Raw genomic sequence first — 225281 nt, forward strand, 5'->3', positions numbered from 1 at the left:
CACGTATCGCGCCGGCTCGTGCTGAATAACGCCGCACAACCGCCCTTGTTCCGGCGGTATCACGACTCATCGCTTGGTCAGCCCGCCAGGGCGGCTCCGTGTCGCCAGCGTCCAATCAGCATGTCGAGCGCCAGGGCGGCCCCCAGCGTGAGGCCGGTTAGCGGCAGGCACAGGCCGATGGCGAGCATGATCGCCGCGACGCCGCGCGCCTTGCGGGGATCGGCGGGCCGGGCAGGCGCCTCCAGCCGGCCGTTCTTGCGGCGTTTCCACCAGAGCACGGGCGCGGTGAGGCACAGCAGTATCAGCGCGAGGCAGCCGAGCAGCATGAGCGTGCGGTTGATCTCGCCATATTGCTGGCCCTGATGGGTGGCGATGCCCCATTCGATCGCCCGCGCGCCGATGCCAAAATGCGCAAAGCGGGCATCCTGCAGGACCGCGCCGCTCGCCGGATCGATGTAGATAGCACGCGCATCCTGCGCTCGGCGCACGGACTGTGAGATGAGATAGGGCGCGCCGTCCGCCATCGGCAGGGTGAGCGTCCAAGGGGCGGCGAGGCCGCGCTTGCCGGCGATCTCCGCAGCCCGGTCGGCGCCGATGTCGTCGCTGCCCGATGCGGCGGGCGGCGTCGCTTCCTGCATCGACCAGGGCAGGCTCTGCTTTGCGCCCTCGTCATGGCCGTGGCCGTGATGCGCGCGTGGTGCCGGCGCCTCCCAGGGATTGGGACCGGGCGCCTTGGGGCGGCCCAGCTCCGCACGGGCGACCCAGCCCTGCAACTGCTTGCCCGAGAAGCCGGACCAGGGCAGGCCGGTGATCGCCAGAAACAGGATCACCCCGCCGGCGAGCAATCCGGTCGAGGCATGCAGATCGCGCCAGAACAGCCGCCCGCGCGCCTGCCCGCGCAGGCCGATGACAGGGCTGCCGCGCCGGGGCCACCACAGGTAGAGCCCGGTCAGCACCAGCAGGATCGCCCAGCCGGCGACGATCTCCACCAGCGCATTGCCCACCGGTCCGGTGATGATGAGGCTGTGCAGATCGCGCACGGTCTGCATGATGCCGCCGGCCTGCGCGGTGCCGAGCAGCTTGCCGCGATAGGGATCGACAAAGGCGAGCCGGCGCGCGCCGTCCGCGCCCTGCAGGGTCATGCGCCAGCTCTCTGTCGGCTCGGCAGGCCGCTGGATCTGGCTCACCTGCTGGCCGGATTCCCGCTCGACGGTGGCGATCATCTCGCTCAGCGGCTGGGGCGCATCCTTTGGCGTCACATGCGACCAGTCCGCATAGACCAGCCGTTCGATTTCCGGTTTGTAGAGATAGAGCGCGCCGGTGATCGCCATCCACAGCAGCACCGGGAGGACGATCAGCCCGGCATAGAAATGCCAGCGCCACACGGCCTGATAGAAGCCGCCGCCGGTCTTGGAGCGCGCGCTCATCGGCGGCCTCCGGCGGACAATGGCGCACGGGCGAGGGGAGGGCGGCGCATGGCTGCGCAGCAGAAGAGCAATCGGGTCATGAAAGGGTCAGCCTTGACGGGCAGCGCGCGGGGGCGTGCCGAAATGGGGATGTCGCGCGAGGCGACAGCGAGGGGAGCGTCAGGGCTGATGCGGCGGGCCGGTCTGCGGGGGCGGCGGCGCGGCCAGACCGCGTCCGATGCTCACGGCCGTGCTCGGGCTGAGGATGGGTACCGTCACTATCGTCACGGCGATCTGCGCGACCACGGGCGGGATGCTGTCCAGCGAGGCGCCGATCCCGGCAAAGGCGCAGGGTGCGTCCGGGGCGGTGTTCTGCTTGTCCGGCTGCTTGCGGACGGTGCCGTCCGCATCGATCCAGCCGGTGACCATGCCGGCGCCGGTGCAGAGCACGACCGCGGGCCCGTTTTGCACGGCGGGCATGAAACCGGCCGGGACCAGCAGCCGCGCGAGCAGCACAAGCGCCAGCCACGCGGCGATCAGGCCATGGGCCTGCCCGGTGCCGGTAACAATGCTGGTATCAGTGCGGGTCAGGCGCGCGAGCATGTCCGCGCTTTACGGGATCGCGCCGCGTATGAGAAACGGCTTTTTAGACGTGCCGTCGCTCAGTGATTGTTCTTCGCCACGCTATCTTTCATCCGCGCGAGCTGCTCAGGCGTCGCCTCGGTCTGGTAGCGCGTCTTCCACTCATCCTGCGGCATGCCGTAGATAAGTTCGCGTGCAGCGGCCTTGTCCAACGTGCCGTCGGCCTCGGCCACCCAGTCGGCCAGGCAGTTGCGGCAGAAGCCCGCCAGACCCATCAGATCGACATTCTGCGCATCGGTGCGGTGACGCAGATGGTGGACGAGCCGGCGAAAAGCTTCTGCCGCTGTCTTGTCATCGAGCGTGTCTATCGTCATTGCTTGCACCTTCATGTCCGGTTCCAACCTCGGGCCACGCCGGTGGCCGCCACGGCATTCGCCATGTGGGCAGAGAACGCACCGAAGCAAGAGGCCAAATGAAGAAGCTCACTCCCCGCACCCGCAAGGTTCGCATTCTGGCGACCCTCGGCCCTTCGAGCAGCAGCGAGCTGATGATCCGCAAGCTGTTCCTGGCCGGCGCCGATGCCTTCCGGCTGAACATGAGCCACGGCACGCACGACGTTCATGCCGCCAATGTCGCGATCATCCGGGGACTTGAAAAGGAATTCGGCCGCCCGACCACCATCCTCGCGGACCTTCAGGGACCGAAGCTGCGGATCGGCACTTTCGCGCAGGGCGCGGTCTTTCTGGAAAAGGGCGCCGCCTTTCGGCTGGATCGCGACCCCGCGCCCGGCGACAGCAGCCGCGTCACTTTGCCGCACCCGGAGATCTTCGCCGCCGCGCAGGAAGGGATGCGCCTGCTCATCGATGACGGCAAGCTTGTCCTGCGCGTGCGGGCGGTGCGTGACGATGTCATCGATACGCTGGTCGAGGTCGGCGGCTCGCTGTCCGAGCGCAAGGGCGTCAACGTGCCGGACGTCGTGCTGCCGATGGCGGCGATGACCGAGAAGGATCGGCGCGATCTTTCCTTCGCCATCGAGGCCGGCGTGGACTGGATCGCGCTCAGCTTCGTCCAGCGGCCTGATGACCTGGCCGAGGCGCGCAAGCTGATGGGTGGCTATGGCTATCTGCTCGCCAAGATCGAAAAGCCAGCCGCGCTTGGGCGGCTGGAGGAAATCGTCGAGATGTCCGACGCGGTGATGGTCGCCCGTGGCGATCTCGGCGTCGAGCTGCCGCCTTATGCCGTGCCGCCGCTGCAGAAGCAGATCGTGGAGAGCGCCCGGCGCTTGGGCAAGCCGGTGGTCGTCGCCACGCAGATGCTGGAATCGATGATCAAGGCGCCCACGCCGACCCGCGCCGAGGTGTCGGACGTCGCCACGGCGGTCTATGATGGCGCGGATGCAGTGATGCTCTCGGCGGAGACGGCGGCGGGCGACTGGCCGGAGGAAGCCGTGGCGATGATGGACAGCATCGCCCACAGCGTCGAACATGATCCGGGCTATCTGGACCGGCTGCACTTCACCAAGACCATGCCGGACCCGACAACGTCGGACGCACTGGCCGGCGCCAGCCAGCACATCACCAACACGGTCTCGGCCAAGGTCATCGTGTGCTTCACCACCTCGGGCAGCACTGTGCGGCGTATCGCGCGCGAGCGGCCGGGCGCGCCCATCCTGGCGCTCACCCCGCGCATGGATACCGCGCGGCGCATGGGCCTCATGTGGGGCGTCCATGCCGTGCGCACCAAGGATATCGGCAGCTTTGAGGAAATGATCGGCAAGGCCAAGCGCATGGCCATGCGCCACGGCTTTGCGGGGGCAGGCGACAAGATCATCGTGCTCGCCGGTGTCCCCTTCGGTACGCCGGGGTCCACCAATGTGCTCCATGTCGCGACCATTCGGGGCGACGAGCTGCGCACCCACCGCGAGGAGTGAGGCGCTCCGGGCGCGCCTTCTGCACCTAACCCCCGTCATTCCGCGAACGCGGGAATCCAGCTGCAACGCTGCTCGTCAACGCGAGGCCGAACTGGATTCCCGCGTTCGCGGGAATGACGAAGGGTGAGGGCGAGCCGGCGACGTCGTCCTGCCCCTCAGTTCTTCACGGCGCCCTGCAATTGCGGCGGCAGCGGTGGGCGCTCTGGATTGTCGCCATCGCGCCATGGGATCACGCCGTGGCTGGTGCGCGTCTTGATCTTCCAGGCGCCGTTCTCGCGCACGAAATGATCGACATAGCGCCCGGCCAGCGTGGTCGCGGGGCGGCCCTCGCCGTCGGCGGTGTAGAACATGTAGCGGGAGCGGGCGATGGCGGTGTCGCCGGTCACGTCGATCACCTCGGTGGTGACGAGGTGGAAGCTGCGCTTATTGACGAAGCCCGCTTCCGGCTTGCCCAGCTTCTCCTCAAGCAGCTTCTGGATCGCCGCCGGCCCGGTGGCGCTGCCCAGCCCGCCGGACCAAGTCCCGTCGCTGGCGAAAAGCCCGGCATAGCCGGCATAATCGCGCGCATCGAGATATTCGCCATAAGCAATGATCGCGCGGCGGATCGCCTCGCGGTCCTCCAGCATCTGCACGCGCTGGGCGAGCGCTCTGTCAGGAGCGCCACCCTGCTGCGCCATCGCCACACTGGGCGCGATCAGCGCCAGAGCCAGCGCTGCCCGCAACAACCGGCTCATGGCAACATGTCCAGCTTGCGGCTCTCGATCGTCCACGCAGGATCGCTGCACAGCTTGCAATCATCCCCGACGAACCACGCTCGCCCCGCCTTGTCGCCGCGCAATTGCCAGTCCAGCCACGCCACCACTGCCTGCGCCGCGCGTCCGCCATTTGGCTCGGCATAGGTGCCAGCGTGTGTCACGTCGGTGTTGATCACGGCGGAGGGGACGTGGGTCAGCCGCGCATAATCGTCCATGCCATTGGGGTAGGCGATGTCCGTCTTGCCGCCGAGCACATAGAGGGTTGGCTTGTCGATCTTCTGGAGCAGGCTCTTCTGCGCAGACATCTCACCCGAGCCGCCCGGGACCGGACCGTTCATGATGCCGCTGTTCATGATGACGAAGGTGCTGACGCGCTTGTCGCCCGCATATTTGAGCGCCTGAATGCCGCCGCAGGAATAGCCAGAGGCCGCGACATGCGCAGTGTCGATCTTGCCCTTGAACGGGCTGCCCGCGCGACCATTCTCGGCTGCGGCCCAGTCGATGGCCTGCCCGAGCTGCTGGTAGCGCGTCTTGTCTCGATGCTGCTCCCAGCTTTGCGGCGTGACGGTCACGCCCGGGCCGCTGTAGATGCCGCCCGGCGCGATGACGAGATAGCCATGGGAGGCGACCTCCAGCAAATGCTGGCGTGATGAGGCGCCGTCTTCGGTGCAGGCACCGTTGCCGAATATATAGACCGGCATCTTGCGAGCGCCGAGTGCACTCAGATCGGCGGGCTGATAGACGACGAAGCCGGGGAAATTCTCATATTGCCGCTTGATGGCCTTGTACGGTCCGGTGCCCGTGCTGTCTGGCGCCCGGCTTTCTTCCATCATCTGGACGGCGGCCTGTGCGGCGAGATCGGCGCCGACTCCCGGCGGCGGCGCGGAACTCGGCTGGGCCTGGAGGGCCGCCGGGACGGTCATCGCCAGCAGGGACAGAAGGAATGCGCTCGAACCGGTCCGCCAATATGTCATGCCACTCTCCCAATTTATCATTCTGCTGTCGCCCAAGCGACAAAGAGGAGAGGGTTGCCCCTCTCCTCCTCTTTCTATCGGATCAATCTGTGTTGCGCACCGCTTGATCAGAACTTGCGGCGCACGGTCACGGCCCACTGGCGCGGCAGGCCGGGCTGAGCCGTCGCATACCAGGCGTTCGTGAACTTGTTGAGATAGACCAGCTTGTCGAACAGGTTGGTCACTTCCAGCGCGACCGACCAGTCCTTGTCCACCGTCTCATAGGTCAGGCGGGCATTGGCCAGCGTGTAGCTGTCCACGATGGCGATCGGCGTGCAGAGGAAGTCGCCGCAATAGCCGTCCGTATAGGAGACGTCGATGCGCGGTGTCAGCGTGCCAACATTACCCAGATCAGCCTGATACTGCGCGCCCAGGCTCCACTTCCACTTGCCCACGCCCGGCCGGCTCGCGCCGACGACGATGGAGGTCGTGGGATAGTTGATGGAGGTGAACTTGAAGTCGGTGAGGCTGAGCGAACCGTCGATGGTGAAACCCTCGACCGGACGCAGCGTGGTTTCCAGCTCGAAGCCGTTCACGCGGGCATCGCCGATATTCAGATACTGGCCGCACAGGCCGGGTACGCCGCCCTGGTTGACCGGGAGCGGATTGTTGTTGGAGTCGAGGCAGACCTGCGGAATACCCTGATAGTCGGTATAGTCCATGCGGAAGCCGCTGGCGTTGATCCGCAGCAGCCGGTCGAACAGGTCCGCCTTGATACCGATTTCATACGACTTCAGCTTTTCCGCGCCGAACGGGCGGATCTGCTGGAAGCTGTACGGACGCGGCGCCACGCCGCCACCCTTGAAGCCGGTCGCGAACTGCGCATAGGCCATGATGTCGGGCGTGATCTTGTAGGAGAGCGCCGCACGATAGTCGGTCAGCGTTTCCTTGTAGGTACCCACCTGGCCGGTCAGCGGATTGGTGGCGTTGCTGAGCGGCAGATAATCGCCGACCCCATTGGGGTTGAGGCGGTTGTAGAGATAGTCCTTCTTCTCATGGCTCACGCGGATGCCGGCTTCCAGCGTCAGCGCGGGCGTGATGTTCCACGCAACGTTACCGAAGCCGGCATAGGTGCGCAGGCTGGCTGTATCGTCGTTGATGAACGAGAAGGTCGGCTTGGCGATCACGCACGCCGGGAGCGCGCCACCACAGGGGGAAACGGCATATTCGCCGAAGCCCGAGAACGGCGTGTGGATGCGGGCGTTATAGCGCGTGTCCGCATCATAATAGAAACCGCCGATGGTGAAGGAGATCGCATCGTCCAGCACCTTGCCCGAGAGGCGCAGTTCCTGGCTGAACTGCTTGTGCGAGAAGTCGCTGTACACACCGCCGATGAAAGCGATCGGCGAGTTGTCATTGTCGTCCGAGCTGCGCGAATCATATTTGCGATAGCCGGTGATCGACTTGAGCGCGAGATTGTCGCCCAGCGTGTAGTTGATCTCGGCGGACACGCCCCAGCCTTTCACACCGCTCAGGGGTTCGGCATAGGTCGGGCCATTGGGCGCGCCGGCCGTGCCGGGGCCACCCGCAGACGCCGTCGTCGCCGCGCGATAGGTCACGCCCGGATCGTAGAAGTTGGCGTAGGTCGCATAGGGATCGTTCAGCACCGCGCCGGCGCGACGATACTGGCCGTAGGTCACGAAGCGGTTGTCGAACGGCGCGCCCTGATAGGGAATGCTGTTATTCTGCCGCCCGGTCAGCTCGGCGCTGGCGATGAGCACGGAGGCCTGCGTCGTGGAGGTGTCGTGGGTGTAGTCGCCGGAGAGGTTGATTTCCAGCGGGCTGCCGACCGGCGCAATGCGCAAGGATCCGCGCACGGCGTACATGCTCTGGCCGCCCAGCGTGCCGAGCTTGCAATTGCCGCCCGACGCCAGGCTGGGGATCGCCGCGCCGCCCGGCTGCACCACGCTGGTGCCCGGCTGCACATAGGGATCGTTGGGATTGAGGCAGGCATAATCGTAGCGCGTGACATGGCCATCGCGGTTGCGTGACACGCCAGTGATGCGGGCGAACACGGCATCGGGCACCACGGTGAAGTCGGCGCTCGCCTTGATGTCGCGGCGGTTGAGCGAGCCGGCGGTCAGTTCGACGTAGCCGCCTCGGCCTTCCGGTTTGCGCGAGTAGAGCTTCACCGCGCCGCCCAGCGAGTTCATGCCGGCGAGCGTGCCCTGCGGGCCGCGCAGCACTTCGACGCGCTCGAGGTCGGTCAAATCGAAGGCCGAGGCCGTGACGGTGCCGAAATAGATATCGTCGACATAGATGCCCACGCCTGGCTCGACCGAGGGGCTGGCATCGCCCTGACCCACGCCACGGATATAGGCGCGCATCGAGTTGCCCGAGCCAGAGGGGTTCTGCTGCAGGATGACGTTCGGTGCCTGCGCGGTGATGTCGGTTAGGCGCGTCTGGCTGCGGGCTTCGAGCTGGTCGCCGCTGATGGCGGTGATTGCCAGCGGAATGTCCTGCACATTCTGCGCACGCATCTGTGCGGTGACGATGATGTCGTCGACATTGCCCTCGGCGGCGCCCTGCGGCGCGGCGGTCTGGGCCATTGCCGGCATTGCGAGCATCAGCGCGCCGGACAACATCGTCCCGGCGCTCAGCGCCATGCGCGACACGGTGCGTGCGCGGTTATGACGAACTTTGTTCATTGGTGAATCTCCCCTCCTCTTCGCTTTGCCGGTCGTTTCTTCGTCCCCGCGCGAGCCGCCTGCCCGCCTCTGTCAGGCGGAAAGGTCGGGCGGCTGTCGCCGTTGAGACGCAATGACCGGCAGCCAGACGACGCGGCGCGAGGCTCTCATGGAGCGCCCCGTCCGTCCGTTGGCTAGGAAGCTCACTATCCTTTTGCCCGAAGCGAGGCTTTGACTGAGATAGAGCCACGCTTTGACGCAGACGGAAAAGCAGCGGGGTCGCGCGGAGGCTGTAGCACTCATCTAAACCTCCTCGCTGCGAATCGCGCGCAGGCCCCGCGTCTCGCGCCCGGTCACGGCGGCGCCGGTATCCTTCGCAAGGCGCGCGTAGAAAGGCGCGGCGGCCAACGCGAGGCCGGCGAAGACGAGCATGGCGATCTGGAAATCGGCGAGGGTCGGCTCCGCGACACCGAGCGAGAGCAGGTTGAGCAGGGCGGCCGCGGCGGAAATCGCCAGCGCCTGCGAAATCTGGTTGGCGATATTGCCGAGCACCGTCGCGCCGCCGACTTCGCTTTGCGGCACGTCGGCAAAGCGCAGCGCCATGATCGCGGTCATGTGGACCGAGCGGGCCATGCCCACGAAGACCATAATCGCCACCAGCAGCCAGAAAGGCATGGTGGGCGTCAGCAGCGCGCAGGCGGCAAAGGAGAGCGCCATGGTCACCACGCCGCTGGTCAGCGCCATCCGGATGCCGAGCCACCGTACCGAAGGCGTCGCGATCGCCTTGAGCGCCAGGTCACCGGCATTCTGGGCGAGCAGCAGCAGCCCGGCCTGAAAGGCCGTAAGGCCGAGGCCGACCTGCATCATCAGCGGGATGATGAAAGCGGTTGCCATGAAGGCCGTACGCGCCGGCATTCCCGCGCCGATCGTGGAAACGAAGAAACTGCGGTGGCGCAGCGCATCGAGTGGAACGACCGGGTGGGGCACGCGACGGATGTGTCGCAAGCACAGCCAGCCCAGGAAAATCCCGAGCGCGATCAGCGGCAGCCCTTGCTGCCAGCCGCCGCCCTTGGCGCCCAGCCGCTCGAACCCGGCAATGATGCAGGCGAGGAACCCGCCGACTAGCGCAAAGCCGCGCCCGTCAAAGGGCCTTCGCTCGACAGCATGGATATTGGGGATGAAGCGCAGGGTGAGGACAAAGGCGAGGAGGCCTGTGGGCACGTTCAGGAAGAACACCCAACGCCAGTCCAGAAAGGTGGTGATGAGGCCGCCGATGGGCGGGCCGATCACCGGCGCGATCAGGGCCGGGGTGGAACTGATCGTCATCGCCGTCACAAGATAGCGCTTGGGTGTAATGCTGAGCAGGGCGATGCTGCCGACCGGCACGATTAAGGTGCCAAAGGCCGCCTGACACATCCGCATCGCCAGAAAGACCGGAAGATTGGGCGACAGGCCAGCCCCCAGCGAGGCCAGCACGAACCCCAGAATCGCGAGCGTGCAGACCCGGCGCGTGCCGAAGCGCTTGCCCACCCAGTCGCTGATCGGCAGCACCAGCACGGTGACGAGAATGTAGATGGTGATCGTCGCGCTCAGCAACGTCAGCGGCACGGCGAAGTCCTGCGCCATGCGCGGCAGCGCGGTCAGTAGCACCATCAGATCGATGGCGACCATGAAGGACGTTGCGGCCAGAACGACGGCGGCCAGCCGCGATCGACGCAAGGCCGCGGCGTCGTCCGACGCTATGCTGGCTTCCCCCTCCGACGGATTGTTAGTCAAACTCATTCTGCGCCAGCCATGACAGGCGAGCGCGCGTTCGCCAAGAGGTACCGAAGAATAGTCGCCCATCCAGGCGCTTGCGGGGGAGCGGGATAGCCTGCCATGGTGCGGCAAAAGAGTCGGGCGTCGCGTAGGAGAGCAGATTATGAGTAACGAGGTCATGGATCCCGAAGCCACGGTGCGCAGCGTCGAGGCGCAGCTTCAATATCTGCTGCCCGGCCCCGCGATCAATCGGCGGTTCGTCTCCGCCGGGGTGGAGGTGAACACCGGCCGTTACGGGTCATTCCCCGTCACGATCCGCGACGCGCGGGCCATCCGCCCGCATTTCACGCTCGACCGGCAAGGCTTCGTGCTGCTCGATGCGCCGAGTGACGTCGCCGATTTCACCGACCGGGACGAGGTCAATCGCGTCTACCCGGGCGAGGTCTCCCGCTATGTCCAACAGGCAACCGGCGCCGATCTCGTCGTCGTCGGTGGCTGGATGATCCGCACGTCCGGCGATCTTGCCAGCCGGCAGAAGAAGCTGGACGCGCCCTATCGCCATGCCGAGGGCGTACAGCCGCCTGCTGGCGAGGTGCACGTCGATACCGATCCCGCCCGGCAGCAGCGCGCCGCCGAGATCGCCTACCGCAAGGCCCGTCCGGACGGGCCGGGGTTCCGCCGGTTCATCGTCTCCAGCTTCTGGCGCAGCTATTCGCCGCCGCCACAGGATTGTCCGCTGGCCCTGTGCGATGCGCGCAGTGTCGGCGATGATGAGGGCACCACCAATATCCTGTGGATCGTCGACAAGATCCCCGAAGGCGACGCCATGTTCGCGCCGATGGACGATGACCGCCAACCGGCTGCGCACATCTTCCGGCACAATCCCGCTCACCGCTGGTGGTATTTCTCCAACATGGTGCGGGATGAAGCCCTGCTGTTCAAATTCCACGATAGCGACCGCAGCGGCGCCTGGCGGGTGCCGCACACGGCATTTTGGGATGACAGCCTGCCCGACCCGGTGCCGCGCGAGAGCATCGAATGCCGGAGCATCGCCTTTTTTGAATAGCCCTTTGGTCCACGATCCAAATAGTCGGGCACCACAATCATTGCTATAAGTTACACAAGCGGCAAGCCAAATAAGGCACCGGGTCGAAGGGGAGTGTTATGAAAGACGGGAAGCGGCCGGAGGAGACCGGCCTGAACTGGGGTGCGCTCGATCAGGCAGTGGGCACAGTCGTTCGGCTGTTACGGAATGAGCTGTCGGTGCGGATCGTGGACGTCTATTCGTCCTTCGGCCTTCGCCACGGCGCCCTCTCTACCATGGCACTGATCGAGGCGAATCCCGATTGCTCCCAATCCGAAATCGCGCGGGAAGTTGCGATGGACGACTCGGCGATGGTGGCGATCATCGACGATCTGGAAGCCCGCGGTCTTGCCCGCCGGATGCGCTCGACGCGGGACCGGCGGCGCAACACGCTGTCGCTCACGCCCGAAGGCCAGCGCCTTGCCGCGCAGATGATCGCCCGCGCCCAGGACGTCGAGCAGCCGATTCATGATGCCTTGTCTGAGGAAGAGGTGAAGACGCTGCAGCAACTGCTGCGCCGGGCCTATGAGGCGATGCAAAAGTCTCCGCCAGCCGCTGCTTAGCGCCATCCTGGCGGCGGTCAGCCTTCAGCGGGGGCGGTGGTCAGTCCGAGTTCGGGAATGCCAACCGAGCGCCGCCCACCGAAGTCGGTCCGCACGACAATGAGGTCACCCTTCTCCAGATAATCCAGCAACCGCCGGATTCGACCTACCGAGCGCGTGCCATAGGCGCGGGCCAGCGCTTCGTCGTCGGGGCAGGGCTGCCCTTTGATTGCGGCGCGGGCGATGAGCAGGAACGGCGCGAGCACATCGTCCTGCACCCGGCTGGAGAGCGCGAGCGCGGCCTGCCAGCGCGGGTCTTCATCCTCCTCGCCACCCGCCACGGCGACCGCGAAGCGCCGGCGAAAGCTGAGCAGATCGATGCCGGGATTGCCGATCCGCTGCATCCGGCAGCGCACCGCGAAATCCTGGAATAGCGCGGCGGTCGAGCGATAGGTGCAGTCTTCTTCCGCAGCCATGTCGGCCAAAACCGCGCGGATCACCGGCTCGCGGGCAGGGCGGTCCGGCGTCTCGGTGGCGGCAGGACTGGCTGTCTCGACGGCCGACTCTTCATCCACAGACAAGGGGCCCTCGGCAGTGGGCGGGTCTTCGCGCTCCAGCCGGGCGCTGTTGTCGACGGCCGGGGGCGGCGCGATCAGCGCGGCGAACAGTTCGGGCTGCTCCTCGCCAGGTTGCGGCGCGAGCAGATCCTCAAGGTCGCTGGTCGGCTCGCCGGGCAGGGGAATGAGGGAATGGGAAGAGGTCCGTGCGCTGGTCTTCACCGCGCCGATCCTCACGGAAACGGGGCGGCGGCTGATCGCCGGGCCGAGCGCGAGGAAGCGCCCGCGCTCTAGGTCGCGGATCTGCTCGGCCTGCCGCCGTTCCATGCCGAGCAGGTCGGCGGCGCGCGCCATGTCGATGTCGAGGAAGGTGCGCCCCATCAGGAAGTTCGAGGCTTCCGCCGCCACATTCTTCGCCAGCTTGGCAAGGCGCTGGGTGGCGATCACGCCGGCGAGGCCGCGCTTGCGGCCTCGGCACATCAGGTTGGTCATCGCCGCGAGCGACATGCGGCGGATGTCGTCAGCCACTTCCCCAGCGGCGGCCGGGGCGAACATCTGGGCCTCGTCGACCACCACCAGAGCGGGATACCAGTGCTCGCGGGGCGCATCGAACAAGGCGGCGATGAACTGAGCGGCGCAGCGCATCTGCGCTTCCAGCTCCAGCTCGTCCAGCGCCAGCACCACGGAGGCGCGGCGGGCCCGGACCTTGGCCGCCAGCGTCTCGATCTCGCCGGGATTATGCGCCGCGCCGTTGATGACGATGTGGCCGAACGGCTCGGCCAGCGTGACGAAATCCCCTTCCGGGTCGATCACCACCTGCTGCAGCAGGCCGGCGCTTTCTTCCAGCATCCGGCGCAGCAGATGCGACTTTCCGGACCCGCTATTGCCCTGAACGAGCAGCCGGGTGGCCAGCAGTTCTTCCATGTCCATGGGCACCGGCGCGCCATGCGCATCCGTCCCGATCACGATTGAAGAGGTCACCGCGCCGTCATAGCCATGGACGGCGTGGGGGCAAGGGCTGGTTGGCTGTGCTGTTCGCGCGACAACCCGTCCGCGCCAATCGACGCAGGGCTTATGCGCCGAATTGCCGCCGGCTCATGTTGCAATTGCGAGGGCTTCCTATTAAGCGCCCATGCAAATCGCTCGCAATATCAAGGTTTGTGTCTCGTTGAGAACGCGCAGTCTCCGCATCTGGTATCTCGTCCATAAATGGACGAGCCTGATTTGCACGGCGTTCCTGCTGATGCTCTGCCTGACCGGCTTGCCGTTGATTTTCCATGACGAAATCGAGGTGATGACCGGGGAGGCACCGGCGATGCAGGGGGCGGGCTCGTCCGGCGACGGGCCGGGCCTGCAGCCGCTGGACGTCATGCTCGGCAAGGCACTGGCCGCACGACCGGGCGAGGTGCCGGTATTCATGGCCTTCGACAATGAGACGCCGATTCTCACGGTCACCACTGCCCCGGCACCGGATTCGCCGGGCAGTGCCATGACCATCCAGCTCTTCAACCGCGTGACCGGGGAGCCGGCGGGGCAAGTGGTCGAGGAAGGCGTGATGCACTTCCTCCTGCAGCTCCATACCGACATGTTCATGGGGCTGCCGGGCATGCTGTTCCTCGGCGCGATGGGCGTGCTGTTCTTCGCCGCAATCGTCTCCGGCGTGGTTCTCTATGCGCCCTTCATGCGCAAGCTGGAGTTCGGGACGATCCGGGTCAGCCGCAGCCGCCGGCTCAAATGGCTGGATTATCATAATCTGCTCGGCATCGTGGCGCTGGCCTGGATGAGTGTCGTGGGCCTGACCGGGGTCATCAACGCGCTGGCGACGCCCATCATCAAGGTGTGGCAGATGAGCGAACTGGCCGAGATGACCGGCGCTTATGCCGGTCGCCCGGCCTTGCGGCCCGAGCGCTATGGTTCGCTGGACAAGGCCATGGCCGCCGCCCGGCAGGCGTTGCCCGGCAACAATCCCCAATTTATCGCCTTTCCCGGCGGCTCGTACAGCAGCAAGCACCATTATGCGGTGTTCTTCCAAGGTAACACGCCGCTCACCCAGCGCGCCCTCACCCCGGCGCTCATCGATGCCGAGACTGGCGAACTGACCGACGTGCGGCCGATGCCCTGGTACACGCTGGCCTTGCTCTATTCGCAGCCGCTGCACTTTGGCGATTATGGCGGGCTACCGCTCAAGCTGCTGTGGGCGGCGTTGACGCTGTTCACCATCGTCGTGCTCGGCTCTGGCCTGTATCTCTGGCTCGGCAAGCGCCGCGCCCCGCTCGCCGCCCGCGTGCGGGAGGTCGAGAGTGGCGGCCTTGTGGCGCCAGCCGAATGAGCCGCCGCGCGCCGCTCGGCCGCATCTTCGCGATGCCGCTCGCCCTCGCCCTGCTCAGCATCGTCGGCCTAGTCAGCGCGCTGACCGGCGATGGCTGGGCCGACGCTTTGTCCTGGATCGCGCTGGCCGCGCCGCTCGCTGCCATACTCTGGGCTTTCCGATATCGCCGATCATGAGAACAAGCCGCGCATGCAAGCGCGTTTCAAAGGGAAAAAGCATGAATTTCCATCGTTCCAGCCAAATTCTGAAAGCCGCGCTGATTGCCTCGGTCGCCGCGGTGGCCATGCCTGCCGCGGCGCAGGAGGCCAGCGAGATCATCGTCACGGCGCAGCGCGAGAATCGCACGCAGGTCAGCCGTGAGGGGAGCGTCGGCGTGCTCGGTAATCAGCCGGCCGAGAATGTGCCGTTCAGCGTGAAGAGTTATAACGCGGCGCTCATCCTCAACCAGCAGCCGCAGACGCTGGGACAGGTCTTGGAGAACGATCCCTCGGTCCGCACGACCTACGGCTTTGGCAACGCCCAGGAAGTGTTCGTCATTCGCGGCTTCACGCTGGCCAGCGACGATGTCGGCTTTGATGGCCTGTACGGCATCGTCCCCCGCCAGCTCGTCGCGCCGGAGCTTTACGAGTCAGTGCAGGTGCTGAACGGGGCGAGCGCCTTCCTCAACGGCGCGGCGCCCGGTGGTGGTGGCTTGGGCGGCAGCGTCAACCTCGTCCCTAAGCGGGCGACGGCGGACGGCCTGAAGCGCGCGACGCTGAATTATACCTCCAGCGAGCATTTTGGCGGCAGCCTCGATGTTGGCCAGCGCTTTGGCGACGGTGCGTTCGGCGTGCGGCTGAATGCCGTGGCCCGTCGCGGCGATGTCGCTATCGACGACGAGTTCCGCAGCACCTATCTGGTCGGCGGCGCGTTCGACTATAGTTCCGGGCCGCTGCGCATGTCGCTGGATGTGGCCTATCAGCGGATGCATGTGCGCGGCCTGCGGCCCAAGCTGCGTTTCGCTGGCGCCATTCCGGCCGTACCCGCGCCCGACACCAATTATGCCCAGCCATGGACCTACACCACGGCGCGCGACATTTTCGGCATCGCCAAGTTGGAATATGACCTCGCCGACGACGTGCTGTTTTATGCCTCGGCCGGCGCGCGCGACAGCAGCGAGCATGGCATCTACGGCAGCATCGTCTTGGCGGACGCCGTCACCGGCGCTGCCGATTATTCGAGTTCGTACATCCCCCGCACCGATAACAATGAGAGCGTTCAGGCCGGCCTGCGCGCCAAGTTCGGCAATGATGTCGTGAGCAGTCAAGCCAATATCGGCGGCTCGGTGAACTGGCTCACCAATCGTAACGCCTATGCGTTTTATACGTCGAGTGGCACAACGAATATCTACAATCCGGTCGTGCTTCCCCGGTCCTCGACGCTTTCTTTCCCGGTTGGCGGCAATCTTGACGATCCCTTCCCGATCGAGCGCAGTCGTTTGGCGAGCGTGTTCGCATCCAACACGCTTGGTTTCTTGGATGACCGCGTTTTGCTCACCGGCGGCGTTCGCATTCAGGCGATCAAGAGCAGGAGCTATTCTGCGTTCGGCGGCGCTCTCACCTCCACCTATGACGAAAGCGAGCTGACCCCGGTCGCTGGTCTCGTCATCAAGCCGGTGGAGGGCCTGTCGCTCTTCGCGAACCGCATCGAGGGCCTGCAGCGCGGCGCCACCGCGCCGAACGAGGCGACCGTCATCAATCGTGGCGAGGTGCTGGCGCCGTTCAAGTCCACCCAATATGAGTTTGGCGGCAAGCTCAACATCGGCGGCATCGCGGCTTCACTTGCCTTTTACCAGACCGATAAGCCCAGCGCTTATGCGATTCCCGATCCGGAAGGGTCGGGGCTGCTGCGCTACGGCGCCTATGGCAAGCAGCGAAATCGGGGCATTGAGGTCTCGCTGGATGGCGAACTGACGAAGGACCTGTACCTCATTGCCGGTGCCTCGGTGAATGAAGCCAAGTTCCGCGAGACGCTGAATGGCGTCAATGAAAGCAACAGCGTGCCGGGCATTCCGGACTATCTCGTCAATGCCGGACTCGAGTGGGACACCGCATTTGTCCCCGGCCTCACGCTCACCGGGCGCGTTGTCCACACCGGCAAGCAGATGGCCGACAATGCCAACACCCTGCGCCTGCCAGAATGGACGCGCGTCGATCTTGGCGCGCGCTATGTCGCGGTGTTGGGTTCGCAGCCGGTCACCTTCCGCTTCAACGTCGATAATGTCGCCAATGAGCGGTACTGGGCTTCCGCCTTCGATGCGTTCAGCCCCCAACTCCTGCAGGGCGCGCCGCGCACCTACAAAGCGTCGCTCTCGGTCGACTTCTGATCGGATTGAAAGATGCAAAAAAGGGCCAGACGTCGATGACGCCCGGCCCTTTTTCCTGCGCTCAATGAGCGCCGTCAGTCGGTGAGCGGCGCGATGTGGAAGATGCGCTCGGCATTGCCGTGGTACAGCGCGTGGCGCTCCGCCTCCGTCACCGGCGCCGCATCCATGAAATCCACTGCCGGCTGCTGCGGTTGATAGGGGTAATCAATTGCCCAGAGCACATTATCGATGCCGAGCTTGTCGATGGTGTAGCGCAGCGCCAGCGGGTCCTCGACGCCGCTGGTCGTCACCACAAAGTTGCGCTGGAAATATTCCGCGATGCTCAGTTTCGTCTTCGGCGCACGGCTGATCTTCTGGGCGCGGCTGTTCATGAAGTTGATGCGCCAGATCCAGAAGGGAATCGCCTCGCCCATATGGCCGATGCAGATCTTGAGCTTGGGGAAGGCATCGAACACGCCGCTGGCCATCATCCGCACGACATGCGTGCCGACCTCCACGCCATAGCCCCACATAGCGCTGTCCATGCCGTAATCCTGCAGCGGGCCTTTCAGGGTATCCGAGGCGGCACGCGGGTGGATATAGATGCAGGCATCGAGCGCTTCGGCGGCTTCGAGGCAGGGCCAATATTTGGGATCGTCCAGATATTCGCCATGGGTGTGGCTGTTGAGGATGAAGCCGTTGAGCTTCAGATCATTGATCGCCCGTTCCATTTCCTTTGCCGCGCGCTTGGGGCTGTGGGGGGCGAAGCTGGCGAGGCCGGCGAAACGGTCCGGGCGCTTGCGGCAGATCTCGGCCAGCCGATCATTGGCGAGCGCGGCCAGATCGGTCGCGGTGTCGGCATCGAACATCTGCACGCCCGGCGCGGTGAGCGAGAGCAGGTGCATGTCCACGCCCAGCGCGTCCATTTCCGGCAGGCGCTTTTCCTCGATATCGAGCAGGCCATCGAGAAAGTTCATCGCGGCATAGCCGGTCGCGTTTTCGGGCGGATCGTAGATGCCGCCGACGAGCAGCTTGTCGAGGCTTTGCGATGGCCCGCGCGTCACATCCCGCAGGGCATGGGCGACCTCGGGGATCGACCAGGCTTCTTCGGTGGCGATCTTGCGCATCTTCGTCATCGGGCAGTCTCCATGATGGGGGCGGAAAGGGGAGCCGGGCTGTCCTGAGCGCTGGTCTCGGGCGCGGCGGGGCCGATCCGGCGGGCGAGCCAGAGCGCCAGCGCGGCCGCGATCACCAGCGGAATCACCGGCAGGATGAAGAAGGTGCGCGGCGCCGAAAGGCCGAGCAGCACCGCAAGCGAGCCGACCAGCGGCCCGGCGATCGAGCCAACGCGCCCCATGCCGAGCGCCCAGCCAAGGCCGGAGGCGCGCATGGTCGAGGGATAGGTGGCGCCGCACGAGCCATTGAGGCCATTCTGCGTGCCAGTGCTGAACAGGCCAACCAGCACGAGCAACACGGTGAGGCCGACAATGCCCCAATCATGCACGGTGATGATCGCCAAGGTAAGCGCGCCAAGCCCTGCGAACAGCGCCACGACCGACCAGTTGCGGCGCACCAGCAACAGGCTGGCGACCACACCGCCGACCACGCCGCCGGCATGGGTGCCGGTGGCGATCCACGAGGCGGTGGTCGTCGAATAGCCCTGATCCTTGACCAGCAGGGGCACCCAGCCGCTCACCAGATAGACGACCATCAGCACCAGCGCGAAGATGATCCAGATCGCGATCGTGCGGGCGCGCTGGGCGGGGGAAAGGATGGCCGAAAGGCCGCGCTCGCCCGGCGCATGGGTCTGTGCGCGGTTGAGGACCGGGCTTTCCGGCAGGCCGATCCACAGCAGCGCCGCAATCGCGATGGGCAGGAGACCGCCGAGGATGAACAAGCTCTGCCAGCCATAAGGCGCAAGCAGCTTGGCGGCGGCGATCCCGGCGAGAACCCCGCCAAAGGTGATGCCGATGCCGACCAGCGCCGTCGCCCGCGCGAGATATTTGCGCGGCGCCAGTTCGCCGGCCAGCGCCAACGCATTGGGCAGCACGGCGCCAAGGCCGATGCCAATGAGGAAGCGCAGCACGATGAGTTGCGTGAGGTTCGTCGCCAGCGCGCCCACCAGCGACATGATGCCATAGCCAATGCAGCAACTGATCAGGATCGTCCGGCGGCCCAGCCGGTCGCCCTGCGGACCGATGAACACGGCGCCGATCAGCACGCCGAACAGGCTGGCGGAGAGCAGCGGTCCGATCTCGGCGCGGCTGACGCCAAAGTCCTCCAGGATGGAAGGCGCAGCGAAGTTTGCGGCCTGCAAGTCGAAACCTTCGACCATCAGCGCGTTGAGGATCAGCAGGAACCCGCCCCAGCCGCGCGCGCTCGTCGCTTCGCTCGTCCCCGTCATGACCTCTCCTTCACCCGCTGGCGTTGCGCCATCATAGCGCGCTTTGCGGCGGCCAATGCAAGTTGAAAGATCATCAATGCGAGGCTATTGAGCGGTTCAGGGCACCGGTTTAGCGCCCCGCTTCATCACTCGCCTTTGCGGCGCGTGCGCACCCATTCGGTCTCGCGCTTCTTGACCAGCCGCAGATAGACGGGGACTTTCCACAGAATGTAGAGCGGGATGCGCGCCAGCGTTGCCGCCGAGACCGTGTCGCGCCCGTCGCGCATCCAGGCGAGGGCCAGTAGCAGCGCGACCAGCGTCAACAGACCCGCCAGCGTAGCAGGCGCGGCAGTGGTGGCGCCCAGCAGCGCGAGCCCGGCGCTCACCACAAGCGCCATCAGGCTCAGGCTCATCAACAGGGCCAGCGGCGGTACGAGCAGGCTCAGGCCAAACCAGGCGAGGCTCGGCTTGGCCTTGGCGATACCCTCAAGCATGACCGGCGCGCCTTGCTGCAGGGCGGTCTGGATATAGCCATGCTCCCAGCGCGCCCGCTGTGTGAGCGTGTCGCTCTGGCTCGCCGGGTCGCTCCAGGTCGTCGCGGCCTCCAGATAGCGGGGCGCTGCGCCCGCGCGCGCGAAATGGAGGCCGAGCACAAGGTCTTCGACCAGATGGCTCGTCGCGAGCGGCGCCGATTCGATCAGCGCCCATGGGAAGGCCATGCCGGTGCCGCCGAGAATGGCGGGCGATCCCAGAACCGAGGCGCCGCGCTGGCGAACGCGATTCTTGATGAGCATCGCAAAGTTGGAAATCTGCGTCATCGCCCCGTCATCGGCGGCCGAGCGGAGCAGGTAGCAGCTTTGTACCGGGCGCTGGCTGGCGCAGGTCGTGTCGATTAGCGCGCGCAGCGACGCACCGTCGATTTCGCAGTCCGCGTCCAGCACCACAATACAATCCGGCCGCGCGGTGTCTGTCGCAGCCTTGATCCAGTCCCGCCCGAAGGCCAGCGCATGGCCCTTGCCGCGCTGGCTGGGGTCATTGCGCTCGATAACCTGTGCCCCAGCCGCGCCCGCGGCGGCGGCGGTGTCGTCCGTGCAATTGTCGGCAATGACGATGAGGCGGATATGCACATCCAGCGCCGGCTGGAGCAGCGCGATGGTACGGGCAATGCCGGCGGCCTCATTATGGGCGGGCATGAGGATGATGGCGCTGTGGGGGGCGGCAATGCGCGGCCTTGCCGGGCGGCCGGCGATCAGGCCCAGGGCCAGCTCCACGGCCAGCACGGCCAGCAGGAGCACGGGTATGGCAATGATGAGCCAAGCCAGAGAGTCGAGGATCATCATGCCTTCATTCCCGCGTCCGGCGACTGGCGCGTCGACGCTTCGAGGGGGCGGAGAGGAGGCTGGTGCCTCCTCCCCTCATATCGTGCGGAAAACGCCTCGCCGTTACTTGGCGGCGGGCGCCGCGGCGTTGCCGGCTGCGGGCAGGGCGCCGGCGGCCTTGGCATCGTCCTTGGGTGCATAGCCCGGCTGATACTCGATCTTGGCCTTGGCCTTGGCTTCCTTCAGGCGCGATTCGCCGATCTTGTTCAGCTCCTCGTTGCGCATGGCCTGCGCAGCGATCTGGCGGGCCTGCTCCTGCGGAACCGGGGTCGCTTCGCTGCCGGTGATCACGCTCACGACCAGCTTGCCATTGGCCGGCACGATGAACGGCTCGCCCGGGGGCAGCGCCTCGATGCGGGCGAGCATCTGCGGATCGATCACGGCGGTGTCGAGCGAGCCCCGGCCACGCTCGAAGGCGATGCCCATGGCTGTCAGGCGGGATGCGACCTCATCGAGCGTCTTGGCGGTTTCCAGCTCCTTGAGGCCATCCGGCTTGGACGGCGGATCCATCTGCAGCTGCTCGAGGGCGAAGCGCTTGCGCTGCGCGAAGGCGTTGGGGCGTTCGCTGATATATTTGTCGATGGCGGCGTTATCCGGCACCTTGACCGTGTCCATCGTCTTGCGGCCGTACAGGTTGACGAGCAGCTGCTCGCGCATCCGGCGCTCCTGCGTCAGATATTCCGGGTCGCGGTCCAGCCCGGCTTCCTTGGCGGCCTGCACCAGCAGCCGGCGGTCGACCATCCGCTGCAGCACGCGGCTGCGGACCATGTCCTTGTCGGCGCTGGCAGGGACGTTGAGATCGGCGATCTCGGCGTTCAGTTCGGTCAGGGTGATTTCCTCACCATTGACCACGGCCACGACCTGACCTTCGGCTTTTTTCTCGCAGCCGGCGATCGTGAGGGAAAGGGAAGCGAGCGCAACGAGCGAGACGTTCCTCAGCAGTGACATCCATAGTCTCCAGAACAAGCGTGAAGTGGTAAAAATCGGTTCTCGGTTGAAGGCCCGGCGATCCCCCGATCGAGCCTGTCATCCTAGAAAGCAGTGGGCGAGGCAAGATGCCTACAAATCATTACATGTGCGGCGGGAAGATTGCGGCCAGTATATGCCCGGCCATCGGCTGCCTGAACATCCCCCTCATCTTGTCGAGCAACATGGATCGGCTCGTCGTACTTTGTGGCCACCTATTAACTCGCCGCTGGAGCGTGAACAAGCGGCAACCATGGCAGCCGCACCGGGATCGGACAGGGGCGTCCTATCAGCCCGGCGTTAATATTAGGTGGATTGTCGCGGGCGCCAGACGTGGCCGGCGCTTGCCCTCAACGGGCGTTGGCTGCTCCTTGAGACGGCGCCGAACCGGCGGTGGCAGCTGCGGGCTGGCTGGTCGGCGGGTCAGGATTGGCCTTGGGCAGCGCGGCGATCTGCGCAGGGGTGAGGCTCGTAACGATCGTCCAGTCATCGCCCTCGCGTAGGGGCGCGAGACCATCGAGGGGGAGATAGACATGCTGCTCGGGCACGCTGCCTTCAACAGCGATCACCAGCCCCTCGACAGCACCGCCGGGGCCGCGCTTCAGGGCGATCACATCGCCCAGTTCGGTGCCGTCGGTATCGACGAGCTCGGCATCGAGCAGCTCGCGCTCGGTCAGGTTCAGTGCTGCCTTACCCTTGGCGGCTTGAGAGCCGGGATGGGCGATCATTTGCACGGCAGGCTCATCGGGATGCTGATTGGCCGCATCATCGCGACCGCTGCAGGCCGCTAGTAAAAGGGCCAAGGCGAGCGCGGCCGCAGGGTCGATTTTCACCTATAGTCTCCACTGTTGCGGCGCATTCGCATGATGGCCGACCAACGTGGGAGATAAATGGGCGTTCCCTCAAACGGGACGAACGGTTTCGGGTCAGGCCGTTGCGCGCGCGGTCACCGGCATTCCGGCGAGGCGCATGAAATTGGCCAGCATCGCGTGGCCGTGCTCGGTCGCAATGCTCTCGGGATGGAATTGCACGCTGTGGATGGGCAGGCTCGCGTGGCGGAACGCCATCACCGATCCATCCTCGCTGGTGGCGTTGACCAGCAGGCAATCGGGAATGTCCTCGACGATCAGCGAGTGATAGCGCGTGGCGGTGAAGGGCGACGGCAGGCCTTCGAAAAGCCCAGTGCCGTCATGGGTGACCGGTGATGTCTTGCCGTGCATCAGGCCGCCGCGCACCACCTTGCCGCCGAAATGCTGGCCGATCGTCTGATGGCCCAGGCACACGCCGAGCAGCGGCTTGCCCGCATCGGCGCAGGCCGCGACGAGATCGAGGCTGATCCCGGCTTCATTGGGCGTGCAGGGGCCGGGCGAAAGCAGAAAGGCTTCCGCGCCCGAGGACAGCGCCTGCCCGGCGGACATGGCATCGTTGCGCACCACCTCGACCTGCGCGCCCAGCTCCATCAGATAATGGACGAGATTCCAGGTGAAGCTGTCATAATTGTCGATGACGAGGATCATGGCCGGCTTCTACGGGCCGGCGCTCCACCGCGCAAGCGGGACAAGGCCGCACCGACCGGTTATAAGCGCGGGCATGACCCAGCAAGACCCGCGCATCCATGTGCTCACCACCGGCGGCACCATCGACAAGCTCTATTTCGATGCGCTGAGCGAATATCAGATCGGCGAGTCGATCCTCGCGCGCCTGCTGGAGATCGCGCGGGTGAAGCTGCCGGTCGAGATCGAGGAAGTGACCCGCAAGGACAGTCTGGAGCTGACCGCCGATGATCGCGCGCTGATCGCGGCGCGGGTTGCGGCCTCGCCCGCCGAGCGCATCGTTATCACCCACGGCACGGATACGATGACGGACACGGCCGCTGCACTGGCGGGCATATCGGGCAAGACCATTGTGTTGGTGGGCGCGCTGGCCCCGGCGCGCTTCTCGGAGAGCGACGCCACCTTCAATCTCGGCATGGCCTTCGCGACAGCGCAGATCGCCCCGCCGGGCGTTTACATCACCATGAATGGCACGGTGTTCCGTGCGGATCAGGTGGTGAAGGATCGTGCTAAGGGGGCCTTTGTGGCGCGGTAGTGCCTAACCCCTACCGTGCTCTTGCGAAGGCAGGAGCCCAGGGCGGCTAAGTTCGTCCGTTACGCCCTAGGCTCCTGCCTTCGCAGGAGCACGACACTGCTGAGAACAGCTTCTTACTGCCCGAAGCGGCCGTCCTGCGCGACCTTCACGGCTTCCCGCGCGGCCGCAAACAGCGCGCCGGCCTTGTGCTCGCATTCGCGCTGTTCATAGGCCGGCTCGGAGTCCGCGACGATGCCGGCGCCCGCCTGCGCGTGCAGCACGCCGTCCTTCACCAATGCCGTCCGCAGCACGATGCAGCTATCCATGTTTCCATCCGGCGAGAAATAGCCGACGCCGCCCGCATAAGGCCCGCGCGTCTCCGGCTCCAGTTCTGCGATGATCTCGCAGGCGCGCACCTTGGGCGCACCGGAGACCGTGCCGGCCGGGAAGCCCGCGAACAGCGCATCGAGCGGATCGTGCTTCGGGTCGAGCTTGCCGACGACATTGGAGACGATGTGCATCACATGGCTGTAGAATTCGATGGTGTAGCTGTCCGTCACCTTCACCGAGCCGGCGCTGGCGACGCGGCCGACATCGTTGCGCCCCAGGTCGAGCAACATCAGATGCTCGGCGCGCTCCTTGGGATCGGCCAGCAGCGAATCGCGATTCTCGGCATCCTCGCTGGCCGTCTTGCCGCGCGGTCGGGTGCCCGCAATCGGCCGGATCGTCACTTCCCCATCGCGCACACGGACCAGAATCTCCGGGCTGGAGCCGGTGAGCGCGAAGCCGGGCAGATCGAGATGGTAGAGGAAGGGCGAGGGATTGATCCGCCGCAGCGCCCGGTAGAGGTCGATCGGCGGAAGCGGGAAGGGGGTGGTGAAGCGCTGCGCCAGCACGACCTGAAAAATGTCGCCCGCGACGATATAGTCCTTGGCCTTGCTCACCATCTCCGCATAGGCGCCGGGCTTCATCACCGGCGTCGGCGTGATCGCGTCCAGGTCTATGGCGGGCGCCTGACCGGTCTGCGCGGCGAGTGGCCGTGCGAGTTGGGCCGCGACATCCTCGATGCGCCCCACAGCCGTATCGATCAGCGCGTCGATGGCGGCCTCGCCGGTGCCGAGCCGGTCGGCCCAGGTCGGCGCGACGATGTAGAGCGCATCGGCCAGCCGATCGAACACCAGCACCACCGTCGGGCGCACGAACAGCATGTCGGGCGTGCCGAGGCCATTGTCGGCCGGGCGCGGCAGCTTTTCGACCAGGCCGAAGGTCTCATAAGCGAAATAGCCGACGAGGCAGGCGAGCGCAGCCGGCAGCGCCGGGTCGACGTCTGCCCGGCATTCCGCCACCAGATCGCGCAGCGCGGCGAGGGGATCACTCTCCAGCGGCGTGAAGGCGGTCCGGTCGGTCCGCCAGTCGCGGTTGATGTCGACGCTGCGCCCAGTGGCGCGGAAGACGAGATCGGGCGCGATGCCGATCAGGCTGTAGCGCCCGCGAACGGCGCCGCCTTCAACCGATTCGAGAATGAAGTCGCCCCGTTCCGGCTCGATCAGCTTGAGCGCGGCGGAGACCGGCGTTTCGGTATCGGCGATCAGCCGTGCCCACACGAGCGCGGAGCGCCCGGCGGAGAGGGCCGCGCGTGCGGCATCGATGCTGTCCTGTGCGATGGTCAACGGGTCCGCCTTATTCCGCGCTGCCGCCATAAGCGCGGCGCAGTTCCTGCTCCACAGCGGCCATGGCCGCTTCGCTGCGCTTGACGCCCAGCTCCTGCTGGATCGCCGTGACGAACTGCTGCGCATATTCCCCGCCCAGCACATTGCTGAGGCCGGCCGCGGTGGATTGCATCAGCTGCGGCACCTGCGTGGGATCATTCTGCGTGATCTTGTCGAGCCGCACGACGATGAAACCCTGGTTATTCTCCAGCGGCACCATCTGCGTTCCACCCTGGCGGATGCTGAACAGCGCCTTGAGCGGCGGCGGAATCTGGCCGCCCTGCTGGTTGATGTCGGCGCGGCGCGCGGAGAGCGGCTGGCGCGGCGCGTCGGCGATGCCGAGCTTGGCGAGCAGCGGCCCCGGTTCGGCGCCCTTGCCCAACTGCGCCGCGAGCTGCGTGGCGATTTCACGCGCCTTGCCAACGCCCTGCGCCAGCTTCCAGGCCGCTTCCACGGCCGGCTTCACCTGCGCGAAGGGCGGCGGGCCGGCGGGCACCACTTCGGCCACGGTCAGCAGCGCGGCTTCCTCGTCGGGCTTCACCGGCACGATTTGCGCATCGTCATCCTGACGCGCGGCAAAGCCGCCTTCGAGCAACGCCTGCAGCGTCGCGTCGGGCTTGAACGCCGGATCGCGCAGCGACTGGCCGTTGCGCACGATCAGCGGCGTCTCGACGATGGTGAGGTTGTGCTCCTTGGCGATGTCGGTCAGCGTCGCGCCGGCGCCCAGGCGGCCATCCATATCGTTCAGGAATTCGCTGAAGAGCTGGCGCTCCTTGATCTGGCGCACTTCGGCGGACAGTTCCTCGCGCGCTTCGGCCAGCGTCTTGCCCGGCACGTCACGCTGGGCTTCCACGCGCAGCACTGCCCAGCCGGCGGGCGAGCGGACCGGGCCGACGATGCCGCCCTGCGCGGCGGCGAAGCCGGCCTTGGCGATTTCCGCATTCATCTGCGTGGCAAGCTGCTTCTCGTCCACGCCATCGACGCGCGAGGCGGCGAGGCCGAGGCTCTTGGCGACATCCTGCAGCGACTGGCCGGCCTTCGCCTTGGCGGCGGCGTCCTTGGCGAGCGCTTCCGTCGCGAGGATCAACTGGCTGAAATCGCGCGTCTTGCGGCCGGCGAACTGGCTCTGGCGGCTCTTGTAGAGATCGGCGATTTCCGCGTCGGTCGGCGTCGCCTGGGGCTCGAAGCGGGCGAGATTGACCAGCGCGTAGCGCAGCTGGCGCTGCTCGGGAATCGCGAATTGGCTGCCATGCTGCTTGTAATAATCTTGTAGCTGCGCCTCGGTCGGCGCGGTCTGCGGCGCGAACCTGGCGGCGGAAATCGCGAACATTTCGCCGGCGCGTTCCTCGATCAGCATCGCGGCATAAGGCGGCACCATGCTTGCAGGCGCCTTGGTGCCCACGCCCACCGGCTGGAGCAGCTGCTGCTGGATGATCTGCGCGGCAATATCGTCCCGCAGATCCTGCTCGGAGACGCGCTGTTGGGCGAGCATCTGGCGGAACACCGTCTCGCTGAAATTGCCGGTCGCGTCCGTGAAGGCGGAATTGCGGGCGATCTCCGCATCGATCAGCGCCTTGCTCACCCGCATCCCGTGTTTCTCGCCATAGGCAATCAGCGCGCGCGAGGAGATCAGCTCGTCGGCCACGCGCTTAAGGCCGCCTTGGGCCAAGAACTGGTCGATGGTCAGCGCGGGATTTTCCTGCCGCTGCCGCTCGAACACCATCTGCGTGCGGCTCTGCAACTCGGCGACGGTCAGCGGGCGGTCGCCGATCTTGGCGACTTCCGTCTTGGAGCTGCCGCCGAAATTCACGCTATTGCCACTGATATCGCCCGCGATGAACGCGAAGGCGATGATCGCGAGAAATCCGATTGCGAACAGGCCGCCAAATTTCGAACCGAGAAGACGACGGAAAATCTGCATGGGGTCTTTGTCCAGAAAGGCGGCGAAAGGCTGGGGGCTGCTTTAGGGCGGGCGTCCGACGGCATCAAGCCTTTGCGCGCTCGGCTGTCCATGGGGCTTCCGCAGCCATGCGGTGCCGGCTGGACAAAGCCGTTCTGCCCGTTCATCCGGGCCGCCAGATCATCGATCACCTGTGCAGGAGAGTGAAGCTATGACCGTCCGCCGCAAATTCGTCGCCGGCAATTGGAAGATGAACGGCCTCAAGGGGCAGCTTGGCGAGGTCTCCGCCATTGCCGAGCTTGCCGCCGCCCGCAGCGATATCGATGTTGCGCTCTATCTCCCGGCCACGCTCATCGCGCCCGCCGCGCCGCTTGGCAGCGCCGTGCTCATCGGCGCGCAGGATTGCCATCAGGCCGAGGCCGGGGCGTTCACCGGTAATCTCTCGGCAGCCATGCTGGCAGAAGCCGGTGCGCGCAGTACGCTCGTCGGGCATAGCGAGCGGCGGCAATATCAGCATGAGAGCAATGCCGATGTCGCCGCCAAGGCGCTCGCCGCGCACAAGGGCGGTCTCTCGGTCGTCCTGTGCGTGGGTGAGACACTCGATACGCGTGAGCAGGGCGACGATGTGGCGCACGCCTTCGTGGCCGATCAGCTTGTCGCTTCGCTGCCCGAGGGCGCGGACCCGGAATGGCTGACCATCGCTTATGAGCCGGTCTGGGCGATCGGCACCGGCAAGGTCGCGACCCCGCCGCAGATCGCCGCCATGCACGCCGCGCTGCGCGCCGCGCTCGTCAAGGCGCTGGGCGCGGATGCCGGCAATGCCATGCGCATTCTCTATGGCGGCTCGGTGAGCGGTGAGAATGCAGCGGACATCCTCCACACCGACAATGTCGATGGCGCGCTGGTCGGCGGGGCGAGCCTTACCGCCGCCAAGTTCGGGCCGATCATCGCCGCAGCCTGATCGGCATCGCTAAACCGGTCGCGAGCCGGTAGATAAGCGCCCATGTCCACGCTCGCTGCCACTGCCATCGTCTGCGCCGTTCGGGCGCATGGCGAGCATGGCGCGATCGTGAGGGCGCTCACAGCGGATGCGGGGCTGGTCGCGGGCTATGTGCAGGGCGGCCGCTCGAGCCGGATGCGCCCGGTGCTGCTGCCCGGCAATATCGTGCGCGGCACCTTCCGCGCCCGCACGGCCGATCAGCTCGCCAGCCTCTCGGTCGAGCTGGAGCACAGCCGGGGGCCGCTGCTGGCCGAGCCGCTGCCCGCCGCCGCCATCGACTGGGCTTGCGCCTTCACGGCGATTACGCTGCCGGAAGGCCATCCCTATCCGGCGCTCTTCGCCGCGCTGGGCGCGGTGCTCGACGCGGTGGAAGCCGCGCCCGCCGCGCGTGGCTGGGCTGTGGCGCTGGTGCGCTACGAGCTGCTGCTGCTCGCCGAGCTGGGCTTCGGACTCGATCTGGCGGAATGCGCCGTCACCGGCGCGCGCGAGGGGCTGGCCTATGTCAGCCCGCGCACCGGGCGCGCGGTGACGGCAGCGGCGGCGGGCACGCATCGCGACCGGTTGCTGCCCCTGCCAACCTTCCTCACCGAGGGCGGCGAAGCTGGCTGGCCGGATATTCTCGCCGGATTTGACCTGACCGGCCATTTTCTCGCCCAGTCGTTGTTCGATCCACGCCGGTCTGACGCGCTGGCCGCGCGCGAGCGGCTGATCGAACGGCTCAAAAGAGCGGTTGCGTGACCCGGCCTGCTTGAGGCAATGGCTCAGCCCACATCCTCAGGGCCGGCGCGCCTTTCTTGCAGCACCGCCCGTCTTCAGATTGAGAAAGGGAAACCCATGCTCGTTGCGATCCTGCCCGGAGACGGCATCGGCCCGGAAGTCACCGCGCAGGCCAGGCGTGTGCTCGATGCGCTGGCGATCCCCGGCCTGACCTATGAGGACGCGCCGGTCGGCGGCGCGGCCTATAAGGCGGAGGGTCATCCGCTACCGCCGGCCACGCTCGATCTGGCGAAGCGCGCCGATGCGATCCTGTTCGGCGCGGTGGGCGATCCCGATTGCGATTCGCTTGAGCGCGCCTTGCGGCCAGAGCAGGCCATTCTCGGCCTGCGCAAGGAGCTGACGCTTTTCTCCAACTTGCGCCCCGCAAAGATGTTCGCCGAGCTGGCCGATGCCTCCACGCTGCGCAAGGAAGTCGCCGAGAAGATCGACCTGCTGATCGTCCGCGAACTCAATGGTGACGTCTATTTCGGCGAGAAGGGCATCCGCAAGACCGCCGACGGCCTGCGCGAAGGCTATGACATCATGTCCTACAACGAGGCCGAGGTGCGCCGCATCGCCCACAGCGCCTTCCGCGCCGCGCAGGCGCGCAGGGGCAAGCTCTGCTCGGTGGACAAGGCCAATGTGCTGGAAACCAGCCAGCTCTGGCGCGACGTAGTGATCGAGGTTGCCGCCGACTATCCCGATGTCGAGCTGTCCCACATGTATGTCGACAATGCCGCCATGCAGCTCGTGCGCAATCCCGGCCAGTTCGATGTGATCGTGACCGGCAATCTGTTCGGCGACATTCTCTCCGACCAGGCGAGCATGTGCGTCGGCTCCATCGGCATGCTGGCCTCGGCCTCGCTCGATGCCAACGGCAAGGGGCTGTATGAGCCGATCCACGGCTCCGCGCCGGATATCGCCGGGCAGGGCAAGGCCAATCCGCTGGCGACGATCCTCTCCGCCGCGATGATGCTGCGCTTCTCGCTCGGTCAGGCGCAGGCGGCCGACCGCATCGAGGCTGCTGTGGCCAAGGCGCTGGCCGGTGGTGCCCGCACTGCCGACCTTGGCGGCTCGATGAGCACGTCTGCTATGGGCGATGCTGTGCTCGCGGCGCTCTGACGCCATTGGATTGACCGGCCCCCGACAGGGTCTAGAAGGCAACGTCATGAAGAGACAAACCGGACAGGATCGTTCGCGCACCAGCCGCTGGCGGCCCGCGACACAGGCCGTGCGCGGCGGCACCTGGCGCTCCGAGCAGGGGGAGACGAGCGAGGCGCTCTTCCTCACCTCGGGCTACACCTATGACAGCGCCGAGGAAGTCGCCGCCCGCTTCGCCGGGGAAGCGACGGGGATGCAATATTCCCGCTTCCAAAACCCCACGGTGCAGATGCTGGAAGAGCGCATCGCGCTGATGGAAGGCGCCGAGGCGTGCAAGGTGCAGGCAAGCGGCATGGCGGCGATGACCAGCGCGTTGCTGTGCATGCTGAGCGCGGGCGATCACGTGGTTGCCGGCCGCGCGGCCTTCGGCTCATGCCGCTGGATCCTCTCCAATGTGCTCGACCGCTTCGGCATCACGCACAGCGTCGTCGACGCGCGGGACAATGATGCGTGGGAAAAGGCGATCCAGCCCAACACCAAGGTGTTCTTCTTCGAGACGCCGGCCAATCCCACGATGGACATCGTCGATCTGGAGCATGTCTGCGGCCTCGCCCGTGCCCATGGCATCACCACGGTGGTGGACAATGCCTTCGCGACGCCGGTGCTGCAGCGCCCGCTCGATTTCGGCGCGGATGTCGTGGCCTACAGCGCCACCAAGCTGATGGACGGGCAGGGCCGGGTGCTTGCCGGCGCCATTTGCGGCACGGATGCGTGGATCAACGGCGTGCTCTCGCCTTTCCAGCGCAACACCGGGCCGATCTGCTCGCCTTTCAACGCCTGGGTGGTGCTGAAGGGACTGGAGACGCTGGACCTGCGTGCCCATCGCCAGTCCGAAAACGCGCTCAAGGTCGCGCGCTTCATGGAGCAGCGTGGCGTGGATGTGCTGTATCCCGGCCTGCCGAGCCATCCGCAGCACAATCTCGCCATGAAGCAGATGAGTGCCGCCGGACCGATCTTCTCGTTCAACCTCGCTGATCGCGGGCAGGCCATGGCCCTGCTCAATGCGATGGAGCTGTGCGACATCTCCAACAACATCGGCGATTCCCGCACCTTGCTCTGCCATCCCGCCTCCACCACCCATAACAATATGGGGCCGGAGGGCCGCGCCGAGGCCGGCGTGGGCGAGGGCATGGTGCGCATCAATGTCGGGCTGGAAGACCCGAAGGACATCATCGCCGATCTGGATCAGGCATTGACCGCTGTCGGCCTTTGAGTAGGGTCGGTCTCGGGGCCAGGCAGGACACAGGACGGGTCGTAGCATGAATGCCTTGATGAACGCCCTTTTCGCCTATGCCGAGACGACGCATGACGTGACCGTGCGCGTGTCCGTGAACTTCCTCTCCGAGCAATCGGAGCCGGACATGGGCAAGTGGTTCTGGGCCTATCACATCCGCATCGAGAATGGCCGCAAGGCGCCGGTGCAGTTACTCACCCGTCACTGGACCATCGCGGACGGGCGCGGCGCGCTGTACAAGCGCGAGGGCAAGGGCGTCGTCGGCGAGGAGCCGGTGATTCATCCCGGCGCGGCTTATGATTATGTCTCCGGTTGTCCGCTCTCCACGCCGACCGGCTGGATGGAAGGCAGCTACCAGATGCTCGATGCCGGCGGCAGCTTGCTGGATGTGCGCATTCCCCGCTTCGCGCTGCAGGCGCCGGCGGTCTCGGGATGAAGCGGACCCATCTGCCGCTGAACGGCCTGCGCGTGTTCGACGCGGCGGCGCGGCATCTCTCCTTCACTCGCGCGGCGGATGAGCTGGCGGTGACGCCCGCGGCCGTAGGGCAGCAGATCCGCGCGCTGGAGGATATGCTCGGCGTCGTCCTCTTCCGCCGCACGCCCCGCGGGCTGGAACTGACCCCGGAAGCGGAAGCGGGGCTTCCTGCGCTACGCAGCGCCTTCCTGGAACTCGAGGAATCGGTCCGCGCCATGCAGGCCGGGCAGAGCAGCCAACATCTCACTATCGCCGCACCCCGCGACCTCACCGCCAAATGGCTCAGCGCGCGCCTTGCTGCGTACGCGGCGCAGGAGCCGGGCGTGCAGTTCATGCTCGTGGCTGCCGACGATGCGCTCGATTTCACCGAGGCCAATCTCGATCTCGCCTTGCGCCTGACCGACGGTGCCGGCGAGCATGAGGGCGTCGCCCTCGGCGAGCCGCGCTTCGTCACGGTCGGCGCGCCCGATGGCGGCGGACTGGAGTCGCCCATCGCCTGGCCCGGCTGCCCGGTCGATGACGGCAAGGCCATCGTCCGCGTCGCCGACGCCGGCCTCGCCATCGATGCTGCCGCCAACGGCCTCGGCCGCGCCTGCGTACCCGCGCTGCTGGCGGAAGCGGACATCGCCACCGGCCGCGTGGCCGCCCTTGGCGAACCGCGCAACGGCCCCGGCTACTGGCTCATCGCTCCGCTCCCGCAATGGCGCCAGAAGAAGGTGAAAGCCCTGGTGGCTGCGCTCAGCGAGGGCTGAGGCGCCGCGAGCCGGAGTGCATCTGTATATCCCCGGCCCGTCTAGAACTGACGTATTCTTCGTCACCTAGATTTGGGGGGAACTACGCTCTTTAGACGAACTTCGCCTCGGATATTTAGCCGCACCAAGTGCTGCACCAGTCCACACGCTTAGCGACCTCCCAAGCGATACCACCAACTGCGACAATCCAAGCACTGCCCGCAAAATTTGTTAATATGTTATCGATTCTCGACCAGCGATAATCCGGCGGGATTTTCCATTTTGGCGTTGGGCGGTTCAACAGATCTTGTTCGGCTTCCACAGTGGCAGCGCCGTCATAGTCAGCTTTGCGCTGGCGGACTTCTAGCAAGTGCTCAAAATCATCAACTGCGTCGCGCGTAGCCGTGATCCCGCTCCACCAGATAGCTAACGCGCCAGCAACTAAGCCGAGTATAAGCAGGAGAATACTTTGAGCGATATCGGCGTCAGCTATTTTGAGTCTCGTGAGCCACTCACCTCCCGAGCTACTTAGCACGGCGACCAAAGAAGTGGCGTTGAGTGCTAGGAGGCCAAATCGTGTCCGTTCTCGTAACTTGTCGCGACGATCTAGCGATTGTTCGTAACGTCTCGTGGTAATGTAGAGTTCTTCGTCCGCTAATGTCGCGCTAACGCGATAAATGTCCCGAAGCGCGGGCAACTGCGCTAGTTTCAGCGACCTTCGATCATCACCTTCCATGACATTTACTCTCCCCCTTTCAAAATGCAGACGGACCTTGTTTTAATTGATCGAACCGAAACTTCGACCTTTACCCCTCGCCCCCCCCTAGCCGCCCTCAGCCCGCTGCGGCGGGAAGAAGGGCTCCGGCTCCGGTGTCACCATATTCCCGCGCATCAGTGAGCGCCCGGCCGTGATCCCCCCGACCAGTTGCAGTTCCACCCGCTGCGCATCGCGCTCGCGCACGTCCTCGATCGCCTCGCGCGCGTCGTCCTCGTCCACGCCGAGGTCGGTCAGCACCGCCTCGCTGAAGGCCAGCGCGGATTCGAACGTCTCGCGGATCTGATAGTCGACGCCCGCCTTGATCAGGCGCAGCGAATGGCCGCGGTCGAAGGCGCGCACATAGAGCTTGGCGAGCGGGAATTCGTGCCGGCACAGCTCGACGATCTTGTCGGCCACATCCGGCTTGTCGACGCAGACGAGGATCGCCTCGGCCCGCCCGGCGCCGGAGGCATGGAGCACGTCCAACCGCGTGCCATCGCCATAATAGACCTTGAAGCCGAAATTGCCGGCCGCCTGGATCATCTCGACATCATTCTCGATCAACGAGAGCTCGAAGCGCCGCGCGAGCAGCGCCTGGCTCGCCACCTGCGCGAACCGGCCGAAGCCAATGCACAGGATGCGGCCGGTCAGGTCCTTGGCCTTGTCTACGCCGTCGAGCGAAACCGGCGCGTTGCGGCGCATCCGGTTCTGCACGATGAGCACCAGCGGCGTCAGCGCCATGGAGAGGATGACGATCGCGCTCATGATCGCTGCGATCCGCGCATCGAACAGGCCCACTGCCAGCGCGGCGCCATAGAGCACGAAAGCGAACTCGCCGCCCTGCGCGAACAGCGCTGCGCGGTGGCTTGCGGCGCTGTGGGCCGAGCCCATCAGCCGCGCGACGGCATAAATGCCGATCGCCTTGACGACCATGAAGGCGAGGACGCCGCCCAGCACCAGCTGCCACTCGCGCAGCACGGTGGAGAGATCGAGCGACATGCCCACGCTGATGAAGAACAGGCCGAGCAGGATGCCGCGAAACGGCTCGACATCGGCCTCCAGCTCATGGCGATAGCTGGATTCGGAGAGCAGCACGCCAGCGAGGAAAGCGCCCATCGCCATAGAAAGCCCGGCTGCATCCAGCAACACGGCCGATCCCAACACGATGAGCAACGCCGCGGCGGTCAGCACTTCGCGTGCGCCGGCCCGCGCGATCAGGCCGAACAGCGGATCGAGCAGCCAGCGCCCCGCCGCGATCAACGCCGCGAGCGCCGCCAGCGCCAGGCCGATGCTCTGCCAGACTGGTGGCGCGTCCTCCACACCCACCGCGCCATGGAACGCCGCCCAGAAGGCGACGAGCGCGAGCAGCGGCACGATGGCGAGGTCTTCCAGCAGCAGGATCGAGATCGCCTTCTGGCCTTCCTCGGTGCCCGCGTCCCCAGCTTCGTTCAGCATTTGCATGATGACAGCGGTGGAGGAGAGGACGAAGCCCATCGCGCCTGCCGCCGCTACGGCCGGAGGCAGGCCGGCCGCCATGCCGAGCAGGGTCAGCAGCGCCCCGCACAGCAGCACCTGCGCCGCGCCAAGGCCGAAGATCTGCTTGCGCAGGTTCCACAGCTTGCGCGGCCGCATCTCGAGGCCGATGATGAAGAGGAACATCACCACGCCTAGCTCGGCGATGTGCAGCAGTGCTTGCGGATCGTTGATCAGCCCTAGCCCGAAGGGACCGATGGAGAGGCCGGCGGCGAGGTAGCCTAGCACCGATCCGAGACCCAGCCGCCGGAACAGCGGCACCGCAATCACGCCGGCCCCCATCAGGATGATGGCCTGCCCCAGCCCGAAACCCATCGATGCGTCCGCCATGCTGTCCGTCCCAATCCCCGGCAGCCGTCAGGCCGGCGCGGTCAGCGCGGACAATCGGGCGGTTCCATGCTCGATGAGGCAGATCTCAGCAGCCCGTCCGCGCGTTCATCGACCGGGCAACCTTGGATGGTCAGTGCAGCAGAGTCAAACCGCTGCGCGTACCCTCCTAAGCCCATCCCTTTCAGGGGAGGGGTTGGGGTGGGGAGCAAGCTCGCACCTGTGCCTGCCGTCGAGGCAGCGGCACATCACTCACCCCCCACCGCCTGACTTCAGACCGCCTTCAATCCCAGCAACTCCCGCGACTCCGCCGCGCTCATCGGCTCGATGCCCATCTCGTTCATGATGCGCACCTGCCGCTCGATCAGCTGCAAATTGGTCGCCTTCACACCGCGCGAATAATAATGATTGTCCTCCAGCCCCACGCGGACATGACCGCCGAGCAGCAGCGCCTGCGTGGTGGCCGGAAGCTGGGCCGGGCCGATGCCGGAGATGCACCAGATGGACTGCGGCGGCAGGCACTTCACCATGAAGTCGAGAATGTCGGTGCTGTAGGGCATTGCGCCCTGAAAGCCCTTTTCGCCGCCCAGCACGATGTTGATGTAGTAGGGCGGCTTGTCATAGCCCTTCTGGATCAGGCGCGTCACGTCCTGAAGGATGTGATCAGGCGAGAAGACTTCCCACTCCGGCTTGATGCCCTTGTCGACCATCGCCTTGACCAGCGTCTCGCAGCGCGAGGGCGGGGTGATGACCAGCACGTCCTTGCCGCTGATCGTGTCGACCACGGTCACGCCGTCGAAGGTGCACATTTCCGCGCCGCCCTCGGTGCCCTTGAGGCGCTCCTCGAAGCTGTTCTCGAACATGCCGTCGGGCCGCTCGATGAGCATGTCGCCGCTGTTGCCGCCGCCCGTGGAGTTGTTGAGGATGATGTCGCACTTGGCACGGATGCGCTCGTTGATGTCGCGATAGATGGCCGGGTTGCAGGTGGCCTCGTCGTCCGGGCGGCGCGCGTGGATGGCGGCGATCGAGGCGCCGGCCTTGTAGCAGGCGTAGACGTCGTCGGCGATTTCCTGCGGCTGGGTGGGCAGCGCCGGGTTGGCGCTCTTGAAGGTGGTGCCCCCGGTGGGCGCAATGGTCACCATGCGGCGATCGCTCATATTTCCGGCGCTCATATTTCCGGCTCCTCTCGAAAAGTCTCGTGCTGCCGCTGCTGCCCGCTTGTCCCCCGCCGGTCAAGCCATGCGCGATGGTTGACGTTGATAAAGTCCGAAAAGCCGCTCAGCGGAGCAGGCGATTGATCAGCGCGACCAGCTCGGCTTCGCGATTGGTGCCGGTCTTCTCGAACAGGCGCTTGATCTGGATGTTGACCGTGCCAAGGCTTGTGCCGCGCTGCAGGGCAATCATTTCGCGCGAGGTGCCTTCGGCCAGCAGCATGGCGATCTCGGTCTCGGCCCGCGTCAGGCCCATCATGCGTTGCAATGCCTGGCGCTCCATCGCGCCAATGTTGCCAGCCGCGCGTACAGTGACGAGCAGCCGCGGCTCGAAGCCGAGCGCAGCGGGTTTGGCCGGCAGGCGGAAGATCTCGCACAGGCGGCGCTGGGCGATGGGGCGCTGCTGGCCCAGCCACACCCCGCAACTCGGCAGCGCCAAGTCACCTGCCTGCAGCATCGCGCCAATCTGCATCCGCAGTTCGCGCGCTTCGGCGCTGTTGGGGGCGGTCAACCGCTCGTCGCGCAGCATGATCAGGTCTTCGGCGCGGAGCAGCGCCTCACCGGCTCGGGTGGTGGCGCACACCCGGCCCAGCCCGTCGCACACGAAAGCGGCGGTGTTCATCGTGTCCAGCGATCCGGCGAGCAGCTTTGCGCCTTCGCCTTCCAGCGTGCGCTGCATTCGGACGGCAGACTGCATCAGCGGCGCGGCCTGCGTGAAAACGGCGCGATCAGCCTCGGTGGTACGCCCATCCTGATAGGTACGCAGAACGGCCAGTCCGACCATCACCTGCCCGTCATTGACGAGCACCACCTGGCAGCCATGTGGCATGTTGGCGTCATGCGTGAAGTCGTCATAGATGTCGGTGTTCTGCGCGGCCTTGATGGCATCATAATGATATTCGTGGCGCACATCGAGCGGACCGCTGGCAGCGGCGACCCGCCAATTCCCATGGGAATAGTTGGCAACCTCGCTGTCGAACTGGCGGCAGAGACGCTCGTTCACCGGATCAGTAAGGAGGTTGAAGGCCAGCGTGGTCGGCGATCCGATCCCGAGCAACTGGCCTGACAAGGACCGCGTCTCTCTGGCGAGCGCACGCAAGGCGCCCTCCCAGCCGCCCTCGGTGAGAGGCGCACTCAGGATAGCTTCGGTCAGACTGGGCAGCGCTCTTCCCAAAAGCGATCAATCCTCCCAACCCCGCGACCGAGCCTCCCGGCGTTCGGTAGCGACCTAAGCTCCATGAAAAAGCGGGGTCATGGCGTCAACCACTGGTTTCGACGCGAGGAGCGGATTGATCCAATCCGGGATTGCGCGGGGGGGTGGGTCAGTCCACCCAGTCGAGGCCGATGTCACGATAGACATGGCGGTCCTCGTCCCAACCTTCCTTCACCTTCACATGCAGGTAGAGGTGGACGGGCACGCCCAGCAGGCTCGACAGTTCGGCCCGGGCCTTGCTGCCGATCTCCTTCAGCCGCTGCCCGCCCTTGCCGAGAATGATGCCGCGCTGCGTTGCCCGCGCGACGAGGATCTGCTGGTGGATCTCTACCGACCCGTCGGCACGCTCCTTATATTGCTCGGTCTCGACCGCGCTTTGATAGGGCAGTTCGTCGTGGAGCTGGTGATAGAGCTGCTCGCGCGTGATTTCGGAGGCGAGCAGGCGGTCTGTGACATCCGAAACCTGATCTTCGGGGAAATGCCACGGCCCTTCCGGCACGGCGGCGGCCATGGCGGCCTTGAGGTCGACCAGCCCGTCCGCAGTGGTGGCGCTCACGAAGAAGGTCTCAGCGAAATCCACCCGCTCGTGCAGGCGCTGGGTCAGCGTGAGCAGCTTGTCCTTGGCGGCGATGTCCACCTTGTTGACGATCAGCCATTTTGTTTCGCGCCGCTGGGCGAGGCCGTCGAGGATCGGCTCCATCTTGGGCCCAAGGCCGGCGCGGCCATCGACGATGAGCGCGATCAGGTCGGCATCCTGCGCGCCGCCCCACGCGGCCTGCACCATGGCGCGGTCGAGCCGCCGGTCCGGCTGGAAGATGCCGGGCGTGTCGACAAGGATGATCTGCGCGGGCCCCTCTATGGCGATGCCCATTACCCGCGTGCGGGTGGTCTGCGCCTTTGGGCTGGTGATCGCGATCTTCTGGCCGACCAAGGCATTGGTCAGCGTGGACTTGCCCGCATTAGGAGCCCCCACGACCGCGACGACGCCGCAGCGTTGATGGTCAGGCGATGGCGTTGAGGTCACTGGTCACTCCGTCGGGCGCATGGCGCGCGCTGGCTGGAAAGGGGTGCGGATCATGCCTTGAGCTTGGCGAGCAGGGCAATGGCGGCGGCCGTCTCGGCCTCCTGCTTGGAATGGCCCTCGCCCTGCGCCTCACCCGCACTGCGGATGGACACCGAGATGGTGAAGCGCAGGGCATGTTGCGGCCCGCTGCGCTCCAGCAGCTCATAATGTGGCGGCTGGCGGTTATGGGCGGCCGCCCATTCCTGCAGCGCGGATTTGGGGTGCTTGGGCGCGCTGGCCTGTCCCTCGACCATCGGCTCCCACATGCGGTGGATAAACGCCCGCGCGGCATCCATGCCGATGTCGAGATACATGGCGCCGATCAGCGCTTCCACGACATCGCCGAGCACATTGTCGCTCTCGACCGCCCCGTCGTCGCGCGCCTGCTTGCCGAGGCGCAGATGCGTGCGCACGCCGATCTCGCGGGCAACCTGCGCGCAACTGGTGCCGGTGACCAGCTGGTTGAAGCGGCGGGAGAGCTGGCCTTCCTTCTCGGCGGGAAAGCGGACGTAGAGCCAATCGGCCATCACCAGCCCCAGCACCCGGTCGCCCAGAAACTCCAGCCGCTCATAATGGGTCGCGCTGGCGCTGCCATGGGTCAGCGCCTGCTCATAGAGCGCTCGCTGGCCCGGCGCCTGACCGATGAGGTCGGCGAGCCAGGCGTCGAGATCGGCCGTGCTCAAAAGCCTTCGCCGATGCGTTCGGGCCGGGCAGCGGTGAACCATGTCCAGGGCAGGAGCAGATTGGCCGAACCGTCGGTGGAGAAGAAGCTGATCAGCGCCCGCCCGATCAGATGGTCGATCGGCAACGGCCCGACGCCCCGGGCGTCGACGGGAATGCGGCTGTCGGCACTGCGGTCGCGATTGTCGCCCATGACGAAGACGTGGCCCTCCGGTACAACAGAGACGGCGCTATTGTCCGCCGGACCGTCGATCAGGTCCAGCACTTCGTAGCTTTTTCCGTTCGGCAGCGTCTCGCGATAGCGCGGGTAGCGGCAAAAGGCCTCGCCCTTGGCATCCGTGAACTCGAATTCCTCGATGAAACAGGGCGAGGGGCTGCGCTCGGTATTGGCTGCCTGCAGCATATTGGCGGTCACCGGGATCACCAGATCATCGATTCGCCGCTTGGGAATGGCCTTGCCGTTCAGATAGACGACGCCGTCCTGCATCTGGATGGTATCGCCCGGCAGGCCGATGACGCGCTTGATCCAGTCTTCCTTGGGATTGCCTGGCGAAGCGAACACCACCACGTCTCCGCGCTCGGGCACCTTGCCCATCACCCGCCCCTCGAACAAAGCGGGCTGGAAGGGGAAGCTGTAGCGCGAATAGCCGTAGGACCATTTGGAGACGAGCAGATAGTCGCCGATCAGCAGGCGCGGCTGCATGGATTCGGAGGGAATATTGAACGGCGCGATCAGCAGCGAGCGGATCGCCACCACGATCACCACAAGCTTGACGAGGAACCACAGGAAATCCCGTGTCTCGGATTTGTGGGACATCGAAAGGCAGCTTTCCAGACAGGTTCGTCGCGATGACGGGGAATATAGTGTCTTTGCGGGGCGGGGGTGGCGGCGTCAAGCATTGTGGCGCGCTTCGCACGTGCAATAGGCCCGCGCATTGGATATGCCGCCCTCAGGACCTATGACGAGCAACGCCAGACCGGAGCGCTTACGCACCATGACCGACCCTGATCGCATCACCGCTTGCTGGACCGACATCAAGGCCGCGCCGATTCCCGATCTGCGCAGCCTGTTCCGCGACGACGCGGATCGGCTGGCGGGCCATGTGGTCGAAGAGGCTGGCCTGCGCTTCGATTTCTCCAAGACGCACCTCACCGAGACGACGCTCTCGGCCTTCGAGGCGCTGGCACAGGCAGTTGATTTTAATGGCAAGCGCGCGGCGATGTTCGCCGGCGAGGTCATCAATGTGACCGAAGGTCGCGCTGTCGAGCACACCGTCGAGCGGGGCGAGGGCAACCCGGACAGCGTGGCCGCAGCACGCGAGCATAAGGTGCGGATGCGCACGCTGATCGACGCCATTGAGGCCGGCGCGCTCGGCGAGATCCGCCACATCCTGCACGTCGGCATCGGCGGATCGGCGTTGGGGCCGGATCTGCTGGTCGATGCGCTTGCTCGTCATGCCGACCGCTATGATGTCGCCATCGTCTCCAATGTCGATGGCGTGGCGCTGGAGGATGCGATGGCCCGGTTCGATCCGGCCTTCACGCTGCTCGTCATCGCCTCCAAGACGTTCACCACCACCGAGACGATGCTCAATGCCGCCAGCGCGATCGCGTGGATGACGCAGGCCGGGGTGGACGATCCCTATGGCCAGGTGATTGCGCTGACGGCAGCGCCGGACAAGGCGATCGAATGGGGCGTGGACGAAACGCGCATCCTCGGCTTTTCCGAAAGCGTGGGCGGGCGCTATTCGCTTTGGTCTTCCATCGGCTTCCCGGCCGCGCTGGCGCTGGGCTGGGATGCCTATGAGGCGCTGCTGGAGGGTGCTGCGGCGATGGACCGGCATTTCCGCCACGCCGACGCCCGCGACAATGCCCCGCTGCGCGCTGCCTTTGTCGACCTGTTCTATGCCCGCGTCATGGCCTGCCAGACCCGCGCGGTCTTCGCTTATGATCAACGGCTGCGGCTGCTGCCTTCCTATCTTCAGCAGCTGGAGATGGAGAGCAACGGCAAGTCGGTGAAGGCGGATGGCAGCCCGGTCGATGGACCGACGTCTGCGATCACCTGGGGCGGTGTCGGCACGGATGCGCAGCACGCGGTCTTCCAGCTTCTCCATCAGGGCACGCATGTCGTGCCGGTGGAGTTCGTCGCGGTGACCGAACCGGGCGACACGCTGGATCCGGCCCATCACCAGACCCTGCTGGTCAATTGCTTCGCGCAGGGCGCCGCGCTGATGCAGGGTCGCGAGAATGCCGCCGACCCGGCGCGGGCCTATCCGGGCAACCGCCCCTCGACGACGATTCTCATCGATGAGCTGAGCCCGCACACGCTGGGCGCGCTGATTGCCTTCTATGAGCACCGCACTTTTGCCAATGGCGTGCTGATGGAGATCAACAGCTTCGACCAGTTCGGCGTGGAACTCGGCAAGGAGATCGCCAAGTCCATCGAACAGAATGGCGCGCAGGGCTTCGATCCCTCCACCATGGCGCTGATTGAGCGCGCACTCGGCTAAGCGCCGCTAGATCCTCCCCATGAAATGGGGAGGTGGCAGCGCGCAGCGCTGACGTAGGGGGTGTACGATAACCCCCCTCCACCGTCTTCGGCGGTCCCCCTCCCCGCAAGCGGGGAGGATCTGGCTAAGTCATCGTCCTTATGCCGCAGCCGCCGGACGTTCCGGCCGCTTGAGCAGCATGTTGATCACCAGGATCGAGAGGAAGAGGATGAAGGGGCAGATCGCTGCGAGCGCATAGGTGCGTACGGCGGGGATGCCGCTCGCAAGGATCGCACCGCCAATCAGTGGGCCGACGATGCCCCCGATCTTGCCGACCGCCGAGGCCCAGCCACCGGCGCTCGCCCGGATCGCGCTCGGATAATAGAGCGCGAGCTGGCTAATGATCGCCGCATGGCAGCCGCCGACCAGCATGCTCTGCACCACGATGGTCGGCAGCAGCATCGCGCGCGGAATCCATTCCATGCCGATGCCGACGGCCATAGGCACGATAAGGAGCGTGCAGGCAGCCGCGAATTTGAGGCCGTAGCGGGCGGAGAAGCGCATGATGACCACGCCGGCAACCGCGCCGAGCAGCGCGCCGATGGCCGAGACGTTGGCGGCGGTTTCCCGCGCCACATCCATCCGCTCCAGCACCAGCGGGCCGAAGGCGGATTTAAAGAAGATGCCGAGGGCGCTGGCGCCATAGCCGATCCAGATGATCGGTGTGAGCAGGCGCAGATTGCCGACGAACAGGTCGCTGAAGCGGAAGTTGCGCTTGTGCTTGCCTTCGTCGGCGAGAATGAACTGGTCGTCCGCCTGCACGTCGATGCTCTTGTCCAGCCGCTTGATCGTCGCGACGATCAGCTCGGGCTTGATGCCCTTGCTGGCCAGGAAACGCGGGGATTCGGGCAGGAAGATCGCGATGGCAAGCGCGCAGACGACCGAGCCGATACCGCCGGCGAAATACACGCCTTCCCAGCCATGGATGGGTGCGATCATGTTGGTGAGCGGGGCGGCGGCCGCGCTGCCCAGGCTGAAGCCCATCATGATGAAGGCGATCACCGTGGCACGCAGCTTGGGCGGCACGAATTCGACATTGAGCGCCCAGGCGAGCGGCAGAGCGCCGCCAATGGCCAGACCATCGAGAAAGCGCAGGGTGAGCAGGGCCGGATAATTGGTCGCGAAACCGGTGAGGAAGGTCAGGATGCCAAAGGCGAAGGTGCACATGATGATGGTCGGGCGGCGGCCGATGCGGTCGCCGACATAAGTGAAGATCAACCCGCCGACGACCATGCCCACTGTGCCGGCCGAGAAGGCATTGCCGATCTCGATGTCGGTCAGTTGCAGTTCGTCCTGCATATAGGGGGCGGTGAACGACATCATCATCATGTCCAGCCCGTCGAACAGCGTGACGAGCCAGGAGAGCATGATCAGCAGATAGTTGAAGGGCGTGAGCTTGCGTCCGTCGAGCAACGTCGCAAGATCAACCGTTTTTGCCGCTCTGGCCATACCGCAGGCATCTCCCTCTTCGCGCAGATTATCCATATCTCGCCGTCCTTTGCCGGGACCGCGATCATTTCGCTACCTGTTTAGCTACATCTGAACTAATAATTAGCAAGCTCTCTATACACGAGCGAAAATTTGTTGCCTTGACTATGAAGCAAGGCGAATCAGTGAGGAGAGAATGTCAGATGGCTGAAGAGCAGACGCCGAAGGTCCGTCAGGTTCGCCAGTCGGAGGATCGTTTTCTGGCCTCTGACGTGTTCGAGACGGGTGGTCGGGTGCTGCCGCGGGCCAATGGCACGGGGACCTGGGTCGAGCCCGCGCGCGAGATTCCGGTGTATCACAGCTGCGACGTGCTGGTGGTCGGCGGCGGGCCTTCGGGCACGGCGGCGGCCTGGGCGGCGGCGCAGGCCGGGGCCGATGTGGTGCTGATGGAGCGCTATAATCATCTGGGCGGCCTTTCCACCGGCGGCCTCGTCATCTGGATCGACCGGATGACCGATTGGACCGGCCGCCAGGTCATCCAGGGCTTTGCCAATGATGTGCTCGGGCGCCTGCCCGCCGCGGGTCTTGCCGGGCCGCCGCGCGCCGACTGGGGCTCGCGCGATCCCAAGAAGGCCAGCTACTGGGGCCAGCGCACTGCGGCCTTCCACGGCACGGTCTGCTGGTCGCCCACGCTCGATCCCGAGCGGTTGAAGCTGATCAGCCAGGAGATGCTGCTGGCAGCCGGCGTGCGGCTAGTGTTCCACAGCTGGGCGGCAGTGCCGATGGTCGCCGACGGCAAGGTCGAGGGCGTGGTGTTCGAATCCAAGGCCGGGCGTCAGGCGCTGCGAGCCAAGGTGGTGGTCGATACCACCGGCGATGGTGACATCTTCGCGCGGGCCGGGGCCGAGTTCGACACCGATATCGAGGAAGGCGACGTCCATCACAGCGCCAATACCGGCTTCATGCTGGGCGGTGTGGATATGGACCGCTGGCTGGCGTTCCGCGCCAATGAGCCCGAGCAATATGCCGAGTTCGCCAAGCTCGGCCGCGAGCGGCTCGGCTTCTTCCAGCCGCCTTATGTCTCCTGGCGCAACGACATCGCGCTGTTCCTCGGCCCGCGCCAGTCCGGCCTCTCGGCGCTGGATGTCGACGACCAGACCGAGCTGGAGATCCGCTCGCACCGGTTCATGCAGACGCATTGCGAATTCTTCCTCGCCCATGCGCCGGGGTTCGAGCAATGCTATATGCTGCAGAGCGGCTCGCAGCTTGGCGTGCGGCACACAAGGCGTCTGGCCGGCATGGGCAAGATCCTGCGCAGCCAGTGGGCCGATGGCATTGCGCTGCCTGACGAGGTCGGGGTCAGCCCCTCGGTCAGCCTCAAATATCCGGTGATCTCGGTGCCCTATGGTGCGCTGGTCCCGCGCAAGCTCGATGGCCTGCTCGCAGGCGGCAAGCACATCAGCTGCGATGCCAACTCGCATGGCTTCATGCGCGAGATCCCGCAATGCTGGCTGACCGGACAGGCCGCTGGCGCCGCAGCGGCGCTTTCCGTGAACGCCGGCGTCCAGCCCCGCGCGCTCGATGTGACCAGCCTGCAGGCAGAGTTGCGCAGGCAGGGCGTGTTCCTGCATGACCAGGCAGGCAAGATGCCGGAAGCCGAACAGGCCGCCGTGGCGGAATGATCCTGCGAATTGAGAGTATTGATGACTGACAGCGCGACCCTATCCCGCCCCGACCCGAGCGAACTGACCCGTCTCGGCAAGCCTTCCGGCGCATGGACCGGCACGCTCGGCGGGGGTGCCGAAGGCCTGACCCGGCGGCTGGCACCGGCGCAGCTCGACGCGCTGGACGCTGCCGTCCGCGCCACGCAGGGCCGCGCGCCAACATCCGTCACGCGGGAGGATTTCTGCGCGCCTGAGATCGCGAGCCTGATGGCAGCGGTGAATTACGACCTGATGGCCGGGCGCGGCGCCGTGTTGCTGAGCGGGATCGACATCGCGCGCTACGATCTGGAGGCGTTCCAGCGCCTGCACTTCGGTCTTGGGACGCATCTGGGCCGCGCGGTCGAACAGAGCGCGCGGCATGATCGCATCGGGCTGGTGCGCAAGGAGCCCAATCCCGAACGGCGCGGCTATCTTAACGATACCGAGCTCGGGCCGCACACAGACTATCACGAGATTCTCAGCCTGGCTTCCGTCGTCACCTCGCCGGAAGGCGGGGTGAGCGGGCTGGTCAGTGCTGCCGCCGTCTATGCGGCGATCCAGGCGGAGCGGCCGGACGTTCTGGCGGTGCTGGAGGAGGGCTATTATTACCCGACCAGCCTGGAGAGCGTCACCGATTACAAGGTGCCCAGCTTCTCCGTGATCGACGGGCATATCGGCATCTACAATTATGTGCTCTTCATCGTGCAGGCCGCGCAGATCAGGGGCGAGCCGGTGCCGGAGCGCTTCGTGGAGGCCTTGCGCGTCTTGATGCGCATGGCGGCGCGGCCGGAGTTGAAGGTATCCTTCACCCTGCAGCCGGGCGAGATGATCTTCTGGCACAATTTCCGGGTAATGCACTCGCGCACCGGCTTTACCAACACGCCCGGTCGCGAGCGGTTGCTCCTGCGGCTCTGGCTGGAGGCGCATGAGCGCTACCCGCTCGCGCAGGGCTATCGCGAGATCGGTCGCCTGCTGGAGCAGCAGCATGCGCAGGGCTGGTCGATGCTCGTCAATAGCGATGAAAGCCTGCGGGCCGCCGGAACCTTGATCCGCGGATAACGCGCCAACTCCGCGCGTAGGGAACCACTGCGCCGTCTTGGCATTTCCCGTCTTTTCCGGCTCCCGGCGAACATTCTCGGCGCCCGTGTGTTTTGCTGGTACAAAGGGGCAGGGAAGAGGGCCAATGATCAACCGGCAGGTGCTGCTCGCAGACAAGGTGTATGTCGAACTGGTGCGCAGCCTGTTCGTCAATGTGACGCCGTCTGCCATCATGGCGGTCGCCTTTACCCTCAGCGTCGCCCTCATTGTGAACGAGACGCGGGACCGGCTCACACTGACGCTCGGCGTGGCCGGAGTGCTGGCGATGGGGGTGCGGATCATCGTCACGCTACGCTTGCGCGGGCAGGCCCTGGCCAGCGACCTTCACCCGGTTCGAGCCAGACAGCTCGAGCTCATGTTCCTCATACCCCAGCTCAGCTTTGCCCTCGCGCTTGGCCTGTTCAGCGGGCTCGTCATCCTGCAGAAGTCGGACGGGCAGCCATTGATGGTGTGTCTGGTCGTCGGCTTCTGTGCCGGCCTCGCCGCCGGGTCGGGCCTGCGCCCCCCCGTTGCCGTGCCGGGCATGCTGGCGGCCAGCCTCCCCACCGCTCTGGCCGCCTTTATCCGTGCCGATGCCATGTCGATCGCCACCGGCGCCTCCATTCTCGCCTTCCTCTATGCCGGCGCGCAAAGTCTGGCGACGCGGCATGAGTCTGCCGTGACAGGCATCAGCAAGCGGCTGACCTCCGGGTCATTGGCCCGGCGCGATCCTTTGACCAACCTCGCCAATCGGCTCGCCTTGCGCGAGCGGTTCGATGAGGCCGTGGTCCTCAAGCGGGGAAAGGGGATCGTGGCCGTTCATTATCTCGATCTCGACGGGTTCAAGCCGGTGAACGACACCCACGGCCATGCCGCCGGCGATACGCTGCTGCAGATGGTCGCTAAGCGGCTGAGCAGTGCCATCCGCAGCGAGGATATCGTGGCGCGGTTGGGCGGCGATGAGTTCGTCATCGTGCAGTTCGGCCTCGATAAGGCGGAGGATGCCACGCTGCTGTCTGATCGCGTGGTCCGCGCCATCGCGCAGCCCTTCGTCATCGAGGGCAACCGCATCCGCATTTCCACCTGCATCGGCACCGCGACCGCGCGCGCCGAGGAGAGCCACATGGAGGTGCTGATGCGCGAGGCGGACGAGGCGCTCTATGCCGCCAAACGACGGCGCGCTCAGGCACAGGCGGCACGAGCGTAGTTTCCGCGGCCTTGGCCCGCGCCGAAGGAGGGAGTGGCGACCCCGGCAGGATTCGAACCTGCGACCATTCGCTTAGAAGGCGAATGCTCTATCCGGCTGAGCTACGGGGCCACGGAACGATCCGCTAACCGCATCGCCGGGCGTCTGGCAATGGCAAAGCGATGCCGCGCGCGGTTTTGGGTGGGGGCAGGAGGCTGCAAGATCGATTGCAGGGCGCGATATCGCGCGGCATAGTCCCGCGCCATGGCTGCTCCCTCCGACGCCGCGTCCGCCGCGACTCCGCCCTCGATCGCTCCCCATTCGATCGCTCATGTCGATGCCAGCGCGCTCGCCGGGCACAGGCTGCAATATTATGATTTCGTGATGGCCGCCTTCGTCGCGGTGCTGCTGCTCTCCAACGTCATCGGCGCCGCCAAGCTGGCGAGCCTGTGGGGCTTCACCTTCGGTGCCGGCATCCTGTTCTTTCCTTTAGGCTATGTGCTGGGCGACGTACTGACGGAAGTCTATGGCTATGCCCGCGCCCGGCGCTGCATCTGGGCCGGCTTCGCCGCGATGCTGTTCATGGCCCTGATGAGCTGGGTGGTCGTCTCGCTGCCCCCGGCGGATGGCTGGGACGGGCAGGCGGCCTATGAGTCGGTCTTTGGCCAGGTGCCGCGGATCGTCTTCGCCTCGATCTTCGCCTTTTGGGCCGGTGAGCTGACCAACAGCTTCGTGCTCGCCAAGATGAAGCTGCTGACCAAAGGCAAGCATCTGTGGACTCGCACTATTGGCTCGACCATCGTCGGGCAGGGCGTTGACAGCCTGCTCTTCTATCCGCTGGCCTTTTATGGCCTATGGTCCACCGATCAGGTGCTGACCGTGATGGTCACCAATTGGGCGCTGAAAGTAGGCTGGGAAGCGGTGCTGACGCCGGTCACCTACCTCGCCGTCAATTTCTTCAAGCGGCGCGAAGGGCTGGACGTCTATGATGAGCAGACTGACTTCACGCCGTTCAAGGCGCAGGTCTGACCAGCCCCGTTAGCCCTCGGCCGGTGAGGGCGCATCCCGGTTAAGCGCCTGGGCATCGGCGAAGCCCGCCGCTGCAAAAGGCGCCGGCAGTGGGGCTTCGGCCTCGACGGGCGGCTTGCCTGGGCGGGGCAGCTTGAGGCTGACCGCGTGCAGCAGCATCCGGCCATCCCATGGCGCGCCGGGTGGTGCAGAGGGGTAATAACGGTCGCCCAATATGCCGAGGCCAAGGCCGTGCAGGGCATGGGCGCGCAGCTGGTGCGTGCGCCCGGTTTCGGGGCGGAACTGCACGAGGGCGCGGCCATCGCGCGCCTCCAGCAGGCGCCAGCGCGTCACGGCCGGCTTGCCCTTCGGGTCCGGCTGCATCCGCCAGCCATCCTCGCGCGTGCTGGTCTTGCCCAGCGGCAGGTCGATCACGCCTTCGCGCGCCATCGGCACGCCGTCCAGCACGGCAAGATAGACCTTCTCCACCTCCCGCGCTTCGAAGGCCTGGGTGAAGCGCTTGGCGGCTTTGGGGTTGCGGGCGAGCAGCAGGCAGCCGCTGGTGTCCCGGTCCAGCCGATGCACCGCCACCGGCCAGCGCTGAAAGCCGAAGGTCAGGCTGTCGAGATGATTTTCCAGGCTCAAGGCACCGTCGCGCGGGCGGTCGACGGGCAGGCCCGCCGGCTTGTCCAGCACGATGGCCTCGCCATCCATGAAGATCACCCGGTCGGTAAGGGGGGACAGATCGCCCGCGGGCGACCCTCTGCGGCTATTCCGGGGATCATGGGTGAAGGACATGGTGCCTCCCTAGGCGCTATCGCCCGCAGGGGGAAGACGCCGGGATGGACGGGCTCCATTTACTTGCCAGCGGCGGAGGGGGCCGCATTGATTCTCACCCCATTAAGCACGCAAACGGCCCGCGACTCGTGCTTTCAGGCCAGTTTACGTAAAATTAACCTTTTGCGTTCACTCTTCATATGGTTAATAGTTACTGGTGGTTGGATTGAGTGACGAGCAGCTCTCCGGCCAACTGAGCAAAGGGGCTGGTGTATGCGCGTGTTGCTGATCGAAGACGAACCGACGACTGCCAAAGCTATCGAGCTGATGCTGACCACCGAGGGGTTCAACGTCTACACGACCGATCTGGGCGAAGAAGGCCTCGATCTCGGTAAGCTCTACGATTACGATATCATCTGCCTGGACCTGAACCTGCCGGACATGCACGGCTATGACGTGCTCAAGAAGCTCCGCGCCTCTCGCGTGCAGACCCCGGTCCTCATTCTCTCCGGCATTGCGGAGATGGACAGCAAGGTCCGCTCCTTCGGCTTCGGTGCAGACGATTACGTCACCAAGCCGTTCCACAAGGAAGAGCTGGTGGCGCGCATCCACGCCGTCGTTCGCCGCTCCAAGGGCCATTCGCAAAGCGTTATTCGCACCGGCAAGCTGTCGGTCAATCTCGACGCCAAGACCGTGGAAGTGGATGGCAATCGCGTCCACCTCACCGGCAAGGAATATGCGATGCTGGAGCTGCTCTCGCTCCGCAAGGGCACCACGCTCACCAAGGAGATGTTCCTCAATCATCTCTATGGCGGCATGGACGAGCCGGAACTCAAGATCATCGACGTGTTCATCTGCAAGCTGCGCAAGAAGCTCAGTCTGGCATGCAGCGGCGACAATTACATCGAGACCGTCTGGGGCCGCGGCTATGTGCTGCGCGATCCCGACGAGATCATCGACGAGCTGGAGACGGCGCAGGTCGCCTGACGTCACGCTGCGAACGGGATTTAGGGGAAAGGCCGGCGGAGCGATCCGTCGGCTTTTGCTACGCGGGCCTCGCCGGCGCTGGAAGACGCGGGATAGGGGGTGCAGGAACCCAACCGCATGCGGGCGGCCTATAGGCCTTATACCGGACACGGCCGACCACCAAAAACCACCCCGTGCTCCTGCGAAGGCAGGAGCCCAGGGCAGACAAGCGCCTCGATTGGACTTGGCGCACCCCCCAGATAGATGCAGTCTCGGATGGAGTAGCCGCCGCGTCATCTGCGACCGAAAACGGCATCCGGACGATCGTTCTCTCCTATGGAGCTTTGCTGGCCTACGGCTCGCAGGAGGGGCCGGGGGCGGCATGGAAGTTAGTGACCGAGGCGTTGCTGCACCACCCCAACCCCTCATCTGAAGAGGAGGGGCTAAGATTGCTTCCTAAACCCAGCACGGTCTTCCGAACGGCGGCAAACTGCCTATGCTCTAAAAGCGGCCGGTCCGGGCACGACACCGTAGCCTCATTTCCTCCGTTCGTCCTGAGTAGCTGCTGAGCCTGTCGAAGCAGCGTATCGAAGGACCGGCCATGCGCTGACCCACCGGCAAACGGGGGCTTTCGAGCCCACTGCCGCCCCGGCTCGAATGTTGCCCTACTCGCTCAACCAATCGGCCTTAATCTCGCCCCTGTGACCCTCGGGTGCCAAGACGGCCCGCAGGGCTTCCAGCAGAGGCGGCAGCGCCTGCGTGAAGGCGTAGGGCGGGTTAACGATATAAAGGCCCGCGCCGTTGTAGATGCCCGGCTGGTCGGCATCGTATAGCCAGTGATCCACCTGCAAGAATTTCGGGATGCCGAGCTTGCGGAGTTGCCCGCTCCACCGCTGATGCGTGGCGCGGTCTTTGAGCGGATACCAGATCACCGTCACGCCATGCGCCCATTTGCGGTGAGCGGCGGCGAGAGTGGCGGTGATGCGGGCGCGTTCGTCCGTCTGCTCATAGGGCGGGTCGACCACCACCACGCCGCGCGCGGTGCGGGGCGGCACCATGGCCAGCCAAAGTTCGTAGGCATCGCGCTCGTGCACTGCGGCGGACGTGCCGCGCATTACACCGCGCAGGGCATAGGCGTCTTCGGGATGCTTTTCGTTGAGGATCAGTAAATCCTGCGGGCGCAGAAGCTGCGCCAGAATCTGCGGCGATCCGGGGTAGAGGCGCGGCTCGGCTCCCACGTTCACCGCCTGCACGGCGGCGCGATAGTCGCCAAGCAAGGGGTTCGGATCGGCAAAGGCGCGTAGCACGCCGTTCATGGCCTCGCCGGTGCGTTGGGCCTGCTCGCCGCCAAGGTCGTACAGCCCGCAGCCGGCATGGGTGTCGATCAGGGTCAGGGCGCCGGGCTTCTGCTGCAAGGCGCGCACAAGGGCGATCAGCAGGCTGTGCTTCACGACATCGGCGCTGTTGCCGGCATGGAAGGAATGGCGATAATTCATGGTGATTCAAATTCCTGACACGCGCGGCCGGGCGGGCGGGCGCGGCGACCGACAAGGCGCTCGTAGTGCGTGAGCGGAAGCCTTTAAAGCACTTGCGCGCAGCCTCAACCCCGTGGCGATGGCCCTCGGCGTGATTGCATCATGTGCTCAGAACAGACGCGCCGTTCGTGTCGAGCCCTTCGACTGCCCGCAGGCGAGCGCTTGGGATGAACTTCAGCCTTTGGTTGAAGTCGAGACACGCGAGGCCTGTGCCGACCGTGTCTCGACTTCGCTCGACACGAACGGAGCGGTGGGGAGCCGTAGGTGACGGGAAACGAGGGCAGTCCGGCTGCACTCATCGCAGTGTCTGCGTTGTGTCCGACGGAGCCGACCTAGCCCCCCGATTTACCGGTGGAGAGAAACCACCGCTCGGTACCCTCAAGTCCGGCCGCCGTCAGCACGCCGGACTTGTATGCCCCGGTATCGATTCCCATCCGGTTCTCGCGCTGCTCAACCGCCTCGGTGATCGAGTGGCCATGGACGATGAAATAATCGTGCGGTTCGTCGTAGAACAGGAATTCCTCGCGGATCCAGCGCAGGTCCTTTTCGTCCTGCTCGTCCAGCGGCACTTCGGGCCGGACGCCGGCGTGGACGAAGGCATAGTTGCCGATGATCGCCTTGTCCGTCAGCCCGGCGAGGAAGGCGCGATGCGTATCCGGCACCGCGCTCGTCAGCCAGTCGCGCAGTTCGCCAAGCGTCATCGTGTCGAGATCGGTCTCGCTCGTGCCATAGGAGAGCAATGTCTCGCGGCCGCCGATGCGGGTGAGGAAGCGCAGCGCGCTCTCATCGCCTTCCACGGCCATGGCGAACACTTCCTCGTGATTGCCGCGCAGGCAGAGGATGTTCGGCCACCAGTCGCGCAGTTGCAGCACATAGTCGATTACGCCCTTACTGTCCTGCCCGCGGTCGACATAATCGCCCAGGAACACCAGTTGCGTGCTGCCGGTCGGGCCGCGGCTATGGTCGTCCGCTGCGATCAGATCGATAAGTTCGAGCAGCAGATCCAGCCGGCCATGAATGTCGCCGATCGCATAGACGCGGCGGCCCTCGCCCAGGTCGGGGGCATGGGTCAGAGGTTCAGGCTTTGACTTTGATTTGAAGAGGCCAAACATGTGCCTCTCCATATAAAGCGAGCGGGCGCGATCCGGCCAGCGCAATCGTGCTTAGCAAAAGCTTTCCGGCGACATGCCAGCACGGTTAGAGCTTGGGCAGTGTCACGCCCCGCTGGCCCATATATTTGCCGGCGCGGTCGGCATAGCTCGTCTCGCACGGCTCATTGCCTTCCAGGAACAGGAACTGGCAGGCGCCTTCATTGGCGTAGATTTTGGCGGGTAGCGGCGTGGTGTTGGAGAATTCCAGCGTCACATGGCCTTCCCAGCCCGGCTCCAGAGGCGTCACGTTCACGATGATGCCGCAGCGCGCATAAGTGGATTTGCCGAGGCAGATCACCAGCACATCGCGCGGAATGCGAAAATATTCCACGGTCCGCGCCAGCGCGAAGCTGTTGGGCGGGATGATGCACACGTCCGTCTTGCGGTCGACGAAGCTGTTGGCGGCGAAGTCCTTGGGGTCCACCACGGCGCTATCGACATTGGTGAAGATCTTGAAATCCTCGGCCACCCGCGCGTCATAGCCATAAGAGGAGAGGCCATAGCTGATGCAGCCCTCGCGCCGCTGGCTTTCCACGAACGGCTCGATCATGCCGTTTTCCTGCGCCTGACGGCGAATCCATTTGTCGGAGAGTATGGCCATGGGGGCGTTGCTAATCGCTCGCCGCGCCGAATGCCAGAGGCGATGATATGGTGAGGATCAGCCCGGGCCGATGCCGAGATTGGCCGGGCCGAAGGCGTGCGGCAGCAGCGCGTCGAGCGTAAGGCGCAGCACGGCGCTGCCATCTGGCGTGGCGCACAGGATCGCGAGCGGGCGTCCGCTCATATCCTGCGCTTCCTTGATGATCTGCCGGCAGCGGCCACAGGGCGTGATGATGTCGCCATCTCCGCCCGCCATCGCACCGCCCGTCACCGCGATGGCCGCGATGTCCCGCAGCCGCCCCTGCGCATTGGCGGCAGCGATGGCCACGGTCTCGGCGCAGAGCGACAGGCCGTAGCTCGCATTCTCGAAATTGGCGCCGGTGAGGATCGTCCCGTCGGTCAATCGTAGCGCCGCGCCGACCGCAAAGCGGCTGTAGGGCGCATGGGCCTGCGCCATTGCACCGCGCGCGGCGTCGATCAGGGCGCGTTCGTCCGGGGTCGGCGTTGCCGGGTCTTGTCGGGTCGCTTCATCGCTCATTGCCGCACCGCATTCCATTCGATCGGCCCCTCGATGCCGTTGACCCGCTTCCAGGTGGAGGCAGTCCACATCGTCCAGGGACGTGTGGTGTAATCGGGCACGAAGAAGTCCCCGTCCACCCACAAGGTGCGGTTGATGCCACCGGCCACGTCATAGGCCGCCTCGAATTCGCGGCTGGTGCGGATCACGGCGGGCTTGGCGGCGTGGGTTTCGATCTGGTTGAGGAAGGTGTTCAGCTCGGCCAGCAGCGTATCGCGGTTGGGCCGCGCCGTGCAGGGCAGGTCGAAGCCCATTTCCACTACCGGCGGCAGCATCTGCGGGTCGCGCGGCACGGTGGCGATGAACCGCGTGGCCTGCGCCGAGGCGCTGCTGCACAGATCATAGCGATGGATCGCGCCGTGGCGCATGTCGTTGGCGACCGCGCCGGCGAGATAATCATTAAAGGCGCTGTCCCGCCCGCGCGCGCCATCGGTGGCGCGCAAATAGACGAAGTCGGCACCTGCCGCGCGGGCCATCCGCCAGTTGATCGTGCCGCTCTGCGCGCTCAGCGTGATGCCTTGCACGGGGAAATATTTGGCAGAGGGCGTCCAGCTGCGGGCGAGCATGAAGAGGCCCGCCACCAGTCCGCCGCCGATCACCAGCAGCAGCATGAAGAGGCGCAGCGGCGTCACCTTGATCCGCCGGCGCCGGGCGCCCGGAGCGCTGGTCATGCGCTTGGCCTTGGTAGTGCTCATGTCTTTTCGTCAGTCCTGTTATGCGCGGATATGCAGCACGCAGATCAGCGTGAACAGCCGCCGCGCGGTATCGAAATCCACGTCGATCTTCCCCTCCAGCCGCCCGCGCAGCAGTTCGGCGGCATCGTTGTGGACAGCGCGCCGGGCCATGTCGACCGTCTCGATCTGGCTGGGCGTCGCCTGGCGGATCGCCTGATAATAGCTCTCCGTAATCGCGAAATAGTCCCGGATCGCGCGCCGTAGGCTGGCGAGACCCAGGATGATCGCTTCCAGCGCGCTGTCGTCCGTGCGCCGCAGTTCGATCACCAGCCGCCCGTCCGCCACGCGCAGAAACACCCGGTAAGGGCCGGCATAGCCGTCCTCATGCTGGCGCACCGGCGCGAAATGATTGTCCTCCAGCAGGTCGAAGATCGCGATCCGTCGCTCCTGCTCCACATCCGCGCTGCGCCACAATATCGTCTTCTCGTCGAGCACGATGTCGATGATGCGGGGATCGGCCATGGTCCCTTGCTTCCCTAGGCGCGTGGGCCAGCGGCGGCAAGAGCGTGGGGCCAGGAGGGCGGGGGAGGCTCCGAGAACGCAGAGCCTCAGGCGGGCTTGGCGCCCTCGTGCCGGGGCATCGGCCAGATCAGGCCGATGAACGGCAGAACCAGCATCGTCAGACCGGAGAACAGCAGGGCGCTGGCAACGCCATGGGCCTGCGCCACATGGCCCCACAGCCAGCTCCCCAGCGCGATCCCGCCGAAGGTGAGGCTGCTCACCATGGCGGTAATGCGCCCGATAAGCGGGGCGGGCGACCACATCTGGCCGGCGACGGCAAAGCCGGAGAGCGCCTGCACCCAGCCGGCGCCGCCCAGCACAAGCAGTACGAGCGTGGGCACCAGCCCGATGCCGAGCGCGACGCACACGCACACCGCGCCATAAAGCAGGCCGGCGCCCCGGATGATCGCCTCGCTGGAGAAGCGCTGGCGGAACCATGTGCTGCTCGCCGCGCCGATCACGGCCCCAAGGCCGAGTGCGCCGAGCAGCAGGCCGAAGGTCATCGATCCCTGGCCGAGCATCTGCGTTGCAACGAGCGGCATCAGCGCCCAGGCGGCGCTGCCGGCGAGCGTGAAGCTGATCGCGCGGACCAGCACGGTGCGGATCGCCGGGGAGCCGAGCGCGAAGCGGAAGCCCTCGCCGATCACCGTCAGCAGGGGGCGCCTTGTGGCCGGTGCCGGCGGCGGGGTGCGCCAGCGCAGCAGGATGATGATGACCATCAGATAGGAGAGGGCATTGACGACGAAGGCGGCCTTCGCGCCGCCCAGCGCGACGATACCGCCGCCGATGGCCGGGCCGAGGCTGCGGGCGATGTTGAAGGCGAGGATGTTGAGCGCGACGCCCGCCGCCAGTTCGTTGCGCGGCACGATGCTGCCGATGGAGGAGGCCAGCGCCGGATTGAAGCAGGCCACGCCGCAGGCGAGCAGAGCGGTGAGGCCGATGAGCAGCCCCGGAGGTGTCGTCCCGACAAAGGCGAGCGCGGCCAGCAGGATCGAGAGCGAGACCATGCCCGTCTGCGCGCCGAGCATCACCAGCCGCTTGTCGAACATGTCCGCCCAGGCGCCGGCCGGCAGGGCCAGCAGCATGATCGGCAGATTGGTCGCGCTCTGGACGAGGGCTATGACGTCAGCCGGCTGGCCGGTGATGGTGAGTTGCCAGGCTGCGCCCACGGACTGGATGGCATTGCCGAAATGCGAGAACAGGCTGCCGAGCAGGATCAGCAGGAAGGTCCGGTGGCGCAACGGAGAAAAGGTGCCCCCGCTGCTCATGGCCGTTGGTCCCTCATCTGCTGCGCGCTCATCATGCCTGGCCCCTCCGTGCTGTCGCGATCATTGATCCGTCACACGGTTTCGCCCTAGGCGCGTCGTTCTCGCCCGGCAAGACTGATGCGGCGGCGCGTTGGTGATGGGCAAGCAGGCGGGTGACGGGCCGACCAAAAGCGGCTAACCGCGCCGACGATGACGGGCGTCCTGATCATAATCGCGGCCTTCGCCACCGCGTTTCTTTCCGGCATCTTCGGTATGGCGGGGGGATTGCTGCTGATGGGCATCCTCGCCTTCCTGCTGCCGGTGTCCGCGGCGTTCGTTACGCATGGCATCCTCCAGCTTGTCGCCAATGGCTGGCGCGCGGTGGTGCATCGCGAACATGTCGTCTGGCCGATCATGCGCACTTATGCGCTCGGCGTTTTTGCTGCGGGTGCGGTGGTCGCCATGGTCGGCTTCTCGCCCTCGCGCCCCTTGCTGTTCCTGCTGCTCGGGCTGGTGCCGCTGGTCGTCTGGCTGCCCCGCCGGTGGATCGCCCTCGATGCATCCCGGCCCTCCCATGCCTTCCTTGCTGGGTTCACTGTGTCTGGTCTCAACCTGACGGCGGGCGTTGCCGGCCCGATGATGGACGTGTTCTTCGTCCGCACCCCGCTCACTCGCCACCAGATCGTTTCGACCAAGGCGGCGGGACAGGTTTTCAGTCATATCGCGAAGATCGGCGTGTTCGGAACGCCGATGCTGCTTGCGGGGCGGAGCGCCATGCCGCCCTGGTGGGTGTTCGCCATCGCGGTGCCGCTGTCCATGGTCGGCACGATGCTGGGCGGGCGACTGCTGGACCGGATCAGTGACGGCCACTTCCGGCGCTATACGGCGTGGATCGTCACCGCGATTGGCATGCTCTACATCGGGAAGGCTCTGATGGAATGGCTCTGACTGAACCCGCCACCTTAGGCGAGGCCTGCGTTGCAGTGCTGCAATGCAGCAATCCGCGCGAGAAGGTGATGGCGGCGCGCAAGGCTGCGCGGGACTGGCGCCTCGGGCGCCTGGCGCACCGGTTCGATACACCGCCGCCAGACCGCCCCGGTCGGCCCGAGCGTCCCGAGCTTCTGCCGCCCAACCGCATGCCAAAGCGCGGCAAGGGTGGCTCGGAGCGCGCCCGCATCGCCATGATTCACGCGCTGGCGCATATCGAATTCGTCGCCATCGACCTGGCCTTCGATCTCGTCGCACGCTTTGGCGCGGACTTCCCGCCCGACTTTGCCGACGACTGGCTGCGTGTCGGTGCCGACGAGGCGATGCATTTCGCCTTGCTTGCGCGCCGGCTGGAGGAACTGGGCAGCGCCTATGGCGATCTGCCCGCCCATGACGGCCTGTGGGAGGCCGCGATCGAAACCGCGCATGACGTCGCGGCCCGCCTCGCCATCGTGCCGATGGTGCTGGAAGCGCGGGCGCTGGACATCACGCCGGAAACCATCGTGCGTTTCAGGCATTTCAACGATGAGCGGACCGCGCGGATGCTGACCCGAATCGTTGACGACGAAGTTCGTCATGTCGGCGCAGGGACGAAGTGGTTTTTGTGGTCGATGAATCGATCCGGCGCAAACCCGCAGGAAAGCTACCAAATGTTGGTTCGGCGCCACTTTCGCGGTGCCGTTAAGCCGCCGTTCAACGACTCAGCGCGGAGTCAGGCCGGTTTGACGCGCGATTTCTACCTGCCTCTTGCGCCTTAACCCGTTCTTCGCTCGAAAAGCCCCAGCCGGTTCACATGAGCCGGAAACACAAAAACATTGAGGGGTCGGTCACGGCCCATCACGGGGTCCAAATGATCGATTCGAGCGCTATGACCTTCGCCAAAGAGGGTGTCCTCAAAGCTGCCGCGAAGGTTCTGGCGATTGCCGGTCTGATGGTTGCCTCTCCTGCTCTGGCCGATGCCGGCCACGACGCCCAGTTCGCCTCGCTCTTCTCGGCGATGGTCCAGATGGAGCAGTCCACCGAGCAGAGCACGGACAGCAAGGCCTCCATCCCGTCGCGCCAGCCGGTAGACGATGTGCGTCTCACCTCTTCTTTTGGCACCCGCAGCGATCCGTTCAACGGCCGCGCTCGCATGCATCAGGGCATCGACATTCCCGGCCCGATCGGCACGCCGATCTATGCGACGGCCGATGGCGTCGTGCGCCGCTCGCAATGGGTGAACGGCTATGGCAATCTCGTCGAGATCAACCATGGCAACGGCCTCGAGACCCGCTACGGCCACATGTCCAAGCTGATCGCCCAGCCCAATGAGCGCGTCCGTCGCGGCCAGCTCATCGGCCTGATGGGCTCCACCGGTCGCTCGACTGGCAGCCACCTTCATTATGAAGTCCGCATCGCCGGCAGCGCCGTGAACCCGATGCCCTATCTGGAAGGCACCAATTACGAGCTGGCTCTGGCCGAGGCCAAGGAGCACAGCGATCGTCAGGTCGCCATGGGTGGCCCGGAAGCCAACCGCCCCACCGACAACCGCGATCGTTGATCGCCGCTCGCCCGCTCGGGTGAGCAGGCTGTCCTGACTTTCTTTCTCCATCGTCAAGCGCGGCGCGGCTCCCTTGCGGGCAGCCGCTTGCTGTTGCGGCGTGTGCGCCCTATCTAGCAGCCATGGATATCAGCCTCTCTCCCACCGCCGCCGCGCGGGTCGCCTGGATCGCCCAGCGCCAGAGCAAGCCGGCCATTCTCCGCCTCGCGGTGGAAGGCGGGGGATGCTCCGGCTTCCAGTATCGCTTCGGCTTGGCCGATGCGCCCGAGGCGGACGATGTGATGGTCGAGACGGACGGCGTGAAGTTGGTCGTCGATTCCATGAGCCTCGATCTGGTGCGCGGCTGCGTGGTTGATTTTGTGGACAATCTCGGTGGTGCGGCTTTCAAGGTTGAAAATCCCAATGCCACCGCCGGCTGCGGCTGCGGAACCAGCTTCTCGGTCTGACTTTCTGAGCGTTTGCGCCGGGACGCGCTTGTCGAAGCGCCCCGCTTCTCCCTAAGACGGACCCTCACTGGCAGGTGCCGGCAAAAGGGCTTTAGTTCATGCGGATCGCGACCTTCAATATCAACGGCATCAAGGCGCGGCTGCCGCGCCTGGTCGAGTGGCTTACGGAAACCCAGCCGGACGTCGCCTGCCTGCAGGAAATCAAGACGCAGGATGAAGGGTTCCCGATCAAGGATATCGAAGATGCCGGCTATGGCGCCATCTGGCACGGCCAGAAGGGCTTTAACGGCGTCGCGATTTTGGCGAAGGGCGCCACCCCGCAGGAAGTGACGCGCGGGCTCGAGGGAGAGCCGGAAGACGAGCACAGCCGCTACATCGAGGCGGATGTGAACGGCGTGCGCATCGCTTCCATCTATCTGCCCAATGGCAATCCCGTTCCCGGTCCCAAGTTCGAGTATAAGCTGCGCTGGATGGCCCGGCTGCGCACCCGCGCGGCGCAGATCTGGGCGGAGGAAGTGCCCGCCGTGCTCGCCGGCGATTATAATGTCATCCCGTTCGATCGCGACGTCTGGTCGCCGCCCGCCATGGCCAGCGACGCACTGATGCAGCCGGAGAGCCGCGCCGCCTACAAGACCCTGCTCAACGACGGCTGGACCGATGCGCTGGCCGCCCGCCATCCGCTCGGCGGCGTGTGGACCTTCTGGGATTATCAAGCTGGGGCCTGGCAGCGCGATGCAGGCTTCCGCATCGACCATCTGCTGCTCTCGCCCACTGCTGCCGACCGGCTGGTCGATGCGCAGGTGGACAAGGCTTATCGCGGGCGGGAGAAAGCCAGCGATCACGCCCCGGTCTGGGTCCGCCTGAAGGACTGACGGCGCCCTTTCCAACCAGATGCCCAATTCAGGAGCCAGGAGTCGACCCGCGATGAAGGCCTTTGCTTATGACGCCGCCCACCCGCTGACGGACTTTGCGCTCACCCTGCGCGATCTGCCCGATCCGGTGCCCGGACCGCAGGATCTGCTGGTCCGGATTGAGGCCTTCGCGCTCAATCCAGTCGATACCAAGATCCGCCAGCGCCGCGGCGGCACGGCGAATGCGTCGGTCGTGCTCGGTTGGGATGCTGCTGGCATCGTCGAGGCCGTGGGTGCGCAGGTGCAGGGCTTTGCGGTTGGTGATGCGGTCTATTATGCCGGCGATCTCAACCGGCCGGGCAGCTATGCCCGCCTGCAAGCGGTCGATCATCGCCTTGTCGCGCACAAGCCCGCGAGCCTCGATTTCGCCGATGCCGCCGCCCTGCCGCTGACCGCGCTCACCGCCTATGAGGCGATGCTGGAGCGCGGCATCGTCTATGATGCGGACAGCCGCGTGCTGATCATCGGCGGGGCAGGGGGTGTCGGTTCGATGGCGATCCAGCTGCTCAAGGCGCTGACCCCGGCCACCGTCATCGCCACCGCGTCCCGGCAGGAGACGGTCGCCTTCGCGCAGCTTATGGGCGCCGATCATGTCATCGGCCGTGACGTGCAGCCCGAACTGGCGGCGCTGGGCCTGCATGATCTCCATGCCATCTTCAGCACCACGCATACCGATGCCTATCTGCCGGTCATTCCCGCGCTGCTACGCCCCTTTGGCCATCTCATGGTCATCGACGATCCCGCCGCGCTGGACATCCTGCCGTTCAAACAGAAGGCGCTCTCGGTCCACTGGGAGTTCATGTTCGCCAAGTCGAGCAACGGCTTTCGCATGGCCGAACAGCAGGCGGTTCTGCGGCAGGTGGCGGCGCTGGTCGATGCGGGCACGCTGGTTTCCACCCGCACCCGAACACTCACCGCCAGTGTCGACACGCTGCGTGATGCGCACGCCGCGCTGGAGGCCGGTGCGCTGATCGGCAAGACCGTCATGCGCTGGGATTGAGCCATTTTACGTCGGTTTGATGCCTCTTTTCGTCGCCCGGTCTGTTATAGAGGGTGAGCTTGAACAGGGAGCATGGATCGATGGATGACAGGTCGAAGCCTTGGCTGACCGGTGAAGCCCCCGCACGGGGCGGCAAGCGTCATGCTCCCGCCACGGTGCGCAACCGCGATGCCATCGCTCAATTGCTCGCGCAGACCCTGCCGGCCACCGGGCTCGTGCTGGAGATCGCCAGCGGCTCCGGCGAACATGCCGTGCATTTCGCGCGCTGCTTCCCTGCCTTGCGCTGGCTGCCGAGCGACCCTGACCCGGTCGCGCGCGCCTCGATCACCGCCTGGGCGGATGAGGTGGCGCTGCCCAATCTCGCTCCGCCGCTGCAGATCGACGCTGCCGATCCCGAGGCGTGGCCGATCGGCGAGGCGGACGCGATCCTGTGCATCAACATGGTGCATATCTCGCCCTGGGCTGCGACGCTCGGCCTGCTCCACGGCGCGGCGATGCTGTTGCCGGAAGGCGCGCCGCTCTTTCTTTACGGCCCCTATTTCCGCCGCGAGGCGGAGACGGCCCCAAGCAATCTCGCTTTCGATGAGTCGCTGCGCGCGCGCGACCCCGCCTGGGGCCTGCGCTGGGTGCACGATGTCGAGGCGGCAGCAGCGTCCGAGGGCTTCGAGCTGAAGCGCGTCGTCGAGATGCCGGCCAATAATCTCAGCCTGATCTTCCGGCGCGGTCCTCATCCGGGCTGACGGTGAGCGCGCGGCGGCGCACATGCTCGCGCCAGGCGATGTAGAGGCCGCTCGCCGCGATCAGGCCCGCCCCGACCCACGTTGAAGGCTCCGGCCAGTAGGACCAGAGCAGCCAGCCGGCCAGCGTGGCCCAGATCATCTGGCTGTAATCCATGGGGATGACGATGGAGACCGGCCCGTAGCGCAGGGCCGAGGTCATGAACAATTGCGCCGCCCCGCCGGTCAGCCCAAGGCCGACGAACAGCAGCCATGCGACGGGATCATGGCTTTGCCCGTACCAGATCAGCATCAGCCCGAGGGGCGGCAGCGAGAGCAGGGTGAACCAGAAGACGATGATCGGCGCCGACTCGCGCTTGCCGAGATCGCGCAATACGATGGCAACGAGCGCCGTCACCATTGCCCCGCCGAGCGCCACGAACACCCCGGCGGAGGCGAAATTGGCGGAGTCCGGATGGGTCATGATGACCACGCCGACAAAACCAAGCAGCACGGCGCTCCAGCGGTGGACGCCGGTCTGTTCGCGCAGCAGCAGCGCGGAGAGGATGGTGGCGAAGATCGGCATGGTAAAGCCGATGGAGGTCGCCTCCGCCAGCGGCAGCAATGCGACCGCGCCGAAGTTGAGCAACATGCCGATCATGCCGAGGCTGGTGCGGGTGATGTGGGTGCGCATCGGCGCCTTGGGCAGCAGGGCCGTGCCCATCAGTGCGACCGCCCAGATCGCCGCGACGGGGAAGGCAAAGAGCTGCCGGTAGAACACCACTTCGGCCAGATTGGCGCCGCGCTCGATCAGCAGCTTGCCGATGGCGTAGGTCGCGCCGATCATCATCATCGCCAGCAGCCGCAGCATGATCGCGAACAGGGGCCGGTCGCGGCGTGCGGGCGCGGAGGGGGCCGCGGCAGCGGCGGCGCTGCTCATGCCAGCGTGCGCCGCCGCGCGCGAGCGCCGCTCAGACTGTCCCACACGAACAGCGCGAGGGCGACCCAGATCAGTAGGAAGCTGCCCCAGCGCCCGGCGGACATCGGTTCGCCGAACAGGAACACCCCGCACAGGAACTGCAGCGAGGGGGCGATATACTGCATCAGCCCAAGGGTCACGAGCGGCAGGGCGCGCGCGGAAATAGCGAACAGGATCAGCGGCACGGAGGTGAGCGCCCCGGTGCCGATCAGGCCGATCGTCACCCAGCGATCGTCGCCGAACGCCAGCGTGCCCTGCGCCGCATAAAAGCTGACCAGTGCGAGGGCCGGGGCGCACAGCACCAGCGTCTCCACCGCCAAACCCGAGGTCGAGGGCACCGGCGTCAGCTTGCGGACCAAGCCATAAAAGGCAAAGCTGATCGCCAGCGCGAGGCTGATCCAGAGCGTCTGCCACTCGCCGATGGCGAGCAATGCCACGCCCACCGCCGCGATGCCGATGGCGACAGCCTGCCGGCGGCGCAGCACTTCCTTGAGCACCAGCGTGCCGAGCAGCACATTAACCAGCGGGTTGAGAAAATAGCCCAGGCTCGCCGCCACGACATGGTCGGTATCCACCGCCCAGATATAGACGAGCCAGTTGATGCCGATCAGCACCGCGCTCAGCGCCAGCGCTGCAAGAATGCGCGGCTGTCTGAAGATCGCGACGAAGGCGCGATATTGCCGCATCGCCGCCAGCACGATGGCGAGGAAGGCGACGGACCAGATCACCCGATGCGCCACGATCTCGAAGGGAGAGACATGGCCGAGCAGCTTGAAATAAAGTGGCATCAGGCCCCAGATCGCATAGGCGCCAACACCGGCAAGCAGGCCAGCGCGTCGTTGCGCCGCCTGTTCGGCGCCTGCGATGTCGGTGGATTGGCTGCTCATATTGCCGCTTTCGTTCAGAAAATTCCGCCGCCCGCCCACAGGCGCAACATGCCGAAGGCGGCGACGGCGAGGCAGAAATTGCGCGCGCCAGTGCCCGCCGCGAACTGGCCGATCAGCGCCCCGAACAGGGCCATCGGCACAATCACCCAATTGGCCCAGCCAAGGCCGGGGATGATCGCGGGAATGGCAAGACTCAGCGCGACCGCGCCGATCAGAATGGAGAGCAGCGAAAGCATTCCCATCCCATGGGCCTGACCGGGGATATTGGCAAGTGCAGGGGGCGCCAGAGACTTGAGGTGTTTGCAGCCTCAGGCGCAGATAGGTCAATTTGGAATGATCAATCTAAAAAAATATTCCAAATAGGTTTTAGATCGGCGGTTAGTCCGTGCCCTGAATCAGCGGCTTCACCCAATCCAGCGCCGTCTCCGCGAAGAAATGGCGACCCGGCACCACCCAGCTCGTATCGTCCAGCGTGCCCGGTTTGAGCGTCTGCATGCCTTCATGTCGATGACGGCGATGGACCAGCCGCGATCCGCAGTCGGCGCAGAATAGGCAGTCGAGCCGATGGCCGGAGTCGGTGTTGCGCGTCCAGATCGCCGGCGTCCCCTGCGTGAACGCCAGGCTCTCGATAGCTACCCCCATAGAGAGCCCAAAGGCGCTGCCGCTCTGCTTGCGGCACAGGCTGCAATGGCAGGCCCAGATGCCCAGCGGCGGCGCGCTCAGTTCATAGCGCACCGCGCCGCATTGGCACCCGCCGCTTTGCGGAAAGCGCGCGTCGAAAAAGCGCGTTGTGTCTGCCTGGCCCATGGCTCTGCTCCTCTCGTCTTGCCGTGCGCGTCAGCCGCCGTTCAGCCGCCCCGGTTCAGGCGTCGGAACGAAGACCTTGAGTGTCAGGCGCGGTTCTGGACTTTTTTGCCGATCCTGACTTAGGGCGCAGATGATTAGAATGGCAATGATTCGGACGGAGGGATTTTCTGTGACACGCGCAAACGCCGCCAAAATGTGGAGCATTTCAGGGATCGCGGTGCTGCTCGCCGCGGCGCCGTTCACGCTGCTTCCGGCGCAGGCAGCCGATGCGCCCGCCGGCGATCCTGCCCATGGCAAGCAAGTGTTCGAGAGCACCGTGTGCGGCGCCTGTCACACGCTGGCCGCAGCCGATGCCAGCGGCCCCATCGGCCCCTCGCTGGATGGCAATGCCAATCTCACCCATGCGCTGATCGTCGAGCGCGTCACGAAAGGCGCCGGCGCCATGCCGGGCTATGAGGGCCAGCTGAGCGAGAAGGACATCAACGACGTCGCCACTTATGTGATGAGCGTGGCGGCAAAACCGCAATAAGCTGCGGGATCGGCGCGCCGCAGTCCGCCGGTCGCCGCGTCACGCGGCGCAGAATATCGGTCGGAGCCAAGGCTGTATGCCCTCGGCTCCGTCCTGCTGGTCAAGGGGGGAGGGAACACTCCCCGGTACTGAACGACCAGCGGAGTATTCATGCGTCATTTCCTGCTTGCTTCCACCTGCGCCTTCGCTCTTGCCAGTGCGGCGTCAGCGGAAACCTCGATCACGACCAAGCGGACCACCGCAATCGCGACGGCCACCGCCAACAATGGCGCGGCCGACGATATCAAGATCGGCTCGGCCGGGTCGATCGAACTGACCGGTGCGGGCAGCGTTGCGGTCACGGTCAACAGTGCCAACAAGATCACCAATGAAGGCACGATCCAGATCAGCAATGCGGACAATGCCGCGGGCATCGTCGCAAATGCCGGCACGTCGGGCGGCATTGTCCACAGCGGCAAGATCATCATTGATGAGAGCTACACGCCCACCGACGGCGACAATGATGGCGATCTCGACGGGCCGTTCGCGGTCGGCACCGGGCGCTACGGCATCCGCACGCTGGGCGCCTATTCCGGCGCCATCACCGTGGCGCGCGGTGCCACGATTCAGGTCGAGGGCAATGATTCCTTCGGTATCCGGCTGGGCGGTCCGCTCACCGGCGCCTTCTCGCACGATGGCACGACCAGCGTGCTGGGCGATCGTGCGATCGGCGTGCAGGCCGGAGACATCAGCGGCAATGTCCGCCTTGCCGGCACGGTCGGCGCGCAGGGCGTCAATGCGGTCGGCGCGGCGTTCCTCGGCAATGTCGGCGGCACGCTGACCATTCAGGGTGCGATTAGCGCCACCGGCTATCGCTACACCACGCCGCCGTCCGACCCCTCCAAGCTGGATGCTGACGATCTGCTGCAGGGCGGCTCGGCCGTGATCGTGGAAGGCGATGTCGCTGGCGGCATCATCCTTGCCGTACCGCCCAAGGACGCCAGCACCACCGATGATGACGAAGACAAGGACGGCATCAAGGACAGCGAGGAAGGCTCGGCCGTCGTGCGCTCTTATGGCGCGGCACCGGCGATGCGGATCGGCGCGGCCGGGCGCGATATCGCCATCGGTGCGGTGCCGGCGACGGGCAGCGGCTATGGCCTGATCATCGACGGCACGGTGTCCGGCAGCGGCCTCTACACCGGCGTGCAGGGCAATGGCCTGCTCGTCGGCGGGCAGGGCGGCGCCGTGACCATCGCCGGGGGCATCGGCATCAGTGGCAGCGTCGAGGCCTCCGCCCGCGATGCCTCGGCAACGGCCCTGCGCCTCGGCGCCGGGGCGTCGACGCCGCTGCTGCACGTTACCGGCAAGGTCGAGGCGACCGGCACCAGCAAGGATGGCGCGACGGCGACCGCCGTACGCGTCGATGCCGGCGCCAGCCTGCCGACCTTGCGCAATGCCGGCACGATCAAGGCGACGACCGGCGAGGCCGGCAGCGCGGTCGCCATCGTCGACGCCTCGGGCGGCCTGACGCTGATCGAGAATAGCGGCGCCATCTCGGCGACCGGCGCCAAGGCGGATTCGGGGCGCAACATCGCTATCGATCTCACCGCCAACAGCAGCGGCGTGACCGTCAAACAGACCGAGGTCGCCGCCAGCGCCACCGCGCCCAGCATTGTGGGCGATGTCCGGTTCGGCAGCGGCAATGACGTGTTCGACATTGCGGACGGCACGGTCACCGGCAACACCAGCTTCGGCGCCGGAGCCGACACGCTCCAACTACGCGGCGATGCGGTCTATACCGGCAATGTCGCCTTCGGCACCGGCACGAGCACGATGAGCCTTGCCGGCACGTCGCGCTTCAAGGGCACGACCGATTTCGGAGGCACCGCGAGCACGCTCTCGATTGGCGGCACCGCCGTCTATTCCGGCACCTTTGCCAATGCCCGCCAGCTGGCGCTCAGCCTTGCGGGCGGCGCGCTCGATCTCACGGGCCCGGCGCAGATCGGCAGCCTGGCCGTGACCGATAAGGGCGCGCTCGGCATCACGCTGGGGGCGGCCGGCAACAGCACGGCCTATCTCTCGGTCGCCGGCACCGCGAGCTTCGCGGCGGATTCGCGACTGGTGCTGCGGGTCAGCGATATTGAGAATGCGGTGGGCAATCATCTGGTGCTGACCGCCGGCACGCTCACCGGCGCCGGCAACCTCAATGCCGAAACCGCGCTGGTGCCCTATCTCTACAAGGCGACGCTCAGCAGCAGCGCCAACACGCTCAGCGTGACCCTCGGCCGCAAGACCACTGGGGACCTAGGCCTCAACCGCTCGGAGGCTGCGGCCTTCGATGCGATCTATGCCGCCCTCTCCAAGGACGAACGGGTGGAAACCGCCTTCCTCGGCATCACCGATGGCGAGGACTTCCGCACCAGCCTGCGCCAGCTCCTGCCGGATCATGCCGGCGGGACCTTCCAGGTCGTCACCCAAGGATCGCGCACCTTCGGGCGGATGCTGGATGACCCCACCGGCCCGTTCAAGGATGAAGGCAAATGGGGCTACTGGATCAACCAGCTCGTTTGGGGTGTCGAAAAGGGGCGCGGTGACACGGCGGCCTATGAGACCTCCGGCTGGGGCTTTGGCGGCGGCGCCGAAATCAAGACCGGCCTTGGCAGCTTCGGCACGTCGGTGGCCTATCTGTGGGGCCGCAATCGCGATGGCGACACGGCCAATCAGGTGACCGCCAACCAGATCGAGGTCGCCGGCTACTGGCGCCTGAAGACCGGGCGCTTGCGGGCGACGGCGCGCGGGTCGGTCGGCTTTGTCGATCTGGAAGGCAAGCGTAGCTTCGACGGGCTGAAGGATGGCACTGCCACCACACTGACCGCCAATAGCGATCGCAATGCCCGGCTCTATTCGGCCATGGGCACGCTCTCCTACGACTGGGTGTCGCAGGGCGGCATCTCCTTCCGCCCGGTCGTGGCGCTCGATTATTTCCGCCTGAAGGAGAATGGCTACACCGAGACGGGCGGCGGCGATGCCATGAACCTCATCGTCCGCTCGCGGACCAGCGACGAGCTGGCGGTCACCGGGACGGCGGTGCTGGGCATCGACATGGGCGGCCAGGATGAGTGGTCCGGCTGGTCCCGGCTGGAGGTCGAGGCCGGTCGCCGCGAGATCGTGAGCGGCAATCTCGGCACCACGGTGGCACAGTTCAAGGGTGGCGAGGCGTTCACGCTGCTGCCCGATGATCGGGAAAGCGGTTGGGTCGGGCGCCTGCGCGGCGTCGCCGGCAACAGCGGCTTCCAGATCGGCGGTGAACTCGGCGCGGAGCAGTATCAGGGCAATTGGGCTCTGTCGCTGCGCGCCAGTCTTCGCATCGGCCTCTAAGCGGTTCTTGAGGCCGATGTGCGGGCAAGAGGGAGCGTGGAACCGTGCCCACCACCCCCACTCCCTCTTGCCCAACCCGGAGTTGAATGGAGATGACCGTCCTTGCGATCGACCGCTGCACGCATGCTGGCTCACAATCCCCTTGCGCCGTTCGCTCACGGGGCGTGGAGCCTGTGTGGAGTAGGCCGCGCCGGCCCTTGCGTGGCGGTGTCAGCGGGCTATACCGCGCAGGAGCTTCAGGTGCGCCCCGGGACGCAGGGTGCCGGGCGATGAAGGCACGGGGAAGCCACAACGGACGGACCATGAGAGGTGAAACGGGAACTGATACCGGTCCTGTCGAAGGGCAGGGGCTGGCCAGTGCGCTGATGGCGCATCGCGTTCAGCTCATCCGCTTTCTGGTCGCCCATGGCGCCGGGGATGCCGCCGAGGATCTGTTTCAGGAATTGTGGATGCGCGTCACCCAGCGCCCTACTGGCCCGGTCGGCAATCCGCTGGGCTATCTGTATCGCGCCGCCAACAACCTCATGGTCGATCGCTATCGTGCCGAGCGGCAGGCCCGGGCCCGAGATCAGGCCTGGACGGAGGCGCGCGGCACGGGGGAGGTCGTACCCGAGCCGACTGCGGAAGCGCAGCTGATTGCGCGCGAGGATTTGCGGCGGTTCGACCGCGCGCTGGACGCGCTGGGCACGCGCGCTTCGCAGGTTTTCCGCCGCTATCGCCTCGATGGTGTGCCCCAACGTCAGATTGCCGCCGAGCTGGGGGTAAGCCTCAGCACGGTCGAGAGCGATCTGCGCCGTGCTTATGCTGCCCTGCTGGCCGCAAGGAGACAGTCCGATGACGCATGATCGGCAGGCGGGGATGAACCCGGCGGACGCTGCGGCCATCGACTGGCTGATGCGCCAGCGCGATCCGGCCTTCAACGCTTGGGAAGCCTTCACCGACTGGCTGGAGAGCGATCCGGCCCATGCGACCGCCTATCACCAGCTCGCCGCGCTGGATGCCGATCTTGATACCTTGCCCGCCCGCCCGGAGGATATCTGGCCGGAGGGCGCCGCCGTGGCGCGGGACGGGGGCCGGGCCGCGCCCGCCACACCGTCCATGCCGCGTCGCTTCAGCCGTCGGCTGTGGGTCGGGGGCGCGCTGGCGGCTTCCATCGCCGGCATGGTCGGCATTGGCCTGTTTCAGGCGTCGTCGGATAGCTACCGGGTGAAGACCCCACTGGGCCGCTCGCAAGTGGTCACCCTTGTCGATGGCAGCGAGATTGCGGTGAACGGCGGCTCCTCGGTCAAGCTCAGCCGCAGCGATCCGCGCCGGATCGAGCTGGAGGAAGGGCAGGTGCTCGTCTCCGTCGTCCACAAGGATGTTGCGCCATTCCGTGTGTCGGTCGGCGGCGCCGAGCTGGTCGATGTCGGCACGGTGTTTGATGTCGCGCGCAATGACGGGCGGATCAGCGTGGCCGTGTCGGAAGGCGCGGTGGTCTACAATCCGCGCGGCGCGGCGATCCGCGTCGATGCCGGCTATCGCTTCACCGTGCGGGATGATGGCAGCGCGACGGACCTGAGCGCGGTCAGTCCCGCAGCGGTAGGCGGCTGGCGCGCCGGCCAGCTCGTCTATGATGGTGTGCATCTGGATGATGTCGCGGCGGAAGTCGCGCGCACCACCGGCATTGCCCTGCGCACCACGCCAGCCGCGGCAGGCATCCGCTTCCGCGGGGCCCTGCGCACCGATCTGCCCGAGGAACGGCTGGTGAACGATCTCGCGGCCCTTTCCGGCACCTCTGCGACAAAGGAAAGCGGAGGGTGGACGCTCTCAAGATAGCTCGTGCCCAGCTGGCGCTGTTCGCCACGGCGGCGCTGCTGGGCGTCGCCGGGCCGGCCGCCGCGCAGGCGCCGCAGACCCGGCCCATCGACGTGCCTGCAGGGCGCTTGTCCGATCGGGTGCCGCAACTCGCGCGGCAGGCGGGCATCAGCATCAGTGTGACCAGCGACGCGCTCTGGCGCACAAAGGTCAAGCCCGTGCGCGGCACCATGACGCCGGCCGAGGCCATTGCGCGGATGCTGGCCGGCACGCGCAGCCGGGCCGTGCAGTTGAGCGCCACGAGCTGGCGGATCGATGCGGTGAGCGCGCCCGCTGCCGTAGCGCAGGCGCAAAGGCCCAGGCGTCCGGTCGCTCCGCCACCCCCTCCGGCCCCGCCGGCCGAAGTGGAATCCTTCGTCGTCACCGCCAGCAAGCTCGATCAGCGCTATGAGGATTATCCGGGCGCGGTGCATCTGCTCGATGGCAGTGACCTGCGGTTTGGCGGTGAGCGCGGCACGGACTCCATCGCCTCGCGCCTCGCCAGCGTTGCCTCGACGCATCTGGGCTCCGGGCGCAACAAGCTGTTCATCCGGGGCATCGCCGATTCCAGCTTCACCGGGCCAACGCAGGCGACGGTAGGGCAGTATCTGGGCGACCTGCGCCTCACCTATAATGCGCCGGATCCGGATCTGCGCCTGCAGGACATCAAGCAGGTCGAGGTGCTGGAGGGCTCGCAGGGCACGCTCTATGGTGCGGGGTCCCTCGGCGGCATCATCCGGCTGGTGCCCAATGATCCTGATCCGCGCGGGTTCACGGTTGAGACCAGCGCTGGGCTCAGCTTCACCCAGCATGGCGAGCCGGGCGCCGATGTCGCCGCGACCGTCAACATGCCCATCGGCACGCGCGGCCATGCCCTGCGCCTGACCGGCTATGGCATCACCGACGGCGGCTATATCGACAATCCGGTGCGCGGCGTGAACGATGTCAACCGCACGCGCATTGCTGGCGGGCGCGCCGTGCTGCGGCTGGACCTGGGCGATGCATGGACGGTGGATGTCGGCGGCATCTATCAGTCGACGCTCATCGACGATTCCCAATATGCCGACCGCGATGCCCCGCCGCTCACCCGCAACAGCTTTGTGGTCGAGGATGCCAATGCCGATTATGGCATGGCGACGCTGGTGGTCCGCAAGGATTTCGGCGCGCTGCGCTTCCAATCCTCCAATGCCTATGTCAACCACGGTCTGGACGAGCGCTTCGATGCGACGCGGACCGACACGCTCCCACGCGTGTTCGAGCAGCGCAACCGCACGCGGATGCTGACCAGCGAGACCCGGCTATGGCGCCCGGTCGAAAATGGCTTTGGCTGGGTGCTGGGCATCAGCGCCATCGACAATGAGGCCGAGCAGCGCCGCGCCTTGGGGCTCACCACGCTGCGGGCCGCTGCCACCGGCGTGCGCAATCGCGTCACGGAGCTGACCGGCTATGGCAAGCTCAGCGTCGAGGTGTCGCGCGGCATTTTGCTGAGCGGCGGCGGGCGGATCACGCACAGCCGGCTGAGCGGCAGCGCGGAGGATGTGCAGCCGCTGTTCGCCCTGCAGGGCGGCGATATTGTTGCGGGCCGGACCGAAACCAAGCTGCTGCCCTCCGGCGAGGTGCTGGCGCATCTGGTGCCGGGGCTCACCGTCTATGCCCGCTATGAGGAGGGCTTCCGGCCCGGCGGCCTGGCCATCGAATCCCAGTTCGTCCGCCAGTTCCGAAACGATCACATCCAGAGCCTGGAAGGCGGGGTGCGGATGGGTAGCGCTTATTATGGCTTCGCCGCCAGCCTTTCGGCAGCTTACGCCTATTGGCGCGACATCCAGGCCGATTTCATCGACGGCAATGGGCTGCCAACCACGGCCAATATCGGCAATGGCCGCATCACCTCCATAGCCGGCAGCCTCTCGCTCTTCCCGCTCGAGGGGCTGCAGATCGATTTCAATGCCGTCTACAATCACAGCCGCGTCATCGCGCTGACGCCTGAGGCGTTCCGGCTCGCCGCGCTGCGGGCCACCGATTTGCCCGTGACCAACGCCCTGGCCCAGCTTCCCGCTCTGGGCTCTCTGGGCCAGCTCAGCGCGGATGCCTCGCCTGGCAGCATTCCCAATGTCGCCGAATATGCCGCGCAGGCGCGCATCGATTATCGCGTGCCCCTGGGCGCGGCGGATCTGCGGCTCGCCGGCTGGCTCAAATATATCGGTCCCTCGCGCCTTGGCATCGGGCCGGTGCTGGGCGACGAGCAGGGCGATTATGTCGATACCGGCGTCACCGCCCGCTACGGCGATGCGCGACGAGGGGTGACGCTGTCGCTCACCAACCTCTTCGACACAACCGGCAACCGCTTCGCGCTCGGCACGCCCTTTGGCACCGGCACCGGCGGCTACACCACCCCCCAGCGCCCGCGCACCGTGCGCATTGCGGTGGATTATCGCTATTAGGTCTCACGCGTGCTCCTGCGGAAGCAGGAGCCCAGGGCCCAACCGACCACCTTATCTGCCCTTAGGCTCCTGCTTTCGCAGGAGCAACGTGTCGACGATAAGCCACCCGCCTTGCCCCGCTCGCACCGTCGGGTTAGCACAAGCCAAGCGATCACAATCACATAGCGAGGGCTCGTGGCACAGGCGGGGACGGACAGCGCACCAAAGGGCATCCTCGGCTGGATCGAGCGGACGGGCAACAAGCTGCCCGATCCGGTGTTCATCTTCTTCTACCTGATCCTCGCGCTTGTGCTGATCTCGCTCGTCGCCGCGCTGGCCGGCCTGTCGGCCGTGCACCCGACGCAGGTCGATGCGCAAACCGGCGCGCCGGTGACGATCACCGCCCAGAGCCTGCTCGGCGCGGAGAATATCCGCCGCCTGTGGGTCGAGATGCCCGCCACCTTCACCCATTTCCATCCGCTCGGCTATGTGCTGGTGGTGATGCTCGGCGCGGGCGTGGCCGAGCGCTCCGGCCTGTTCGGCACTGCCATGCGCGCCAGCGTCGCCAATGCACCGGCCGCGCTGCTCACGCCGATGGTCGCCTTCGTGGCGATGATGGGCAATCTCGCGGCGGATGCGGCCTATGTCGTGCTCGTGCCGCTAGCCGGCATCATCTATGCGGCGGCGGGTCGCCATCCCGTCGCCGGGATCGCAGCCGCCTTTGCCGGCGTGTCCGGCGGCTTCTCGGCCAATCTCCTGCCCGGCCAGCTCGACGCGCTACTCTTCGGCATCACCCAGCAGGCCGCGCAGTTGCTGGATGCCGACTGGCAGATGAACATTGCCGGCAACTGGTTCTTCATGGCCGCTTTGCTCATCCTCTACATCCCGGCCATCTGGTACGTGACCGACCGGATCATCGAGCCACGCCTTGGCGGCTACGTGCCGCAAGGTGAGGCGGCGATGATCGCGGGAACGCCGGATGCCACCGCCGAACAGCGCCTCACCACCGCCCAGCGCAAGGGCCTGCGCCACGGCGGCCTGGCGATGCTGGCGGTGGTCGCGCTCTGGGCGATCATGGCGCTGATGCCGGGCGCGCCACTGGTCGACGCAAATGCAGCGGTGCCGGAGGCGCGGCTGACGCCTTTCTACCAGTCGCTGGTCGGCGGCTTCTTCCTGCTCTTCCTGGCCGGCGGCTGGGCCTATGGCAAGGCGGCGGGCACCATCGCCGATCATCACGACGTGGTGAAGATGATGAGCGGGGCGATGGGCGACCTTGCTTATTATCTCGTCCTCGCCTTCGCCGCAGCGCATTTCGTGGCGATGTTCGGCTGGTCCAATCTCGGCCTGATCTTCGCAATCCACGGCGCGGGCGGTCTGCAGGCCGTCGCCTTGCCGACGCCGGTGCTGCTGCTTCTGATCGTGCTGTTCACCACCGTGCTCAATCTGTTCGTCGGCTCGGCCAGCGCCAAATGGGCGCTGCTTGCCCCGGTCTTGGTACCGATGCTGATGCTGCTCGGGATCAGCGCGGAGACGACGACGGCCGCCTATCGCGTCGGCGATGGGGCGACCAACATCATCTCGCCGCTGATGGTCTATTTCCCGCTAATCCTCATTTATTGCCAGCGCTGGGTGCCGAGCTTCGGCCTTGGCAGCCTTGCGGCGGTCATGCTGCCTTATTCCCTCTGGCTGCTGCTCTTTGGCGGGGCACTGCTCGCCGGCTGGACGCTCCTTGACCTGCCGCTCGGGCCGAACGCGCCCGTGCATCTGCCTGCGGTGCTGACCGGCAGCTGATTGCTGCCCGGGCTTTCCCCGCGCCCTCCTGCCGGGCTTGAAATCGGTCCGGCGAGCAACCTTATTGGATGCACGCCGCGCATCTCGCCCGGTGACCCATGGGGAAGAGGGCGCGCATGACTTCGCGGAATAGGCACTGGATGTGGGCCGATGCGGTCGACCTGCTGGATCGCATGCAGCGCCTCCAGCAGCAGAATTATGCGCCCGTCCGCGCCGCCAGCGGTCCGCCGGCCTGGGAGCCGCCTGCCGACATGATCGAGACGGCGCATGAGGTGCTGGCCATCGTCGCGCTGCCCGGCGTCGATGCCGAGAAGGCGGAGGCGTTCATCGAGGATGGCGTGCTCATCGTGCGCGGCCAGCGCATCCTGCCGCCGGAGCTGCGCACCGCGCGCATTCATCGCCTCGAATTGCCGCAGGGCCGCTTCGAGCGCCGCCTGCCGCTCCCCGGCGGCCAGTATCAAGGCGTGCGTCGCGCCGCCGTGAATGGCTGCCTGCTCGTTACGCTTAGCAAGGTCGATGGAGGCCGCTTCTGATGGACGTTCTGACCACGAACACCGCCAATCCCACGTCCACCGGCGCCGCGCAGCCCCAGGGCGCCGCGCCCGGCGAGACGCAGCCTTTCCGCCCGCTGCCGGAGGATGCGATCATCATCATCCCCGTGCGCGGCTTCGTGCTGTTCCCTGATGTGGTGATGCCGCTGGCGCTCAGCCGGGCCATCTCGGTCAACGCCGCACAGGCTGCGGTGCGCGAGAGCCTGCCGATTGGCGTGCTCACCCAGCGCGATGCGGGCGTCGACGCCCCCGTCCCTGCGGACATGCACGCCATGGGCACGCTCGCCAATGTGCTGCGCTATGTGACGGCGCCCGATGACACCCATCACCTCATCCTGCAGGGCGAAACGCGCTTTCGCATTGTCGAGTTTCTGGAAGGCTGGCCGTTCATGGTCGCGCGGGTCGAGAAGCTCGCCGAGCAGGAGGACAAGACGCCGGACGTCGAGGCGCGGCTGATCCATGTGCGCAAACAGGCGCTGGAGACGGTGCAGCTGCTGCCGCAGGCGCCGCAGGGTCTGGCCGAGGCGATCCAGAACATCGCGTCGGCATCGACGCTGGCCGATACCGTTTCCGCCTATTTGGACGTGGATACCACCCAGAAGCAGGAGCTGCTTGAGACTGTCTCGTTGCCTGCGCGGCTGGACCGTGTCTCACGCCTGCTGGAGCAACGCCTGCAGGTGTTGCGCCTCTCGGCCGAGATCGGCAAGGACGTGCAGGAGACGCTGACCAGCCGCCAGCGCGAGGCGATCCTGCGCGAGCAGATGGCCGCCATCCAGCGCCAGCTCGGCGAGGATGATGGCCGCGCGGCGGAAATCGCGGAGCTGACCGAGAAGATCGAGGCCGCCAAGATGCCCGAGGCGGTCGAGAAGGAAGCGCGCAAGGAGTTGCGTCGGCTCGAGCGGATGCCTGAGGCCGCTGCAGAGCATGGCATCATCCGCACCTATCTTGACTGGCTGACGGAGCTGCCGTGGGACATTCCCGAGGAGCAGCCCATCGACATCGCCAAGGCGCGCGAGACGCTCGATGCGGATCATTATGGCCTCGACAAGATCAAGCGGCGGATCGTCGAATATCTTGCCGTGCGCAAGCTCGCGCCCGGCGGCAAGGCGCCGATCCTGTGCTTCGCCGGCCCGCCCGGCGTCGGCAAGACCTCGCTCGGCCAGTCCATCGCGCGGGCCATGGGCCGCCCGTTCGAGCGGGTGAGCCTGGGCGGCGTGCATGACGAGTCCGAGATCCGCGGCCACCGCCGGACCTATGTCGGCGCCATGCCCGGCAACATCATTCAGGCGATCCGCAAGGCCGGGCGGCGCGACTGCGTCATCATGCTGGACGAGATCGACAAGATGGGGCGCGGTGTGCAGGGCGATCCTTCGGCCGCCATGCTCGAAGTGCTCGACCCCGAGCAGAATGGCAGCTTCCGGGACAATTATCTCGGCGTGCCGTTCGATCTCTCGCGGGTGGTGTTCATCGCCACGGCCAACATGCTGGAGACCATCCCCGGCCCGCTGCGCGACCGCATGGAGATCATCACCCTCTCGGGCTATACCGAGGATGAGAAGCTGGCGATTGCCCAGCGCTATCTCGTCGCGCGCCAGCTCGCCGCCAATGGCGTCACCGCCGAGCAGGTGACGGTGGACGATGCCGTGCTGAGCGAGATCATCCGTTATTACACCCGCGAGGCGGGCGTGCGGAACCTGGAGCGGGAGATCGGCAAGACCATCCGCAACGCCGCCGTGCGGATTGCCGAGGGCAGTGCGGACAAGGTTTCCATCGGCGTCGATGATCTGCACGAGGTGCTGGGCGACCGCATCTTCGAGAATGAGGTGGCGCAGCGCACCAGCGTGCCCGGCGTGGCCACCGGCATGGCCTGGACGCCCGTCGGCGGGGACATCCTGTTCATCGAGGCGACGAAGATGTCCGGCTCCGGCCGGCTCATCCTCACCGGCCAGCTCGGCGACGTGATGAAGGAAAGCGCGCAGGCGGCGCTGAGCTTGCTCAAGAGCCGGGCCGACAGCCTCGGCATCTCGGCAGAGCTGCTGGAGAAGAGCGACATCCACGTCCATGTCCCCGCAGGCGCCACGCCCAAGGACGGGCCGAGCGCGGGCGTCGCCATGTTCATGGCGCTCACCTCCCTGCTCACCGGCCGCACGGTGCGCAGCGATACCTCGATGACCGGGGAGATTTCCCTGCGGGGTCTTGTGCTGCCGGTGGGCGGTATCAAGGAGAAGGTCGTCGCCGCCGCGAGCGCCGGCATCACCCGCGTGATGCTGCCCGCCCGCAACAAGCGCGACTATGACGACATCCCCGCGAATGCGCGGGAGAAGCTGGAGTTCATCTGGCTAGAGACGGTCGAGGATGCGCTGGCGGCGGGGCTGGACGATCCGATCCTGCTTGCGAAGGAGCCGGCCGAAAGCTGACCTCCATCAACCCCTCCCCTTCAGGGGAGGGGAAGGGGGTGGGGGCGATGCGCAGCATCGCTCGCTTTGCGAACATTCGTAGGCGTTGAGCCCTACCCCAACCCCTCCTCTGAAGGGGAGGGGCTAAGGCGCGCACAAACAGCTTAACCCCCATTCAAAGCGCGAAGGTCACGCGCCCCTCGGCATCGATCGGCCAGGCCGGGTTCCACGCAATCTCCCAGGCATGGCCGTCCGGATCGGCAACATAGCCGCGCATCCCGCCATGGGGCGGCGCGTCGGCGGGCCGCAGCAGGCTGCCGCCCGCTTCCACCAGCCGGGCAATCAGCGGCGCCACCTCCGCTTGCGTCGCGACATTATGCGCCAGCGCCACCGAAGCAGCGCCATGGCCAGCCACCGGACGCTGCATGTCCTGCGCCAACGCGTCCTTCACCCAAAGCCCGAGGACGAAGCCGTTCATCTGGTAGAAGAGGATGTCCTCCCCCTCGTACACCGGCGTCCAGCCGAAACCCTCGCCATAAAAGCGCCGCGCGCGTGCCAGATCGCCGATGCCCAGCGTGATGACGGCGATCTGTTGCTGCACGGGCGGACCTCCGCTGTCAGTCCTTTACCGCGACATTGCGGAGCTGGATCAGCCATTTGCCATTGACGCGCACGACATCGTCGCGCCCGCGACCGGCAGCGGCGAGCCGCGGCGGGGGATTGAGCGCGCGGTCGGCAAACACCGTCTGCCAGTAATAATTCACCTGCGCATGGTCGCGGTCGATGAAGGTGATGGTCTGGTTGCTCATCATGTGGTGCATCGCGCCGATATGCTCGCCCTTGGCCCGGCGCTCCTCCTGGCTGGTCTTCATCGCGGTGATCATCTTGCGCAGCGCTTCGCTGCCCTTGACGTCGTTAAAGGCGCCGTCGGGCGTGAACTGCGCGGCGTAGGCCTCGGCATTCAGGCTGTCGGCCGCGCGCACATAATCCCACATCAGCTTCTCAATCTGGGTGCGATCCTGCACTTCCTGAAGGATGCGGGCGTGATCGGCCTGATCGCCATGCCCGGCATGTTGCGCGAGCAGCGGGGCAGGCTGAGCGACCAGCATGAGCGCGCTCAGCGCCACGCCGGTCAGAGTTGTGCGTGTCGTCATCTGTCCTCTCCCTGTTTATGATTCAGCCGGCCGGCGGCGGCACGGGCTGGGACGGCGCGGCGGGCGCCGCCGTCGGGGCGGCTGCGGGCGGCGGGGCAGCGGGCAGCGTCGCCGGGTCCCAATGCTCGTCGGCCTTGCCGTCGACAAAGCGCCACATGTCGAACCAGGTCGTCGTGTAGGTCTTGGAGGGATCGTTGGGGTAGGGCACTTCCCGCACGAAGCTGACCGTCACGAAGTCACCCTCGGCCTGCACCGCCACTACCGGGGTCTTCATCTTTTCAGGGATCGGCGTGGGCGTGCGCTTGGCCACGTTCATGAAGAAGTCCATCACCGCCTTGAGGCCCGAACCCGCCATCGGATTGTGCTGGATGTAGCGATCGGTGAGGTAGAGCGGCGCGCGGTCCCAGTGATTGGCCTCCAGCAGCTCCTTCACGATCTTGAGTGCGGCCTGCTTATTGCGATGCAGCTTCGGGTCCGGGCTGGTGAACAGCGATTCGGGGTCGGGATGCGCCACCACCGCGTCATTGAGTGCCCGCATTTGGGCATAAGCAGGCGCGGCGCTCAGCAGCAGCGCGGCGGCGATCAAAGGCAACGAGATCTTGGTCGGGGAGACTCGCATCGGGCAGATCCTCTCGCTTGGTCTTTCAAACCATTAGGACCGTATGTATCGCCCGGCGCGAACCCCGGCACAAGCCCAAAGCGGCCCGGCTATTTGCCCAGCACGAAGCGTGCGCCGGCCTCCGCATGGATGGTCGTGCTGTCGTAGATCGGCAGCACATTGGCGTTCACGTCCACGATCAGGTCGAGCTCCGTGCAGGCGAGAACCACGGCCTGCACATCCTCCTTGGCGATGTTGGTCAGCTCGGTCTTCATGTAGCGCTCGGCTTCGCGGGTGATGATGCCGGCTGCCAGCTCGGTATAGACGAGCTTGTCGATGCCCTCGGCCAGATCGGCCTCGGCGGGCAGCAGTGAGACGCCGCCCTCCTGCACCAGATGCTGGCGATAATCGCGGTCGCTCATCACATTGCTGGTGCCGACCAGCGCGACCGATTTCACCTTGTCCGCCTTCAGCCGCGCACCAATCTCGTCGATGATGTGGATGACCGGCAGGTCCACGCTCGCCTCGATCTGCGGCACCACCTTGTGCAGGCTGTTGGCGCAGATCATCAGCGCTTCCGCGCCGGCCGCCTGCAGCCGCTTGGCTGCGCCGACCATGTGGCCGGCCCCGCAATCCCAGTCATTGGCCGAGGCGCAGCGGGCGACATCGGCAAAGTCGAGGCTGTCGATCAGCAGGGTCGCGCTGTGCAGCCCGCCCAGCTCGCGCTGCACGGAGCGGTTGATGAGGTCGTAATAGCGGGCCGTGGACGTCCAGGAGATGCCACCGATCAGTCCAAGCTTGCGCATCAAAACTCCATCTTGCGTGTCAGTGCCCGAGCGACTTGACGATCTCTTCGACCATCTTCTTGGCATCGGCGAGCAGCATCATCGTGTTGTCCATGTAGAAGACGTCATTGTCCACCCCCGCATAGCCCACGCCGCCCATGGAGCGCTTCACGAACAGCACGGTCTTGGCATTGGCCACATCGAGGATCGGCATGCCGTAAATCGGCGATGTCTTGTCCGTCTTGGCCGCCGGGTTGGTCACGTCATTGGCGCCGATGACGAAGGCGACGTCGGTCTGCGAGAACTCGCTGTTGATGTCCTCCAGCTCGAACACTTCGTCATAGGGCACGTTCGCTTCGGCCAGCAGCACGTTCATATGGCCAGGCATCCGGCCAGCGACCGGGTGGATGGCATATTTGACGCTCACGCCTGCCGCCTTGAGCATGTCGCCCATCTCGCGCAGCGCGTGCTGCGCTTGGGAGACGGCCATGCCATAGCCCGGCACGATGATGACGCTATCCGCCTGCTTCATCAGGAACGCCGCGTCTTCCGCGCTGCCGCGCTTCCACGGGCGCTGCTCCTTGGCCTCGCTATCGCCGCTCGCCGCTTCCGCGCCGAACCCGCCGGCGATCACGGACAGGAAGCTGCGGTTCATCGCCTTGCACATGATGTAGCTGAGGATCGCGCCCGATGAGCCGACCAGCGCCCCGGTGATGATCATCGCGCTGTTGCCCAGCGTGAAGCCCATCGCGGCGGCCGCCCAGCCGGAATAGCTGTTCAGCATCGAGACCACGACCGGCATGTCCGCGCCGCCGATGGGGATGATGAGCAGGAAGCCGATGACGAAGGCGAGGACGAGGATGATCCAGAAGTCCATCGGCGCCTGGCTGTGCCAGAAGCCGTAGGTGAAGAAGAGGATCGCCAGCAGCGTACCGATGTTGATGATGTGCCGCCCCGGCAGCAGGATCGCCTTGCCGCTCATATTGCCGTTGAGCTTGAGAAAGGCGATGACCGAGCCGGAGAAGGTGATCGCGCCGATTGCCACGCCCAGCGCCATCTCGATGCGGCTGGCGGCATGGATCGCGCCGGTCAGCTCATCGGCGATGCCGAAGGAAACCGGGCTGAGGAAGGCCGCGACGCCCACGAGCACGGCGGCGAGGCCGACGAGGCTGTGGAACGCCGCGACCAGCTGCGGCATCGCCGTCATCGCGATCCGCCGCGCGATCACGAAGCCGATCACGCCGCCGATGATGAGCGCCACGCCGATGCGCGGCATCGCCACCGCATCGTGCGTCGCCACCGTGGTGCCGACCGCAATGAACATGCCGAGCATGCCGAAGCGATTGCCGCGCCGGCTGCTCTCCGGGCTGGAGAGCCCGCGCAGCGCCAGGATGAACAGGACGCCGGAAATGAGATAGGCAAGGGCCGCCAGCGGGCCGACAGGCAGGAACGCCAGCATCACTTGCGCTCCTTCTTCTTGTACATCGCGAGCATCCGCTCGGTCACGGCAAAGCCGCCGAAGATGTTGATCGAGGCGAGCACCACACCGATCAGCCCCAGCCACTCAGCCAGCGGATTGCCAGCCTCCGCCGCCGCGATGAGCGCGCCGACGATGATGACCGAGGAAATCGCGTTGGTTACCGCCATCAGCGGCGTGTGCAGCGCGGGCGTGACCGACCACACGACATAATAGCCCACGAAGCAGGCCAGCACGAAGATCGAAAGAACCGCAATGAAGTCCATGATTCTGGTCCCCTCCCATGGAGACTAGGTGCTGCTTGTCTGCAGCCTCTCATTCACCACCTTGCCGCCCTGGGTGACGCGGATGCCTTTTACGATCTCGTCGTCATCCGGCAGCACCGGCGTATTGGCGTCTTTGTCCCAATAAGCGGAAAGGAAATTATAGAGATTGCGCGCGAACAGCGCCGAGGTGTCCGCCGCGAGGCGCGAGGGAACATTGCGGTGGCCGACGATCTTCACGCCATGGCGCTCCACGATTTCGCCTGGCACCGCGCCTTCGACATTGCCGCCCTGTTCGACGGCAAGGTCCACGATCACGCTGCCCGGCTTCATCGAGGCGATCTGCGCGTCCGAGATCAGGCGCGGGGCTGCACGACCAGGGATCAGCGCGGTGGTAATCACGATGTCCTGCTTGGCGATGTGGCTGGAGACCAGCTCGGCCTGGGCCTGCTGATATTCCGGCGACATTTCGGTGGCATAGCCGCCGCTGCCTTCGCCCTCGATGCCCTTCACCGCATCGACGAAGATCGGCTTGGCGCCGAGCGATTCGATCTGTTCCTTGGTCGCGGCGCGCACGTCGGTCGCGCTCACCTGCGCGCCGAGCCGGCGGGCGGTGGCGATGGCCTGCAGGCCCGCCACGCCCACGCCCATCACGAAGACGCGCGCGGCGGACACGGTGCCGGCCGCCGTCATCATCATCGGGAAGGCGCGGCCATATTCCGCGGCCGCGTCCAGCACCGCCTTGTAGCCCGAGAGGTTGGACTGGGAGGAGAGAATGTCCATGCTCTGCGCGCGGGTGATGCGCGGCATGAACTCCATGGCCAGCGCTTCCAGCCCGGCCGCCGCATAACGATCGATCCGCGCGCGCTCGCCAAAGGGATTGAGCGATCCGACCAGCCATGCGCCCGGCGCCGCGCCCGCAATGCTCTCGGGCTCCGGCCCCTGCACGCACAGGATAATGCCCGCGTCCTGCACGGCGGCAGCCCGGTCGGTCACCGTCGCTCCCGCGGCCTCATACTCCGCATCGGAGACGCTGGCAGAAAGGCCCGCGCCCGTTTCCACCGCCAGCTCCGCACCGAGCGCCTTGAACTTGCGGACGGTTTCAGGCGACGCGGCCACGCGCCGCTCGCCAGCGGCGGTCTCGCGAATGACGGCGATTTTCATGAACATCCCCCCGTTCGGAGGGATCAGGCGATGATCATGATGACGATGAGCGCGGCGATTGCGCTGAGAATCGTGCCCCACTTCATCAGCGCCACGAAGCCGCTGTAGCTGCCGGTTGCCTGATTCATGTCCTGTTCGTGCGCCATGGCTATCCTGTTCCAGATTGTCGTCTTCGCAATGTCCTAGCGGCATTATTTGGCGGCCTCAAGCAGCTTGCCGCAAAGACAGGTCGGCTTAACAGCCTCTTTACCCCCGCTCTTTAATTCCGGCGGCTGCAACGAGCGGAAGAGAGCATGACCGATCCCGAAAATCCTGTTCTGCTGCTGGTCGACGACGAGCCGGCGCAGCGCCGACTCAATATTGCCATGGCGCATCGGGCAGGGTGGCGCGCGATGAGCGCAAGCACGGCGGAGGACGCGCTCGAGCTGCTCGAGTCCCGTGAAGGCGCGCGCATCAATGCCGTGATGATCGACGACTGGACGCAGGAAGGCGAGGCCAGCGACCTCATCCGCGCCATCGGCATCCGTCGCCCGCAATTACCGGTTCTGGTCATCACCGCCAATGGCTCTGCTGAGCGGGCGGTGGATGCGATGCGGGCCGGCGCCCATGATTTCCTTATCAAGCCGATCGCGCCGGACAGTTTCCTGAGCGCGCTGCAGGCTGCGCTCAACCATGCCGGCAGCGCAGGGGAACTGCGTCCGCTGACCGAGAAGAACCGGGCACCGCTCGGCTTCGACGAGATTGTCGGCTCCTCGCCCACCTTCCGCTCTGCCCTGGCCATCGCCGCCAAGGCGGCGCGTGCCCGCGTGCCCATCCTCATCGAGGGGGAAAGCGGTGTCGGCAAGGAAGTCATCGCCCATGCCATCCACGCCGCCAGTCCGCGCGCCCGCGCGCCGATGGTCACGGTGAATTGCGGTGCGATTCCGTCGAATCTGGTCGAATCGGACCTGTTTGGCCACGAACGCGGCGCCTTTACTGGCGCGTTCGATCGGCATGTCGGCAAGTTCAGCACCGCCAATGGCGGCACGATCTTTCTCGACGAGATCAGCGAATTGCCGCTTGATGCGCAGGTCAAGCTGTTGCGGGTGTTGCAGGATGGCGAGATCCAGCCCGTCGGCGCGCGCCTGCCCAGTCAGGTCGATGTCCGCGTGATCGCGGCGACTAACAAGCGGCTGCTCGACGAGGTGGAGGCCGGCCGTTTCCGCGAAGATCTTTATTACCGCCTCAACGTCGTCCAGTTGACCATTCCGCCGCTGCGGGATCGTCGCGGCGATATTCCCGCGCTGGCGCGTCATTTGCTGGAGCGCGTGGTGGCGCAGCCGGGGATGCGCAACCTCGGCATCACCAATGAGGCGATCAACCTGCTCGCCCTGCACGATTGGCCGGGCAACGTCCGTCAGTTGCACAACACGCTCTTCCGCGCGGCTGTGCTGTGCGAGGGGGATGCTCTCACGGCCGCCGATTTCCCGCAACTCTCCGGCAAGCTCAACCAGAGCGAGCCGGTGCGGCGCGAGAACGGGCAGGTCACGCCCATGGTCCGCAACGCGCAGGAAAGCGGCATTGGCGTCACGCTCTACGAGCCGAACGGCCATTTGCGCGCGCTGGCCGATATCGAGGCCGACGTCATTCGCCTCGCCATCGGCCATTATCGCGGCCGCATGACGGAAGTGGCGCGCCGCCTCGGCATCGGCCGCTCGACCCTCTACCGCAAGCTGGCGGAACTGGGCATCGATACGGCGGCCTGAGAGGGCCGCTCTTACCCCTTTGCCGGTAAGATCGGCGGCAGAGTCATCCGCCGATTTCCATCACCGTCATTCCCGCGTTCGCGGGAATGACGAAAGATTAGCGATTAACACGCCGTGCAGACCGCCCCATCAGACCTGCGGCGGGGGCTTAGCCGTCGCTGTCGCGCTCGATGTCGGCGCCGACTGCGCTCAGTTTCTCTTCCAGCCGCTCATAGCCCCGGTCGAGATGGTAGACGCGGCTCACTACGGTTTCGCCCTGTGCGGCGAGGCCGGCGAGGATCAGGCTCATCGAGGCGCGCAGGTCGGTCGCCATCACCGGGGCGCCGGTCAGCTTCTCGACGCCGCGCACCACGGCGGTGCGGCCGTTCACGGTGATGTCCGCGCCCATGCGGGCCAGCTCGGGCACGTGCATGTAGCGGTTCTCGAAGATCGTTTCGGTGAGCACGCTCGCGCCACCGGCCAGCGTCAGCATCGCCATGAATTGCGCCTGCATGTCGGTGGGAAAGCCGGGGTGCGGCGCCGTTGTCAGCGTCAGCGGCTTGAGCGGGCCATCGGCCGCGACCTTGATGCCGGTCTTGCTTTCCTCGATGTGGACGCCGGCATCGCGCAGGCCCTTGAGGATCGCGTGCATGTCGTCGGCATTGGCGCCGATCAGATCCAGCTCCCCGCCGGTGATCGCGGCCGCGCAGGCATAGCTTCCCGCCTCGATGCGGTCTGCCATCACCCGATAGGTGGTGCCATAGAGGCGCTGCTTGCCGTGGATGACGATCCGGTCCGTGCCGATGCCCTCGATCTCGCAACCCATGGCGACGAGCAGGCCGCACAAGTCGACAATCTCCGGCTCGCGCGCGGCATTCTCGATGATCGTCTCGCCATTGGCGAGCGCGGCGGCCATCAGCGTGTTCTCGGTGGCGCCGACCGAGGGGAAGGGCAGGGTGACGAGCGCGCCCTTAAGGCCACCATCCGGCGCGATGGCGCGGACATAGCCATTGGCCATCTCGATCGTCGCGCCCAGCGTTTCAAAAGCGCGCAGGTGGAAGTCGATGGGGCGGTTGCCGATGGCGCAGCCGCCGGGCAACGACACGGTCGCCTCGCCGGTGCGCGCCAGCAGTGGCCCCAGCACGACGATGGAGGCGCGCATCTTGCGCACGATGTCATAGGGCGCGACCGATGAGGTGACGCGCGCGGCCTTGAGCGTCATCACCCGGCCGAAATCTTCCTGCCGGGATCCCTCGATGGTGGTCGATACGCCAAGCTGGTTGAGCAGATGGCCGAAGCTGTCCACGTCCGCCAGACGGGGCAGGTTGCGCAGGGTCACCGGCTCCTCGGTCAGCAGCGCGCAAGGCAGCAGCGTCAGCGCGGCGTTCTTCGCGCCGGAGATGGGGAGTTTGCCGGAGAGCGGCTTGCCGCCGCGGATGAGGATACGGTCCATCGCGGCTTCTTAGCGGCTCCAGAGCCGCGTGCAAGGGGCAGGGCGGAGACGGGTTCCCTGGCTCAGGCCAGCAGTTCCACATCCCAGTAGAGCCAGTCGTGCCAGCTCTCGTGCAGATGGTTGGGCGGGAAGGCGCGGCCATGGTCCTGCAACTGCCAGGTCGTCGGGCGGATCGGCATTTGGCGCAGCGGCATATGCGCCTCGCGCGGGGTGCGCCCGCCTTTCTTGAGGTTGCACGGCGAGCAGGCGGTGGCGACATTCTCCCAGGTCGTGCGGCCCCCGGCGCGGCGTGGCACGACGTGATCGAAGGTGAGATCCTTGGTCGATCCGCAATATTGGCAGGAGAATTTGTCGCGCAGGAAGAGGTTGAAGCGGGTGAAGGCGGGGTGCTCGCTCGGCCGCACATATTGCTTGAGCGCGATCACCGAGGGGATTTGCATCTGGAAACTCGGCGAATGAACTTCCTGCTCATAGCTGGAGACGATATCCACCCGATCCAAAAAAACCGCCTTGATGGCGGTTTGCCAGGGCCAGAGGCTCAGCGGATAATAAGAAAGCGGGGTGTAGTCGGCGTTCAACACGAGCGCCGGGCAATTTTCTGGATGGCGTATTCGATCGGGATGATACATGCGCGCTCTTGCCCCTTTCGTTTCGCCGCACTCTCTCCAAGAGAAGCGTGACGTGCATATGACAGCAGAGACGATGAGTCTTCGTCAAGGCCTTGTATGATGGAAAACGACTCTCCACGACATGTGGTGACCCGTTTCGCGCCGAGCCCGACCGGGCGCCTGCACATCGGCCATGGCTGGTCGGCCTTGCAGGCTCATGACTTCGCGCGGGAAAATGACGGAACCTTCCTGCTGCGCATCGAGGATACCGACGTCACCCGCTGCCGGCCCGCGTTTACCGAGGGCATCTATGAAGACCTGCGCTGGCTCGGCATCGGCTGGGATGGGATGATGATCCAGTCGGCGCGCTTCGATGCCTATGAAGAGGCGCTGGACCGACTCAAGGCATCGGGCGTGGTCTATCCCTGCTTCTGCACGCGCGGCGATATCGCGCGAGAACTGGCCGCGAGCCTTCACGCCCCCCATGGCGCCGACGGGCCGCTCTATCCCGGCACCTGCCGCGCGCTGGCGCTGGAGGAGCGCGCGGCACGGATCGCGGCGGGCAATCCGCATAGCTGGCGGCTGGATATGGGCGCGGCGCTGGCGCGCACTGGTCCGCTGGTCTGGCAGGACGATTTTGCCGGCACCGTCCCGGTCGAGCCGGATGCGTTGGGCGATCTGATCATCAAGGGCCGGGACCGGCCAGCCAGCTATCATCTCGCGGTGGTGGTCGATGATGCGGCACAGGGCGTCACGCATGTCATTCGGGGGCGGGACGTGTTCGCCTCCACCCACGCCCATCGCACCCTGCAGGCGCTGCTCGGCCTCCCCAGTCCGCGCTACCGGCATCACCGGCTGATCGTGGATGCGGCGGGCAAGCGCCTTGCCAAGCGCGCCGATGGCCTGAGCCTCGCGGCACTGCGCGATCAGGGCCTTTCCGGGCCGGCGCTCGCGGAAGATTTGCGGGCTGGCCGCTTTCCGGTTGGAATCAGGGTCGAAGCCTCCTAAATCGGGGCCACAAGGAGACAAGCTATGGGCAACGCCCTCATGATCATCCTGCTGGTGCTCGCCATGCTCGGCGCACTTTTCATGCTCGTTCGCGGCATTGTGACGTTCCTGCGCACGACCGAGGCGGAGCTGAAAGGCGATGGCACCGGCCCGAGCCAGTCCAGCCTGCGCCAGAACAAGGCGATGATGGGCCGCGTGACCTTCCAGGCACTCGCGATCCTGATCGTGGCCATCTTGCTGCTGGTCAACAGCGGCCGTTAAGCGGCCTGCGTACCCCAAATGACATGGCCGCCCACCGATAGGCAGGCGGCCATGGGCAAGTGCTGGTCTCAGTAGCTGGTGATCGTCACCTTCTCGATCGTATCGGGGAAGTTCAGCGGCCCCGTGCGATCATCGATCAGCGCGTGGCCGATCATCGCTTCGCCGGTCACGATCTTGATGACGCGGGGGATCGAAGCTGTTGCTTGCGACTTGCCGTCGACTAGCAACGAGATCGTCAGCCCTTCGCTCGCCGGGGCGATCTGGGCGGTGATCACATGGTCGCCTGCACCGAGCGCCTGGGTGCCCCGCAGGACCTTGCGTTCCTGCGCGCGGCCCGAGGGGTTGTAGGTGAAGACCGGCACGCCGTTCTCCATCGCGAGCGTATAACCCGCGAACTTGGCGCCTTGGGTCAGAATTGGCCCGCTGACCGCTGATCCGCTGAGTTTGACGCGGGCTTCGGCAGTCCAGTTGGGGTTGAGTTCCGGGAAGGTCACGGCCGGATAGCGGATGTCGCTCGTATAATAAGTGCGCGTCCGCTCGGGCGCGAGGGCGTTGGGGCGATATTTGTAGTTCAGCCGCTCGAAGAAGTCGGCCGAGAGCGGATAGACATGGAACTTCTGGGCCGCCGCCTCGAAGTCCGCCTTCAGTTCGGCCAGCTTGTCGGGATACTGCGCGGCGACATTGCGGGTCTGCGACCAGTCCTCGTTGAGATTATACAGCTCCCAGCCGGCCTTGGTCGGGTCGGTCTTGTTCGGTCCCCATGGTTCCCAATTGACCTCGGTCCCGGCGAACCAGCCATCCTTGTAATAGCCGCGGCTCCCCAGCATCTCGAAATACTGCTCGCGCCGTTGCGACGGGGCCTTGGGGGCATCGAAACTGTACTTCATCGAAATGCCGTCGATCGGCTGCTGGGCCACACCGTCCACCGTGGCCGGCGGGGTAATCCCCACCACGTCATAGATGGTCGGCGCGATGTCGATGACATGGCTGAACTGGGTGCGGATGCCGCCCTTGTCCTTGATCTTGTCAGGCCAGGAGACGACCATCCCCACACGCAGCCCGCCGAGCTGGGAGGCGACCGTCTTGCCCCATGGGTAGGGCGTGTTGAGCGCATAGCCCCAGCCGACCGGATAGTTGCCGAAGCTCTCCTCCGTACCGAACTTGTCCTTCTGCGGCAGCAGCGTCTCGGGCGTTTCCTTGATGCCGGCGAACTGCGAGTAAGCGTTGATCGAGCCGTACATATTGTGCAGCGCCGCGCCGTTGTCGCCGTTGATGAAGATCACCAGCGTGTTGTCCAGCTCGCCATCCTGACCCACCCGCTCGATCACGCGACCCAGTTGATTGTCGAAGAAGGCAAGCTGCGCGGCGGCCACTTCCATCATATGCGCGTAAAGCGCCTTCTGATCGGCAGGCAGGCTATCCCAGCGCGGCACGCCGGGCAGGGGCGGCGCCATGCGGGCGTCCTTGGGGAGGATGCCCATGGCTTTCTGACGCGCGAAAATCTGGTCGCGCATCTTGTCCCAGCCCATGTCGAACTTGCCCTTGAACTTGGCCACCCAATCGGCCGGGGCCTGCTGCGGACCGTGCATGGCGCCGGGCGCGACATACAGGAAGAAGGGCTTGTTCGGGTCCTGCGCCTGCTGCGCGCCCAGCCAGCCCAGCATCTTGTCGGTCATATCGCGGTCGAAGATATAATTATCGTTCGTCCGGTCGCGCCGCACGGGGTTGATATTCTCGACAATGGTCGGGTTGAACTGGTCGGCGCCCGCACCGTTGAACCCGTAGAAATAATCAAAGCCCAGACCGATCGGCCAGCGCTTGAACGGTCCCATCGGCCCGGTTTCCCAGTCGGGGATATTGTGGTTCTTGCCGAACCACGACGTGTCATAGCCATTGTCGCGCAGCACCCGGCCCAGCGTCGCGGCGCTGTCCGGCATCACGGAGGTGTAGCCCGGGGCATCGATTGACACGTTGGAGATCGAAGCGTTGCCGACGGCATGGTGGTTGCGGCCGGTGAGCAATGCGGCGCGCGTCGGCGAGCACATGGCGGTGGTGTGGAAGCGCGTGTAGCGCAGGCCGGAGGCAGCGAGACTGTCGAACACTGGCGTCGGAATGGGGCCGCCATAAGAGGTGGAGGCGCTGAAGCCCACATCGTCCATAAGGACGAGGATGATATTGGGGGCACCCTTGGGGGCCTTGGTCGGCTGCGGATAATAGGTCCAGTCAGGGCCGACCGGCGGCGACGCCTGCTGCGAATTCGCGCCTTGTTGTGCCATCGCGGCGGAAAGCCCAAGGCCCGCACATGCCGCGATAATCAGCCGGCTGGCGCCATGCCACGCGGCCTTGGACGCCATCTTCCTTGAATAGCTCATCGTTCCTCTCCCTATTTTGAACCACCTTGTCATGCGGAGAGGCAGTTAGAAGCAACGGCCTGTGAGGCTATAAGTTATAGCTACTCGCTAATAGGATCAGGGCAGGACGGATGAGGTTTAGCGTCGATGTCAGGCCGGAAAGAGGCCCGGCGCGACACCCTTGAACCGCATCTCGATCTCGAACAGGGCGCCATCATAGTCGGACGGAGGCAGGCCGGTCGCCGCAGAGGTGACGAACATTCGGTCGAGCCGCTCACCGGCAAAGGCGATATTGGTGATCTGGGAGGCGGGTAGCGCAGTGCTGTGATCCAGCGTGCCATCCGGCCAAAAGCGGCTCACCCGGCCGGCCCCCCAATGCGCGACCCACAGCCCGTCTTCTGCATCGACGGTCATGCCGTCCGGCCCGCCATCTCCCTCGCCGAAGCGGATGAAGATCTCGCGGTCGGCAATGCCGCCATCGGGCGTGCGCGCGAACCGGTAGATGAGGCCGCGCATCGTGTCCGTATGGTAGAGCCAGCGGCCGCAGGTCGAGAAGGCGGGGCCGTTGGTGACGGTGTAGCCGCTGTCCATCGGCGTCCAGCGACCGTCGGGCGTGAACCGGTAGAGCGTGCCGCTTTCACCCTCGATCCGGCTGTGCATGGTGCCGCACCAGATCGTCCCGCCGGCATCGGCCTTGCCGTCGTTCATGCGATTGTCCGGCAGATGCGGCTCGGGGTTGCCGATCGGCTCGATGATCAGCGGACCGAGCGAGAGCCGCGCAAAGCCGCTCGCGAAACCGGCAATGAAACCGCCCTGATCGCGCTCCACCACCCAGCCCAGCCGCTCGGGCATCGCCCAGCGGTCGACCGTGCCATCGGCGAGCGAGAGCCGGTTGAGCGCCGGCGCGAGAATGTCCGTCCAGTAGAGCGCGTTGTCGCGCGCGCTCCACAGCGTTCCCTCGCCAAGCTCGTCGCGCACGTCGCGCTCGACGATCCGCCAGCCCGTCATCTTGCTGCCCTTTCGGCCTTAGTGATTGTCGCGCGGCAGGCCCCGGGTTTGCGCGATGCGCTGGAACTGCTCGCTGCCTTCCAGAATCGCGCCCTTGTCCAGCTGCCCGACAAGCGAACGCTGGATCTCCTGCCAGGGGGTCTGGGACGCGGGATAGGCATAGCCACCCTTGGCCATCAGGGCTTCACGCCGCTCGGCAAGCTCAGTGTCGGAGATCAGCACATCCACCGTGCAGGCATTCAGGTCCATGCGCACCCGGTCGCCGTCGCGCAGCAGGGCGAGTCCGCCCATAGCCGCCGCTTCCGGGCTGGCATTGAGGATCGACGGGCTGGCGCTGGTGCCGGACTGGCGCCCGTCGCCGATGCAGGGGAGGGCACTGATCCCTTCCGTGATGAGATAGGCCGGTGGCCGCATGTTCACCACCTCCGCCGCGCCGGGATAGCCGATGGGACCGGCGCCGCGCATGAAGAGCAGGGTGTTCTCGGTGATGCCGGTGGTCGGATCATCGATGCGCTTGTGATAATCCTCCGGGCCGTCGAACACGATGGCGGGGCCTTCGAACACGCCCGGCGCGTCCGGGTTGGAGAGGTAGCGGTCGCGGAATTCCTGGCTGATCACGCTGGTCTTCATGATGGCGGCATCGAACAGATTGCCGCTCATCACCAGGAAGCCGGCGTCCTCGACCAGCGGCTGCTCGAACGGATGGATCACCCGCTCGTCCATGATCCGCGCATCCCGGCAATTGTCGCCCATGCTGGCGCCGTTCACGGTCAGCGCGCCTTCGCGGATCAGGCCGTGGCGGATGAGCTGCGCGACCACGGCGGGCACGCCGCCAGCGCGATAATAATCCTCGCCCAGATACTCGCCGGCTGGCTGGAGGTTGACCAGCAGCGGCACCTTGTGGCCGAGCCGCTCCCAATCCTTGAGCGGCAGATCGACGCCGATATGGCGCGCAATCGCCGCGAGGTGGATGGGCGCATTGGTCGAGCCGCCGATGGCCGAATTCACCACGATGGCATTGTGGAAGGCGTCGAGCGTCAGAATGTCGGACGGCTTGAGGTCTTCCGCCACCATCTCGACAATGCGCTTGCCGGTGCGCCAAGCCACTTCCTGCCGGTCGCGATAGGGCGCCGGAATGGCGGCGGAGCCGGGCAGCATCATGCCCAGCGCCTCGGCCAGGCTGTTCATGGTCGTCGCCGTGCCCATGGTGTTGCAATAGCCGGTCGAGGGGGCCGAGGAGGCGACGAGCCTGATGAAGCCCTCATCGTCGATTTCGCCGGCGGCGAGCATCTGCCGCGCTTTCCACACGATGGTGCCGGATCCGGTGCGCTCGCCCTCATGCCAGCCATTGAGCATCGGGCCCACGGAGAGCGCAATCGCGGGAATGTTCACCGTGGCGGCGGCCATCAGCGCGGCGGGCGTGGTCTTGTCACAGCCGGTGGTCAGCACCACGCCATCGAACGGGTAGCCATAGAGCGCTTCGACCAGCCCGAGATAGGCGAGGTTGCGGTCCAGCCCGGCTGTCGGTCGCTTGCCCGTCTCCTGAATGGGGTGGACGGGGAATTCGATGGCGATGCCGCCGGCCTCGCGAATGCCCTCGCGCACCCGCTCGGCCAGCACGAGATGGTGGCGGTTACAGGGCGAGAGGTCGCTGCCGGTCTGGGCGATGCCGATGATCGGCTTGCCCGAGCGCAGTTCCTCGAGGCTGAGGCCAAAGTTCAGGTAACGCTCCAGATAGAGCGCCGTCATGTCGATATTGTCGTCATTGTCGAACCATGCGCGCGAGCGCAGGCGCGAGCCCTTTGGGTCTGTCATTTGTGGTGTGTGCCCTGCTGGATTGAAACGCGGTAGATCATGGCATGCCGATAGGGCTTGCCGGGATCGACGCGGGCGGAAATGAAATCGGGATGGTTCGGCGCATCCGGGAATTTCTGCGGTTCGAGCGCGATGCCATCCCCCATGCGGTACAGGCGGCTGCTCTTGCCGGGGACCGTGCCATCCAGAAAATTGCCGGCATAGAATTGCACGCCCGGCTCGGTCGTCAGCACTTCGAGCACGCGGCCGGAGGCGGGGTCTTCAAGCCGGGCGGCCAGTTCGGGCTTGGCTGTCACGCCCTTGTCGAGCGCGAAATTATGATCATAGCCCCGGCCTGCGCGGATCTGATCGTCCCGGCCATCGCGAATGTCCTGCGCGATGCGGCGGGGCTTACGAAAATCGAAAGGCGTGCCGGCCACCGGGCGCAACTCGCCGGTCGGGATCAGCTTGGCATCAACGGGCGTGAAGGCCTTGGCGGGTATGGTCAGCAACTGGTCGAGCGCGCCGCCGGGTGACTCCTCGCCGGCCATGTTGAACAGCGCATGGTTGGTCATGTTCACGATGGTCGGCTTGTCCGTCCTGGCCTCGAAGGCAATGCCGAGCGCGCCGCTCTCATCCAGCGTGTAAGTGGTGGTAACGTCCAGCTTGCCGGGGTAGCCGGCATCGCCATCCGGGCTGACATGGGCGAGCACGACGCGCGCGGTCGGGCCGCTCTCCACCGAGACGACCTTCCACACGGCGCGATCGAAGCCCTTGCCGCCGCCATGCAGCGAATTGGTCCCGTCATTTTGCGTCAGCTGGTAGGTCTTGCCATCCAGCGCGAACCGGCCATTGGCGATGCGGTTGGCGAACCGCCCGACGGTAACGCCGAGATAATTGGGATGGGCCTCATATTGGGCCGCACTGTCGAACCCGAGCACGACATCGGCGCGCTTGCCGTCGCGCCCGGGGACGAGCAGCGACTGCAGCGTGGCGCCATAAGTGATGATCTTTGCTTCCACGCCTTGCGCGTTCTTGAGCGTGATCGCCTCAATGGCGGTGCCATCGGCGAGGGTGCCGGCAGCTGCGCGGTGCGCCTCGGCGGCCTGAACCACGGAAACCGGCATCGCCATCGCCAGCGTTCCGGAGATGATCGCTATCCAATATGCACTTCGCATCCCTGCCCCAATCCTTTTGTCTCTGTCCGCGCTGTGCGGGTTTATAGTCAGACAAATGACATTGACGCAAGCCGCCATTCCGGCGAAAACGCCCCGGCAAAATTGATGAGGGGATGGAGCCGATGGCCGGACCGGCAGGGGTTGCAAATGGGGTGAGCAGGAACAGCGGCGGGGTCAATTACACCCCGGCCCTGGTGTTGCTGGCCAGCCTGTTTTTCATGTGGGGTTTCATCACCGTCATCAACAACACGCTGCTGCCGCATCTGCGCAGCGTGTTCGATCTCAATTATACGCAGACGACGCTGATCGAATCGGTCTGGTTCATCGCCTATTTCGTCGCGTCGATCCCATCTGCCTGGCTGATCAAGCGGATCGGTTATCAGAAGTCGCTGGTCGTCGGCCTGCTGGTGATGGCGGCGGGGTCGCTGGGCATGATGCTTGCCGCCAGCCTGCCGTCTTATGGCGTCACCCTCGTCATGCTCTTCGTGATCGCGAGCGGCATCACGCTGCTGCAGGTGGCTGCCAATCCCTATGTCGCCGTGGTCGGCTCGCCGGAAACGGCGTCCTCGCGCCTCAATCTCGTGCAGGCCATGAACTCGGCGGGCACCATGTTCGCGCCCTTGTTCGGCGCCTATCTGATCCTCGGTCGCTCCAAGGGCGGCACGGCGGAAGCGGGCGTTGTGCTCACCCAGGCGGAGCGCCTTGCCGATGCGCAATCGGTGATCCTACCTTATGGCCTCGTCGCGGTCGTGCTGATCGTGCTCGCCATAGTCATTGCGCGCTTTCCGTTGCCCGCCATGGGGTCGGCCGCCAATCGTGCGAGCAAGGAGGAGCGCCGCAACCACTCGCTCTGGCGGCACCGCAATCTCGTGTTCGGCGTGCCGGCGATCTTCATCTACCTGATTGCCGAGATCGGCGTCGCCAATCTGTTCGTGAACTTCGTCAGTCAGCCGCACATCGCCAACCTCACCCATGAGCAGGCCGGTCGCTACCTCACCTTCCTGTGGGGCGGGATGATGGTCGGCCGCTTCGTCGGTTCGGCGATCATGCAGAAGATTCCGGCGGAGACGATGCTGGCGGCCTTCTCCATCGGTGCGTTCGTCGTGATGCTCGTCACGGTCTTCACCACCGGCCCGGCGGCGATGTGGGCCTTGATCCTCGTGGGCTTCTTCCACTCGATCATGTTCCCGACCATCTTCACGCTCGGCATCAAGGGGCTAGGGCCGCTGACCGAGGAAGGCTCGGGGCTGCTGATCATGGCGATTGCCGGCGGCGCGCTGGTCATCGTGCAGGGCTGGCTGGCGGACAGCTACGGCCTTCAGATGTCGTTCCTGCTGACGGCGGCGTGCGAACTCTACGTGCTGTTCTATGCGTTGTGGGGTGCGAAGCCGACCAACGCCTTGCCCGAGCCACAGCCGATCGAGGAATAACTCTGACTAAATTGCTTTGATTTATCCAGCGGTAGGGGCGAGCGCTTTCATGCGCTCGACCTTGCCGAACAGGAAGAGCAGGCTGAAGGCGGCCGTGAAGCCGCAGCCGGCGAGGAAGATCAGCACCAGCTCGAAAGATTGCGTCTGCTGCAGGATGAAGCCGATCACGATCGGCGTCACGATGGATGACATGTTGCCGAACATGTTGAAGATGCCGCCGCTCAAGCCCGCCGCACCAGGTGGCGCGATATCGGACATGACGGCCCACCCCAGCGCGCCGAAGCCCTTGCCGAAAAAGGCCAGGCTCATGAAGATCATGATCATTGTCTGCGCGCTGGTGTAATTGCAGCCGAGAATGGCGAGTGAGCCCATCATGCCGGTGACGATGGGGAGTTTGCGGGCCAGCGTGAGGCTATGCCCGCGCTTGAGCAGCCAGTCGGACCACAGGCCGCCCAGCAAGCCGCCAAGAAAGCCGCAGATCGACGGAATGGCGGTCATCAGCCCGGTCTCGATGATCGAGAGGCCACGCTCCTGCACGAGATAGACTGGGAACCAGGTGATGAAGAAATAGGTGAGGGCGTTCACGCAGAACTGGTGGAGATAGAGTCCCCAGAGCGACGGGGCGAGAATGAGGGCCCGCACGTGCCGCGCCGTCTCGCCATTTGGCCGCCCGGCTGGCTCGGCCTTTTCGATCAAGGCGCCGCCATCGACGATCAGTGCGAGCTCTGCGGGCTGGATGCGCGGGTGACGATGCGGCTCGTGAACCGTGCGCGCCCAGGCCATGGCCGCAACCAGCCCGACCCCGCCCATGAACAGGAAGACCTCCGGCCAGCCGATGACCCCGATGATCCAGGCCATGATGGGCGCGAACAGGATCGTCGCGCAATATTGCGCGGAGGTGAAAATGGCGGTGGCGCGGCCGCGTTCGCTGGCCGGGAACCAGCTCGCGACGATCCGCGCATTACCGGGGAAGGATGGGGCTTCGGCCAAGCCGACGAGAAGCCGGAGCAGGAAGAGCGTCGTGATCGCGGCGGCGCCTGAGAGAAATACCACCAGCCCTTGCGCGGCCGTGAATAGCGACCATCCGACAATGGCGACGAGATAAACGCGCCGAACGCCAAACCGGTCGAGCAACCATCCGCCCGGCAGCTGCGCCGCGACATAGGACCAGCCAAAGGCCGAGAAGACGATGCCGAGTTGCAGCGGATCGATATCGAGATCGCGCGTCATCAAAGGCGCCGCCAGCGAGAGGATCGCCCGGTCCGCATAATTGATGACGGTGACGCCAAACAGCACTGCGAGGACGCCCCAGCGAAGCCGGCCTGCCAACAGCCTCGTGGTTTGACTCATCGCGCCTCTCCCTGCCGGCGCTGCATGTCCGCCCCTTCGGAGGCGGATACTGTCTGACAAAACAGAGCGGCGAGGCGGGGTAAAGCGGATCGCCGACGCAGGCAAGGCTCTCATTCCGGACATTTCTGTACCCGGCTGTTCAAACGCTGGCCGTTAAATGTCCTGCTATTGCGCTGGCGCCGTGCCGGGCATTAGCTCGGGCAGCGCACGCGCTTGACGGACCCGATGGTCAACACGTCGCCCCCGCCGGAGAGAGTCAGCGCGGCCGTATCCGTCCAGCTTTCGCCCTCGCCCGAGTAAGTGGCGGTGACGCTCAGGCGATTGGGCGAGAGCGGGCGGGCTTGCGTCACCTTGCCCACGCTCTCGTAGAATGTGATGTCGTCCGCGCCCACCGCTAGCCGCATATTGTCGCCGGGCTTGCCGCATGCCGCGGTGCTGGACGACCAGTTGCCCCGGAAGGCCTGCGGAATGGCGCCGGCGCCTGTCTCGCCGCCCGGCGGGATGATCTTCACCGTGCCGCGCGGCGAGAGGTCCGATTCCGTGATCAGCCAGGCCATCTGGCCGCTCTCGCCTTTCTGCCCGCCGGGGTTGCGCACCAATGTCATTGTTCCGATCATGTTGAATGGGCGACCATCCTCGCGCATGCGGCCATACATCTGCACCGGCACCTTCACGCGCTGATTGCCGGTCGACTGCGGACGGCCGACCAGAACCTGCACATCGCTGTAGCGGTTATAGGCGCTCGAAAACTGCGCCTCCGTCATGCCGCTGCCGCGCCCGGAATCGGCGTAGAGCCGGTAGGCATCGCCAAAGCGGCCCTGCGCCAGCGCGAGGCCCCAAAGCTGGATGGTCGCGCCGGAAGCCTCGACGCTGGTCGGCACGCGCGCGGCCGCCTCGTTGAGCGGGGTGCGGTCATCGGGCAGGCCGCCCTGCTCGCCAGGGGCAGGGGGAACGAGCGTGCCGAGAAATTCCGGCTGTACCGAAGTAGTCCCGCTATCATTGGCATTGAGCGCGTTATCGAGGGCTTCGTCCGCCTGCGCCGCGTTCATGCCATTGGCCTGATTGTCCGCATCGGGCGACACCTGGCATCCCGCAAGGATGAAGGTGAGCACGGCAATCGAGGAAATCTGGCTCAGTCGGTTCATGCTCGTCTCCCTGTTGGGCATCGCTCGCGGTTCCCTTCGGCTGAAAGGGCAAACGCTCCGCCATGCGTCGGGTTGCCGCCATTTGCGCGACTCTCTCCCCATGCTATGGGGAGTGCCCTCCGCCGGACAGGACGACTCTTACCATGAATGATCTCACGCAGACGCCTGAAATGCTCATTGCCCAGATGGGTGCGCGTGCTCGCCGCGCCGCTGCGGACATGGCGCAGGCGCCGAGCGAGCTGAAGGCGCAGGCGCTGGTTGCCGCGGCGCGCTCGCTGCGGGAGGCAATGCCGAAGATCATTCGCGCCAATCGCACCGATATGGAGCGCGGCGCCGCCAATGGCCTCTCCTCCGCCATGCTGGACCGACTGCGGCTGGACGAGGCGCGGATCAATGGCATTGCGGACGCTGTTGAGCAGGTAGCCAATCTTGCCGATCCGGTGGGGCAGGTCATCGATGAATCCGAGCGGCCCAATGGCCTGCGCCTCAGCCGTGTACGGGTACCGCTCGGCGTCATCGGCATCATCTATGAGAGTCGCCCCAATGTCACCGCTGATGCGGCTGCGCTGGGCCTGCGTTCCGGCAATGCGGTGATCCTGCGGGGCGGATCGGAAGCGGTAGAGAGCAACCGGGCGATCCACGCTGCCATGGTACGCGGCATTACCGAGGCCGGCCTGCCCGCCGATGCCGTGCAATATGTTCCCAGCACCGATCGTGCGCTGGTGGGCGCGATGCTGCGCGCGGTGGGGCTGATCGACATCATCGTGCCGCGCGGGGGCAAGAGCCTCGTCGCGCGCGTTCAGGACGAGGCGCGGGTGCCCGTGCTCGCCCATCTCGATGGCATCTGCCACACCTATGTCCATGCCGCCGCCGACCCCAAAATGGCCCGCGAGATCGTGGTCAATGCCAAGATGCGGCGCACCGGCATCTGCGGCGCCACAGAGACGCTGCTGATCGACAAGGGCTATGCCGAGCCGCAAGCGCTGGTGGCGGCGCTGCTGGATGCGCAATGTGAGGTGCGCGGTGACAAGGCCGTCACCAAGCTCGACCCCCGCATCGAGCCGGCGCAGGATGGCGACTGGAACACCGAGTATCTCGATTCCATCATCGCGGCGCGCTTCGTGGATGGCGTGGATGAGGCGCTCGATCACATCGCCGTGCATGGCAGTCACCATACCGACGCGATCATCACGCAGGACGCGGCGATTGCCGAGCAGTTCCTTGCCCGCTGCGACAGCGCGATCTGCATGTGGAACGCCTCCACACAATTTGCCGATGGCGGCGAATTCGGCCTCGGCGCGGAGATCGGTATCTCGACGGGGCGGATGCACGCACGCGGGCCGGTGGCGCTGGAAGGGCTGACGACGTACAAATGGGTCGTGCGCGGCACCGGTCAGGTCCGACCCTGATCATGCGCATCGGTAGAAGCATCGCGCCGCATATGGCGGCTTCCCTCGTTATTATCGCGCTGGCTGGCTGTCAGGTTGTGCCGGAAACGGGCGGCCGGCAGCCCTCGCCTGCGCCCACGCCTGCGCCAACTGCTCCGGCTCCCGCGCCCGTCCCTGCCCCGTCGCAGTCGAGCGATGCCTGGGAAGTGGCGCCGGTGACGTCCGGTAGCTGGGGTTATGAAAGCCGCACTGGCGAGAGTGTCGCCAGCTTCGGCGCCTCGCCTGTCGCGCCGCTGGTGATCCTGCGCTGTCAGAAGAGCAGCCGGCAAGTGTCGATGACGCTGGCGGGGAGCGCCAGTCCGCGCGTCACCCTGCGCACCAGCAAGGGCGTGCTCGACTGGAGCGGGGCCACACAACCGATGGCCGGCACCAGCGCGCTGGTCATCACGCGCCCCGCCAGCGATCCCGGGCTGGACTGGATGGCCTTTTCGCGCGGTCGCGTGTCCATCGAGCCCGCAGGCGGGCAACGGATCATTCTGCCGGTGGTCTCGGAAATCGGGCGCGTCGTAGAGGACTGCCGGAGCTAGGCCCTTCCGGCTGCGTCGCCCTAAAATCGGCGAGCGCATGATTATGATTCGAAAAAAGATAATTACAAGTCTTGTTCGCAGGCGCGGAATGACTCACATCTAAGCCATCGCAGGGACGCACGGCTTCCAGCCAACCCGGCGAGAGAGTTTCAACGCAAGCGAAAGGAGGTGATCCGATGTCTCATGGTTCAGCAATGGGGTCGGTCAAGTCCGTTCGGGGAGCCTGCCGCTAAGGCATTGGTGGCGGGTCGCGCGAGGGTCTCCTGAGGGAAACCGGACCGCGGCGTAAATCCCCGGGTGGCGGCACTTCCGGCCGCTGACCATGCTGATGGGCCGCTCGGCACCTCCGATGGGAGGTTCCGGCGGCCCCTCTCATTTGGGCTTATGTCTCTTTGGTCGCGAGGGTGGCGAGCACGGCTTGCCGATCGTCGGGCGATTATCCCAGCATGATCCGATAGCGCGCCGCGCTGCCGCCACCGTCACCGGCGTCCTTCTCGATATGGTCGACCAGAATCCCGCCACATCGCTCGATTGTCCGGCGCGCCGCGTCGTTGTCGATGTTCGTCGTCAGGTCGACATGGGGGAGGCCGCGTCCGCGTGCCTCAGGGAGCAACGCGCCCAGCGCCTGCGCCGCATAGCCGTGCCCGCGCTTCCAAGGCACGACGGAAAAGCCGATATGGCCGGGGCAATAATCCGGTATCGCAGCCGTGCCCTCCTGCCAGCGCAGGCTGATGCTGCCGCAGAACTCGCCATCCCACATCCAGCGGCGATAGCCCGGTAGACGTGGCCGGGGCGTCCCGTCCCTCATCAGCACCGGCGGCCCCTTGGCCTTGGGATCATCCAGTGACAGCAGAAAGGCCATGGCGTCGCGGTCGATCCGGTCCAGCTCGCGCTGGGTCGCCAGATTGCCCAGCACCGTATCCGGCGACCAGCCCGCTTCCAGCGCCGCACGATAGGCAGGCAGGTAGATGGGCGCCGGCATGACGAGGCGAAACGGCTCGGGCATCGGGCTTAGTGCGACTGCCTGACCTCGGGCGCGGGAATGGCCGGCTTGCTCGGGCGCGGCCCTTCGCTCAGCTGCTCGCTCTCTACCTTGTGATACAGCACCTCATTGCGGATGTGTGTTACGCGTGAGCCCAGCCGGGTCTCGTAGAGAAAGATCGCGAATGCGGCTGCGATGGAGGTCATCGATCCCACGAACAGCAGCGAAATGACGGTGCCCAGATTCACCTCGATGAGGTTGGAGGCGAACAGCAGGATGACCACCGCGCTGATCGTCAATGCGGCGAGGACCGAGAGGAAGATCGCCGCATTCACCACCGTGATGCGCCGGTCGAGAATGCGGATCTCGTCGATCAGTCGATCATGTTCCGCGCCCGTCGTGCGCATCACCTGCGCTTCCACCGCCCGCGCCCGGTCGATGACGCGGGCGAGGCGGCTGGCGCAGACGTTGAGGAAGCCGCCGATGCCTGCGAGCAGGAACACCGGCGCCACCGCCAACTGGATCGTGTGCGCGACGAGGCTGACCTCGGGCGCTTCCAGCACCGGCACCGGCATCAGGCCGCGCCTTTGGTCACCGGTGTATTGACGCCCATGGACTGCAGATATTTCTTCACGTTCCGCGCTGCCTGACGCAGGCGCTGCTCGTTCTCGACCATGGCGATGCGCACGAAGCCTTCGCCATCCTCGCCATAGCCGACGCCCGGCGCGACCGCGACCTTGGCATGGGTGAGGAGCTGCTTGGAGAATTCCAGGCTGCCCATCTCCTTGAGGGCCGGGGGCAGGGGCGCCCAGGCGAACATGGATGCGCGCGGGGAAGGAATATCCCAGCCCGCCCGCGCAAAGCTCTCCACCATCACGTCGCGGCGCTTCTGGTACAGCTGGCGGTTCTTCTCGACGATATCCTGCGGGCCATTCAGCGCCGCGCAGGCCGCGGCCTGAATGGGCGTGAAGGCGCCGTAATCGAGATAGGACTTCACCCGCGTCATCGCCGCGATCAGCTTCTGGTTGCCAACCGCAAAGCCCATGCGCCAGCCGGCCATGGAGTAGGTCTTGGACATGGACGTGAACTCGATCGCGACGTCCTTGGCGCCCGGCACCTGCAGAATGGAAGGCGTCGGGTTGCCGTCGAAATAAAGTTCGGAATAGGCAAGGTCGGAGAGGATCCAGACCTGGTTCTCCTTCGCCCAGGCCACCAGCCGCTCGTAGAACGCCAGGTCGACCGTCTCCGCCGTCGGATTGCCGGGATAATTCACGACGAGGATGCTGGGACGCGGCACGGTGAAGTGCATCGCCCGCTCCAGCGCGCGGAAATAATTTTCGTCCGGCGTCGTCGGCACCGAGCGGATGGTCGCGCCGGCAATGATAAAGCCGAAGGTGTGGATCGGGTAGCTCGGATTGGGCGCCAGCACGACGTCGCCGGGCGCGGTGATCGCCGTGGCGAGGCTGGCAAGCCCTTCCTTGGAGCCCATCGTCACCACGACTTCGGTCTCCGGGTCCACCTCCACGCCGAAGCGGCGGGCATAATAATTCGCCTGCGCGCGGCGCAGACCGGGAATGCCCTTGGACTGCGAATAGCCATGCGCATCCGGCTTTTGCGCCACTTCGACCAGCTTCGCGATCACATGATCGGGCGGCGGCAGATCGGGATTGCCCATGCCGAGATCGATAATGTCCTCGCCCGCCGCACGCGCCGCTGCCCGCATCGCATTCACTTCGGCGATGACATAAGGCGGCAGTCGCTTGATGCGGTAGAATTCGTCGGACATTGGGATGTCGATCTCCATTTGGGTTGAAATGGCCGTGTCACACTGCAAGTGGTAAGGACCGGCCAATGCTGCATATAGCTTGCGCCAGCCAGTCGTGCCACCAAAACAACGGGCGGCGAGTCTGGAAAACAGACCGTCCGGACAATCGAGCGAGGCATCTCCCATGGATCAGGACCTGAAAGACGCGACCGGCCTTGCTCAGCTGCAGCACTGGACGCGGGTGGTGGGGCTTGCCCAGCAGGCGATATTGGAGCGCAGCGCCGAGCTGGCGGAGCAGGCGACGCGCTTTCCCGGGCATGAGGCGCGGCCCAATCTCGAGAAGATCGCGCGCATCCAGTCGCAGGCGGCGGAGCGCAGCATGGCGGTGTGGCAGCAGGTGCTGGCGCGGGCGATGGACGCCAACGGGGCAGGGCCGGACGGCGACGCGAAACCTGCGCCTGCCAGTCGCGATCGGCGCTTTGCCGATCCGAGCTGGCACGACAATCCGGTGTTTGACCTCATTCGCCAGATGTACCTGCTGGCCTCCGATTATTTCATGCAACTTGCCGACAGCGTCGATGGTCTCGATGTGCGGGATAAGGAGAAGCTGCGCTTCGTGACCGAGCGGTTTGTCGAGGCGGCCAGCCCGGCGAACTTCCTGTTCACCAACCCCGCCGCGCTCCAGCGGCTGATCGATACCAAGGGCGAGAGCTTGCTGACGGGGCTGGAGCATATGCTCGCCGACCTTGATCGCGGCCAACTCACCCACACGGACGGGTCGGCCTTCGAACTGGGGCGCAACATCGCCACCACGCCGGGCAAAGTGGTCTACGAGACACCGCTCTACCAGCTCATCCAGTATGAGCCGACCACGCCGCAGGTGATGAAGACGCCTCTGCTGATCTTCCCGCCGTGGATCAACCGCTTCTACATTCTGGACCTCAATCCGGAGAAGAGCTTCGTCAAATGGGCGGTGGATCAGGGGCTTACCGTGTTCATCGTCAGCTGGAAATCCGCCGATGCCAGCATGGCCGATTTTGACCTTAGCGATTACATGCTCAAGGGGCAGGTCGATGCGATCGACGTGGTGCGCGATCTGCTCGATGTGCCGAGCGTCCATACCATCGGCTATTGCGTGGCCGGAACCTTCCTTGCCGCGACGCTCGCATGGTTGGCCGCGCGAGGGAAGAGCGACAAGGTCGCCAGCGCGACCTTCTTCACCACCCAGGTCGATTTCTCCGAGGCCGGCGATCTCGCTCTTTTCGTCGACGACGAGCAACTGGCGTTGATCGATGGCTTCGTGAAGGATGGCTATCTGGATGGGCGCTATCTTGCGGCGACATTCAACCTGCTGCGCGGGCAGGATCTGATCTGGAACTATGTGGTCAACAACTACCTGCTGGGGAAGGATTATCCCCAGTTCGACCTGCTCTACTGGAACGGCGATACCACCAACCTGCCGGCGAAATGGCACCGCGCCTATCTCACCCAATTATATCGCGATAACCGGCTCGTCGTGCCAGGCGGTCTTGAGGTTGAAGGCACGCATATCGATCTGCGCAGGGTCGAGACGCCGTCCTACATTCAGGCCGGTATCGAGGATCATATCGCGCCGCCTTGCAGCGTCTGGAAGCTGATGGACCAGTTCTCCGGGCCGCGGCGGTTCGTGCTGGCGGGCTCTGGCCACATTGCCGGCGTGGTCAATCCACCAGCGGCAGGCAAATATCAATATTGGACCAGCGCCGCGCCGCAGCCGGACTTTGCCACCTTCCGCGCCGCAGCCAAGGAAACGAAGGGAAGCTGGTGGCCGGATTGGCAGGCGTGGCTGGCGGAGCTGTCGCCAGAAACGGTCAGTGCGAGCGGGGCGCGGAGGCCCGGAGAAGGCAAACTTCCCGCGATCGAGGATGCGCCCGGACGCTACGTCACGCAGCGTTGACCGGCGCTTTTGCGCGCGTGCGACGCTCATAAGGCAGTTTTGTTGCACTGCATCATTTTACTTGCAGATTCGATCCGATTCGCTTATGTTGCATCGCAGCAAAGTTCGAGGAGTGAGTCTGTTGGCAACCCCGCGCAAGTCCCGTTCGTCCAAAGCCGGTCCCCGGCCCGCGACGTCCGTTGCACGGAGTCCGGCCAAGAACGACGCTTCCAAGCCTGTGGCTAAGCCCACGGTTGAGAAGGTCGCGGCGGCCGCTCCGATGCCGGTCAAGGCGCCGGTAACACCGAAGGCACCACTCGCGCCCAAATCTGTCGCCGCGGCGGCTCCCAAAGCCACGCCTGCGACTTCGACAGTTGCGCGCAAGCCAGTCGATGTGCCGGCCGTCAGAACGCCGGTGGAATGGCCCGTCAGCGCTGCCCCCAAGGCTGAAGCCGTTGATGCCAGTCCGGCGCCCCTCTCACCTGTCTCGAACCCAGAATTGGCGGATGCATTCCCCCTTCCCGACACCGGGAAATCCGCCGCAGCGAAAGGCGAACCGACCATGACCGATATGATGGACACCGCGAAAACCTATGCCGAGGAGGCCAAGACCCGTATGCAGAGTGCCTTCACTGAAATGAATGAGAAGACCAAGGCGGCCATGGAGAAGTCCGGCCGGGCTTTCGAAGAGCTGGGCGAACTGACGCGCGGCAATCTCGAAGCGATGGTCGAATCCTCCAAGATCGCTGCCAAGGGCATGGAAACGCTGGGCCAGGACGCCGCCGAATTCGGCCGCAAGTCCTTCGAGAAGTCGAGCGCCACGATGAAGAGCTTTGCCTCGATCAAGTCGCCGGCCGAGTTCTTCCAGCTTCAGAGCGAGCTGCTCAGCCAGACGATGGACAGCTTCGCGTCCGAGGCTGCCAAGAACAGCGAAAAGATGCTCAAGCTGGTGAGCGACATTTCCCAGCCGATCAGCAACCGCGTGTCGGTTGTGACGGAAAAGGTGAAGTCGATCGCAGCCTGATCAGGCCGATCTAAATCAGAAAAGGCGGCTCGCTCCGGCGGGCCGCCTTTGCTTTTTTGGGCAGTCCGTCTCTGTGCCCTTGCAACCAAGGGGGGCGATGCCCTATTTTTGGGCCATGCAAGACAGAAGCGCGATCATGAATCAGCCGCTCATGGCTGGGCGGCCCGATGAGGAAGGGCCGGGCGATCCCGGTCTTGGCGTTGCCACCCGTACCCGCGCACGCACTCGCAAGCCCACGCCGTACAAGGTGTTGATGCTCAACGACGACTACACGCCGATGGAATTCGTCGTCGATGTGCTGCAGCGCTTCTTTCGCATGGACATCGAGCAGGCGACCCGCGTGATGCTCCACGTCCACCAGCGCGGTGTCGGTGTGTGCGGTGTGTTCAGCTATGAAGTGGCCGAAACCAAGGTCAATCAGGTGATGGATTACGCTCGCCAGAACCAGCATCCGCTCCAGTGCACGCTGGAGCATGCCTGACCGACTGACGGGGGCTGACTTGCGGCCCGCCAGCCCAATCCGTTCTTGACCCGTTGATCGCTGCAATGCAGCATGGCGTGCATGTCACCCATGCGCCCCGCCATCACCCAAAATCCTGACATTCGCTATCTCGGGCGCCTGCTCGGGGATGTCATTCGCGTCTATGGCGGCGAGCGCCTGTTCAAACAGACCGAATATATCCGGTCCGCCTCCGTCGACCGGGCGCGTGGCGTCGCCCCGGCTGAGGGCGTGGACAGTGGTCTGGATGCGCTGACGCTGGACGATACGCTCGCCTTCGTGCGCGGCTTCATGCTGTTCTCCATGCTCGCCAATCTCGCCGAGGACCGCCAAGGCGTCGCCGCCGAGCCGGGGGCGGACGTTGCCAGTGCGACCGCCAAGCTGAGCGAGCATGGCGTCAGCCCCTCCGATATCGTCAAGCTGCTGGAGACGGCGCTGGTGGTGCCGGTGCTGACCGCGCACCCGACGGAAGTGCGCCGCAAGTCGATGATCGACCATCGCAACGTCATCTCCGATCTCATGGCCCTGCGCGATACCGGCGCGAGCGAGACGGATCATGGCGAGCCGATCGACGAGGCGATCAGCCGTCAGATCGCCCTGCTGTGGCAAACGCGGCCACTGCGCCGTGAGCGGCTGTTCGTGCGCGACGAGATCGACAATGCGCTCTCTTATTTTCGCGACATCTTCATGCCGGTGCTGCCGAGCCTTTACGCCCGCTGGGACCGGGTGCTGGGGCAGCGCGTCCCCAATTTCCTGCGGTTGGGCACTTGGATCGGTGGGGACCGGGACGGCAATCCCTTCGTCCAGGCTGAGCAGTTGCGCACGGCGCTGGGCCGGGCGAGCGGATCGACCCTGCGCTTCTATATGGATGCGCTGCACGAGCTGGGCGCGCAGCTCTCCATCTCCAGCGAGCTTGCGGCCATCCCTGCCGGCGTCCGCGATCTGGCAGCGGCCAGCGGTGACGAGGCTGCCAGCCGGCGCGACGAGCCCTATCGCCGGGCCGTGGCGGGTATCTATGCGCGCGTCGCCGCGACCTATGAACAGCTCATCGGCACCCCGCCGCCGCGCCCCTCACGCCTTGCGGGCGAGCCTTATGCCGATGCGGGTGAGCTGCGCGCCGATCTCGCGACGCTTGGGCGTGGCCTCGCCGTCGAAGGCAATGGCGCGCTCGGCAGTGGCGGCGGCCTGGCCCGTCTGATCCGCGCGGTCGAGCTGTTCGGCTTCCACCTCGCCACGCTGGACATGCGCCAGAACAGCGCGGTGCATGAGCGCGTCGTCGCGGAATTGCTCAAGGTCGCCGGTGTCGAGCCGGATTATCTCGCGCTCGATGAAGAGGCGCGCGTGGCTCTGATGCGCCGCGAACTGGCCACCAACCGCCCGCTGGGCTCCCGCTTTGCCGACTGGAGCGAGGAAACCGCCACCGAACTCGGCATCGTGGAGGCCGCCGCAGAGGCGCATCGCCGCTATGGCGCGGCCTGCATTCGCCATTACCTCATCTCCAAGGCGGAGAGCGTGTCGGACATGCTGGAGGTGAACATCCTCCTCAAGGAAGCCGGCCTGTGGCGCGCGGCGCAGGGCGAGGGCGCGCCGTATGCCCCGATCATGGCCGTGCCCTTGTTCGAGACGATCGCGGACCTTGAAAAAGCACCTGCCATCATGCGCGATTATTTCGCCCTGCCGGAGATCGGTGCGCTCGTCCGGGCGCGCGGCCATCAGGAAGTGATGATCGGCTATTCCGATTCCAACAAGGATGGCGGCTATCTCACCTCGACCTGGGGCCTGTACGAAGCCAGCCTTGCGCTGACACCGGTGTTCGAGGAAGCCGGCGTTGCGATGCAGCTCTTCCATGGGCGCGGCGGCGCGGTCGGGCGCGGCGGCGGCTCGTCCTTCGCAGCCATTCAGGCACAGCCGCCCGGCACGGTGCAGGGCCGCATCCGCATCACCGAACAGGGCGAGGTCATCGCCGCCAAATATGGCACGCTGGAGAGCGCGCGAACCAATCTCGAGGCGGTCACCAGCGCGGCCCTGCTGGCCAGTCTGGAGCCCGAGCGGCTCTCCCCTGCGGACAACGAGCGCTTCACCCAGGCAATGACGCGCATTTCCGGCCTCGCGTTTGAAGCCTACCGCGGGCTGGTGTACGAGACCAAGGGCTTCCGTGAGTTCTTCCGCGAGCTGACCCCCATTCAGGAGATCAGCGGCCTCAAGATCGGCTCGCGTCCGGCCAGCCGCACCAAGAGCAATCGCATTGAGGATCTGCGCGCGATCCCATGGGTCTTCTCCTGGGCCCAGGCCCGCGTGATGCTGCCGGGCTGGTATGGCGTCGGGCAGGCGCTGCGGGATTTCGGGGACGACGCGCTACTCAAGGACATGGCGCAGGCCTGGCCCTTCTTCCGCGCGAGCATGGCAAACATGGAAATGGTGCTCGCCAAGTCGGATCTGGAGATCGCCGCCAAATATCTGCCGCTGGTCGCGGACCGCGCGGTGGGCGATCCGATCTTCGAGCGCATCCGCGAGGGCTGGAATCTTGCCCATGACCAGCTGCTCGCTGCCACCGGGCAGACCCATTTGCTGGCGGACAGCCCGGCGCTGGACGCCTCCATCCGCTTGCGGCTGCCCTATATCGAGCCGCTCAATCTGCTGCAGGTGGAACTGCTCAAGCGCCACCGCGCCGGGGAGACCGACCCGCGCATTCGCGAAGGCATTGAACTCTCGATCAACGCAATTGCCACGGCCCTGCGCAACAGCGGATAAGGAACGGCTGGCGGGCAGGCGTTGCGGCCCCCTCTCACTCGTCCCGTTCGCCCGAGCTTGTCGAAGGTCTGCTTTCCTCTTCCCCGGCCAGAGGAAAAGGACGGCCCTTCGACAAGCTCAGGGCGAACGGAAGGGTAAGCCATTAAAAAAAACGGCCGGGAGGAAACTCCCGGCCGCTTCTTTTCATGCGATCTGCTCAGATCGAGCGGATCGCAGTCACTGGTGATCAGAACTTGGCAACAACACCGACCATCGGGCGGAAGCTGTTGAAGTTACCGCGCGTGTCGACCTGCGCACGCAGACGGATGTTGCTGGTCTCGGCCGTGCTGCCCATGTCGGCCAGCGAAAGCTCGACGCCACCGCCATAAGTCACGCCGTGATAGTGGCGATCGGTGTCGGCCAGCGGCACGGTCTTGTCATTGAACTGGGTCCACTGATAACCGACCTTGGCGAAGAACATGCTGTCCTTACCGGCCTTGAGGCCCAGACGGCCTGCGGCGCCATATTCCCAGTCGATGTCCTTGTCGAAGCCCTTGGCGACGCTACCTTCGGCACCGACCACGACGGGGCCGAGGTCGTAGTTCAGACCGGCCACGCCTTCAGCGACCCAGCCGCGATAGCCGCTCGGCGGTCCACCTGCGGGCTGCTGGTTGTCGAAGTCATGCAGGCCGCCCATCACGCCGACATAGGGCTGCAGGCCCTGCGCGTCCTGTGCCAGAGCCGGGGCCGAGAGACCCGCTGCCAGAGCAACGGCGAGGGTGAGGGGAAAAGCTTTCATAACACTGAACCTTCTATTAACAGAACAGGACTGTTTAGGTCCTCGTTTCGCGACCGACCTGCGTCGATCACTGTCCCTAAAATGGCTCAGCCAGATGAACCGTTCCCGAATGAATTGTGGAGCAATTGTGGAAAGGCCCCGCTGTTGCACATGTGCTACACAACGGGGCCATTCACTTGGCGTTCAGTTTTACTTGAAGACTTCGCGATAGTATTACAATCGCGCAGGCAATCTTGCCTTAGGCTTCACTCACCGTAGCCTTCACGATCTTGCCCGGCTTTGCCGGCGGCTCGCCCTTGGGCAGCGCGTCGACATGCTCCATGCCTTCGGTCACAACGCCCCAGACGGTATATTGACGATCGAGGAACGTCGCATCGTCGAAGCAGATGAAGAACTGGCTGTTGGCGCTGTTCGGGTTGGAGCTGCGTGCCATAGAGCACACGCCGCGCACATGCGGCTCGCTGTTGAACTCGGCCGGCAGATCGGGAAGCTTCGAGCCGCCCATGCCGGTGCCGGTCGGGTCGCCGCCCTGCGCCATGAAGCCGGGGATCACGCGGTGGAACACCACGCCATCATAAAAGCCGTCCTTGGCAAGCGCGCTGATGCGCTCGACATGCTTGGGGGCCAGATCGGGGCGCAACTGGATCACGACGTCGCCGGTGTCGAGCGTCAGGGTAAGGGTCTGGTCGGCCATGGGGGCAGTCTCCTTGTCTCTACCGGCCTCGGGTCGCAATGCGGAGCGGAAGCGGGCGGGGGAATGGAGCCGCCTCTATAGTGACTGCTTTCGTCAAGGGAAGGCTGCATGACGTTGCATTTGCCCCGGGCATGGGCAAAAGGAGCGATTATCGAGAGCAGGCGTGGCCAGTGGCGGCCGCAGCCGGAAAGGGAGGCGCCGCATGAGCGAGACCGAGGCCGCATCGCAGCCCGGCGCGATCCCTCCCGAGGAGGAAGACGCGCTCGTCGATACCAATCTGGACGAGGACGATCGTCTTCGGCCGGAGTTCGTCTCTGCCGTTCTGTCCGCCGTCGAGGAGGGCAAGGACGATGCAGCGCAGGCGTTGGTCGAGACGCTGCACCCCGCCGACATCGCCGATCTTCTCGAGCTGACGCCCGAGGATCGCCGGGCCGGGCTGGTTCATGCGCTGGGCTCGCTGGTCGGCGCGGAAGTGCTGTCCGAGCTGAACGATTATGTGCGCGATACCGTCGTCGAGGCGCTCGAGCTTGAGCAACTCGCGGAACTGGCCGGCGAACTGGATACCGACGATGCCGTCGCGATCATCGAGGATCTCAACGAGGAGGACCAGCAGACCGTCCTCGATGCGATGGAGCCGGAAGACCGCGCCGCCATCGAGAGCGCGTTGGGCTATCCCGAGGAATCCGCAGGCCGACTCATGCAGCGCGATCTGGTCGCGGTGCCTGAGCATTGGACCGTCGGCCAGACCATCGACTTTTTGCGCGATACCCGCGACCTGACATCGGATTTCTGGGAAATCTTCGTCGTCGACGCGGCCCATCGGCCCATCGGCTCCTGCCAGCTCTCCTGGGTGCTGCGCTGCCCGCGCGAAATCGCCATGAGCGATGTGATGAAGCGCGAGCAGACGCTGATCCCAGTCGACATGGATCAGGAAGAGGTCGCGCTGCGCTTCCAGAAATATGCGCTGATCTCGGCAGCGGTGGTCGATCCGGGCGGGCGGCTGGTCGGCATGATTACCGTGGATGACGTGGTCCACATCATCCAGGAAGAAGCCGGCGAAGACATTCTCCGCCTGTCGGGCGCCGGTGAAGGCGACATCAACGAGCCGGTGCGGGAGAGCTACAAGGCGCGCGTGCGCTGGCTGCTCGCCAATCTCATCACCGCGTTGTTCGCCACCGCCATCATCGCTGCCTTTGAGGATGCAATCGCGAAGATGGTTGTGCTGGCGGTGCTGATGCCCATCGTCGCCAGCGTGGGTGGCAATGCCGGCAGCCAGACCATGGCGGTCACCGTCCGCGCCCTTGCCACCAACCAGATCACCGCCTCCAACACCTGGCGCATGATCATGCGCGAATTGCGCGTGGCCGTGCTGAACGGGGCGACGGTCGCGGTGGTGCTCGGCATCGGGGTCGGGCTGTTCTTCCAGGACCCCTTGCTGGGCGGAGTCATCGGCTCCGCGATGGTGCTGAATATCGTTACGGCCGGCTTTGCGGGAGTCGCCGTGCCCATCCTGTTCGAGCGGTTCAACGTCGATCCTGCGGTCGCCTCCTCGATTTTCGTGACGACGGTCACCGATTCGATGGGCTTCCTCTCTTTCCTGGGCCTGGCCACGCTGGCGGGACTCACCAGCTGAACCGTATCGTTTGACGTATGACGATATGAACCATATATGGTCCGCATATTGTCTATATGCGGAGCGGTTCATGGGTTTGGTCAAGATCGAGGATGGGTTGCATGAGGAAGCGCGCCGCACCAGCGCCGTCATGTGCCGCTCCATCAATGCTCAGGCCGAGTTCTGGATGAAGATCGGGATGCTCGCCGAGGCCCATCCCACATTGTCGTTCAACGAGATCGTGAAGATGGAAAAGGACCGGCAGGACCTCGCCACCGCGCAGGCCGCCTGAGATGGTCAAGACGCCGGACGAACTCGCCCTCATGCGCATCTCCGGCCGCTTGCTCGCATCGGTCTTCGAGATGCTGGACGGCGAGGATCTTGTCGGCCGCTCCACCATGGCGGTCAACGATCTGGTCGAGCGCTTCATCGTCGATGATCTGGCGGCACGTCCAGCGAGCAAGGGGCAATATGGCTTTGCCTATGTGCTCAATTGTTCGATCAACGAGGTCGTCTGCCATGGCGTGCCGGATGCCGACCGGATCATTGCGGATGGCGACATCATCAATCTCGATATCACGCTGGAGAAGAACGGCTTCATTGCCGACAGCAGCAAGACCTATCTCGTCGGCACGGTCTCGCCCGCCGCGCGCCGGCTTGTGCGTGTTGCCCAGCAAGCGATGTGGCAGGGCATCCGCCAGGTGCGCCCCGGCGCGCGCCTCGGCGACATCGGCTTTGCCATCGAGCGCCACGCCAAGAAGCAAGGCTACTCGGTCGTGCGGGAATATTGCGGCCATGGCATCGGGCGCGAGATGCACGAGGACCCGCAGGTGATGAACTTCGGCCGTCCGGGCACTGGCCTCACACTGCGCGAGGGCATGGTGTTCACCATCGAACCGATGGTCAACCAGGGCACGCGCGGCGTGATGACCAAGGGCGACGGCTGGACGGTGGTGACGAAGGACCGCAAGCTTTCCGCGCAGTTCGAGCATACGGTTGCCGTAACGGCGACCGGCGTCGAGGTGCTGACGCTGCGGCGGGACGAGCAGCCGCTGGCGGCGTGAGGGAGCTTTGGGCTGCGTGGCTGGTGCATATGCCGGCTACTCGCAGCGATTATGGAGGCTGCTCGGCCAGAGACAGCGACATTGCAGACGGTATTTCCGTTCGTCCTGAGTAGCTGCTGAGCTTGTCGAAGCGGCGTATCGAAGGACTTGCCCTCGGGCTGCAGTGCTTCGATACGGCTCTTCGGTACGCGCCTGCGGCGCTACTCAGACCCTACTCAGCACGAGCGGTGAGGGTTGGGGGGAGGGCGCGCCGTACTATGCTTGCCATTCACTCGCTGTATCTGAGCGGGGGAGGCTGCCCGCCAGTAGGATGTCCGGGCGTTCTGATTTGGCGGAGACGTCTCCCTCCTCTTCAGAGGAGGGGTCGGGGGTGGTGGCGATGCGTCAGCATCGCGCGTTCAGCGGATGACGGCGCGGTCGCTGCACCACCCCAACCCCTCCCCTGAAGAGGAGGGGCTAACAACTGGCTCCCACGACGGCTCGGGCCTATCGCCCTGGCTTTACCCCTCGCGAGCCTTCACCGATCCGCCACAATCGCGCGCAGACCTACGCCGATTGTCGCGCGGGGCTGGGGCATTTCGGATGAAGCGACGGGGTAAGCGCAATGGTCGGCCATATAATGGCCGCCGGGGCGGTGATTGCCTGACAGGCCGATACCGCCGACCGGTGCATTGGGCGCGAGCGCATAGGTGGGTCGGTTCCAGTTGACGATGCCGGCGCGGCTGTTGGCCCAGAAGCGATCATAATGTTCGGGGCCACCGCCGATCAGCGTCGCGGACAGGCCGTGGCGGGTGCTGTTGGCTTCGATGATCGCATCGTCGAAGCTGGCGACGCATATGACCTGCAAGATCGGGCCGAACAGTTCTACGTCGCTGCGCGGTGCCATGGCCGTCACGTCGATGATGCCGGGCGTGACGAAGGGCAGGCCTTCGACCGGGCGCTGCATGTGCCGGATCGGCCGGCCGCCATGGCTCATCAGATAGAGGAAGCTTTCGGTGAGGCCGTCGGCAGCGTCCATGTCGATCACCGGCCCCATGAAGGGGAGCGGATCGGCGGTCGGCGGGCCGACGATCAGGCGGTCCGTCAGCGCTTTCACCGCAACGAGCAGCGGCTCGGCGAGGGTGTCGCGCACGATGAGGCGGCGGGCGGACAGGCAATGCTGCCCGCTCATGTCGAAGGCCGACTGGACGATGAGCGCGGCCGCGCTGGCGATGTCCGGCGTGTCCCAGGCGATGATCGGATTGTTGCCGCTCATTTCCAGGGCCAGCAGCTTGCCGGGCTGGTCGGCGCAGGCGCGGTTGATGGCGCGGCCGGTGCGGGTCGATCCGGTGAAGAGCACGCCGTGAACGTCCGGCGCCGCGGCCAGCGCTTCGCCGGTCGCCGGGCCACCGATCACGCATTGAACCTGATCGTGCGGCACGCCGGCCTCATGCAGCAGACGCACCAGCATTTCGCCGGTGGCGGGCACCTTCTCCGAGGGCTTGAAGAGCACGCCATTGCCTGCAAGCAACGCCGGCACGATATGATCGACCGGAATGCGCGCGGGCAGGCAATGCGGGGTGATGATGGCGAGCACGCCATGCGGCTTGTGGCGCAGCGCGGTGCGGGCGCCCATCGCGCCTTCGCTCTGCCGCTGGCCCGTGCGTTCGGAATAGGCCTGTACGGCCTTCTCGACCCGCTCGAACAGGCTGATCACCTCTTGCCGCGTGGACCAGAGCGGTCGCCCGGTTTCGCGCGAGATCAGGGTCGCGAAGGCCTCCTCACTGGCGCGCACGGCATTGGCGAAGCGGCGCATGGTCTCGATGCGGACGGCGGAGGAGAGGCCTGCCCATGCGGTCCATTGGTGCGCCACCAGCGCGATCTGCGCGGCGGGGTCGGCCTCCTGCCCCTGCCAGACGACCTCGCCCGTCGCCGGATCGAGCGATTCGACGACTGAAGGCTCGTGCGGAGCCTCGGTGGCATGAAGCGGCGCGTGCAACATGGAGCGGCTATGCGGCGCAATTAGTTTCCAGCGGATTTACGACGCGCGCTCCGGGGCGCGCACCGGCTTATGCGCTGCGCGAGGCGAGCGGCTGGCCGGGCACCGGGCCGTGCGCCGCCCCCATGGCGCGGATCGCCTCGATCTTGGCGTAAAGCGGGCTCCAGTCATCGCGCTCGGCGATGGACGCCCAGAGGGCCTCGACTTCCTCGATGTGCATCGAGCAGGGCGCATCGCCGTGCCAATAGGGATGGTCACCAGCGCCGGGCCGTAGGGTGAGGGGCTCGCGCGCGGTCCGGACCTTGTCCCACGCTGCGCCCGAATAACGCGATTCGGCACGGTCGCCACGCCGCCAATCGAAGAAGAAGCGGTCGATGAGCACATCGCTGCCGCGCAGCGCCTCGACAGCGGCGACCACGAAAGCGCGGCCGGCCTCCGAGTCCGGCGCGTCGAGGCCCAGCCGCCAGAGGAACCGCTCGATCAGGCGACTCTCATAAATGGCCGGAAAACGCCGAAGCACCTCGACCAGCGCCTCCGTCTCCGCATGCTCCACCAGCGATTGCGCCAGTTGCGCGACATCCCAGTGGATTGCCTCGGCCTGGCGGGCGAAGGCGTAGAGGCCGGTCTGGTCGAAATAGGCGGCGGTAAAGCCCGGCTCCCAGCGCGGGGTGAAGCGCCATGGCCCATAGTCGAAGCTCTCGCCCGTCACCGCGATGTTGTCGCTGTTGAGGACGCCATGGACGAAGCCGGCGACCATATAGCTCGCGGCGAGATCGCCCGTGCGCGCGACGACCGCCTCCAGCAGCGTGAGCGCGGGCACCTCGCCCGGCTCCACCGCCAGCAGATGGCGCAGGCAGTAGTCGATCAGCCGTGCGCTCTCCTCGCGCTGGCCGAGATAGGCGAGCCGCTGGAAGCTGCCGATGCGGATATGGCCGTGGCTGAGCCGCACCATTACCGCCGAGCGGGTGGGGGAAGGCTCGTCGCCGCGCACCAGCGGCTCGCCGGTTTCGACGATCGAGAAGGTGCGCGAGGTGGTGACGCCCAGCGCTTCCAGCATTTCGGTCGCGAGGATTTCGCGCATGCCGCCCTTGAGGGTCAGCCGTCCGTCCGCGGTGCGGCTCCACGGGGTGCGGCCCGAGCCCTTGGTGCCCAGATCCAGCAATCGGCCGCCTGCGGGCGCGGCCTCGCGGATCTGGGCGAACAGAAAGCCGCGTCCATCGCCAAGATCGGGATTGTAAGTACGGAATTGGTGACCGTGATAGCGCAGCGCCAAGGGTGTCGGCTGCGCGTCGGGCAGGGGCGTGAAGCGGCCGAAATGGCTGATCCATTGCGCATCGTCGAGTGCCGCCAGCCCCACCGTGCTGGCCGCGCGATCATTGCGGAAGCGCAGGATCGTCTGCGGGAAATCCGCCGGCTGCACGGGGTCGGCCAGAAAATCCGCAATTGAAGCTATTGCGCGTTCCGGATGAAATATGTCTGTCTTAAGCGCTGCGTCCATGCTCTGATATGGGGGGCGCCCCGGGAAAGGATCAAGCTTGTCGGGCTATGAAGACAAATATTGGTGGTCGCAGGACAATTTACGGCTGCATTACCGGGACTATCCGGGCCGGGAGGATCGGCCGCCGATCCTGTGCCTGCCAGGCCTGACGCGCAACGTCCGCGACTTCGAACCGGTGGCAGAGCGGCTGGCGGGCGAATGGCGCGTTATCGTGGTGGAACTGCGCGGGCGCGGCGAGAGCGCCTATGCCAAGGATCCGATGAGCTATGTGCCGCTGGTCTATCTGCAGGATCTGCTCAAGCTGATCGATGAGTTGGCCCTGCCGCGCTTCGTGGGAGTCGGCACGTCGCTGGGCGGGATCATGCTCATGTTGATCGCGGCGACGCGGCGCGGGAGCCTTGCGGGCGCGCTGCTCAACGATATCGGGCCGGAGATTGCCGAGGAAGGGCTGGAGCGCATCCGGCAGGGGGTCGGTACCGGTAGCGCGCAGCCGACCTGGGTCCATGCGGCGCGAGCGGTGGCGGATGTGCAGGGGGTGATCTACCCCGATTACAAGCTGACCGACTGGCTGCGCATCGCCAAGCGGCTATATCGACTGACGAGCCAGGGGCGCATCGTGCTGGATTATGACCAGCGCCTCGCCGAGCCGTTTCGGGCGCCCGGCGGTGCGGCGGGCGTCGACCTGTGGCCGGCGTTCGAGGCGATCGGCGACATCCCGCTCACCTTGGTGCGTGGCGCGCTCAGCGATCTGCTGACCGTCCGGACGGCGCAGGCGATGCAGGCGCGCCTGCCGCAACTCGATCTGGTGACCGTGCCGCGGGTGGGTCATGCACCCACGCTCGAGGAGCCAGAAGCGGTGGCGGCACTCGACAGGCTGCTCGCCAGGATCAGCGGGAAGCCATGACGCGGCGGGCGGCCCGGCGCGATCTCTCCCGCGAGCCGCTGCGCGTGCTGCAAATTCACCGCACCTTCGATCTGGGCGGAAAGGAAGCGCGCCTTGCCCGGCTGATGAACCGTTGGGGCGGGCGGATGCAGCACGACATCCTACTGGGCGAGCCGGGCGCCACTGCTGCGCAAGCCTTGCTCGACCCCGCGCTGAAGGTGCGCTTTCTCGATTCGCCCGCGCTGGAGGGGGCCGCGACCTTCGCCCGCTTCAACGCGCTGGCCAAGGCGATGCGCGGCTATGACCTCATCCTGAGCTTCAATTGGGGCGCGATCGATGGCGTCATGGCGCACCGTCTCTTCCGCCGGCTGCGCTGCCTGCCGCCGTTGATCCACCACGAAGAGGGCTTCGATGTGGACGAGGCGTTCGTCCGCCAGGCCGCTCGCAACCGCTCCCGCCAGATCGCCTTGCAGGGCGCGCGGGCGCTCGTCGTCCCGTCGGCGCAGCTGGCGCATATCGCACAGGCGGAGTGGCGGCAGCCCGCCGAGAAGGTCCACCAGATCCCCAACGGGCTGGATGTCGCCGCCTATGAGGGCACCCGACCGGTCACTGCGATTCCCGGGCTGGTGCCCGACGGGCGGCTGATCGTGGGCACCGTCGCCAATCTGCGGGCAGTCAAGAACCTGCCCCGGCTCGTCCGGGCGGTGGCGCCGCTGCGCGACCGGCTGCGCCTGGTCATCATCGGTGACGGGGAGGAGCGGGAGGCGATTCTGGCGGAGGCGGAGCGGCAGGGGATGCACGATCTGCTGATGCCGGGTGCCCTGCCGCGCCCACAGGATTATGTAGGCGCCTTCGATATTTTCGCATTGTCCTCCGATAGCGAGCAGTTCCCCACGGCCCTGATGGAGGCGATGGCGGCCGGCCTGCCGGTGGTCGCGACCGACGTCGGCGATACCCTTGGCATGGTCGCGCCGGACAACCGGCCCTTCATCGTGGCCCCCGATGCGATCGATGATTTTCAGGCTGCCCTTGCAGAACTGGCCGGGGATGCCGATCTGCGTCGGACTATCGGGGCAGCCAATCGCGACAGAGCGAGGCGCTGTTTCGATGAAGCCGTGATGATCCAGCTCTACGCCCGGCTCTATGGTGAGGCGGTCGGTAACGAACTGGCGTTATTTTGAGTTTTGTGGCATTTTAGCACTTGGTTTGAGGAAAATGCTGGTAAAGGCGCTCGTGGCTGGCTTGCGAAGCTGGCCGATGGGGCACTGAGGAGTTTCATTTGTTCAAGGGCTTGAAGCCGATCGTCTATGGCGGTCGCGAGGTGTGGCCGGTTATCGAAGGCGGCAAGGGCGTTGCGGTCTCCAATCACATGAGCTCCGGGGCATGGGCTGCCGCTGGCGGCATCGGCACCGTGTCGGCCGTGAATGCGGACAGCTATGATGCCGACGGCAATGTCATCCCGCAAATCTACCATGGCCGCACGCGCCAGCAGCGCCATGAAGAGCTGATCGCCTACGCCATCGAAGGTGGTGTGGAGCAGGTGAAGCGCGCTTATGAGATGGCCGGCGGCAAGGGCGCCATCAACATCAACGTGCTCTGGGAAATGGGCGGCGCGCAGGCCGTGCTGCAAGGCGTGCTGGAGCGCACCAAGGGCATGGTCGCAGGCGTGACCTGCGGGGCCGGCATGCCCTACAAGCTCAGCGAAATTGCTGCGCAGCATCAGGTCAGCTACCTGCCGATCGTCAGCTCCGGTCGCGCTTTCCGCGCGCTGTGGAAGCGGGCCTATCACAAGGCTGCGGAATGGCTGGGCGCGGTTGTCTATGAAGATCCGTGGCTGGCCGGTGGCCATAATGGCCTTTCCAATGCGGAAGACCCGACCAAGCCGGAAGATCCCTATCCCCGCGTGAAGGCGCTGCGCGACACGATGCGCGAGGGCGGCATCAGCGACGAAGTGCCGATCGTGATGGCCGGTGGCGTCTGGTATCTGCGGGACTGGAGCGACTGGATCGACAATCCGGAGCTGGGCGCGATTGCCTTCCAGTTCGGTACCCGTCCGCTGCTCACGCAGGAAAGCCCCATTCCGCAGGCGTGGAAGGAGAAGCTGATGACGCTGGAGGAAGGCGACATCCTCCTCCACCGCTTCTCGCCGACCGGCTTCTATTCCTCCGCGATCCGCAATCCCTTCCTGCGCGATCTCGAGGCGCGCTCGGAGCGGCAGATTGCCTTCTCCATGGAGGAAGCGGGCGACCACAACCATCAGCTCGATGTCGGCATCAAGGGCCGCAATTACTGGGTGACCCGCAACGATCTGCTGCGCGCCCGCGAGTGGGTGCTGCAGGGCTATGAGACTGCGCTCAAGACGCCCGACAACACGCTGGTCTTCGTGACCGACGAGGACCGGGCTGTCATCCGCAAGGATCAGGCCGATTGCATGGGCTGCCTCTCGCATTGCGGCTTCTCGTCGTGGAAGGACCATGACGATTATTCGACCGGTCGCCTTGCCGATCCGCGCAGCTTCTGCATCCAGAAGACCCTGCAGGACGCAGTGCATGGCGGCGATGTCGACAAGAACCTGCTGTTCGCCGGCCATGGCGCCTATCGCTTCAAGCAGGACCCCTTCTACTCCAACGGGTTCGTACCGACCGTGAAGCAACTGGTCGACCGCATCCTCACCGGGGATTGATGAGCATGATGCGCACGCCGGACATGCCGGGCCTCGCCATCCTCAAATATCGCGCGGCGGATTATCAGGTGGTCCGCTCGGGCCGTTTCGTGATCTGCGCCGTGAGCGGGGTGGAAATCCCGCTCGGCGAACTCGCTTACTGGAGCGAGGCGCGGCAGGAAGCCTATCGCAGCGCGATCGAGGCGACGAAGGCGCTGGCGGGTTAAAGAGCGGAAGCCAGCCCCACCTTATCCCTTTCTCGTCACTCCGGACTTGATCCGGGGTCTCGCAGCCTTTTGCGGTGAGCGAAGAAGAAGCGGGATCCCGGATCAAGTGCGGGATGACGTGAGGTTAGGAGCGAGCTGTTCGCTCAAACCCAGCCTTCGAGAATCTGATCCGGCGGCCGGTCGCCGCCGACCCACATGCGGATGTTGGCGATTACCCGCTCCCCCGAGGCGATGCGGCCCTCGAAGGTCGCCGAGCCCATATGCGGGGTCATCACCACATTGGGCAGAGCAAGGAGGCGCGGGTCGATCTGTGGCTCGAACTCCCACACATCGAGGCCGGCGCCGGCAAGCTGCCCGGCCTCCAGCGCTTCGATCAGCGCCTCTTCATCCACGATGCCGCCGCGCGAGGCGTTGATGAGATAGACATGGGGACGCAATAGCCCGATGCGGCGCCGGTCGATGAGGTTCTCGCTCTGCGCATTGCGCGGTGTGTGGATCGTCAGGATGTCGATGCTGCGCAGCATCTCATCGAGGTCGGGGTGCCAGATCGCATCCACTTCCTGCTCGGCGACCTCGGGCAGGCGCTGGCGATTATGGTAGTGGATGGTGAGCCCAAAGGCGCGGGCGCGGCGGGCGACGGCGCGGCCGATGCGGCCCATGCCGACGATGCCGAGCGCCTTGCCGCCGATGCGGTGACCGAGCATGTTGCTGGGGCTCCAGCCGGTCCACTCGCCGGAGCGCACCAGCTTCTCGCCCTCGGCCAGGCGGCGCGGCACCGAGACGATGAGCGCCATGGTCATGTCCGCCGTGTCCTCGGTCAGCACGCCGGGCGTGTTGGTGACGATGATGTTCTTCGCGCGGGCGGCGGGCAGGGCGATGTGGTTCACGCCGGCGCCATAATTGGCGATCAGCTGCAGCGCATCGCCTGCGCCGGCGATCAGACCGGCATCGAGATCGTCCGTCACGGTGGGCACCAGCACGTCGCACTGCTGCATGGCTTCGTGCAGCTCGGCGCGGGTCATGGGATGATCGTCGACATTGAAGCGGGCGTCGAACAGTTCGCCCAGCCGGGCTTCCACCGCTTGCGGCAGACGCCGCGTCACGATCACGCGGGGCGAAGCGGGCCGGGGACGCCTGGACATGTGGCGGGAATGCTCAGCCGAGCGCGGAAAGGCAAGCGGCAATTCGCGCAAGGCTGCTTCCGGTTGATGCCATGCGGTGGCCGTGGCAGAAGCGGGCCTTATGGTGTGGGCATTTTCCGGGAGATCGATGGCATGAACGCGCGCGGGCTATTCACGGCTTTTGCGACGCTGGCCCTGGGACTGGGACTGGGGCTGGGTGCTGCCGGCGCGCAGGCGCAAACCGGTCGCCCGACGCCCTATTGGGCCTCACTCTCCAAGGGGGAGGCCAAGATGCGCGTGGGGCCAAGCGCGGACTATCCGGCGAGCTGGATCTACCGCCAGCGCGACCTGCCGGTGAAGGTGGTCGAGGTCTATACCAATTGGCGAAAGATCGAGGATCCGGACGGCACGCAGGGCTGGATGCATGTGCGGCTGCTCAAGGATGAAGCGACCGCGATCGTGAAAGATGGCATTGCCCAGATGCGCGACGGCCCCTCCGAGAGCGCCCGCCTGCTGTTCCGCCTGGCGCCGGGCGTCGTGGGGCGGCTTTCCGGCTGCTCGGACGGCTGGTGCGCCATGGAGGTGAACGGCCGGCGCGGTTATGTGCAGGCCGCGAGCCTGTGGGGCGCGCTGGACTGACGGTAATCTAAGCGTGGGCGTGCCCGTTGAGGCACGCCAGCGACGCCTTTGAGATTATCGCGGCAGCGTCGCTGCTTCCTTCGCCAGCGCTTCCACGGCTGCGGGATCGAGCGGCCCCTTGGGCACGACCCAGCTTCCGCCGACGCAGCCGACGAACGGCTGGGCCAGCCATTCCGGCGCATTGGCCGCGGTGATGCCGCCGGTCGGGCAGAAGCGCACGCCGCCGAAGGGTGCCGCCAAGGCTTTGAGCGCGGGCAGGCCGCCGCTGGTCGAGGCCGGGAAGAATTTGAAGCGCTCAAGCCCCAGATCCAGTCCGCGCATGATGTCCGCCGCCGTCGCGACGCCCGGGAGCAGGGTGGCGCCATTGGCGATCGCGGCCTTGCCGAGCGGCTCGGTGAGGCCGGGCGACACGATGAACTGCGCGCCCGCCTCCAGCGCCTGATCGATCTGCCGGGGGTTGAGCACGGTGCCGGCCCCGACCACGGCGCCGGGCACTTGTGCCATTTCGCGCATCACCTCGAGCGCGACGGGGGTGCGCATGGTGACCTCGAGGGCCGGCAGACCTCCGGCGACCAGCGCCTGCGCCAGCGGGACGGCATCCGCCAGGGACTCCACGATCAGTACCGGGATCACCGGTGCCAGCGCCATTACGTCATCGACAGTCATGCTCATGCTTTCTTCTCCCGCCATGCAGCGGCGGCGCCATAAAGGCCAATTTCAGGATGGGTTGCCAAGCGAACCGGAATGGTTCTCATCAAGGCTTCGAAGCGACCCTTTGCGGTGAAACGATCATGGAAAGCGCTATTGTTCACGAGGAAGTCGCGCATCCGCTGCGTCAGTCCGCCGGCCAGCACCACATGATGCGGCCCATGCGCCAGAGCGAGGTCGCCGGCCGTGGCGCCATAGCTCATGCACAGCCGCTCCAGCGCCGTGCGGGCGAGGGGATTGCTGCCATCCAGAGCGGCGGCCCACAGGTCCGCGTCGTTCATCAGCGTGACCGGCGCCTGGCTGATCGTCGCCAGCGCCCGGTAGAGTGTATTGAGCCCCGGTCCGGAGACGATCCGCTCCGTCGAGACCCGCACGAGATCGGTGCGCAACTGCGCGAGAATGCGGCCCTCCAGCGCGTCGAGCGGCGCGTAATCGACATGACCGCCCTCGGTCGCGACGATATGCGGCACGCCCTCGTCAAACGCGATCATCGCCACGCCAAGACCGGTGCCGGGGCCGAGAATCGTGACCGAGCCATTCTCGGGAAAGGCCTCGTCGGGCCCGAAGAGCAGCGGCAGATCGCTGAGCGGCAGCCGCGCAATGGCGTGGGCCACCGCCTCGAAGTCATTGACCAGCCGCACCGCCGCAACGCCGAGATCATCGGCCAGCTGGGCAGGGCGGATGATCCAGCTTGAATTGGTGAGCTTGATGACCTCTCGCCCGATGGCGGTGGCGAAGGCGATGGACACCCGCTCGGGCGCCGGTCCCTCGTCATCGGCCAGAAAGGCCCGCCAGCAGCTCTGCAGGCTGGCATGATCGGCGACCTTGTATTTGCGCACGGTGCCCAGCGTGGGCACGCCGCGCGCATCGAGCGTGGCACGGGCGAAGCGGGCATTGGTGCCGCCAATATCGGCGGCGACAAGATCGGTCATAGTTCCGCATCCATCGCTGCCAGCAGCGGCGAGGCGCCCGCTTCCGCCAGATCGCTATTATGGCGGAACAGGGCGAACAGTTCCCGACCGGTGTCATAGGGCGGCGGCGGCGCTTCGGCCTGATGGCGTGCATCCCATTCCGCGGCATCGACCTTCGCTTCCAGCGTGCCGCTCTCGGCGCAGACGCGGACGATGTCGCCATCGCGCAGCTTGCCGATGGGGCCACCGCCCAAGGCCTCGGGCGAAAGGTGAATGGCGGCAGGCACCTTACCGCTGGCGCCCGACATGCGCCCGTCGGTCACCAGCGCGACCTTGAAGCCCTTGTCCTGCAACACGCCGAGCGGCGGGGTGAGCTTGTGCAGTTCCGGCATCCCGTTGGCGCGCGGCCCTTGGAAGCGCACCACGACCACGACATCCCGGTCGAGTTCACCCGCCTTGAATGCGGCCATGACCTGATCCTGATCGGAGAACACACGGCACGGCGCCTCGATGGTCCAGCGTTCGCGGTCCACGGCGCTGGTCTTCATGATGCAGCGGCCGAGATTGCCGGCGAGCAGCCGCATTCCGCCATCCGCGCTGAACGGATTTGAGAGCGGGCGCAGGATCGCCTCATTACCCGGCGCGGTCGGCGGCGCATCCCAGACGAGCGCGTCATTTTCCAGCGTCGGCATCCGCCCGTAATCGGTGAGGTCGGCGCGGGCGACGGTCATCACATCGCGGTGCAAGAGGCCACCGCGCAGCAATTCGGTGATGATCCAGGCCATGCCGCCTGCCGCGTGGAAGTTGTTCACATCGTCCGCGCCATTGGGGTAGACGCGCGCCAGCAATGGGACGGCGGCAGACAGCTCGGCCAGATCCGTCCAGTCGATGACGATTCCTGCCGCCCGCGCGATGGCGGGCAGGTGGATGGCATGATTGGTCGATCCGCCGGTCGCCAACAGGCCGACGGCGGCATTCACGATCGCCTTCTCATCGATGCACTTGCCGAGCGGGCGATAATCATCGCCGTCCCAGCCGATGGAGGCGACACGATGCACGGCGGCGCGGGTCAGTTCGCTGCGCAGTTTGGTGCCCGGATTGACAAAGGCGGCGCCAGGCATGTGCAGACCCATCACTTCCATCATCATCTGGTTGGTGTTGGCCGTGCCGTAGAAGGTGCAGGTGCCCGCGCCATGATAGCTGGCGCTCTCGCTCTCGAGCAGTTCCTCGCGCCCAACCTTGCCCTCGGCATAGAGCTGGCGGATGCGCTGTTTCTCCTTGTTGGCGAGGCCCGAAGGCATCGGCCCGGCTGGGACGAAGATCGTCGGCAGGTGGCCAAAGCGCAGCGCGCCCATCAGCAGGCCGGGCACGATCTTGTCGCAGATGCCGAGCATCAGCGCGCCCTCGAACATCGCATGGCTGAGCGCCACGGCGGTCGCGAGCGCGATGGTGTCGCGCGAAAACAACGAAAGCTCCATGCCGGCCAGGCCCTGCGTCACGCCGTCGCACATCGCGGGCACGCCGCCCGCGACCTGCGCCGTGGCGCCCACTTCCCGCGCCGCGATCTTGATCGCCTCCGGGTAGCGGCCATAGGGCTGATGCGCCGAGAGCATGTCGTTGTACGCCGTGACGATGCCGATGTTCATGGCATTGCCGGCGCGGATCGCCGGCTTGTCCTCACCGCTCGCGGCAAAGCCATGGGCGAGGTTGCCGCAGGAGAGTCGATCGCGGTTGGTGCCGGCATCGCGCCCGCGCTCGATGAGGTCGAGATATTTGCGGCGACTGACCGCGCTGCGCTGGACGATGCGCTGCGTGACGGCGGCGACGGTGGAATTGAGATCAGTCATACCAGCTTGCTCCATCGCGCTCGATCAAGGCAATGCCAGCGGATGGCCCCCAGGTGCCGGCGGCATAATGCACGACCTGCTGGCCGGATTCCTGCCAGCTCTGCGTGATGGAATCGATCCAGGTCCACTGCGCTTCCACCTCGTCGCGGCGCACGAACAATGTGGTGTCGCCCTCCAGCAGATCCAACAGTAGCCGCTCATAGGCGATCCGTCGGCGCTCACCGGCAAAGGCGTGTGTGAGCGAGACGTCGAGGCCGACTTCCTGCAGCTTCACGCCATCCCGGTCGAGCCCCGGCCGCTTGGCCATGATGCACAGGCGGATGTTCTCGTCCGGCTGCAGGCGGATGATCAGCGAATTGGGCTCCAGCGCGCGATCATAGCCGTTGCGGCGGAAAATGCTGTGCGTCACCGGCTTGAACTGGATGAGAATTTCCGACTGGCGGTTGGGCATGCACTTGCCCGTGCGCAGATAGAACGGCACGCCGGTCCAGCGCCAATTGTCGATATGGGCCTTCAACGCCACGAAGGTCTCGGTATCGCTGTCCTTGCCCAGTTCCTCGGCATAGCCGGCGATGATCTTGCCCTTCACTGCGCCGTCGCGATACTGGCCGCGCACGCTGTGGGTGCGGACAGTTTCGGGCGTCATCGGGCGCAGCGAGCGCAGCGCTTTCACCTTCTCGTCGCGCACCGAGGTGGAATCCATCCGCGCGGGCGGCTCCATGGCGATGATCGAGAGGATCTGGAGCATGTGGTTCTGCACCATGTCCTTGAGCGCGCCGACGCCGTCATAATAAGAGACGCGGCCCTCCAGCCCGACCGTCTCGGCGACGGTGATCTGGACATGATCGATGGCGCCCCCGTTCCACAGCGGCTCGAACAGGCGGTTGCCAAATCGAAGCGCCATCAGGTTCTGCACCGTCTCCTTGCCCAGATAATGGTCGACGCGGAAAATCTGCTCCTCATCGAACAGGTCGCCAATGGCGTCGTTCACCACCTTCGACGAGGCGAGATCCTTGCCGATGGGTTTTTCCATGGCAATGCGGGTGTGCGCATCGACCAGACCCGCAGCTGCGAGGCCCTGAGCGGTGGGCGCAAAGAGCGAGGGCGGGGTGGACAGATAGACTGCGATGGGACCATCGCCGAGCGCCTTCGCCCGTTTCGCCAGCGCATCGAAATGCGCCTGTTCGCCGGCGGACACGGCGCAATAGCTGATCTTTTCGAGAAAGGCGGTAACGCGCGCCTCATCATGATGCTCATCGGCCAGATAGGTCGCCAGCGCCTTGCGGATGGTCTCGCGAAAGGCCGCGTCATCCATCTCGGACCGGCCGGAGGCGAGGATGTTGAACGGCTCGGGCAGCAGCCCGTCGCACAGCAGATGATAGAGCGAAGGAAACAGCATCCGGTGCGCCAGATCGCCGGTGGCGCCGAACAGGATGAGTGTCGCGGACTTTTCGAACAAGACTGGGGACCCTTCGTGGCCTGATGAATTGCGCACCTGAGCGGGACATTACAGGCGCACGACTTTGGTGCAACCGCACAATCGGACCCGTTTTCGATGAAAGCGCAGGCGCGCGCGCTATCGTTACGTGCTCGCGCAGGGCCAGAATTCCTTCGACCGGCTCTATGGGAGGCAGCCGCAAGGCATTGTTCGCCGGCGCAAAATCTTGCCTCACGCGCGGTTGGTCACGGTGAATTCTGGCTTGCCAGACGGGCAGCGGTTCCGCAGGAGCGCAGATGCTGCGGGGGCGGTTCTCACCATTTGACCCTCGAAGACAGACCGACCAGCCTTCGGGGGAGAGATACATGGCGCAGTCCCATACAGACGGGCAGCGGATCGACATCGAGACCATTCTGGACCGGCCTTACGGGGCCTGGCGGTGGTACATCTTTGCGCTCTGCGGCATCGCCATGGCAATGGAGGGCTTCGACATGTACATGCTCGGGGCCATCGTGCCGGCTCTTGCTGCGGGTCTTGCTGTCGAGCCAGCGGCGATTTCCGCCGTGTTCGTGGCGCAGGGCATCGGCCTAGCCCTGGGCTATGCCTTCATCGCGCCGCTGGCAGATCGGGTTGGACGCAAGCCGATCGTCATTCTGTGCGTGCTCGGCTTCGGCCTCGTCACGCTTGTCACGGCCCTGGCATCGACCCTGACGGCGGTCTCGCTTCTGCGGCTGGTCGCCTTTGCGTTTTTCGGCGGCATCACGCCCAACATCATCGCAATGGTGGCGGAGATTTCGCCGCGCCACATCCGTCCCCGCCAGATCATTCTGGTCACCGCCTGCTTTGCATTCGGTTCGGCGATGGGCAGCGCGCTTGCGCCTCTCATTGTTCATCGGCTCGATTGGTGGGGCGCGTTTCTGGCGGGTGGCGCCGCACCGCTGCTGCTCCTGCCGGTGCTGATCTTCACCCTGCCTGAATCTCCCCGCTTTCTCGTCACCGCCGGGCGCAGCACCGCGCAAGTCAACCGCGTCCTGCGGCACATCACCCGCGAGGTCAGCGACACGGCCCATTATTTTCTCGATGAACCGCCAGCCGGGCGGGCGTCACTCAAGTCCGTCTTTGCCGAGGGGCGGCTGGCCATGACGCTCTTGTTCATGCTGGCGGGCGGCATGATGATGTTCGTCGGCAATGCCGTGGCCTCCTGGGCGCCGACCTTCTGGCACATGCAGGCCGGCTTCCCGATGGCGGATGCGGCAGCGTTGTTTGCCCTTTCCTCCGTCGGCGCGATCGTGTGGCCGTTCATCATGATCGCGCTGGTCGGCTGGATCGGCGTCAAGCGCACCCTGCTCTTCTGCTATTTCGCGGGCGGCACCTCGATGCTCGTCTACATGGTACAGCCGTTCACGCCGGCACTGGCCGCGTTCATGGCGATTGCCTTCGGCGCCTTCGTGGTCGGCTCGATCAGCGGGCTCTATGCTTTCATCTCCGCGGCCTATCCCACGCAGATCCGCTCCACGGCGCTTGGCTGGACGGCCGGGGCGGGGCGACTGCTCGCGATCATCGGGCCGGCGACCGGGGGCTGGCTGCTGGCGCAGGGTGTTGGGCCGTTCGGCGTGGCGCTGGCCTTCGGGCTGCCGCTGTTCATCGCCGGCATCGCCGTGGCGTTCGTCCGCAGCAAGGCATAGGACCACCATAGTGCTCCTGCGAAAGCAGGAGCCCAGGGCGCAAAAGCCGGGCCTTGCTGCCCTAGGCTCCTGCTTTCGCAGGAGCACTATGCTGATTAAACTGCCTCAGCCTTCCTGCAGGCGATCGAACCGCTCCCGATGCGCGTCGATCTCCTCGCGATGCATCTGCGCCCATTTGCCGAGCCGGATCGCCTCGCGGGCCAGCGAATGGCCGAGCGGGGTGAGGGCGTAATCCACCTGCGGCGGGGTCGTCGGGTGCACCGTGCGGTTGACCATGCCGTCTCGCTCCAGCGCGCGGAGCGTGCGGGTCAGCATCTGCTGCGAGATGCTGCTCACCTCCCGCCGGATCTGGTTGAAGCGCATCGTGCCGTCACCAAGAGCCGCAACCACCGGTAGCGTCCATCGATCGCCAAAGCGCGCGAGGGTCTGCGTGATCCGCATGCACTCCTTGTGCGATGTCACGGTGAGGCGGGTGGTGGTCATATCCATGTGACTAGGTCTCGAAAAAATGCGTTCTTGTTGGTTCTAGAGGTCCACCCTAGCTGGTTGCAAACAGAAACTGATCTTCCCGATCCGTCTCTCAAGAGCAATTTTACGAAAGGGCCGACCATGACCGTGTTGCATATCGATTCCAGCATTCAGGGCGAAAACTCCATCACCCGCCAGATTTCGGCAGCCATTGTCGAGCGCCTCAAGGCGGAGCAGCCCGGCGCGGACGTGCGCTATCGCGATCTCGCCGCCCAGCCGCTGCCGCACCTGACGCTGCCCGGCTTCGGCACGGACGAGGCGGCGGCTGTGCTGGCGGAATTCCTGGATGCGGACACGGTCGTGATCGGCGCACCGATGTACAATTTCACCATTTCCACCCAGCTCAAGGCGTGGATCGATCATATCGCGGTGGCCGGCAAGACCTTCCGCTATGACGAAAGCGGCAATGCCATCGGCCTGGCGGGTGACAAGCGCGTGATCGTCGCCCTCTCGCGTGGCGGCTTTTACGGTGCGGGCACGCCTGCAGCCGCTGTCGAACATGCGGCAAGCTATTTGCGCGCCGTCTTCGGCTTTATCGGCATCGCACCCGAATTCATCGTGACGGAAGGCGCTGCTGTCGGTCCCGAGCATCGCGCGGCCGGTATCGAGGCGGCGCTGGCCGCCGTCGATCAGCTTGAGCTGAAGGTGGCGGCCTGACCGGCCGCCTAACCCTTACCGCTCCGACAGATAATAACGGTCCTTCGCGGAAAGATCGTCGGCCAGCTCATAGACAATGGGCTGGCCGGTCGGGATTTCGAGGCCCGTAATCTCGTCGTCGGGGATGTTCGAGAGATGCTTGACCAGCGCGCGCAGTGAATTGCCATGCGCTGAAATGAGCACGCGCTTGCCGGCCTTCAGCTCGGGCGCGATCCGGCCCTCCCAATAAGGCAGCACGCGCGCGATGGTATCCTTGAGGCTCTCCGTCGCCGGGATGGCGATGCCGGCATAGCGCCGGTCCTTGCTCAGGTCGAATTCGCTGCCCGCCTCCAGTGGCGGCGGCGGCACGTCGAAGCTGCGGCGCCAGATCTTCACCTGCTCATCGCCATGCTTGGCAGCCGTCTCGGCCTTGTCGAGGCCGGTGAGGCCACCATAATGCCGCTCGTTAAGGCGCCAGTCCTTTTCGACGGGCAGCCAGAGCCGCTGCATTTCTTCAAGCGCCAGATTGAGCGTCTTGATCGCGCGGGTCTGCAGCGAGGTGAAGCACTGGTCGAAATCGAGGCCCTTGTCCCGCATCAGCGCGCCGGCCGCCTTGGCTTCGGCAGCGCCTTTCTCGGTCACGTCGACATCCCACCAGCCGGTGAAGCGGTTCTCCAGATTCCAGGCCGATTGGCCATGGCGGATGAGGACGAGGGTGGGCATGAGGTCTTATCTCCCGATCTTCGGCGGTTTTACCGTTATCGGGCCTGATAGCGGGATTTGGTGTAAGCGCAATCCGTTCGGGCGGGTCTTGAAGACGCGCAGAGAGGCTTCAGGCGTGCTCGAGCGTCGCGGCGTGGCCACGCGCTTGAAGCGCTTTCAGCATCGTCTGATAATGCTGCACATAGCTCTGATAGGCGGCTTTCTCATCCGGGTGCATCGCCGTCGTGGCCTGCGCTTCGAATTGCTGGATCTGGCTCTGGAGAAAGCCCGGATCCCACAACGTCTTCATCTCGTAAACTCCCATATTGCTGGCAGAAAACTGCGCCGGGGCCGGTTGGTTCCGGCAAAAGCGACCGGCTGCGTTAAATGTTGAGAAACCACCCGCGCGGGCTGTCTTTTCGGCCGGGATTGCTGCCGCAAGCGCCCTTGTCCGCCCGAGCACAATTCGCCATGGATGAGCGCATCATCCCATTGCAGCAAAGGAGCAGGAACCATGGCGATCACCCGCACTGTCCACCTTCATGAAGGCCCCGGCGGTCCCTTTGAATCAATGTTCGTCGGCGATGCGGATGCAGGCGATCAGCCGGGCGTGCTTCTGTTCCCCAACTTCATGGGCACCAAGGAGTGGGATTTCGCCAAGGCCGAGACGCTGGCGGCGCAGGGCTACAAGGTGCTGGTCGTCGACTATTACGGCCAGGGCAAGCGCGGTACGGACATGGAGAGTGCGGGCAAGCTGCTGCATGACCTGATGGCAGACCGGCAAGCGGTGAAGACCCGGCTGCTCGATGCCCTTGCGGAGCTGCGCGGGTTGCCGGGCGTGGATGGCAGCCGGATCGGCGCCATCGGCTTCTGCGCAGGCGGCAAATGCGTGCTCGATCTTGCGCGCGCCGGGGCGGACATCAAGGCCGGTGTCTCCTTCCACGGCGTCTACGACGCCCCGCCATTCCCCAACGCGCCGATCACCGCAAAGCTGATGATCTGCGACGGGTGGAACGACAATCTATGCCCGCCCGATGCCAAGCTGGCCCTGTGCAAGGAGCTGGCGGCTGCGGACGTGGACTTCCAGTTCACCACCTATAGTCGCACCGGCCACGCCTTCACCGCAGACGATGTGCCGCTGAATGCGGACCGGAGCTTCGGCTTCGAGCCAGAGACCAACCGCCGCAGCTGGCGCGCTGCGATGGCGTTTTTGGGCGATGAACTGGGGTGAAGCGAGAGCGCTGATCGCTCCCAATTTTCCGTCACCCCGGGCTTGACCCGGGGGCCAGCTTCCTTTCACGCCTCATCCCGTCAGGCGAACGTCCTAGGAAGAGTGAGCTGGACCCCGGGTCAAGCCCGGGGCGACGGTGGAGGAAGGCACAGTCCGGGCGCCCTGGTCCCGACCGTTCTCAAATATCCCCGACCATCTCCGCCAGCGTGGCGAGGCAGTCGCGCGCCAGTTGCATGGAGCGCTCCGGGCTCCAGCCCTGGGCGGTGTCCGGCAGGTCGTCATTGTCCTTGAACGGCATTTCCAGCGTCATCGCCACCGCGCCGTAGCGCTCTGCGATCTGGGCGGTTGCCATGGAGAGATTGGCCTTGCCCGGCCGCGCCTCGGGATAGCCAAGGCGAGTCTGGAAGTCGGGCGTGCGGATGGCCAGCGTGTCGCGATAGCGACGGAACAGTGCGAGCTGCGCGTCCTTGATCGAGGGAATGCCCTCGAACCCGGCGAGAAAGACGGCCGGGATTGCCTCGTCGCCATGCACGTCCATGGCGAAGGCGACGCCGGTTTCGTCCATGCGATTGCGTACGCAAAGCACTTCCGGCGCGCGGTCGGCTTGCGGCTCATGCCATTCGCGGTTGAGATTGATACCCCGGGCATTGGTGCGCAGATGGCCGCGAAAGGCGCCATCCGGGTTCATGTTCGGCACGATGTAGAAGCGACAGGCGGCAAGCAGAGCGCGGGCATGGGCATTGGTGGGGTCGGTGAGCATGTCGAGCGCGCCTTCCATCCACCATTCCGCCATCGTCTCACCGGGGTGCTGGCGCGCGATCAGCCAGACGGGTTTGTCGCCGCTCCCCAGTTCCAGGCAATCGATCGGGCGTCCGTCGAGGCTCTCGCCCAGTTGGCGCACGGTCACGCCCTCGCAGGCCGCTGCCTGCGCCACGAGATCGTGATGCCGCTCCTGCGAGTAGGGCGCGAAATAGGCGAACCATGCGGCAGCGCCGACGAGGGTGTAGGCGATGGTGAGGGTGCCGCCATCCACGCCCGGATCGTAGCGGCTGGCGGCGCGGCCCCAGCGCTCGCGATCTTCCGATACGCAGGCGGCATAACCGGGCCAGCCATCGGGATAAGCGGATTGCGCGAGGCCCGTGATGCGCAGGGTCAGGCGCGTGCCCGCCGGCGCGGCGGCGCGAAAGTGGAACCACTGGAAGAAATCGCTCTCATGGTCCTTGTGGATGGAGAGCGTTGCAATAGTGCCGTCGATCGCTTCGACGCGGATGTTGCCGCTATCGAAGCTGCTGTTGATGCGAAGGGGTGCGGTCATGGCACCGTGATAGTCTCGCCGGACGTGCCGGGGAAGCCCTGGAACAGCGCATCGGCAAGCCGACCGACCACGAGGCCGGGCTGGGCGGCCGGCGTGCCTTCCTTGGCCTGCGTCTCGGCACGACCTTCCCACACAACCACCTTGTCGCTCGCGCGGCGCAACTGCACGCGCATCCGGTTCACGACCACGGGCTTGGGTTTGCCGGAGAGATTGATCCCGATGCCAAGGCCGACGCCGCTGCCATAAGAACCGGTCGATCCGCCCACGCCGACGCTCACCGGGGAGCGTGCGGGCAGGGGCGCGATCGTTTCCCGCCCCATGTCCACAACCGCTTCATATTGCGCTGCCCCGGCACCGGATGCGCCGGGCTGGAGGGTAGAAAAGCCCGTCCGCGCCAGCGCCGCGCTCACGGCATTGGCGGCGGTGCGGAATTCGAGGCTGGCGCTATCGTCCGGATTTCCGGGCACGATGAGCACGGTGCCCTGCCGGGCGACGTCCGGCTGATGGAATCGGGTGACGTCGACAGGCCCGGTGGATGTCGCGCAGCCACCCAGGGCGAGCGCGCCGAGTACAATGGCCGCGATGCCGGCCTTGCGCGCGCCGAATCGCCGACGACCCTCGATGTAGGGAGTCGCCCGCCCATGGAGCGGCGGCATGGAAAAACTGCTCGTCATGGCCTTGCATCCCTTATCATCTGGCCATCTCTCTGAAATGGCGTCTCATCAGTCGAGTTTGCACCGGAAATGCTGCATGATGGCTTAACGATTGTTCAGGAAAGCGGTTGCCGACATGAGGGGACGGGGCTGCGCAAAACTTGCACCGCCGCCTTGACTTTCCGGAGGCTGACCCATAGAGGCGCGGCTTCGAATTTTCCGTCACCCAAGAATCATTTGGACCCGATCATGAAGATCCGCAACTCGCTCAAGTCGCTCAAGGACCGTCACCGGGACAACCGCGTGATCCGCCGTCGTGGGCGCACCTACGTCATCAACAAGACGCAGCGTCGCTTCAAGGCCCGCCAGGGCTGAAGACGCGCGGCGGGGCGCTTTCGCCCTGCCTCTGCCAATCAGGCGCCCGGTCAGTTGCTGGCCGGGCGTTTTGGCGTGTCCGTCACGGCTGATCTGTGGCTGCGCGTGTTCGCCAGCCGTCGATGAGAACATCCAGCGCCAGGATGAAGCTGTCCCGGTCCGCCTCGACCTGAACCGCTCGCAGCGTCGTCCAGCCCGTGACGAGCGCCTGGACGGACCGCTGTGCGACGGCGGCCATCTCCGCGCTCAGGCCGAGCGCGGTCAACTCCTTCACGATCTGGCCGATCAGATGGTTGCCAGCTCCCCGCTGCGCGCGGGTGACGGCAATGAGCTGACGCGCATCGCGTATGGATGTCTGCGCGTCCCATAAGGCGATGCCGAAATCATGCAGCCATGCCCACCAGCTTTCTGCCGGCGGCACCGAGTCAAGGCAGGCCTTGAAAATGGAGATGGACATGAGTGCGTGGAGGGCCTGCTTGTCCTCCACATGCCAGTAAAGCGATGAGACGCTGACGCTGAGCCGGGTGGCGATCTTCCGCAGGCTGACCGCCGCCAGCCCTTCTTCCTTCAGCAGCGCAATGGCTTCCTCGACGATCCCGTCCTGATCCAGCTTCGCGAATGACATGCTGCTCCCCTTGACAGTTTGCCGGTGAAAAAGCATCAATCGCTAAACGAACGATGTTCGATTAGGAGCGGGCCCCATGTATCCTTTCACCCCTGGCAGCTACGCGCCGCGCAACGGCTGGTACGTCGCCGCATTTGTGCGCGAAATCGGCGAGGATTTGCTCAGCCGGTGGATTCTCAACGAGCCGGTCGTTCTGTACCGCAAGGAAGATGGCACGGCCGTGGCGGTGGAGGGGCGCTGTCCGCACCGGCATTATCCCCTGGGCGCGAGCAAGCGCGTCGGCGATGCGATCCAATGCGGCTATCACGGCATCACCTTCGATTCATCTGGGGCCTGCACGATGGTGCCGAGCCAGAGCACCATTCCCGGTGTCTACCGGATCAAGAGCTACCCACTAATCGAGCGCGGGCTATGGGCGTGGATCTGGCCAGGCGATCCCGACAAGGCGGACGAGTCGCTCATCCCGACGCTGGACGAGATCGGCTTCAACATTCCCGGCATGATCCCGGATGCCTTTTATTCCATGCATGTGGATGGGCGCTATCAACTGCTCAACGATAATCTGCTGGACCTGAGTCATCTCGGCTATCTCCATGCCACATCGATCGGCACGCCCGATGATGCAGCGACGCCCGAAGTGCGTGACCTCAATGATCGCCGCTTGTCGAGCCGGCGGATCATGCGCGATACGCCGATGCCGCCTTATCATGATCGCAGCGTGCATGACGGGCTGGTCGATCGCATTTCCGGCATGGATTTCTTCTTCCCCGGCTTTCACGCAGGGATTGGCGAATCCCGCTATCCGCAGGGTCATGAGAAGGCCGGCGAGGTGCTCCACACCAGCCGGGTCTGGCATGCCGTCACGCCGGCGAAGAAGACCAGCTGCAACTACTTCTTTGCGATGAGCGCACCGTCACAGGCGCGGGTGGACGACGCCCGCCGGCGTCTCGAGCCTGTGCTGGATGAGGACAAGTTCGCGACCGAGGAAATCGAGAAGATCATTTCCACGCTGGACGTCCTCCCGCCCGAGCTGATGCTCAAAAGCGACGGAACGGCGGTGCAGGGGCGGCGTATCCTTCAGGCGATGATGGACCGCGAGAAGGCCGAGCTAGAGGGGGCCTGACCGTGAGCGGACGGCCCGCACGTCAGACGGCCAGCAGGTCGCGTTGATCGGGGTGGCGCTCGAAATAGGTGACGACGTAGCTGCACACCGGCCGGATCTTGAGGCCGCGTGCGCGCGCATCGTCGAGCAGCCCGGCGACGAGATCGGCCGCGACGCCCTTGCCGCGCAGCGCCGATGGCGTGAAGGTATGCGTGATCGCCAGCGTGTCGCCATCGCGCTCATAGGTGGCGAAAGCGATCTCGCCGTCCACTATGATCTCGTAGCGGTTGCGCTCGGCATTGTCCTGAACCGCGTGGGCCATGACCTGCTCCTTATTCTGCTGCCTCGGCAAAGGTGCTGCCGGGTCTTTTGGCAGCATACATCGCCATATCCGCGCGAGTAAGGGCGGAAAATTCCGTGTCGCCCTGTTCGAGGGCCGTCCAGCCGACAGAGATGGACAGCGGCAGCAGCACGCCTTCGTGCAAGCAGGCCGATTCCGCGATCATGCGCTGGAGCCGCCGGGTGGTTTCCTCCACGGCCTCAGGGTCAAGATCGTCCAGCAACAACGCGAACTCATCGCCCCCCATGCGGGCCGCGACATCTGTGGACCGCAATCCATTCGCGAGAAGGCGCGCCATATGCACCAGAGCGGCATCACCGGCGCCATGGCCAAAGCGATCGTTGATCCGCTTCATCGAGTTCACGTCGATGAACACCAGTGCGCATTTGCCTTCATGCCGTTCGAGCCGGTCCAGCCGATCCCGAAGGCAGTTCATGAAATGCCGCCGATTGTAGAGCGGAGTGAGCGTATCGCGAATGACGAGTCGTTCAAGTTCCTTGTTGGCGGTTTTAAGAAGGGACAGCTCCCGGCGGAGTATATCCAACTCCTGCTCAAGCGCTGAAATGTCAGGTGCGGGAAGATCGAGTGCGACCGTCCGCGCAGTGGCTTCCATCAAAGCTCTATCTCCTGTGCGCGACCGCAGCATGTAACCCTGTGCGCTGGGTATAGTTCCAAGCTTTGCCTTTGTGCACTGCGGAACCCGCGTTCCGCCGTATGATCAGAGCGTTTTGACCGGTTGTGCGCCATGGCGCTGGTGTCTATGGGCTGAGACTTAAAGAGAAGTTTCCGGCCGGCGTTCCCGTTGACGCTAGGCAGCACGAGGACGGGGCGGCAAAGAATGGCGAAAATCGGTGTGATCATGGGCTCGCAGTCCGACTGGGACACGATGCGCCATGCCGTCGATGTTTTGCAAGACCTTGAAATTGAATGTGAAACGCGGATCGTTTCGGCTCACCGCACACCGGATCGACTCGTCGATTATGCCAAGACGGCAGCAGGTCGAGGTCTGCACGTCATCATCGCCGGAGCCGGCGGAGCGGCCCATTTGCCGGGGATGGTCGCGGCCATGACTCGCGTGCCGGTGCTTGGTGTTCCGGTGCAGTCGGCGACCCTCTCCGGCCTCGATAGCCTGCTTTCGATCGTGCAGATGCCGGGGGGCATCCCGGTCGGTACGCTGGCCATCGGCAAAGCAGGCGCCAAGAACGCGGGTCTGCTCGCAGCTGCAATATTGGCGAACAGCGACGCGGCGCTCGCCGATCGGCTGGATGCATGGCGCGCGGCGCAAACGGATTCGGTGGCGAGCAGCCCGCAATGACCTCCCCCATGACGATTGCGCCCGGGTCGACCATCGGCATCGTCGGCGGCGGCCAGCTTGGCCGGATGATCGGCATGGCCGCGATCCAGCTTGGCTATCGGGTCCATATTTTCGCGCCTGAGGAGAGCGGCCCCGCGTCTGACATTGCAAGTGCGTGGACGCAGGCGCCCTATGAGGATGACGCCGCGCTCACCGCCTTCGCCGACGCGGTCGATATCATTACCTATGAATTCGAGAATGTGCCGAGCAACGCCGTTGCCTTGCTCGCCAAGCTCGGGCACGTCCGGCCCAATGCCCGCGCACTGGCGGTCGCGCAGGACAGGCTGCTCGAGAAGAGCTTCGTCGCCGGCCTTGGCGGACGGACGGCGCCCTATGCGCCCGTCTCCAGCGGCGCGGTGCTGCAGGATGCAATCGCGCGGATCGGCGCGCCCGCCATCCTCAAGACCACGCGCTTTGGCTATGACGGAAAGGGCCAGGTCCGCCTGATGAATGCGGCGCCCGAGACACTGGACAGCGCCTGGAACGCAATCGGCTGCAATCCGGCGGTGCTGGAAGGGTTCGTCACCTTCGACCACGAGTTTTCGGTGGTGCTCGTGCGCGGACAGGATGGCACCGTGCGCTTCTGGGATTCGCCGCATAATGTGCATGTCGACGGCATTCTCGCGACATCCACGCTGCCGGCTCCGGCGGTCGTGCTCGCGCAGGTGCCCGAAGCGCGGGCCATTGCCGCGCGGGTCGCCCAGGCTCTGGAATATGTTGGCGTGCTTACGCTGGAGTTCTTTGCCGGGGCCGCCGGGCCGATCTTCAACGAGATGGCGCCGCGTGTGCACAATAGCGGGCACTGGACCATTGAGGGCGCGGTCACCAGCCAGTTCGAGAACCATGTCCGCGCCGTCTGCGGCCTGCCGCTCGGATCGACGGCGCTCGCCGCGCCGGCCGTCTCCATGCAGAATCTGATTGGGGACGAGGCCAATGAGTGGGAAGCGATTCTCGCTGACGAGACCGCGCATCTCCATCTCTACGGCAAGAACGAAGCACGCCCCGGCCGCAAGATGGGCCATGTGACGCGCGTGCACACAAGCGATAGCGCGGCATGACGATGGACGCGCGTCCAGAAATCGTGCTGCTGCTCGCCCGCGCCGACAATGGCGTGATTGGCAGCGAGGGCGACATTCCCTGGCGGATCCCCGGCGATCTCAAGCGCTTCAAGGCCATGACCATGGGCACGCCCATGCTGATGGGGCGCAAGACCTTCGACAGCCTCCCCGGGCTGCTGCCGGGCCGTCGCCACATCGTGCTGACCCGCGACCGCGCGTGGCAGGCGGACGGCGCAGAGGTGGTCCACAGCGTCGATGAAGCCCTTGCCGCCGCGCAAGCGCCGGTGCTGTCGGTGATTGGCGGTGCGGAAGTCTATCGGCTGTTCGAACCGCTGGCCGACCGGCTGGAGATCACGCAGGTACATCTCTCGCCGCCGGGCGACGCGCGCATCGATGCGCCCGATCCCGCCCGGTGGGAAGAGACGATGCGCGAGGATCACCCGGCGGAGGGCGCAGTCGCCGCCTTCGGCTACCGCACATTCCTGCGGCGCGGAGCCTGATCGCGGTGCGCATGCGAGCCGCCATCGGGGCTGGCGCCCGCGCGTCGCTCCCCCTATAGGCGCCCGCCATGGAACGGATCAGCAGCGATCAGCCGATACCGGCACATTTGCGCGGTGCCATCATTGCCCTCGGCAATTTCGACGGTTTTCACCGGGGCCATCAGGCCGTGGTCGGCCGGGCCGTGGAGCTGGCCCGCGCGCAGGGCCGCCCCGCCATTGTCGCGACCTTCGATCCGCATCCTATGCGGCTGTTCCGGCCGGATGCGCCTTTCTTCCGCCTGACCACGCTCGATCAGCGCGAGCGCCTGTTCGGCGAGGCGGGCGCGGATGCCATGCTGGTCTTCCACTTCACCGCTGAGCTGGCCTCGCACAGCGCGGAGGACTTCGTGGCCATGCTGGCGACCGAGCTGGGCGCGGCCGGCGTGGTGACCGGCGAGGACTTCACCTTCGGGCGCGGGCGCTCGGGCACTGTCGCGGCTCTGCGCACGCTTGGCGCGGTGCACGGCTTGGCCGCCGAGGCCGTGGCGCCGGTGCGCGACGAGCAGGGCGAGATCATCTCCTCCAGCCGCGTGCGCGAGGCCTTGCTGGCCGGCGATTGCGCCACGGCGACGGGCCTCCTCACCCGGCCTTTCGCGATTGCCGGCGAAGTCATCGACGGGGACAAGCGCGGCCGCACCATCGGCTTCCCGACCGCCAATATGGAGATGGGCCATTATCTGCGCCCGGCTTATGGCATCTATGCCGTGCGTGCGCGATTGCCCGATGGCCGAATCGTCTGCGGGGCGGCCAATCTCGGCATTCGCCCGACCTTTGTGCCGCCGCGCGAGTTGCTGGAGACCTATTTGTTCGATTTCTCCGGCAGCCTCTACGGCCAGACGCTGGAGATCGCCCTCATCGAGTGGTTGCGCGGCGAGCGCAAGTTCGACAGTCTGGATGCGCTGGTCGAGCAGATGAGTGCCGATGTCGTGCGGGCGCGGATCATCCTCGGGGCCTAATCATGCCTTGTCACCGCGCAGGTCTCCGGCAAGACTTGCGCTGACAAGGAGAGGCCACGGATGACCCAACAGAACAGCACTGCCCCGACCATCGACCGCGCACCGACTATCGAAACGCCCAAGCTGATCCTGCGAGCGTTTCGTGCGGCCGATGCCGAGCCCTTGTGCGCGGCCATGGCGGACGATGACTTCGCGCGGTTCATCACCAAGGAAGGGCGCGGCCTCACCTATGGCGAAAGCTGGCAACGCTTCTGCAGTCTCGCCGGCCATTGGGTGGCGCGCGGCTATGGCAATTTCGCGGTGGAAGACAAAGCGAGTGGGGCATTCATCGGCCATGTCGGGCCGATGAACCCGCCGGGCTGGCCGGCGTTCGAGATCGGCTGGTGCATCTTCCCGTCCGCGCAAGGCAAGGGCTATGCAGCGGAGGCGGCAGCCGCCGCGTTCCGATGGTCGCACGAGGCCCTTGGCCAGAGTGAGACGCTGCACATGATCGCCGATGACAATGTGCCGAGCCAGAAGGTCGCCCAGGCCCTGGGCGCCGAGCCGGGTGAGATCTGGACGCCCTTCTGGCCGGATGCCAAGCCGGTACGCCAATGGTGCACGCGCTGGGAGGCTTTTACCCGGTCGCCGGCCTACGCGCGGCTGGAGGGGCGATAGGACGCCCCGCGCGGCTTAGCGTTTGCCCCACCAGAAGGTGTAGCCGAGCGCCAGACCGCCAGAAAACTGGTCGCGCGCGCCATAGGCCCGCACAACGGGCGAATCGGCGGCATCGCCAACGAGCCGGTCGTACCGCGCATAGCCATGGAGGCTCCAGCGCGCATCGAGCTGGCGGATCAGACCGGCAGCGGCGCCGACGGACTGAACGCCGCCATTCGCCTCGAACACCGGCAAGCCCGAGGCGGTGGCTTGCGCGGGCGACACCCCAAACCAAGTGCGCTGGTGCTTGCCGCTGCCGAGCGTCACGCGCGGGCCGACCGACACCAGCCAACGGTCGCCGTCGCGCATGATCCAGTCGGCACTGACCGATCCGACGAGCGCCTCGTGCCCGGTCACGCCCTGGCGCAGATCGGCGCGCAGGCGGAAGGAAGGGGCGAGAAACATCTGCACGAACCCACCGAGTTCCAGCGAGCGATTGACCTTGACGAAGCCGGGAACCTCGTCCGCCTTTCGCTTGCCTTCCACGGCCATGGATGGGCCGACCTCGAAACCGCCGACGCTCACGACCGGGATGCCGAAGCTCTCGTCCGGCGCCTCGAACTCGAATGGTTCATTCCCGCGCGCAATGTCGCCTTCCAGAAAGGGCCGGACGGACAGGCTGTCTGAACCGGGGAAGCTGGGCTGGATTTCCGGCCCGATGGCGATGCGCACGCGGCGCGGTTCCTTCTCCTTTGCGGAGGCGGTCGCCGCGAAGGCGCCGAGCGTGAGCCCGAGCGCCAGCGCCAGCGCGACAGGACGGGCGAAGGGAGCAGATGGCGGGCAGAAAGGCATCAGGCGCAGGCCTCCGGTTTTGGGGTGACGGTCAGTCTGGCCCGGCCATGCGCCGGATCAAAGCCGTTTCGACCTCGGGTGAGTGGTCGCGGCGGTCGTTTGGTTGCGACTTGCCTTGTCGCTGGCTCTAGCGGCTCGTCTGCGGGTTGGGCAAGCGCAGGAACAGCAGGATGGAAACGCCAAGGCCGGCAGCGGCCACCCAGAGCGGGGTATTATATCCGCCAGTGGCGTCGGCCAGCGCGCCAACCCAGAGCGGGCCAAGCCCCGCCAGCAGCATGAAGCTGGCATATTGCACGGCGTACAGCGCGCCATAATGGGTGATGCCAAAGTAGCGGGCGGTCAGATAGCCGATGAGGTCGGCTTCCGCGCCCATGGCCGTGCCAAGCGCGATGGCGCCGACCCATGCGAGGGTTGCGCCGCCGGTCGCCAGCGCGATGCACCCCAGCGCGCACAAGGCGCAGCAGGCCGCCGCAATGCGTGGCGCAGGCACCCGATCTGCCAGCCAGCCGACAACGACCCGGCTGACGATCACGGAGCCGCCGATGAGCCCCGCCAGCGATCCGGCGGTGCGGGCATCCAGGCCGGATTCCCGCAGCATCGGGACGAAATGGGGCAGCAAGCCGGCAAAGGAGAGCGCCATCATGCCGAAGGATGCCAGCACCAGCAGGTAGAGGGGCGAGCGCATCTGGGCGCGGGCCATGCCGCCTGCGCGATCGGGCGTTCGGGGGCTGCGGAGGTTGGGCAGGCTGAGCGCCGGGATGACACCTATCGCGGCAATGGCGGCGAGCGCCAAATAGCCGGCCTGCCAACCCCGTTCTGCCACAATGATGGCCAGAACAGGCGGCACGATGGCGGCGGAAATGCCGATGCCCACCTGCGTCAGGCCGAGCGCCAGTCCGCGGGCACGATCGAAGACGGCATTGACGGCGCGTGTGTAGGCAACGGGTGACGAACAGGCAGCCAGCAGGCCTATACCTGCCATCACGCTCATATAGCCGGCGACCGAATGGACGACGATCCCGAGCAGCGCGAATCCGCCGCTCAGCGCCAGTGAGCCGGCGACGGCAGGCCAGCGCGGGCCGACGCGGTCGATCAGCCAGCCGGCGATGGGCAGAGCGATCGCCAGCGCCACCGTCGCCAGGAAGAAGGCGGCGCCCAGCGTCGTGCGGCTGAGGCCGATCGCGCTCTCAAGATCTTTCGCAAAGATGCCCGCCGAATAGGTCAGCAGTCCCGCAATCCCCAGCCCCGACCCGCAGGCGGCGGCGAGGACCACCGGCCAACCATGGCGGAACTCGGACGGGGATGCCGGCGTGCTCACGCGGTGGCTGTCTCGGCCATGGTGGTCGCGCGAGCGCGGCGATAGGCGAGCCAGAGGAAGACGCAGCCCAGCAGCGGAGCCACCGTCACGGCAGACATGGCATAGCGCAGCGATTCCGTGCCGAACTGCGGCGTCAGCGCATCACTGGCCGCGCCGACCACGAGCGGCGCCAGCGCCGAGCCGATGATCCCGGAGGAGGCCAGCAGCAACATCGACGCCACCGCGCGGGTCTGTGGCGTGGCCAGCCCCATGGCGGCGGAGAAGCAGGGGGTGATGCCGCTGGAGAGCAGGAAGTTCATGATCGCCGCCGCGCCCAGCGTGAGAGCCAGCGACGGCGCGAAGCAGAAGGCGATGAAGAAGGGGATGGACAGGGGCAGCGCAATCAGGGGCACCATGAGGCTGTCGATCTCCCGCCCGTGCTTCTTGGTGAAGTAGCTGGCCATGAAACCGGACGCAATGGCGCCGGCGATGCCGCCCAAGCCGACCGAGGGCGCGATGAGGGCGCCCACTTCGGCAAGGCTGACGCCATGGCTGCGCAGCAGGAACGCCGGCGCCCACACCGGCAGCACGCCCGCGCCCATCGCCGAGATCCCCATGCCGACCGCGAGCATGCGGAAGCCCGGCACGTCGAGCAGGAAGCGGATGGATTGGGGGAGGTTGCGCATGCCGATATCCGCCGCATCCGGCTCGTCATGCATACCACGCGGTGGTTCCTTCATGGTCAGCGCGAGCAGCAGCACGAAGGCGAGGCCCGCGCCGCCGCAGATGAAGAACATCGTCCGCCAGCCGAATATCGCGGCCAATATCCCCGCCGCGATCGACCCGCCGACGATGCCGACGAAGGCGCTCGACTGATAGATGCCCAGCGCGCGCGGCCGCCGATCCTTGGGATACAGGTCGGCAATGACGGAGATGGCGACCGGAAAGGCCGTCGCCTCGCCGACACCGACCAGAACCCGGGTGAGCGCCAGCGACACAAAGCCTTCCGCAAGGCCGGTCAGCGCCGTGGCGCCGGACCAGATGGCGACGCCGAGCAGCAGGATTTTCTTGCGATTGCCATGGTCCACCCACCGGGCGATGAAGATGCCGATGATGAGGTTGAACAGCACGAAGGCCGTGCCGGAGACAAGGCTCATGGCCGTGTCGCTCAGTTGTAGATCGGCCTTCACCGGATCGACGACGATGCCGAGCAGCGCCCGGTCGGCATAGTTGAACACATTGCTCACGAAGAGCAGGAACAGAGTATAGCCGGGCACCCAGGCCCCGCCGTGCTGCGTCTTCGTCACCGTCTTCTCTCCTGATCGGCCCTGCCTCTTGTGGGAGGTCTGCTTTGTGCGGTGGCCTTGATGGTGGTGGTCGTGCGTGGCTGGGTCAGCTCTTGTCGGCAGTCTCCAGTCCCAGCAGTTCAGCGGCGTTGAGGCCGAGGATCTTGCGCTGCTCCTCGTCGCTCAGGCGGGCGTGGAAGCCCACCGGATCGGGCTCGGACATGTCGAAGGGATAGTCGGTCCCCAGGCACAGCTTGTCCGCGCCATGAGTGCGCACGAGGCTGTCGAGCTGGTCCTGATCGAACACCAGCGTATCCAGCCACAGCTTGCGCAGATAGCTGGAGGGCTCGTGCTGGCAATGCTCGCTGCAATCGCCGCGCGCGCGCCAGCCATGGTCCATCCGGCCCCAATAGCCGGGCATATAGCCGCCGCCATGGGCCACGCAGATGCGCAGCCCCGGATAGCGATCCAGCACCCCACCGAAGATCAGATGACCCACGGCCAGCGTCGATTCCAGCGGATTGCCGATGAGGTTGTTGAAATAATATTCGCTCATCCGGTTGGCATGGGTGAAGCCCAGCGGGTGGATGAAGAGCAGGATGCCCAGCTCCTCGGCAGCAGCGAAGAACGGCCGAAACTCCTCGGCATGGAAATCGCGGCCATTGACGTTGGAGCTGATCTCGATGCCGCGCAGATCGAGTTCGCGCACGCAGCGGCGCATTTCTTCGACGGCAAGGCCGACATCCTGCAACGGCACGGTGCCCATGCCGACCAGCCTGTCAGGGTGCTGTGCGACCGCGGCCGCCATGCCGTCGTTGACGGTGCGTGCCGCTTCCCGCGCGACATCGGCATCGGCATAATAGAAATATTGGCCGGGGCTGGGGCTGATCGCCTGCACGTCGATGCCGAGCCGATCCATATCGGCCAGCCGCTGGTCGAGCGTATTGAGCGTGCGGCCCATCGTGGCGAACTGGGCGCGATTGACCTCGCTCGTTTTCGCACTGGTGAAATCGTTGATGCCGGGCGGCGGGCCGGGGTGGCGCGCCTGCACGATGGCGTCGGCAGCGGGAATGCCGAGGTGGCAATGGATGTCCACCACCAGATGCTTGCCGCGCGCGGCGACCTTGATGGGCTGGCGGTCGCCGCAGGTGGTGATGGTCATGCGTTTGCTCCTGCGGGATGAATGGTGCCGCTGCACGGGCCGAAGCCGATGGGCACATAGCCTTCCGCCACGGCGCGGCCCCTGAGGGTGAGGGTGTCGCCATCCTCCAGCCAGCGGCGGGTCGTGCCGTCGGGCAGGTCGATGGTCTCGCCATCGCGCAGCACGATCTCGGCGAGGCAGCCGCGTGCTTCCTGCGCGGCGCCCGAGACGGTGCCGGTCGCGATCAGGTCGCCCGCTTCCAGCGGTGCCCCGTTGGAGGCCTGATGCGCGACCATCTGTGCCAGCGTCCAATAGAGTTCGGCGAGACTGCTGCGCACGATGCGGGCGCTCGATCCTGCCGCATTGGCGAAGTCGGCGGTGAGTTCGATGTTGATGCCGCCTGCCGCGCGATCCTGCGCGTCGAGCAGATGGGCGGCGACCGCCGGCTCGTCGCCCGGCCGACCGCGCGCGGCCACGCGGAAGGGCGCGAGCGCTTCCATCGTCACGATCCACGGGCTGATCGTGGTGAGGAAGCTCTTGCCCAGATGCGGCCCCAGAATGGACTCGAAGAACTGGATGCCGCGCGCCGACCAGTCATTGACGAGACAGCAGCCGAACATGAGGTCTTCCGCCTGCGCCACGCTGATGCGCTGCCCGAGCGGATTGCCGCCGCGCAGCCACACGCCGAATTCCAGCTCGAAATCGAGCATCGGTTCCGGCGCGAACTGGACGTTGCCGCTGCCGGGCGGGGCTTCAAACTGGCCCTGCGGCCGGACGACCGGCGTGCCGTCTTCCCGCACGGAACTGGCGCGGCCGTTATAGGCAACCGGCAGCGAGAGCGCGGCCAGCGGCGGCGCCTTCTGCGCCATCCGCGCGATATGATCGTAGGATGTGCAGAAATCCGTGAAGGCCGTGGGCTTGAGCGGCATCAGCAGCTCCGCCTCGGCCATCGGCACCAGCATGGTCTGGAGTTGCTGCCGGTCGCCCGGCCCATCGGCGCGGAACAGGTCGGAGAGGCGGGCGCGCAGGGCGCTGACTGATGCCGGGCTGGCGGCCAACAGGGGCGCGAGCGATGGGCCGGCCATGGCCGCCGCAGCCTCCGCCGCGTCGCCATCCAGCAGGGCGGCGGCGTGGAGCTGGGGTACATCGATGATGTACGCACCCAGCGCCACACCGCCGCGCGTCACCCCCCGGTGACGGAACAGGCCAAAGGGCAAATTCTGGATCGGGAAATCGTTGTCCGCCGCGTTTGCGCTTTCGACCCAGCTCTTGCGCTGCGGGTCGTGCGTCGCGTTGATCTCAATGGGCATGGTCGCACCCTTCTGCATGGCTTTGCATTTCATGATGGTAGCGGCCCATCGCGCCGAACAGATCGCGCTGCTGCTCCGGCGTGAACTGCGCCCCCCATTGCTTGTAGAGCGAGAAGACGTTGGCGACGATCCGCTCGGGGTCGCTCCAGCCGCGGAACTCCTGCATGTTGATGTCGCGCGCGGCTTCCTCATAGGAAAGGCCAGCCTCGAACCGCTCGCGCGATTCATCGCGGACATATTCGAAATAAGCCTGCATGTTGCGGACGGCCGTCGTGTCCGTGATCGGACCGTGGCCGGGCACCACCACCTGCGGATCAAGATCGACGATATATTGGCAGGCGGCGATCCAGTTCTCGACCGGGCCGGCCCACATGATCGGATGCCCCTCGTTAAACAGCAGGTCGCCTGTGAACACCACGCGATCCTGCGGCACCCACACGATCGTGTCGGAATCCGTGTGTGCCGGGCCGAGGTCGATCAGCGAGACCGCCTTGGAGCCGACATTGAGATCGAGCCGCCCGTCGAAGGTGCGGTTCGGCAGCGTCAGTTCATCCACGCCGGAGAAATCGAACTTGCGGCCCATGGTCTCATAGAGAAACGCGCCGGTGTCGCCCATCTCGGTGTAGACGTTCTTCAGGTTGGCGAGCATCTTCGGGTTGAAGCCGGCCATTTCCTTCTTGGCTTCGTTGGTGCCGATGATCTCCGCATCCGCCACCAGGCCATTGCCGAAGAAATGATCGGGGTTGGCATGGGTGTTGACCAGCCGGTCGATCTTCGCGGCTTCCGGCACCTTGGCCTTGAACCGGTCCAGCATCTCGCGCGTCAGCGGCACGCTCATCAGCGTATCGACCAGCAATGTCTCGCCGTCGCTGGCGATCAGGCCCGCATTGGACCAGCCCCACGTGCCGTCCGGCTGAACATAGCCATAGAGGCCATTGCCGATGTCATGAATGCCTTGGGTGAAAGGCCAGTTGGCCATCCGTCTCTCCTGTCGATATCCGTCAAAGCTTAGCGATTGCGCGCGGTCCAGCAATTCCTATTTGCAGGAATATATTTTTCGCGCCAAGCGTAGCATCATGGGTGAAGCGAAAAAACCGCGCAAAAGGGGGCAGGGCCGGCCGGCTGAAAATGGGGTTGGGCGCGAGGTCGTACTGCAAACGGCGGAACGGCTTGTGAAGGAGCATCCGCCCGAGCGCATCTCGATTGCGATGATCGCGCGGGAAGCGGGCGTGGACCCGGCGCTGGTGCGCTATTACTTCAAGGACCGCAGCAACCTGCTGCTGGCGGTTGCGACCTCGATGATGGACCGGGTGCCCTATAGCGCCCGCGATCCGCGCCCGGCGCATGAAGTGGTGGAAGACAATATTCGCCGCACGGCGCGGTTCACCCGCTCCAACCGGCATATCCACCGGCTGATGGTCGACGAGTTGGCCGACGCGAAATCGTCCGACGTGGGCGAGCGCCTCGGTGACATGAACCGCGAGGCTGTCGCCTGGCTGGGCGAGGTGCTCGCGCGGGACTCCAGTTCGATCAGGGACGTCGATCCCGCCCTGCTTCACGTCGCGGTCCTCGGACTGTTCGACTTCTTTGCGACGGCAGAGCCGGTGGTCAGGCAGCTCTTCCCGGCAGATATCGCTGCCGAGGAGCTGACCAGCCGATATGAGGAGTTCGTCGTCGACCTGCTGATGAACGGCCTGCGGCCCCGCACCTAGCTGGCGCCTTCCGCGACGCAGCGGTTGCGCTGGGTGCCAAGGCCAGTGATCGTGCCTTCCATCTCGTCGCCCGGCTGCAGGAACACGCCGAAGGCGGAGCCATTGCCATAAGGCGAGCCGGTGCAGATCACGTCGCCCGGCATCAACTCCACGCGGTCGGAGAGATAGGCGATCTGCCGCTCGATGCTGACCATCATGTCGCGCGTCGACTCATTCTGGTAGACCTTACCGTTGACCGACAGGGTGATCGTCAGATCATAGGGATCGGCGACATACTGCCGGGGCACGATCATCGGGCCGAAGGGCAGGAAGGTCGGGAAGCATTTGCCCGAGAGCCAGTCGGCGCCCAGCCCGCCGGCATCGCGGCGAAAAATCTGCTCGCGCGCGGTGACGTCGTTGACCACCACGAAGCCGGCGACATGGTCCATGGCCTGCGCGGCGGAGACATGGCGGGCCGGCTTGCCGATCACCACGCCCAGTTCCAGCTCCCAGTCCGGCTTGATGACGTTGCGCGGCAGCACCACGGCATCGCGCGGACCGACCACGCAGGAGGGCAGCTTGATGAAGCAATAGGGTTCCGCCTGCGCGCGGGCGTCCATCATCTCCTCGACTTTGCGGCGGCGCTCGTCGTCGCTCATCGCCTCGGCATCGGCCGTGCGCATCGAGGGGTCGCCCATGACAAGGCCGACGACATGCTTCTTGTAGTTGGCGCCGGTGCAGAACACCTGCCCGGGGCGATAGGGCGCCCGCACATCCGCCTCGGCAAAGCTCTGCGCACCGGCAAAGGCCGCCTCGTCAGCGGCCCAGCGCTCGATCTGCGGCAGGATCTCGTCCCACGCCGCCAGAAGGCCGGGCAGGTCGCGCTGCTCGCCCCAATGGGCCAGCGGGACGAAGCGATCGTCGCGGACGAGCACGGCAGCCGTGCCCACTGTCGCCAAACCAACCGTCATCAATAGGGCTCCTTGAGTTTCTGCATCGTTCCGCCGAGCATCTTGTTGGCATCTACCTGATTGCCGCCGGCCATCTCGATTTCGCCGATCCGCACCGAGTTTTCCACGACCATGCGGGCGCGCTCGAACCGGCGCACGCCAAAGGCGGTCAGTGCGGCTTCGACATCGTCGGTCTTCGCCAGTTCATCGGCGAGCACGAGGCCATCCTCGGCAGCGAGGCCGGCGCCCGAGGCCATATGCGGCGTGGTCGCATGGGCGGCATCGCCGATCACCACCACGCGCCCCTTGTGCCAGGGCAGGGGCAGGAGCTGCCATTCGAGCGGGCGGTAATTGACCAGCGAGTCTTCGCCAAGGCTTTCCCGGATCTTGACGATGTCCCCGCCATAAGGCGCGAGCAACTCAGCGACGCGCGCCAGCATGTCCTCATCGGCATACCAGGGATTGTCGGGCACATGCTCGAGGATGAATGCGTAGAGTTTATCCTGCGAGATCGGGTTGAGGCCGAGCTTAACCGGGCCGCCGATATACATTTCGGCGCCGTCCAGCCCCTCGGGCCGGTCGGCGACGATGCGCCAGCAGCCCTGACCGGTGAACTGCGGAGCCGGCGCATCGGGGAACAGGGTCTTGCGCGTCTTGGACTGGATGCCATCGGCCGCCACGACCAGATCGACAGTGCGCTCGGTGCCGTCCGACAAGGCGACGGTCACCCCGGCGCCGCTCTCCCTGAACCCGCGCGGTTCGACGCCCAGCGTCACGGTGACGTCGGCCTTGCGAACATGCTTCTGCAAGATGGCATGAAGCACCGGGCGCATGATGCCGCCGCTCGAATCGATGGGAGCGAGCCCGGCATGGCGCGGCGTTTCCATCACCACCGCGCCGTCCGGCGTGCGCAAGCGGAAGCCTGTGCCGACAAAGCCCTGCTCGCGGATTTCGTCCAGAATGCCGAGGTCATCGAACGCCCGTAAGGACAGCCCGGTGACGCTGATGCCGGCGCCATAAGCGCGCCATTGCGGGTCGATATCGATCAGTTCCACGGCGACGCCGCGTTTGGCGAGCGACAGGCTCGCGCTCATGCCACCGACGCCGCCGCCGACGACCAATGCTGTACGGATCATGCTGTAAGCGCCTTTCTTAGGCCGGAACCTGCCACAGGCCCTTGTCGGGCTGCATTTCGGCATGGGGCACATTGCCGGTGATGATGCGACCGGTGCCCCATTGATCGATGGTGTTTGGCCCTGGCTCATAATGCGTGACCTGCCAGCTGTCCTCGTCCACTTCCTCAAGGTCGGAAGTGTACTCGACGGCGTTGCCGTTGGGCGTGACGAAGTAGCTGAAGGTGTTGTTGCCCGCAGTGTGCCGCCCCGGCCCCCAGCTCAGCTTGATGCCGCTTTCATGCATCCGTGCGAGGCCGCGCATCAGCTCGTCCACCGAACTCACGTCGAACGCGATGTGGTTGAGTGCCGGCGGTCCGGGGAGGATCGCGAGGCGGTGGTGCGCCGAGTTGCAGCGCAGGAAGACCATGAACTTGCCGATCCAGTCGGACAGGCGGAAGCCCAGCGCCTTCTGGTAGAAGTCTGCGAGCACGACATGGTCGGGCGAGTGGAACACCACATGGCTGATGCCGATGGGGATCGCCTCGCCCTTGTCGAGCTTGCGGAACTCGCGCGGGGTGCTGTCGCAGATCACTTCCATCGCCCGACCGTCAGGATCGAAGAAGCGGAAGGCGAAGCCCCCGGCCGGGCCGCTGGCCGGGGCGGGTTCGCTGATGATCTTCGCGCCGGCTGCCTTCACCTGTTCGAAGATTGCGAGCACGTCCTCCTTGGAGGCGGCGGAGAAGCCGACGAGATCGGTCTTCTTCTCCACGTCTTCCCGCAGCACGATCACATAAGGATGGGGCATGCCTTCGGCGGCGAAGTAGACGCGGCCGTCCTGCTCGGCAACCTCGATCAGCCCCCAGGTCTTGCCATAGAACTCGCGTTCCTTGGCAAGGTCCGGCACGGCCATGGCGACATAATGAAGATCGGTAACGCTAACCATGCATAACTCCCTGGATGAGTCTGACCTCGCTCAGAACTTGCCGCCGATACGCAGACCGTAGGTCCGGGGCTGTTCTGCGCTGGCCGTGACCAGCGAGGCCGATGTGATGTTGCCGGTAATGAGGCGCTGATTGTTCTCGATATTGTTGATGTACGCCGTGACGAAGAACCGGTCATCCTCCGTTGCGAGCGTCAGCGACGCATAGCTCACGAACGCCGCTTCCGACCGGAGATAGGGCAGATAGTCCGCCGTGGAATAGCTCGATCCACGATAGCGCGTGCCGCCCTGCAGCACAGCCTTGTAGGTGCCGAGCGGAATGGTCTGCTGCGCGTCGAGATTGAACGACCATTTGGGCGAGTTGAATGCTTGGTTCCCCGAGCAATCGATACGGAACACGTTGATTGTGCCGCCCGGCGTCACCTGCTGCTGCGGTGTGGAGGCGCAGGTGGTGTTGGCCGGCAGGCCCTGATTCGGCGCGAAGTAGACGAAGCTGTCATATTTCGTGTCCAGATACTGCACATTCGCCGAGAGCAGGGTGTTCGGCGTGGCCATGAACTCCACGTCGAGATCCAGCCCCTTGATCGTGCTGTTGCCGATGTTGCGCGTCAGGAACACGGTCGAGGGCGGCGTGCCGAGATCATAGCCGAACTGGCTGAACTGCTGGTCCTTGTACTTCCACAGGAAGCCCTCGAGGTTTACCTGCAGGCGGTTGTCGAGGAACCGATTCTTGGTGCCGATGGTGTAGGCGTCGATCGTTTCCGGCCGATAGGTTTCAAGGCCGCGTGCGAAGTTGAAGCCGCCGGCGTGATAGCCCGTCTCGAAGCTGGCATAGACCATGTTGCGCGGCGAGAAATCATATTGCGCGGCCAGGCGATAGGTGAACTTGTTGTTCGTCAGGCCGGAATTGATCGGGATTTGCGAGCGCAGGACAAAAGGTGCGGTCTGTGATCCGCCCGCGATCGGCGGCAGGGCGAAGAGCGGGACCGGCGTGATCGGGATACCGCGCTGGCCATAGAAGGCCTGCAAATCGGCTTCCGTCTCCGCCAGAGGGATGAACGGCAGGGTGGGGCAGATATCCTGCGGCGGCGCGGGATTGCCGCAGAACAGGATGTAGACATTCGAGGTGCCGTCGAACCGCTTCTTGTCCGAGGTGTAACGCGCGCCGGCCGTCAGGCTCAGCTGTTCGACAGGGCGCACGGTGAGCTTGCCGAAGCCGGCCCAGCTTTCCGTTTTCGTCCGGAAGTTCTGGTAGGGCGAGAGGCTCTGCTGGTTGTAGCGGGCGACTGCTGCGATTTCCTCGTCGAAGTACATCGCGCCGATAAGATAATCCACCGAGGGGCCAAAGTCGCCGGTCCAGCGGGCTTCGACGCTGGTCTGCTTGTCCTTCTCCTTGGTGTAGCCCTGACGGAACACGCCGTTGAAGGCATATTCGAGGTCCGCCTCACGATAGGCGGGCTGGATCGTCAGTGTGCCGGCGGGCGTGGTGTAGTTCAACTCGGCGGTGATGCCCCAATAATCGTTGTCGTTGAATGGCACGCCATCCACGACCGCGCCCGCCCGGCCGACCTGCGTGAAGAAGCGCGGCGCCAGATAGGCGTTGGAGGCTGGATCGAGCAGGCCCTGCTGGGTCGAGAAGTTGCTGGGCACGAACTGGTAGCCCGAGGGGCCGTTCGGGCCGAAGGTCGGGTTGACGGCGCCCAGATAATAGCCGCTGCTGCTCGCGCCGCCCTGGTGGGCATAATCGGCAGCGACACGAAGCGTGAGGTCCGGCGTCGGCTCGGCATAAATCTGCAGGCGCCCGCCATGCTCGCGCTGGTTGCCGGTGCCATCGGTCTGGAAGGCATCGCGGTGCGAGAACGTGCCGGCGGCGCGCAGCGCGACGGTTTCGCCGAGCGGCACGTTCAGCGCCGCCTGGCCGGTGAACCAGTTGTAATTGCCATAACCCAGGGTCGCGCTGCCGGATGTCTCGCCCAGCTTCGGACGGTTGGGGATAACGTTGATGGCGCCCGCCGTGGCGTTACGCCCATAGAGCGTGCCCTGCGGTCCCTTGAGCACTTCGACGCGCTGCAGATCGTAGAACACGCCCGAGGTCGAGGTGGGGCGGCCGATGTATACGCCGTCATAGTTGAACGAGATCGCCGGGTCCGAATAGGCATTGACGGTGGAGTTGCCCACGCCGCGCACGAAGAACACCGTCGTCGGCCCGCCACCGCCGGATGCGGAGAGGGACGGGGAGATGCGGGAGAGATCTTCCGCGCGCACAACATTCTGGCGGGTCAGCTCCTCGGGGCGAATCACATCGACGGCGAGGGGGGTGCGCTGGCTGTTCTCTTCCACGCGCTGGGCGGTGACGATGATGTCGACCAGGCCGCCATCGTTGGTCGTATCGGCCGGCGAAACCGCGGCGTCCTGTGCGGCGACGGCGGTGGGGATGAAGGCGGCGCACGCGACGGTGCACAACAACAAAGCTCTCATGTTCACTCTCCCAAGACGGCTCTCAGTGACCGTTAATTCCTGATGTACGGAATTATGGATCGCGTGACAAGCGATCTTCTAAGAGCGCGTCGATCATCTTGATAAAGCATGAGAATGTGGGCTGTGCTGCCCAGACGCAAAAAGGGCGGCCCGTAAACCGAGCCGCCCTTCTGTGATATACGCGGAGCAGCGCCGGGAGGCGCTACCCCTCAGATTCAGTCGCGAATTGCGCGTCCGGTGTTTTCCAGCGCGGCGCCGGTGCGGTCGGCAGCGGCGTCCGCGCCACGGCTGATGTCATCGCCGACCCGGTCCGCCGCTGCGCCGGCTTCGCGCGCGCCCTGCTGGATGTCGTCGCCGATCCGGTCTGCGGCGGCGCCGGCCTCGCGGCTCGCCTCGCGAGATTCCTGCGCGGCATGGTCACCGGCATGCTCGACATCGTTGCCGACGGCGTCGGCCGCTTCGCTGGTTTCCTGCTGCGCCTTCTCACTGCACGCTGCGATGGGCAGCGAGATGAGGGCCAGGCTGGCGAGAGTGGCGGGAAGTTTCATGGATAACCTCGTTCGATTGCTGCGCGGCGGACTTGCGCGCCGCTGAAATGGGGATTTGATAGGGCTGATCGGCGTCGGCTAGTTGACGTGGACGCCGCCGAGCGAGCCTAGCACGCCAAAGGCCTGCAGCAGCCAGAGCACCACCGCGATCACCACGACGATGTTGAGGATGCTTTTGATCTTGCCGTCCATCGGAATGTACGTGTTGATGAGCCACAGCAACACGCCGACGACGATCAAGATGATGATGATGTTGAGAAGCGACATGCAACCCTCCCGGTCTTTTTAAACGGCTGGACGACAGCGATCTCCCAGGCTGTGTCCCGCGCGCGCATCCCAGATGCTGCTCAAAGGAACGTCCGGCCCGGCGTGTAGTTCCACGGGGGGCGGCGCGATGTGCCCTTGCCGGCGCCAGTGGAGCTGCCCGTCGCTTGCGCCAGCGCGCGCCCTCGCGTAGGGGCGGGCGCTGATTTCCTGTTCGTCTGCGCAGGGCAGCCAGGGGCGGACGCCGCGCCTCGCCCGATGCGGACGCCATAGCGATTGCCGGAAGCCCATGACCGACCAGCCAAGCCAGAAGAGCGAAGACTTCAAGAGCACCGTATTCCTGCCGCAGACCGACTTCCCGATGAAGGCCGGTCTCGCCCAGAAGGAGCCGGGTATTCTCGCGCGCTGGCAGGCGCAGGATCTCTACGGTAAGCTGCGCGCGGAGCGGAAGGGCCGCACCCGCTTCATCCTCCATGATGGCCCGCCTTATGCGAATGGCGACATTCACATGGGCCATGCGATGAACAAGGTGTTGAAGGACATCATCGTGCGCAGCCAGAGCCTGCTCGGCAAGGATGCGCCCTATGTGCCCGGCTGGGATTGCCACGGTCTCCCCATCGAGTGGAAGATCGAGGAGGAATATCGCAAGAAGAAGCTGAACAAGGACGAGGTTCCCCCGCAGGAATTCCGCGCCCAGTGCCGCGCTTATGCGGACAAGTGGGTGGGCGTCCAGAAGGAGCAGTTCAAGCGCCTCGGCATCATGGGCGATTGGGAAGACCCCTATCTCACTATGAAGTTCGAGGCCGAGGCAGCGATTGTCGGCGAGCTTTTGAAGTTCGCGGAGAGCGGCCAGCTCTATCGCGGCGCCAAGCCGGTGATGTGGTCTCCGGTCGAAAAGACCGCGCTGGCCGAGGCCGAGGTGGAATATGAGGATGTCACCTCGACGCAGATCGATCTGGCGTTCGAGATTGTCGAGGCGCCGAATGCGCCGGAGCTGGTCGGCGCCTATGCGGTGATCTGGACGACGACCCCGTGGACGATCCCTGTGAACCAGGCGATCGCTTATGGGGAGGGGATTGAGTATGTGTTGGGTTGGTTTGAAGGCAAGGACGCAGAGCAACTTCCCACAAGACTTCAAAACCGGAAATTCCTGATTGCGAAGGAGCTATTCGCACAGTTCGCAAACCGAGTCCTGCAGGAAAATCGCGAGCTGCCAGGTCTGACGTTTCAGACCGAGCCAGCGTTTCGTGGTTCTCAACTCGCGGGTGCCATTGCGCGCCACCCGATGGCCAATCTCCTTCGTCATCCCCGTGAAAGCGGGGATCCCGCTTCTTCTTCAACCGGCGCCGAAGGCAGCTGGACCCCGGATCAAGTCCGGGGTGACGGGGGTGCTGGAAGTGGCAAGGTCGGTTTCTTCGATCGTCCCCGCCCGTTCATCGCGGCCGATCATGTTACCACAGACGCCGGCACCGGCCTCGTCCACATGGCGCCGGATCATGGCGAGGAAGATTTCATCGCCTGCAAGGCGGTCGGTATCGACCCCGTGTTCGCCGTCACCGATGATGGCCGCTATCGTGACGACTGGGCGTGGCTCGGTGGGCAGGGCAGTGTCATCAATACGAAGTTCAACGGTCCCGATGGCCCGATCCTCACCGATCTGCGCGCGGCGGGGGCGCTGCTGTCCGCCGGCGATTTCCAGCACAGCTATCCGCATAGCTGGCGCTCCAAGGCGCGGATCATCTATCGCTGCACGCCGCAATGGTTCATTCCGATGGACAAGGCGAGCACCGCGTCCGACGTCGAGATCGCGCCGCTCGCTGGCATCGGTGCGGGCATCGCGCTGGGCGTCAACGCCGCTGCGCCGCTCAGCAACGGCCCGACGCTGCGCGAAGTGGCGCTCGATGCCATCGAGGCGACGCGCTGGGTGCCGGCCCGCTCACGCAACCGCATCCACGCGATGGTCAGCGACCGCCCGGACTGGGTGATCTCGCGCCAGCGCGCCTGGGGCGTGCCGATTGCGCTTTATGTGAACCGCCAGACCGGCCAGTATCTCAACGATCCCGCCGTCAACGCCCGCATCGTCGAGGCGTTCAAGCAGGGCGGGGCGGATGCCTGGTTCGGCGCCGATCATCAGGCGCTGCTCGGCCCGGACTATGCGCTGGCGGACTATGAGGTCGTGAACGACATTCTCGACGTGTGGTTCGACAGCGGCTCGACTCACGCCTTCGTGGTCGAGGCGCGCTATGGCGAGGGTGCCCGCGCCGACCTGTATCTCGAAGGCTCGGACCAGCATCGCGGCTGGTTCCAGTCCTCGCTGCTGGAAAGCTGCGGTACGCGCGGCCATGCGCCTTATGGCGCGGTGCTCACCCACGGCTTCGCGCTGGACGGGCAGGGCCGCAAGATGTCCAAGAGCCTGGGTAACACCGTCGATCCGCTCAAGGTGATGGACGAGAGCGGCGCGGACATCTTGCGCATGTGGGCGGCCTCCACAGATTATTTTGACGATGTGCGCATCGGCAAGGAGGTGCTGGCCGGCGCATCCGATGCCTATCGCAAGCTGCGCAACACCTTCCGCTATCTGCTGGGCGCGCTGGCCGGGTTCGAGAAGGCGGATCGGGTGGCGGTGTCCGCCATGCCGGAGCTGGAGCGCTATATGCTCCATCGCCTCGCCGAGCTGGACGCGGAGCTGCGCGCGGTGGTCGACAAGGGCGAGGAGCGGGACATCTGGCTGGAGTTCGGCCGCTATACCCGCGCGCTCAACGACTTCGCCAATAATGATCTGTCGGCCTTCTTCTTCGATATCCGCAAGGATTGCCTCTATTGCGATGTGAACCCGGCGACGGGCGCGGAGACGGACAAGCGCCGCGCCTATCGCACGGTGCTGGACCATCTCTTCCACGCACTGGTGCGCTATGCCGCGCCGATCATCCCCTTCACGGCCGAGGAAGTCTGGCAGGCGCGCTATCCGAGCGAGGATGGCTCCGTGCATCTGCTCGAATGGCCCGAGGTGGATCGGCTGTGGCGCGATCCCTCGCTCGGCGTGCGCTGGGCGGCGATCCGTTCATCGCGCGATCAGGTGAACGAAGCCATTGAACCGCTCCGGCGCGAGAAGGTCGTGCGCTCCAGCCTCGCGGCGGATGTGCGGATGGCCGATGTGCCCGAGGACGTGGATTTTGCGGAGATGTGCATCGTGGCCAGCGTGACGCAGGATGCCGATCTGGCCGCCCCGGCGATCACCGCGACCGACAAGCACAAATGCGGCCGCTGCTGGCGGCATCTGCCCGAGGTGGACGCGGATGGCGACCTGTGCGGGCGTTGCGCGGAGGTGCTGGCATGAGCGCGGCGCTTGCCGGGGCTTGGCGCAAGGCGGCGGTGGCGCTTGCGCTCGGCGTCACGGCGCTTGACCAGCTCGTCAAATATTTCGTCACGCAGGTGCTGGAACTGCACGAGCGCGGCCTTGTCGGCATCGAGCTGATTCCGTTCTTCAAGCTGACCTATGCCGAGAATCGCGGCATTTCGATGGGCTTCTTCCACGCCGAGACGGATGTGATGCGCTGGGCGCTGGTCGCCATGACCATGGCCGTCTCCGCCTTCGTGCTCTGGTGGATCTGGCGTGAGAAGGAGCGCGACGATGCGCTGGCGCTCGGCCTCGTGCTCGGGGGCGCCATCGGCAACATCATCGACCGGGTGCGCCTGGGCTATGTCATCGACTATGCCGATTTCCACATTGGCGAATGGCGGCCGTTCCTCATTTTCAACCTTGCCGATGCCGCAATCAGTATCGGCGTCGTCATCCTGCTTGCACGCGCGCTGCTGCTGCGCGAAAAGACCGCCGTGAAGGAGTCCCGTTAACATGCGTCTGTCTTATCGTCTTCCGGTTGTGCTCGCCGGCCTGACCCTGCTCTCCGCCTGCGGAAGCACGAGCCTGTTCAACCGTGATCGGCCGGACGAAATGGCTGTCTCGCGCCAGCCTCCGCTGGTCATTCCGCCGGACTTCTCGCTCTCGCCGCCGGCGCCCGGCACGGCTGCGAGCCAGCAGAATCTCAACCAGCAGGCGCTCGAGGCGATGTTCGGCGGCACCGCTGCGCGCAGCGGCGCTGAGACCTCCGCGCTGCGCGAAGCCGGTCGCTCGCTGGCCGAGGTCGGCATCCGCTCGGTCGTTGGCGACCCGAAGACGGAAGTGCTCGAAAAGGGCCGTGTCACGCAGGACATCATTGCCGCGCCCGAGGGTGACGGCCAGTTCGCGCGCGTGGTTGCGTCCGCGCAATAAGGCGCAGCCTATCAGCATGAGTGACGGCGCCGCCCCGAAGGGCAGCGCTGCAACCTTTCCGCTCAGCGGCTCGTTGAGCGGGGGAAAGGAGAGTCACTCATGTCTCACGATATCAAGGATGATTTCTGGAAGGCGCTGGCCGCCAGCCCGGTGCTGATGGTCCGCCGCAATGGCAGCGACGAGCATGCGCTGCCCATGCATGCCTGCCTGGATAAGGATCTCGGGCCGGCCTATGGCGGCGCCGTCTGGTTCTTTACCGAGCGCGACAATCGCCTTGCGTCAGGCGGGCCGGCCATGGCGCAGTTCATGTCCAAGGGACATGATGTGTTCGCCTGCGTTTCAGGTGAGCTTGTCGAGGAAACCGACGAGGGACTGATCGATCGCTTCTGGAGCAATCCGGTCGAAGCCTGGTTCGACGGACGCGACGACCCCAAGCTGCTGGTGCTGCGCATGGACCTTGGCGATATCGAAATCTGGACGGCCGATCTTGGCATCAAGGGCCGCCTCAAGCTGCTGACCGGCAGCCGCATCGATCCGCAGGAAGCCGGCGATCGCGCGAAGATGCCGGTCTGATTGGTCGGATCAATTCCGCGCGGTCAGGCGCTCGGCGAGTCCCATGGCCGCTGCGGGATTGCGCACTTTCGCACCGGAAATGAAGTAGGCGAAGACATCGCGGGGCTGCGCGGGCGCTTTATCTGGCGTGACATAGGTCAGCGCTTCAGGCGCGTGTCCGGCGGACCATGATTGGGCAATCTTGGCCCATTGATCGAGATCGGCGGCTGCGTAGCCGGTCTCGACCTGCTCTTCACTCTTCATGAGGCGCGCATAGACAAAATCGGCGGTCAGATCGGCGATCTGCGGGTGCTCGTCATGGTCCGCGATCACGATGGCGACGCCATGTTGCCGGGCGAGGGCGACAAATGCGGGATAGGCAAAGCTTTGATGACGCACCTCGACGGCGTGGCGGGTGCGAACGCCGTCGATCTTATTCGGCAGCATGGCGAAAAAGGCGGCCATGTCGTCGGCATCGAACTGACGCGTCGGGCGGAACTGCCAGAGGATTGGCCCCAGCTTGTCGCCCAGCTCGGAGAGGCCCGAGTTCAGGAATTTGCTGATCGATTCGCCGGCCTCGGCGAGCTTCTTCTTCGCTACGCAATATTGCAGCGCCTTGACCGCATAGACGAACCCGTCCGGCGCCGCGTCGCGCCATTTGGCGAAGGTCGCCGGGGACTGGGTGCGGTAGAAGGTGCCGTTGATCTCGATCGTCGCGAGATGATTGACGGCGTAGTCCAGTTCCTTCGCCTTGGGCAGATCGGCCGGGTAGAAGGTGCCGCGCCACGGCTCGTAGGTCCAGCCGCCGATGCCGGTGCGGATGGCGCCGACCGTCACGCCCGCGCTCCGGTCTCCTCGATGCCGGTGCTGTTATGGCGCAGCGCCGTCAGCACGGTCTCGACGATATGCGGCGCATTCAGCCGGGCGTCGTCATACTGCTTTTCCGGCTTGTCCTGATCCTGGAACACGTCCGGCAGGCGCAGGGTGCGCAGCTTGAGGCCGGCGTCGATGAGGCCCTCGTCGCTTGCGAGCGTGAGCACATGCGCGCCGAAGCCGCCGATGCTGCCTTCCTCAACCGTCACCGCCACATCATGGGTGGTGAGCAGCTTGCGGATCAGCGCTTCGTCCAGCGGCTTGGCGAAGCGCAGATCCGCGACGGTGGTGGAGAGGCCGCGTGCGTCCAGCGCATCGGCGGCCTTGAGCGCTTCCTCGAGCCGCGTGCCGAGCGACAGGATGGCGACGCGCTTGCCTTCGCGCACGATGCGGCCCTTGCCGATCTCCAGCCGCTCCGGCTTGGCGGGCAGGGGGACGCCGACGCCGTTGCCGCGCGGGTAACGCAGCGCGATGGGGCTGCTGTCATGACAGGCGGCGGTGTGGACCATGTGGACCAGCTCGGCCTCGTCGGCTGCCGCCATCACCACCATGTTGGGCAGAGTGGCGAGATAGGTGATGTCGAAGCTGCCGGCGTGGGTGCTGCCATCCGCACCGACCAGCCCGGCGCGGTCGATGGCGAAGCGCACTGGCAGGTTCTGGATCGCCACGTCATGCACCACCTGATCATAGGCGCGCTGCAGGAAGGTCGAGTAGATCGCCGCGAACGGGCGCATCCCCTGCGCAGCGAGGCCGGCGGCAAAGGTCACGGCATGCTGCTCGGCAATGCCGACGTCGAAGCAGCGGTTCGGGAAGGTCTTCTGGAACTTGTCGAGCCCGGTGCCCGAGGGCATGGCAGCGGTGATCGCGATGATTTTTTCGTCGCGCTCGGCCTCGGCCATCAGGGCCTGAGCAAAGACATTGGTGTAGCTGGGCGGGCCGGCGGGGGCTTTGGCCTGTTCGCCGGTCACGACGTTGAACTTCTGCACGCCGTGATATTTGTCCGCGGCCGCCTCGGCAGGGCCGTAGCCCTTGCCCTTTTGCGTGACGACATGGACGAGCACCGGCCCGTCCGCCATGTCGCGCACATTCTCTAGCACGGGGATCAGCTGGTCAAGATTGTGGCCATCGATGGGGCCGACATAATAGAAGCCCAGCTCCTCGAAGAGCGTGCCGCCCATGGCCATGCCGCGGGCGAACTCGTCCGTCTTACGGGCGGCCTGGTGGAGCGGCCGGGGCAGCTTGCGCGCCAGCTTGCGCAGCGCTTCGCGCACCGAGAGGAACTCGCGGCTGGAGACGATCCGCGCCAGATAGGCCGAGAGGCCGCCCACCGGCGGCGCTATGGACATGTCATTATCGTTGAGGATGACGACGAGCCGGTTGCCGGCCTCGCGCGCATTGTTCATCGCCTCATAGGCCATGCCGGCCGACATGGCGCCATCCCCGATGACGGCGATGCCCTTGCCGGGCTGGCCGCTCAGCTTGTTGGCGATGGCAAAGCCAAGCGCGGCGCTGATTGAGGTGGAGCTGTGCGCCGCCCCGAACGGATCATATTCGCTTTCCGAGCGCTTGGTGAAGCCGGACAAGCCACCGCCCTGGCGCAGCGTGCGGATGCGATCACGCCGGTCGGTCAGGATCTTGTGCGGATAGCATTGATGCCCGACATCCCAGACCAGCTTGTCGTCGGGCGTGTTGAACACATAATGGATGGCGGTCGTCAGCTCGACGACACCAAGGCCGGAGCCCAGATGGCCGCCGGTCGTGCCGACAGCGGAAATCGTTTCTGCGCGCAACTCATCGGCCAACTGCCGCAGTTGTTCGGGGGCGAGCTTGCGAAGATCGGCGGGGGTGCGCACCTGATCGAGCAGGGGCGTCTCGGGCTGGTCCATCATCGGCTCTTATCTAGTGCGTTAACCGGCCATTGTCGAACGGTCATCCAGCCTGTGATGATACGCTCATCGCATATCGCGGCAACTGGTCTAAGGGGCAGGGCGCTATGTCGCAGTGCCTGTGAGCGCCTCAGGTCAGGCGCATTTGGCGCAGGTGCCCAGCACTTCGATAACGGGACGTTCGGTTGCGAACCCATCTTCTCCGGCAATGCGGCGGACTTCGCTGGTCAGCCTGTCATTGTCGATATGCGTGGCCTCGCCGCAGGCCTTGCAGACCAGGAAGATGCAGTCGTGCAGGCATCCGGGATGGGCGTTGGCGATATAGGCATTGGCGCTTTCCACGCGCTGGGCGAGGTTGGTCGCCACGAACAGGTCGAGGATGCGGTAGATGCTGTTGGGCGCGACGCGCTTGCCACGCTTTTGCGAGACCTTGTCTGCGATATCATAGGCAGAGGCCGGCTTTTCCTCGGCCGCGAGCACATCGAAAATGTCGCTGCGCATGTCCGTCCACTGCTCACCCTTGGCTTCGAGCGTGGCGCGGGCCGCAGCAGAGAGCTTGATGCCCGTCGGCTCGGCATGGTTGTGAATATGATGGTCAGCGGTGGCCATGCTCATAATCTAAGCTCTGCTGGCCGAGGCCACAAGCCTTGGCGAACGCGTGCGGCGCGCGACGGAGTCTGCGCGGGATCGCAGGCCGGAATTTGCATGAAATCCGACAGCACTGCCGAAAGCGTTTTTGCGAAAATTGACTTCATCCACTTATTGGCCGGCGGCATCTCCTTGTTTATCGGCGATTTTGGGCGGGAAAATATCTACAAGGCTCTGTTTTTAAAGAGTAAATAGGAATTCTGAGAATTGTGCCTAATTGGCAACACTCCCATCGATTGCGTTATCGATGATATTATCCGCTTGAGTTTGTCCCGGATCGTCGCCTAGCCTATTAGTTAGCTTACTACGAGAGTGTGCCGACAAGGGTGTGTCAGCGACCTGACGACCCAGAATCGGGCTCCGAAAAGTGGGCGGGAGTGCAGTCGTCGGGAGGCGGCTGAGAAAAGGGAGAGGAAACTATGTCTGTAAAAATGGACTCGTTTTGCGTGCGCGCGGCATTGGCGTGCACGACGGCACTGACGGTTCTGTCCATGCCATCGGGCGCGATCGCGCAGCAGACCGATGGCGCTGACGAGCAATCCATCGTGGTCACCGGCTCGCGCATCGTTCGACGCGACTATGAAGCCAGCAGCCCGATCGTCACAGCGGGGCAGGAACTGCTCCAGAACAGCTCGACCGCCGCGCTTGAGACCAACCTGAACAAACTTCCCGCGTTTACGCCTGTGCAGACGCCGGCAATTGCCAGCGATATTCAGCCGACGGCAACCAGCACGCCGGGTGCGGCAACCGTTTCTCTCCGTAACTTGGGCACCAACCGCAACCTCGTCCTGGTCGATGGCCGTCGTGCCACGCCGGCCAACGCTTTGGGCGTCGTGGACATCAATACGATTCCAGCAGCGGCTATCGAGCGGGTCGAGATCATCACCGGCGGTGCTTCGGCGACCTATGGTGCGGACGCTGTTGGCGGTGTCGTCAACTTCATCCTCAAGAAGAACTTCCAGGGTCTTCAGTTCGATACCCAGATGGGCATCTCCCAGCGGGGCGACGGCCGTGAATTCTCGATCAGCGGGATCATGGGCGCGAACTTCGACGACGGCCGAGGCAACATCACCATTGGCCTGTCCATGAACGATCGCGAGAGCGCCCTGCGCCGCGACCGGCCCTGGTTCCGCAATGCCTGGAAAGACCCCCGTTTTACTGGCACTGAGTTCTTCCCCGACTTTTCGGGTTATCAGCCGATTGGCGGCAACAACCCCAATCAGGCACTGCTCAACAGTTGGTTCGGAACCACCGTCAACACTCAAGGACAAACAGTCCCGAATGTGGCGGCCGGAAGCCGGCTTTATTTCAATGACGACGGCACGGCCTTCACCGGCTTCTTCCAAAGCCCCACTGGCGGCGCGTCGCGCTTCAAAGGCGATCTGACGGGTCTCAAATGGAAGCGTCAGGGAGATGGCTCGCTCGGCCAGAACTTCCAGGACGAACTGCTGGTTCTGCCGCTCAACCGCTATAACCTCTACGCACGCGGCAATTACGAAATCAACGACTGGATCGGCGCCTTCGCCCAAGGCACGTTTACGCGCGTTCAGACTCACACGGTCCAGCAGCCTTCGCCTTCGGTGAATGGATGGTCCGCGCTGATCCCGGTGGATGGACGGGCAATTCCAACGGAACTGGCGCAGGTGCTGGCTTCTCGCGGGAACCCCACGGCGCCGTGGCAGCTAACCTACTATCTAAACTACGCCAATCGTGAAGCGCGTACCGACGTCTTTACCTACAATCTGGTGGCTGGCCTAGAAGGCAAGGTCCCCGGTACGGACTGGACCTGGGAGGCCTATGCGTCCCAAGGTGAATCCGAAACCAACGCCCTGATCACGGGCACGGCCTCGCTCGCCCGCTTCCGCGCTGTCATCCAGTCGCCGAACTGGGGCGCCGGTTTCAAATCCCAGGGCAACGCAGCCTTTGGCGGCTTCGGTGCGGCTTCAGCCACCTGCACGAGCGGCTTCAATCCGTTCGACCCCAATGCGCAGGTTTCGCAGGATTGTATCGACGCGATCCGGGCCGATCTCAAGAACCGCGCGGTCATGCAGCAGAGCGTGTTTGAAACGAATGCTCAGGGCGGGCTATTCAACCTGCCAGCCGGTCAGGTTCGTGCGGCGGTCGGCGCGAGCCATCGTCAGAATCGCTATGAGTTCCAGAATGATACGCTGACCTCGCAGGGCACCTCCTTCCAGGATCAGGCGATCGGCATCTACCCGAGCGGCAACTCGCAGGGGCTCATCCGCGTGGACGAGTTCTACGGCGAGTTGCTCGTCCCGGTGCTTTCCGATCTGCCACTGATCCGCAAGCTGGACGTGACCGTGGGTGCGCGTAACTCGCACTACAACACGACAGGTAATGCCTTCACGTGGAAGGCGATGGCCGATTGGGAAGTCACCGACTTCCTCACGATTCGTGGCGGCTTCAACAAGGCCGTTCGCGCCCCGAACGTCGCCGAATTGTTCCTGGCACCGCAGCAGACCTTCACGGCTGCCGGTGGCGGCGATGTCTGCCGCCTCAATAACGGCCTAGCATGGTCGGCCAATACGGCGAAGAATTCGAATGCAGCGAATGTGCAGGCAGTCTGCCGAATCCTGATGGATCAGACGATTGCGGGGACGGCTAACACTTTCTACTCGGACCCGGCTTTCTACAATGCCCAGGGCCCGGCCTTTGCGTTCCCGACCCTCGTCGGCAACCCGTCTGTGCAGCCGGAAAAGGCCAAGACCTGGACTCTCGGCGCCGTGCTGCGGTCCACTGCGACCAGCGAGTTGCTGCGTCGTCTGCGGCTGACGGTCGATTACTATAACATCAAGGTCGACGACGCGATTGGTCCGCTCACCCTCGACACTGCGCAGCGCCAATGCTTCGATCCGGTCTTCAATCCGGCGATCGCCAACAATCCGACAGCCGCTGCGGCGACGGCAGCCTGCCAGGCTATCGGGCGCGTGGCCGGCGATGGTGCGTTGGGCAATGTGCAGGTCACCTACCTGAACAACGGACGTTTCCGCACCTCGGGCATCGACGTCCAACTCGACTGGTCGGTTCCGGTGGGGCCAGGCACGTTCAGCATCAACTCCGTATTCAACTATCTGCTCTCGCTGAAATCGGCGCCGTTGCCGGCATCGGCTGGTGCGGCCGGACAATTGGTTGAATATGCAGGCACGCTGGGCCCGGCAGGCAGCGCGGCGATTGCCGAAAACGGCCTCAATCCCGGTTCCTTCCGTTGGAAGATGCTGAACTCGTTCAGCTATGCGGTCGGGCCTGTCACGGTTGGGGTACAGTGGCAGCACCTGCCTGCCGCGAAGTCGATCACCTACACCTCCAACAACGCCACCACTTTTGTCGGGGCGCCCGCTTACGATCTGTTCAACCTGAACGGTTCGTTCGCCGTGACGCGGGACGCGACGCTGCGCTGGGGTGTGGACAATCTGTTCGACAAGGCGCCGCCGCTGCTCGAATACAACACGGGCGCAGCGCTTGGAAATGGCGTGGGTGCCAGCCCGTTCAACGCCTACTTCTATGATATGAATGGCCGCCGCTTCTACCTCGGCGCGTCGTTCAAATTCTGAGGATGACGGACTAAAAGGGGGAAAGAGGGGACTGCCTGCCGGGCATTCCCCTCTTATCTTTGTTTCAGGACAAAGCCGGGGCCGGAGCGGGTCGGGCGAAGAGGAGAGTGGATTATGGTGTTGCGGTCGATCCGGCCTGTGCCGATTGCGGTGCTGACGATGCTTCTGGCGGCGTGCAGCGGCGTCGAGGGGAGCGAAACGTCGCTCGGCCCCGCCGCCATCGATCAGGCGCGGCTTGAGGCGGCTGGCAAGGATGACGACAACTGGCTGACCTATGGCCGCACCTATGATGAGCAGCGCTATTCGCGGCTCACCCAGATTAATGACGGCAATATCGGCGAGCTGAGTCTCGCCTGGGCGCTGGAACTCGATACCGCGCGCGGGCAGGAGGGCACGCCCATCGTGGTCGATGGCGTGATGTACACGTCCACCGCCTGGTCCAAGGTCGTCGCCATCGATGCCACGACCGGCAAGCAGCTCTGGCAGTTCGACCCGGAGAATGAAGGCTCCAAGGCCGCGCACGCCTGTTGCGACGTCGTCAATCGCGGCGTCGCCGTGTGGAAGGGCCGCGTCTTCGTCGGCACCATCGACGGCCGGCTGATCGCCATCGACGCCAAGACCGGCCAGAAGGTCTGGGAGACCATCACGGTCGACCAGAAGAAGCCCTACACCATCACCATGGCCCCGCGCGTGGTGCGCGACAAGGTGATCATCGGCAATAGCGGCGCGGAACTGGGCGTGCGCGGCTATGTCTCGGCCTACGATACCAATACCGGCAAGCTCGTCTGGCGCTTCTATACGGTGCCCGGCAATCCGAAGGACGGACCGGATGGCGCTGCCTCCGACGCGATCCTGGAGAAGCTGGCCCGGCCGACCTGGTATGGCGAGAATTACTGGAAGCTCGGCGGCGGCGGCACCGTGTGGGACAGCGTGGTCTACGATCAGGAGCTGAACCAGCTTCTCATCGGCGTCGGCAATGGCTCGCCCTGGAACCACAAATGGCGCAGCGCCGGCAAGGGGGACAATCTGTTCCTCTCCTCCATTCTCGCGCTCGACCCGGATACCGGCGCCTATAAGTGGCACTATCAGATCAATCCCGGCGAAACCTGGGATTACACCGCGACCCAGCAGATCATGCTCGCGGACCTGAAGATCGACGGGCGCGACCGCAAGGTGCTGATGCAGGCGCCGAAGAACGCGTTTTTCTATGTGATCGACCGGACGAACGGCAAGCTGATCTCCGCCAAGCCCTATGCGCGGCAGAACTGGGCTGAGGGCATCGACCTCAAGACCGGCCGGCCGATCGAGAAGCCCGGCGTGCGCTATGACAATGGGCCGGCGCTGGTCATCCCCTCGGGCATCGGCGCCCATGCCTGGATGCCGATGAGCTATTCGCCCAAGACCGGGCTGGTCTACATTCCGGCCATGGAGCATCCGCTCGTCTATGGCGATGCCGATCCGTTCGTGATCCATGAGGGGCGCTGGAATACGGCAGTGTCCTTCCTCGATCCGCCGGCGATGCCGGGTCTGCCCGATACCGTGGAAGGGCGCCGCAAGGCCCTCGAATCCATGGTGAAGGGTAAGCTGGTCGCTTATGACCCGGTGACGCAGAAGCCGCGCTGGGAAGTCGAGCGCGACTGGCCGTGGAATGGCGGCACGCTGGCGACCGCCGGCAACCTCGTCTTCCAGGGCACGCCGCATGGCGACTTTGAGGCGTTCAGCGCGGACAATGGCAAGAAGCTGTGGTCCTTCCAGACCCATCGCGGCGTGCTGGCCGGGCCGATCACCTATCGCGTCAATGGCGAGCAATATATTGCCGTCATGGCCGGCTATGGCGGCTCGATGGGCATGGCGAGCGGCACGCCGTTCATGAAGAACAAGATGCCCAATGGCCTCGTGCTGGCGTTCAAGATCAAGGGCAGTGGCAAGCTGCCGCCCTACACGCCGATCCCGCAGCCCGAGCCGACGCCGAGCAACGAGACCTTCACGGCGGCGCAGATCGCGACCGGCCAGAAGGGCTTCTTCCAGTTCTGCCAGATCTGCCATGGCGGTCCGGTCAACCCGAACCTGCGGCGCTCACCGCTGATTGCCGACAAGGATCTGTGGCAGCAGGTCGTGATCGGCGGCGCGCTGGCGCAGAATGGCATGGCGAGCTTCGCGGCCTATCTCAAGCCCGAGGAAGCCGAGGCCATCCGCGCTTATCTCAACCAGCAGGCAAAGGCGCTGCTTGCCGAAGAGAAAGCCAAGGCACGCTGATCAAACTCGACCGCGCAGCAGCATAGGCAGTTGCGCGGTCGGCGGCGGTCGTGCAACTCCTGCTAACGCTATGGTCTAACGATCTGCCCGCAAGGGCGGGTCGCGCGTTGAGGAGAGAGTGATGCCGCCCAAATCCCTGTTTGCCCGCTGCCTGATGGCGGCGTCCCTGATGCTTCTCCCACTGACGGCCAGCCGCGCCGAGGTGAAGGTAGAGCATATCAAGGTCCACTCGCAGGCGGTGGAGGGCAATCTGGAAGGAAACAGCGCCGACCGCGACGTGATCGTCTTCCTTCCGGAGGATTATGCGACGAGCGCCAAGCGCTATCCGGTTGTCTATTTCCTGCACGGCTTCATGGGATCGGCCGAGGGCTATGACAAATATATCGGCTTTGCCGACGCGCTGAACACCGCCGAGGCCAAGAACCGCCAGGCGATTCTGGTCGTGCCGGATTCCAACTCGCGCCATGGCGGCTCGATGTACTCGAGCTCCCCGACCACTGGCAATTTCGAGCGTTTCATTGCGCAGGATCTCGTTGCCTATGTCGACAAGCACTATCGCACGCTCGCCAAGCAAGAGTCGCGCGGCCTGAGCGGCCACTCAATGGGCGGCTACGGGACGCTACGCATTGCCATGAAATATCCCGGCGTGTTTTCGAGCATCTACGCGATGAGCGCCTGCTGCCTCTCCGCCCGCCCGGTGGATGCAGAGCGCAGCCAGCGCCTCGAAGCGATGAGCATGGATGAAGCGCTCAAGGGCGACTTTGGCGTGCGGGCCGACTTCGCGGCAGCCTCGGCATGGTCGCCCGCGCCGGACAAGGCGCCCTTCTATCTCGACCTTGGCACGCAAAAGGGCGTCGTCCAGCCTCAGATCATCGCGCAATGGGCGGCCAATGCGCCGCTTGCCATGGCGCCGCAATATCTGCCGGCGCTCAAGAGCCTCAAGGCCATCGCGATTGACGTGGGGGACAAGGACACGCTGATCAAGGATAATGGCGATATGGCCAAGCTGCTCGACCGGATGGGCGTTGCGCATAGCTACACCGTCTATGGGGGCGACCATGGCAATCGCGTGCGCGAGCGCTTCCGGGCCTTCGTCCTGCCCTTCTTTGCCGAGCATCTCGCCAAGGATTGATCTCGCGAAAGGCTAGCGCGTCACCGCTTTGGCCCCATGACGCCCTGCCCGGTTCGGGACCGGCAGGGCGCGATGTGCGTTGGATGGTCGCGCCTGTCCTTTAGCCGACATGTTTTATGCCTAACTGTGTGAGAGGCGCGCAATTGACAGCGTAGAGATCGACAAAATCGATCTTTGCGTTGAGATTAATCAATTTTGCCTGATCAACAATGATGCCTATGTGCAAGGCGTCAATTCACCAAGAGGAGCAGACATGAGTCTCGTAAACACCCCGATCAAGCCGTTTTCCGCCACGGCCTTCAAGGAAGGCAAGTTCGTCGACGTGACTGAGGCGGACGTGAAGGGCAAGTGGGCCGTCTTCTTCTTCTACCCGGCTGACTTCACCTTCGTTTGCCCGACCGAACTTGAGGATCTCGCAGACATCTACCCGACGCTCCAGGGCATGGGCGTGGAAGTCTATTCGGTCTCCACCGACACGCATTTCTGCCACAAGGCCTGGCACGACACGTCGCCGGCCATCGGCAAGATCAGCTACTACATGCTGGGCGACCAGAACCACAGCATCTCGAACAATTTCGAGATCCTGCGCGAAGGCGTCGGCCTTGCTGACCGTGGCACCTTCGTCGTGGACCCCGAAGGCACGATCCAGCTGGTCGAGATCACGCCAGAAGGCGTCGGCCGCAACGCTGCCGAACTGCTCCGCAAGATCAAGGCGCTGCAATATTGGGCGAGCCACCCTGGCGAGGTCTGCCCCGCCAAGTGGGAAGAAGGCGAGAAGACCCTCGCACCTTCGCTCGACCTCGTCGGCAAGATCTAAGACTGCTTCGCGACGGGGTCGCGTGGCGATCCCGTCGTTCTCTCCCCTCCTCATGCGAGGAGGGGCAGAGGGTGGTGCGGCGACGCTGCGACCTTTCGCTTTTGCGCGGTGCTGCGCATCGCCACCACCCCACCCTGCTGACAGCAGACCATTTCAAAGGAAATCCCATGTTGGAAGCCAATATCAAGAGCCAGTTGCAGGCCTATATGGCCAACATCAAGCAGCCGATCGAGCTGGTGCCGTCGCTCGACGACAGCGCCAAGGCGTCGGAGCTGCGGGGCCTCCTGGAAGACATTGCCGGGCTGAGCGATCTTGTGACCATTGCGGCCGATGAAGGCGATGCGCGCAAGCCCAGCTTCCTCATCCGCCGGGCCGGCACGGATATCAGCGTGCGTTTCGCCGGCATTCCGCTCGGGCATGAGTTCACCTCGCTGGTGCTGGCGCTGCTGCAGGTCGGCGGCCACCCGCCCAAGGTGAGCGATGACGTGATCGAGCAGGTCAAGGGGCTGGAGGGCGACTATCAGTTCGAGACCTATTTCTCGCTCTCCTGCCAGAACTGCCCGGACGTGGTGCAGGCGCTCAACCTGATGAGCGTGCTCAACCCGCGCATTCGCAACGTCTCCATCGATGGTGCACTGTTCAAGGCGGAAGTCGATGAGCGCAAGGTGATGGCGGTGCCCAGCGTCTATCTGAATGGCGAGCCGTTCGCCTCCGGACGCATGGATATCGAGCAGATCCTCGCCAAGCTGGACACCGGTGCTGTGGCGCGTGCTGCCGAGAAGATCGCCGCCAAGGAGCCGTTCGACGTGCTCGTGGTGGGTGGCGGGCCGGCCGGTGCCGCCGCGGCCATCTATGCCGCGCGCAAGGGCATCCGCACGGGCGTCGTTGCCGAGCGGTTCGGTGGGCAGGTGCTGGATACCATGGGCATCGAGAATTTCATCTCCGTGCCGCACACCGAAGGGCCGAAGCTGGCTGCCGCGCTGGAGCAGCATGTGAAGGATTATGATGTCGACATCATGAACCTGCAGAAAGCCAGCAAGCTGGTGCCGGCCAAGGCGCCGGGCGGCCTCGCTGAAGTGCAACTGGAGAGCGGCGCGACCCTCAAGGCCAAGGCGGTGATCCTCGCCACCGGTGCCCGCTGGCGCACGATGAACGTGCCCGGCGAGGACGAGTATCGCAATAAGGGCGTGGCTTATTGCCCGCACTGCGATGGCCCGCTGTTCAAGGGCAAGCGCGTGGCGGTTATCGGCGGCGGCAACAGCGGTGTCGAGGCCGCGATCGACCTCGCCGGCATCGTCAAGCATGTCACCCTGGTCGAGTTCGATAGCCAGATGCGGGCCGATGCCGTGTTGCAGCGCAAGCTGCATAGCCTGCCCAATGTCACGGTGGTGACCTCCGCCCTGACGACGCAGGTGCATGGCGATGGCGAAAAGGTGGTGGGCCTTACCTATCGCGACCGCAACAGCGATGAATCGCATCTGGTCGAGCTGGAAGGCATTTTCGTCCAGATCGGCCTGGTGCCCAACACCGAATTCCTCACCGATGCGGTGGCGCTGAGCAATCGCGGCGAGATCGAGATCGATGCGCGGGCGCACACCTCGCAGCAGGGCATTTTCGCGGCGGGCGACTGCACCACCGTGCCCTACAAGCAGATCGTGATCGCGATGGGGCAAGGCTCCACCGCCGCGCTCTCCGCCTTCGATTATCTGATCCGCCTCGCGCCGGCGGAGGAGCAGGCGAAGGCGGCCTGAGCGGAGCTGATCGGTTGAAGATTGGAAAGGGGCGTTCGGCACGGGCCGGGCGCCCCTTTCTTGTGGATGCACGCGCATATCCCGTTTGGGAGATGCCGGGTCGATCACCTTCTGGCAGGCGCAGGCTGTAGCGGCGAACGGATGAAATCCCGAGCCGGTCCATGTCTTTGCCAGGGGGTGCATCATGATAGTTTCACGGACTTATTCCAGGGCCTTGCTGCTCGCTTCGGCAGCGGCGCTGTCACTCACCCTGTCTGCCTGCGGAGACGAAGGCGTGAACTCGACGCCGACGCCCACGCCTGCCCCCACGCCCACGCCTGCGCCGACACCCACGCCATCACCGACACCCACGCCGACCCCGACGCCAACCCCCACGCCGACTCCCACGCCTGCTGCGGGGCCGATCGCCAACATCGTCGCCGGGCCGGGCAGCAACGCGACGCCGGCCGTGCAGGCCACCAATGGCGCCTCGTTCGATACCCAGACGTCGGGAACGATCAGCTTTCCGCTCAGCCAGCTTGCGGTGAATTTCGACGCACAGGGGAATCCCACCGCCGCGGCGACTGCCAACGCCAATGGCGTCACGATCAGCCGGGACTCATCAGGCCTGAAGTTCACCGTCAATGTCCCCGCTGCCGGGATCACCAATGTGGCCCTCGTCGAGGATTGCGACGATTGCTACTCGGCCAACCTCTCCAACGGTCGCAAACTGGAGGTCGTGCTCGATGGCGAGCTGGATAATGGCGATCTGAGCTATCTGCGCTTCGGCGAATGGGCGGTCTTTGGGCAGAACGGCCAGCTTGGAACTTATGCGCCACTGATCGGCGGGTACGAAACGCCGAACGCTGGCATGCCGACGAGCGGCACCGCGACCTATGCCGGCGAGGTGGAGGGCTATGTCAGCTTTGTCGATGGCAGTGCCCGCAATGTCGGCGAGCTGGAAGGCAATGCCGCGATCAGCGTGAACTTTGCCGCTAACAGCCTGACCGGCACCACGTCCAACATGCAGGTTGGCTATGAGAAGAACGGCAACTGGCAGCAGGCGGCGTGGAACGATGCCTCGTTCACGGCTTCGCTCTCCGGCAATGACTTCTCGGGCACTACGGCGGTGACGAGCGCACCGAGCGGTGCGGCATCCTTGCAGAGCGGCGCGGTCGGCACGATCGGCGGCAGCTTCTACGGGCCGGCAGCCGATGAGATCGGCGCGATCTGGTCACTCTCCGACGGCACGAACACGGCGCTCGGGACGATCGCCGGAATCAAGCAGTAACCCGAGGGGCGATTCGCTGCCCGCGCGTGGGGCGCCGAGGGCGTGGTGGGGGCAGCGGATCGAATGGGACGGCAGCACATACATGTCTGCAGTGGGAGCATTCATGCTGATGTCCCAGGTGGGGGCGATGGCGATGGCCGGGACACCAACGGCCATCGCCGCGCATCCCGATCCGGCGGCCAGCAGCGCGCCGGAAGCGGCAGCGCCAGCGGCGGCCGTGTCGGTGTCGGCAGAAGCCTATGCCGAACGGCTCGCGCGTGATCCGGCCAATCCCGAGCTGCGGTTTCGCCTCGGCATGGCGCTGATGGAAGCGGGGCGGACGCGCGAGGCGATCCGGCAGTTCCGGCATTTGCTCGCCGATCAGCCGCAGGCGGTGCGCGTGCGGCTGGAGCTGGCGCGCGCTTATTATGTCGCCCGGGATTATGCCAATGCCGAGCGGCAGTTCCGTCTGGCCGGCGCGGCCAATCTGCCAGCGATCGTCTCCGCCAACGTCGATCGCTACCTCAAGTCCATTCGCGAGATGCGATCCTGGTCGTTCAGCGCCTCCTTCGCGCTCGCGCCGGATACCAACATCAATGCCGCGACGGCGGCGGAGACGATCGAGCTTTATGGCCTGCCGTTTGACCTCTCGGATGCCGCCCGCCGGTCGAGCGGGGTGGGGGTCTATGGGCAGATCGGCGCGGAGTGGGCGCCGCGTCTGTCCGCGCGGGTTCGGCAGCGGTTCGGCGCATCCCTCTCGCGGCGCGATTATCAGGGGCAGCAGTTCGACGACATGGTGCTGAGCGCCTATCTCGGCCCGCGCGTGACGCTGGGCCGGTTCGCGCTGGCCGCCACCGGTACGGCCTCCCGCCGCTGGTATGGGGGGCAGCCCTATAGCCGGATGCTCGGCGGTCAGGCGGATGTCGCTTACTATCCGGGCACCCGCACGGCGATCAGCCTGCAAGCCAGCGCGAGCGATCTGCGCCATAAGGGCGCCACGCATCTGAATGGGGCGCTGCTCGGCCTGTCGCTGGGCGTCACGCGCTCGCTGGACAAACAGAGCCTCGGCAATCTGCGCGTCGGCATCAATCGCCACGACGCCGCCAACCGCGCCTTCGCGCAGACCTCCTACACGGCGGGCGCGATCTACGCGCGCGAATTGCCGATGGGCTTCTCGCTCTCGCTGCAGCCCGGCTTTTCCTACAGCCGCTTTGATGGCGTGTTTGCCGCGTTCGGCACGGCGCGGCGTGACACGAGCTACAGCCTCGGCGTGAGCGCGCTCAATCGCAAGGTGACGCTTGGCCGGTTTGCGCCGCGCGTGGGCGTCTCGCATACGATCAACGAGAGCAATATCGCGCTCTACGCCTACCGCCGTACGCGCTTCGACATCGGTGTGACGACGATTTTCTGATCCGGCGGGCGTGCGGTCTGCGCGCAAGGCGATCACGCTGCGCCGTAGCGTCCGGTTCGTGCCGGCGGGCGCGCAGGCTTGTCGAGGGGACTGTCGCGTCGCCTGCAAGGGGTTGAAACCAAGCGGGTAGCCGATAAGTTTGGCCTCATGTGACGCGACACTGCGTTTCCCCAAGGATTGAGGTTTTCCGACAAATGCCTTCAAAGCATGTTCTTGCCCCGTTGAGCGCCGTCGCGCTCGCGCTGTCCACGCCGCTCGCCGCCCAGAAGGCGGAGACCATCACCGCGCCATGGACCGGCCTCTATGGCGGCGTGCCCGCCTGGGACAAGGTCGATCCGGCGGCATTCCCTGCCGCGTTCGAGGCGGTCATGGCCTCGGTGAAGGCGCAGTTTGAGGGCGTGCTGGCTAATAAGGCCGCACCGACATTCGAGAATACGATCACCGCGCTGCAGAAGGAGACGCTGTCCGACCGGGTCATGCCGATCTGGGGCGTGTATGTCTCCAATCTCTCCAATGACGACATCCGCCGCATTCAGGGTGAGTGGAGCCCGAAGCTGAGCGCCTTCTTCAACGAACTGACGCTCGATCCGCGCTATTTCGCGCGGGTGAAGGCGCTCTACGACAAGCGCGACATGCTTGGCCTTGATGCCAAGCAGATGCGGCTGCTGACCCGCACTTATGAGGATCTGGTCGCCAACGGCGCCATGCTGGATGCCGCGCAGAAGAAGGAACTGATCGGGATCGAGACGGCGCTCGCGCAGGAGTTCAGCAGCTTCCAGAACAAGGTGCTGGCCGATGAGGAGAAGTTCATCACCTTCACCAGCGAGGTCGATCTCGCGGGTTTGCCGGCCGATTTCGTGGCGACGATGAAGTCCGTGGCGCAGGACAAGGGCGTGAATGGCTGGTTGCTGATCAACACCCGCTCCTATGTGCAGCCCTTCCTCGAAAGCTCGACACGGCGCGACCTTCGCAAGAGCGTGTTCGAGGCGTTCGCCAATCGCGGCGACAATGGCGATGCCAATGACACCAATGCGACCATCGCGCGGATCGTGGCGCTGCGTGCCCAGCGGGCGAAGCTGCTCGGGTTCAAGACACATGCCGAATACCGCATGCGCGACACCATGGCGCAGACGCCGGACAAGGCGATGGCGCTGATGATGAAGGTGTGGCCGGCGGCCGTCGCCCGCGTGCGCGAGGAAGTGGCGGACATGCAGGCCATCGCCGATGCCGAGGCGAAGGCTGGGCAGGGGCCGAAGATCACCATCGAGCCATGGGACTACCGCTTCTACGCCGAGAAGGTGCGCAAGGCGAAGTACGACCTCGATCAGAATGAAGTGAAGCCCTATTTCCAGCTCGACAAGATGGTCTCCGCCATGTTCGACATGGCGAACCGGCTCTACGGCTTCACCTTCACCGAGAATAGCGGCGCGGTGCCGGTCTTCCACCCCGATGTGCGGACCTTCGAGGTGACGCGCGGCGGCAAGGTCGTCGGGCTGTTCTACCTCGATACCTGGGCACGCAGCGGCAAGCGCTCCGGGGCGTGGATGACCACCTATAAGGGGCAGGATCATCTCAACGGCAATGACTATGTGCTGGCCTCCAACAATAACAATTTCGCCAAGGGCAGCGCCGGTGCGCCGACGACGATCAGCCTCGATGATGCGACTACGCTGTTCCATGAGTTCGGCCACGCGCTGCATTATCTGAGCTATGACATCACCTGGCCGGGGCTGGGCACGACGCCGCGCGACTTCGTGGAATATCCCAGCCAGGTTCATGAGAATTGGGTGCTGACGCCCTATATCCTCGAGACCTATGCGCGCCATTTCCAGACCGGCGCGCCAATCCCCAAGGCTCTGGTCGACAAGATCAAGGCCAGCGACACCTTCAACCAGGGCTTTGCCACGGTCGAATATCTCTCCTCGGCCATCGTCGACATGAAGCTGCACAATCGCCCTGATGCGCCGACCGATATCGACGCGTTCGAGCGCGAGACGCTGGCGGAAATCGGGATGCCCAAGGAGATGATCATGCGGCACCGCCTGCCGCAGTTCAATCACCTCTTCTCGTCCGATGCCTATTCGGCGGGCTATTACAGCTATCTGTGGTCCGAGACGATGGATGCGGACACCTGGGCCGCGTTTGAGGAGACCGGCAATGTCTGGGACCCTGCGCTGGCCGCGCGCTTCAACAAGGCGCTGCTCTCGACCGGCAACGAGACCGACCGGGCCGAAGCCTATCGGGCATTCCGCGGCCGCGACCCGGATGTGAATGCGCTGCTGCGCAAGCGTGGCTTCCCGGTTCCGGCGGAGTAATCGCGCAGCAGGTCCGTCTGATGTGCTTTTTGTTAGTGCGAAGGGTCCGCCTCGATTTGGAACGAATGCCCCAGGCAGGATTTCTGAATTAGACTGAGTAGATAGCGGATTTTGGACGGATGCTGATTTCACATGCGGAAGAAGCGCGGCTGCGCGCCTCTTTCGAGGCGTTTATCATGGACCGGAGTTTTCCGTGTGTGGGGGCAAAATCAGCTCTCTCGCGCGGGACTCTCAACATTCTCGTGGGCTGGTCCATCGACAGCGGCTGGGATGACTTGCGGCTGCATGGCGAATTGATGGCCTGGGCGCAATCCTACGCGAGCGATCCGGGGCTGTTCCGCAGCCTCGCGATCATTTTCGCGCATGCGGCGCCGCTGGATGAGAAGGCCTATGAGCAGGCGATGTGGGACCGTCTGCAATCGCTGGCCGACAAGGATGCGTGGCTTGGCCTGCCCTATGATGAGCGGGTGAGCCGCGATCCTGACGATCCCCATTTCTCGCTGAGCTTTGGCGGGGAAGCCTTTTTCGCAGTGGGCCTGCATCCGGCGGCAAGCCGCCCGGCGCGGCGTTTCGAGCGGCCGGTGATCGTGTTCAACCTGCACGATCAGTTCGAGCAATTGCGTCAGGAAGGGCGCTACGAAAAGATCCGCGAGACGATCATCGCCCGCGATGTCGATCTTGCCGGTGAAGCCAACCCGATGCTTGCACGCCATGGCACGAGCAGCGAGGCCGCGCAGTATAGCGGGCGGCATGTCGGCGAGGACTGGAAATGCCCGTTCCATGACCCCCGCGAGGTCGCGTGATGGCAGAGCGTATTCCGCCCCGTTCGGGCGTGGCGTTCGAATTGCTTGCCGGCCAGTATCTGACCGTGATCGACCCGGAAGGGTGCCAGGTGGCGGACCTGCTGGCCTATAATCGCGCGGACATCGGCGAGGTGCTCAGCAATGGGCGCACGCTCGATTATGAGGAGACCATTCGCCTGACGACGGGCAACAGGCTGTGGTCGAACCGGTCCAATGTGCTGCTCACCATTGAGCAGGATACGGTCGGCTGCCATGATTTTCTGCTGACGCCGTGCAGCACTGATACCTTCCTGCATTTTTATCCGGACAAGCCGGTCGTTCCGGGTTGTTTCGGCAATCTGGCAGCGGCGTTGGCGCCTTATGGCATCACGGCCGATATGATCCCGGTTGCGTTCAATTGCTTCATGAATGTGCCGGTGGGGGCGGACGGCAAGATCAGCGTTCTGCCGCCGCTCAGCTCGGCGGGCGACCGGATTGTCCTCAGGGCGGAGATGGATCTGATCATCGGCCTGACGGCCTGCTCGGCTTATGCGAGCAATGGCGGGAGCTTTCGGCCGATCGATTATATGGTGGAGGATCTGGTTTAGGGATTGCCGCCCGGTCTCCCCTCCTCTTCAGAGGAGGGGTCGGGGGGTGGTGGCGATGCGCGAGCATCGCAGGGCTGGCGAGTGTTCTCGAGGTTGATGCACCACCCCAACCCCTCCTCTGAAGAGGAGGGGCTTAAGTCGCGCTCGCTATCGCTTCCTCAAGCTGCGCCAGCCGCCTCAGCGCAAACGACGGTCGTTAGCCGTCACGGCGCTGTGATAAGGCGCCAGCATCTTGCCCGGCAGGGCCATCATGGCGACGGTCGTCGCCACATTGCGCTCCATCAGCCGCATCCAGTCGTCAGGCCAAAAGGGCTGGCCCGAGGCGAGGCGCTGCATGTCGCGGGCGTTGGCCGCGCCGGTCTGGCGCAAGCGGCGGGCGCCGCGATCCTGCGCGCGGGCTGCCTTGCCGAAGGCGTCGGTCTTTTCCGTCACCATCAGGCTGAGCTCCCGGCCATCGGCCGTGAAGGGGGACTGCCATGCCGCCATGATGATGGGTGTGCGGGCGAGCAGGACATTGTGCGTGCTCACCATCGTTTCGGTCGCCCGAATGCAGGTCTGCGCGAAATCGAACCACATTGAAAAGGGGTTGGCAGTCATGGCGGTGCTCCTGTTGCAGGAGCACAATGAGCGAAAGGCGGATTGGCCCCCGGCGCGCCGGCTGATTATTATCATGCCGGCTAGTTAGACGTGGCGGCGTGTCAGGCAATCCAGAGGCGCAGGACCCAGGCCACGACGCCGAGCACGCACACGCTCGCCAGCCAGATGCCTGCCATCCAGCCGAGGCGCTGCCACAGCGGTGCCTCTTCAGGGACGCGGGTCAATGATAGCCCTCATGGCCAACCTTGCCCCGGAAGACCCAATAGGACCAGCCGGTATAAGCGAGGATGAGCGGCAGGGTGATCGCGACGCCGACCAGCATGAAAATCTGGCTCTTCTCAGGCGCTGCCGCATCCCAGATGGTGATCTGATCCGGCACGACATAGGGCCAGATGGTGACGCCAAGACCGGCCATGCCGAGGAAGAACAGGGCCAGCGCCAGCAGGAAGGGCATCAGTTCGCGCCGCGTCTTGAGCGCGTAGAACAGCGCGCCGGCGACGATGGCGGTGAGCAGCGGCACCTGGCTGGCGAACAAGATGTTCGGCATTTCCAGCCAGCGGGCGCGATAATCGGACAGCAGCAGCAGATTATAGGCGCTCACCGCACCCATGAGCAGCAGCGTGGCGATCGCCGCCTTGAAGGCGAGCCGATAGGCATGCTCCTGCACCTCGCCCTCCAGCTTCCAGATCATCCAGCAAGCGCCGAGCAGGGCATAGCCGGCGACCACGCCGGCGCCGGTGAGAAGGGTATAGGGCGTCAGCCAGTCCCACCAGCTGCCATCATAGGATCGCCCGGTGACGTCGATGCCCTGCAGCAGCGCGCCGAGGATCATCCCTTGCGCCAGCGCGGCGACCACCGAGCCGCCGAAGAAGCACATGTCCCACAAGGCGCGGTGGCCCGGATCGCGCCAGCGGAACTCGAAGGCGACGCCGCGAAAGACGAGCCCCAGCAGCATGGCGATGACCAGCGGGTATGTGGCCGGCAGAATGATCGCATAAGCCAGCGGGAAGGCGGCCATCAGCCCGCCGCCGCCGAGCACCAGCCAGGTCTCGTTGCCATCCCACACCGGCGCCACGGAGTTCATCGCGCGATTGCGCCCGTGGCCGACCGTGATGGTGGGGAACAGGATGCCGATGCCCAGATCGAACCCGTCCATCACCACATAAGCGAAGACGGCGAAGGCGATGATGAACGCCCAGATGATCGTGAGATCGATCATGAGTCGACCCTCCCCTCAACTGTCGGCTGACCTGGCGACGTCGACCTGGGGTCCCCTTGCGCCGGGCCGGGTGTGATGCCGGCGGTCCGGATCGGACCGCGTTCGGTCTCCTCCACGCCTGTCTCGCCCGGGTGCGGCGGCATGTTCATGAGCCGCAGGATATACCAGGTGCCTGCGCCGAACACGGCGAAGTAAATGACGACGAAGGCCAGCAGCGAGGCGGCGACGGCCGGCGCGGCGAGCGGCGAGGCCGCATCGGCAGTGCGGAGCAGGCCATAGATCACATAAGGCTGGCGGCCGACTTCGGTCGTCACCCAGCCGGCAATGACGGCGACGAAGCCCGCCGGCCCCATGACCAGCGCGAAGCGGTGCAGCAGCGACCAGTCGTACAGGCCCTTGCGCCACCGCGCCAACAGGCTGGTCATGCCCAGCGCGAGCATGAGCATGCCCAGCCCGACCATGATGCGGAAGGACCAGAAAACGACGCCGACCGGCGGGCGCTCGTCAACGGGAATGGTCTTGAGGCCCTCGATCGGGGCGTGGATGTCGTGCTCCAGGATAAGGGAGGTCATGCCGGGCAGTTTCACGGCATAATCGACCCGCTCTTCCCTGGCGTTCGGCACGCCGAAGAGAATGAACGGTGCACCATCCGGATAGCTCTCATAATGGCCCTCCATGGCGAGCACCTTGGGCCGCTGATGCTCCCAGCTGTTCAGCCCGTGCATGTCGCCGACGAAAATCTGGATGGGCGCGACCAGCGCGATCATCCACATGGCCATGGAGAACATCTTGCGCGCATGGGCATTGGCGCGATCGCGCAGCAGATGCCAGGCGCCGACCGCGCCGACGACCAGTGCCGTAGTGAGATAGGCAGCGGTCACGGTGTGGACGAGGCGGTAGGGGAAGCTGGGGTTGAAGATGATCGGCAGCCAGCTGTCACCGGGGAGGAACTGGCCGTTCGCGCCCATGATGTGGCCTTGCGGGGTCTGCATCCAGCTGTTGACCGAGAGAATCCAGAAGGCCGAGACGAAGGTGCCGATGGCAACCATCAACGTGGCGAAGAAATGCAGCTTCTTGCCGACGCGGTTCATGCCGAACAGCATGACGCCGAGGAAGCCTGCCTCCAGAAAGAATGCGGTGAGGACTTCATAGGCCATCAGCGGCCCGATGACCGGCCCGGCGACATCCGAGAAGACCGACCAGTTGGTGCCGAACTGGTAGGACATGACGATGCCCGAGACGACGCCCATCGCAAAGACGATGGCGAAGATCTTCAGCCAGTAGCGGAACAGGTCGATGTAGACCGACTTGCCCGTCTTGAGCCACAGACCTTCGAGAACGGCAAGATAGCTGGCCAGGCCGATCGAGAAGGCCGGGAAGATGAAGTGAAAGCTCACCGTGAAAGCGAACTGGATACGCGCCAGCAGGAGAGCGTCGGCCTCCGCGAACATAGCACTGGTCCCTATATGGTTCCCATGGTCGACGGCTCGTGGCGCGTCGATGGGCCGGTCCTACCAGTCTGGCGCTGGAGATTGAAGGGTTGCTCGGAACTCTCCGGCAGCGTTGCCCGGAAGCCACAGTTTTTGTTCTGGAATCTTGGGCCGGGTGACACAGCGCTCAGGAATGAAGAAGGCCGCGACCAGCATGAGCTGGCCGCGGCCTCCGTTCAAATCGTAGTGAGAGAGATCAGAACTTCTTCTTCACGCTCACAGCCCATTCGCGCGGACGACCGGGCTGGCCATTGGAGTAACCCTGGCCACCGACCGTCTGGTCATAGATGGTCAGCAGATAATATTCGTCGAGCAGGTTGGTCACTTCGAGCGAGACATCGAGATCCTCATCCGCATTCCGCCAGGTCAGACGGGCGTTTGCCACGCCATAGGCGTCGATGCGGTTACTCGAGCGGTTGGCCGAGACCGTATAGACCTTGCTCTGGTACGAGGCGTCGATGCGCGGCGTCAGCGAACCGGAATTACCCAGATCGATGCGATACTGCGCGCCGATGCTCCACTTCCACTTGGGCGTGTAAGGCGCATAATCGCCAAACTGCGGGCCATTGAGGTTGGTGGGTCCACCGACGGCCACCGTGGAGGTGCCGGACGTGTAGGTCCCGAACTTCTTGTAGTCGAAGTCGATGTAGCTCAGCGATCCATCAAGCGTCATGCCCTCGACCGGGCGGATGGTGATCTCCGCTTCCAGACCCTTGATGTCGGCATCGCCGGCGTTGACGGGAAGCGCGCAAGGCGCACCGAAGCCAGCCCCGGTGATCGCCGTGCAATTGCTGAGGGTAAGCTGGATTCCCTTATACTTGCTGAGGAAGGCCGCGACGTTGAAGCGTACCATGCGATCGAAAAGATCGGTCTTGAACCCAAGCTCGTACGCGCTCAGCGTTTCCGGCCCGAAGGAGAGGGCCTGCTGGACGAAGAACGGACGGGGATTCACGCCGCCCCCTTTGAACCCGGTGGAAAACTGGGCATAGGCCATGATGTCCGGCGTAAAGGCATATTGCACGTTGGCGCGATAGTCGACGCGATTTCCGCTATACTTGCCCACGGTGCCGTTCAGCGGCAACACGCCGTTCGCCGCAAGCGAGGTCGCATCCAGATAAGGCCGCTGGCGGACATAGGTGTAGGTCTTGGACTCCTCGGTATAGCGAATGCCGCCTGTCAGGGTCAGCTGTTCGACCGGGTTCCACGATAGGTGAGCAAACACAGCCTTGCTGTCTGCATCTACCGGATCGCTCTGCTGGAACTGCAGGCCAGAGGAGCGCAGGTCCTGGAAGGATGTGTAGACCGACTTCTGATCGCTGTAATAGCCGCCCAGGGTGAAGTTGATCTGGTCGTTGACCTTTCCGTTCAGGCGCAGTTCCTGGCTGAAGAAGCGGAAAGTCAGCGGGCCATAGCCGAGGCTGTGGGCCATCGGCGACACGTCGTTGTCGTTGGAGAAGTTGGACGTGTACTCGCGATAGGCGGTGATCGAGTTAAGCTGGAAATTTGGCGAGATTTCCCAGTCGATCTGTCCGGAGAGACCCCAACCCTTGAAACGCACGCGTCCGTCGCCAGAGGCGGCGCGATAGGTGAGCGGCTGACCCCCGACGAGGATCGGCTGGCCGTTCTGACCGATCGCGGTGTCCGCGGGCATGTCATAGGTCGCGAAGTTGCAGTAATTGCCGCAGATGAAGCGGTTGTCATAGGCCAACTGGTTGGCATTGGCGGTATTGCCGATCGGGAACGGGTTGATGTCCCGCTGTGCGGAGGCGGTCGCATAGTTCTGCGCCGGTGAGGAGCCGGGCGCCGGGGTCAGCGGCAGCGGGTAGCGCGGCGAGGCCACCGTGCCATCCGGATAAGTGCGCAGCAGCAGCACCGAGCCGGCCGCGACGCGATCGTCGTCGGTGTAGTCGCCGATAATATTGATATCGATCGTGTCGCTGGGGCGCAGGCGCAGTTGCGCGCGCGCTGCGATGTAGTTGACCTCTCCTTCCTTGGCGAGCACGCAGTCCGGACGATTGGTGCGCGCGGGCACACCGCCGACGGGATTGATCAGCTGCGGAGCGCGGGTGGGATTGGCTGCGGTGGCGAAGGCCGGCGTGAAGGTCGCCGTGCCGCCAGCGGGATACATACAGCCAAAGTCGAGCCGATCGACATAGCCTTCCTGCTTCTTGGCGACGCCGGCAATGCGCATGTCAACGCCCTGTGCCAGATTGAAGTCGGCACTGCCGCGCAGATCGATGCGGTTGCGGCTGCCATAGGCTGCGGCGACATAGCCGGTGTTCGTGCCTTCCGGCTTCTGCGAATAGAGCTTCACCGCGCCGCCGATAGAGTTACGGCCAGCCAGCGTGCCTTGGGGGCCGCGCAGCACTTCCACGCGATCGAGGTCGAGCAGGTCGAGGATCGAGCCGGTGAGCGTGGCGTAATAGACGTCGTCCACATAGAAACCGACGCCCGGTTCGACCGCCGGGTTGAAATCAAATTGTCCGACACCGCGGATGTTAGCGCCGAGCGATGGGCCGAAGGCAGCGCCCTGTGGCTTCAGTGTCACAGAGGGGGCCTGGTTGGCGACCTGGCTGATATCGGTCTGGCTGCGTGCCTCCAGCATCGCCGCATTCACGGCGGTGATAGCGATAGGCGTATCCTGCAGATTTTGCTCGCGAAACTGTGCGGTGACGATGATGTCGCCGTCACTCGCGGCCTGCGTATTGCCCGCCTGCGGCGCGGCATCCTGAGCAAAAGCATTGGTCGACGAGATCAGCGCGATCGCGGACGACAAGAGCGCAAAACGGAACTTTCTCATGACATCTCCCCTGTGTGTAATTTATTTTGTCCTACTATAATTGGGATATCTAAGGATGCGAAGCGCAAAATCAGGACTGGCCGTTTCTTTCGTCCGACCGGTCGAGGGACCCTGATCGGGCAGACCGCCGCCAAATTACGGCAGGCAAAGGCATTTGCCTTCTCCGATGGTGCACGCGGACTTGTTTCATGATGCACGGGCGCAACAGTGGCTGCACTGTAAGCGGCTTGACTTGGAAGCGGTCTCACGAAACAATCTCTCGCAAAGAGATAATGCGGGCGGCCGGTCCCAAGAGGGATGCGAGCGGCCCGGACATGAGGACGGGAGAGGGCAGTGGGCGCAGCGCGCAGAGTCTCGACTGAGGACATCCCAGACCGCGACCGGCTGGGGTTCTGGAATGCCGGCGCCGCGGCTATCGGCGGGGTAGAAGCCGACCGGATCGAGGACCACGTTTTTCAGGGCGTCGTCGTCCGGCGGGCGCTCGGCGATACCAAAGTGTTTCGGCTCGACACATCCCCGCATCGCGCGGCGTGGACGCGGCGCCTGATTGCCGCAGGTGAAGGCGATCCGCATGTCCGCATCTGGTTTCAGCACCGCGGCTCGACAATCGTCTCGACCCGCCATGGCGAACATATCGTGCGGGCCGGGCAATGGTCTGTGAGCGACGGGCGATATCCCTATGTGGCGACGCATCTGGAAGCCTCGCGCAAGCTGGCGCTGCAACTACCGCTCGGCCGGCTGGCGCGCCATGAGCAGGACGCAATTGCCCGACTGCCCGGTGCGCTGCAGGTCGGGGGCGGTATCGCACGGATGCTGCAGGCCTGCCTGCATAGCGCGATTACCACCACCGCCGAGACGGACGACCGGCTCGATGCCGATCTTGGCGAGACGATGGTCGATTTCATGCGCATGCTGCTGCACGAGCAGCGGCTGGGCAGCGACGTGGCGCCGATGCGCGAACTCACCCAGGACCGCATCCGTGCGTTTGTGCGGCGGAACGTCGGCAATCCCGCTCTATCCGTGGATATGATCGCCCAGGCGATGAAGTGCTCGAAGCGCTATGTGCACAAGGTCTTCAATGGCGACGAGACGATCAGCGAGTATATCTGGGGAACGCGGCTTGAAAGCTGCCGCGCCGCGCTGGCGTCGCCCAAGGCGGCGCAGACGACGCTGACGCAGATCGCCTTCGAGAACGGCTTTAGCAGTTCCGCGCATTTCAGCCGCGCCTTCCGGGAAAAATTCGGCACCGCGCCCAAGACGTACCGCGCGCAGATGCTGGATGCCGGTTCACGCACGGACAAAACGCGCGTGTCCACCCCGACAAGCGCGGGGGCGTGACGATGCTAGGCTGACAGCCGATCGAGTGGAGGGTGTGATGCGGTTGGTTCTGGCGCGTGTGGGAGCATTGATGATGATGGCGATGTCGAGTGGCGCGGTGCAGGCCGAGGCTGGCTGCGACAAAGCCTGCCTGGAAGAGATTATGGGGCAATATCGGGCGGCCTATCTCGCCCATGATGTCTCGGCTGCGCCCTTTGCCGATCATGTGCGCTTCACGGAAAACAATATCGAGATGGCGTTTCCCGATGCGAGTTGGGATACTGTGACGGAGGAAGTCGGCACGGCGCTGACGCTCTCCGACCCGCAGACCGGGCAGGCCGCTGCGTTCATGGCCATCAACCAGAGCGAAATTCCCGGCTATCTCGCCGTCCGGCTGAAGATCGAGAACCGGAAGATTACCGAGGTCGAGCATATGCTCTCGACCAAGCGCAACCTGAGCTCGCCGCCGACGCCGTTTGCGGAGCCCAAGGATTTCATGCGCCCCGCCGACCGTGCAGCGCCGGTCCCTCAGGCGCGCCGCAATAGCCGTGAGGAATTGTTGAGCCTGGGCGACGGCTACTTCCAGACGCTGGAGAATAACATCGGCGAAATCCGCAACACGCGCTTTGCGCCCGATGCGATCCGCTACGAAAACGGCATGATCTTCGGCGACATCGAGAAGGATTTCCGACTGGGTCGCTATGCCTTCAACAATAAGGTCAGGCGGGTGCCGATCCTCGTCGATGAGGAGCGGGGCATTTCCTTGTTCCGCGGCTTCATCGATCACAAGGGCGTTCTGGCCGATTACACCCTGACCGACGGCACGCCGCGTCGATCCATCTTCCGTGAGCCGCATAGCTGGGCGCTGCTGGAAATGTTCAAGATCCAGGGCGGCATGATTACCGGGGTGGAAGCCACGTTCATCACGGCGCCCTATAATGCGACGTCGCCCTGGGGGCCGGGCAACGGGAAGTAGGCGCGGACCTAAGAGGCGTATCGAAGCATCGTATCGAAGGGCCGACCCTTCGATACGCCGCTTCGACAAGCTCAGCGGCTACTCAGGACGAACGGGTAGAATGTCCTTACGGTCCCCGCGTGCCTAGCCTTCCACCAGATCGCCCATGATCTCGCGCGCGAGCCCGCCTGCGTCGGGCTCCACGCGGCACGACTGGTCGAACAGCATCGTCGCGCGGGTGCTCCGCTCATAGGCCGGCCAGTGCGGCAATCCGCTCGCCTGATCATTGGGATCGCCATTGGTGGCAAAGGCGACCCAGGCGCTGCTCATCTTGGCCGCGAGCATGGCCGGGGCGTCGCCCTCGCCCAGCAGGGCACGGGCGGATTGCGGCGTGTTGAGGATGAACGGCGTCTCCATGGTGTGAAGGGCGCCCAGCTTACCGCCGAGCGCGGGGCTCTGATAATCGAGCCGGTACATGAAGGCGGGCGCGCCTTCCTTGCGCTCGGCCTGCGCGATGATCGGTGCCTGGATGGAATAGTCGCTGAACAACTGGAGGAAGAGCCGGCTCGGCGTGGCCTCGGGATAGGCCTGCCGGTAGCGGCTGAGGACTGTCCCAGTGCGGTCGTCGAGGACTGCCTGGGAGCGGGTCTCGAGGCCGGCCTCGTCCAGCGTGAAGGCGCCGGGATCATTGCCCCAGAAGAAGCTCATTTCCTGCGCATTGCAGCCGATGAGCATCGGGATGGCGTTGGTAAGCGGCGCCGCGCGGGGCGAGAAGGGGTGTCGCGGGAGCAACAGCGGATCGAGCACCGGCGCGAAACAGGGCAGATGCGTGAAGTTGCGCGGCTTCAAATCGTCCGCCACCGCATGATAGCCTGCAAGCAGGGTCTGCACGGGCAGGGTGAGCAGGCTTTGCCAGTCGTCGCGCGGGATGTTCAACCGGTGCAGCAGCCGGTCCGTCGCGGCCGCCGCATCCTCCCGCTCCATGAAGCGCAGCGCCGGGCCGCTCTGCACGCCGGCACGGTGGATGAGACCCTGCGCGGCGGGGCTGCTCATCAGGAAGCTGGTCTTCATCCCGCCGCCGGAGGTGCCGAACACCATGATGCGCGCCGGGTCGCCGCCGAAATTCTCGATATTGTCGCGGATCCAGCCGAGCGCGGCGATAATGTCCTGCATCCCTGCATTGCCGGCGTGCGCGAATTCGTCGCTCTCCGTCAGGCCGGCGAGGTGGGTGTAGCCAAAGGCATTGAGGCGATGGTTGAGGCTGACGAATACGACATCGCCGCGCGCCGCGAGCTTGCTGCCGTCCACCGCCGAGCCTGAGCCGCCATAAAAGAAGCCGCCATGAAGCGAGACCATCACCGGGCGCTTGCCGCCATCGCGCAGGCCGCTGGTCCAGATGTTCAGGAACAGGCAGTCCTCCGATTCCGGGACCGGCGGGGGTGCGGGCGGCGCATTGGCCGGGCGCGGCAGTTGCGCAAGGATGACATAAGGCGGGCCGGGCGGCGGATTGGGGTTGGATTGCGGTGCGCTGGCCCCGAATGCGAGCGCATCGGTAATGCCCGTCCAGCCCTCCGGCGCGACGGGCGGGCGGAAGCGCTCGGCCCGCGCATAGCGAATGCCGCGAAACGCCATCACATCGCCTTCGAGGCGGCCGCGCAGGCGCCCATATTGCGTGTCGGCAATCGGTTCGGATGATGTCATCGCAAAAGCCTTTGGCAGAATGATGGCGGGAGCGGTCGTGGCAGCAAAGACGGCTTTCAATGCCGTTCGTCTGCTGACGCCGGGGTGAGCGGGCATGGCAGGCTCCTCTGGTTCGCCTCATTCTAGGAACTCCGGCCCGCTCGCAATTTGCGGACAGGGAACTCTTGTTCGTCTGCCGGTGAACTGCGCGGCGGAAGATGGCCGGCGCGCGCGCATGAGGGTCGACAGGGCGCATCGCCCGCGCCAAGGCTGGAGCGGACATGAGCGAGGCGGCGGTGGAACGAACAGAGCAGCTGAAAGAGAGGGGCTTCCAGTTGGCCGGGCTGGAGCACACCTTCGGCTTTTTGCTCCATGCGGCCTGGCGCGATGCCTCGACGACGTTCAACAAGTTCTTCGCCGGCACGGACGTGACGCCGAGCGCTTATTCCGTCCTCCTGCTGATCCACAGCAATCCCGGTTGCGCGCCCGGCGACCTCTCTGAGATCATGGGCATCACCTCCAACAATATGACGCGCCTTCTCGACGATCTGGTCAAGCGCGGCTTCGTGGCGCGGGAGGTGAGCGAAGCGGATCGTCGCGTGCGCCTGCTGCGGATGACGGCGGCGGGTACGGATTTCCTGGCCGAGCTGCGGCGCTGCCATGATGCCTATGAGGCGCATTTCGACGCGCGCATCGGGCAGGAGCGGGTCGCCCAACTTTGCGAGCTCTTGCGCCGGTTCGGTTGATCGTCCGCTGCCGGACGCGGCGCAAGGCCGTTCGCCTGCCTGCACTTTGTTCCCGGCAATGCAAAGCACGATGCGTCGCCAGTAAAGCCCCGCGGGGCCGGCTCTTCTAACGATCATGTGCAATTGCAGGAGAGCAGCACGTGTCGGTGGAGTCGGACAATCGGGCGCATCGTCCCCGGTTGGCGCATGAACTGGGGCTTCTGGCCAGCCGCCGCCAGATGTTGCGCGGGGCCTGCGTCGGCGCCTTGCTGATCGGCGCGGGCGGCTCCGCCGTGCTGGCGCGCGCGAGCGGACCCACCCGCATGGATGCCGTGCTGTCCTTCCATTCTAACGAACCGTGGCTGGACCGCACCGGCCGTGCCGCGCCCTGGCACCCGCCGCACGGGTGCCGCAGCGGCGAGGGCCTGGAGCCGCTGTCCGACGAGATGCTGCGCAGAGTGAATTGTTATGTCTGAACGGGTCTGCCGGCATGCACGGCGGCCCTTGACCGGAGGTTCAAGTGGTCGATTTTTCTTCTGATCCGGCCAAGCGCGGCTTCTTTTCCCCGCAGCGCTACGATGCCGAGATTCTCGAATGCGAAGTGCAGGGCACACTGCCCGCCGATCTGGTCGGCACCTTCGTGCGCTTGGGCGGTGAATGGTATTATCCGCCGAGCAAGCCGGACGATGCGATGCTGCATACCGACGGTTATGTCAGCACCTTCCGGTTCAAGGATGGGCGCGTCTCTTACAAGGGAAAGTTCGTCCGCACGCCGCGCTTCCAGGCCAATCTCAAGGCGGGCCGGCAACTCTTTGGTTATTATCGCAATCGCTTTACCGACGATCCCAGCGTGCAGGGTATCGACGGCACCGTGTCCAACACCACCCCGCTGGTGCATGGCGGCAAGCTGTTCACGCTCAAGGAGGATTCGCTGCCCCAGCAGATCGATCCGGTGACGCTGGACACGATCGGCGCGTGGGATTTCGACGGCAAGTACAAGAGCCAGACCTTCACGGCGCATCCCAAGATCGACCCGTTCACCGGCGAGATGATCGCTTATGGCTATGAGGCGACGGGGCCGGCCTCCAGGGACGTGTTGGTCTACGCGATGGACAAGGCGGGCCGGGTGACGCGCGAGACCCGGTTCGAGGTGCCCTATGTCTCGGTGATGCATGACATTGCCTTGACCGAGAAGCACATCCTCTTCCCGTTCGGCGGCTATGTCACCAGCATGGAGCGCTTGCGCGAAGGCAAGGTTCACTGGGGGTGGGACCGCAGCAAGGACAGCTACATCGGCATCATGCCGCGCGATGGCAACGGCAAGGACATCCGCTGGTTCAAAGGCCCGGAACGGTGCATGATGCACACGTTCAACGCGCAGACCATCGGCAACAAGGTGGTGCTCTACGCCCCCTTCTACGATTCCAATTTCTTCCCCTTCTTCCCTAATGTCGATGGCTCGCCCTGGGACCCGACGCGGGCCAAGGCCTATGTGCGCCGCCTGACCTTCGACCTGAATTCCAAGAAGGATAGCTGGGAGGAGGAGATTCTGTTCCCGCTGCCCATCGGCGATCTGGGGCGGATCGATCCGCGCTATCTGACGCAGGAAAACCGCTATTGCTTCACGGGATTTACCGACCCGACCCGGCCGTTCGACGAGGCGCGGGCAGGCAATCTGCGCGGGCGCGTGACGAACAGCTATGCCCGGTTCGATCTCCATACGAACAAGGTCGATCGCTATTTCCCCGGCGATACGCACAGCCTGCAGGAATGCACCTTCATTCCGCGCAGTGCCGATGCGCCGGAGGGCGACGGCTATCTAATCGGCACGGCTTCCAATTATGCGGAGATGCGCTCCGAGCTGATCATTGCCGATGCGCAGCGGCTGGAGGAGGGCGACATCGCCCGCGTGATCCTGCCGTTCCGCGCAGGTCCGCAGGTTCACGGCATCTGGGTTCGGCCGGACGAACTGGCGCCATTTCCAAAAGCAGGAGGCATCGATGCGTGATGAGAGCGAGGCCCTTGAGGCTGCAAAAACAGGAGGAGAGAGATATGGCCATGACGAGACTGCGGTGCCTGGCTTTGACGGCCGTAGCGATGGGGCTGGTCATGACCGGTAATGCCCAGGCGCAGAGCCTTTCGGCGGAGGACTATGCGGTCGCGCGCGCCGAGATCGTCAACCTGTCGAACCGGCTCATGATCGCGTCCGACGCGCGGGATGCCGAGACCTATGCCGAGAGCTTCGCCAGTGATGGCGTGCTGGACTGGATTGGCGGGGTGGAACATGGCCGCGAAGCGATCCGCAAGGCGATCGAGGAGTGGCGCGCCCAGATCGCGAAGAAGGCGACGATTCCGGCGGACGCCGGTTCGCAGCCGCGCACGCGCCATTATGTGCTCAACCACGACATTACGGTGAACCCGGACGGCAAGACCGCGTCTGGCCGCGTCTATTGGTTCGCGCTGACCAACAACACGCCGCAGACGGACGTGCAGGTGCTCTATTTCGGCCATGTCATCGAGGATTATGTGAAGGAAGACGGCAAATGGCTGTTTTCCAAGCGCGCGGTGTTTAACGAATCCCGCCATAATCGGGCGCTTTTCTACCCCGAGCTGGGCGAGAGGGACCCGCGTCAGGCGGACTGACCGGCTGTGTTGAGCGTGCGCGGTGCCCGCAAGGGCAGCAATCGCTGGCCTTGCGTGCCTCGGGCGCGTCTGGCACGGGCGGCTGGACGGTCTGCCCGTCCAGCCACACCCGCCTGATCCGGATGCCTCGCCTGTCATGAGCCTGCGTCTTGCCATTTTCGATTGCGATGGAACGCTGGTCGATAGCCAGCACAGCATCGTCGAGGCCATGGATGGCGCGTTTCGCGCGGTGTCGCTGGTGCCGCCCGACCGCCAGCAGTGCCTCTCGGTCGTGGGCCTCTCCTTGCCTTATGCGATTGCCCGGCTGGTGCCCGATGGCTCCGAGGCGCTGCGCGACGAAATTTGCGACCATTATAAGCTGCGCTTTCAGCATCTGCGCGCCTCTGGCGGGCTGCGCGAGCCGCTGTACCCGGGCATCGCCGATCTGCTGGATCGGCTCGAAGCGCAAGGCTGGCTGCTCGCCATCGCCACCGGCAAATCGGAGCGGGGCTTGCGGCTGCTGCTCGAGCATCATGGCATGGCCAAGCGCTTCATCTCGCTGCAGACGGCGGATCGCAATCCCTCCAAGCCGGACCCCGCGATGATCGGCGCGGCGCTTGCCGAGGCGGGCGTCGAGCGGGCCAGCGCTGTCATGATCGGCGATACCAGCTTCGATATGCTGATGGCGCGGGCGGCCGGGGTCCAGGCGCTGGGCGTCGCCTGGGGCTATCATCGCGCCGAAGAGCTGATCGAGGCCGGAGCCGCATCCGTGGCCATGGACAGTGCCGAGCTGGCGCGCCATATCGGCCTTTCATGACAGAGACGACACCCAAGAGCGCCGGTCCGAACCCGTCCGACGCCGCAGCGCAGACCCGCCGAGCGGCGGCAGCCAAGCAGCGCTTTTACGCGATCGGCCTGTTCCGGCTGTCCGGCGCGTTCATCCTGCTGTTCGGCATGGCAATCTCGCTGGAGCGGTTCGATTGGGTGCAGGGCGACAAGGCGAAGTGGATGGGCGTGATCGTCTCCACCGTCGGCTTCATCCAGTTTCTCATCGTGCCCCGGATGCTAGCGCGCGTGTTCGCGACGCCGAAGGACAAGGGCTAGGCCCGACATGAAACGCTTCTGGACTTCCGCGCAGGTGATTGCGAGCGAGGACGGCTGGTCCATCGGGCTGGACGGGCGCGCGGTGCGCACGCCCGCGCGCGCACTGCTGGTCGTGCCCGGTGCGGCGCTGGCGCAGGCGATTGCCGAGGAATGGAACGGGCAAGGCGAGAAGATCGACCCCGCCACCATGCCGATGACCGGCTTTGCCAATGCGACGATCGACCGTGTGCTGCCGGCGCTGGGCGACTTTCGCGGGCAGGTGGCCGCTTATGCCGAAAGCGATCTGCTCTGCTACCGCGCCGATGGACCGCAGACGCTGATCGCGCGGCAGGAAGCCCAATGGCAGCCCTTGCTGGATTGGGCGAGCGAGCGCTTTGGCATCGCCTTCGTGGTCACGCAGGGCATCATCCCGGTGGATCAGCCGGCGCTGACATTGGCGGGCCTGCGCGCCGCCGTCGAGGCGCTCGATCCGTGGCTGCTGGCTGGCTTCGCCACGCTCGTGCAGATCAGCGGCACGCTGGTGGGTTCGCTGGCGCTGATGGAAGGCAGGCTGTCGGCGGAGGATCTGTTCGCGGCGGCGAGCCTGGACGAGGCCTGGCAGGCCGAGCAATGGGGCGAGGATGCTGAAGAGAGCGCGCGGCTCGCACGTCGTCGCGCTGATTTCCTCAACGCGGCGCGCTATTGCGCGCTGGCGGCCGAGCGCTGAGCGTTCCCTTGATCCGCGATTTGGTCTAGGGCGCGAACCATGACGCAAGCCGCTCTCGAAATTCAGGATCTCTGCAAGACCTACAAGGGCGGCAAGCGCGCGCTGGACGGCGTGAACCTCACCGTGCCGCGCGGCAGCATCTACGGACTGCTGGGCCCCAATGGCGCTGGCAAGTCGACGATGATCAACATCCTCGCCGGGCTGGTCAACAAGACCAGCGGCACGGCGCGGATCTGGGGGTTCGACATCGACAAGGATGCGCGCAACGCGCGGCTCTCGATCGGCATCGTCAATCAGGAAATCCTGTTCGATCCTTTCTTCACGCCGCTGGAAACGCTGGAAAACCAGGCCGGCTATTATGGCGTGCCCAAGGCGGAGCGGCGCTCGATGGACCTGCTGCGCGCGGTGCATCTCGAGGACAAGGCATCGGCTTATTCGCGCACGCTGTCGGGCGGCATGAAGCGGCGGCTGATGGTCGCCAAGGCGATGGTCCATGCCCCGCCGATCCTCGTGCTGGACGAGCCGACGGCAGGCGTGGACATCGAACTGCGCCAGCAGCTGTGGTCCTATGTCCGCTCGCTCAACGCGCAGGGCGTGACCATCGTGCTCACGACGCACTATCTGGAGGAAGCCGAGGAGCTGTGCGATCGCATCGCGATCATCAATCACGGCCGGCTGATCGCGGACAAGCCGACGCGCGAATTGGTCGGCATGGCGCGGGAAAAGGTGGTGGAAGTCACCGTCGACCGCGATCTCGGCACGCTGCCCGCGCATGACCGGTTCGAGCGGGTCGAGCGGTCCGACGCGCGGAGCCTCAAGATCACCTATCTCAAGGACAAGGCCACGGCGGGCGATGTGCTCAATGTCGTGCAGGCGCAGGGCTACAGCATCGTGGACGTCTCCACGCACGACCCCGACCTTGAAGACGTCTTCCTGACTCTCACCCGCGCGGACGGTTGAAGAAATCTCTCACGCGTCAGGCATGATGCGCAAAATGAAGGCCGTCGATTTGCACCGGCGGCCTTTCATGTGTTCAGACTGAGCGAGGCTCAGGCGAAGCTGGTCGAAACCCGACGACGACGCAGCTGCATGCCGGCGAGCGCGAAGCCACCGATCATGAGAGCCCAGGTCGCCGGCTCGGGAACCGCAGCCATCGACACATTGTCGACCACGAAGTCGGCTGCCGTGCTGCCGTCACCGAAGAAATTGAACTTCAGATTGGCCGGGCCGCTGTTCGTCGCGGTGAACTGCGTCGTGAAGGTGTACCAGGTCTGCGGCGTGGTGCCGCTCACGCTGCCCGCCGTGAGGCTCAGCCCGGCCGGCACGTCGTCGATCAGGAACTGGAGCGAGGCGTCGAACGGATTGCCATAGCCATTCAGCGGCACGAAGTAATCGAACGACAGATAGTAGCTCACGCCGGCAACCACGTTCACGCTCTGCGAGAGCGAGTCAGGATTGGCCGTGTCGGACGAGAAATAGGCGCCATAGGTGCCGCCGCCGGCCGGGGCGGGAATGGATTCGCCATAGGCACCGGTCGGGTAGCCCGAGCCCTGACCATAAGCGATCACGACCGGAGCCGTGCCGCCGCCGACATTGCTCAACGACCAGCCGCTGAAGCTCCCCGACTCGAAGCCACCATTGGTGACGAGATTGGCCGCCATGGCGGGGCCAGTCAAGGCGAGCGCAACAGCCGTCCCAAGAAAATAAAGTGATTTCATGATCTTTTCTCCCACACGTAAACGCACAAGGCGTCACACGAGGCTTTGTACTCCATTTCGCGATATATTTCCTCTTCGTTAACTATCTTCCCTTGAGTTTCCGCCAAATAATCGGAAAGATCGTTCTCGATCAGTCTATTACGAGCTGCCGCATTGCAAAGCGCCGCGCGCAGGCTAGGACACGGCATTGCGCGCCATTCCACCACGCGGCCGCTCGGGACTTTGTGCATGACCATTTCCACGCATGACATCATCATCATCGGATCGGGCGCGGCCGGCCTGACTGCCGCCATTAACCTGGCGCAGACGCACAAGGTGCTGGTGCTTGCCAAGGGCGCGCTCGATTCCGGATCGACCAACTGGGCGCAGGGCGGCATCGCGGCGGTGCTCGATGGCGGGGACAGCTTTGCGGCGCATGTCGAGGATACCATGGTCGCTGGCGCCGGGCTGAACGACCGGGCGACGGTGGAGTTCGTCGTATCAGAAGCGCCTGCCGCGATCGAGCGGCTGGCGGCGCTGGGCGTGCCGTTCAACGCGGGCGAGGCCTTTGGCGAGCGCTGGCATCTCACGCGCGAGGGCGGACATTCGCACCGCCGCATCGTGCATGTCGATGATGCGACCGGCCATGCGGTGCAGGTCGCGCTGATGGCGGCCGCGCGCGCCAATCCCAACATCACCCTGATGGAGAATATGGTCGCGATCGACCTCATCACCTCCCGTCATGGCGAGCGCTATTCCGGCGATGGCCGGGTGTGGGGTGTCTATGCGCTCGACAGCAAGGCCGGGCGTGTGGAAGCCTTTGTGGGTCGTGCCACGATCCTCGCGACTGGCGGGGCAGGCCGCACCTATCTGTTCTCGACTGCACCGCGTGGCGCGACCGGGGACGGGATTGCCATGGCCTGGCGGGCCGGTTGCCGCGTGTCCAACATGGAGATGATGCAGTTCCATCCGACCTGCCTTTACAATCTGGAGGTCAAGAACTTCCTGATTACCGAGGCGATGCGGGGCGAGGGCGGCAAGCTCAAACTGCCCGCGGGCGTGCCCGGCGGCGGCGAGCGGTTCATGGACCGGTTCGATCCGCGCGGTGAACTCGCGCCGCGCGATGTCGTGGCCCGCGCCATCGACCATGAAATCAAGCGGCTTGGGCTGGATTATGTCCATCTCGACATCAGCCACCAGCCGCCCGAGTTCATCAAGGAGCATTTCCCGACCATCTATGCGCGGCTGCTGAGCCTGGGCATCGACATCACCAAGGAGCCGATCCCAGTGGTGCCGGCCCAGCATTACACCTGCGGCGGCGTGGTGATCGACCTCGACGGGCGCACTGATCTGCCGGGCCTCTATGCGGCGGGTGAGGTGACGGAAAGCGGCCTGCATGGCGCCAATCGCCTGGCCTCTAACTCGTTGCTCGAATGCTTCGTCTTCGGCGAGGCGGCTGCCAATCACATCCGGGCGACATGGGCCGATCTCCCCGCGCCGCCGCCGATCCGGGCGTGGGACGAAAGCCGTGTGACGGACAGCGACGAGGAAGTCGTCGTGACCCATAACTGGAAGGAAATCCGCCGGTTCATGTGGGATTATGTCGGCATCGTCCGCTCGACCAAGCGGCTGGAGCGGGCGCAGCACCGCGCCGATCTGCTCGCGCGCGAAGTCGATGACTATTACGGCAATTTCCGCGTGACGTCCGACCTTATCGAGCTGCGCAACCTGCTCGAAGTCGCCCGGCTGATCATTCGCAGCGCGCTCAAGCGCAAGGAAAGCCGCGGCCTGCATTACACGCTCGATCATCCCGATATGCTGCCGGAGGCTGTCGACACGGTGCTGGTGCCCTGACGTCAGAATGAACAAAAAAAAGGGCGCGATGGCCAGGCCGTCGCGCCCTGAGGTTCTGACTAGGAGGGAAAACAGCAGAGCTGCCTTCAACGCTTCGACTGCGGATCGTCGCGTCAAGATGTTTATGGGCGATGCCGGCAGTGCGCGCTTTGACAGAGATCAAACCGTTGCGGTTTGCAATAATTAGGGCAGCGCTTGTTCCCGCTACATCCTCACTTTGTCGCAAAAGGGATTCGGTACACCGCAACTGATCGCTTCGTTCTGGAATTATGCGCAGGGCTCGGTCAGTATATCCCTATGTTCGGCAAGGAAGATTTCAGCGCGTGAGGCAGGGTCTGGGGCCATTGTCGGCGGCGCTCGCGGTGCTCGCATTGGCGAGTTCGTGCACCGCCATTCCGTCATCGACACATCCAAGCGCGCGGATCGCGGCGCCGGCGCAGCCCGCCGTCCGCTACGCGCCGCCGCGTGAAGTCGTGCAGCCGGTCCCGCAGCAGGCCGCCGTTCAGCGGGTGCAGCGCGGCGGCACGGTGAGCGCGCCCTGGCTGCCCAATCGCAATGCCGTTCCCACGCCGCGCGTGCCGGTCACGGCGGCGCCGCCCGCGCTGGTCGCCAGCATTCAGGCGCTGGGGCGCCAGTTCAATGGCAAGGTCGGCATCGCGGTGCAGAGCGTGGATGCGGGGTGGACCGTCTCGCACAATGGCGATCTGCTGTTCCCGCAGCAGAGCGTCTCCAAGCTGTGGGTGGCGATGACCATGCTCGATGCCGTGGACCGCGGCAAGCTGACGCTGGACCGGGATGTCACCATCCGTCCGTCCGACCTGACGCTCTTCCATCAGCCCATCGCGGCGCTGGTGAATAGCGAGCAGGGTTATACCACCTCGCTGCGCAGCCTGTTCGAGCGGGCGATGACGCAGAGTGACAATACCGCGAACGATTCGGTGCTGCGCACCGTTGGCGGGCCGGACGCCGTGCGCAGCTATCTGGCGCGGCGGTTCATCGGAACGGACAGCATCAGGTTCGGCCCCGGCGAGCGGCTGTTGCAGAGCCAGACGGCCGGGCTGACCTGGTCGCAGAACATGTCCGCCGGGCGCAATTTCTATGCCGCGCGGTCCAACCTGCCGCGCTCTGTGCGCGAGCGGGCGCTCGACAGCTATCTGGCCGATCCGCCCGATGGCGCGGCGCCGCTGGCCATCGTGGGGGCGCTGGCACGACTCCAGAAAGGCGAGATGCTCTCGCCATCCTCGACGCAAATATTGCTGGCGACGATGGAGCGCGCCAAGACCGGCCCGCAGCGGATCAAGGCCGGGGTTCCGGCGGGCTGGACCTATCTCCACAAGACCGGCACCGGGCAGGATCTGGCGCCGCGCTCGACTGGCTATAATGATGTCGGCATCATGACCGCGCCGGATGGCTCGAGCTATGCGATTGCGGTGATGATCGGCGAGACAACGGTGGGCATTCCACAGCGTTGGGAGCTGATGCAGGCGGTCTCCCGCGCGGTCGGCACCCTGCATCAGGGCGGCGCCCGCTACAGCGCCGCGCGCTGACCATAGTTTTCGTTTAGGAAATGCCGCTAAGAGCGGGGCGGGGCGGCGTCGACCGCGCCGGCCATGATGCCTTATCGGAACCGACATGCCTGCCACTTCTCCTTCCGATCTCGCGATCGTCATCGTCAATTACCGGACGGCGGATTATGTGATCCGTTGTGTGGACTCGCTCGTTGCGGAACGAGCACAGGCAGGGCCGTTCGAGGTCATCGTGGTTGACGGTGGCTCGGCTGACGGGTCGGCAGAGAAGCTCACCGGGCATTTCGCTCAACCTGAGTGGCGGGATTGGGTCACGGTGCTGCCGCTGGAGCGCAATGGCGGCTTTGGCTGGGCCAATAATCAGGCGATGTTGCGGCTGTTCCAGCGCCCCGCGCCGCCGGCCTTCATTCATGTGCTCAATCCCGACACGCTGGTCCAGCCCGGCGCGATCACGGCCTTGCTGGAGGCCATGCACGCGCGCCCGCGCGCCGGGGCCGTTTGCAGTCGCTTGTTGGAGCCTGATGGCGCGCTGGCGGGCTCCGCCTTTCGCTTCCCGACGCCGGGCCGGGAGTTCGTCCGGGGATGCGGCATGGCCAAGCTCGGAACGATGCTCGGCATTGCGCCGACTTTGGTCGAGGGTGACGCGCCTGTCATGGCAGACTGGCTCACCGGTGCCAGCGTCCTGTTTCGTAGTGCGGCCCTTCGAGAGACCGGATTGTTCGACGACGGCTTTTTCCTGTATTTCGAGGAAGTCGAACTGATGCACCGCATGGGCCGCGCGGGCTGGGAGATGTGGTTCGTGCCGGACAGCCGCGTGATCCATATTGCCGGGGCCGCCACGGGCGTCGCGAGCGGGGCGCAGGTCGCGGTGCGGCCCTATCCGGCTTATCGTTTTGAGGCGCGGCGGCGTTATTTTGTGCGCACCGGCGGCGTTGCGCGGCTGTTCAGTGCCAACCTTGCGTGGCTTGCCGGGCGGGCGCTGGCGCTCGCCTTGCGCCCGTTGCGTGGGCCGAGGGCCGATGCCGTTCCGCAGGAGGTGTCGATGACCTTGCGGCATGGCTTCTGGCCCAAGCGGGCGGATGGGCGCGCCTCCATCCCCCGGTGGGACGAGCCGGCGGGCCGTGCGCCCGGTTGGACCGCGCCATGAGCGTCGTGGCGCCGCGCACGGGCATCGTGGCGATCGGCCGGAACGAGGGCGAGCGGTTGAAACGCTGCCTCAGAAGCGCGCCGGCTGATTGTGCGGTGATCTATGTCGATTCGGGTTCGACGGATGGCAGCATCGCCTTCGCGCAGAGCCTCGGCATCGGCGTGGTGGAACTGGATGTCGCGACGCCTTTCACTGCGGCGCGTGCGCGCAATGCCGGCTGGCGCCGCCTGCTGGCGGATCATCCCACGCTCGATTTCGTTCAGTTCGTCGATGGCGATTGCGAACTTGCGCCGGACTGGATCGGTCGGGCCGAAAAGGCGCTGGATGCCGAGCCGAGCCTGTGCGCAGTCTTCGGGCGGCGTCGCGAGCGCTTCCCCGCTGCCAGCTTCTACAACGCGCTGTGCGACGATGAATGGAATGTCCCCATTGGGCTGGTCGAGGCCTGTGGTGGCGATGTGCTGTTCCGCGTGGCGGCGCTGTCGCAAGCCGATGGCTATGACGGCAGCCTGATTGCCGGCGAAGAGCCTGACCTGTGCCTGCGTCTTGGTCGGATGGGCTGGCATGTCCGGCGGATCGACGCGGAAATGACGCTGCACGATGCCGACATTCACCATGCGCGCCAACAATGGCTGCGTGCGCGCCGGGCCGGCTATGCCTTTGCCGAGCATGTCGCGCGCCATGGCGATGCGGCATTTCCGAGCTGGCGCCGCCAGCGCAACAGCATCCTGCTGTGGGGCAATATGATCCCGCTCCTCATCCTGGGCGCGATCCTGCTCGGGCTGGCGTCGGGCCTGGCGCCGCTGATCTGGGCTGCGCTTGTGATGGTGCTGATGTATCCCGCGCAGGTCGTGCGGATCGCGGCCCGCAAGCGCGCGGCGGGGTCGCCGCTGCGCTTCGCCATGGGCTATGGTCTGTGGATGATGCTCGGCAAGTTCGCGCAATTCGGCGGCTTGGCGCGCTATCATCTGCGCGCGCGGGGGGGAGGGCCGGCCCGCCTCATCGAATATAAGGGCGCAGAAGGGAGTGCGCGGCCATGAGCTTCAAAGACATGTGTCAGCTCGTGCGCGAGGATTATGCGGCGCATGGGCGCGAATGGACCCGGCCGGGTTTCCGCACCTTATTCTGGCACCGGTTCGGCAACTGGCGCATGACGGTGCGCTCCAAGCTGCTGCGGGCGCCGCTCAGCATGATCTATCGCTGGGGCTACCGGCATTGCCGCAATGTCTATGGCATCGAGATTCCCTACACCGCGACGATCGGCCGGGGCGTGATCGTCGAGCATCAGGGCGGTATCGTGGTGCATGGGGCCAGCATCATTGGCGATGGCTCAATCATTCGGCAGAACTGCACGCTGGGCTTGCGGTCCCTGCAGCGGCTGGATGAAGCCCCGATTATCGGGCGGAATGTGAACATCGGCGCCGGCGCGGTGATCATGGGACGCGTGACGATTGGCGATGGCGCCGCCATTGGCGCGAACGCGGTGGTGATGACGGATGTGCCCCCCGGTGCCCTCGCGGTCGGTGTCCCGGCGGTGGTGAAGGTCCGCTAGGCGCTTTTCTTGCCAACCAGTGCGCACACAGCTATAGCCACCCCCTGACGATGGCGGCCTCGCACGGGCCGCCTTTTTCTGTTTGAAAAGCCGTGCGAGGAAGGAAGAGTAGTCTTATGTCTATCACCCCGCTCATGCCCGTTTATCCCCGGTGCGATGTGCGTCCGGTGCGAGGCGAGGGCTGCTATCTGATCGGCGAGCGCGGCGAGCGTTATCTGGATTTTGCGAGCGGCATCGCGGTCAACGCGCTGGGCCATGGCCATCCGCACCTCGTGAAAGCGATTGCCGAACAGGCCGCGACGCTCATGCACGTCTCCAACCTCTACGGCTCGCCGCAGGGCGAGGCGTTTGCGCAGCGCATTGTCGAGAACAGCTTTGCCGATACGGTGTTCTTCACGAACAGCGGCGCGGAAGCGGTGGAATGCGCGATCAAGACCGCGCGGCGCTATCACTTCGCCAATGGCAACCCGCAGCGGCACAAGCTGATCACGTTCAAGAACGCCTTTCACGGGCGGACTTTGGGCACGATCAGCGCCACCGACCAGCCCAAGATGCGCGACGGGTTCGAGCCGCTTCTGCCGGGCTTCGATTATGTCGCGTTCAACGATCTGGAGACGGCGCTCTCCAAGATCGACGATGAGACCGCCGGCTTCCTCGTGGAGACGGTGCAGGGCGAGGGCGGTCTGACCGCCGGCAAGCCCGACTTCATCAAGGGCCTGCGCGAGGCGGCGGACAAGCACGGGCTGCTGCTGGTGCTCGATGAAGTGCAGTGTGGCTATGGCCGCACCGGCAAGTTCTTCGCGCATGAGCATTATGGCGTGAAGCCCGACGTGATGGCCGTGGCCAAGGGTATTGGCGGCGGCTTCCCGCTCGGCGCCTGCCTTGCGACGGAAGAAGCCGCTAAGGGCATGGTGTTCGGCACCCATGGCAGTACCTATGGCGGCAATCCGCTGGCGATGGCGGCGGGCATGGCGGTGCTCGACGTGCTGCTGGAGCCGGGCTTCCTGGAGCAGGTCGCGGCAACCGGCGAGCGGCTCCGCGGCGCGCTGGAGCAGCTCATCCCCAATCATGACGATGTCTTCGAGGAAGTGCGTGGCCTCGGCCTCATGCTCGGCGTGAAGCTGAAGCCGCAGGTGGAGGCGCGCAACTTCGTGGCGCATCTGCGCGACAATCACGGCCTGCTGACCGTCTCGGCCGGCGAGAATGTCGTGCGCATCCTGCCGCCGCTGGTGATCGAGCAGAGTCATATCGACGAAGCGATCGCCAAGCTTTCGGCAGGCGCCGCCAGCATCAAGGCAGAGGCGAACGCATCATGATCCGGCATTTCCGCAATCTCACGGATGCAGGCGGCGACGCGCTCGCGGCCATTCTCAACGATGCGATGGACCGCAAGGCAGCGCGCGCGGGCATGCCCAAGGGGGCTGTCGACAAGGACGCGCCGCTGGCGGGCCACACGCTCGCCATGATCTTCGAGAAGAACTCGACGCGTACGCGTGTCAGCTTCGATATGGCGATCCGCCAACTCGGCGGTTCGTCGCTGATCCTGGACAGCGGCACGACCCAGCTCGGTCGTGGCGAGACGGTGGCGGATACCGCCCGCGTGCTCAGCCGCATGGTCGATCTGATCATGATTCGCACCGACGATCACGCTAAGATCGAGGAAATGGCGCATCATGCGACCGTTCCGGTGATCAACGGCCTGACCGACCTCTCGCATCCCTGCCAGATCATGGCCGATCTGCTGACGGTCATCGAGCATGGCCTTGCCTTGCCGGGTAGCCAGTGGGCCTGGCTGGGCGATGGCAATAATGTGCTGCACTCGATCATCGAGGCGGCCGGGCTGTTCAAGTTCGACGTGCGCATCGGCGTGCCGGAAGGGTTCGATCCCGATCCGCGCTTTGCCGAAGCGGCGCGGGCTGGGGGGGCTACGATCACGCTCACGCGCGATGCGGTGGAGGCGGCCAGCGGCGCGGATGTCGTTGTGACCGACACATGGATTTCCATGGGTCAGGCCGGCGGCGACGCCAAGCTGCGCGCGATGATGCCCTATCAGGTGACGCCCGCACTGATGGCCCGTGCCAAGCCCGATGCCAAGTTCCTGCACTGCCTGCCCGCCCATCGCGGGGAAGAGGTGCTGGAAGAGGTGATCGATGGTCCGCAGTCGCTAATCTGGGATGAGGCCGAGAACCGGCTCCATGCCCAGAAGTCGGTGCTGCTCTGGGCGGCAGGCCTGATTGGCTAGGACCAGCCGCGATTCAGCGCTGGCGGCCTGCAAATGGCGGTTTTTCGTGCTTCCGGTGCTCACGTACCTGAAGTACGCTGCGCTCCGGGTCGCGAAAAACCACCTTTTTCGACTCGCCATCATCTGAATGTTGATCGGTCTTAAACGAGGCATAGGACATCCGGCGCCGTGCCGGAGTCACACAGGATATGCCGGGGCGCCCAACGCGCGCTCCAGCACAACCCGCACATGATCGGCGCCGGGGCACGGCGGATAGCCACGCTGTTCACGCCGCCCGAGCGGACGTCGGGGCATTTTCTGCTGATCGATGCGATGCGGGGCGTGGCCGCGCTGGTCATCATCTTCTGGCACTATCAGCATTTCTTCTACCCGCCGGGCGCCGAGCGGGCGATGGCCGGCTTCCGCCCGCAGCAGCCTTTTTTCGAGCAGGCCAGCTGGCTCTATGAGCATGGCAAATATGCCGTGCAGCTCTTCTGGGTGATATCCGGCTTCGTCTTCGCCCATGTCTATCATGGCCGGAAAAGCAGCACGCGCGACTTTGTCGTGAACCGGCTCGCGCGCCTCTATCCGCTTCACGTGCTGACGCTGCTGATCGTGGCGGGCTTGCAGGGAATCGCGCAGGCGAAATTCGGCGCATTCCTCGTTTACCAGCACAATACGCTGGGCAATTTTCTGCTGCATCTTGGTCTTGCCTCCAACTGGTGGCCGACGGTGGTCTACAGTTTCAACGCGCCGATCTGGTCGGTGTCCATCGAGATTCTTGTTTACGCGCTGTTCTGGCTGAGCCTGCCTGTGCTGTTTCGCGCGGGCGTGCTTGGACCCGCCCTGCTGGCCGCAGCGGCCATCGCCGGTTGTTTCATGTTCGAGGGCTACATCCTCCTCATGTGCGCGGCAGGTTTCTTCGGCGGCGCGGCGCTGTTTGCTGTTCACGCCAATCGCACCATCTGGCTCTCCGTGCTGGTCGTTCTGCTGCTGGGGGCAGGGGGATGGACGAGCTGGGACGACAGTCTCGACATCCGGCGCTATCTCTCTGTTCCGCTGTTCAGCATGGCGATCGTGCTGCTGGCCGCCCTGCTGGAGCCCTGCCTGCGGGCGACCCTGTTGCAGCGGACGCGCTGGCTGGGAGATGCCAGCTACGGCATTTATCTGTGGCACTTTCCCGTCCAGCTGGTGCTGCTGCTCGCTGTGCCGGGTCTGGCGACTGACCATCAGCTGGCGCGCGAGCCGGCCTTCTTTCTGATGTTTATGACCAGCGTGGTCATCATCGCGGTGCTCTCCTTCCGCCTGTTCGAGACACCATCGCGGCGCTGGTTGCGGGCCCGGCTGGAGGCGCGGCCTCATTCGCCCGCTTCCTCGCAGGCGGCGCCTTAGACTCTCGCCCCCTTAGACTTTCGTGAGGGGAGTGCCTATCTAGGCGCCATGTCAGAATTCGATCCTGCCCGCACAGAGGACCGCGTCCTCGGTTTCGCCCTGCCTGCCCGCAATGTCCGGGGCCGGCTCGTGCGCCTTGGCCCTGCGCTCAATGCGGTGCTCGCCGCCCATCGCTATCCGCCCGTCATCGAGAAGCTGGTGGCAGAGGCCCTTGTGTTGGCCGCTTTGCTCGGCGCTATGCTCAAGGATGATGAGGGCCAGCTCACCCTGCAGGCGCAGACCGAGCAGGGGGCGGTGTCGCTGCTGGTCGCCGATTATATGGGCGGCGCGGTGCGCGGTTATGCGCAGTTCGATGAGCAGCGCCTCGCCGAGCTCGGCGAAAATCCCACGCTCTTCGGTCTGTTCGGCAAGGGCTATCTGGCGATCACCTTCGATCAGGCGGTCACGGGCGAGCGCTATCAGGGCATCGTCCCGCTCGAGGGCACCGGCCTCGGCGCGGCGGCGGAGCATTATTTCGCCCAGTCCGAACAAATCCCGAGCATCGTGAAAATCGCGGTTCGGCACGATGCGGAGGAGGGCTGCATCGGCGGCGGCATGCTCCTGCAGCATCTGCCCGAAGGCGAGGTGGGGCGGGAGCGGCTGCATGTGCGACACGATCATCCCGATTGGGAGCATGTCATGATCCTCGGCAACACCCTGTCCGAGGAAGAACTGACCGATCCGGCGCTGGGGCTGGAGGATATCGCCTGGCGCCTGTTCCATGAGGAAGACGAGATTCGCGCGCTCTCCAGCGCTGATTTGCGCAAGGGCTGCCGGTGCGACCCGGAGCGGATTCGCGGCGTGCTGGGCCGGTTCGACCCCGCCGAGCGCACCTCCATGGCCGACGAGCGCGGGGTGATCGCGGTCGACTGCGCTTTCTGTTCGCGGATTTTCGATATCACCTTGGCCGAGTTGCAGGCCCCGCACTGAGGCGCACGCCCGCCGGCAGATTTGACAATCTGCGACAAGCCGTGCATTTCCATCGTTGAAATATTGCGGTATCCGGCCTCGTCGGCCGTTGCCGCCTGCAAACGAAGAAGTGGCTGAAGCGACATGGCATTCAAGGCAGCGACGCTGGCGATCGGGCTCGCGCTGGGCAGCTTGCTGGCGCCCATGTCCATGGCGCAGGCGCCGCAGGCCGGCGGGCTGGACTCGGTCGAATCGGGCGAGTGGGAGCTGCTGGAGCGGGGCAGCAATCAGGCCGCGCGCCGGATTTGCATCAGCGATGGCAGCCAGCTGCTTCAGCCCAAGCACCCCTATCGGCAGTGCGAGCGTTACCTGATTCGCCAGTCGCCGCGTGCGGTTGCAGCGTCCTATGACTGTGGCGAGGGGGGCCGTGGTCGCACCGACCTGCGGATCGAGACCTCGCGGCTCGTGCAGATTTCGTCGCAGGGCGTGTCCGATGGACTGCCTTTCGCGCATGAGATGGAAGCCCGACGGGTGGGGGCCTGCCGCCCCGGTGCTGCGAGGCGCTGAAGCTGAAGACATATCTCCCCTGCTCAGAGGAGGGGCCGGGGGGTGGTGGCGATGCGCCAGCATCGCTTAGCCAGTGAGTAACTTCGAAGTTGCAGCACCACCCCAACCCCTTCTCTAAAGAGGAGGGGCTAGCACTGCCGCAACGGCGTTCTCCCGCCCGAGCGCCCGCTCGCGAAACCCGAATTCATCTCATCCCGTGACAGGGGCAGGGGATTTGCGCTAGCGCGAGGCATCATGTCACCGATATCGTCTGCATCGCACGCCCCCGTGGCGGTTGTCCTTCTTTCCGGCGGACTCGACTCGATGGTCGCCGGCGGACTGGCGCGCGAGGCGGGGTTTCGTCTGGCGGCGCTCACCATCGATTATCAGCAGCGCCACCGCGTCGAGCTGGAGGCCGCCAAGCGGGTGGCGGCCGCGCTGGAGGTGGAGCGCCATGTCGTGCTGCCGCTCGACCTCTCGCTGTTCGGTGGATCGGCGCTGACCGCTGACATCGACGTGCCCAAGGAGGGCGTGGGCGAGGGCATTCCGATCACCTATGTGCCGGCGCGCAACACGATCTTCCTCTCGCTCACGCTTGGACTGGCCGAGGTGGTGGGGGCAGAGCGCATCTACATCGGGGTGAACGCGCTGGATTATTCGGGCTATCCGGACTGCCGCCCGGAGTTCATCGCCGCGTTTCAGCATATGGCATCGCTGGCCACCAAGCAGGGCGTGGAAGGCGCGCCGGTGCAGATCGCAACCCCGCTCCAATATATGAGCAAGGCGCAGATTGCCGCCGAGGCGGCGCGGTTGGGGCTGGATGCCGGCATGAGCTGGTCCTGCTACGATCCGACGCCCGAAGGCCTGCATTGCGGCCTGTGCGATAGCTGCCGTTTGCGCGCGAAGGGGTATCAGGAAGCCGGCCTGCCCGATCCGACGCGTTACGCGACGCATCCCTGAGCCGCGCCGATGAGCTACGCCGTCAAGGAAATGTTCCTCACCTTGCAGGGGGAAGGGATGCAGGCCGGTCGCCGGGCGGTGTTCCTGCGCTTGGCCGGCTGCAACCTCTGGTCCGGGCGGGAGCAGGATCGGGCGAGCGCGATCTGCCAGTTTTGCGACACGGATTTCGTGGGGACGGACGGGGAGAATGGCGGTCGCTTCGGCGAGGCGTCGACGCTCGCGCAGGTCGTGGCCGATCTCTGGGGTGATGAGGCCGGCCAGCGGTTCGTGGTCATCACCGGTGGCGAGCCGATGCTGCAGCTTGATCCCGCGCTGATCGACGCGCTCCATGCCGCCGGCTTTGAAATCGCGGTGGAGAGCAACGGCACGCTGGCGGCGACGCCGGGCGTCGACTGGCTCTGCATCAGCCCCAAGGCCGGCAGTAGCGTGACGCAGCGTCGGGGCGATGAACTCAAGCTGGTCTGGCCGCAGCCTGGAATCGACCCGGCCGAGCTGCTGGATTGGGACTTCGGCCAGTTTCTCGTGCAGCCGATGGATAGCGGCACCCCGGAGGCCAATGCCGCAAACCGGGAGGCCGCCATCGCGCTGGTCCTGTCAGACAGCCGCTGGCGCCTGTCCCTCCAGACCCACAAGTTGCTCGGGCTGAAGTAGAGTTTACTCCGAGGCGACCGTCTCGGTGTCTTCAGAGCTGGCATTGGCGGCGGGCTCGCTCGTCTGCTTGCGGCTGACGCTGCCGGCATTGCCCACGGCGCCGAGGCCATCGGCCTTCACGGCATCGAGGTCGGTCATCGAATCGTTCACGGTGCCTTCCAGCACGTTCATGTCGCGCATTTCCACCGTATTGCCCGAGCTGTCCTGCGCGCCATCGCAGCCTGCGAGCGCGAGACCGCCCATCGCAGCGAGCAGAAGAAGGGGAACATGGGTCTTGCGCATCAGCGGCATCCTTTCTGGTCTTCTTGGTCGTGGCCGATTTCCCGATCGGTCGAGGCCCCCTCGGCAGCACGAAGAGCCGGTCTTAAAGAGGGATGCCGCAGGGCTCAAGGGGCCGTGGAACCCGACCACCCCATGGCTGCGGCCGTTCACCCGCCGTCGGACTCCAGCGCTGCCAGCATGGCCGGCAGATGCGACTGGAGAATGGCATCGAGGCGGTGCATGTCGGCCGGGCGTCCCAGATCAGCGAGGCTGGTGACGCCCAGATCGCTGATGCCGCAGGGCACGATGCCACCATAATGCGCAAGGTCCGGCGCAACGTTGATGGAGAGGCCGTGCAACGTCACCCATTTGCGGACCCGCACGCCGATGGCGCCGATCTTGGCCTCCGCCCCGTGCGGCCCCTGCGTCCAGACGCCGACGCGGCCATCCACGGTCCACGCCTCGACACCGAGATCGGCCAGCGCGGCGACCATCCACTGCTCCAGCGCGCGGACGAAGCGCCGCACATCGCGTCCGCGCCGGCCCAAATCGAGATTGAGGTAGACGACGCGCTGCCCGGGACCGTGATAGGTATATTGCCCGCCGCGTCCGGTGACATGGACGGGAAAGACCGGCGCCAGAAGATCGGTCGAGAGCGCGCTGGTGCCCGCAGTGTAGAGCGGAGGATGCTCGACAAGCCAGATGCGTTCGCGCGCCTCGCCAGCGGCAATCGCCGCGACGCGCGCATCCATATCGGCCAGCGCGCTTTCATAATCGAGCAATCCCGGCTCGATCCGCCACTCAGGGCTGGCCAGGAAATCCTGTTCGGGGAGGGGGTGCGCGGTCATCTCGCCCGAGATGCGATCTGCGACCAAATTTGGCAAGGCATGGCTCGCCTATGGCGCGCGGGGCAGATATTGCCTATCGAGCGCGCAAACGGGAGCAAAAGCGGTTGAGCAGGATCGATCTGGCAGCGATATGGGACGACGCCAAGCAGATGGGCGCGGCAAACCGTGACATTCTGGGCGCCGTGGCCGGCATGTTCATGTTCCTGCCCGCTCTGGTGGCCGAGCAGCTCGTCAAGCAGCCCGAGCCGCTCGCCGAGAACGCCACCAACGACATGATGCTGGCGCGGCTGACCCAATATGCCGAGCTGAACTGGCCGGTACTGCTAGCCTTCGCTGCCATCTCGTCCTTCGCCGTGCTGGCGATGCACGCGCTGCTGCTGCGTGGCGAGCGACCGACGGTGCGGGAGGCTCTGGTCATGGCACTGCCAGTCCTGCCCGGTTTCTTCCTTGCGAATCTTCTGCAGGGACTGGGCGCAATGGGCGGCTTCATGCTGTTCATTCTGCCCGGCTGCTATCTGATCGGCCGGCTGGCCTTGATCGCGCCGGTCGCCGCAGCGGAGTCGCAGCGCAACCCGCTCACTATCCTCCAGCGCAGTGCCGCGCTGACGCGGGGGAACGGGTGGCGCGTGTTCGGCGTGCTCGGCCTCATTTTCATCATGATGATTGTGCTGGGGGTCGTGCTCACCTCCGTCGTCGGGGTGGTCGCCGAGCTCCTGCTGCCGGCCGACATCGCCGATCTGCTGATCGCGATGGTCTCGGCGCTGGTCGAAACCGCCCGCACGGTGCTCGTCGTGCTGATCTGCGCTGCGCTCTACCGGGCGACGGCGGGTGCGCCGGCAGCCGGAGCGCCGTTCAGCTCCAGGTGACGCGCGGCGGCAGGCTCATCAGGATCGCGTCGATATTGCCGCCGGTCTTGAGGCCGAACAGCGTGCCGCGATCATGCACGAGGTTGAACTCGACATAGCGGCCGCGCCATTCGAGCAACTGCGCTTCCTCCTCCGCCGTCCATGGCAATCCCATGCGGCGGCGCACGATTCGCGGAAAGGCCTCCAGAAACGCCTCGCCCACCGCTTGGGTGAAGGCGAAGCTCTCCTCGAACGGCCCTTCGAGATGGTCGTAGAAAATCCCGCCCACGCCCCGGTGAACCTGCCGGTGGGGAATGTAGAAATACTCTTCCGCCCATTTGCTGAAGCGCGGATAGTAGCTCTCGTCATGCGCATCGCAGGCGCGGCGCAGCGTGTCATGGAAGTCCGCCGTGTCTTCCTCATAGACGATGGGCGGATTGAGGTCCGCGCCGCCGCCGAACCAGCGCTTGGTCGTCACCAGCATGCGCGTGTTCATGTGTACGGCCGGCACATGCGGATTGGCCATATGCGCCACGAGGCTGATACCGGTGGCAAAAAAGCCGGGCTGCTCCTCGCCTGCGCCGTGGATCGTGCGGGCGAATTCGGGCGAGAAGGCGCCGCCGACCGTCGAGACATTCACCCCGACCTTCTCGAACACCTTGCCCTTCATCACCCCGCGCACGCCGCCGCCGCCACCGCCCTGTTCGATCGGGCCGGAGGGCTGGCCGTCGCTCTCGCGCCACCAGGACAGATAATCGAACGCCGCATCGCTGCCGGCCTCGCGCTCGATCGCCTCGAACGCGGCGCAAATCCGGTCCCGCAGGCTTTCGAACCAGGCGCGGGCGGCCAGCTGTTGATCGTCGAGGCTGTTGGGAGCGGTGGAAGTCATGCGGGGAAAAGTCCGGTCTGTCTGAGAGCTTCGCCAAGCGCGATGCCAGTTGCCACCGCCACGTTCAAGGAGCGAAAGCCCGGCGCCATGGGAATCCGCACGCGCAAAGCCGCTTGTGCGTGGATCGCCTCGGGCAGACCGGCGCTCTCGCGGCCGAGTAAGAGGATGTCGTCGCACTGGAAGCTGGCATGGGGCAGGGGCACGCTGCCGACGCTGGTCAGCGCTACCAGACGCGCGCCATCCTTCAGCCGCTCGGCGATGAAGCTCTCGAAGTCCACATGCCGCGTCACATCCGCCTGCGCGCCATAATCCATGGACGCCCGGCGCAGCTGCGCGTCGGACACCGGAAAGCCGCAGGGAAGGATGATGTCGACCGGGATCTGCCAGCAGGCGGCCAGTCGCAGGATGGTGCCGACGTTGCCGGCGATATCGGGCTGATAGAGGGCGATGCGCATCCTCACCTCCTAGCCACGGCCCCTGCGCAATCCCACCCCTCTTGCGCCCGGCTGGAAAAAGGCGGGCGGGCCACGAAATTGAAGGTTGGCAAATCGCAATCAACGGCGCTATCAGGCGCCCGAACGCGCCGGGACCATCCTGGCGTGCGGTGTGTCGCATCATTCGGCGGACGAGCGGACTTCCGGCTAATAAGGAAGCCTTTCGGTTCGACCGCGCGATCGACTGGCGCCCGAATCGAGATTTCGGCGTGCACGACGCTCTCGGGCGATCGTGGACAAAGGGAGGCAATGACAAAGCATGGCCACTGAAGTGCAAGGGACGGAAGCTGTCATGGACGATGGCGAAGGCGTGCGTCGTCGCGACTTCATCAACATCGCAGCCGTGAGTTTCGCTGGTGTTGGCGGTCTCGCCGTTCTGTATCCGCTGATTACCCAGATGAGTCCGAGTGCGGACGTGCTGGCGCAGGCGACGACGGAAGTCGATCTGTCGGCAATCCAGGCCGGCCAGGCGATCAAGACGGTGTTCCGCTCGCAGCCGCTGTTCGTGCGGCATCTGACGGACAAGGAAATTGCCGAGGCGGACGCCGTCAACGTCTCCACCCTGCGCGATCCCCAGACGCTGGAAGAGCGCACGGTCGACGGCAAGAAGCAGTGGCTGATCACCATGGGCGTGTGCACCCATCTGGGTTGCGTGCCGCTCGGTGCCGGCGAGGGTGAGAACCGGGGCGAGTTCGGCGGTTATTTCTGCCCGTGCCACGGTTCGAGCTATGATACTGCCGCGCGCATCCGCAAGGGGCCTGCGCCGAAGAACCTCGTGGTTCCGCAGTATAAGTACACCTCCGACACCGCCATTCTCGTAGGCTGAGGATAAAGATAATGAGCTTTCCCTGGGCTGAGCATTACACGCCGAAGCATCCCGTGATGAAGTGGGTGGATGAGCGCTTGCCGCTCCCGCGCTTCGTCTACAACGCCGTCGGCGGCGGCTATGAAGTGCCGCGCAACCTCAACTATTTCTGGAACTTCGGTGTCCTCGCGGGCGTCGCGCTGACGATCCAGCTGATCACCGGCATCATCCTCGCCATGCATTATGCGGCGAATGCCGGCGTGGCGTTCGATAGCGTCGAGCACATCATGCGCGATGTGAACTCGGGCTGGCTGCTGCGTTATGCGCACGCCAACGGCGCGAGCTTCTTCTTCATCGTCGTCTATCTCCACATTTTCCGCGGCCTCTATTACGGATCGTACAAGGCGCCGCGCGAAATGGTGTGGCTGCTCGGTGTGGTCATCTTCCTGCTGATGATGGCGACGGCGTTCATGGGCTATGTGCTCCCCTGGGGTCAGATGAGCTTCTGGGGCGCGCAGGTGATCACCGGCCTCTTCGCCGCCATTCCGGTGGTGGGTGAGCCGATCCAGACCTGGCTGCTCGGCGGCTTCGCGCCTGGCAATGCCGCGCTCAACCGCTTCTTCTCGCTCCACTATCTGCTGCCCTTCGTGATCGCGGGTGTCATCATCCTGCACATCTGGGCGCTGCACATTCCCGGCTCGTCCAACCCGACGGGCGTGGAAGTGAAGGGGCCGCAGGATACGGTGCCGTTCCATCCCTATTATACGGCGAAGGACGGTTTCGGCCTCGGCGTGTTCCTCATCCTCTTCGCACTGGTGCTGTTCTTCGCGCCGAATTCGATGGGTCACCCGGATAACTATATCCAGGCCAACCCGCTTTCGACGCCGGCGCACATCGTGCCTGAATGGTACTTCTGGCCGTTCTACGCCATTCTGCGCGCCTTCACGATGGATCTGGTGATCCCGTTCACCGGTATCGTGCTGGTTCCCGCGAAGCTCCTCGGCGTGATGGCGATGTTCTCGTCCATTCTGCTGCTATTCTTCCTGCCGTGGATCGACACCTCGCCGGTCCGCTCGGGCAACTACCGCCCGCTGTTCAAGAAGTTCTGGTGGCTGCTCATTCTGGACGTGCTCGTGCTCGGCTATTGCGGCGGTGCACCGGCGGAAGAGCCCTATGTCATGATCAGCCAGATCGCTTCGGCTTATTATTTCGCGCACTTCCTGATCATCTTGCCGATCATTGCGTCCATCGAGCGGCCGCTGCCGCTCCCCGGTTCGATTACCGAAGCGGTGCTGGCCAAGGGCAAGTTCGAGGGAGAACAGTCTGCACCTCCGGGCATGGGCAGCGATACCCAGCCCACCGGCGCAGCTTAATTAAGGGGTCCGTCAATGGTTCGTGTCCTGGCCTTCCTTGTCGGCCTGTTTTTCTCCGGCATGCTGCTGCTCAGCTTCATCTGGGGTGGGGTCGCTTATGTGAGCGAGCCGCCGCAGCCCACGGCTGAGAAGGAGTTCCACCTCCACCCCGAAAAGGCTGGCTTCAGCTTTGAAGGGCCGTTCGGCAAATTCGATCGTGCGCAGTTGCAGCGCGGCTTCCAGGTCTACACGGAAGTCTGCTCGGCCTGTCACTCGATCCACCAGGTGGCGTTCCGCAGCCTCGCCGACCTTGGCTATAATGAAGCCGAGATCAAGGCGATCGCCGCAGCGCGTCAGGTGCCGTCGATCGACCCCAGCACGGGTGAACCCAGCACGCGTCCGGGCGTGCCGGCGGACAAGTTCCCGCTGGTCTATCCGAACAGCGTGGCTGCCGCTGCCGCCAACAACAACGCCATTCCGCCGGATCTTTCGCTGATCGCGAAGGCCCGTCATGACGGTGCGAACTATGTTCATGCGCTGCTGACCGGTTATCGTGAGCAGCCGGCCGAACTGCTGCGCAAGTTCCCCGACGCGAAGACGCCGGAAGGGCTGCACTACAACCCGTACTTTGCGAACCTCAACCTCGCGATGGCGCCGCCGCTGACGGCCGAAGGTCAGGTGACCTATGGTGAGGGCCAACCCAAGCCGACCGTCGACCAGATGGCTACGGACGTCGCTGCCTTCCTGATGTGGACGGCCGAGCCGAAGATGGAAGCGCGCAAGAGCACCGGCATCGCCGTGGTGATCTTCCTGCTGTTCGCGACGGTGCTGGCTTACATGTCGTACCAGAACATCTGGGCGAACAAGAAGCACTGAGGGTTCCTGCCCGGGTCGGCAGGCCCAACGAGATAAGAAAAAGGGCGGATCGCAGGATCCGCCCTTTTTTATGTGCCGATGGATATGGGAGGTGGCGCTTGCGTCAGGCGCTGCTGCGCAAGCCCAGGGTCGTTGCGTCGGAGTTGGCGCCTCTCAGGCGAGGAAATCGCGAGCCCAGCTCTTGAGATCGCCGCCCATGGCATCGTCGCGGCAGGCGAGCGCGAAATTGGCTTGGGCAAAGCCGAGCTTCGAGCCACAGTCGAAACGCTCGCCATCGAAGGTCACGCCGTGGAAGGGCTGCTGGCCAATCAGCTTCGCCATGGAATCGGTGAGCTGCACTTCGCCGCCCGCCCCAGCCTCTTGCGTCGCCAGCAGGGCCATGACCTCGGGCTGCAGAATATAGCGGCCGGGCAGCATCAGGTTGGAGGGCGCCGTGCCCAGCGCCGGCTTCTCGACCAAGCCCCGGACCTCTGTCAGCACGCCGTCGCGGGCGCCCGGATCGATCACGCCATAGCTGGGCGTCTCGTCCATCGGCACTTCAAGCGCGCAGACCAGATTGCCGCCGACTTTCTCATACTGCTCGATCATTTGGGCCAGACATCCCTTCTGACGGCCGACGAGAAGCTCGTCCGGCAGGATGATGGCAAAGGGCTCATCGCCGATGATATCGCGCGCACACCAAATCGCATGGCCAAGGCCGCGGGGTTCCTGCTGCCTCACGAAGATCGCATTGCCGGGCGTCAGGCGCGTGCCTTCCAGCGCCGCAACGCTTTTGCCGCGGTCGGCCTGCGTCCGCTCCAGCTCGAAGGCGATATCGAAATGGTCCTCGATGGCGCCCTTGCCGCGCCCGGTGACGAATATCATCGTCTCGATGCCCGCTTCCAGCGCTTCATCGACGGCATATTGGATCAGCGGGCGATCGACGACGGGAAGCATTTCCTTCGGCACCGCCTTGGTGGCGGGCAGGAAGCGAGTGCCAAGCCCGGCGACCGGGAAGACAGCTTTGCGTATCGTCAAATGAACCCCCTGATTGCTCTGTCAGTCGTGGACGTGCCTATCGAGCATTAAGGTAAAGATACCGCATATTGTTCGATTGGCCGCCCCAAAGGCCGGATGAAAAGCCCCGCTTTGTGGTGGCATCCATCAGGCCGAGGTCAGAACGGTCGGTGGGAAACTCGGTTCCGCCGAATTACCGACCGACGGCCGTGTAGGAGAAGCCGGCCTCCTCGACCAGATCGCGCGGGTACAGGTTGCGCAGATCGATCATCACCGGTGTCTTCAGCAGCGACTTGATGCGCGCCAGATCGAGCGCGCGGAAGGCGTCCCACTCGGTGATGAACACCAGCGCATCGGCGCCGGCCATCGTGTCATAGGCATTGCCGAAATAGGTGACGTCGCGCAGCACCAGCTTGGCCTGCTCCATGCCCTCGGGATCATGGGCGTGGATCTCGGCGCCCGCGTCCTGCAGCGTCTCGATGATCGCGATGGCGGGCGAATCGCGCATGTCGTCCGTATTCTGCTTGAAGGTGAGGCCGAGCACGGCGATGGTCTTGCCACGCACTTCCCCGCCCATCGCCTGAATGACCTTGCGCCCCATGGCGCGCTTGCGCGAATCATTCACGGCGACGACCGTTTCGACGATCCGCTGCGGCGCTTCATAATCCTGCGCGGTCTTCAACAGGGCAAGGGTGTCCTTGGGGAAGCAGGAGCCGCCAAAGCCGGGGCCGGGGTGAAGGAACTTGGCGCCGATGCGATTATCCAGACCAATGCCCCGCGCGACTTCATGCACGTCCGCGCCCACCTTCTCACACAGATCGGCGATCTCGTTGATGAAGGTGATCTTGGTCGCAAGAAAGGCGTTCCCGGCATATTTGGTCAGCTCGGCACCGCGCCGGCTCATCTCGATCACCGGTGAGCGGCCGATGACGAGCGGGCGATAGATCTGCCGCATCACGTCCAGGGCCCGGCGATCATCGCCGCCGATCACGACGCGGTCGGGGCGCTTGAAGTCATCGATTGCCGCGCCTTCGCGCAGGAACTCCGGGTTGGAGATTACGGCAAAATCGGCGTCGGGGTTGGTCTCCCGGATGATCCGCTCGACCTCGTCGCCGGTGCCGACAGGCACGGTGGACTTGTCGACCACCACGGTGAAGCGCTTGAGGAACGGCGCGATTTCCGCGGCCGCGCCGTACACATAGCTCAGGTCCGCATGGCCGTCGCCGCGCCGCGAGGGTGTGCCAACGGCGATGAAGATCGCGTCGGGGTCGGCGAGGGCGTCTGCCGCTTGCGTCGTAAAGGACAGCCGGCCGGCCGCGACATTGCTGGCGACGAGATGATCGAGGCCGGGCTCGAAGATCGGGATGCGGCCTTCCTGGAGGGCGGTGATCTTCGCCTCGTCCTTGTCGAAACAGATGACGTCATGGCCGAAATCCGCGAAGCACGCGCCAGAGACGAGGCCCACATACCCCGAGCCGATCATTGTAATTCTCACAGGAACACGCCCTTTTTGCCGTAATCACGGTGGATGCGCCGGCGGCGGGAAGCCGCCAACAGGCGCAAGGCCTATTTAAAACTGGGCTTCAACACCAGCCAAACATAGGCCACCACGCCGACCAGCAGCAAAATCCCGGCAGCATGCATGACCATGCTGTCATGCTCGATCGCATAATTGCCGGCCTGGTTGGCAATGGCGCAGCCAAGCGCCGGCGGCAGATAGTCGATCATCCGATCTGGTGGATTTTCCATCGAGGAACGCTGGAGGAACAGCACGATGATGCCAGCAAATATCGCCAGAGAGAGCCAGTCATAAACTGTTTCCATGCAGTCTTCTCCCGTCAGGCGGCACAATTTTGATCGCAGGATCGATCGGTTCGAAACCGCTAATTTTTCTGAAATGAAAACGCAAAGCGATTCACGATCTTTTCGTCCTATGGCTGCATAATCCCCCCATGCCAAAATGGTTCAGGCTCGGGACCGGCCGAAAATGGTCGCCTTGCATTGTAGAAGTGATGCGTTACCTCGGAGCGCCCGTCCGGGCACAGGCATGGAGTGTTGCTATTGCGTAAGGGAATCATTCTGGCAGGCGGATCGGGGACGAGGCTTTATCCGCTGACCAAGGCCGTCTCCAAGCAGCTCATGCCGGTCTACGACAAGCCGATGATCTATTATCCGCTCTCGGTGCTGATCATGGCGGGCATCCGGGAGATCATGATCATCACCACGCCGCATGATCAGGCGGCATTCCAGGCCTTGCTGGGCGACGGGAGCGCACTGGGTCTCGACCTGCATTATGCCGTGCAGCCGGAGCCCCGTGGTCTGGCGCAGGCTTATCATATCGGTGCGGATTTCATCGGCACGGACCCCTCCGCGCTGATCCTCGGCGACAACATCTTCTATGGCCACGGGCTCACCGAGCTATTGCAGGCCGCCAATGCGCGCGATCAGGGCGCGACGGTGTTCGGCTATAATGTCAGCGACCCCACAGCCTATGGCGTCGTCTCCTTCGATGCCGACGGGAAGGCGCAGACGATCGAGGAAAAGCCCGCGCAGCCCAAATCCAATTATGCCGTGACCGGTCTTTATTTCTACGACGGGAAGGCGGTGGAGCGCGCGGCCGGGCTGGCGCCTTCAGCCCGGGGCGAGCTGGAGATCACCGATCTTAATCGCGTCTATCTGGAAGCCGGCGAGCTGAATGTCGAGCTGATGGGGCGCGGCTATGCCTGGCTCGACACCGGCACGCATGGCTCGCTGATCGACGCGGCTAATTATGTGCGGATTACCGAGGAGCGTCAGGGCCTTAAAATCTGCTGCCCGGAAGAACTGTGCTGGCGCATGGGCTTTATCGATGATGCGCAACTGCTTGAGATCGCCGAGCCGCTGCGCAAGTCCGGCTATGGCGAGTATCTCCTCAAGCTGCTGGACGGCAAAGCCTGATGAACCTCATTGAAACGGCCATTGATGGCGTCTTCATCATCGAGCCGAAGGTTTTCGGCGACGAGCGCGGCTTCTTTCTGGAAAGCTGGAACGCGCGGGCGTTCAAGGATGCCGGGCTCGAGATCGACTTCGTGCAGGACAATCACAGCCGCTCCTCGCGCGGGGTCCTGCGCGGGCTGCACTATCAGCAGCCTGGCCCGCAAGGGAAGCTGGTGCGGGTCACGGCGGGCGCGGTCTTCGATGTCGCTGTGGATATGCGCCGGTCCTCGCCCACCTTCGGCAAATCGGTGGGCGTCGAACTGAGCGCGGCCAACAAGCGGATGCTCTGGGTGCCCGAAGGCATGGCGCACGGGTTCCTGTGCCTGGAGGATGGCACGGACTTTCTCTACAAATGCCGCGGCTTTTACGATCCCAGCCATGAGCACAGTCTGCTCTGGAACGATCCGGCGCTCGGCATCGACTGGCCATTGGGGGACATCGTGCCGCAGCTTTCAGCCAAGGATATGGCGGGCAAGCCGCTGGCGGATGCGGTAATTTTTCCGTGAAGGTCATCATCACGGGGGCCGGCGGTCAGCTCGGCCAGGCGCTGCAGCGATGCGCGCCCGAGGATGCGGACATTGTCGCGCTGGATCGGGCCGCGCTCGATATCGGGGACGAGGCGGCTGTTTCGGCGTGCGTCGCCGAGGTCCAACCCGCGCTTATTCTCAACGCGGCCGCTTATACCGCCGTGGACAAGGCAGAGAGCGAACGCGATCTTGCCTGGCGCATCAATGCCGACGGGCCGGGCAATCTGGCGCGCGCGGCAGCGTCAAGCGGCGCGGCCCTCGCGCATGTCTCGACCGATTTCGTGTTCGACGGCACACAGGGCACGCCCTATCGGCCGGACAGCCCCGTCGCCCCGCTGGGTGTCTATGGCGCCAGCAAACGGGCGGGGGAGGAAGCCGTGCTTGCGGCGTGTCCGCACGCCCTCATCGTGCGGACGGCCTGGGTCTATGGCGACACCGGCCCTAATTTCGTGCGGACGATGCTGCGCCTGATGGCGGAGCGGGACGAGGTCCGTGTGGTCGCCGATCAGATCGGCACGCCGACTTATGCCGCCGGGTTGGCCGACGTCCTCTGGCGATTGCAAACCGTCCGGGCAAGCGGCCTCCATCACTGGACCGACAGCGGTGCGGCGAGCTGGTATGATTTTGCCGTGGCGATTCAAGAGGAAGCGGTCGCGCTTGGCCTGCTGAACCCGGCCGTTCCGATCGTGCCGATCCGCACCAGCGATTATCCTACGCCAGCGCAAAGGCCCTCTTATTCGGTTCTGGACAAGAGCAGCACCGTTGCGCACATCGGCGCACCCGCGCCGCATTGGCGCGTCCATCTTCGTGACATGCTCGGAGTGATCAAGGCGAATGGCTAATCTGCTCGTCACCGGCGGTGCCGGCTTCATCGGCGCGAACTTCGTGCATTATTGGCGCACCCATCATGCCAGCGACGTTGTCACGGTTCTGGATGCGCTCACTTACGCGGGCAATCCAGCCAATCTCGATGGCCTGAGCGATGTCGAACTGGTGGTGGGCGATATCTGCGATACGCCGCTGGTCGAGGATCTGCTGGCCCGCAAGCAGATCGACACCATCGTCCACTTCGCCGCCGAGAGCCATGTCGATCGCTCGATCACCGGGCCGGACGCCTTTGTGACGACCAATGTCATCGGCACGCACAGCCTGCTCAAGGCTGCGCGCAAGCTGTGGCTTGATACCGGCACGGGCCGTCCGCACCGCTTCCATCATGTCTCGACCGATGAGGTGTATGGCTCGCTCGGGCCAAACGATCCGGCGTTCAGCGAAACCACCGCTTATGCGCCCAACTCGCCCTATTCGGCAAGCAAGGCGGGTTCGGATCATCTGGTGCGGGCCTATCACCACACTTATGGCCTTGAGGTCACGACGAGCAATTGCTCGAACAATTATGGCCCTTATCAGTTTCCCGAGAAACTGATCCCGCTGTTCCTGCTCAACTGCCTCTATGGTCGTAATCTTCCGATCTACGGCGACGGCATGAATGTGCGCGACTGGCTGCATGTCGAGGACCATTGCCACGGCATCGAGAAGGTTCTCCAGGTCGGGCGACCGGGCGAGACTTACAATATTGGCGGCGGTCAGGAACTGCCCAATCTCACCGTTATCGAGGAGATTTGCGCGACGGTGGATCGCGCCTTCGCTGCCGATCCGCAACTTGCCCAGCGCTTCCCCGACGCGCCCGCCGCGCGGGGACAGGCGTCCGAGACGCTGAAGACCTTCGTCACCGATCGCGCTGGGCACGACCGGCGCTACGCGATTGACGAAACCAAGGCGCGCTCGGAACTGGGCTATGCGCCACGCCGCACCTTCAGTGAAGGCTTCGCGCAGACGCTGGACTGGTATCTTCGCAATGAGCGGTGGTGGCGGCCGTTGCTTGAGAAGGCCGCTGCTGGCCAGTGACGGGGGGCGGATCTCGGATCCGCGCGACCCTTCGGATCGCTGAGCCCTCTCTCAGCTTCGACCAGGCAGCACGCTGCCAAGTCTGCGCATCCCTCTCCCTCAGAAGGAGAGGGTCGGAGTGCAGCGCTATCGGCCTTTGATCGAACTCATGACGTCGGCCTGACGCCCGACGAGCCGGCCCACCACCCTCGTCACCCCGGGCTTGACCCGGGCCCCGCTAGGCTTCTTGCGGGGGAGGGAGTTTCAACCAAACCATGCATTCGAGCGCCGGAATGTAATTGAGCATTAGGAAGCTGGACCCCGGGTCAAGCCCGGGGTGACGGTGGGGAACTGGGGGCACTCTAGCCCCTTTAGCGAGGACAGTCCTTCCAGTGCGACCAGTCAGGCAGCGCGGGATGCGTGAACCTGCCTCGCCGTTCAGTCTTCCTTGCTGAAGTAATCCGTATATTTGCCGTAACCGCCGTAGGAATAGCCATAGGGGTCGGTCACGCCGCCATCGTAGCGGTTGAGGACGGAACCGAGGCAATCGGCGGGGTCGAGCAGGCGGATCGAATCGGTGACCTGCTTCTGGTTGGTCCGGCCCTGTTCGATCACCATCAGATAAGCATCGACATGGCCGGCGATCACCATGGCGTCGTCATTGGCGAAGACGGGTGGCATGTCGAAGAGGATGATCGTATCGTCATCCAGCGTGCGCAGGGCTTTGACGAACCGGTCGAAGCGGTCGCCGGCGAGCAGCGGCATGCTGTCGAGATCGTTCGAATAGCAGGGGTAGAGCGTGAGGTTGGTGCCTTCGACATGGCGGCCGATCTTGCGCAGATCGTCGGTTTCGCCGGCGAGGAAGCGCTCCAGGCCGACTTCGCCCACCAAGCCGAAATTCTGCGCGAGCGAGGCCCGGCGAATGTCGAGGTCGAACACGACGACCTGCTTGCCGGGCAGGCGGCTCAGCGTGGCGGCAAGATTGGCGGTCAGGAACGACTTGCCGGCACCGGGAGCCGGGGAGGTGACCCCGATGATCCGGTGCCCGCCCGCTGCCATCCGCTTGACCACCTGCGAGCGCAGCAGGCTGAACGGGCGCGAGGCAAGGTGCCGGTTGCTGAACGCCACGACATGCTGGGCTTCGAGAAGCTTCGGGTCGGGTGTAAACAGCGCCGTCTCATTGGGCGCGGGAATGCGGAAAGGGGCGCCCTGCAGGGCCGATGGCGCAAGCTGATCAGACAATGCTCAAACTCCTTGGATACAGTGCGCGCGGATCAGTCGTCGTCATCATCGTCATCGGGCTTCGTGCGGCCCTTGCGCCCGCCAAAGGGCCACAGGCGCTTCAAACCGCGCTGCTGCTGCTCGGCCCGCGACATGATCGTGGGAATGACCACCAGCGGCAACGCACCGGTCGCTTGCAGGACGGCGTCAGCGCCACGGATCGGCCGCGTGAGCATTTCGATCAGGAAGATCAGGCCAAAGCCGAGACCCAGGCCTGCGAAGGCGCCGAGCAAGATGATCTTCGGGCGATTGGGCGAATAGGGATCGTCCGGCACCACCGGCGGGTCGATCACGGAAAGACGCTCGCCCTGCTGCTCGTCCTCGGCACGCTTGCCAGCCTTGGCGTTCATCAGCTGGTTGGAGACCTTCTGATATTGCTCGTTGAGACCCGTCATGCGCTGCTGCAGCTGCGCCAGTTCCTGCTGCACCACCGGCGCGCGGATCTGGGCGCTCAGAATGGAGGCGCTGCGGCCTTCTTCGGCGGCACGCGCCGATTCAAGGCGGGAAATCTCGCGATTATTGGCGGCGATCTGCGCGGAAATAGCGGAAGTCGGGATGCGCGACTGATTGGATTTCGCTAGCTCCCGCGCCTCGGCGAGCCGCTGCTTGGCCAGAACCACGTCCGGATGCTGCTCGGTGTAACGCGCCCGGGCGGTGGCCACAGCGGCTTCCGCTTCGGCGATCACCGGATCGCGGTCAGCCGCGCTCTGCGTGAGTTCACGCTGCGCCTGCAATTGCGCATTGGCGGACTGAAGCGCGGCAATGCGGCTGTCGATGCCGATGGTGCCGCCGCCGGTCGTCGCCATGGTGCTGCTGGCCAGCGTCAGGCCATTCTTCAGCTGGATGTCGGCGATCTGCTTATCCAGCGCGGCGATCTGCGTCTGCAGATCGGCCTGCTGGTCGGTGAGGAATTGAATGGTGTTCACCGACTGCGCGGCCGAGGTGCTGGCGTCCAGCTGCAGCACCTGGTCGGTCAGCGCCTGGGCGACGGCCTGGGCCTTCACCGGGTCGGAATAGTTGAAGCTCATCGAGAAGGCGATGGTGCTGCGCCGCCCGCCATTGGCGGCCTGGATGTCCGCTGTGACAGGCTCGATGGCAATCGCTTCGCGCATCGTGGTGATGACTTCGGAGAGCGACTGGGTCCGCAGTTCGGTCTGGTACAGTCCGTTTCTTTGGATGAGTTCCACCAACTGCGGACGGCTGAGGACCTGCTGGCGAATGCGCGCCATGCGCTGGTCGACGACGCTCGTGCCGTCTGCGCTGCGGGGATCGCCCGCCACATCCTCGGGAAGAAGCGAGGCCTCGACCAGCAGAACCGCCTTGGACTGGTACTGCACCGGCAGAAGGAATGCCGTGGCGATGCCGGCCAGGAGCAGCAGAAGGGCGGGCACGATGACCAGCCATTTGCGCTGCATGAGGATCGTCGGGATATGCGGCAGGAACGATGCCCCACCGGACTCCTCAGCCGTGTCGTAATTGGCGTGGACGTTGTTCATCAGTTCTGACCGAGCCTGTACCGCAATCCAACGAGTCCGTGGATGTTTGCGTTGCGTGAGACGAGCGAGCTATATGTGTCACTATAGGTTACCGAAATGACAGCAGACAGCCGAGGACGCAGCAAACGCTCGTAACCGACGCTCGCTCGCGCATAATCGCTGTCATTGCCGCCGGTTCCAACGAGGCTGCTCGACCGGGAATAAGAGGCGCTGGCGTTAAAGCTGCTACGCTGATCGATCTTGTAATTATACAGCGCGCCGATGGCGGTGACTCGCGAGGAGCCAGCGATTGACGAGGGGGAAACCCCGTGCGAGCCCGTGAGGCAGAAGCTGGTGCGATCCCCTTCACGGCACAGATCGGCCGAAGCGTAGAAGGACGTGTTGTTGATCGACACGGCGGGGAATTGCGTCTCGCTGAAGGTCAAGCCCGCCGCGAGTTTCAGGCTCAGCCGGGGCGCCAGCCGCGTGTTGAGCTGTGCGGTCGGTGTATATTGGGTCGTCTTACCGAAGGCGGGATCGAGATAGTCGCTGCGAGCCGCATTGAAGCCCACACCCACAGAGGTGTTTGCGCCGATTGCGCGCATGTAGGTCAAGCCGCCGCCGTAGGTGTCATATTCCTTGGAGAGGCCCATATTGTCCGGGAACCGCACGCGCGTGCCGTTGGCTGACACGTTGAGCGTGTCGCGGGGCGAGAGGGTGAAGCCAAGGCCAAGCTGGCCGGAGAACACGTCGGACCGCTGGCGATAGTTCACGCTGCCGCTCGGATCGACGATGATCGGGGCGCCAGGATCGACCGGCCCGCCCACGATCGGATCGTAGACCGGGTACAGGCCGTTGCGCACATAGCTGGAGTAGGAAAGACCTGCAGTCAGCGAGGTCAACGGGCTGATCTGGCGGCTGATGTTGCCGGAAAGGCCGTAATCGGT

212 protein-coding genes and 1 tRNA gene (1 of these 213 only partly in view) are annotated in these 225281 nt (G+C 65.1%); 108 read left to right on the plus strand and 105 right to left on the minus strand.

Going from position 1 to position 225281, the window contains the following annotated elements; translation table 11 throughout:
• Positions 1-77: 77 nt before the first annotated feature.
• From M2334_RS03475 to M2334_RS03485, 3 genes are all read right to left on the minus strand, one after another.
• Entirely contained in the window at positions 78-1427 is a 1350-nt protein-coding gene (locus M2334_RS03475; RefSeq protein ID WP_264604782.1) for a PepSY-associated TM helix domain-containing protein, read from the minus strand.
• A 159-nt stretch (positions 1428-1586) separates the two neighbouring features.
• Positions 1587-2009 carry a hypothetical protein gene (locus tag M2334_RS03480; RefSeq protein ID WP_264604783.1) on the minus strand — a complete coding sequence of 141 codons (423 nt, stop codon included), beginning with the start codon at positions 2007-2009 and terminating at the stop codon, positions 1587-1589.
• A gap of 59 nt (positions 2010-2068) precedes the next feature.
• Positions 2069-2362 carry a DUF1244 domain-containing protein gene (locus tag M2334_RS03485; protein WP_181560605.1) on the minus strand — a complete coding sequence of 98 codons (294 nt, stop codon included), beginning with the start codon at positions 2360-2362 and terminating at the stop codon, positions 2069-2071.
• A 98-nt stretch (positions 2363-2460) separates the two neighbouring features.
• Here M2334_RS03485 and pyk point away from each other — a divergent pair, with 98 nt between their 5' ends.
• Entirely contained in the window at positions 2461-3918 is a 1458-nt protein-coding gene (gene pyk / locus M2334_RS03490) for a pyruvate kinase (protein ID WP_264604784.1), read from the plus strand.
• Positions 3919-4073: 155 nt separating this feature from the next.
• On the opposite strand, the gene M2334_RS03495 is transcribed toward pyk, so the two are convergent.
• The 4 genes from M2334_RS03495 to M2334_RS03510 all read right to left on the minus strand — a co-directional run bounded on the left by M2334_RS03495 (position 4074) and on the right by M2334_RS03510 (position 10095).
• Entirely contained in the window at positions 4074-4652 is a 579-nt protein-coding gene (locus M2334_RS03495) for a nuclear transport factor 2 family protein (protein ID WP_264585741.1), read from the minus strand.
• Complete coding sequence (locus tag M2334_RS03500) at positions 4649-5647, minus strand: hypothetical protein (RefSeq protein WP_264604785.1); 999 nt, start codon at positions 5645-5647, stop codon at positions 4649-4651. Before M2334_RS03500 ends, M2334_RS03495 begins: the two co-directional genes overlap by 4 nt.
• Positions 5648-5754: 107 nt before the next feature.
• Positions 5755-8334, minus strand: coding sequence for a TonB-dependent receptor (locus M2334_RS03505; protein ID WP_264604786.1), 2580 nt, complete (start codon positions 8332-8334; stop codon positions 5755-5757).
• Between the two features lie 282 nt (positions 8335-8616).
• A complete protein-coding gene (locus M2334_RS03510; protein ID WP_264604787.1) occupies positions 8617-10095 on the minus strand; it encodes an MFS transporter in 1479 nt (492 codons plus the stop codon).
• Positions 10096-10234: 139 nt separating this feature from the next.
• Between M2334_RS03510 and M2334_RS03515 the strand changes: the two genes are divergently transcribed.
• A complete protein-coding gene (locus tag M2334_RS03515) occupies positions 10235-11137 on the plus strand; it encodes a CmcJ/NvfI family oxidoreductase (protein WP_264604788.1) in 903 nt (300 codons plus the stop codon).
• 98 nt (positions 11138-11235) lie between these two features.
• Positions 11236-11718 carry a MarR family winged helix-turn-helix transcriptional regulator gene (locus tag M2334_RS03520; protein WP_264571270.1) on the plus strand — a complete coding sequence of 161 codons (483 nt, stop codon included), beginning with the start codon at positions 11236-11238 and terminating at the stop codon, positions 11716-11718.
• 17 nt (positions 11719-11735) lie between these two features.
• Here M2334_RS03520 and M2334_RS03525 read toward each other — a convergent pair whose 3' ends face one another.
• A complete protein-coding gene (locus M2334_RS03525; protein WP_264571269.1) occupies positions 11736-13235 on the minus strand; it encodes an ATP-binding protein in 1500 nt (499 codons plus the stop codon).
• A 187-nt stretch (positions 13236-13422) separates the two neighbouring features.
• On the opposite strand from M2334_RS03525, the gene M2334_RS03530 reads away from it, so the two are divergent.
• From M2334_RS03530 to M2334_RS03540, 3 genes are read left to right on the plus strand one after another with little or no spacing between them, the layout of a single operon-like run.
• Positions 13423-14583, plus strand: coding sequence for a PepSY-associated TM helix domain-containing protein (locus M2334_RS03530; protein WP_264593881.1), 1161 nt, complete (start codon positions 13423-13425; stop codon positions 14581-14583).
• Positions 14580-14759 (plus strand): hypothetical protein, encoded by a 180-nt coding sequence (locus M2334_RS03535; protein ID WP_264604789.1) that lies wholly within the window; start codon positions 14580-14582, stop codon positions 14757-14759. The genes M2334_RS03530 and M2334_RS03535 overlap by 4 nt, the downstream gene beginning before the upstream one ends.
• Before the next feature lie 41 nt (positions 14760-14800).
• Positions 14801-16948: a TonB-dependent receptor gene (locus tag M2334_RS03540; RefSeq protein ID WP_264604790.1), complete on the plus strand. Its 2148-nt coding sequence runs from the start codon at positions 14801-14803 to the stop codon at positions 16946-16948.
• Between the two features lie 74 nt (positions 16949-17022).
• Here the strand turns inward: M2334_RS03540 and M2334_RS03545 are convergent, their stop codons facing one another.
• The 6 genes from M2334_RS03545 to M2334_RS03570 form a co-directional block, all read right to left on the minus strand.
• Positions 17023-18063 carry an amidohydrolase family protein gene (locus tag M2334_RS03545; protein WP_264593883.1) on the minus strand — a complete coding sequence of 347 codons (1041 nt, stop codon included), beginning with the start codon at positions 18061-18063 and terminating at the stop codon, positions 17023-17025.
• A complete protein-coding gene (locus M2334_RS03550; RefSeq protein ID WP_264604791.1) occupies positions 18060-19331 on the minus strand; it encodes an MFS transporter in 1272 nt (423 codons plus the stop codon). Before M2334_RS03550 ends, M2334_RS03545 begins: the two co-directional genes overlap by 4 nt.
• 125 nt (positions 19332-19456) lie before the next feature.
• Positions 19457-20650 (minus strand): glycosyltransferase family 2 protein, encoded by a 1194-nt coding sequence (locus M2334_RS03555; RefSeq protein WP_264604792.1) that lies wholly within the window; start codon positions 20648-20650, stop codon positions 19457-19459.
• 102 nt (positions 20651-20752) lie between these two features.
• Positions 20753-21637: an EpsD family peptidyl-prolyl cis-trans isomerase gene (locus M2334_RS03560; RefSeq protein WP_181560593.1), complete on the minus strand. Its 885-nt coding sequence runs from the start codon at positions 21635-21637 to the stop codon at positions 20753-20755.
• Positions 21638-22005: 368 nt separating this feature from the next.
• Complete coding sequence (locus M2334_RS03565) at positions 22006-22488, minus strand: PRC-barrel domain-containing protein (RefSeq protein WP_264604793.1); 483 nt, start codon at positions 22486-22488, stop codon at positions 22006-22008.
• 93 nt (positions 22489-22581) lie between these two features.
• Positions 22582-23172: an anthranilate synthase component II gene (locus M2334_RS03570; protein ID WP_264585728.1), complete on the minus strand. Its 591-nt coding sequence runs from the start codon at positions 23170-23172 to the stop codon at positions 22582-22584.
• 73 nt (positions 23173-23245) lie between these two features.
• Here M2334_RS03570 and M2334_RS03575 point away from each other — a divergent pair, with 73 nt between their 5' ends.
• Positions 23246-23743, plus strand: coding sequence for an asparaginase (locus M2334_RS03575; protein WP_264606028.1), 498 nt, complete (start codon positions 23246-23248; stop codon positions 23741-23743).
• A gap of 113 nt (positions 23744-23856) precedes the next feature.
• Here the strand turns inward: M2334_RS03575 and M2334_RS03580 are convergent, their stop codons facing one another.
• Both M2334_RS03580 and M2334_RS03585 read right to left on the minus strand, forming a co-directional pair.
• The gene (locus M2334_RS03580) at positions 23857-25392 is read right to left on the minus strand and encodes an anthranilate synthase component I family protein (protein WP_264604794.1); all 1536 of its coding nucleotides are present in this window, start codon (positions 25390-25392) and stop codon (positions 23857-23859) included.
• A gap of 10 nt (positions 25393-25402) precedes the next feature.
• The gene (locus M2334_RS03585; protein ID WP_264573571.1) at positions 25403-27352 is read right to left on the minus strand and encodes a peptidylprolyl isomerase; all 1950 of its coding nucleotides are present in this window, start codon (positions 27350-27352) and stop codon (positions 25403-25405) included.
• Positions 27353-27542: 190 nt separating this feature from the next.
• Here M2334_RS03585 and tpiA point away from each other — a divergent pair, with 190 nt between their 5' ends.
• The 6 genes from tpiA to M2334_RS03615 all read left to right on the plus strand — a co-directional run bounded on the left by tpiA (position 27543) and on the right by M2334_RS03615 (position 32709).
• A complete protein-coding gene (gene tpiA, locus M2334_RS03590) occupies positions 27543-28292 on the plus strand; it encodes a triose-phosphate isomerase (protein ID WP_264604795.1) in 750 nt (249 codons plus the stop codon).
• 42 nt (positions 28293-28334) lie between these two features.
• Positions 28335-29069: a DNA repair protein RecO gene (gene recO, locus M2334_RS03595; protein ID WP_264604796.1), complete on the plus strand. Its 735-nt coding sequence runs from the start codon at positions 28335-28337 to the stop codon at positions 29067-29069.
• A 96-nt stretch (positions 29070-29165) separates the two neighbouring features.
• Positions 29166-30209 carry a 3-isopropylmalate dehydrogenase gene (leuB, locus tag M2334_RS03600; protein WP_264604797.1) on the plus strand — a complete coding sequence of 348 codons (1044 nt, stop codon included), beginning with the start codon at positions 29166-29168 and terminating at the stop codon, positions 30207-30209.
• 46 nt (positions 30210-30255) lie between these two features.
• Complete coding sequence (locus M2334_RS03605) at positions 30256-31461, plus strand: trans-sulfuration enzyme family protein (protein WP_264604798.1); 1206 nt, start codon at positions 30256-30258, stop codon at positions 31459-31461.
• Between the two features lie 58 nt (positions 31462-31519).
• Entirely contained in the window at positions 31520-31918 is a 399-nt protein-coding gene (gene apaG, locus M2334_RS03610) for a Co2+/Mg2+ efflux protein ApaG (protein WP_181560583.1), read from the plus strand.
• Positions 31915-32709, plus strand: coding sequence for a LysR family transcriptional regulator (locus M2334_RS03615; RefSeq protein WP_264579718.1), 795 nt, complete (start codon positions 31915-31917; stop codon positions 32707-32709). The genes apaG and M2334_RS03615 overlap by 4 nt, the downstream gene beginning before the upstream one ends.
• A 115-nt stretch (positions 32710-32824) precedes the next feature.
• On the opposite strand, the gene M2334_RS03620 is transcribed toward M2334_RS03615, so the two are convergent.
• The 7 genes from M2334_RS03620 to lepB form a co-directional block, all read right to left on the minus strand.
• Positions 32825-33424, minus strand: a complete 600-nt coding sequence (locus M2334_RS03620) for a hypothetical protein (RefSeq protein WP_264604799.1) — start codon at positions 33422-33424, stop codon at positions 32825-32827.
• Between the two features lie 87 nt (positions 33425-33511).
• On the minus strand, positions 33512-35308 hold the full coding sequence (locus tag M2334_RS03625; protein WP_264579717.1) for a monovalent cation:proton antiporter-2 (CPA2) family protein: 1797 nt from the start codon (positions 35306-35308) through the stop codon (positions 33512-33514).
• Positions 35309-35577: 269 nt separating this feature from the next.
• On the minus strand, positions 35578-36477 hold the full coding sequence (locus M2334_RS03630) for a 3-keto-5-aminohexanoate cleavage protein (protein ID WP_264579716.1): 900 nt from the start codon (positions 36475-36477) through the stop codon (positions 35578-35580).
• A gap of 106 nt (positions 36478-36583) precedes the next feature.
• Positions 36584-37585 (minus strand): helix-turn-helix transcriptional regulator, encoded by a 1002-nt coding sequence (locus M2334_RS03635; protein WP_264604800.1) that lies wholly within the window; start codon positions 37583-37585, stop codon positions 36584-36586.
• 253 nt (positions 37586-37838) lie between these two features.
• Positions 37839-38753, minus strand: a complete 915-nt coding sequence (era, locus tag M2334_RS03640; RefSeq protein ID WP_264604801.1) for a GTPase Era — start codon at positions 38751-38753, stop codon at positions 37839-37841.
• Between the two features lie 50 nt (positions 38754-38803).
• Positions 38804-39517, minus strand: coding sequence for a ribonuclease III (gene rnc / locus M2334_RS03645; RefSeq protein ID WP_413716428.1), 714 nt, complete (start codon positions 39515-39517; stop codon positions 38804-38806).
• A complete protein-coding gene (gene lepB / locus M2334_RS03650) occupies positions 39472-40290 on the minus strand; it encodes a signal peptidase I (protein WP_264585715.1) in 819 nt (272 codons plus the stop codon). Before lepB ends, rnc begins: the two co-directional genes overlap by 46 nt.
• A 178-nt stretch (positions 40291-40468) precedes the next feature.
• Here lepB and pgi point away from each other — a divergent pair, with 178 nt between their 5' ends.
• Positions 40469-41983 carry a glucose-6-phosphate isomerase gene (pgi, locus tag M2334_RS03655; RefSeq protein ID WP_264604802.1) on the plus strand — a complete coding sequence of 505 codons (1515 nt, stop codon included), beginning with the start codon at positions 40469-40471 and terminating at the stop codon, positions 41981-41983.
• A 138-nt stretch (positions 41984-42121) separates the two neighbouring features.
• Here pgi and M2334_RS03660 read toward each other — a convergent pair whose 3' ends face one another.
• A complete protein-coding gene (locus tag M2334_RS03660) occupies positions 42122-43507 on the minus strand; it encodes an MFS transporter (protein WP_264604803.1) in 1386 nt (461 codons plus the stop codon).
• Positions 43508-43653: 146 nt separating this feature from the next.
• Between M2334_RS03660 and M2334_RS03665 the strand changes: the two genes are divergently transcribed.
• The 3 genes from M2334_RS03665 to M2334_RS16675 all read left to right on the plus strand — a co-directional run bounded on the left by M2334_RS03665 (position 43654) and on the right by M2334_RS16675 (position 47437).
• Complete coding sequence (locus M2334_RS03665; RefSeq protein ID WP_264585712.1) at positions 43654-45132, plus strand: FAD-dependent oxidoreductase; 1479 nt, start codon at positions 43654-43656, stop codon at positions 45130-45132.
• A gap of 21 nt (positions 45133-45153) precedes the next feature.
• Entirely contained in the window at positions 45154-46212 is a 1059-nt protein-coding gene (locus M2334_RS03670) for a TauD/TfdA family dioxygenase (protein WP_264585711.1), read from the plus strand.
• 124 nt (positions 46213-46336) lie between these two features.
• Positions 46337-47437 carry a diguanylate cyclase domain-containing protein gene (locus M2334_RS16675; RefSeq protein WP_181560572.1) on the plus strand — a complete coding sequence of 367 codons (1101 nt, stop codon included), beginning with the start codon at positions 46337-46339 and terminating at the stop codon, positions 47435-47437.
• A gap of 34 nt (positions 47438-47471) precedes the next feature.
• Here M2334_RS16675 and M2334_RS03680 read toward each other — a convergent pair.
• Positions 47472-47548, minus strand: a tRNA-Arg gene (locus M2334_RS03680).
• A 132-nt stretch (positions 47549-47680) separates the two neighbouring features.
• Here M2334_RS03680 and M2334_RS03685 point away from each other — a divergent pair.
• A complete protein-coding gene (locus M2334_RS03685; protein ID WP_413714709.1) occupies positions 47681-48445 on the plus strand; it encodes a queuosine precursor transporter in 765 nt (254 codons plus the stop codon).
• A 9-nt stretch (positions 48446-48454) separates the two neighbouring features.
• Here M2334_RS03685 and M2334_RS03690 read toward each other — a convergent pair whose 3' ends face one another.
• Complete coding sequence (locus M2334_RS03690; protein WP_264595357.1) at positions 48455-49138, minus strand: RluA family pseudouridine synthase; 684 nt, start codon at positions 49136-49138, stop codon at positions 48455-48457.
• Positions 49139-49474: 336 nt separating this feature from the next.
• Between M2334_RS03690 and ctrA the strand changes: the two genes are divergently transcribed.
• Positions 49475-50188 (plus strand): response regulator transcription factor CtrA, encoded by a 714-nt coding sequence (gene ctrA / locus M2334_RS03695; RefSeq protein ID WP_181560569.1) that lies wholly within the window; start codon positions 49475-49477, stop codon positions 50186-50188.
• 644 nt (positions 50189-50832) lie between these two features.
• Here ctrA and M2334_RS03700 read toward each other — a convergent pair.
• The 7 genes from M2334_RS03700 to M2334_RS03730 form a co-directional block, all read right to left on the minus strand.
• Positions 50833-51663 (minus strand): 23S rRNA (adenine(2030)-N(6))-methyltransferase RlmJ, encoded by an 831-nt coding sequence (locus M2334_RS03700; RefSeq protein WP_264604804.1) that lies wholly within the window; start codon positions 51661-51663, stop codon positions 50833-50835.
• Between the two features lie 371 nt (positions 51664-52034).
• Positions 52035-52814: a metallophosphoesterase family protein gene (locus M2334_RS03705; protein ID WP_264592488.1), complete on the minus strand. Its 780-nt coding sequence runs from the start codon at positions 52812-52814 to the stop codon at positions 52035-52037.
• An 85-nt stretch (positions 52815-52899) separates the two neighbouring features.
• Entirely contained in the window at positions 52900-53454 is a 555-nt protein-coding gene (gene dcd / locus M2334_RS03710) for a dCTP deaminase (protein ID WP_181560566.1), read from the minus strand.
• 57 nt (positions 53455-53511) lie between these two features.
• A complete protein-coding gene (locus M2334_RS03715; protein ID WP_264604805.1) occupies positions 53512-53991 on the minus strand; it encodes a cytidine deaminase in 480 nt (159 codons plus the stop codon).
• Positions 53988-54725, minus strand: coding sequence for a glycoside hydrolase family 25 protein (locus tag M2334_RS03720; protein ID WP_264604806.1), 738 nt, complete (start codon positions 54723-54725; stop codon positions 53988-53990). The genes M2334_RS03715 and M2334_RS03720 overlap by 4 nt, the downstream gene beginning before the upstream one ends.
• A gap of 18 nt (positions 54726-54743) precedes the next feature.
• Positions 54744-55226, minus strand: a complete 483-nt coding sequence (locus tag M2334_RS03725; protein ID WP_181560564.1) for a UPF0262 family protein — start codon at positions 55224-55226, stop codon at positions 54744-54746.
• A gap of 86 nt (positions 55227-55312) precedes the next feature.
• Positions 55313-56533 carry an MFS transporter gene (locus tag M2334_RS03730; RefSeq protein WP_264593901.1) on the minus strand — a complete coding sequence of 407 codons (1221 nt, stop codon included), beginning with the start codon at positions 56531-56533 and terminating at the stop codon, positions 55313-55315.
• A 189-nt stretch (positions 56534-56722) separates the two neighbouring features.
• Between M2334_RS03730 and M2334_RS03735 the strand changes: the two genes are divergently transcribed.
• The 7 genes from M2334_RS03735 to M2334_RS03765 all read left to right on the plus strand — a co-directional run bounded on the left by M2334_RS03735 (position 56723) and on the right by M2334_RS03765 (position 62136).
• Positions 56723-57460 (plus strand): sulfite exporter TauE/SafE family protein, encoded by a 738-nt coding sequence (locus tag M2334_RS03735; RefSeq protein WP_264571240.1) that lies wholly within the window; start codon positions 56723-56725, stop codon positions 57458-57460.
• Entirely contained in the window at positions 57451-58257 is an 807-nt protein-coding gene (locus M2334_RS03740; protein ID WP_264604807.1) for a ferritin-like domain-containing protein, read from the plus strand. Before M2334_RS03735 ends, M2334_RS03740 begins: the two co-directional genes overlap by 10 nt.
• A 92-nt stretch (positions 58258-58349) precedes the next feature.
• Entirely contained in the window at positions 58350-59039 is a 690-nt protein-coding gene (locus tag M2334_RS03745; RefSeq protein WP_181560560.1) for a M23 family metallopeptidase, read from the plus strand.
• A 122-nt stretch (positions 59040-59161) separates the two neighbouring features.
• A complete protein-coding gene (gene erpA / locus M2334_RS03750; protein ID WP_264587808.1) occupies positions 59162-59485 on the plus strand; it encodes an iron-sulfur cluster insertion protein ErpA in 324 nt (107 codons plus the stop codon).
• Positions 59486-59583: 98 nt separating this feature from the next.
• The gene (gene xth / locus M2334_RS03755) at positions 59584-60357 is read left to right on the plus strand and encodes an exodeoxyribonuclease III (RefSeq protein ID WP_181560558.1); all 774 of its coding nucleotides are present in this window, start codon (positions 59584-59586) and stop codon (positions 60355-60357) included.
• Between the two features lie 52 nt (positions 60358-60409).
• Complete coding sequence (locus M2334_RS03760) at positions 60410-61396, plus strand: zinc-binding alcohol dehydrogenase family protein (RefSeq protein ID WP_181560557.1); 987 nt, start codon at positions 60410-60412, stop codon at positions 61394-61396.
• A gap of 80 nt (positions 61397-61476) precedes the next feature.
• A complete protein-coding gene (locus M2334_RS03765; RefSeq protein WP_264577419.1) occupies positions 61477-62136 on the plus strand; it encodes a class I SAM-dependent methyltransferase in 660 nt (219 codons plus the stop codon).
• On the opposite strand, the gene M2334_RS03770 is transcribed toward M2334_RS03765, so the two are convergent.
• From M2334_RS03770 to M2334_RS03785, 4 genes are all read right to left on the minus strand, one after another.
• Positions 62099-63052, minus strand: a complete 954-nt coding sequence (locus M2334_RS03770; protein ID WP_264585701.1) for a DMT family transporter — start codon at positions 63050-63052, stop codon at positions 62099-62101. The genes M2334_RS03765 and M2334_RS03770 overlap by 38 nt on opposite strands.
• On the minus strand, positions 63049-63978 hold the full coding sequence (rarD, locus tag M2334_RS03775; RefSeq protein ID WP_264604808.1) for an EamA family transporter RarD: 930 nt from the start codon (positions 63976-63978) through the stop codon (positions 63049-63051). Before rarD ends, M2334_RS03770 begins: the two co-directional genes overlap by 4 nt.
• 14 nt (positions 63979-63992) lie before the next feature.
• Positions 63993-64214 carry a hypothetical protein gene (locus M2334_RS03780; protein ID WP_264604809.1) on the minus strand — a complete coding sequence of 74 codons (222 nt, stop codon included), beginning with the start codon at positions 64212-64214 and terminating at the stop codon, positions 63993-63995.
• A gap of 142 nt (positions 64215-64356) precedes the next feature.
• Positions 64357-64785 (minus strand): GFA family protein, encoded by a 429-nt coding sequence (locus M2334_RS03785; RefSeq protein WP_264604810.1) that lies wholly within the window; start codon positions 64783-64785, stop codon positions 64357-64359.
• Between the two features lie 169 nt (positions 64786-64954).
• Here M2334_RS03785 and M2334_RS03790 point away from each other — a divergent pair, with 169 nt between their 5' ends.
• From M2334_RS03790 to lon, 8 genes are all read left to right on the plus strand, one after another.
• Positions 64955-65314 carry a c-type cytochrome gene (locus M2334_RS03790; protein ID WP_264604811.1) on the plus strand — a complete coding sequence of 120 codons (360 nt, stop codon included), beginning with the start codon at positions 64955-64957 and terminating at the stop codon, positions 65312-65314.
• Positions 65315-65464: 150 nt separating this feature from the next.
• Positions 65465-68674: an autotransporter domain-containing protein gene (locus M2334_RS03795; protein WP_264604812.1), complete on the plus strand. Its 3210-nt coding sequence runs from the start codon at positions 65465-65467 to the stop codon at positions 68672-68674.
• 302 nt (positions 68675-68976) lie between these two features.
• Entirely contained in the window at positions 68977-69519 is a 543-nt protein-coding gene (locus tag M2334_RS03800; protein WP_264587800.1) for a sigma-70 family RNA polymerase sigma factor, read from the plus strand.
• Entirely contained in the window at positions 69509-70492 is a 984-nt protein-coding gene (locus tag M2334_RS03805) for a FecR family protein (RefSeq protein ID WP_264604813.1), read from the plus strand. The genes M2334_RS03800 and M2334_RS03805 overlap by 11 nt, the downstream gene beginning before the upstream one ends.
• Positions 70474-72951 (plus strand): TonB-dependent receptor, encoded by a 2478-nt coding sequence (locus M2334_RS03810; protein WP_264604814.1) that lies wholly within the window; start codon positions 70474-70476, stop codon positions 72949-72951. The genes M2334_RS03805 and M2334_RS03810 overlap by 19 nt, the downstream gene beginning before the upstream one ends.
• Before the next feature lie 174 nt (positions 72952-73125).
• Positions 73126-74721 carry an AbgT family transporter gene (locus M2334_RS03815; protein WP_264604815.1) on the plus strand — a complete coding sequence of 532 codons (1596 nt, stop codon included), beginning with the start codon at positions 73126-73128 and terminating at the stop codon, positions 74719-74721.
• A 116-nt stretch (positions 74722-74837) separates the two neighbouring features.
• Positions 74838-75254 (plus strand): Hsp20/alpha crystallin family protein, encoded by a 417-nt coding sequence (locus M2334_RS03820; protein WP_264604816.1) that lies wholly within the window; start codon positions 74838-74840, stop codon positions 75252-75254.
• The gene (gene lon, locus M2334_RS03825) at positions 75254-77689 is read left to right on the plus strand and encodes an endopeptidase La (protein WP_264604817.1); all 2436 of its coding nucleotides are present in this window, start codon (positions 75254-75256) and stop codon (positions 77687-77689) included. The genes M2334_RS03820 and lon overlap by 1 nt, the downstream gene beginning before the upstream one ends.
• 154 nt (positions 77690-77843) lie before the next feature.
• Here the strand turns inward: lon and M2334_RS03830 are convergent, their stop codons facing one another.
• The 8 genes from M2334_RS03830 to M2334_RS03865 all read right to left on the minus strand — a co-directional run bounded on the left by M2334_RS03830 (position 77844) and on the right by M2334_RS03865 (position 83255).
• A complete protein-coding gene (locus tag M2334_RS03830) occupies positions 77844-78269 on the minus strand; it encodes a VOC family protein (protein WP_264604818.1) in 426 nt (141 codons plus the stop codon).
• A 16-nt stretch (positions 78270-78285) separates the two neighbouring features.
• Positions 78286-78822 (minus strand): nuclear transport factor 2 family protein, encoded by a 537-nt coding sequence (locus tag M2334_RS03835; protein ID WP_264573537.1) that lies wholly within the window; start codon positions 78820-78822, stop codon positions 78286-78288.
• A 22-nt stretch (positions 78823-78844) separates the two neighbouring features.
• Positions 78845-79441 (minus strand): nuclear transport factor 2 family protein, encoded by a 597-nt coding sequence (locus tag M2334_RS03840; RefSeq protein ID WP_264604819.1) that lies wholly within the window; start codon positions 79439-79441, stop codon positions 78845-78847.
• Positions 79442-79530: 89 nt separating this feature from the next.
• On the minus strand, positions 79531-80226 hold the full coding sequence (locus M2334_RS03845) for an aspartate/glutamate racemase family protein (protein WP_264571221.1): 696 nt from the start codon (positions 80224-80226) through the stop codon (positions 79531-79533).
• A gap of 19 nt (positions 80227-80245) precedes the next feature.
• The gene (locus tag M2334_RS03850) at positions 80246-81664 is read right to left on the minus strand and encodes an NAD(P)(+) transhydrogenase (Re/Si-specific) subunit beta (protein WP_264593919.1); all 1419 of its coding nucleotides are present in this window, start codon (positions 81662-81664) and stop codon (positions 80246-80248) included.
• On the minus strand, positions 81664-81948 hold the full coding sequence (locus tag M2334_RS03855; protein WP_181560541.1) for an NAD(P) transhydrogenase subunit alpha: 285 nt from the start codon (positions 81946-81948) through the stop codon (positions 81664-81666). Before M2334_RS03855 ends, M2334_RS03850 begins: the two co-directional genes overlap by 1 nt.
• Before the next feature lie 24 nt (positions 81949-81972).
• Positions 81973-83109: a Re/Si-specific NAD(P)(+) transhydrogenase subunit alpha gene (locus tag M2334_RS03860; protein WP_264593920.1), complete on the minus strand. Its 1137-nt coding sequence runs from the start codon at positions 83107-83109 to the stop codon at positions 81973-81975.
• 23 nt (positions 83110-83132) lie between these two features.
• A complete protein-coding gene (locus tag M2334_RS03865) occupies positions 83133-83255 on the minus strand; it encodes an aa3-type cytochrome c oxidase subunit IV (protein ID WP_264573531.1) in 123 nt (40 codons plus the stop codon).
• A 147-nt stretch (positions 83256-83402) separates the two neighbouring features.
• On the opposite strand from M2334_RS03865, the gene M2334_RS03870 reads away from it, so the two are divergent.
• Positions 83403-84854: a sigma-54-dependent transcriptional regulator gene (locus tag M2334_RS03870; RefSeq protein WP_264593921.1), complete on the plus strand. Its 1452-nt coding sequence runs from the start codon at positions 83403-83405 to the stop codon at positions 84852-84854.
• 148 nt (positions 84855-85002) lie between these two features.
• On the opposite strand, the gene murA is transcribed toward M2334_RS03870, so the two are convergent.
• Positions 85003-86286 carry a UDP-N-acetylglucosamine 1-carboxyvinyltransferase gene (murA, locus tag M2334_RS03875; RefSeq protein WP_264573530.1) on the minus strand — a complete coding sequence of 428 codons (1284 nt, stop codon included), beginning with the start codon at positions 86284-86286 and terminating at the stop codon, positions 85003-85005.
• 62 nt (positions 86287-86348) lie between these two features.
• Positions 86349-86915: an HNH endonuclease gene (locus M2334_RS03880; protein WP_264571216.1), complete on the minus strand. Its 567-nt coding sequence runs from the start codon at positions 86913-86915 to the stop codon at positions 86349-86351.
• A 96-nt stretch (positions 86916-87011) separates the two neighbouring features.
• Here M2334_RS03880 and gluQRS point away from each other — a divergent pair, with 96 nt between their 5' ends.
• Positions 87012-87902 carry a tRNA glutamyl-Q(34) synthetase GluQRS gene (gene gluQRS, locus M2334_RS03885; RefSeq protein ID WP_264604820.1) on the plus strand — a complete coding sequence of 297 codons (891 nt, stop codon included), beginning with the start codon at positions 87012-87014 and terminating at the stop codon, positions 87900-87902.
• Positions 87903-87926: 24 nt separating this feature from the next.
• Positions 87927-88163, plus strand: a complete 237-nt coding sequence (locus tag M2334_RS03890) for a twin transmembrane helix small protein (protein ID WP_181560534.1) — start codon at positions 87927-87929, stop codon at positions 88161-88163.
• 68 nt (positions 88164-88231) lie between these two features.
• On the opposite strand, the gene M2334_RS03895 is transcribed toward M2334_RS03890, so the two are convergent.
• The 4 genes from M2334_RS03895 to M2334_RS03910 form a co-directional block, all read right to left on the minus strand.
• Complete coding sequence (locus M2334_RS03895; protein WP_264604821.1) at positions 88232-90535, minus strand: arylsulfatase; 2304 nt, start codon at positions 90533-90535, stop codon at positions 88232-88234.
• Positions 90536-90664: 129 nt separating this feature from the next.
• The gene (locus tag M2334_RS03900) at positions 90665-91522 is read right to left on the minus strand and encodes an SMP-30/gluconolactonase/LRE family protein (protein ID WP_264604822.1); all 858 of its coding nucleotides are present in this window, start codon (positions 91520-91522) and stop codon (positions 90665-90667) included.
• Between the two features lie 18 nt (positions 91523-91540).
• The gene (locus M2334_RS03905; protein ID WP_264604823.1) at positions 91541-93337 is read right to left on the minus strand and encodes an IlvD/Edd family dehydratase; all 1797 of its coding nucleotides are present in this window, start codon (positions 93335-93337) and stop codon (positions 91541-91543) included.
• Complete coding sequence (locus M2334_RS03910; protein ID WP_264572300.1) at positions 93334-94443, minus strand: aldose epimerase family protein; 1110 nt, start codon at positions 94441-94443, stop codon at positions 93334-93336. Before M2334_RS03910 ends, M2334_RS03905 begins: the two co-directional genes overlap by 4 nt.
• 173 nt (positions 94444-94616) lie before the next feature.
• On the opposite strand from M2334_RS03910, the gene M2334_RS03915 reads away from it, so the two are divergent.
• Entirely contained in the window at positions 94617-95924 is a 1308-nt protein-coding gene (locus M2334_RS03915) for a sugar MFS transporter (protein WP_264604824.1), read from the plus strand.
• A gap of 21 nt (positions 95925-95945) precedes the next feature.
• Here M2334_RS03915 and M2334_RS03920 read toward each other — a convergent pair whose 3' ends face one another.
• Together M2334_RS03920 and M2334_RS03925 are read right to left on the minus strand one after the other, a co-directional pair.
• The gene (locus tag M2334_RS03920; RefSeq protein WP_264604825.1) at positions 95946-97274 is read right to left on the minus strand and encodes an MFS transporter; all 1329 of its coding nucleotides are present in this window, start codon (positions 97272-97274) and stop codon (positions 95946-95948) included.
• A gap of 191 nt (positions 97275-97465) precedes the next feature.
• A complete protein-coding gene (locus M2334_RS03925; RefSeq protein WP_264593929.1) occupies positions 97466-98419 on the minus strand; it encodes a hypothetical protein in 954 nt (317 codons plus the stop codon).
• Between the two features lie 143 nt (positions 98420-98562).
• Between M2334_RS03925 and M2334_RS03930 the strand changes: the two genes are divergently transcribed.
• On the plus strand, positions 98563-99828 hold the full coding sequence (locus M2334_RS03930) for a glutamate-5-semialdehyde dehydrogenase (RefSeq protein ID WP_264577445.1): 1266 nt from the start codon (positions 98563-98565) through the stop codon (positions 99826-99828).
• 32 nt (positions 99829-99860) lie between these two features.
• The gene (locus tag M2334_RS03935; RefSeq protein ID WP_264587783.1) at positions 99861-100394 is read left to right on the plus strand and encodes a hypothetical protein; all 534 of its coding nucleotides are present in this window, start codon (positions 99861-99863) and stop codon (positions 100392-100394) included.
• Between the two features lie 436 nt (positions 100395-100830).
• On the opposite strand, the gene M2334_RS03940 is transcribed toward M2334_RS03935, so the two are convergent.
• The 3 genes from M2334_RS03940 to M2334_RS03950 are packed head-to-tail and all read right to left on the minus strand — an operon-like array spanning position 100831 to position 103162.
• Positions 100831-101400, minus strand: a complete 570-nt coding sequence (locus M2334_RS03940; RefSeq protein ID WP_264593932.1) for a GNAT family N-acetyltransferase — start codon at positions 101398-101400, stop codon at positions 100831-100833.
• Between the two features lie 5 nt (positions 101401-101405).
• The gene (locus M2334_RS03945; protein WP_181560524.1) at positions 101406-101951 is read right to left on the minus strand and encodes a DUF2721 domain-containing protein; all 546 of its coding nucleotides are present in this window, start codon (positions 101949-101951) and stop codon (positions 101406-101408) included.
• A complete protein-coding gene (locus M2334_RS03950; protein WP_264604826.1) occupies positions 101951-103162 on the minus strand; it encodes an LL-diaminopimelate aminotransferase in 1212 nt (403 codons plus the stop codon). Before M2334_RS03950 ends, M2334_RS03945 begins: the two co-directional genes overlap by 1 nt.
• Before the next feature lie 163 nt (positions 103163-103325).
• On the opposite strand from M2334_RS03950, the gene M2334_RS03955 reads away from it, so the two are divergent.
• From M2334_RS03955 to ppc, 4 genes are all read left to right on the plus strand, one after another.
• Positions 103326-105077, plus strand: a complete 1752-nt coding sequence (locus M2334_RS03955) for a PHA/PHB synthase family protein (protein ID WP_264604827.1) — start codon at positions 103326-103328, stop codon at positions 105075-105077.
• 121 nt (positions 105078-105198) lie between these two features.
• The gene (locus M2334_RS03960; protein ID WP_264604828.1) at positions 105199-106080 is read left to right on the plus strand and encodes a phasin family protein; all 882 of its coding nucleotides are present in this window, start codon (positions 105199-105201) and stop codon (positions 106078-106080) included.
• Between the two features lie 115 nt (positions 106081-106195).
• Positions 106196-106561: an ATP-dependent Clp protease adapter ClpS gene (clpS, locus tag M2334_RS03965; RefSeq protein WP_264588459.1), complete on the plus strand. Its 366-nt coding sequence runs from the start codon at positions 106196-106198 to the stop codon at positions 106559-106561.
• Positions 106562-106642: 81 nt separating this feature from the next.
• Positions 106643-109330, plus strand: coding sequence for a phosphoenolpyruvate carboxylase (gene ppc / locus M2334_RS03970; RefSeq protein ID WP_413716429.1), 2688 nt, complete (start codon positions 106643-106645; stop codon positions 109328-109330).
• A 226-nt stretch (positions 109331-109556) separates the two neighbouring features.
• Here the strand turns inward: ppc and M2334_RS03975 are convergent, their stop codons facing one another.
• Positions 109557-110108, minus strand: coding sequence for an outer membrane beta-barrel protein (locus tag M2334_RS03975; protein WP_181560520.1), 552 nt, complete (start codon positions 110106-110108; stop codon positions 109557-109559).
• A 238-nt stretch (positions 110109-110346) separates the two neighbouring features.
• Positions 110347-110802, minus strand: a complete 456-nt coding sequence (locus M2334_RS03980) for a peptidylprolyl isomerase (protein ID WP_181560519.1) — start codon at positions 110800-110802, stop codon at positions 110347-110349.
• A gap of 202 nt (positions 110803-111004) precedes the next feature.
• Between M2334_RS03980 and mgtE the strand changes: the two genes are divergently transcribed.
• The 3 genes from mgtE to map all read left to right on the plus strand — a co-directional run bounded on the left by mgtE (position 111005) and on the right by map (position 113478).
• Positions 111005-112435: a magnesium transporter gene (gene mgtE / locus M2334_RS03985; RefSeq protein ID WP_181560518.1), complete on the plus strand. Its 1431-nt coding sequence runs from the start codon at positions 111005-111007 to the stop codon at positions 112433-112435.
• A gap of 70 nt (positions 112436-112505) precedes the next feature.
• Entirely contained in the window at positions 112506-112706 is a 201-nt protein-coding gene (locus M2334_RS03990; protein ID WP_181560517.1) for a ParD-like family protein, read from the plus strand.
• Between the two features lies 1 nt (position 112707).
• Entirely contained in the window at positions 112708-113478 is a 771-nt protein-coding gene (map, locus tag M2334_RS03995; protein ID WP_264575070.1) for a type I methionyl aminopeptidase, read from the plus strand.
• Positions 113479-113995: 517 nt separating this feature from the next.
• On the opposite strand, the gene M2334_RS04000 is transcribed toward map, so the two are convergent.
• Positions 113996-115459, minus strand: a complete 1464-nt coding sequence (locus M2334_RS04000) for a succinylglutamate-semialdehyde dehydrogenase (RefSeq protein ID WP_264593938.1) — start codon at positions 115457-115459, stop codon at positions 113996-113998.
• Between the two features lie 67 nt (positions 115460-115526).
• A complete protein-coding gene (locus tag M2334_RS04005) occupies positions 115527-116954 on the minus strand; it encodes a protein adenylyltransferase SelO family protein (protein ID WP_264604830.1) in 1428 nt (475 codons plus the stop codon).
• A gap of 37 nt (positions 116955-116991) precedes the next feature.
• On the opposite strand from M2334_RS04005, the gene M2334_RS04010 reads away from it, so the two are divergent.
• The 4 genes from M2334_RS04010 to M2334_RS04025 all read left to right on the plus strand — a co-directional run bounded on the left by M2334_RS04010 (position 116992) and on the right by M2334_RS04025 (position 120726).
• Entirely contained in the window at positions 116992-117858 is an 867-nt protein-coding gene (locus tag M2334_RS04010; RefSeq protein WP_264604831.1) for an alpha/beta fold hydrolase, read from the plus strand.
• Positions 117855-119018, plus strand: a complete 1164-nt coding sequence (locus M2334_RS04015; RefSeq protein ID WP_264604832.1) for a glycosyltransferase family 4 protein — start codon at positions 117855-117857, stop codon at positions 119016-119018. The genes M2334_RS04010 and M2334_RS04015 overlap by 4 nt, the downstream gene beginning before the upstream one ends.
• A 98-nt stretch (positions 119019-119116) precedes the next feature.
• Positions 119117-120520: an NAD(P)H-dependent flavin oxidoreductase gene (locus tag M2334_RS04020; RefSeq protein ID WP_264571194.1), complete on the plus strand. Its 1404-nt coding sequence runs from the start codon at positions 119117-119119 to the stop codon at positions 120518-120520.
• Entirely contained in the window at positions 120520-120726 is a 207-nt protein-coding gene (locus M2334_RS04025; protein ID WP_264571193.1) for a DUF2093 domain-containing protein, read from the plus strand. Before M2334_RS04020 ends, M2334_RS04025 begins: the two co-directional genes overlap by 1 nt.
• A 143-nt stretch (positions 120727-120869) precedes the next feature.
• On the opposite strand, the gene M2334_RS04030 is transcribed toward M2334_RS04025, so the two are convergent.
• Positions 120870-121868, minus strand: a complete 999-nt coding sequence (locus M2334_RS04030) for a 2-hydroxyacid dehydrogenase (RefSeq protein WP_264604833.1) — start codon at positions 121866-121868, stop codon at positions 120870-120872.
• Positions 121869-122000: 132 nt separating this feature from the next.
• On the opposite strand from M2334_RS04030, the gene M2334_RS04035 reads away from it, so the two are divergent.
• The gene (locus tag M2334_RS04035; RefSeq protein WP_264604834.1) at positions 122001-122486 is read left to right on the plus strand and encodes an SH3 domain-containing protein; all 486 of its coding nucleotides are present in this window, start codon (positions 122001-122003) and stop codon (positions 122484-122486) included.
• A gap of 54 nt (positions 122487-122540) precedes the next feature.
• Here M2334_RS04035 and eda read toward each other — a convergent pair whose 3' ends face one another.
• Genes eda through zwf form a run of 4 tightly spaced genes read right to left on the minus strand, consistent with a single transcriptional unit; the run spans position 122541 to position 127411 of the window.
• Positions 122541-123158 (minus strand): bifunctional 4-hydroxy-2-oxoglutarate aldolase/2-dehydro-3-deoxy-phosphogluconate aldolase, encoded by a 618-nt coding sequence (gene eda, locus M2334_RS04040; RefSeq protein ID WP_264604835.1) that lies wholly within the window; start codon positions 123156-123158, stop codon positions 122541-122543.
• On the minus strand, positions 123155-124126 hold the full coding sequence (locus tag M2334_RS04045; RefSeq protein WP_264604836.1) for a glucokinase: 972 nt from the start codon (positions 124124-124126) through the stop codon (positions 123155-123157). The genes eda and M2334_RS04045 overlap by 4 nt, the downstream gene beginning before the upstream one ends.
• Positions 124123-125952: a phosphogluconate dehydratase gene (edd, locus tag M2334_RS04050; protein ID WP_264604837.1), complete on the minus strand. Its 1830-nt coding sequence runs from the start codon at positions 125950-125952 to the stop codon at positions 124123-124125. Before edd ends, M2334_RS04045 begins: the two co-directional genes overlap by 4 nt.
• A complete protein-coding gene (gene zwf / locus M2334_RS04055; RefSeq protein WP_264604838.1) occupies positions 125945-127411 on the minus strand; it encodes a glucose-6-phosphate dehydrogenase in 1467 nt (488 codons plus the stop codon). Before zwf ends, edd begins: the two co-directional genes overlap by 8 nt.
• A gap of 344 nt (positions 127412-127755) precedes the next feature.
• Between zwf and M2334_RS04060 the strand changes: the two genes are divergently transcribed.
• A complete protein-coding gene (locus M2334_RS04060; protein WP_264593948.1) occupies positions 127756-129075 on the plus strand; it encodes an MFS transporter in 1320 nt (439 codons plus the stop codon).
• Positions 129076-129180: 105 nt separating this feature from the next.
• On the opposite strand, the gene M2334_RS04065 is transcribed toward M2334_RS04060, so the two are convergent.
• Complete coding sequence (locus tag M2334_RS04065; RefSeq protein WP_319801104.1) at positions 129181-129558, minus strand: helix-turn-helix domain-containing protein; 378 nt, start codon at positions 129556-129558, stop codon at positions 129181-129183.
• Positions 129559-129684: 126 nt separating this feature from the next.
• Between M2334_RS04065 and M2334_RS04070 the strand changes: the two genes are divergently transcribed.
• On the plus strand, positions 129685-130260 hold the full coding sequence (locus M2334_RS04070; protein WP_264593949.1) for an FMN-dependent NADH-azoreductase: 576 nt from the start codon (positions 129685-129687) through the stop codon (positions 130258-130260).
• A 15-nt stretch (positions 130261-130275) separates the two neighbouring features.
• On the opposite strand, the gene gpmA is transcribed toward M2334_RS04070, so the two are convergent.
• Together gpmA and M2334_RS04080 are read right to left on the minus strand one after the other, a co-directional pair.
• Positions 130276-130962, minus strand: a complete 687-nt coding sequence (gpmA, locus tag M2334_RS04075; RefSeq protein WP_264573500.1) for a 2,3-diphosphoglycerate-dependent phosphoglycerate mutase — start codon at positions 130960-130962, stop codon at positions 130276-130278.
• Positions 130963-131071: 109 nt separating this feature from the next.
• Complete coding sequence (locus M2334_RS04080) at positions 131072-131251, minus strand: hypothetical protein (protein WP_264575083.1); 180 nt, start codon at positions 131249-131251, stop codon at positions 131072-131074.
• Between the two features lie 204 nt (positions 131252-131455).
• Between M2334_RS04080 and M2334_RS04085 the strand changes: the two genes are divergently transcribed.
• Positions 131456-132172, plus strand: coding sequence for a dienelactone hydrolase family protein (locus tag M2334_RS04085; RefSeq protein ID WP_264593950.1), 717 nt, complete (start codon positions 131456-131458; stop codon positions 132170-132172).
• Between the two features lie 178 nt (positions 132173-132350).
• On the opposite strand, the gene M2334_RS04090 is transcribed toward M2334_RS04085, so the two are convergent.
• Together M2334_RS04090 and M2334_RS04095 are read right to left on the minus strand one after the other, a co-directional pair.
• Positions 132351-133487, minus strand: a complete 1137-nt coding sequence (locus M2334_RS04090; protein WP_264593951.1) for a M14-type cytosolic carboxypeptidase — start codon at positions 133485-133487, stop codon at positions 132351-132353.
• The gene (locus M2334_RS04095; RefSeq protein ID WP_264593952.1) at positions 133484-134161 is read right to left on the minus strand and encodes a DUF4136 domain-containing protein; all 678 of its coding nucleotides are present in this window, start codon (positions 134159-134161) and stop codon (positions 133484-133486) included. The genes M2334_RS04090 and M2334_RS04095 overlap by 4 nt, the downstream gene beginning before the upstream one ends.
• A gap of 228 nt (positions 134162-134389) precedes the next feature.
• On the opposite strand from M2334_RS04095, the gene ykgO reads away from it, so the two are divergent.
• Positions 134390-134515 carry a type B 50S ribosomal protein L36 gene (gene ykgO, locus M2334_RS04100; RefSeq protein ID WP_008069451.1) on the plus strand — a complete coding sequence of 42 codons (126 nt, stop codon included), beginning with the start codon at positions 134390-134392 and terminating at the stop codon, positions 134513-134515.
• A gap of 82 nt (positions 134516-134597) precedes the next feature.
• Here ykgO and M2334_RS04105 read toward each other — a convergent pair whose 3' ends face one another.
• Positions 134598-135140: a TetR family transcriptional regulator gene (locus M2334_RS04105; protein WP_264573495.1), complete on the minus strand. Its 543-nt coding sequence runs from the start codon at positions 135138-135140 to the stop codon at positions 134598-134600.
• Positions 135141-135216: 76 nt separating this feature from the next.
• Here M2334_RS04105 and M2334_RS04110 point away from each other — a divergent pair, with 76 nt between their 5' ends.
• Positions 135217-136263 carry an aromatic ring-hydroxylating dioxygenase subunit alpha gene (locus tag M2334_RS04110; RefSeq protein WP_264593953.1) on the plus strand — a complete coding sequence of 349 codons (1047 nt, stop codon included), beginning with the start codon at positions 135217-135219 and terminating at the stop codon, positions 136261-136263.
• Positions 136264-136285: 22 nt separating this feature from the next.
• On the opposite strand, the gene M2334_RS04115 is transcribed toward M2334_RS04110, so the two are convergent.
• Positions 136286-136564, minus strand: coding sequence for a GNAT family N-acetyltransferase (locus M2334_RS04115; RefSeq protein ID WP_264593954.1), 279 nt, complete (start codon positions 136562-136564; stop codon positions 136286-136288).
• Positions 136565-136574: 10 nt separating this feature from the next.
• A complete protein-coding gene (locus M2334_RS04120; RefSeq protein WP_264571176.1) occupies positions 136575-137195 on the minus strand; it encodes a GGDEF domain-containing protein in 621 nt (206 codons plus the stop codon).
• 225 nt (positions 137196-137420) lie between these two features.
• On the opposite strand from M2334_RS04120, the gene purE reads away from it, so the two are divergent.
• The 5 genes from purE (at position 137421) to M2334_RS04145 (ending at position 141146) form a co-directional block, all read left to right on the plus strand.
• Positions 137421-137897 (plus strand): 5-(carboxyamino)imidazole ribonucleotide mutase, encoded by a 477-nt coding sequence (gene purE / locus M2334_RS04125; RefSeq protein ID WP_181560491.1) that lies wholly within the window; start codon positions 137421-137423, stop codon positions 137895-137897.
• An 8-nt stretch (positions 137898-137905) separates the two neighbouring features.
• Positions 137906-138994 carry a 5-(carboxyamino)imidazole ribonucleotide synthase gene (locus M2334_RS04130; protein ID WP_264604839.1) on the plus strand — a complete coding sequence of 363 codons (1089 nt, stop codon included), beginning with the start codon at positions 137906-137908 and terminating at the stop codon, positions 138992-138994.
• A 2-nt stretch (positions 138995-138996) separates the two neighbouring features.
• Positions 138997-139494 (plus strand): dihydrofolate reductase, encoded by a 498-nt coding sequence (locus M2334_RS04135; RefSeq protein WP_264604840.1) that lies wholly within the window; start codon positions 138997-138999, stop codon positions 139492-139494.
• A 68-nt stretch (positions 139495-139562) separates the two neighbouring features.
• Positions 139563-140489, plus strand: coding sequence for a bifunctional riboflavin kinase/FAD synthetase (locus tag M2334_RS04140; protein ID WP_264604841.1), 927 nt, complete (start codon positions 139563-139565; stop codon positions 140487-140489).
• 60 nt (positions 140490-140549) lie between these two features.
• On the plus strand, positions 140550-141146 hold the full coding sequence (locus tag M2334_RS04145; protein ID WP_264585654.1) for a GNAT family N-acetyltransferase: 597 nt from the start codon (positions 140550-140552) through the stop codon (positions 141144-141146).
• Between the two features lie 15 nt (positions 141147-141161).
• On the opposite strand, the gene M2334_RS04150 is transcribed toward M2334_RS04145, so the two are convergent.
• From M2334_RS04150 to M2334_RS04175, 6 genes are all read right to left on the minus strand, one after another.
• A complete protein-coding gene (locus M2334_RS04150) occupies positions 141162-141977 on the minus strand; it encodes a MipA/OmpV family protein (protein WP_264604842.1) in 816 nt (271 codons plus the stop codon).
• Between the two features lie 127 nt (positions 141978-142104).
• Entirely contained in the window at positions 142105-143295 is a 1191-nt protein-coding gene (locus M2334_RS04155; RefSeq protein ID WP_264604843.1) for an MFS transporter, read from the minus strand.
• Positions 143292-144581, minus strand: coding sequence for a spinster family MFS transporter (locus M2334_RS04160; protein WP_264604844.1), 1290 nt, complete (start codon positions 144579-144581; stop codon positions 143292-143294). The genes M2334_RS04155 and M2334_RS04160 overlap by 4 nt, the downstream gene beginning before the upstream one ends.
• Positions 144582-144666: 85 nt before the next feature.
• Positions 144667-145722, minus strand: a complete 1056-nt coding sequence (locus M2334_RS04165; RefSeq protein ID WP_264604845.1) for an amidohydrolase family protein — start codon at positions 145720-145722, stop codon at positions 144667-144669.
• On the minus strand, positions 145719-147029 hold the full coding sequence (locus M2334_RS04170; RefSeq protein ID WP_264604846.1) for a fumarylacetoacetate hydrolase family protein: 1311 nt from the start codon (positions 147027-147029) through the stop codon (positions 145719-145721). Before M2334_RS04170 ends, M2334_RS04165 begins: the two co-directional genes overlap by 4 nt.
• Positions 147001-147990 carry an MBL fold metallo-hydrolase gene (locus tag M2334_RS04175; RefSeq protein WP_264587754.1) on the minus strand — a complete coding sequence of 330 codons (990 nt, stop codon included), beginning with the start codon at positions 147988-147990 and terminating at the stop codon, positions 147001-147003. The genes M2334_RS04170 and M2334_RS04175 overlap by 29 nt, the downstream gene beginning before the upstream one ends.
• A 97-nt stretch (positions 147991-148087) precedes the next feature.
• Between M2334_RS04175 and M2334_RS04180 the strand changes: the two genes are divergently transcribed.
• Positions 148088-148723 (plus strand): TetR/AcrR family transcriptional regulator, encoded by a 636-nt coding sequence (locus tag M2334_RS04180; RefSeq protein ID WP_181560480.1) that lies wholly within the window; start codon positions 148088-148090, stop codon positions 148721-148723.
• On the opposite strand, the gene M2334_RS04185 is transcribed toward M2334_RS04180, so the two are convergent.
• The 6 genes from M2334_RS04185 to M2334_RS04210 all read right to left on the minus strand — a co-directional run bounded on the left by M2334_RS04185 (position 148720) and on the right by M2334_RS04210 (position 155000).
• Positions 148720-149673, minus strand: a complete 954-nt coding sequence (locus M2334_RS04185) for a fumarylacetoacetate hydrolase family protein (protein WP_181560479.1) — start codon at positions 149671-149673, stop codon at positions 148720-148722. The genes M2334_RS04180 and M2334_RS04185 overlap by 4 nt on opposite strands.
• On the minus strand, positions 149673-150788 hold the full coding sequence (locus tag M2334_RS04190; protein ID WP_264604847.1) for an FAD-dependent oxidoreductase: 1116 nt from the start codon (positions 150786-150788) through the stop codon (positions 149673-149675). Before M2334_RS04190 ends, M2334_RS04185 begins: the two co-directional genes overlap by 1 nt.
• A gap of 16 nt (positions 150789-150804) precedes the next feature.
• The gene (locus M2334_RS04195; RefSeq protein ID WP_264604848.1) at positions 150805-151710 is read right to left on the minus strand and encodes a VOC family protein; all 906 of its coding nucleotides are present in this window, start codon (positions 151708-151710) and stop codon (positions 150805-150807) included.
• Between the two features lie 30 nt (positions 151711-151740).
• Positions 151741-154185: a TonB-dependent receptor gene (locus M2334_RS04200; protein WP_264604849.1), complete on the minus strand. Its 2445-nt coding sequence runs from the start codon at positions 154183-154185 to the stop codon at positions 151741-151743.
• A gap of 215 nt (positions 154186-154400) precedes the next feature.
• On the minus strand, positions 154401-154733 hold the full coding sequence (locus M2334_RS04205) for an entericidin EcnAB (RefSeq protein ID WP_181560475.1): 333 nt from the start codon (positions 154731-154733) through the stop codon (positions 154401-154403).
• Between the two features lie 78 nt (positions 154734-154811).
• A complete protein-coding gene (locus tag M2334_RS04210) occupies positions 154812-155000 on the minus strand; it encodes a Thivi_2564 family membrane protein (RefSeq protein WP_181560474.1) in 189 nt (62 codons plus the stop codon).
• Positions 155001-155286: 286 nt separating this feature from the next.
• On the opposite strand from M2334_RS04210, the gene ileS reads away from it, so the two are divergent.
• From ileS to M2334_RS04230, 4 genes are all read left to right on the plus strand, one after another.
• Positions 155287-158334, plus strand: coding sequence for an isoleucine--tRNA ligase (ileS, locus tag M2334_RS04215; protein ID WP_264604850.1), 3048 nt, complete (start codon positions 155287-155289; stop codon positions 158332-158334).
• Positions 158331-158849: a signal peptidase II gene (gene lspA / locus M2334_RS04220; protein ID WP_264604851.1), complete on the plus strand. Its 519-nt coding sequence runs from the start codon at positions 158331-158333 to the stop codon at positions 158847-158849. The genes ileS and lspA overlap by 4 nt, the downstream gene beginning before the upstream one ends.
• 1 nt (position 158850) lies before the next feature.
• Positions 158851-159267, plus strand: a complete 417-nt coding sequence (locus M2334_RS04225; protein WP_264604852.1) for a DUF3035 domain-containing protein — start codon at positions 158851-158853, stop codon at positions 159265-159267.
• Between the two features lie 99 nt (positions 159268-159366).
• Positions 159367-159840 carry a pyridoxamine 5'-phosphate oxidase family protein gene (locus tag M2334_RS04230; protein WP_264604853.1) on the plus strand — a complete coding sequence of 158 codons (474 nt, stop codon included), beginning with the start codon at positions 159367-159369 and terminating at the stop codon, positions 159838-159840.
• A gap of 9 nt (positions 159841-159849) precedes the next feature.
• Here M2334_RS04230 and M2334_RS04235 read toward each other — a convergent pair whose 3' ends face one another.
• From M2334_RS04235 to M2334_RS04245, 3 genes are all read right to left on the minus strand, one after another.
• A complete protein-coding gene (locus tag M2334_RS04235; RefSeq protein WP_264604854.1) occupies positions 159850-160656 on the minus strand; it encodes a DUF72 domain-containing protein in 807 nt (268 codons plus the stop codon).
• Positions 160653-162581: a 1-deoxy-D-xylulose-5-phosphate synthase gene (dxs, locus tag M2334_RS04240; RefSeq protein ID WP_264604855.1), complete on the minus strand. Its 1929-nt coding sequence runs from the start codon at positions 162579-162581 to the stop codon at positions 160653-160655. The genes M2334_RS04235 and dxs overlap by 4 nt, the downstream gene beginning before the upstream one ends.
• 132 nt (positions 162582-162713) lie before the next feature.
• Positions 162714-163187, minus strand: a complete 474-nt coding sequence (locus M2334_RS04245; protein ID WP_264571155.1) for a Fur family transcriptional regulator — start codon at positions 163185-163187, stop codon at positions 162714-162716.
• Here M2334_RS04245 and M2334_RS04250 point away from each other — a divergent pair.
• The 11 genes from M2334_RS04250 (at position 163170) to M2334_RS04305 (ending at position 179119) form a co-directional block, all read left to right on the plus strand.
• Complete coding sequence (locus M2334_RS04250) at positions 163170-163421, plus strand: hypothetical protein (protein ID WP_264604856.1); 252 nt, start codon at positions 163170-163172, stop codon at positions 163419-163421. The genes M2334_RS04245 and M2334_RS04250 overlap by 18 nt on opposite strands.
• Before the next feature lie 224 nt (positions 163422-163645).
• Positions 163646-166798 carry a TonB-dependent receptor domain-containing protein gene (locus M2334_RS04260; protein WP_319801335.1) on the plus strand — a complete coding sequence of 1051 codons (3153 nt, stop codon included), beginning with the start codon at positions 163646-163648 and terminating at the stop codon, positions 166796-166798.
• A 114-nt stretch (positions 166799-166912) separates the two neighbouring features.
• On the plus strand, positions 166913-169054 hold the full coding sequence (locus M2334_RS04265) for a PQQ-dependent dehydrogenase, methanol/ethanol family (RefSeq protein WP_264604857.1): 2142 nt from the start codon (positions 166913-166915) through the stop codon (positions 169052-169054).
• Between the two features lie 121 nt (positions 169055-169175).
• Positions 169176-170186, plus strand: a complete 1011-nt coding sequence (locus M2334_RS04270) for an alpha/beta hydrolase (protein WP_264604858.1) — start codon at positions 169176-169178, stop codon at positions 170184-170186.
• Between the two features lie 253 nt (positions 170187-170439).
• Positions 170440-171003 carry an alkyl hydroperoxide reductase subunit C gene (gene ahpC / locus M2334_RS04275; protein WP_181560465.1) on the plus strand — a complete coding sequence of 188 codons (564 nt, stop codon included), beginning with the start codon at positions 170440-170442 and terminating at the stop codon, positions 171001-171003.
• Positions 171004-171170: 167 nt separating this feature from the next.
• Complete coding sequence (gene ahpF / locus M2334_RS04280) at positions 171171-172754, plus strand: alkyl hydroperoxide reductase subunit F (RefSeq protein ID WP_264604859.1); 1584 nt, start codon at positions 171171-171173, stop codon at positions 172752-172754.
• A gap of 184 nt (positions 172755-172938) precedes the next feature.
• Positions 172939-174024, plus strand: a complete 1086-nt coding sequence (locus M2334_RS04285; protein WP_264604860.1) for a transferrin-binding protein-like solute binding protein — start codon at positions 172939-172941, stop codon at positions 174022-174024.
• A 103-nt stretch (positions 174025-174127) separates the two neighbouring features.
• Positions 174128-175414, plus strand: coding sequence for a porin family protein (locus M2334_RS04290; RefSeq protein ID WP_264604861.1), 1287 nt, complete (start codon positions 174128-174130; stop codon positions 175412-175414).
• A 194-nt stretch (positions 175415-175608) separates the two neighbouring features.
• Positions 175609-177729: a M3 family metallopeptidase gene (locus M2334_RS04295; protein ID WP_264604862.1), complete on the plus strand. Its 2121-nt coding sequence runs from the start codon at positions 175609-175611 to the stop codon at positions 177727-177729.
• Between the two features lie 119 nt (positions 177730-177848).
• Complete coding sequence (gntA, locus tag M2334_RS04300; protein ID WP_181560460.1) at positions 177849-178532, plus strand: guanitoxin biosynthesis heme-dependent pre-guanitoxin N-hydroxylase GntA; 684 nt, start codon at positions 177849-177851, stop codon at positions 178530-178532.
• Positions 178532-179119, plus strand: a complete 588-nt coding sequence (locus tag M2334_RS04305) for an urea carboxylase-associated family protein (protein WP_264604863.1) — start codon at positions 178532-178534, stop codon at positions 179117-179119. The genes gntA and M2334_RS04305 overlap by 1 nt, the downstream gene beginning before the upstream one ends.
• Before the next feature lie 177 nt (positions 179120-179296).
• Here M2334_RS04305 and M2334_RS04310 read toward each other — a convergent pair whose 3' ends face one another.
• From M2334_RS04310 to M2334_RS04330, 5 genes are all read right to left on the minus strand, one after another.
• Entirely contained in the window at positions 179297-179716 is a 420-nt protein-coding gene (locus tag M2334_RS04310; RefSeq protein ID WP_264604864.1) for a hypothetical protein, read from the minus strand.
• Between the two features lie 101 nt (positions 179717-179817).
• Complete coding sequence (locus M2334_RS04315; RefSeq protein ID WP_264579630.1) at positions 179818-179940, minus strand: DUF2474 domain-containing protein; 123 nt, start codon at positions 179938-179940, stop codon at positions 179818-179820.
• A complete protein-coding gene (gene cydB, locus M2334_RS04320) occupies positions 179937-180935 on the minus strand; it encodes a cytochrome d ubiquinol oxidase subunit II (protein ID WP_264604865.1) in 999 nt (332 codons plus the stop codon). Before cydB ends, M2334_RS04315 begins: the two co-directional genes overlap by 4 nt.
• Positions 180932-182386, minus strand: a complete 1455-nt coding sequence (locus tag M2334_RS04325) for a cytochrome ubiquinol oxidase subunit I (protein WP_264604866.1) — start codon at positions 182384-182386, stop codon at positions 180932-180934. The genes cydB and M2334_RS04325 overlap by 4 nt, the downstream gene beginning before the upstream one ends.
• A gap of 235 nt (positions 182387-182621) precedes the next feature.
• A complete protein-coding gene (locus tag M2334_RS04330) occupies positions 182622-185225 on the minus strand; it encodes a TonB-dependent receptor (RefSeq protein WP_181560454.1) in 2604 nt (867 codons plus the stop codon).
• 333 nt (positions 185226-185558) lie between these two features.
• Here M2334_RS04330 and M2334_RS04335 point away from each other — a divergent pair, with 333 nt between their 5' ends.
• Both M2334_RS04335 and M2334_RS04340 read left to right on the plus strand, forming a co-directional pair.
• Positions 185559-186563 carry a helix-turn-helix domain-containing protein gene (locus M2334_RS04335; RefSeq protein WP_264604867.1) on the plus strand — a complete coding sequence of 335 codons (1005 nt, stop codon included), beginning with the start codon at positions 185559-185561 and terminating at the stop codon, positions 186561-186563.
• 37 nt (positions 186564-186600) lie between these two features.
• Positions 186601-187518: a hypothetical protein gene (locus M2334_RS04340; RefSeq protein ID WP_264571140.1), complete on the plus strand. Its 918-nt coding sequence runs from the start codon at positions 186601-186603 to the stop codon at positions 187516-187518.
• 123 nt (positions 187519-187641) lie between these two features.
• On the opposite strand, the gene M2334_RS04345 is transcribed toward M2334_RS04340, so the two are convergent.
• Positions 187642-189198, minus strand: coding sequence for a carboxylesterase/lipase family protein (locus M2334_RS04345; RefSeq protein WP_264604868.1), 1557 nt, complete (start codon positions 189196-189198; stop codon positions 187642-187644).
• Positions 189199-189458: 260 nt separating this feature from the next.
• Here M2334_RS04345 and M2334_RS04350 point away from each other — a divergent pair, with 260 nt between their 5' ends.
• From M2334_RS04350 to M2334_RS04385, 8 genes are all read left to right on the plus strand, one after another.
• On the plus strand, positions 189459-189923 hold the full coding sequence (locus tag M2334_RS04350) for a MarR family winged helix-turn-helix transcriptional regulator (RefSeq protein WP_264604869.1): 465 nt from the start codon (positions 189459-189461) through the stop codon (positions 189921-189923).
• A 140-nt stretch (positions 189924-190063) separates the two neighbouring features.
• Positions 190064-190378 (plus strand): hypothetical protein, encoded by a 315-nt coding sequence (locus M2334_RS04355; protein WP_264604870.1) that lies wholly within the window; start codon positions 190064-190066, stop codon positions 190376-190378.
• A gap of 44 nt (positions 190379-190422) precedes the next feature.
• Entirely contained in the window at positions 190423-191910 is a 1488-nt protein-coding gene (locus M2334_RS04360) for a carotenoid oxygenase family protein (RefSeq protein WP_264604871.1), read from the plus strand.
• A 44-nt stretch (positions 191911-191954) separates the two neighbouring features.
• A complete protein-coding gene (locus tag M2334_RS04365) occupies positions 191955-192545 on the plus strand; it encodes a nuclear transport factor 2 family protein (RefSeq protein ID WP_264593979.1) in 591 nt (196 codons plus the stop codon).
• 136 nt (positions 192546-192681) lie between these two features.
• The gene (locus M2334_RS04370) at positions 192682-193341 is read left to right on the plus strand and encodes an HAD-IA family hydrolase (protein WP_264593980.1); all 660 of its coding nucleotides are present in this window, start codon (positions 192682-192684) and stop codon (positions 193339-193341) included.
• Positions 193338-193628 (plus strand): purine permease, encoded by a 291-nt coding sequence (locus M2334_RS04375; protein WP_264593981.1) that lies wholly within the window; start codon positions 193338-193340, stop codon positions 193626-193628. Before M2334_RS04370 ends, M2334_RS04375 begins: the two co-directional genes overlap by 4 nt.
• A gap of 7 nt (positions 193629-193635) precedes the next feature.
• Positions 193636-194334 carry an ATP12 family chaperone protein gene (locus M2334_RS04380; RefSeq protein ID WP_264593982.1) on the plus strand — a complete coding sequence of 233 codons (699 nt, stop codon included), beginning with the start codon at positions 193636-193638 and terminating at the stop codon, positions 194332-194334.
• A 39-nt stretch (positions 194335-194373) separates the two neighbouring features.
• A complete protein-coding gene (locus tag M2334_RS04385; protein ID WP_264573451.1) occupies positions 194374-195294 on the plus strand; it encodes an ABC transporter ATP-binding protein in 921 nt (306 codons plus the stop codon).
• An 89-nt stretch (positions 195295-195383) separates the two neighbouring features.
• On the opposite strand, the gene M2334_RS04390 is transcribed toward M2334_RS04385, so the two are convergent.
• Complete coding sequence (locus M2334_RS04390; protein WP_264571130.1) at positions 195384-196052, minus strand: PEPxxWA-CTERM sorting domain-containing protein; 669 nt, start codon at positions 196050-196052, stop codon at positions 195384-195386.
• 228 nt (positions 196053-196280) lie between these two features.
• Between M2334_RS04390 and nadB the strand changes: the two genes are divergently transcribed.
• From nadB to queE, 12 genes are all read left to right on the plus strand, one after another.
• Positions 196281-197885, plus strand: coding sequence for an L-aspartate oxidase (gene nadB / locus M2334_RS04395; RefSeq protein WP_181560443.1), 1605 nt, complete (start codon positions 196281-196283; stop codon positions 197883-197885).
• Between the two features lie 323 nt (positions 197886-198208).
• Positions 198209-199432 (plus strand): class A beta-lactamase-related serine hydrolase, encoded by a 1224-nt coding sequence (locus M2334_RS04400; protein WP_264593984.1) that lies wholly within the window; start codon positions 198209-198211, stop codon positions 199430-199432.
• Positions 199433-199517: 85 nt separating this feature from the next.
• Complete coding sequence (locus M2334_RS04405; RefSeq protein WP_264604872.1) at positions 199518-200558, plus strand: glycosyltransferase family 2 protein; 1041 nt, start codon at positions 199518-199520, stop codon at positions 200556-200558.
• On the plus strand, positions 200555-201595 hold the full coding sequence (locus M2334_RS04410) for a glycosyltransferase family 2 protein (protein ID WP_264604873.1): 1041 nt from the start codon (positions 200555-200557) through the stop codon (positions 201593-201595). Before M2334_RS04405 ends, M2334_RS04410 begins: the two co-directional genes overlap by 4 nt.
• Positions 201592-202107, plus strand: coding sequence for a serine O-acetyltransferase (locus M2334_RS04415; RefSeq protein ID WP_264571125.1), 516 nt, complete (start codon positions 201592-201594; stop codon positions 202105-202107). Before M2334_RS04410 ends, M2334_RS04415 begins: the two co-directional genes overlap by 4 nt.
• Before the next feature lie 116 nt (positions 202108-202223).
• Entirely contained in the window at positions 202224-203423 is a 1200-nt protein-coding gene (locus M2334_RS04420; protein WP_264593988.1) for an aspartate aminotransferase family protein, read from the plus strand.
• Entirely contained in the window at positions 203420-204349 is a 930-nt protein-coding gene (gene argF, locus M2334_RS04425) for an ornithine carbamoyltransferase (RefSeq protein WP_264585616.1), read from the plus strand. Before M2334_RS04420 ends, argF begins: the two co-directional genes overlap by 4 nt.
• Positions 204350-204577: 228 nt before the next feature.
• Positions 204578-205720 carry an acyltransferase family protein gene (locus tag M2334_RS04430; protein WP_264604874.1) on the plus strand — a complete coding sequence of 381 codons (1143 nt, stop codon included), beginning with the start codon at positions 204578-204580 and terminating at the stop codon, positions 205718-205720.
• A gap of 48 nt (positions 205721-205768) precedes the next feature.
• Positions 205769-206689, plus strand: a complete 921-nt coding sequence (locus M2334_RS04435) for an Hsp33 family molecular chaperone HslO (RefSeq protein ID WP_264593990.1) — start codon at positions 205769-205771, stop codon at positions 206687-206689.
• A 123-nt stretch (positions 206690-206812) separates the two neighbouring features.
• Entirely contained in the window at positions 206813-207235 is a 423-nt protein-coding gene (locus M2334_RS04440; RefSeq protein ID WP_264593991.1) for a DUF3617 domain-containing protein, read from the plus strand.
• A gap of 234 nt (positions 207236-207469) precedes the next feature.
• Positions 207470-208174: a 7-cyano-7-deazaguanine synthase QueC gene (queC, locus tag M2334_RS04445; RefSeq protein WP_264585613.1), complete on the plus strand. Its 705-nt coding sequence runs from the start codon at positions 207470-207472 to the stop codon at positions 208172-208174.
• A gap of 9 nt (positions 208175-208183) precedes the next feature.
• Positions 208184-208825 carry a 7-carboxy-7-deazaguanine synthase gene (gene queE, locus M2334_RS04450; RefSeq protein ID WP_264593992.1) on the plus strand — a complete coding sequence of 214 codons (642 nt, stop codon included), beginning with the start codon at positions 208184-208186 and terminating at the stop codon, positions 208823-208825.
• Positions 208826-208828: 3 nt separating this feature from the next.
• Here queE and M2334_RS04455 read toward each other — a convergent pair whose 3' ends face one another.
• On the minus strand, positions 208829-209107 hold the full coding sequence (locus M2334_RS04455) for a hypothetical protein (protein WP_264571117.1): 279 nt from the start codon (positions 209105-209107) through the stop codon (positions 208829-208831).
• Positions 209108-209253: 146 nt separating this feature from the next.
• Positions 209254-209934 carry a lipoyl(octanoyl) transferase LipB gene (lipB, locus tag M2334_RS04460; RefSeq protein WP_264604875.1) on the minus strand — a complete coding sequence of 227 codons (681 nt, stop codon included), beginning with the start codon at positions 209932-209934 and terminating at the stop codon, positions 209254-209256.
• Between the two features lie 104 nt (positions 209935-210038).
• On the opposite strand from lipB, the gene M2334_RS04465 reads away from it, so the two are divergent.
• The gene (locus tag M2334_RS04465; protein WP_264604876.1) at positions 210039-210800 is read left to right on the plus strand and encodes a hypothetical protein; all 762 of its coding nucleotides are present in this window, start codon (positions 210039-210041) and stop codon (positions 210798-210800) included.
• On the opposite strand, the gene hemF is transcribed toward M2334_RS04465, so the two are convergent.
• Together hemF and M2334_RS04475 are read right to left on the minus strand one after the other, a co-directional pair.
• On the minus strand, positions 210787-211668 hold the full coding sequence (gene hemF, locus M2334_RS04470; protein ID WP_264579602.1) for an oxygen-dependent coproporphyrinogen oxidase: 882 nt from the start codon (positions 211666-211668) through the stop codon (positions 210787-210789). The genes M2334_RS04465 and hemF overlap by 14 nt on opposite strands.
• On the minus strand, positions 211665-212123 hold the full coding sequence (locus M2334_RS04475) for a tRNA (cytidine(34)-2'-O)-methyltransferase (RefSeq protein ID WP_264585610.1): 459 nt from the start codon (positions 212121-212123) through the stop codon (positions 211665-211667). Before M2334_RS04475 ends, hemF begins: the two co-directional genes overlap by 4 nt.
• 298 nt (positions 212124-212421) lie before the next feature.
• On the opposite strand from M2334_RS04475, the gene petA reads away from it, so the two are divergent.
• From petA to M2334_RS04490, 3 genes are read left to right on the plus strand one after another with little or no spacing between them, the layout of a single operon-like run.
• Positions 212422-212988: a ubiquinol-cytochrome c reductase iron-sulfur subunit gene (petA, locus tag M2334_RS04480; protein WP_181560428.1), complete on the plus strand. Its 567-nt coding sequence runs from the start codon at positions 212422-212424 to the stop codon at positions 212986-212988.
• Between the two features lie 11 nt (positions 212989-212999).
• Positions 213000-214340 carry a cytochrome b gene (locus tag M2334_RS04485; protein ID WP_181560427.1) on the plus strand — a complete coding sequence of 447 codons (1341 nt, stop codon included), beginning with the start codon at positions 213000-213002 and terminating at the stop codon, positions 214338-214340.
• A 15-nt stretch (positions 214341-214355) separates the two neighbouring features.
• Positions 214356-215195: a cytochrome c1 gene (locus M2334_RS04490; RefSeq protein ID WP_181560426.1), complete on the plus strand. Its 840-nt coding sequence runs from the start codon at positions 214356-214358 to the stop codon at positions 215193-215195.
• 153 nt (positions 215196-215348) lie between these two features.
• On the opposite strand, the gene M2334_RS04495 is transcribed toward M2334_RS04490, so the two are convergent.
• The 3 genes from M2334_RS04495 to M2334_RS04505 form a co-directional block, all read right to left on the minus strand.
• A complete protein-coding gene (locus M2334_RS04495) occupies positions 215349-216212 on the minus strand; it encodes a UTP--glucose-1-phosphate uridylyltransferase (protein ID WP_264579600.1) in 864 nt (287 codons plus the stop codon).
• 172 nt (positions 216213-216384) lie between these two features.
• Positions 216385-217686 carry a UDP-glucose dehydrogenase family protein gene (locus M2334_RS04500; protein ID WP_181560424.1) on the minus strand — a complete coding sequence of 434 codons (1302 nt, stop codon included), beginning with the start codon at positions 217684-217686 and terminating at the stop codon, positions 216385-216387.
• A 71-nt stretch (positions 217687-217757) separates the two neighbouring features.
• A complete protein-coding gene (locus M2334_RS04505) occupies positions 217758-218015 on the minus strand; it encodes an XrtV sorting system accessory protein (RefSeq protein ID WP_181560423.1) in 258 nt (85 codons plus the stop codon).
• Positions 218016-218252: 237 nt separating this feature from the next.
• On the opposite strand from M2334_RS04505, the gene rfbA reads away from it, so the two are divergent.
• The 4 genes from rfbA to rfbB are packed head-to-tail and all read left to right on the plus strand — an operon-like array spanning position 218253 to position 221599.
• Positions 218253-219128 carry a glucose-1-phosphate thymidylyltransferase RfbA gene (gene rfbA / locus M2334_RS04510; protein ID WP_264593998.1) on the plus strand — a complete coding sequence of 292 codons (876 nt, stop codon included), beginning with the start codon at positions 218253-218255 and terminating at the stop codon, positions 219126-219128.
• Entirely contained in the window at positions 219128-219673 is a 546-nt protein-coding gene (gene rfbC / locus M2334_RS04515; RefSeq protein WP_264604877.1) for a dTDP-4-dehydrorhamnose 3,5-epimerase, read from the plus strand. Before rfbA ends, rfbC begins: the two co-directional genes overlap by 1 nt.
• Complete coding sequence (rfbD, locus tag M2334_RS04520) at positions 219670-220536, plus strand: dTDP-4-dehydrorhamnose reductase (RefSeq protein WP_264604878.1); 867 nt, start codon at positions 219670-219672, stop codon at positions 220534-220536. The genes rfbC and rfbD overlap by 4 nt, the downstream gene beginning before the upstream one ends.
• Positions 220529-221599: a dTDP-glucose 4,6-dehydratase gene (gene rfbB / locus M2334_RS04525; protein ID WP_264604879.1), complete on the plus strand. Its 1071-nt coding sequence runs from the start codon at positions 220529-220531 to the stop codon at positions 221597-221599. Before rfbD ends, rfbB begins: the two co-directional genes overlap by 8 nt.
• A 417-nt stretch (positions 221600-222016) precedes the next feature.
• Here the strand turns inward: rfbB and M2334_RS04530 are convergent, their stop codons facing one another.
• The 3 genes in view from M2334_RS04530 to M2334_RS04540 are tightly spaced (at most 32 nt apart) and all read right to left on the minus strand, a layout consistent with a single transcriptional unit that may run on beyond the window.
• Positions 222017-222820 (minus strand): CpsD/CapB family tyrosine-protein kinase, encoded by an 804-nt coding sequence (locus M2334_RS04530; RefSeq protein WP_264604880.1) that lies wholly within the window; start codon positions 222818-222820, stop codon positions 222017-222019.
• A 32-nt stretch (positions 222821-222852) separates the two neighbouring features.
• Positions 222853-224355, minus strand: a complete 1503-nt coding sequence (locus M2334_RS04535) for a GumC family protein (protein ID WP_264571106.1) — start codon at positions 224353-224355, stop codon at positions 222853-222855.
• Positions 224355-225281, minus strand: partial view of a hypothetical protein gene (locus tag M2334_RS04540; protein WP_264604881.1) — the 3' portion only. It continues 267 nt past the right edge of the window; 927 of the gene's 1194 nt are visible here — the last part of the coding sequence; the start codon falls outside the window, past its right edge; its stop codon occupies positions 224355-224357. The genes M2334_RS04535 and M2334_RS04540 overlap by 1 nt, the downstream gene beginning before the upstream one ends.

It is taken from the genome of Sphingobium sp. B11D3D (assembly GCF_025961755.1).
GTDB lineage: Bacteria > Pseudomonadota > Alphaproteobacteria > Sphingomonadales > Sphingomonadaceae > Sphingobium.

What these genes read in the sequence shown, in the direction of transcription:
- M2334_RS04130 (WP_264604839.1), top strand. Translation starts at nt 137,906, where the DNA reads ATGACGATTGCGCCCGGGTCGACCATCGGCATCGTCGGCGGCGGCCAG.
- M2334_RS03740 (WP_264604807.1), top strand. Translation starts at nt 57,451, where the DNA reads ATGGCTCTGACTGAACCCGCCACCTTAGGCGAGGCCTGCGTTGCAGTG.
- M2334_RS04190 (WP_264604847.1), bottom strand. Translation starts at nt 150,788, where the DNA reads ATGATCCGTACAGCATTGGTCGTCGGCGGCGGCGTCGGTGGCATGAGC.
- M2334_RS04035 (WP_264604834.1), top strand. Translation starts at nt 122,001, where the DNA reads ATGAACGCGCGCGGGCTATTCACGGCTTTTGCGACGCTGGCCCTGGGA.
- M2334_RS03930 (WP_264577445.1), top strand. Translation starts at nt 98,563, where the DNA reads ATGAATGATCTCACGCAGACGCCTGAAATGCTCATTGCCCAGATGGGT.
- M2334_RS04370 (WP_264593980.1), top strand. Translation starts at nt 192,682, where the DNA reads ATGAGCCTGCGTCTTGCCATTTTCGATTGCGATGGAACGCTGGTCGAT.
- hemF (WP_264579602.1), bottom strand. Translation starts at nt 211,668, where the DNA reads ATGACTTCCACCGCTCCCAACAGCCTCGACGATCAACAGCTGGCCGCC.
- M2334_RS04000 (WP_264593938.1), bottom strand. Translation starts at nt 115,459, where the DNA reads ATGTTGCACGCGCCGCTTCATGCCACCGAGGCTCCGCACGAGCCTTCA.
- M2334_RS04135 (WP_264604840.1), top strand. Translation starts at nt 138,997, where the DNA reads ATGGACGCGCGTCCAGAAATCGTGCTGCTGCTCGCCCGCGCCGACAAT.
- ykgO (WP_008069451.1), top strand. Translation starts at nt 134,390, where the DNA reads ATGAAGATCCGCAACTCGCTCAAGTCGCTCAAGGACCGTCACCGGGAC.
- M2334_RS03700 (WP_264604804.1), bottom strand. Translation starts at nt 51,663, where the DNA reads ATGAATTATCGCCATTCCTTCCATGCCGGCAACAGCGCCGATGTCGTG.
- M2334_RS03940 (WP_264593932.1), bottom strand. Translation starts at nt 101,400, where the DNA reads ATGCCCGAGCCGTTTCGCCTCGTCATGCCGGCGCCCATCTACCTGCCT.
- M2334_RS03950 (WP_264604826.1), bottom strand. Translation starts at nt 103,162, where the DNA reads ATGTCCGACGAATTCTACCGCATCAAGCGACTGCCGCCTTATGTCATC.
- gntA (WP_181560460.1), top strand. Translation starts at nt 177,849, where the DNA reads ATGCTGATTTCACATGCGGAAGAAGCGCGGCTGCGCGCCTCTTTCGAG.
- M2334_RS03495 (WP_264585741.1), bottom strand. Translation starts at nt 4,652, where the DNA reads ATGAGCCGGTTGTTGCGGGCAGCGCTGGCTCTGGCGCTGATCGCGCCC.
- M2334_RS04330 (WP_181560454.1), bottom strand. Translation starts at nt 185,225, where the DNA reads ATGAGAAAGTTCCGTTTTGCGCTCTTGTCGTCCGCGATCGCGCTGATC.
- M2334_RS04325 (WP_264604866.1), bottom strand. Translation starts at nt 182,386, where the DNA reads ATGTTCGCGGAGGCCGACGCTCTCCTGCTGGCGCGTATCCAGTTCGCT.
- ahpF (WP_264604859.1), top strand. Translation starts at nt 171,171, where the DNA reads ATGTTGGAAGCCAATATCAAGAGCCAGTTGCAGGCCTATATGGCCAAC.
- tpiA (WP_264604795.1), top strand. Translation starts at nt 27,543, where the DNA reads ATGACCGTCCGCCGCAAATTCGTCGCCGGCAATTGGAAGATGAACGGC.
- murA (WP_264573530.1), bottom strand. Translation starts at nt 86,286, where the DNA reads ATGGACCGTATCCTCATCCGCGGCGGCAAGCCGCTCTCCGGCAAACTC.
- lon (WP_264604817.1), top strand. Translation starts at nt 75,254, where the DNA reads ATGGACGTTCTGACCACGAACACCGCCAATCCCACGTCCACCGGCGCC.
- M2334_RS03945 (WP_181560524.1), bottom strand. Translation starts at nt 101,951, where the DNA reads ATGCCGGTGCCGGTGCTGGAAGCGCCCGAGGTCAGCCTCGTCGCGCAC.
- M2334_RS03500 (WP_264604785.1), bottom strand. Translation starts at nt 5,647, where the DNA reads ATGACATATTGGCGGACCGGTTCGAGCGCATTCCTTCTGTCCCTGCTG.
- M2334_RS03515 (WP_264604788.1), top strand. Translation starts at nt 10,235, where the DNA reads ATGAGTAACGAGGTCATGGATCCCGAAGCCACGGTGCGCAGCGTCGAG.
- M2334_RS04070 (WP_264593949.1), top strand. Translation starts at nt 129,685, where the DNA reads ATGACCGTGTTGCATATCGATTCCAGCATTCAGGGCGAAAACTCCATC.
- M2334_RS04410 (WP_264604873.1), top strand. Translation starts at nt 200,555, where the DNA reads ATGAGCGTCGTGGCGCCGCGCACGGGCATCGTGGCGATCGGCCGGAAC.
- M2334_RS04095 (WP_264593952.1), bottom strand. Translation starts at nt 134,161, where the DNA reads ATGACGAGCAGTTTTTCCATGCCGCCGCTCCATGGGCGGGCGACTCCC.
- M2334_RS03855 (WP_181560541.1), bottom strand. Translation starts at nt 81,948, where the DNA reads ATGGACTTCATTGCGGTTCTTTCGATCTTCGTGCTGGCCTGCTTCGTG.
- M2334_RS04290 (WP_264604861.1), top strand. Translation starts at nt 174,128, where the DNA reads ATGCTGATGTCCCAGGTGGGGGCGATGGCGATGGCCGGGACACCAACG.
- M2334_RS03625 (WP_264579717.1), bottom strand. Translation starts at nt 35,308, where the DNA reads ATGGCGGACGCATCGATGGGTTTCGGGCTGGGGCAGGCCATCATCCTG.
- M2334_RS04485 (WP_181560427.1), top strand. Translation starts at nt 213,000, where the DNA reads ATGAGCTTTCCCTGGGCTGAGCATTACACGCCGAAGCATCCCGTGATG.
- M2334_RS03575 (WP_264606028.1), top strand. Translation starts at nt 23,246, where the DNA reads ATGACCCAGCAAGACCCGCGCATCCATGTGCTCACCACCGGCGGCACC.
- M2334_RS04405 (WP_264604872.1), top strand. Translation starts at nt 199,518, where the DNA reads ATGCCTGCCACTTCTCCTTCCGATCTCGCGATCGTCATCGTCAATTAC.
- cydB (WP_264604865.1), bottom strand. Translation starts at nt 180,935, where the DNA reads ATGATCGATCTCACGATCATCTGGGCGTTCATCATCGCCTTCGCCGTC.
- M2334_RS03805 (WP_264604813.1), top strand. Translation starts at nt 69,509, where the DNA reads ATGACGCATGATCGGCAGGCGGGGATGAACCCGGCGGACGCTGCGGCC.
- M2334_RS04175 (WP_264587754.1), bottom strand. Translation starts at nt 147,990, where the DNA reads ATGGCCAACTGGCCTTTCACCCAAGGCATTCATGACATCGGCAATGGC.
- lepB (WP_264585715.1), bottom strand. Translation starts at nt 40,290, where the DNA reads ATGTCCCACAAATCCGAGACACGGGATTTCCTGTGGTTCCTCGTCAAG.
- M2334_RS04005 (WP_264604830.1), bottom strand. Translation starts at nt 116,954, where the DNA reads ATGGACGCAGCGCTTAAGACAGACATATTTCATCCGGAACGCGCAATA.
- M2334_RS03735 (WP_264571240.1), top strand. Translation starts at nt 56,723, where the DNA reads ATGACGGGCGTCCTGATCATAATCGCGGCCTTCGCCACCGCGTTTCTT.
- M2334_RS03630 (WP_264579716.1), bottom strand. Translation starts at nt 36,477, where the DNA reads ATGAGCGCCGGAAATATGAGCGATCGCCGCATGGTGACCATTGCGCCC.
- M2334_RS03765 (WP_264577419.1), top strand. Translation starts at nt 61,477, where the DNA reads ATGGATGACAGGTCGAAGCCTTGGCTGACCGGTGAAGCCCCCGCACGG.
- M2334_RS03660 (WP_264604803.1), bottom strand. Translation starts at nt 43,507, where the DNA reads ATGGATAATCTGCGCGAAGAGGGAGATGCCTGCGGTATGGCCAGAGCG.
- nadB (WP_181560443.1), top strand. Translation starts at nt 196,281, where the DNA reads ATGACCATTTCCACGCATGACATCATCATCATCGGATCGGGCGCGGCC.
- erpA (WP_264587808.1), top strand. Translation starts at nt 59,162, where the DNA reads ATGGATATCAGCCTCTCTCCCACCGCCGCCGCGCGGGTCGCCTGGATC.
- pgi (WP_264604802.1), top strand. Translation starts at nt 40,469, where the DNA reads ATGACCGACCCTGATCGCATCACCGCTTGCTGGACCGACATCAAGGCC.
- M2334_RS03475 (WP_264604782.1), bottom strand. Translation starts at nt 1,427, where the DNA reads ATGAGCGCGCGCTCCAAGACCGGCGGCGGCTTCTATCAGGCCGTGTGG.
- M2334_RS03860 (WP_264593920.1), bottom strand. Translation starts at nt 83,109, where the DNA reads ATGAAAATCGCCGTCATTCGCGAGACCGCCGCTGGCGAGCGGCGCGTG.
- M2334_RS04170 (WP_264604846.1), bottom strand. Translation starts at nt 147,029, where the DNA reads ATGCAGAAGGGTGCGACCATGCCCATTGAGATCAACGCGACGCACGAC.
- M2334_RS03925 (WP_264593929.1), bottom strand. Translation starts at nt 98,419, where the DNA reads ATGAACCGACTGAGCCAGATTTCCTCGATTGCCGTGCTCACCTTCATC.
- M2334_RS03760 (WP_181560557.1), top strand. Translation starts at nt 60,410, where the DNA reads ATGAAGGCCTTTGCTTATGACGCCGCCCACCCGCTGACGGACTTTGCG.
- M2334_RS04025 (WP_264571193.1), top strand. Translation starts at nt 120,520, where the DNA reads ATGAGCATGATGCGCACGCCGGACATGCCGGGCCTCGCCATCCTCAAA.
- M2334_RS04270 (WP_264604858.1), top strand. Translation starts at nt 169,176, where the DNA reads ATGCCGCCCAAATCCCTGTTTGCCCGCTGCCTGATGGCGGCGTCCCTG.
- ppc (WP_413716429.1), top strand. Translation starts at nt 106,643, where the DNA reads ATGTCACCCATGCGCCCCGCCATCACCCAAAATCCTGACATTCGCTAT.
- M2334_RS04065 (WP_319801104.1), bottom strand. Translation starts at nt 129,558, where the DNA reads ATGACCACCACCCGCCTCACCGTGACATCGCACAAGGAGTGCATGCGG.
- M2334_RS03540 (WP_264604790.1), top strand. Translation starts at nt 14,801, where the DNA reads ATGAATTTCCATCGTTCCAGCCAAATTCTGAAAGCCGCGCTGATTGCC.
- M2334_RS16675 (WP_181560572.1), top strand. Translation starts at nt 46,337, where the DNA reads ATGATCAACCGGCAGGTGCTGCTCGCAGACAAGGTGTATGTCGAACTG.
- M2334_RS04205 (WP_181560475.1), bottom strand. Translation starts at nt 154,733, where the DNA reads ATGAAACTTCCCGCCACTCTCGCCAGCCTGGCCCTCATCTCGCTGCCC.
- lspA (WP_264604851.1), top strand. Translation starts at nt 158,331, where the DNA reads ATGAGCGCGGCGCTTGCCGGGGCTTGGCGCAAGGCGGCGGTGGCGCTT.
- M2334_RS03990 (WP_181560517.1), top strand. Translation starts at nt 112,506, where the DNA reads ATGGGTTTGGTCAAGATCGAGGATGGGTTGCATGAGGAAGCGCGCCGC.
- M2334_RS03920 (WP_264604825.1), bottom strand. Translation starts at nt 97,274, where the DNA reads ATGAGTCAAACCACGAGGCTGTTGGCAGGCCGGCTTCGCTGGGGCGTC.
- M2334_RS03685 (WP_413714709.1), top strand. Translation starts at nt 47,681, where the DNA reads ATGGCTGCTCCCTCCGACGCCGCGTCCGCCGCGACTCCGCCCTCGATC.
- lipB (WP_264604875.1), bottom strand. Translation starts at nt 209,934, where the DNA reads ATGACCGCGCACCCCCTCCCCGAACAGGATTTCCTGGCCAGCCCTGAG.
- M2334_RS03535 (WP_264604789.1), top strand. Translation starts at nt 14,580, where the DNA reads ATGAGCCGCCGCGCGCCGCTCGGCCGCATCTTCGCGATGCCGCTCGCC.
- queE (WP_264593992.1), top strand. Translation starts at nt 208,184, where the DNA reads ATGAGCTACGCCGTCAAGGAAATGTTCCTCACCTTGCAGGGGGAAGGG.
- M2334_RS04295 (WP_264604862.1), top strand. Translation starts at nt 175,609, where the DNA reads ATGCCTTCAAAGCATGTTCTTGCCCCGTTGAGCGCCGTCGCGCTCGCG.
- pyk (WP_264604784.1), top strand. Translation starts at nt 2,461, where the DNA reads ATGAAGAAGCTCACTCCCCGCACCCGCAAGGTTCGCATTCTGGCGACC.
- M2334_RS03510 (WP_264604787.1), bottom strand. Translation starts at nt 10,095, where the DNA reads ATGAGTTTGACTAACAATCCGTCGGAGGGGGAAGCCAGCATAGCGTCG.
- M2334_RS04310 (WP_264604864.1), bottom strand. Translation starts at nt 179,716, where the DNA reads ATGACTGCCAACCCCTTTTCAATGTGGTTCGATTTCGCGCAGACCTGC.
- M2334_RS03665 (WP_264585712.1), top strand. Translation starts at nt 43,654, where the DNA reads ATGGCTGAAGAGCAGACGCCGAAGGTCCGTCAGGTTCGCCAGTCGGAG.
- M2334_RS03585 (WP_264573571.1), bottom strand. Translation starts at nt 27,352, where the DNA reads ATGCAGATTTTCCGTCGTCTTCTCGGTTCGAAATTTGGCGGCCTGTTC.
- queC (WP_264585613.1), top strand. Translation starts at nt 207,470, where the DNA reads ATGTCACCGATATCGTCTGCATCGCACGCCCCCGTGGCGGTTGTCCTT.
- M2334_RS04245 (WP_264571155.1), bottom strand. Translation starts at nt 163,187, where the DNA reads ATGGCCACCGCTGACCATCATATTCACAACCATGCCGAGCCGACGGGC.
- M2334_RS04340 (WP_264571140.1), top strand. Translation starts at nt 186,601, where the DNA reads ATGCGGTTGGTTCTGGCGCGTGTGGGAGCATTGATGATGATGGCGATG.
- M2334_RS03820 (WP_264604816.1), top strand. Translation starts at nt 74,838, where the DNA reads ATGACTTCGCGGAATAGGCACTGGATGTGGGCCGATGCGGTCGACCTG.
- M2334_RS03800 (WP_264587800.1), top strand. Translation starts at nt 68,977, where the DNA reads ATGAGAGGTGAAACGGGAACTGATACCGGTCCTGTCGAAGGGCAGGGG.
- M2334_RS03865 (WP_264573531.1), bottom strand. Translation starts at nt 83,255, where the DNA reads ATGGCGCACGAACAGGACATGAATCAGGCAACCGGCAGCTACAGCGGC.
- M2334_RS03545 (WP_264593883.1), bottom strand. Translation starts at nt 18,063, where the DNA reads ATGACGAAGATGCGCAAGATCGCCACCGAAGAAGCCTGGTCGATCCCC.
- M2334_RS04420 (WP_264593988.1), top strand. Translation starts at nt 202,224, where the DNA reads ATGTCTATCACCCCGCTCATGCCCGTTTATCCCCGGTGCGATGTGCGT.
- M2334_RS04430 (WP_264604874.1), top strand. Translation starts at nt 204,578, where the DNA reads ATGATCGGCGCCGGGGCACGGCGGATAGCCACGCTGTTCACGCCGCCC.
- M2334_RS03955 (WP_264604827.1), top strand. Translation starts at nt 103,326, where the DNA reads ATGGATCAGGACCTGAAAGACGCGACCGGCCTTGCTCAGCTGCAGCAC.
- gluQRS (WP_264604820.1), top strand. Translation starts at nt 87,012, where the DNA reads ATGATGGAAAACGACTCTCCACGACATGTGGTGACCCGTTTCGCGCCG.
- argF (WP_264585616.1), top strand. Translation starts at nt 203,420, where the DNA reads ATGATCCGGCATTTCCGCAATCTCACGGATGCAGGCGGCGACGCGCTC.
- recO (WP_264604796.1), top strand. Translation starts at nt 28,335, where the DNA reads ATGTCCACGCTCGCTGCCACTGCCATCGTCTGCGCCGTTCGGGCGCAT.
- mgtE (WP_181560518.1), top strand. Translation starts at nt 111,005, where the DNA reads ATGAGCGAGACCGAGGCCGCATCGCAGCCCGGCGCGATCCCTCCCGAG.
- M2334_RS04185 (WP_181560479.1), bottom strand. Translation starts at nt 149,673, where the DNA reads ATGACGGTTGGTTTGGCGACAGTGGGCACGGCTGCCGTGCTCGTCCGC.
- M2334_RS03570 (WP_264585728.1), bottom strand. Translation starts at nt 23,172, where the DNA reads ATGATCCTCGTCATCGACAATTATGACAGCTTCACCTGGAATCTCGTC.
- M2334_RS04285 (WP_264604860.1), top strand. Translation starts at nt 172,939, where the DNA reads ATGATAGTTTCACGGACTTATTCCAGGGCCTTGCTGCTCGCTTCGGCA.
- M2334_RS03915 (WP_264604824.1), top strand. Translation starts at nt 94,617, where the DNA reads ATGGCCGGACCGGCAGGGGTTGCAAATGGGGTGAGCAGGAACAGCGGC.
- M2334_RS04015 (WP_264604832.1), top strand. Translation starts at nt 117,855, where the DNA reads ATGACGCGGCGGGCGGCCCGGCGCGATCTCTCCCGCGAGCCGCTGCGC.
- M2334_RS03550 (WP_264604791.1), bottom strand. Translation starts at nt 19,331, where the DNA reads ATGACGGGGACGAGCGAAGCGACGAGCGCGCGCGGCTGGGGCGGGTTC.
- M2334_RS04390 (WP_264571130.1), bottom strand. Translation starts at nt 196,052, where the DNA reads ATGAAATCACTTTATTTTCTTGGGACGGCTGTTGCGCTCGCCTTGACT.
- M2334_RS04180 (WP_181560480.1), top strand. Translation starts at nt 148,088, where the DNA reads ATGGGTGAAGCGAAAAAACCGCGCAAAAGGGGGCAGGGCCGGCCGGCT.
- M2334_RS04060 (WP_264593948.1), top strand. Translation starts at nt 127,756, where the DNA reads ATGGCGCAGTCCCATACAGACGGGCAGCGGATCGACATCGAGACCATT.
- M2334_RS03935 (WP_264587783.1), top strand. Translation starts at nt 99,861, where the DNA reads ATGGCGGCTTCCCTCGTTATTATCGCGCTGGCTGGCTGTCAGGTTGTG.
- M2334_RS03620 (WP_264604799.1), bottom strand. Translation starts at nt 33,424, where the DNA reads ATGGAAGGTGATGATCGAAGGTCGCTGAAACTAGCGCAGTTGCCCGCG.
- dxs (WP_264604855.1), bottom strand. Translation starts at nt 162,581, where the DNA reads ATGATGGACCAGCCCGAGACGCCCCTGCTCGATCAGGTGCGCACCCCC.
- M2334_RS04260 (WP_319801335.1), top strand. Translation starts at nt 163,646, where the DNA reads ATGTCTGTAAAAATGGACTCGTTTTGCGTGCGCGCGGCATTGGCGTGC.
- edd (WP_264604837.1), bottom strand. Translation starts at nt 125,952, where the DNA reads ATGACTGATCTCAATTCCACCGTCGCCGCCGTCACGCAGCGCATCGTC.
- M2334_RS03730 (WP_264593901.1), bottom strand. Translation starts at nt 56,533, where the DNA reads ATGAGCAGCGGGGGCACCTTTTCTCCGTTGCGCCACCGGACCTTCCTG.
- M2334_RS04225 (WP_264604852.1), top strand. Translation starts at nt 158,851, where the DNA reads ATGCGTCTGTCTTATCGTCTTCCGGTTGTGCTCGCCGGCCTGACCCTG.
- M2334_RS04080 (WP_264575083.1), bottom strand. Translation starts at nt 131,251, where the DNA reads ATGAAGACGTTGTGGGATCCGGGCTTTCTCCAGAGCCAGATCCAGCAA.
- M2334_RS03785 (WP_264604810.1), bottom strand. Translation starts at nt 64,785, where the DNA reads ATGGGCCAGGCAGACACAACGCGCTTTTTCGACGCGCGCTTTCCGCAA.
- M2334_RS04250 (WP_264604856.1), top strand. Translation starts at nt 163,170, where the DNA reads ATGGTCAGCGGTGGCCATGCTCATAATCTAAGCTCTGCTGGCCGAGGC.
- ahpC (WP_181560465.1), top strand. Translation starts at nt 170,440, where the DNA reads ATGAGTCTCGTAAACACCCCGATCAAGCCGTTTTCCGCCACGGCCTTC.
- M2334_RS03905 (WP_264604823.1), bottom strand. Translation starts at nt 93,337, where the DNA reads ATGACAGACCCAAAGGGCTCGCGCCTGCGCTCGCGCGCATGGTTCGAC.
- M2334_RS04230 (WP_264604853.1), top strand. Translation starts at nt 159,367, where the DNA reads ATGTCTCACGATATCAAGGATGATTTCTGGAAGGCGCTGGCCGCCAGC.
- M2334_RS04090 (WP_264593951.1), bottom strand. Translation starts at nt 133,487, where the DNA reads ATGACCGCACCCCTTCGCATCAACAGCAGCTTCGATAGCGGCAACATC.
- M2334_RS03795 (WP_264604812.1), top strand. Translation starts at nt 65,465, where the DNA reads ATGCGTCATTTCCTGCTTGCTTCCACCTGCGCCTTCGCTCTTGCCAGT.
- xth (WP_181560558.1), top strand. Translation starts at nt 59,584, where the DNA reads ATGCGGATCGCGACCTTCAATATCAACGGCATCAAGGCGCGGCTGCCG.
- M2334_RS03670 (WP_264585711.1), top strand. Translation starts at nt 45,154, where the DNA reads ATGACTGACAGCGCGACCCTATCCCGCCCCGACCCGAGCGAACTGACC.
- M2334_RS03980 (WP_181560519.1), bottom strand. Translation starts at nt 110,802, where the DNA reads ATGGCCGACCAGACCCTTACCCTGACGCTCGACACCGGCGACGTCGTG.
- M2334_RS04085 (WP_264593950.1), top strand. Translation starts at nt 131,456, where the DNA reads ATGGCGATCACCCGCACTGTCCACCTTCATGAAGGCCCCGGCGGTCCC.
- apaG (WP_181560583.1), top strand. Translation starts at nt 31,520, where the DNA reads ATGAACGCCCTTTTCGCCTATGCCGAGACGACGCATGACGTGACCGTG.
- M2334_RS04115 (WP_264593954.1), bottom strand. Translation starts at nt 136,564, where the DNA reads ATGGCCCACGCGGTTCAGGACAATGCCGAGCGCAACCGCTACGAGATC.
- map (WP_264575070.1), top strand. Translation starts at nt 112,708, where the DNA reads ATGGTCAAGACGCCGGACGAACTCGCCCTCATGCGCATCTCCGGCCGC.
- rarD (WP_264604808.1), bottom strand. Translation starts at nt 63,978, where the DNA reads ATGAGCAGCCAATCCACCGACATCGCAGGCGCCGAACAGGCGGCGCAA.
- M2334_RS03845 (WP_264571221.1), bottom strand. Translation starts at nt 80,226, where the DNA reads ATGCGCAAGCTTGGACTGATCGGTGGCATCTCCTGGACGTCCACGGCC.
- M2334_RS04150 (WP_264604842.1), bottom strand. Translation starts at nt 141,977, where the DNA reads ATGCCTTTCTGCCCGCCATCTGCTCCCTTCGCCCGTCCTGTCGCGCTG.
- M2334_RS04345 (WP_264604868.1), bottom strand. Translation starts at nt 189,198, where the DNA reads ATGACATCATCCGAACCGATTGCCGACACGCAATATGGGCGCCTGCGC.
- M2334_RS04110 (WP_264593953.1), top strand. Translation starts at nt 135,217, where the DNA reads ATGTATCCTTTCACCCCTGGCAGCTACGCGCCGCGCAACGGCTGGTAC.
- M2334_RS04505 (WP_181560423.1), bottom strand. Translation starts at nt 218,015, where the DNA reads ATGGAAACAGTTTATGACTGGCTCTCTCTGGCGATATTTGCTGGCATC.
- M2334_RS03895 (WP_264604821.1), bottom strand. Translation starts at nt 90,535, where the DNA reads ATGAGCTATTCAAGGAAGATGGCGTCCAAGGCCGCGTGGCATGGCGCC.
- M2334_RS04045 (WP_264604836.1), bottom strand. Translation starts at nt 124,126, where the DNA reads ATGACCGATCTTGTCGCCGCCGATATTGGCGGCACCAATGCCCGCTTC.
- rnc (WP_413716428.1), bottom strand. Translation starts at nt 39,517, where the DNA reads ATGGTTCACCGCTGCCCGGCCCGAACGCATCGGCGAAGGCTTTTGAGC.
- clpS (WP_264588459.1), top strand. Translation starts at nt 106,196, where the DNA reads ATGCAAGACAGAAGCGCGATCATGAATCAGCCGCTCATGGCTGGGCGG.
- M2334_RS03900 (WP_264604822.1), bottom strand. Translation starts at nt 91,522, where the DNA reads ATGACGGGCTGGCGGATCGTCGAGCGCGACGTGCGCGACGAGCTTGGC.
- M2334_RS03480 (WP_264604783.1), bottom strand. Translation starts at nt 2,009, where the DNA reads ATGCTCGCGCGCCTGACCCGCACTGATACCAGCATTGTTACCGGCACC.
- M2334_RS04210 (WP_181560474.1), bottom strand. Translation starts at nt 155,000, where the DNA reads ATGTCGCTTCTCAACATCATCATCATCTTGATCGTCGTCGGCGTGTTG.
- M2334_RS03910 (WP_264572300.1), bottom strand. Translation starts at nt 94,443, where the DNA reads ATGCCGGTTTCCGTGGTTCAGGCCGCCGAGGCGCACCGCGCAGCTGCC.
- M2334_RS04415 (WP_264571125.1), top strand. Translation starts at nt 201,592, where the DNA reads ATGAGCTTCAAAGACATGTGTCAGCTCGTGCGCGAGGATTATGCGGCG.
- M2334_RS04435 (WP_264593990.1), top strand. Translation starts at nt 205,769, where the DNA reads ATGTCAGAATTCGATCCTGCCCGCACAGAGGACCGCGTCCTCGGTTTC.
- M2334_RS03850 (WP_264593919.1), bottom strand. Translation starts at nt 81,664, where the DNA reads ATGCTGGCGTTCCTGCCTGTCGGCCCGCTGGCGGCCCTTGCCTATCTC.
- M2334_RS03690 (WP_264595357.1), bottom strand. Translation starts at nt 49,138, where the DNA reads ATGGATGGCGAGGCCATCGTGCTGGACAAGCCGGCGGGCCTGCCCGTC.
- M2334_RS04195 (WP_264604848.1), bottom strand. Translation starts at nt 151,710, where the DNA reads ATGGTTAGCGTTACCGATCTTCATTATGTCGCCATGGCCGTGCCGGAC.
- purE (WP_181560491.1), top strand. Translation starts at nt 137,421, where the DNA reads ATGGCGAAAATCGGTGTGATCATGGGCTCGCAGTCCGACTGGGACACG.
- rfbC (WP_264604877.1), top strand. Translation starts at nt 219,128, where the DNA reads ATGAACCTCATTGAAACGGCCATTGATGGCGTCTTCATCATCGAGCCG.
- M2334_RS03890 (WP_181560534.1), top strand. Translation starts at nt 87,927, where the DNA reads ATGGGCAACGCCCTCATGATCATCCTGCTGGTGCTCGCCATGCTCGGC.
- M2334_RS04165 (WP_264604845.1), bottom strand. Translation starts at nt 145,722, where the DNA reads ATGACCATCACCACCTGCGGCGACCGCCAGCCCATCAAGGTCGCCGCG.
- M2334_RS03880 (WP_264571216.1), bottom strand. Translation starts at nt 86,915, where the DNA reads ATGTATCATCCCGATCGAATACGCCATCCAGAAAATTGCCCGGCGCTC.
- M2334_RS04350 (WP_264604869.1), top strand. Translation starts at nt 189,459, where the DNA reads ATGAGCGAGGCGGCGGTGGAACGAACAGAGCAGCTGAAAGAGAGGGGC.
- M2334_RS03485 (WP_181560605.1), bottom strand. Translation starts at nt 2,362, where the DNA reads ATGACGATAGACACGCTCGATGACAAGACAGCGGCAGAAGCTTTTCGC.
- M2334_RS04030 (WP_264604833.1), bottom strand. Translation starts at nt 121,868, where the DNA reads ATGTCCAGGCGTCCCCGGCCCGCTTCGCCCCGCGTGATCGTGACGCGG.
- M2334_RS04305 (WP_264604863.1), top strand. Translation starts at nt 178,532, where the DNA reads ATGGCAGAGCGTATTCCGCCCCGTTCGGGCGTGGCGTTCGAATTGCTT.
- ileS (WP_264604850.1), top strand. Translation starts at nt 155,287, where the DNA reads ATGACCGACCAGCCAAGCCAGAAGAGCGAAGACTTCAAGAGCACCGTA.
- M2334_RS04380 (WP_264593982.1), top strand. Translation starts at nt 193,636, where the DNA reads ATGAAACGCTTCTGGACTTCCGCGCAGGTGATTGCGAGCGAGGACGGC.
- gpmA (WP_264573500.1), bottom strand. Translation starts at nt 130,962, where the DNA reads ATGCCCACCCTCGTCCTCATCCGCCATGGCCAATCGGCCTGGAATCTG.
- M2334_RS04105 (WP_264573495.1), bottom strand. Translation starts at nt 135,140, where the DNA reads ATGTCATTCGCGAAGCTGGATCAGGACGGGATCGTCGAGGAAGCCATT.
- M2334_RS04145 (WP_264585654.1), top strand. Translation starts at nt 140,550, where the DNA reads ATGACCCAACAGAACAGCACTGCCCCGACCATCGACCGCGCACCGACT.
- M2334_RS04265 (WP_264604857.1), top strand. Translation starts at nt 166,913, where the DNA reads ATGGTGTTGCGGTCGATCCGGCCTGTGCCGATTGCGGTGCTGACGATG.
- dcd (WP_181560566.1), bottom strand. Translation starts at nt 53,454, where the DNA reads ATGGCCATACTCTCCGACAAATGGATTCGCCGTCAGGCGCAGGAAAAC.
- leuB (WP_264604797.1), top strand. Translation starts at nt 29,166, where the DNA reads ATGCTCGTTGCGATCCTGCCCGGAGACGGCATCGGCCCGGAAGTCACC.
- M2334_RS03505 (WP_264604786.1), bottom strand. Translation starts at nt 8,334, where the DNA reads ATGAACAAAGTTCGTCATAACCGCGCACGCACCGTGTCGCGCATGGCG.
- M2334_RS04490 (WP_181560426.1), top strand. Translation starts at nt 214,356, where the DNA reads ATGGTTCGTGTCCTGGCCTTCCTTGTCGGCCTGTTTTTCTCCGGCATG.
- M2334_RS03560 (WP_181560593.1), bottom strand. Translation starts at nt 21,637, where the DNA reads ATGTCACTGCTGAGGAACGTCTCGCTCGTTGCGCTCGCTTCCCTTTCC.
- M2334_RS04475 (WP_264585610.1), bottom strand. Translation starts at nt 212,123, where the DNA reads ATGCGCATCGCCCTCTATCAGCCCGATATCGCCGGCAACGTCGGCACC.
- M2334_RS03520 (WP_264571270.1), top strand. Translation starts at nt 11,236, where the DNA reads ATGAAAGACGGGAAGCGGCCGGAGGAGACCGGCCTGAACTGGGGTGCG.
- rfbB (WP_264604879.1), top strand. Translation starts at nt 220,529, where the DNA reads ATGGCTAATCTGCTCGTCACCGGCGGTGCCGGCTTCATCGGCGCGAAC.
- M2334_RS03720 (WP_264604806.1), bottom strand. Translation starts at nt 54,725, where the DNA reads ATGAGCACTACCAAGGCCAAGCGCATGACCAGCGCTCCGGGCGCCCGG.
- M2334_RS03605 (WP_264604798.1), top strand. Translation starts at nt 30,256, where the DNA reads ATGAAGAGACAAACCGGACAGGATCGTTCGCGCACCAGCCGCTGGCGG.
- M2334_RS03770 (WP_264585701.1), bottom strand. Translation starts at nt 63,052, where the DNA reads ATGAGCAGCGCCGCCGCTGCCGCGGCCCCCTCCGCGCCCGCACGCCGC.
- eda (WP_264604835.1), bottom strand. Translation starts at nt 123,158, where the DNA reads ATGAGCATGACTGTCGATGACGTAATGGCGCTGGCACCGGTGATCCCG.
- M2334_RS04200 (WP_264604849.1), bottom strand. Translation starts at nt 154,185, where the DNA reads ATGAGAGCTTTGTTGTTGTGCACCGTCGCGTGCGCCGCCTTCATCCCC.
- M2334_RS03745 (WP_181560560.1), top strand. Translation starts at nt 58,350, where the DNA reads ATGATCGATTCGAGCGCTATGACCTTCGCCAAAGAGGGTGTCCTCAAA.
- M2334_RS03615 (WP_264579718.1), top strand. Translation starts at nt 31,915, where the DNA reads ATGAAGCGGACCCATCTGCCGCTGAACGGCCTGCGCGTGTTCGACGCG.
- M2334_RS04140 (WP_264604841.1), top strand. Translation starts at nt 139,563, where the DNA reads ATGGAACGGATCAGCAGCGATCAGCCGATACCGGCACATTTGCGCGGT.
- M2334_RS03705 (WP_264592488.1), bottom strand. Translation starts at nt 52,814, where the DNA reads ATGTTTGGCCTCTTCAAATCAAAGTCAAAGCCTGAACCTCTGACCCAT.
- M2334_RS03715 (WP_264604805.1), bottom strand. Translation starts at nt 53,991, where the DNA reads ATGAGCGATGAAGCGACCCGACAAGACCCGGCAACGCCGACCCCGGAC.
- M2334_RS03555 (WP_264604792.1), bottom strand. Translation starts at nt 20,650, where the DNA reads ATGATGATCCTCGACTCTCTGGCTTGGCTCATCATTGCCATACCCGTG.
- M2334_RS03780 (WP_264604809.1), bottom strand. Translation starts at nt 64,214, where the DNA reads ATGCTTTCGCTGCTCTCCATTCTGATCGGCGCGGTCGCGCTGAGTCTT.
- petA (WP_181560428.1), top strand. Translation starts at nt 212,422, where the DNA reads ATGGCCACTGAAGTGCAAGGGACGGAAGCTGTCATGGACGATGGCGAA.
- M2334_RS04120 (WP_264571176.1), bottom strand. Translation starts at nt 137,195, where the DNA reads ATGGAAGCCACTGCGCGGACGGTCGCACTCGATCTTCCCGCACCTGAC.
- M2334_RS03835 (WP_264573537.1), bottom strand. Translation starts at nt 78,822, where the DNA reads ATGACGACACGCACAACTCTGACCGGCGTGGCGCTGAGCGCGCTCATG.
- M2334_RS04535 (WP_264571106.1), bottom strand. Translation starts at nt 224,355, where the DNA reads ATGAACAACGTCCACGCCAATTACGACACGGCTGAGGAGTCCGGTGGG.
- M2334_RS04375 (WP_264593981.1), top strand. Translation starts at nt 193,338, where the DNA reads ATGACAGAGACGACACCCAAGAGCGCCGGTCCGAACCCGTCCGACGCC.
- M2334_RS04455 (WP_264571117.1), bottom strand. Translation starts at nt 209,107, where the DNA reads ATGCGCAAGACCCATGTTCCCCTTCTTCTGCTCGCTGCGATGGGCGGT.
- M2334_RS03975 (WP_181560520.1), bottom strand. Translation starts at nt 110,108, where the DNA reads ATGAAAGCTTTTCCCCTCACCCTCGCCGTTGCTCTGGCAGCGGGTCTC.
- ctrA (WP_181560569.1), top strand. Translation starts at nt 49,475, where the DNA reads ATGCGCGTGTTGCTGATCGAAGACGAACCGACGACTGCCAAAGCTATC.
- M2334_RS04440 (WP_264593991.1), top strand. Translation starts at nt 206,813, where the DNA reads ATGGCATTCAAGGCAGCGACGCTGGCGATCGGGCTCGCGCTGGGCAGC.
- M2334_RS04385 (WP_264573451.1), top strand. Translation starts at nt 194,374, where the DNA reads ATGACGCAAGCCGCTCTCGAAATTCAGGATCTCTGCAAGACCTACAAG.
- M2334_RS03725 (WP_181560564.1), bottom strand. Translation starts at nt 55,226, where the DNA reads ATGGCCGATCCCCGCATCATCGACATCGTGCTCGACGAGAAGACGATA.
- M2334_RS03870 (WP_264593921.1), top strand. Translation starts at nt 83,403, where the DNA reads ATGACCGATCCCGAAAATCCTGTTCTGCTGCTGGTCGACGACGAGCCG.
- M2334_RS04365 (WP_264593979.1), top strand. Translation starts at nt 191,955, where the DNA reads ATGGCCATGACGAGACTGCGGTGCCTGGCTTTGACGGCCGTAGCGATG.
- M2334_RS03840 (WP_264604819.1), bottom strand. Translation starts at nt 79,441, where the DNA reads ATGCGAGTCTCCCCGACCAAGATCTCGTTGCCTTTGATCGCCGCCGCG.